Here is a 230,686-nt window from a genome sequence, read left to right on the forward strand (position 1 = left end):
ACAGCGCGATCGGGAATATCCCCCCGATCATGCTGGCAAACTCAGCCGGTGTGACCAGCCCACCGGATCTGGGAAAGGCGGAAAACTCTAGGCCAGAGCGGTCCAAGGTTGGGTAGCAGTGCACATCAGGGCCGGACTCTAATCCAACTTGGAGGAAAATCAGGGGGCACGTCACTGGCTATTCTGACGCAGGTCTACGATCTTTCGAACAAGCAATTCACGCAGGAATTGCGCAATTCGGCCGCAATCGGGGATCGGTGTATTTTGACGGTGGACGGCTTCTACTACAAAGCGGACGACCTGCTGGCAAACCGTACCAACATTCCCACGGTGCTGTTCGACTTCCTGAGCAACGTTCCTGTCGAGACGACGAGCAAGTCTCTCTTCGCACTGATCACGCGTCTCTCGCAGCTGTTAATGGGGAGCGTTTTGCGACCCGATGGCTCTGGTTGCTTTGTGATGTTCGCAGCAGGGGTGGCGGGCCGGCATGACGCCAGCCCGCCTGGGAGAGCTCGTCAGTTAAAGTTGTACCGCACGCCGATGGCGAAGGTGCGAGCGAGCAGGGTGTTGCCTTGGTTGAACTCGTCCGGCCCGCCGAACTCGCCGAAGCGGTAATAGCTCTGCTGCAGTTCCTTTGTCAGGTTTACCGCATCGAAGGTGACGCCCAAACGATCGGTCAGATTGTAATTGAGCTGGAAGTCCAGGCTCCGCTCCGGTCGACGCCAGATCCCGAGCGGATTCGCGAACTGTCTCGTCTCATTGGCGTTGAGAAAGTTCTTGCGCCAGACGTAGGACAGCCGGAAGCCCAAGGGGCCACGATCATAGGCCGCCGTAACATTGTAAGACGTGTCGGAAACGCCGAAGAAGTCGCTCTCGTTCTGGTCGACAATTTCTCCGGTCTCGTCCACGACAGGGATGTTCTGACTGCTATCGAGGAGCGTCAGACTTCCAGTCACACCCAGACCATTCAGGATTCCAGGAAGATCGGGGAAGTAGGTAAGGCCTAACTCAAGGCCCTCCAGTACGCCATTGGAGGCATTCTCCGGCCTTGTCACTGCAAACTGATCGGTATTGAGGCCGGTGCCCGGTATGGTCAGCAACGCGGGCAGCGTTACCACCAGCCCATCCACTTCGCGCCTGAAAACGGTGGCGTAGATGGCGCTGTCGCGCTTGAAATACCATTCGAGCGAAAGATCGTAGTTGGTTGACCGGGTTGGCTCGAGATCGGGATTGCCACCGGTGCCGCTGCCGTACCCGACATTGGTCAGGTCTCCCGTGAGCTGGTAGTAGGGATTCAGATCCCCGAATTCCGGCCGGCGCAAAGTTCGGCCGAAATTGAACCTGAGCCTCAGCTTGCTCGTCAGGTCCGCAATAGCGGTAACGGACGGAAGCAGCTCGCTGGCTTCGGCCTCACCGGTTTCGATCGTTCCGGTCAGGCGATCAGTAAAGGTAAGATCGGTCTGGACATCGACATACCGCAGACCACCCTGAACGAACAGGCGGACATCGCCGATATACTGCTCCATATCGACTTCGCCGTACAGGGACAGGGTGGTTTCGGTGATGTCGAACACCCGGGTCTGCGTGAGCTCGTCCGACAGCAGGATGCCCGGGTCGACGCTATCCCGGTACAATTGCCGGACCAAGTCGGTATTCTCCGCCAGCCAGTCTCCGCTGATGTTGATCCACGACATTGGCACATTTGCGCGACCGTTGAAGAAGTCGTCGCTGATGAAATAGGATTCCCCCGGAAGATTGGTCAGCGGCTGGCCGAGTACGGGCGCATCCTGCTCGCGGATGGTGTCGGCAGCACCGCGCTTGTCGTATCGGAAGCCCGTCCGGATCGTCTTCAGCCAGCTATCTTCGAACTCGTACGCCGCATCGGTCTGCCAAGTGATCGCATCACCCTGAGATGTTGAGGCGTTGTCGTAGAATTCGCCGACGGTCCAGGCTGAGGGATCATAGAGCAATGCGTTGTCGTCGAAGCTCCACGCCGGCACGCCGTCGTCCGCATTGAAATCGACCGTGATTTGCGGGGCGACGCGAGTGAGGCGGGTGGCCACGAACTGGGTTTCGAATTTGCTCCACTGGTACGAAAGGTCCGTCGTCACGCTGAGGTTGTCGCCGATCTTCCAGTCGGCGTTGAACGCGCCGACATAGCTGTCGGTCTTGTTGTCCGAGAAGTCGCCGCTCTGGAAACCGAAGACATCGCCGACCACGCGGTCGGAGATGATGTTCGTTCCTTCGTAGAGATTGAAGGTCGAACCCGGGTCGGACCCGAGCGAACCCCACCAGTCGACGAAGGTGAAATGCAGGTTGTTGAAGGTGTTCGACCGAAAGCCGTTGTAGAGGAATTCCGCCGTATAGGTGCTCGATGAGTTGGGAGCCCATTGAAGAGCGGCATTGATCGCAGGCCGTTCACGCTCACCATACACATCCGGCGCGAAGTTGGCGTCGCGCGCGAGGTAGTACGGGGTTTCGATCTCGTTGAGATTGAAGGTAGATCCGGCTTCGTAGGGAAGGCCGGTTTCCAGGCCAGGAGTCCATGCGCCCGTTTCGGGGAACACCCGCTCAAGCGGCGTAAAGCCTGTTCCGGATGGCGGATTCTCCGTCACGAAAGGGACAAGCGCACCGGAGAAAATGCTCATGTCCCGGTAATCCGCTTTCGAATAGCTGCCCGCGATCAACACGCCTATGTCGCCAATGCCGGTTTCCCACCGGTTGCTCAGCAGAACGCTGACGTTCGGATTAAAGGTATCCGCCGCCTCGTTGTAAACGCCGCGCGCGTTTGCAGAGAGCGCGAAACCGTCGAAATCGAGCGGGCGGCGGGTGATCACGTCTACCTGTCCCGCAAGGCCGGTTTCGATCTGAGTGGCCGAACGCGTCTTGTACACGTCGATTCGCTTGACGAGGTTGGCGGGGATGTCGGCCGGAGCGAAGGCGGTGCCCGACGCGGTGAATATCTTCCGCCCGTTGAACGTCGTTAGGGCATCGGTGAGGCCGCGAATGGTAAGCCCGTTCGTCTCGCCGGAACCGCGATCGGTCACTTGCACGCCGGTGAGGCGCTGCAGTGCTTCGACCACGTTGTTATCCGGCAACTTGCCGATGTCTTCCGCCACGATCGAATCGACCACCTGCGGAGATTCGCGCCGCACGTCGATCGCTTCCGAGAGCGCAGCCCGAATACCTGTCACAACAATCGTGTCGGAAGTTTCGCGCCCCGCCGGGGTGCCTGCGGCTCCTTGCGGGCCACTCTCTTCCGGCACGGGGTCTGGCCGGGAGCCGGTCGTCTGGGCTGCTGCAGGGTTGGCCAGACAGCCCAGCGCGAGAGCAAAGACCGACACGCCTGCGAGTGTACGCGGGTTACTTTTCATCCCAAGAATCCTCCCATGGATCATTATGCTTCAGCATTTATCAGACAAGTTATAACTGCCTGTGCCGCGATAGGCAATAGCCGTAATTATTTATAATAACACACTGAATTAAAATGTTAAATAGCCATGTAGTTGAGTGATTCAACTAATTTGCAAAGAGGGATTCGCTTTTGCGTACTGCTTGCATATATACATTAAGTCTGATTAATGTGGTCCGCTGCGGCGGAACGCTGCACGCCGATGTATGACCATCGCGCAGGTTAGCTATAGAGCTGGGGCCAGCTGTCGGCCTTGGTAACGGGAGATCGTAATGGTTGGAAAACTGAGAGGTGCGGCGTTGGTCGTCGCAGGGGCCATTAGCCTTGGCGCGCCATGCGTCATGGCGCAGCAAACGGTCCAGGATGCGAGGGTCGAAGTGGATTTCGATTCGGCGGCCCCCCGGATCGAGCCGGAAGTCCAAGGCCATTTCGCGGAGCATTTGGGGCGGGGCATTTACGAAGGTGTCTGGGTCGGCGAGGACTCCGCCATTCCCAATACCGACGGGTTCCGCAACGATGTGCTGGCAGCCCTGCAACGGCTCGAGATTCCCGTCGTCCGCTGGCCCGGCGGTTGTTTCGCCGATGAATACGACTGGCGCGACGGTATCGGGCCGCGCGAGGAACGTCCGGCCCGGATCAACACGCATTGGGGGTGGGTGATCGAGGATAATGCGTTCGGCACGCATGAATTCCTCAACTATTCGGAAGCCTTGGGAGCGAAGCCCTATGTGGCCGGGAACATGGGCTCTCTGCCAGCCATCGAGATGGGCCGTTGGCTTGAATACATGACCGGCGATCTGCCCACCGAACTGGCCGAGATGCGCCGCGCCAATGGGCGGGAAGAGCCATGGGACGTTCCCTATTTCGGTGTCGGCAACGAAAGCTGGGGCTGCGGCGGCAATATGCGCCCGCAATATTCGGCCGACCTGCATCGTCGCTATTCGACCTTCCTCAAGGCGCCGCCCGGAAAGTCGGTGGTGAAGGTCGCGACCGGAGCGAACATCGACGATTACGACTTCACCGAAGCGCTGATGCGCGATGCTCGCCACACGATGGATGCCGTGAGCATCCACTACTACACTTTCCCGGGCAGCTGGGAGGACAAGGGCCCTGCCACCGGGTTTGGGCGCGACCAGTGGGCCAGCACCCTAAAACATGCGCTGCGGATGGATGAGCTCGTCACCAATCACGTCGCCATCATGGATCGCTACGATCCGGAAGGCCGGGTCGCCCTCTATGTGGACGAATGGGGCACCTGGTATGATTCCGAACCGGGATCGACACCGGGCTTCCTCTATCAGCAGAACTCGCTTCGCGACGCCCATGTCGCGGCGCTGACGCTGAACATTTTCCACCGTCATACCCGGCGGGTGAAGATGGCCAACATCGCGCAGATGGTGAACGTGCTGCAAGCCTCGATCCTCACGGATGGAGAGCAGATGCTGCTGACGCCGACCTACCACGTGCTCGAAATGTACAAGCCGTTCCGCAACGCGGTGCCGCTCGATACGCAGGTCGAGACACCGCGCTACGTCGAAGGCGAATACGAGCTTCCGCTCGTCGATGTTTCAGTCGCGCGTGGTGCGGATGGCAAGCTGGTCGTTTCGCTGGTCAACCTCAGTCCTGAAACTCCGGCACGCGTCGCCACCAACCTTGAGGGTTCGGCAACCGGACGGATCATCACTGGGCCGGCGATGGATACGCACAACACCTTCGACAATCCCGAAACGATCCGCCCTGCCGCCTATTCGGCCGAAGAGGATGGAGGACGTCTGGTGTTCGACCTTCCGGCCAAGTCGGTCGTGGTCGTTACCATCGACTGATAATGCCGATAGAAGAGGGGCCCGGGAACTATACGCTCCCGGGCCCTTTTTTGTGCGTAACTCGTTTTTGAGGCTTGGCCGAGCTTCCCTATTCGTGGAATTCGTCGACAACCTCGAAGCTTGCGCACAGGAAGGCGTCGGCCACCAGCCGCAAGGGCGACACATCGACCTCGGACACCTCGGCCCGGATCATCGCCCCGAACTTGCGATAGATCGACGGGTATTCGCCGCGCAGTTCGCTGGCGTCCTCGGCCACTTCTGCCTTGTCGAGCGACAGAACCGCACCGCCGCTGCCGAGCTTGAGCACGCCCGCGTCGGTCTGGACCTCGATATCCCAGTGCTGCGGACCTTCCTGACGGAAATCGAGGTCCATCTCCACAGGTACGTCCAGCCGGTCGCGCAAGGAGACCTGCGCCGCGATCGGCGCGCTGAGGTTGGCAGGGATAGCCAGGCTCGACTTCACCACGAACAGCGGGTGCGGCAAGATATGCGTGATGATCGAAAGGGCATTGATACCCGGATCGAACACGCCGAAGCCTCCCGGCTGCCAGATCCAGTCCTGCCCCGGATGCCAGACGCGCACGTCTTCGCGCCAAGTGACCTTGGCGCCAACAATCTTGCGGTTCGCGAGCCACTTGCGCGCCGGTTCGACGCCGGCCGCATAGCGCGAATGCCAGGCTGTAAACAGCGTGCGCTCGCGGTCCTTGGCCGTTTCACGCAGCGCGACAACCTCTGCGAGCGTTGCCCCGGGAGGCTTTTCGAGCAGTGTATGCCATCCCCGTTCGAGCGCGAACTGGGCAATATCGTGGCGAACCTGAGGCGGCGTGCAGATGGCCACGGCGTCGATCTCCAGATCGCTCGCGGCGAGGTCTTCAACCGAGCCGAAGAAGGGCACACCTTGCTCGGCCTGTCCCCGGCGGTCCACCATTGCGGCAAGCTCGAAGTACTTGGAATCGGCGATGGCGGGCAGGTGCTGATCGTGCGCGATCTTGCCCATGCCGATGACGGCGAGTCTGAACGGAGCGGTCACAGGATGCGAAGCTCCTGCCAGCTGGCGGCTTCCTGCTGCAGCTCGTTGCGCAGGGGCAAAGTAAAGGGCTCTGCGCCGATCTCGAACAGGTCGCCAGGCTGCGTGCGAACTTCGTCGGAGAAGGAAAGCGTCGCCGTCCCGAAGAAGTGAACGTGGATGTCCCCTGGGCGCCGGAAGGCAGCATATTTGAAATGATGCGCTTCGAGATTGGCGATGGTGTGAGACATGTTGTCTTCGCCAGTCAGGAAGGGCTTCTCCCAGATGCATTGGCCGTCGCGCAGGATGCGGCTAGTGCCGCGGATATCGCTCGGCGGCTCACCAAGCAGAAGCTCTGCGCCGAGCGATGCGGGCCGAAGCTTGGAATGGGCGAGCCAGAGATAGTTGTGGCGCTCGGTCACGTGGTCGCTGAACTCGTTGGCGAGGACGATGCCGAGACGGCAGGGCTGGCCGTCGTCGCCGATCATGTAGATGCCGGCGAGTTCCGGCTCTTCGCTGCCATCTTGTGCGAAGTGCGGCGAGGTTAGCGGTTCGCGTGGGCCGACCAGCGACTGGCCGTCACCCTTGTAGAACCACTCGGGCTGCTGGCCGAACTGCCCTGCGGCTGGCTTGCCGCCTTCGAGCCCCTCCTGGAACATCCGCATCGAATCGGTAAGCTGTTCGGCTTCGGACAATTGCCGGTGCATCTTGTCGCGACCTTCGGCAGAACCGAGGTGGGTCAGCCCCGTGCCGGTGAGAAGGATCCGGGCACTGTCAGGATGGTCGATTGCGGTGAGCAGGCGCCCCTCGGCATAAAGAGTCTCGATGTCCGCCTCTTCATCCGAGAGGTTCGCCTGCGCGAGAGCAAGCAGGGTTTGCCCCTGCTTCGCCGCCGTGGCTGCAAGGTCGCGCGTCGTTGCGGCCTGCGCGACGAAATGCGCCTTATCGCCTTGCGCCAGGATCACCCGGCGTTCGCCGTCCTGCCCGCAGTATTGCAGCAACCTTGCCTGCCTCACCATTTACCCTCCTTCATGTTTGATAATGGCCCGTGGCGAGCCTATTTCGGTTCGCCGTCCACCAGATTCGGGACCTTCGCACTCTCGCGCAGTTCGGGCGGGAGCAGTTCGGCAGGAATGTCCTGATAGCAGACGGGGCGCAGGAATCGCTCGATCGCCATTGTGCCGACCGAGGTCGTGCGCCCGTCCGAGGTGGCGGGATAAGGCCCGCCGTGAACCATAGCGTGCGAGACCTCGACGCCGGTCGGCCAGCCATTTGCAAGAATCCGGCCGCAGGTCTGCTCGAGGATCGGCAGCAGCTCGCCAGCGGCTTCACGGTCGCCTTCGTCCATGTGCAGGGTGGCGGTAAGTTGGCCTTCCATCGCCTTGAGGATGGCCTTCATCTCGTCGCGACCGGAACAGCGCACGATCAGCGAGGCTGCGCCGAACACCTCTTCCAGCAGGCTCGCGTCGGCGAGGACCGCGCTGGCCGGCACGGCGAAGAGCTCGGCCGCTTCGCAGGTCTTGCCGTTGCCGACCTGGCCCGTGGCAAGCTTTTCCACCTTATCCTTGCTGCCGAGCACGCCCTTGCCTTGGGCATAGGCGTCGCGGATGCCGGTCGTCAGCATCGTCTGGGCGGGCTGATCGCCCATGGCCGCGATCGCCGCCTTCTCGAAAGCGGCGAGACCTTCGCCCTCGAGTGCGAGAACCAGCCCGGGATTGGTGCAGAACTGCCCGGCACCCATCGTCAGCGAGCCGACGAATGCTTCGCCAAGCGCAGATCCGCGCGCGGCAAGCGCCTGTTCAAACAGGATGACCGGGTTCACGCTCGACATTTCGGCAAAGACCGGGATTGGAACGGGGCGTTGCTGCGCGATTTCCAGCAGGGCAAGGCCGCCCCCGCGCGAACCGGTAAAGCCAACAGCGGCGATGTGCGGATTGCGCACCAGTGCCGAGCCAAGCTCGTTGCCCGGCCCCTGCAGGTGGCCGAATACGCCTTCGGGCATGCCGCAGGTCTTTGCCGCCTTGAGGATTGCGCCTGCCACCATGCTGTCAGTGCCAGGATGGGCGGGATGGCCCTTCACCACGACAGGGCAACCTGCGGCAAGCGCGGAGGCGGTGTCACCTCCGGCGGTCGAGAAAGCTAGCGGGAAGTTCGATGCCCCGAATACGGCGACGGGGCCAAGCGGCACCATGCGCAAGCGAAGATCAGGGCGGGGAAGGGGGGTGCGATCAGGCATGGCCGGGTCGATTCGCACACCGCGCCAGCGGTCCGACCGCACGACCTGCGCGAACAGGCGAAGCTGGTTTACCGTCCGCCCGCGTTCGCCGGTGAGGCGCGCCAAGGGAAGGCCGGTTTCCTTGCTGGCCCGTTCAAGCAACTCGTCACCCAGCGCCATGATTTCATCGCCGATCGCCTCGAGGAAGGCGGCGCGATCCTCGGAAGAAGTCGCCCGGTAGGCCGCAAAAGCCTGTGCCGCTGCCTTGCATGCCTCGTCGACATCCGACGCAGTGCTAACCGGGAAATCCGGGCCGATCTCTTCACCGGTCGACGCGTCATGCCCGCGGAAGGCTTCGGAATTGGCCTGCATCTTGTCGCTCCTCGTTAAATAAGTCAGACAATTGCTCTAGACAGGGATAGTCCGGAGTTCAAGGCCAGCGTCGATGGTCAGGGCAAGCTGAGCGTTATTCGCGCCGCAGCCTAGGTGGATCACTGCCGATCGGTCGCCAGCGGAACATCGGCCTCGGGCGCTGTGGGCTTGGAGCCGTAAAGCGCGTACCACAGGACGTAGATCTCGCAGGCGACGATCATCCAGAAGCTGTTCTGCAAGCCGTACATGTCCGCCAGCAACCCCTGGATTGCCACCAGCGCGCCGCCTGCAATGGCCGTGATCAGCAGGCCGGAGCCTTCCTCGGTCAGCGGGCCGAGCCCCTTGATGCCGAGCGCGAAGATCGCGGGGAACATGATCGAATGGCCCAGCCCGACGAGTATCAGGCTCCACATGGCAACCGGTCCCTCCAGCGTGGAGGCGCCGATCATCACCAGCAGTGCAAAGCCGGCAAAGGCTGCCAGCACACGGTTGGCGCGGAACCGCTTCATCAGGAAGCTGCCCGCAAATCGTCCCACCATCATGCCGCCCCAAAGCAGCACAAGGTAATTCGCGGCCGAAGCCGGGGTAATTCCGGCGATTTCGGGCAGGATGGCGAAGTTAATAAATAGGTTGGCAACGCCGATTTCGGCGATGAGGTAGATGAAGATCGCCGGAATGCCGTAAATCAGGTTTTTGTGCTTCCACAGCGAGAGCTGCTTGCGCTGTTCCCGGTTGGCCTTGCGTGTGCTTTCCCCGAGTTGCGGCAGGTCCGAGCGCCAGATAACGAAGGCGATCACGATCAGCACGATAGCGACGATGAGATAGGGCAGTTCGGTCGCCTGGGCATCGGCAATCCTGTCCGCCATCGAGAGTTCGGCGCCTTCTAGCGACGTGCCTCCCACGGTGCGACTGAGGATCAGATAGCCGCCGAAATAAGGCGCGAAGAAGGTGCCCATGGAGTTGAACGCCTGCACCAGGGTGAGGCGCGATTCCGAGCTTTCCGCAGGGCCGATCACAGCCACGTACGGGTTGGCGGCAACCTGCAGCAAGGTGATACCGCTGGCGATCACAAACAGGGCGATGAGCGTAATCGGATAGGAAATCGCCGCCGCAGCGCCGATCATTCCGAATGCCCCGAGCGCCATCGCTCCCAACCCGAGGATCAGGGCGTTTTTGTAGCCAATACGCTCGATCAGGAAAGCGGAGGGCATACCCATCACGCCATAGGCGATGAACCAGACCGACTCGATCAGGGTGGTCTGGAAATAGCTCAGTTCGAACACGCTGCGAAGGTGCGGGAGCAGGGTGTTGTTGATGACAGTGATGAAGCCCCACATGAAAAAGAGGCTGGCAAGCAGAGCAAGCGCCTTACCGTATTTCTGCGGTTGTTGTGCACCACCTGCCTGTGCGGTGTCGCTGAACGTTGAGGGCCCTGCCATGTAACTCTCCCCTGTGACCACTGCCATCCAGCGGCTAAATTGGTCGTTGCCAATAATCCTTATGTCTGACTATATGCACCGCAGGCGACGGTCAACTGGCATCGAAGCAAGGATTTCGGGGGAAGGCACATATGACAAAAGGGCACTGGATCGGTCTGATGGCGGGCGCCTCTGCAATCGCCCCTGTGAGTGGAGCTTCGGCTGCGACGGCCGAAAGGTCGGTGTTTGGCGAAATGCCAGATGGCGAATTGGTCGAAGCTGTAACGCTTGCTGGCGAGAATGGGGTAAGCGTCAAGGTGATTACGCTTGGCGCGACTATCCAGTCGTTCAATGTTCCGGATCGTGATGGCGAGGTCGCCGACATCACCATCGGTTACGATACGGTAGAGGACTATCTCGAACGTCCCAATTACTGGGGGCAGACGATTGGGCGCTATGCCAATCGATTTGCCCAAGGCCGCTTTTCGCTAGATGGAAAGACCTATCAGGTTTCCCAGAACGATGGTGAGAACACGCTGCATGGTGGCGCGGACGGGTTCGACAAGCGCAACTGGACGCTCGAATCGATCGAGGATGGGGAGCGCGCGACTGCCGTTCTCACCTTGCGCAGCGCTGATGGGGATCAGGGTTATCCCGGCAACCTCGATGTCCGGGTTGTCTATTCGCTCGACGAGCACGGCGCGCTGACAATAGACTTTTCCGCCACGACCGACGCACCCACGATTGTGAACCTCACAAATCATGCGCTGTTCAATCTTGGCGGTAACGGCTGGCCTTATGGAACCTACGATCAACGGCTCACCATCCCGGCCAGCCGTTTCACGCCGGTTGATGGCGGGCTGATCCCCACAGGCGAACTGCGCTCTGTTGAGGGGACTGTGCTGGATTTCCGGTCGGGCCGGATGCTCTCTGACGGTATTCGGCACGGACAGGACGAACAAATCGCCCTCGGACGGGGATGGGATCACAATTGGGTTCTCGACAAAGGGCGTACGACGCAGCCCGAGCTCGCGGCCCGGGTTGAGCACGATTTGTCCGGTCGGGTGCTCGAAGTCCTGACGACCGAACCGGGCGTTCAGTTCTATTCCGGCAACTTCCTTGATGGCACGCTGGCGGGCAAGGGTGGCGTGCTTTATCGGATGGGCGACGGTATAGCGCTGGAGCCGCAAATGTTTCCCGACACGCCGAACAAGCCCGAGTTTGGCTCTGCACGACTGGATCCTGGCGAGACTTACCGCCACACTATGATCTATCGCGTCTCAATCAAGAATAACTAAGAGCGATGACCAAACAGAAAAGTGACGGCAAGCTGCGAAGCAGGGCGTGGTTCGACAATCCGCATAACCCGGATATGACCGCCCTGTACCTTGAGCGGTACATGAATTTCGGGCTGTCGCTAGAAGAACTGCAAAGCGGCAAGCCGATTATCGGAATTGCCCAATCGGGCAGTGATCTCAGCCCATGCAATCGGCACCACCTGGTGTTGGCGGAGCGGCTGCGCGAAGGCATTCGCGAAGCGGGTGGGATCGCAATCGAGTTTCCCGTTCATCCAATCCAGGAAACGGGCAAGCGCCCGACCGCGGGGCTTGACCGCAACCTCGCCTATCTCGGTCTGGTGGAAACGATCTATGGCTATCCGATCGATGGCGTGATCCTGACGATCGGGTGCGACAAGACCACACCTTCGCAACTGATGGCGGCTGCTACAGTCGATATCCCTGCCATCGCCCTCTCGGTAGGGCCGATGCTGAACGGCTATTTCAAGGGCGAGCGCACCGGATCGGGGACGATTGTCTGGAAAGCGCGCGAGTTGCTCGCGTCGGGCGAGATTGGCTACCAGGACTTCATCAAGCTGGTGGCCAGTTCGGCCCCCTCGACCGGCTATTGCAACACCATGGGCACGGCAACTACGATGAATTCGCTGACCGAGGCCCTGGGCATGGCTCTGCCAGGTTCGGCCGCCATTCCTGCCCCCTATCGAGACCGGCAGGAAAACGCCTATCTCACAGGTAAGCGGATCGTGGAGATGGTCGCCGAGGACTTGAAGCCCTCTGACGTGCTGACCCGCGAAGCGTTCGAGAATGCGATCCGCGTGAACAGCGCGATCGGCGGGTCGACCAATGCGCCCATCCATCTTGCCGCGATCGCTCGCCATATCGGCGTCCCGCTTGATATCAGTGAATGGGAAACGCTCGGACACGATATCCCGCTGCTTGTGAACCTCCAGCCTGCCGGCGAGTATCTCGGCGAGGATTATTATCGCGCCGGCGGGGTGCCGGCCGTGGCGGCGCAATTGCTGGAAAACGGGCTGCTCGCAGCCGATGCGCTCACGGTGAACGGCAAGACCATCGGAGAAAATTGCGCTGGCGTTGCCATCGAAGACGAGAAGGTCATCCGGCCATTTTGCCGCCCATTGATGGAGCGAGCCGGATTTGTCGTGCTTTCCGGCAACCTGTTCGATTCCGCGATAATGAAAACCAGTGTGATCTCGGCGGAGTTCCGCAAGCGCTATTTGTCGAGCCCTGACGATCCCGAAGCCTTCGAAGGCCGTGCGGTGGTGTTCGATGGTCCGGAAGAATACCACGAGAGGATCGACGATCCTGCCTTGCAGATCACCGAGGAAACGATCCTGTTCATCCGCGGCGCGGGACCGATCGGCTATCCCGGCTCGGCGGAAGTGGTGAACATGCGCCCACCGGCTTATCTTCTGGAAGAAGGCGTGCACTCCTTGCCTTGCGTGGGCGATGGTCGCCAGTCGGGAACCAGCGCCAGCCCGTCTATCCTCAACGCCAGCCCCGAAGCTGCGGCCAATGGCGGGCTTGCCCTCCTGCGTACCGGCGATCGGATTCGCATCGACTTGCGCAAGCGCCGTGCCGACATGCTCGTGTCGGAGGAAGAGCTGGCTGAACGCCGTCAGCAGTTGGAAGCGAATGGCGGCTATGACTATCCAGAAAGCCAGACACCGTGGCAGGAAATCCAGCGTGGGCTGGTCGGCGACATGGCTTCGGGCGCCATTCTGGAAGGCTCGGAAAAGTACCAGCGCATCGCGAAGACCAAGGGCATCCCCCGCGACAGCCATTAGTCCGGGGCGCAAGCCCCGTACGTTCTACACTTCGTCCTGCAGGGCGGCTTCGGTCTCGCGCTCGGCAATGCCAATCAGCGACATCGCGGCCTCCCGCGCGGCCTCGCCGTCGCCCTGTGCGATCGCGTCGAACAGTGCGCGATGTTCTTCGATGGGGTCCCGCGGCTTCTTGTCGCTGCGGAACTTGAAATAAGTGGTCCAGCGTACTGCTGCGCCAATGCTCGCAGACAGGTTGACCAGCAATTCGTTGTCCGATGCCTCCAGGATCGCGGCGTGAAAGGCCTGATCGGCCATCTGGCCTTCGGAGGTATGTAAAGTGTGCCTCGCCATCTCTTCGAGCGCATGCCCCATACTGGCGAGATGGCGCCCTGTTTTCTTGCGTGCGGCAAGTTCGGCCGCGGCTGGTTCAACGATCATGCGCAGTTCGAAAAGACTCTTTACGAACTTTGGCGAAGGCGCGGCATCGAACATCCATTGCAGGACCACCGGATCGAGCAGGTGCCAGTGCTCGCGTGGCAGCACCCTGGTGCCAATCTTGGGCTTGCTCTCGATCAGGCCGCGCGTTGCGAGAGCGCGCATCGCTTCGCGAACCACGCTGCGGGAGACGCCGAACTGCGCAGCCAGTTCCACTTCGCCAGGAAGAATGGCGCCCGGTTCGCTGCGTCCGGTAACAATCGCGGTGCCGAGGTCGCGTGCAATCTTCGAATGCGAAAACTCGCTTCGCGTCTTTCGTCTGGGTTCTGCCTTGGTGGCCATTGTATTCTCCATCCGGAGACCTTCCTAGCAGTCTAGCGATCAGGAGCAATGCATTGCCGTGATTGCACTTTACGATTAACATTGTATTGTCGGACAAATATACAGTCGATTGAGGGCTTCGGTAAGCGCCGCAAAGGGAGATGTGCCGGATGGGTAAGCCTGTGCAATTGCTGGCGATAGGACTTCTTGCAAGTTCGTGCGGCGCCGACGGAGGCCCGTTCAGCGCCGCGCCGCCTGTGGCGGAGGAAGTGCCCGGTCCGCCCGCACTGGCGACAATTCACGACCCGGTACTGATCGCCGAAGACGGCGCTTTCTATCTCTATTCCACCGGCAGCCCGGACCACAGCCCGTTGCGCGCCCATCGTTCGCGTGATCTTGCCAACTGGACCGATCTTGCGCCCCCCTTCGCGCTTCCTGAGTGGACGAGACAGGCTGTACCGGGCTCGCGCGGTGCCTGGGCGCCGGATATCTCGCGTTATGACGAAGGCTTCCGGCTTTACTATTCCGTGTCGACGTTCGGTTCGCAGGTTTCGGCCATCGGTCTGGCAACTTCCCCGACGCTGGACCCATCCGCGAACGATTACGGCTGGACCGACCAAGGTCCTGTCATCACTTCTGCCGTGGGTGACGATTACAATGCCATCGACCCCAACCTTGTGGTCGATCGCGAAGGGCGGGCCTGGCTTTCTTTCGGTAGTTTCTGGGGCGGGTTGATGCTGGTCGAACTCGATCCGGAGAGCGGTTTGCCGAAAGAGGGAGCGCAAGTTACCAATATCGCGCGCCGGCCGCAGGATCCCGAAAACGCGATCGAGGCGCCGTTCATCTTCGAACGCGAAGGCTGGTACTACCTGCTCGCTTCGTTCGATCGCTGCTGCCGCGGGGCCGACAGCACTTACAAGACCGTCATCGGACGATCGCGCGACATCCGCGGCCCTTATGTCGACCGGACCGGTCGCGCCATGCTCGATGGCGGCGGAACCGTCATCGCATCGGCTCAGGCCGCAGATCGCTTCCAGGGGCCGGGCCATCCCGGTCACTTCCGCGATGCCGAAGGCCGCGATATCCTCGTTTTCCACGCCTACGACACTGCCGCCGAGGGGCGGCCGACCCTGCGCATTGGCGAACTGCTGTGGGACGCCGGGTGGCCCGAACTCAAAATGCTGGAGCCTTCTGAATGACCTTCCCCCAAGTCGACCGTCGTATGATCCTGCGCGCCTCGATCCTAGCGGCCGCTACGTCTGTAACCCCCGGCGCGCTTCGTGCCGCCACTACCTGCGAGACCGAATCCGTGCTTAACCCGATCATCTTCCAACGCGCCGATCCGCATATCCTCCGGCATGGTGACGATACATACTTCTTCACCGCCTCGGTGCCGGAATATGACCGGATCATCCTGCGGCGCGCTTCTACCATCGGTGGGCTTGGTAAGGCAGAGGAGCGGACGCTCTGGCGGCGACCCGAAGAAGGCGTGATGGCCGGCCATATCTGGGCGCCGGAAATTCACCGCATCGACGGGCGTTGGCTGATCTATTTCGCAGCCGGCAACAGCGACGACGTGTTCCACATTCGCACTTATGTGCTCGCCTGTGCGGGCGAGGATCCCATGGCGGACGATTGGTCGGTGCTCGGCCAACTAGAAACGCCGTGGGATACGTTCAATCTCGATGCCACCAGTTTTCATCATTGCGGCGTCGACTACCTGTGTTGGGCGCAGCGCGAACCGGGCATCGAAACCAATTCAAACCTCTACCTCGCGCCGCTCGCTTCGCCCACCACCTTCGCGGCGCCCCCGGCGAGGCTAACAGTGCCGACGTTGGATTGGGAAATACAGGGATTCAAGGTCAACGAAGGCGCGGCTTTCCTTGCCCATGGCGACAAGGTGTTCCTGACCTATTCGGCCAGCGCGACCGACGATCGTTATGCGATGGGCCTGCTGTGGGCACCCGCCGATGCGGACCTGATGGACCCGGCAAGCTGGACCAAGTCGCAGCAACCCGTGTTCACGAGCGCCCCCGAGCGCTGCATATTCGGCCCAGGGCACAACAGCTTCACGACCGACGAATGTGGGCGCGACGTACTGGTCTACCACGCGCGGGACTATCAGGATATCGAGGGCGACCCATTGTACGATCCCAACCGGCACGCCAGGGTGCAACGCTTCGGCTATGACAGCGATGGTTTCCCGGTCTTCGGTCAACCGGTCAGGAGCGGCCCTCTCAGGCAAGACGAGCCGCTGTTTTCTCAGTCCTGAAACGGCGTCCCTTGGGCACAGGGCGGGAGCGATACCCCCTCGACCGTCTGTACCACCGGCTCAAGGCCATCCGCCTCGTCATATAGCAGGTGCTCCACCGCCACCGAACGCCGGAACTCGGAACCCTCGACACCGTCGATAGACAGCACTCCGTTGTGATAGAACAGGTACCATTGGCCTTTAAACTTCTCGATCCCGGCATGGATCGTGAAGCTGTTCTTGGCCGCGCCGGTCAGTTCCCCTCGGTAGGTCCACGGCCCGGCCATCGAGGGGGCGGTGGCATAGGATAAGTGTTCGGCATCCTGTTCGCCTTCAACAAAGGATGCATAGGTCAGATAATAAAGGTTCCCCCGCCGGTGCAGCCATGGCCCTTCAAGGAAGTTGGTGAGGTGGAGTTCCTGAACCTCGCCTTCCAGTTCGGTCATGTTCGGTGCAAGCCGCGCGAGGTAGAGGTTGGAATTGCCCCAGGCCATCCATGCCGTGCCCTCTTCATCGACTAGCACCGTCGGGTCGATGTCGCTCCACGCACGCCAGGTCTCCGGATTGTCCCGAACGAGGGCCGAGCCGCGCGCGTCGCGGCAAGGGCCGACCGGGGTGTCGCAGACGGCTACGCCAATCGCCTTGCCGGGGTGGCTGTCATCGTGTTCGACGGTGGTGTAGAAATAGAACCGGCCCTCGCGCTCCACCATCTGCGATGCCCAGGCCTCGCCTTCCGACCACGCAAAATCGGTTGGCCGCATCAGAACGCCGTGGTCGGTCCAGCTCTTCATGTCCTTGGTCGAGTAGACAACCCATTCGTCGATCCGGAAGCCATCGTCGCCTTCGTCATGGCCGACGTAAAGATAGAGAGTGTCGTCTACGGTTAGCGGGGCGGGGTCCGCCGTAAAACGGTTGCGGATGATGGGATTATCCGTGGCCGCTGCGGCTTCATTATGAGTTGCGCGAGTGGAGCTTGTCTCGGAAACCGGCTGCCCGGTGGCGGCTGCGGCGCCAGCCAGAAGCCATGCGAGCAGGAGGGCATTGGCTGATCGTGCCATAAATATCATCCTCTTCTGCTCGGAAGCTAAATTGTCCGACAAAACTGTCAAGCACATGCAGTGCAAGTGACGCATTTTTCTTCACTGTTTGGAATGGATGAAGCATTTCTGCCTCATTGAAGGGGCAAGGTGGCCACTCTTTACAACTACGATTAGTCATATAATATGCTAAATCGTTGAAGGCATAGGTGGCGATATCAAGCCGATCAGGCCGTTATCCGGGGGATATGAAAGGGTATGTCGTTCGTAGCGAGCTGTGAACGTGCGACAGCCGGAAGGTGCCGATCGTGGTGAAGCAGTTTATCGCAGGCCTCTGGGGCACCACCCAACTCCAGTTGTTCCGAATTGTCGACGGCAGCGTAGCAGACACCTGTCGGGGCCCTGGCGTATCCCAGATGGCAGGGCAGGAGTTCGAAGCGGTTTTGCTCGATCTATTGAAGGATTGGGCGGGGGCTGAGGGTAGGATCGAGGTTTTGCTGGCGGGGATGGTTGGCTCCTCGATCGGATGGTGTGAGGTGGAATATGTCCCCTGTCCATCGCGCGCATCGAATGTCCTCGGCAGCAGTGTGTCGGTTCCGCTCGGCAAAGGGTCTGCCCGAATTCTGGGCGGCATGGCGTGCACCAACGTCTTGGGCGAACCCGACGTAATGCGCGGCGAAGAGATCGAATTGATCGGGCTCGAAGCCATGACCTCGGCAAGTAAGGCCGGGCGGTCGCTCGTCTGTATTCCAGGTACGCATACGAAGTGGGTGCTGCTGGAAGACGGTGTGGTCGAAAGCTTCCTGTCAAGCGTCACCGGCGAAATGTTCGCTGGCCTCATTAAATCAGGGGTTTTGGCTTCCGGGCAGGGCGCAACTTTTGACCGCGAGGTGTTTGTTGCAGCCGTTGGCGATGCGTACCGTGAAGGAGCTTCGCTTGTACATCTGCTTTTCTCTGCCAGGTCGCGCGTCGCCTCTGGCAAGATGCTTGCAAGCCATTCCGCAGACCGCCTGTCTGGTTTGCTCATCGGCGCTGACGTTGCCGGCGCCGTGCGTAGCCTGGAGCTTTCGCCAGCGGACCATGCCGAGGTCGCAGTCATCGCGATGCCTGCAATCGGGAAACGCTACGTAGCCGCACTCGAAGAACTCGGTTTCGGCGCCAGGTTCGTCGCCAGCCAGGATGCAGCCGTGGCCGGCTTCACCGAGGCATTCCGTTCTCTCAGCATAGATAGGGCAAGCCAATGAGCCTGACTTTGGAAGACGCGCTGGCCAAGGTGCCTGTTATCGCAATCCTGCGCGGAATAAAGCCGCACGAGGCCCCCGCAATTGGCAGCGCCTTGGTCGATGCGGGCATCTTGGCGATGGAGGTCACGTTCAACTCACCGGACCCGCTCGGCTCGGTAAGAGCACTTTGCAAGACGCTTTCCGGTCGCGCGGTTATCGGCGTCGGGACCGTTCTTTCCGAGCAGGAAGTTCGCGCCTCCAATAAGGCCGGTGCACGATTTGTTGTCAGCCCGAACATGGACCCCCGCGTCATCGGCTGTAGCTGCGACCTCGGGATGAAGCCCTTGCCCGGTGTGGCTACTGCCACCGAAGCCTTTGCCGCCATTGAGGCGGGTGCGACTGCCCTGAAGCTGTTTCCTGCCGCGACCTATGGCCCCAGACATCTGAAGGCCCTGAAAGATGTGCTTCCGGCAGAGGTAAAAGTGTTTGCCGTAGGCGGCGTCGGCGAACCGAACATTTCGCAATGGATGGAGGCGGGGGCATCCGGGTTCGGGATCGGCAGCAGTCTCTACAGCGCGGGGCGCACGGCGGAAGAGGTCGGCGCGAAAGCCCGCAAGCTCGCCGAATTCTTCCATGGCGCCGACAACAGGGTTTGAGATGGGGCCAGCGATGGAAAGCCCGAGACGAACTTCGAACCTCTCGCAACAGCTCGTCGACCGGATTGGCGCGGCGATCGTGCGCGGCGATTATGGCACCGAGGCGAGCCTGCCGATCGAGGCGAAGCTGTCGGAAGAGTTCCAGGCCAGCCGCAGTGTCACACGCGAAGCCATCAAGATGTTGACCGCCAAGGGGCTGGTCGGCTCCCGGCCGCGGCGCGGCACGTTCGTTGAACCGGAGACGAACTGGAACTTGCTCGATCCCGATGTTCTGGGCTGGATTCTGCAGCGGACTTATTCGCCGCAATTGATGCGCGAATTCCTGCAAGTGCGCATGGCGGTCGAGCCGGCGGCGGCGCTTGCCGCGCAGATGGCGAACGAGAAGGGCAAGGCGCGCATTCGCGAAGCTCTCGACGGCATGAAGGCGGCTGCGCGCGGAGAAGCTGATCCGCTGCTCACCGATATTGCTTTCCATTCAGCGGTGCTGCGCGCCAGCGGCAACCGCTTCTTTGCCCAATTCGTGCCCTTCGTCGAAACGGCGCTGCGCTTCACGATCCAGGTCACCAACAGGGCCAAGGGCGTAAGAATGGCCAGCGTTGGCGACCACGAAACGATCTTGCGGGCAATCGAAGCAGGTGATGCGGCGCAGGCGAGCCGCGCCGTTACCGAAATACTGAACGAAGCAATTGCGCTCGTCGCATTGAGAGATGAGCCTCGGCCGGGCGGTTAGCCTGTCGCGGCTTGAGGAGAGGAGAGCAAGCATGATCCTAAAAAGAGCGATAGGTGGCCTCGCCTTTGCCATTGTCCAGCTGGCCGCGCTATCAGGCTCCGAGGCTCCGGCGGTTGCGCAAGAGCCGGTGGTGTTCAAGCGCGATCTGGAGGCGCGGCCGGATTGGAACGATCCTGCGGTGATCGAGATCAACCGTGAGCCGATGACGGCGACCTTCGATGCCTATCCGAGCGTGGACATGGCACTTGCCGATGATCCTTCATCCTCACCTTATCGTCGCACACTCGATGGGGAATGGTTCTTTGCCTATTCCCCCACGCCGGAAGCGCGGCCGGCGGATTTCTATCAGCCCAAATTTGACGTCTCCGAATGGGCAACAATAGAGGTGCCTTCGAATTGGGAGCGTCAGGGGTTCGGCACGCCGATTTACGTCAATGTCGACTATGCGTTCGAGCCTGCCAATCCGCCGCACGTGCCGCATTCCGAAACGCCGGTCGGCTCCTACCGCAAAGACTTCGATATCCCGGCCGAATGGGCGGGGCGGCGCATCTTTATCGAATTCGGAACGATCAATTCGGGCGGCTATGTCTGGGTGAACGGTGAGCCTGTCGGTTACAGTGAGGATTCCAAGTTACCGGCAAAGTTCGACATCACCGATCACGTTCGCATCGGGGCGAATATGGTGGCGGTGGAAGTCTATCGCTGGACGACCGGGACATATCTGGAGGATCAGGATTTCTGGTCGCTTTCGGGCATCGAACGTTCCGTCACGTTGACAGCACGTCCACCCGTTCACGTGCATGATTACTTCGCCAAAGCCGGACTGGACGGCTCATATTCTGACGGTCGGCTTGACCTTGAAGTCGAGGTTGCCGGCCTCGATGGCGTCGGCGCAAGCGGACATCGGCTTGCTGCCACGCTGCTCGATGGCGAAACAGTGATCTGGGAAGGGCAATCCGCGACCGCATCGGCAACCACGCACTTCGCTGCAACGATCCCCGGCATCCGCCACTGGACCGCGGAAACGCCCAATCTCTATACTCTCCTGATCGAACTGACCGATGCCCGTGGGCAAACCGTCGAGGCGATCCGCGAACGGGTGGGGTTTCGCACGGTCGAGGTGTCCGACGGCCTTCTCAAGGTCAACGGGCGCGAGGTTACCATTCGCGGGGTCAACCGGCACGAACACGATCCTGTGCGCGGCCGCGCCGTGGACATGGTTTCCATGCGACGCGATATGGAGCTGCTCAAACAGCTCAATTTCAACGCAGTGCGCACATCGCACTACCCCAACGATCCGCGCTGGTACGAGTTGGCCGACGAATACGGCCTCTATATCGTGGACGAAGCTAACATCGAATCGCACCCGTTCATGCGCCCCGATGACCTGTGGCTGGGCAACGATCCGATGTGGTGGCCGGCACAGACCGCGCGAATGCTGCGCATGGTCGAGCGGGACAAGAACCATCCTTCGATCATTGTCTGGTCGCTCGGCAATGAAATGGGTCTTGGCCCTGTGTTCGAACGAGGCGCTGCGATGATTGCGGAGCGCGACCCCTCCCGGCAGGTGGGCATCGAGGGCACCGGCCAATATGAGGGCCATAATCCCCGCGATTTCGTCAACATCTATACCCCGATGTATGACCGCGTCGCTGAGATGATCGACTATGCCAAGTCGGATCATGAGCAACCTATGATCCAGTTCGAATATGCCCATGCCATGGGCAATTCGCTGGGCGGCTTCCAGGAGTATTGGGATGCCATTTACGAATATCGCAAACTGCAGGGCGGTTTCATCTGGGACTGGGTGGACCAGACCTTACTTGAACATGACGAAGAAGGTCGGCCCTACTGGGCTTATGGCGGCGACTTCGGGGAAAGCCGGACTGACGGCAATTTCCTTGCCAACGGCATCATCCAACCGGACAGGACGCTGAACCCGCACGCTTGGGAGGCGAAGAAGGTCATGCAGCCGGTGGAAATCCGGCTGACCGGAGAAGGGGACGCGATGCTCGAAGTCGTCAATCGTTACGACTTTCGCGATCTGTCGCACCTCGCCTTCTCATGGGAGGTCCAGCAGGACGGAATTGTGGTTGCCAAAGGCGAGCTCGGCAGCCTCCAGACTCCGGCTGGCCGCACGCAAAAAGTCCCGCTGGAGTTGCCCTCAATCATTCCAGAACCAGGCGCCGAACTTTACCTGACGATCAAGGCCGAGGCGAGCGCGGCGACCCATCCGCTGGTGTCGGAACGGCATCTGGTGGCGTGGGAGCAATTTGCGCTTGAGAGTGGCCCTCCGGCGCCAGGCCGGGTGGGTGAGCAATCCGAACCACTGATGCTAACCGAGGCGGGCGACGGCCTGCACGTGGAAGGTGCAGGCTTTGCAGTTGGCTTCGATCCGCAGGGCCGCCTCGCATCCTTGGAGTTTGCCGGGCAGCAGATGCTGGCCGCACCGCTTGAGCCGCGGTTCTGGCGTGCGCCAACCGACAACGATGCGGGTGCCAAGCTCGATCAGCAGCTGGCAATCTGGCGCAATATCGCGGCTCAGCGAAAGCTTGAGCGCATGGAAGTCTCCCAGCCCGAGCCAGGCCGGGTAGTGATCGAGACTTCGTTCATTCTTGGCAACGATGCCTTGCGGGTGGAAATGACTTACGCCGTGCTCGGCACCGGCGACATCGCGGTTCGCGAAAGGGTCGTGCCGCTGGACGAAACTCTGCCCGAATTCGCCCGCGTGGGCAGCACCTTCGCGCTGACTGGCGATTTTACCGAGCTTTTATGGTTCGGGCGTGGACCGCATGAATCCTATGTCGATCGCCAGAGCAGTGCAGCCGTGGGGCTCTATGGCGGCAAGGTGAGCGACCAGTTTCACGACTATGTTCGCCCGCAGGAAACGGGCAACAAGACCGATGTCAGGTGGCTGTCGGTTACGGCGGTATCTGGCCCTGGACTGCTTGTCTCGGGCAACCCCCTGCTCAGCGCCAGCGTGCTGCCGTTCGAAAACGACCTGCTGTATGACGACCGGACAAGCAATCGGCATGGCGCCGAACTCGCTCCTACCGGCGTGACCACGCTCAATCTCGATCTGGCGCAGATGGGGCTGGGCGGCGACAACAGTTGGGGCTTTGAGCCACTCGAACAATACCGCCTGCCGCTGGGGCAGTATGAATACAGCTATCGCCTGCGCCCCTTCGATGGTTCGGACGAAGCGGCCGCTGCGCTGGCGCGGCGAACGATCTCGGCCGGGGTCTTCGAGCGTTGATTGGAATTGCCTATCGCGGCATGAGCGAAGGACAAGCTCAGATCCTCAGCTGTTGCATCCACCTTGGTCAGACTTTGCCGCTTCGCCAGTATCTGCTGTTGGGTCTACTGTGCTGACGAAAGGGCAACGGAATGACGGGTTAGCTCCAGCCTGTATTCGCCTCTATCGAATCCCACATACGTCTCATCCGGCCATCGGGGTCCTCTTCCTGCCGCGTTTCGCCATCGAAGATCATCACCTTGCGGTCTTCCTCGTCGTAGCGGTCCCACCTCGCCAATTCCGAATGGTTCGGATTTCCGGTTTTGGCAAAGGCAGCGAAGGCCAGCCCGAGTTCGCGTGACAGCTTCCGTCCGCCAGGCGTATTTCCGGTAAGCTGAGTGGTAGGGTTCGCAAATGCCGGGCTAAGGTCCGCCCCATGGGTTGCCCCCCAATGGGCGCCTTCGCCATGAGCCGGCCAATCCCAACGATACATGTAAACAGGCGCGTTGTTGGCAGCCTGTCGTTCCGCCTGAAGCACCGCATTTCGGCGTACCCAGCTGTCGGTAGCAATAATCGCACGCAGCAGGAAACCGTTCTTGTCTGGGTACTGATCGCGATAGGCAGTGAACATCGTATCTGCGAGCGTAGGATCGGCACCGTCCGGAAGCTGCTTTCGCAGCCATGATCTTATGGACGCTGCGCTCTCGCCATCTTCGTTGACGGCGATGCCCCAGTCTTCAAGGCAGGTGCCGATAATCATGGGGATGCCTGCGGAAATCGCAGGCGCGTCGGGCTCGAACGGATCTCGCGGCATGATATTCCCGTCAAGCACGGGGCCATGACGCACGGGTACCCCGACAAGATCGACGAAGGGCACCGCCTGCAAGGCCGCAAGATCGCCTTTGGCGATGCCGAGCGACGACACCACTCGCTCGGCATTCTCGCGGGCAGTCTCGTGCCGACCGGTCATCAGGGTGGAGCCCGACTGGATCGCGACCTTGTGAAACAGGCCTTGCGCAGCAGGCATGGCCATCAGGTGCGAGCACTTGCCTCCGCCGCCCGATTGCCCTGTGATGGTCACGTTGGCGGGATCGCCACCGAATGCCGCGATATTGTCGCGAACCCATTCAAGCGACTTGACGAGATCGAGCAGGCCGACGTTCGGGGAACTGGCCAACTCCTCACCACCGAAAGCAGACAGATCGAGATAGCCAAGCGCACCTAACCGATGGTTGACGGTGACGACCACCATGTCGGCAAGTTTGGCCAGATGCTGCCCTTCCAGCGCTTCGAGGTTGCCTGATCCGCTGGTGAAACCGCCTCCGTGAATGATGAATAGCACGGCACGCTTGCCGCCATCGCCTGTTGCGGGTGTCCAGACGTTTACCCTCAGGCAGTCCTCGCTCATGCCGCCACGATAATTGTTCCAGCCGACATAACGCGTGTAGTCACTGGGGTTCGCGCTCACTTGCTGCGGTGCTACGGGGCCCCAATCAGTGCAATTTCTCACTCTGCTCCATGGGGTTACGTCACGAGGCGACATGAAGCGGTTCCGGCCACTGGTGTCCGCGCCATAAGGGATACCAAGGAACCACTTGATGCCGTCCACGCTCTTGCCTCGGATGCGGCCATGCGTTGTCTCGACGATTTCGCTTCCGCTCTGCGCGAGAACGATCTGCGGCGACGCCGCGATGCCAGCTGTGAACAACGATGCGGCGCGCATGAACTGGCGCCGGTTGCCTCTGCACATAGGGCTATTCATGGTTTTCCTCTCCTCTTGGCGGCCTCACCTTGTGCAAGGTCCTTTGTGGCGTCCCGTCGTTCAGTTGGCGTCCTTCAGGACGAACACGTTCCACGAAAGTGGCTTCAACGTGGCCGTGAGTTCTTCCGCCAGTTTGCAGCTCTCATGCTGGCTGGGAGCGACCTCGTCCGGATTATCCTTTGTGTTGGTCGCCTTGAGATCGGCGTGGTGCAGTTCGAACGCCTCGAGGATCACCATGTCCGGGAAGCCACGCATATGCATGGCGAACTCCATTTCCTCGGTCGGGCTGCGGTTGAGCGCGAGAATGGTCAGCTGGCCGGTTTCCGGGTTGTGGATCGCAGAGCTCAACAGCAAGGGCGCCTTGTCGAACTCACCTGCGGAGAAGGTGGGCGTATCCGAAATCAGGCGCAGCACCCGGCCTTTGGCGAGGTTGGCCGCCTGCGCGAAGGGATGGAAGATCGTCTGCCGCCAGGCCGGGCCGCCGGTTTCCGTCATGATCGGGCCGATCACGTTGACGAGTTGTGCAAGGCAGCCGGTCTTCAGGCGGTCGGCATGGTTTATCATCGTGATCAGCGCGCCGCCGACGACAAGGGCATCTTCGAAGTTGTAGACCTCTTCGAGCAGGCTCGGCGCCTCTGGCCAGTTCTCCTGCTTCATGTCTGTGCCCGACCGGGCCTTGTACCAGACGTTCCACTCGTCGAGCGAAAGCATTATCTTCTTGTCGCTGCGACGCTTGGCGGCCACGGCATCGGCAATCGCGACGACTTCGGTGATAAAGCAGTCGAGGTTGTCGATATGGGTGAAGAAGCGATCGGTTTCATTTTCGTTATTGAGGAAATACTGATGTAACGAAATGAAATCGACGTGATCGAACACCTCGTCGAGAACGCTGTATTCCCATTCGCCATAGGTGGACATTTCGCGGCTGGAGGAACCGCAGGCTGTCAGGGTGAGGCCTTCGGAGGTCCAGCGCATGACCTTTGCGGCTTCTTTGGCCACGCGACCATATTCCTGCGCGGTTTTCTCGCAGATTTGCCACGGGCCATCCATTTCGTTGCCCAGACACCAGAAGTTGATCGCGTGGGGCTCTTCGTAGCCGTGGCTGCGGCGCAGGTCGGACCAGTAGGTGCCGCCGGGGTGGTTGCAGTACTCGACCAGATTACGTGCCTCGTCCGGGCCTGCGGTGCCCAGATTGACCGCCATCATCGGCTCGATCTCGGCCTTGCGGCACCAGTCGATGAATTCGTTGGTCCCGAACTGGTTGGTTTCCGTCGTGAACCAGGCGAGGTCGAGTTTTACCGGACGGTCTTCTTTTGGGCCGACCCCATCCTGCCAGTTATAGCCCGACACAAAGTTGCCGCCGGGGTAGCGCATGATGGTGACACCCAGTTCTCGGGTGAGATCGAGCACGTCCTGGCGGAAGCCCTGCTCGTCTGCGGTCGGATGTCCCGGCTCGTAAATGCCGCCATAGACGCAGCGTCCCAGGTGTTCGACGAAACTACCGAACAGTCGGCGGTCCAGGTCTCCGATGGCGAAATCGCGGTCGACCACGACACGGCCTTTGAGCATTTGGTTAACTCCTTGAAAATCAGAAACTTCGAAGAATTTCGTTGGCGCGGCGCTGCATGTCGGCGATTGCCTTGTCGATCGGCTTTGCGCCCGACATTGCAGCCGCCACCTCTTCGCCCACGACATTCTCGATCGGTGCTTGCCGACGGACGAAGTTGGGCATCGGCTGGCCGACACGGGTGATGTTGGAAATCGAGGTGCGGTGCGGCAATTCCTGCCATTCATTGCTCTCGATGATCTTGGTGTATGCTGGGAAATGGCCGGTGCGCGACCACTGGAAATCGTTTTCGGCGAAGAAGCTAAGGAAGCGCAGCGCCGCCTCCTGTTCAGCCTCGCTCCTGCTTTCGTTGTGCGGCATGACCCAGTTGTGGCCATCGACGAGCGAAATGTCGGGGCCGTCGAACAATTGTGGCACCGGCCTCACGGTATAGCCTTGATAGAACGGCGAATCCGGTTGCTGCGACCGGGCGTGGAATTCGCCCACCATCCATGTGCCCACGACCATGATGCCCGCATCGCCTTGCAGGAAGGTCGCCAGCGCGCCGGTGTAGTCCTGGTCCGGTGTCGTGTAACCCTTGGCATAGACATCGCGCATGAACATGAGTGCCCGTCGGCCTTCGGGGCTGTCGAAATTGGCATTGCGCGCATCGGTGAAGATGCTGGCGTCCTGCTGCATCATGTAGATATAAAAGTTACGCATCGGGCCGGAGAAATCGCGCGCGGTGGTCTGCGCGATATAGGCCTTGCCCGTCCGCTCCTTGAACTGGGCAGCTTGCGCCATGAACTCGTCGACATTGCGCGGGAGGATCGGTTCGCCGTTGCGAACAAGTCCCGCCTGCTCGAACAGGTTGACATTGACGTGCCAGAGCGGCGCCCAGACATCCATGGGAAGCCCCATTATCTCGCCATCGACGGTGACACCGGCGCGCGCTGCGGCGGTAAAGTCCGCAGGCACGATGCCTTTCGTCGCCAGCAACGACCCCAGCGGCTGGAGTAGGTCGCGAGACTTGTAGTCCGGTATGACCGAGCTGTGCATCGTCACGAGATCGGGCGCGCCGTTCGCCGCAAGCTGCGCGTTTAGCTGATCGTAGCCCGGCCAGAAAACCGTGTTCTCGACCACCTTGATATCGGGGTTCTCGGCACGGAACTGGTTGATCATCGCGGTGATGATTCCGCATTCTCCGTTGGCCTCGGATGGATCGATGAGATCGCCGAACTCTGCCTGACATGCGCCGAAGAAGCGCTGGATCACAAGTTCGGTGCGATCATCGCGCGGGGCGCACGATGCCGCCATCAAGGCGAGGGCGAAAAGCAGCAAGGGCTTGGCAGTGCGCATCATTGCCCGGCTGCCCCGGCTACTGCGCGCACGATATACTTCTGGAAAATAACGTAGATCAGCAACATCGGGGCACCCGCGAAGACCGCCTGGGCCATCAGGAAGCCAAGCCCTTCGGCTTGGGCGAAGTTGACCTGGGTTGATGCGATGCCGACAGTCAGCGTCAGCATGTCGTGGTTGGTCGCGGAGACCAGCGGCCACCAGTAGTCGTTCCAGGCGTGGAAGAAGGTAAAGATGCCCAGGGTTGCCTGAGCAGGTATCGTCAGCGGCAGAAGGATGCGCCAGAAGATACGGAACCGCGAGGCGCCGTCGAGCTTCGCAGCTTCGTCGATTTCCATGGGTATCGCACGGAAATACTGGGTCATCAGGAAGACGCCGAAGGGCATCGAGAGGCCCGGCACGACAAGGGCGGTGTAACTGTTGTGCATCGAGATCGCACTGAAAAGCTGGTGCCTGCCAATGATGACCGCCTGCTCGGGAATCGCCAGTCCGAGCAGCACGATCACGAAGATCGTGTCGCGGCCGGGGAAGTCGAGCCGGGAGAAGCCATATCCCGCGAGCGAGCTGAGCAGCAGCACGCCTGCTGTCATCGCCAGCGAAACAATGGCCGAGTTCATCAGCCAGGTGAAGACCTGCTGCTCACCGATGATGTTGACATAGTTGTCGAGCGTGTACGGCGGGCTGAAGGCCGATGCCGTGTCTGCCATCAGGGCTGCGCTGTCCTTCAGCGACAGGATGAGCACCCATAAGAGAGGGACGAGCATCAGTGCGGCGGCCACGGTGACCGCTGCGATCCCGAGGATGGACGAGGTTCGCGACGAGACGGCAGGCATCATCCGCGCTCCTTCTTCGAGGAAATCCGGTACTGGACCATGGCTACCAAGGCGATCAGTGCAAACAGAACCTGAGCCGCAGCGGAGGCATACCCGAGCTGCCACTGGCTCCATCCGGTTTCGTAGATGAACAGGACGATGGGGCGGGTAGAGTTGTTGGGGCCGCCACCGGTCATCAACTGGGGCTGCCCGAACAGCTGGAATTGCAGGATGATCTCGATCACGAGGACCAGCGCGATCGTCCGGCGAATGGCGGGCAGGGTGATCGAGAACAACATGCGCATGCGCGAAGCATTGTCGAGCGCCGCCGCCTCATAAATATCGCGCGGGACCTGTTGCAGGGCCGCTAGGAACAGAACCATCGGCAAGCCGATGCCCCACCAGATCGTGGTGATGGCAATCGAGGGCATTGCCCAGTCCTGATCGCCGAGAAAGGAGATCGGCTCGGCTCCGATAGAGTTGGCGACCACTGCTGCAAGCCCGCCATTGGGTATCAACAAAAGCCGCCAGATGAGGGTGACAACCGTCACCGAAAGTACGAACGAGGCGAAGAATATTCCGCGCATGATGGCCGCCCAGCGCGTCTCGCGATTCAGCGCAAGTGCGAGGAGTAGTCCCGCAATCGTCAGCGACGGGACAGTGAGCAGGACAAAATAGAGCGTGTTCCACACAGTCCTGAGAAAGACAGGGTCCTGGAAAAGACGGACATAGTTTTCGAGCCCCACGAATTCCCTGATACCGAACAGGTCACCCCTCGCTAGCGAAAGGCGCATGCCCATGACCAGCGGCACGAGCAGCATCAATACGAACAGGCATAGGTAGGGCGCGACGAAGAGAATGCCCGACCAGCGGGCCCAGGCACTTCGCCTGTCGGCATTGGCAATCTGCTTTGCCATCAGTTGGAAACTTGGGCGCAGTGGTGAGCGCGGCCATCCTGCGTGAAGATAACCGCATTTGAACAGTCGACGAAAAGGCCGATCTGATCGCTCGGCCGGACCTCGGAATCTCCTCGATCTTCGGTGGTAAGCATCGTGCCGTCAGCCAGCTCGGCATATACGAGGGTCCGCTCTCCAAGCCGTTCGACCACCTTGGCGCGACCGAGGGCGTTAGCTTCGTCTGGCGATACCACCCTGATCGCCTCCGGCCGCAAACCCAGAGTGGTTCCGACCTTGGCAAAACTGTCGTTCCAGGGAATGGCGGTTTCAAGCGAAGTGCCGTCTGGAAGGGCTGCTGTGGTCATGGCGCCGTTCTCGACAGCGTCGAATTCGATAACGTTGATTTTCGGAGTGCCGACGAAGCCTGCCACGAATTTCGTGGCAGGCCGCCGATAGATTTCCATCGGCGTGCCGATCTGCTCGATGCGATGATTGTTGAGGACAACGATACGATCGGCGAGCGTCATGGCTTCCACCTGGTCGTGGGTTACGAAAACCATGGTCGTTCCCAGCTGTTGGTGGAGCTGGGCAAGTTCGATTCTCGTCCGCGCGCGCAAGGCTGCGTCGAGGTTCGAAAGCGGCTCGTCGAACAGGAACAAGCTCGGCTGCTTCACGATTGCGCGGGCAATAGCGGCGCGCTGACGTTGCCCGCCCGATAGCTGGCCGGGGCGCCGCTCGAGAAACTCTTCGATCTCGAGGCTGGAGGCGGCAGCTTCGATCCGCTTGGCAATTTCGTCGGCAGGCACCCGGCGGTTCGTCAGGCCGAATGCGAGATTCTCGCGAATGGTCATATGTGGGTAGAGTGCATAGTGCTGGAAAACCATGGCAACATCGCGCTCCCCGGGAGGCATTGTGTCCACGCGCTGTTCGCCGATGTAAATCGTCCCATCATCAACGGTTTCCAGGCCCGCAATCATGCGAAGCAGCGTCGACTTGCCGCAGCCGGACGGGCCGAGGAAAACGATGAATTCTCCCAACTGTACCTCAAGGGAAACATCATCGATGACAAGCACGTCACCGAAGCGCTTGGATACGCGCGCCATCTCTACGCCAGACACAACCCCTCCTCATTTGTATGACAAATACGTCGCGCGGATCGATGCAATTGTCAATGGTTAGATCGGGACATCTTCGTGAGGGAAAAGTGTTCGTCCATAGAAGCGAATAAATGCGTCGGTCGGCCGCTTAACCCGAGCAAGCGACCGGAACGCGGCTCAATCCTGTGGGCGTGCAGTGGTTAATTTCAGGCTGGCTGTGAGTCACCCTTGCTGGTTGACAGGAGGCTGGTCAGCCCAGGGGGCTTACCGGCCTCCGGCTTTTCGATAGTCCGCCCGGACAGGTGTCGACTTGCAGCATTTGCATTTGGCGGAAATTGTATGACTATATGATAGTGCGAATCTCGGCGCGACCATGGGAAGGTGATTCAGCTAGCCCTGCCCCGGGCCAAGCAGGAAGCGCGGCTTTCCCGTAAAATAATCTTGAAGGGAACAACAATGGGTGACTGGCAGCTGATCGACAGGAACGAGCGTGATTTGCTGGGTGAGGGGCTGTGCTGGAGTGCGAGGGAAAATGCGGTCTACTGGACCGATATTCTAGCCCCTGCCATCAATCGCTTGGATCTGGCCAGCAAGAAGGTTCAGCGATGGGCCGTTTCCGAGCCGGTCGGCTGGTTGGTCGAGCGTGAGAAGGGCGGCTTTGTCGCCGGACTGCAGAGCGGCTTTTCACGCGTCACTTTCGATCCGTTTGCGATCGAGCATGTTGCGGATCCGGAACCAGACTTGCCCAACAACCGCATGAATGACGGCAAGGCAGATGCAAGCGGCTTCATCTGGTGCGGCACGATGGATTTCGATTGCGAGGGAGAAACCGGATCGCTTTACAGGCTGGCACCCGACTTCAGCTGGAGCCGCATAGATAGCGGCTACGGCGTAACCAACGGTCCTGCTTTTTCTCCCTGCGGCAATTGGCTTTACCACACAGACACCGTGCGCAAGATCATCTATCGTTTCGCCAGAACGCCCGAGGGCGCGCGCGATCGCGAGGTCTTTATCCGGTTCGGAGAGGGTGATGGCGCACCGGATGGGATGACGGTAGACAACGAAGGGTTCCTGTGGGTCGCGCACTGGGGCGCATCTCGCATCAGTCGCTTCGATGCCGATGGAAAGCTGCAGAGGTCTATCGGCCTTCCGGCGAAGCAGATCACGAATATCACGTTCGCTGGAACCGAGCTGGATCGTATGTTTGTTACTTCTGCTGCGCAGGACTTGCCCGACAGCCGCTACGACGGTGCACTATTCGAGGTCGATTGCGGCGGGGTGAAGGGGCTGCCGACAGGCCTGTTTGGCGGCTAGCAAGGCAACTGCCCGGTCTGGCAAGCCATCTCCTGGAATGATCAGTCCAGTTCGCCAACATCGTGCAGGTGACGTTCCAGACCGGATAGGAACTGCAAGCCGTTCAAGACATGCCTCCGCATGGCCTGCTCGGCCTCCAAAGCATCGCCCGCGAGCACCGCATCGAGAATGAGCCGATGATCGGCAATTGCCTCGCGCAGGCGCGAACCGCTGTAAAACGTCTCGAACAGCAGGTGGTGGACCGGCGTGTTCAACCGCTTGACGATCCCCCCGATCACCTCGTTCGAGGAGCCTGAAACAAACAGCGAGTGCCATTCTGCGTTGAGTCGGGCGAAACGTTCGGGTGCGCCATCCGCAACGCAGGATTCCATATCCAGCGCCAGCTGCTCGAGCCGATCCTTGTCAGCCTGGGAGGCTTTGCGGGTGAAATCGCGTGCGCAAAGGCCCTCCAGAGCTGCGCGGGCCGAATAGAGCTGGCGAACCTCATCCATCGAAACGTCGCGCACTGAAGCGCCGCGGCCTTCTTCGATCTCGACGAGGCCTTCCGCCGTCAAGCGCTGGAATGCCTCGCGCACCTTGAACCTGCTGCCGCCGGTTTTGCGGATGATATCGACTTCCACGAGCCGCTGGCCCGGGACCAGGCGGTTGGAGCGGATGCGGGTCCTAATCCAGTCTGCAATTTCAGAAGCGCTGGGCGCCTTGTTGGCAAGTTGCTCGACAAGCTGTTCCATTCCTTCGCTATAGAATGTCAAACAAAATTGTCAATAATTTTGTTATTCGGATTTTGTTTGCGAAAGCGGGGCGCATGGTGAAAGCGGCATCACGTTCAGATCGAAGAATCTGAGAAATGGGGAGGTGTACGATGAAGAGGACAGTCTCTAATTTCCGTTTTGGCCAGCTTCTGGCCGGTGTTTCGCTCGCTACGGTAGCCTTGCCTGGGATGGCCTTGGCTCAAGACGAAGCTGCGGACGAAGAGGTGATTATTGTAACCGGCAGCCGCGTGAGCGTGGGGGCGCCGGTGGGCTCTACGGCAACCGTTTTGGGCCGCGAAGAAATCACCGCCTCGGGCAATGTCACAATCGACCGCGTGGTTCGTGAGCTGCCGCAGGTGTTCGATCTCGGCGTTTCCGAGAACTCGCGTGCTCAGGCAGGCGGCTCGGGCAACATTGTCTACGGCAACACGATCAACCTGCGCGGTATCGGCCCTTATGCCACACTGGTGCTGGTTGATGGCCATCGTGTCGTGAACAACAGCCGCTCGACCGATCCTTCGGTCATCCCGACCCTTGGCGTCGAACGTGTCGAAGTGGTCGCGAACGGCGCTTCTGCAATCTACGGCTCGGACGCGGTTGCAGGCGTCGTCAACCTGATCCCTCGCCGCTCGCTCGATGGCGTGGAAGCCTTTGCCCGCTACAACACCTCCGAGGATGGCGCGTTCGACGAGTGGGCAGCTGGCGCTGCCATCGGCACCGTGTTTGACCGAGGCCAGGTTATGCTGGCATTCGAACATGTCGAGCGGTCCAATCTCAGCGGCAATGACCGCGATTTCTTCACCTCCGATTTGCGCCCGTTCGGTGGCCCGGACTATCGCATTCAGCAGTGTTCGCCCGGCACGATGGTGATCGATGGCGTAACCTACGCGCTGCCTGATCAGTACACGCAGGCGAATGCCGACGCGGTTACCGCCGGGACTGCCAATCTTTGCGAGAGCAATCGCAATCAGGATCTGTTCCCGGAGCAGTCCTATAACTCGGTGAATGCGACGGCGAGCTACGAGTTTACTGATGGTCTAGAATTTTTCTTCGACGGCTTTTATTCGAAGCGAAAGTTCGAACGGAACAGCCCGGTGGTGAATACTCGCCTGACCGTGCCCGAGACGAACGCGTTTTTCGTCCGGCCGACTGGCTTCACCGGATCGAGTTACGATATCGACTACAGCTTCATTGACGATATCCCGCCGAGCTTCACCAGCGGTTCTGCCGAGAGCTGGCAGGTGTCGCCGGGCGTCCGGGTCGAACTTCCTTACGACTGGACCGCCGAGGCCATCGTTTCCTACGGTGAAACGCGCGATATTTCCGCCTCTTACGATGGGCTTGATCGGGGCGCGTTGTCGGCTGCTCTGGCAAGCAGCGACCCTACCACCGCTTTCGATCCCTACGGGTTTGGACGGACGAGCGATAGCGTCCTGGCTGACATGTTCGACCAGATCTTTGTGGCGCCGACCAATGGTCAGCTTCTGTTCGTTGAGCTCGGCCTGGACGGGCCTCTGTTCGAACTTCCGGGCGGTACGGTTATGCTGGCGACAGGTTACGAGCGCCAGAAATTCAATGTTTCGCTCGGCGCAGCAATCGGCGCGCCGGGCACGCAAACGCGCTTCCGGGAATTCGACCGGAGCGTGGATTCGGTCTACGGTGAGCTGCTGGTTCCGCTGTTCGGGCCTGGCAATGCAATGCCCGGTTTCGAAGAGCTTGAGCTCACCGCGGCGGTTCGCCACGATCGTTACAGCGATGCAGGCAACACCACCAACCCGCAGTTCGGCGTGAACTGGATGCCGGTCGACAATCTGACCATTCGCGGCAGCTACGGCACCGCTTTCAGGGCGCCCACCATTCCTGAAATCTACGGCAATAGCTTCGCGCTCTATGGGCAGAACTATCAGAATCCGGACGGCGGTGCTCCGGTCCTCGGGTTTGCCGTTTCGGGACCGAACCTCGATCTCGGGCCTGAGACCGCGACCACCTGGTCTGTAGGTGCTGACTGGGATGCGACATCGGATCTGCGCCTGTCGGTGACCTACTTCGATGTCAGCTACGAAGATCAGGTGACCGCGCTGTTGTCGAACCTGTCGATCCTCGCGCAAGAATCGCAGTATGACGGCACCGGCGCAATTCTGCGCGGGCAGGCGGCTGCAGACCGGGTGCAGGACCTTATCGACCAGGGCGTCTCGGTGCGCGGTGCGCCGATCCCCGGCGGCGATCCGCAAAATGTTTCGCTGTTCATCGACGGTCGGAGCCTCAATCTCGGCAAGTCGGTCATGCGCGGTATCGATTTCAGCGTCCGCTACCTGGCCGACCTCGGCCCGAACGACTTCCTGACCTTGAATGCATCGGGCACCTATCTGACCGACTACAAGGTAGCGACGACCCCTACGGCTCCGTTGCTGGACCAGCTCAACCTGATTTTCCGTCCGCTGCGCTTAAAGGCGCGGGTATCGGCGAACTGGGACCATGGGCCGTTCAGTGTCCGCGCCATGGCGACCCATGTGGGCGGCTACACGAACGACGTCGTTACGCCGGTCGAGCAGGTGGATTCCTACATGCCTGTCGACCTCTCCTTCACCTGGCGTGTGGGGGACAGCTTCGCCGGTTCCGTGTTGAGCGGCCTGGAGCTCACGGCCGAAGTGCGTAACCTGTTCGACACCGATCCGCCCTACGTCAACTTTGCTCCGAGCGGCAATGGCAGCGGCGGCTACGATGCCACGGCAGCCAATCCGATTGGACGGCAGTTCGCTGCGGGGGCTCGGATCCGGTTCTGATTGCCCCAAGCGGAGAGACTTAATGGAGCTTGAGGAGATATCCATCCTGTTCACGGGTGACCTGGTTTTGGATGAACCAGATGCCGCCTACTGGCTGGACGGATTGGCTCCGGCTCTTCGGGATGCCGACCTCTCCCTTGGGCATCTCGAAGTGCCGCATACCGGGTGCAGGCATGAAGCCATTGGCGACGTGCCTGCACCCGGAGCTCCGCCGGAGAACCTCGCCGCAATTGCGCATGCTGGCATCGGCATGGTGAGCCTTGCGGGCAACCATATCGCGGATTGCGGTGCCGAAGGCATAGCTGATACCATTGCCGGGCTGAAGAGCAGCGGAATCCTGTATGCCGGCGCCGGGGCTCATCTCGCAGAGGCGAGGAAGCCGGCAATCGCAGAGGTAAAAGGCTGCCGAATTGGCATGCTGAGCTACAACTGCGTAGGCCCGGAATTGTCTTGGGCCGGTGAATCCAGTGCAGGCTGCGCCTTTCTCCCGATGGAGACCGCCGACGGATCGGCCGTGACGCCGCAGGCGGATCTGACGAGTGTTTCTCCGGCTGCCATCGAGATTCTGGAGAAAGACATCCGTTCCGCCAGCCAGGATGCGGATGTCGTGATCGTCGCGCTGCACAAGGGAATAGTGCACACGCCTGTGACGCTAGCACCTTATGAGCGGCCCATCGCGCACGCTGCCGTCGATGCCGGTGCGCATATTGTGATTTCCCACCACGCTCACATAACCCGAGGTGTAGAGTTCTATCGCGGACGACCCATCTATCACGGGCTTGGAAATGGCTGTGTTGTTACCCGGGCCCTGTCGCCGGAACAGGATCATCCGGACCGCGCGGCCTGGGCTCGCAAACGCCGGGAAATGTTCGGGTTCGAGCCCGATCCGGCCTATCATCTTGCTCCGTTTCACCCGGAGGCCGTCAATGCCTTTCTGGGCCGTATACGGATCGCGAGGGATGGTTCGGTGGAAGCCGGAATCGTGCCCGTATTCATCGAGCCGCCGGGCCGTCCGGTGCTGGCGCGCGAAAGCAAGTCGCGCGAAATCTGCGATTACCTCGAGGCGATTACCTCCGGGGCCGGGCTTCCGGAAATAAGCGTTCTGGACGATGGCCGGATCGTGCCGCGAGAGTTGGTGGGATGAGATCAATAATAGTTTGGATCGGGGGCGCGGCGCTGCTCGCAGCCACGGCAATAGATACCTTGGCCGTCATTGGCCGGCACGTTGGCTTGCCGTTGATCGGCTCGATCGAGCTGATGCAGGGTGCTGTGCTGGTTTCGGCATCTATCGGCATCATTGTCGCCACGCTCGACGGTTCTCACGCGAGGGTTCGCCTTTTGATTGACCGGTTGCGCCCGACAGCCCGCAAGATCGCCGATCGATTGTCCGATACACTGACACTGATCTTCGTCTTGTGTTTGCTTGCGGGCTCGACGTGGCTGGCAGCCGATCTCTGGGATGCGCATGAGCAAAGCGAAATGCTCGGGGTTCCTTGGGCCTTGCTGCGCCTCTTCGCCAACATATGCTTGGTGGTTACATCGGCAGCGCTGGTGGCCAGAATTGTCCGCGGGGCAAAGTTGTGACGTTCGCTACTCCGGAAACCGGCGTCATCGGCGTCCTCATCCTGTTTGCCTTGCTGCTTGCAGGCGGACGGATCGGTGCAGGCCTCGGCATTGTCGGTGTCGGCGGCCTTCTTATCGTTCTCGGGCCAGAGGCGGCGCTTATCAAAGCCGGCGTGATCGCAAGCGACACGCTGACCAAGTACGAACTCGGAACACTGCCGTTGTTCCTCTTCATGGCGCACATCTTTTTCTCGATTGATGCCAGCCGCGATCTCTTCGATGCCGCTGCCAAGATGGTTGGCCATCGTCGCGGCGGTCTGGCCTATGCATCGATTGCCGGTTGCGGTGGCTTCGGTGCCATCAACGGATCGAGCCTCGCCACCACCGCTACGGTCGGCCTTGTCGCCTATCCGGAGATGAAACAGCGCGGCTATGACGATCGCCTGTCCACGGCCACGATCGCCGCTGGCGGAACGCTTGGCCAGATGATCCCTCCGTCCGGAGCCTTGATCGTTTATGGCATCATCGCCGAGCAATCCATTGGGACGCTGTTTACCGCAGCGCTGCTCCCCGGCATCACGCAGGCTCTGCTTTATGCGGCAGTGATCTTCATTCTCGTGCGAGTTCGGCCGGGGTTGGCGCCTGCTGGCCCTCGCGCCACCTGGCCCGAGCGCGGGCGCGCTCTCGCGCGAATCTGGGATATCCTGCTCGTCATCCTGCTGGTTATCGGCGGCATTGCATTTGGCTGGATCAGTCCGTCCGAAGCGGCAGCGGTGGGAGCGGCGGCAGCCCTTGTCATCGCGGTTGTGAGAGGGAAGCTGTCGCGCGAGACGTTGTTTACTGCGTTCTCGGAAACGCTGCGCACGACCGGGCTTATTTACCTCATCATTTTCGGCGCGCTGATCTTCTCGGTCTTTGTCGGAGTTACGGGGCTCTCAGATGCAGCCGGTACCTTTGTGACCGAGCTGGGATTTGGCACCTTCCTCACGCTGGTGTTCGTAGGCCTGATCCTGCTGATGCTGGGCACGGTGCTGGACGGTCTTGGCCTGATGTTGCTTATGACGCCGATCTTGCTTCCCATCGTTGAGGCGAGCGGGATGACGGCAATCTGGTTCGGCATTTTTCTCGTTCGCGCCATGGAAGTGGGCTTTCTCACGCCGCCGCTCGGGATCAACCTTTTCGTTATGCAGGGGGTGGCGAAAGAGATTTCTATCTCAAGCGTCTTCCGAGGGGTGCTCCCCTTCCTGGCGAGCGACTTCCTGCACCTTCTCCTGCTCATTCTCTTTCCGGCGCTAGTTCTGTGGCTGCCGACTGTACTTGGGACCTGATCTTATGATCGCGATTGCCGGACCAAACCTGCCTCACGAGGTGCTCAGGGCCGCCGGGCTTCATGGCGGGCCAATCGAGTTCGACCCAAACATCAGCACCGTGTGCGCAGAACGCTTTATCGAGAGCAAGTTCGCGCCGTGGGCGCCGCGCGTTCTCGAAACATGGCTGAACGGCGGATACGATCACCTCGACAAGGTGCTTTTCAGCCGCGCCGACGATACCTCTCAGCGACTGTACTACTATGTTTGCGAGCTTCAGCGGCTGGGGCATCTGGGCGGTCCTCAACCGATCATCCTCGACATTGCGAAGATACCGCGGCCGACGAGTTTGGAGCAAACGGTCGAGAAAGTGCGCGAGTTGATAAGCGATCTCGGCGTGGATGATGCCGCGCTCGAGGAGGCCATCGCTCAGACGAACGCGGAACGCAGCGCGGCCCGCCCAACTGCCGAAGGGCCTTCCTGCCTGATTTGGGGCAGTTCGCCGCAGGGGTCGAAAATTCACGATGCGGTACGGGCGGCCGGGTTCCACCCGATCGGTATGACGCTGGCCGAGGAGTGGAGCGACCTTGGCGAGCCCATCGAGGAGAATTCGGGCGATCCGGCAGAGGCAATCGCCCGGCAAGTCCATGCCCGCGCCCGTGGTGCACGCAGTTTTGCCAACGCTGCTAAATTGCTCAAAGAGGCTGCTGCCCGGCACAAGTCAGAAGCAATCGTACTGTGGCGCATCGAGGAAGATGAGGCGCAATGCTGGCATCTCCCGGCAGAACGGAAGGCTCTGGAGGAGCTTGGGCTGCCTGCACTTGTCCTGACCCGACGCGACTGGCTTGTGCGCGACGGTGCTGATCAGGAAATCACCGACTTTCTAGCAGGAATTGAACTATGACCCCGCTTCTTGGACATCGTGTCGCCGTGCTCGGCGGCATGGTCGATCGCCCACTTGCCCGTTACCTCAAGTCTCTGGGTGCCGAGCTGGGTGGCCCGGTGGAGGGCGCGAGCTTCGTTATCGACGACCTTGGCTCGGCTGCCGCAAGTGCCGGAGTCGGCGAGGATGCAGTCCATGTGTCCGTCACGCCGTTCGGATCGACCGGGCCACGAGCAAACTGGAAAGGCGGCGAGCTCGTGTCTTCGGCCATGGGCGGGGCGCTGCGGCTTACCGGCGAGCCGGGGGAGAAGCCGGTGAAGGAAGCGGGCGACGCCTGCACTTTTCATGCGGATATGGTGGCGGCAGCAGGGGCCATGGCCGCCCACTATGCGCGCGGCACCCATGGCAAGGGGCAGCACGTCGATGTCTCGATCCAGCAGGTTGCCTTGAGCCGGAATACCAACGGCATTCTCGTCTGGCAGTTCGACAAGCGCAAGCTCGACCGGGCTGGCGGCTGCATCGCCTATGGCAAGGCCAAGGTCCGGGTGATTTGGAAGCTCAGTGACGGATGGTGCTTCCACGCGCTGATGACCGGGAGGCTTGGAGCTCCGGCCAACAAGGCGCTTTCGGACTGGATGGACGAGGCCGGGATCGCGAACCCGATGGCTGATGTAGACTGGCTGGCTTACAACCGCTCGACTCTGCCAGCCGAAACCCGCCAGCTTTGGGAAGAGGCGATGAGCGAGTTCTTCGCCATGCGCACCAAGCATGAAATTGCCACTGAGGGGCGTCGGCGCGGCATCAATGCCTGCGTGGTCAATGAGCCTGCCGATGTGCTGGCCGATCCGCACCTGGCAGCTCGCCATTTCCTCGATACTCCGACCGGGCTGCCCGAACGATTTGCAACGATCCGCCAGGGCACAGCCAAGGCCAGCCCTCCTGCGATCATGACGGGCGAGCGACCCGGGCCGCTGTCCGGCGTGAAGGTGCTCGATTTTGCCTGGGCGCTGGTGGGGTCGATCACCACCAAGACGCTGGGCGACCTCGGCGCCGAAGTCGTCAAGATTGAAAGTCGGAGCCGCCCGGACCTCTCTCGTCTCGACGTGCAGGTATCGGCTTCAAGCGCCGAAAGCCTCGATGACAAGCCATGGTTCGCCCATCTCAATTCGTCGAAGAAATCGCTCACGCTCAACCTTAAGCAGGAAGGCGCGCGCGAGATTCTCGATCCGTTGATCGACTGGGCTGACGTTGTCGTGGAGAACTTCTCCCCCGGTACCATGGCCAAGCTCGGGCTCGATTATGATAGTCTCGCCAAGCGCAATCCCGGCATCGTGATGGTCTCGGGCAGCGTTTTCGGCCAGACCGGCCCGCTCGCGAAGGAATGGGGTGTCGACGGGACCGGCGGCGCGCTGTCGGGACGGACCTATCTCACCGGCTATCCGAACGGCGATCCGGTCATTCCCGGCGCAGTCCCTTATGGTGACGTGATCGTTCCCTTCGTCATGGCGGGTCATGTCGCCGCCGCACTGCAACATCGCCGCCAGACCGGCGAGGGCTGCCACATCGATGCGAGCATGTATGAAATTTGCGTTCAGCAGATGCGCGATTTCCTCGCCCAGGCCAAATCGGGCGATACGCCGCAGCGGCTCGGCAATGCGGATCCGGCAGTGTTCTTTCAGGATGTTTTTCCAGCGCGGGGACAGGACCGCTGGGTTGCGATCAGCGCGTTTTCCGAAGACGAATTTTCGAAACTGGTCGCGATTACCGGCGAGGATATTGCCGCCTGGACAGCCAGCCGCGAAGATGCCGAGATTGCCGCGCAGCTGCAGGAAGCGGGTATTGCCGCCGGTGCCTTGCAGGATTGCGAAGACCTGCTGGAGAAGGATCCCCAGATCGCCTGCCGCGATGCGTTGGTGATGCTCGATCATGCCGTGCTCGGCCCCTTCGGCCACACGGCAACGCCGCTGCGCTTTTCGCGCGACGTGCCGCAACCTTTCCGCGCGCCCAATATGGGCGAGCATGTCAACGACGTGGCGAGCACGATCTGCAAGCTCGATGAAGATAGGATTGCGCAATTGCAATCCGAAGGGGTGTTCCAATGAGCGTTTCGGCCAACCAGCGCAGCCGCAAGACGCTCGCCTGTACAAGCGAGGCGACCGCCTTTCAGAAGGCTTTCGGCCAAGAGCTTCGTCGCCGTGTTGTCGAGGAGCGAGAGCCATACGCCATCGTTCAGGCCGACACCCCGCACGAGCTGTTTCACGCGATGGATATCCCGATCGTCACCAACCAGTGGTGGTCGGCCTATATTTCCGCCAAGCAGCTCTCCGCCCGTTATTTCGACGCGATGGTCGATGCGGGTTATCCGGCCAACAGTTGCAAGTATTGCTCACTTGGCCTCGCCTGCACGCTTGCCAATGATCCGGAAACGGCACCTTGGGGCGGGCTGCCGACCCCGACCGTGATGGTCGCAAGGCTGACGTGCGACTGCATCCAGCATGTGTTCTCGCAGTGGTCGGATGCGCTGGGCTCGGAGTTTTTCCCGATGGAAGCGCCGGCCTGGACGGCGAAGGACGCGAACTGGTTTGCCCATTCGAAGTCCGATTGGGAAAGGGTCTACCAACCCGACCGTATTGCTCACATGGTGCGTGAAATGGCCGATTTGATCGCGCTGCTGGAGAACCGCACCGGACGCAAGTTCGATGACGCCAAGTTCCATCATCTGATGGAACAGATCAACGTGCAGGAAGGCTATATCTGGGAGGCGGCACAGGCGATCGGCAAGGCGCGGCCATGTCCGGTTTCGATTGCCGAGCAAATGCCGAACACGATGATCCCGCAATGGCATCGCGGTTCGGATTGGGCCGTCGCCCATGCCAGGAAGTTCCGCGACGAAGTGCTGGCACGCGTTGAGCTGGGGCAGGGGGCCTCGAGCAACGAGAAGCTGCGCCTTATGTGGATCGGCGCGGGTGTTTGGCACGATCCGGGCTTCTATCAGGCGCTTGAAGAGAGCCTCGGCGCGGTCTTTGTGTGGTCGATGTACATGCCCTTTGCTGGCCCGGCCTACATTCGTGACATTAAGGGCAAGCCGATGGAGGCGCTCGCCAGCCGGATCGCCTCGATGAACGAGACGCTGCACCTTCCCCCGTGGATGACCGGCTGGATGACCTCCGAAGCGGAGCGGTGTGGTATCGACGCGGCGATCATGCTCTTGCCGCCCGACAACCGGCTTTCGCAGTCGGGCAACAAGCTGACTGCGCTGGCGCTCAAAGAGGCGGGGGTGCCTGTGCTTATGGTCGACGCCGACATGGTCGACGCCAAGATCTGGGACCACGACCGTATGGTTGGGATGGTCGCGGACTTCCTGCACGATCAAGGTCTCACGTGAGGTTTCTGGCACTTCTTTGCGCGCTCGCGCTGGCCGGCTGTGCCGAGCCGCTGCCCGAGGATGTAACGCAGCTTACCTATGCGTCGCCCTATCCTCCATCGCATCCGTTCAGCATGGCCGACCAGCGCTGGATGGACTGGGTCGAGGAGGAATCCGACGGCCGCATCGACATCCGGCCGATCTGGTCGGGCACCTTGTTGTCTTCGGATATGTCGATGGAAGAGCTTCGGCACGGTGTGGCTGACATCGGCCTGATAACGCCGATCTACGCACGCGGCGGCTCGCACCTCCTGCGGATTCAAACCGGGTTTTATAGCGGCGCAGATTCGATCGAAACGCAGGTGGGCGTCTACAGGTGCCTGGAAAGTCGCATTCCGCAGATTGCCGAGGAACTCGAAGGCCTCAAGGTCATGGCGGTTCAGGGCGGATTGTTGCCGGGCATTCTTACGCGTGGGCGGCCTGTGAAATCGTTGGATGATATTCGCGGCCTGCGGCTTCGCGCGCCGACCGAGTTGCTACCCGTTCTCGGGAATCTCGGTGCCGATCCGGTCAACCTGCCTATGGCCGATGTTTATTCGGCGCTGGCCAAGGGCGTGATCGATGGGGTGGTGGCCCCGCCCGACACCTTCCGCGCCCTGCACCTGGCGGAGATAGCGGACTACTATTTCGCATTGCGGGTGCCGCGTGGCGCCTATCCGGCACGCGCAATCGGAGAGGCGCGCTGGAACAGTCTCGAGCCTTGGCAGCGGGAATTGCTCGAGCGTAGCATCCCCGTGTGGGAGGCTGCTCTCACCGACGAGATCGAGGCGTCTGAGCAGGCCGGACGCGATGCCGCTGAAGGCAAGATCACCTACTTTGAACCAACCGATGAAGAGCAGCGACTTTTCGACGATCTCTATCTGCGTGACGGCGAAGCCAATGCGCGCGCCCTGGCAAGGTTCGATATCGACGGCTTGACCGCGTTCGAAACCGCCCGCGCAAGCCTCGTCGAGCGCGACCAAGTAAAATGTGGAGGAAACTGAGTGAAGCAGCCGTTAGCCGGAATCCGTGTCGCTGATTTCAGCCATGTTATGGCGGGCCCCTTCGCCAGCCACTTGCTGCGCCTGATGGGTGCCGAAGTCATCAAGATCGAAGCCAAGCGGGGCGATCAGTTCAGAAATTACGGCAGCAATCGTGCGCTCGACGGTATGAGCCCGGCCTTTATTGCTGCGAACGTTGGCAAGAAAAGCATCGCTTTGGATCTCAAGGATCCGGAAGAAAAGGAAATTGCCCGCAAGATTGTCTCCAGGAGTGACGTCTTGCTGGAGAACTTCCGGCCGGGTGTCATCGGGAGACTCGGCTTTGCATATGAAGAGGTACAGAAGCTCAATCCCGGCATAATTTTCTGCTCGGTATCCGGTTACGGACAGGAAGGGCCTTACCGGGACTGGCCGGCTATCGACAATATCGTGCAAGCGACCAGCGGCATGATGATGCTGAGCGGTGCCGAGGGCGATCCGCCGATAAGGGTCGGTTTCCCTATCGTCGACACGTTGACCGGGCAAACCGCCGCAACGGCAATTCTCGGCGCCTTGTTTCAGCGCTCCCAAACGGGTGAGGGGGCCTACATCGATGTCTCGATGATCGATGCCAGCCTCGCGTTCATGACCTCGGCGCTGACACCGTTTCTCGCCACCGGCTCCACCCTCAAGCGTCTGGGCAATACCGGGTACAGCGAATTGCCCACGGCCGGCGTGTTCGAAGCGCAGGACGGCCGTCACATTTCTCTCGGTGTGGTGCAGGACAATCAGTTCATGGCGCTCGCGAAGCTGGTCGGGCGGGAAGACTGGCTGACCGACCCCAGGTACGCCACCGCAGACGAACGGCGGGCCAATTTCACTGCCATGCACCAGGAACTGTGCGAGATCTTCCTGACCGAGGATTCGGCCTTCTGGGAACGGACGCTCAGCAACGCTGGCATTCCCTGCGGGAAGATAAGGCTGGTCGAAGAAGCTGCGGATTTGTGTAGCGAGAAGGCCCTGCTCGACATCGACCTTGCGGACTACCCGACGGGCGAGAACGTGCGCGTTCCCAATGCCGGTTTTACGATGTCGCCGGGGCAGCCGGGCACAACCGAAGCGCCGCCCAAGATCGACGAGAATCGGGAGGAAATCCTTGAATGGCTAAATTCGGAAAGCTGACGTCGGCTCTCTGCGCTTTTGCCTTCGTTGGATCGGTGGTCGCCGGTCCGACGGCCATGGCACAGGCCGACGAGGAAATAGCAGACCTTCAGAGCGAGTTCGAAGGGCGGCTCGAAAGTGTCGCGTACAGCGAAGAGGCCGAGGCCGTTGTTCGCTACCCCTTCGAGCTGGCTGCGGGCATCGCTTCAGGCGATCTTCGCGAAGAGGCGCGGCCCTTTGCCGACCGTCTGGCAAGGTCGCGCGAGGTGCTTTCGGCGCTTGAAGAGGGCAAGGGCATTGTTCGCCGAGGTGTCGGAGATCAGGACCGGGTCTATCGGTTCGAAGAGACTGGACGCTTGATCCCCTATCGCCTCTATGTCCCCACGGCCTGGGACGGGGAGGAGGCACTCCCGCTGGTTGTCATTCTGCATGGCGGTGGCGGCGATGAAAACGAGATGTTCGAGCTGGACGACGGCAAGCTAGCAAAGCTCGCCGAACGTTACAACTACATCGTGGTCTCCCCGCTCGGTTACGACCCTGTCGGGGCCTATGGCAGCCCGATCCGCCTGCCTTCGGTTTATGGGTCTGAGACAGAGCGGGGGCAAGCCGTGGGTGGCCCTGAACGCGCGACCCTCCTGAAACGGAGTGAACGCGACGTGCTGAACGTGCTGGAGATGACGGCGCAGGAGTACGGAGTCGACCGCTCGCGGATATTCCTGACCGGTCATTCGATGGGCAGCGGCGGGACGTGGTACCTCGCGCACCAGTATCCTCATCTTTGGCGGGCGATCGCTCCGTCCGCGGGGCCATTCTTCATCGACGATTATGATTTCGAGCGGCTTCGCGGGCTGGGAATCATGATCGTGCAGGGAAGCGGCGACCCGCTTTCCCTCGCTGCGAACCGCCAATTGGCGAGCGATCTGCTCGATCGCGGGTTCGGCGTGAACTACGTCGAAACCCCGGCGGTAGATCACGGCGAGACCTTTGGCGCGAGCTTGCCGACGATTTTCGAATTCTTCCATCGGCAACGCCTTGCCGATGATCCGACGCGGGTACTCGAACTGGAATAAAAGAGGCCACGCCTTGGCGATGGCCCATGCCAACCGATGGTTTCACGGGAGATTGATGATGTTTGGCAGGTTAGTGATTGTTTTTGCGGCCTTGCTCGCGACCGCGACCGGAGCTTCAGCAGAAGAGTATTCCGACTATGTGCGGGAATCTGTGTATGTTCCGGTGCGCGACGGAACCCGCCTCGCCGTCAATATCTATCGGCCAGCGAACGAGGATCAGGTCGCGGAGGAGTCGCTCCCGGTCATCTTCGTTTTCACCCCCTACCGGGCGCGGTATTACGACGGCGAGGGGCAGGTGCGCGAGGCCGCGCTGCAGGACTCGCTGGCTTTGCGCTCGCTCATCCGCGCCGGCTATATCGTCGCCGTGGCGGATGTAAGAGGCAAGGGCGCCTCATTCGGGTCGCGCTTCGGTTTCCAGAGTCGGCAGGAAGCGCTCGACGGCCATGATCTGGTGGAATGGCTCGCGGCGCGGCCCTATTCTTCGGGGTCGGTCGGCATGGTCGGCTGCTCCTACCTCGGCGGCACCACCATGCATACCGCCAGCACGGCACCGCCTTCGCTCAAGGCGATTTTCACCGGCGCGACCGATTGGGACAAGTATGACTTCGTGCGCCGTGGCGGCATCACAGCGCAATTCAACACCCGCCCAGACGAGCCGCTGTCAGATGATCTTGCCAGCGTCCCCATGGATGCCGACGGCGATGGCACCCTGCTGCGAGAGGCGGTAAGCCAACATGCCGACAACACACCGATGGCCGGTCTGTGGTATTCGATGCCCTATCGCGACAGCGTCTCACCCTATACGAACAGCGCGTTCTGGCAGGAGGCCGGCGTCTGGCGTTATGCCGATGCCATTCGCGACGCGGGCATCGCCACTTACATGTGGAGCAACTGGAACGACGAGCCGACCAGTGCCATGATTGTCTCGGCGGCCAACCTCGGCAGTCGCCTGCTGGTCGGTCCGGGTACACATTGCGAAACACCGAAGAACTTCGACTTCACGGGCGAGATCGTTCGCTATTTCGACTTCCATCTGAAAGGCGCCGATAATGGCTTCGACGAGCAGCCGCGCGTAACCTACTGGGAGCACGAGCAGGGCACCGATGGGCGCTATGTTCAGGCTGAAAACCTGCCCGGCGCAGAAAGCGAAACGCTCACCTACTATTTCGCGGGTCGTGAGGACCGGAGCGACACGCTGCGCGGCGGTACCCTCGTTACGCGTCCCGGCTCTTCGGGAGAGACGACATTCGCTGTCGATTACGATGTTGCCAACGATGCCTATTTCGCATTCTGGCCAGAGCCGCTGGACGAGCATGGCCTGGTTTACGACACGGCGCCACTGACCGCACCCATGGAGCTGCTCGGATTCCCCGTCGCGCATGTCACGATCAAGGTCGACCGGCCCGATGCGGATGTGTTCGTCTACCTTGAGGAAGTGAACGCAGCCGGTGACAGCGAAGTGCTTTCCTTTGGCCGGTTGAAGGCATCCAACCGGGCGGTGTCCACCCCGCCATGGAACAACCTTCACTTGCCGTGGCATTCCGGCTTCGAGGCCGACGCCGCGCCAATTCCGGAGGGCGAGACGGTGGAGCTGCCGATACCCATGCTGGCCACCACAAGGACGATTCCGGCAGGTTCGCGCCTGAGGTTCGTGGTGACCGGGGCAGATCCGCGCCAACGCAATCTTGCTGACCTGCGCCAGGATCCAGCTCCTCGCATTACGGTGTTGCACGGTTGGGAGGCGTCCTCCCGGATCGATCTGCCGGTAAAGGCCCATGCCCCGAGCGATCGAGGAACCGAGGCCGTGGCGGCAGCAGAGGGGCAGATCGGAGAGCCAAGCGGAACCGGTCCTTATCCGGCGGTCGCGCAGGCGCGCGAGGATGCGCCCGGCTACACCATTTATCGCCCCGCGCTGCTGCCTGATCGACCGCTTCCCGTGGTCCTGTGGGGGAACGGTGGATGTCGTGACAACGGGTTAAGCGCCAGCCGCGCCCTGCGCGAATTCGCCAGTCACGGCTTCCTTGTGATCGCCAACGGAGCTCCTCGTGAGGAATCTCCGCTTCAAACCGAGTGGCCGGACCTCGAGGCAGAGGCAGCGGCTCCGCGAAGCGGTGGATCGCCAATTCCCGATCAAACCTCGGTCGAACAGTACCTTGCGGCAATCGACTGGGCCGAAAAGGCAGCCCGCGATCCTTCCGATCCGTTGTTTGCCGCGATCGATGCCAGCAAGGTCGCTGCTCTCGGACATAGCTGCGGAGGATTGCAGGCAATCTCCGCTGGCGCCGATCCTCGCATCTCCACCGTGCTCGCTTTCGGCAGCGGCGTCTATAATCGTCCGGGCACCGGGCTCAGCGGTGTACCCGTTACCAAGGCCGATCTGGCCAAGCTGCACACGCCGATTGGCTATATCGTCGGTGGCCCGGCAGACATGGCATACCCCAATGCATCTGACGATTTCGAGCAGATCGATCACCTCCCCGTCCTGCTTGCCGAACTGCCGGTCGGTCACGGCGGCACGCTGGCAATGTCCAACGGGGGAGATTGGGCGCGTGTGGGGTCGAACTGGTTGCGATGGACGCTGTTTGGCGACCAATCAGCCGGACGCGAATTTATCGGCGATGATTGCGGTCTGTGCGCAAGTTATGGCTGGTCGATCAAACGGAAGAACTTTCCGGAATAGGATAGGGGCCGCCGTCAGCCGCGCTCATCATTCCCGAGGGAGGTGAGAGCCGCTTGCGAGGGCTTGCCTAAGTTAAGTTCTTTGTCGAGCCATGCTCGGACGCTCCGGTTTTCGCTCAGGCCGGAGCCGATAGCATGCGCCATAGGCCCTTTGATTGCACCCATCAATCGCGCTGAGCAGCGCCCGAGAGAACATGTCGCTCATCTATGCTTTCTTTGGCATATTTGTCGAACTAATCGGCGAATGCAAAATATTGATAAAAAACCATAATTTACAGAACTAATCAGTTACACACAGGAATCTGTCAAATTAGTCATACATATTGACGCCTCCAGAAAGGCAAATTATAATTGAGTAAATCAATGATTATGGCGTGCGGTATTCGCGCGACCATGATTCTCAAGGAGGGTGTTATGAAGGTGAGGGGAACGGTCAATTTGCGTGCGAGCCTGATGGCTTGCACAGCCATTTTTGGTGCTGTGAGCACAGGCGCCTACGCGCAAGAAAGCTCAGTCAACGATGGTGGGGCGGCCGACGATTCCGAAGTCATTGTCGTAACCGGTTCGCGTATCCGCGGAGCGCAGCCAGTCGGCTCCAACGTAAGCACGCTTGGGCGTCAGCAGATCGAGGACAGTGCTTCGGTCACCGTCGATCGCATCCTGCAGGAACTGCCCCAGGTCTTCGATCTCGGCGTGAGTGAAAATTCGCGCGCGCAGTCGGGCGGTGCGGGCAACATCGTCTATAACAATTCAGTGAACCTGAGAGGGCTTGGGCCTTCGTCGACCCTGGTGCTGCTCGATGGTCATCGCGTCGCCAATAATGGCCGCGCGACCAATCCTTCGGTGATCCCCTCGCTCGGTGTCGAGCGGATCGAAGTCATCGCCGATGGCGCATCGGCAATCTACGGGTCCGATGCGGTGGCAGGCGTGATCAATATCATCCCGCGCCGCAGCCTGGATGGGGTGGAGATGTCGGCACGCTATGGCACGTCCGACGATGGCGCTTTCGAAGAATGGCGTGCTGGCTTGGCTGTCGGGCAGACCTGGGCCACCGGGCAAGTCATGGTCGCCTATGACCACGTATATCGCTCTAATCTGAGTGGTGACGACCGGGATTTCTTTGCGGCAGATCAACGTCCCTATGGCGGGCCGGACTTCCGTTCGATGCAGTGTTCGCGCGGAACGATCATTGCCGATGGCACGACCTATGCGATACCTAATGGCGGCCTGACATCCGCAGACCAACTGGTGGCGGGCACCGCCAACCTTTGCAACGAACAGCTTGGACAGGATCTTTTCCCTGAACAGGAATATGATGCGGCCAACGCGACGTTTACGCAGGAAGTTACGGATTGGCTGACCATCTCGGCCGACGGCTTCTATTCTATGCGAAAGTTTGTCCGCCAACCATCGTTTGAATCGACAACCATCACCGTGCCGAGCACGAATGCCTTTTTCGTCCGCCCCCCCGGATTTACCGGTGACAGCTATGAACTCGCGACGAACTTCGTGGGTGTGTTTCCCCGAAACACGCAGACAGGTTCGGCGGAAACCTGGGGGATCACGCCCAAGGTCGAGGTCGAGCTGTTCTCTGACTGGGAATTTACCGCGCTGTACAACTACGGCCGGACTTATGACGATTCCTATCAGTATGGCGGCATCAGCAACAGCGCGCTGAACGCGGCCCTGGCCAGCAGCGATCCGGCGACGGCTCTTGATCCCTATAGCCTTGGCCGGACGTCGCCCGCGACGATCGCGGGAATTCAGAATCAGCAGTTTATCGCACCTACCTACACCCGTTTCACGGGCTATGAAGCGCACCTCAGCGGTACGCTTGTGGAGCTTCCGGGCGGGGCCTTGCAGCTGGCGACCGGCTACGAAGGTCAGGAATTCTCAGCCATGGGCGGGGGCGGTTTCGGCGTTGTTGGTACGCCGTTCACCCTGAGCGGCTACGACCGCCGCGTCGATTCATTTTACGGGGAAGTCATCATCCCGGTGTTCGGAGCGGGGAACGCAACGCCCGGGTTCGAACGGCTGACGCTCAGCGCGGCACTGCGCTATGACGAATATAGCGACGTCGGCGGAACGACCAATCCCAAGTTCGGACTGACATGGGAGCCGGTCGACGGTTTTACGCTTCGAGGAAGCTATGGCACCTCGTTCCGCGCACCTGAGCTCAATCAGGTCAATGGTAGCAACAATTTCTTCGTTCAGAACTATGTCGCCCCCGATGGCGGCGCTCCCGTAATCGGGTTCACATTGGCGGGGCCGAACGCGGGGCTGAAGCCCGAAGAAGCGACCAGCTGGTCAATTGGCGGTGACTGGGAGGCGACCGCGGATCTGCGGTTCAGCGCGACCTATTTCTCTGTGGACTATACTAACAAGATTGCGGGCTACCTCTCCAATCTTCAGCTGCTGACTCGAGAAGACGAGTTCGCCGGGACCGACATCATCATCCGCGGCACCGAGGCGCGCGATCTGGTGCTGGACTATCTCGATGCGGGCGCGGGTCTGTTTGGGGTAATTCCTGGGGGCGATCCTGAAAATATCAATCTGTTCGTCGATGGTCGTCCGAGCAATCTCGGTACGTCGCAGACCGAAGGGATCGATTTCCAGGCCACCTACGAAACACGATTGTCGAACGAGGACCAGCTCGCGTTCAATCTGAGCGGGACCTATCTCACTAAGTTCGACACGGCTGTGACGCCGTCTGCGCCGGTGCTTGATCGTCTCAATTACATCTTCGAACCACTGCGCTTCAAGGCTCGCGCGACGGTGGCCTGGGCGCGGGACGATCTGCGTGTTCGCGCTGTCGTGCATCACGTAGGCGGCTATACCAACGACATCGCTACGCCCGAGCAGCAGGTTGACAGCTATACGCCGATCGACCTTGGTTTTACCTACTTCGTGAACGGTGAGGATGGCGTGCTGGGTGGGCCGCTCGCAATCGGTCTGGAAGTGTTCAACGTCTTCGACATTGACCCGCCCTATGCGCAGCTTGCGCCGAACGGTAATGGCAGCGGGGGCTATGATGCCACGGCGTCCGATCCGATCGGCCGGAGATTTGCTGTCAGCCTCAGGAAGTCATTCTGAGGCGGGCACACTGCCGATCCTCCCTGGAGGCGGCGGGAACTTTCCCGCCGCCTTTTTTTGCGAGGCTGTTTCAGTCGATGTTCTTGCGCAGCAGGGTAAACCGTTCGTCCTCACAATAGCCGCAATCGTCGCCAAGGTAGTGGGCCCCGGCGTCAGCATCGTCCTTCAGGACCCAGTCGAGCCATTTCACCACCACTTCGGCCCCGACGCCGCCGTCGGTTTCATGAAAGGTTCCGCCGTGGCCCACCGGAATGTCGACCAGCGCTGCAGGCAGGTCGTCGATACGGTGGAAGTCGTCGAGGCCGTTCGGCTGGGCACCATCTTCCGGCCCTCCCAGCACATACAGGACCGGCCCGTGCAGTTCGTCCAGCATGGATTTGCTCGCCTCCATGCCGGCAATCGGGCTCACCTCATTGTTGAAAATGCCGCTGAACATGACAATGGTCGTGCTGACGCGGGGATCCTTGGCATTGATCAGGGCCTGCAGTCCCCCGCAGCTCCACCCCGAAACGGCAATTTCGTCGGTTGCCACGAGCCCATGCAATGGGCTGCCGTCCATGGAATTCTGCTGGAAAACCCAATCGATTGCCTCGCCGAGCGCGGAACTCGGCGTGTCTGCACTCAGCAACCCCGATTCCAGCTCGCGCGGAGTGGGAACATCCTTGTTGGGCCCCGGAATCACGCCGGGCGCAATCACAATGTAGCCGTGCGAGGCGATTTCAAGCAGATGGTTGCGTGAACTCAGTCCGTCTGCACTGCAACCGCCGTTTCCATATACGTAGACGGGTAGTTCGTTCGGCTGCACGACAGAAAGGTCGCGCGGCAGATATACCACGTGATTGGGCAAGCTGGGCACGCCAATGAAGGTTGCAGGATATGCGCCCGAGCCATCAACCTCGTCGATTTCCGGTACTTGGTTCTCTTGCGCCGATGCCGAGGCGGCCCCGCTGATCGACAAAATCGGATAGAAGGCCAACGTCATTGCGCGGACCGTTGTCAGCATTTTCATGTTAGGCTTCCTCTTGCTGGCGATCTATGTGCTTGCAAGGGCAGGTTAGTGCTTCAGAAAATTAATTGATAGTACGAATGAAATTTGTTCGAGCTTGATTGCTTCCCATGGTCTCGGTGGGACAGCGTGAAAATCAGAGGCTTCAGATCAAAAAATGGGATTGCGATTGTTTATGGCGAGCGAGGAAGATCGGAATGTGACCGATGGCAAAGAGCCGACTGAGATAAAATTAGGTCGTCTAAACAGCAATTTGGGATTTCGCTTGCGGCGAGTGCATCAGCGACTTTCGAGACGCTTTGCCGATCAGACCAAACAGTTCAACTTTCGCAGCGGCGGAATCAGTGCGCTTGCGATCATCGAAGCAAATCCCGGAATATCGCAAAGTGAAGTTGCGCGCGAAATCGATGTCGATGCCTCCATTGCAGTTGGCATTCTCAACGATATGCGCCGTCGGTCCTTGGTGACGCGGACGCGGCTTTCGGATGATCGTCGACGCTATGCTATCGAATTGACCGATGCCGGTCGCGAGTTACTCGACGAAATCTTTGTTTCCATTACGGCCATGGAAGATGAGGTGCTTGCCAGTCTGACTCCGTCGGACTTGCTGTTTCTTGGGTACATTCTGGACAAACTTTATGCTAGTTTGACTTCTAACGCCGAAGATTGACTGCAGCTGGCCAGCCTAAGAATTTAATTGGGTGATTGTCTTTGGGCAAATAGGGGGGGCGATCATACACTGCCGGGCTCAGGACCCATTGATTGGCTGAGGGCGACGTGATTGTGCTCTGCACGCCTTCGGCTCCAGGCTCGGCGAGGAGACTGAGCATGAGCGACCTGTATTGGCTGACTGACGAGCAGATGGCGCGTCTTTCGCCCTATTCCCCCAAGAGCCACGGCAAGCCCCGGGTCGATGACCAGCGCGTGCTGAGCGGGATCATCTTCGTCAATCGCAACGGGCTGCGCTGGCGTGATGCTCCCAGGGAATACGGTCCGCATAAGACGCTCTACAACCGCTGGAAACGGTGGGGCGAGATGGGCGTGTTTGGCCGGATGATGGAGGGTCTGTCTGCCCAGAGAGCCGAACCCCAGACCGTCATGATCGATGCGACCTATCCAAGGCCCACCGCACGGCTTCCAGCCTTGGGGTAAAAAAGGGGGCCTCGGCCGCCTGATCGGGCGGACCAAGGGCGGCATGAACAAGCTTCACGCCGTCACCGACGCCAACGGCCGCCCTTTGAGCTTCTTCATCACGGCAGGCCAGATCAGCGATTACACCGGCGCGGCAGCCCTGCTCGATGATCTACCCAAGGCGCAGGGGATGCTGGCTGACCGGGGCTATGACGCCAAATGGTTCAGGGATGCGCTCGAGCAAAAGGGCATCACGCCTTGCATTCCGGACCTCAAATCCCGTTCCATGCCTGTCAAATACGACAAGCGCCGGTACAAACGCCGAAACCGCATCGAGATCATGTTCGGACGCCTCAAAGACTGGCGCCGTGTGGCAACTCGCTACGACCGCTGCCCAACCGTCTTCTTCTCCGCCCTCGCTCTCGCAGCCACCGTGCTCTTCTGGCTCTGATCAACGAGTCCTGAGCCTAATAATCACGCTGATTGGATCGCTCATCCCACCCTCCGACCTCAACTCTTAAAATAGCAGGGGGTGAGGATCGGCTAGGGTTGCTATTCACGCCGCGGCATTACACTGAAGACGCCGATTGCGTTCCGCTTGGAGAGGCGCGGTGCGTCAAAGCCCTCCGAAGCGGCCCGCCTGATAGTCGCGAACTGCCTGTGCGATTTCCGCTTCAGTGTTCATGACGAAAGGGCCGTGGGCCACGACCGGTTCGCCGATCGGGCTCGCATGGCCAAACAGGATGCGGCAGCCGCCTTCGCTCGACACTTCTACCTGATTCCCGTCCGCCAGTTGTGCGAGCGTATGTTCGCCGATCACCTTTTCACCGATCACGGCCTCGCCGCCGATCGTGTAGAACAACACGTTTCTCCCCGACGGCGCGGGCAAGGTCGCCCGACCGCCGGGCTCGATCGAGACAATCGCCAGCATCACGTCCGTCAGCGAACGGATCGGCGCTTCGTCCGCGCCGGAGACTGCCAGCATCGAGGCTCCATCTCACGGATTGCTCTTCGCCATGTCCGCTACTGCTACCGGCACGTATGCCGGTTCGGTCATCTTCAGCCGCGCTGGCAGGTTGACCCATAGCTGAAGGATTTCGAGCGGCCCGCCAGTACGCTTGAACTCCTCGGGCGAAAGCTCGGCATGGACCAGCCCGCTGCCCGCAGTCATCCACTGCACGCCACCCGCCTCGACCACGCTCGCGCCGGAGCCACTGTCGTGATGGGCGAGGCTGCCTTCGAGGATGAAGGTCACCGTTTCGAACCCGCGATGCGGATGCGGGCCAAAGGGCAGACCGTGGTTGTTCGGCGGGTAGGTCTGCGGGCCATGATGATTGAGGAACAGGAACGGATCCACCTGCGGCAGTCCCGGCCCCGGCACAGGCCTGCGCGTAACCAAATCCTGGATATCGTCACGCATCGCGCGGTGGAGTGAGACCACATGGCGGGTGCTCATGCGGGCATCCCCGGTATCAGCGGCTCGGGCCCGGCGGGCACGATGCCGTTCGGATTGATCCGCTCGTGGCTTTCATAGTAGTGATGCCTGATGTGGCGGAAGTTCACGGTCTGCGCCATTCCCTCAAGGTCGTAGACCCGCCGCGTCAGCGCGGCGAGGTTCGGGTAATCCGCGATCCTGCGCACGTTGCATTTGAAGTGCGTGTGATAGACCGGATCGAACCGGATCAGCGTGGTCCACAGGCGGATATCCGCCTCGGTCAGCCGGTCGCCGACCAGCCAGTCGTGCCCATCGAGCCGCTCTTCCAGCTCGCCGAGCATCGCGAATAGCGGCCTCACAGCTTTCTCGTAGGCATCCTGCGTGGTTGCGAATCCCGCCTTGTACACCCCATTGTTGACCGCATCGTAGACCCGGTCGTTCAGCGCATCGATTTCGTCCCGCAGATCTTCGGGATAGAGGTCGAGATCGTTGGCACCGCAATCGTCGAAGGCCGTGCCGAGCATGCGCAGGATGTCCGCGCTCTCGTTGTTGACGATCGTTTCGGTCTTCGTGTCCCACAGCACAGGCACGGTGACGTGGCCTGAATAGTCGGGCTTGGCGTGGGTATAGAGCTGGTGGAGATAATCCGCTTCGATCGCAGGGTCGCCGGTCACGCATTCGCCTTCGCGGAACGACCAGCCGCCGTCCTTCATCAGCCAGTGGACCACGTTCAGCTCGATCGCGTCGGTCAGCCCCTTCAGGTGCCGTGCGGCATTGGCCCTGTGCGCCCAAGGGCAGGCGAGACTGATATAGAGCCGGTAGCGGCCCGGTTCGGCGGAAAACCCGCCATCGCCGGTCGGGCCGGGCGATCCGTCGGGCGTGATCCAGTTGCGAAACGCGCTTTCGTCGCGCTCGAACTCGCCGCTGTCCTCGTCGTTATGCGCCCATTCGTCGTGCCAGGTGCCGTTCTTCAGGAAGCCCATGGTTTAAAGATCCTCTGCCGAGAAGGGGAACTGGCGCTTTTCGTGTTGAACGGAAATCCAGTGCGTGGTGGTGAACGCCTCGATCGCCCAGCGCCCGTTGAACCGGCCGACGCCCGAATTCTTGACCGCGCCGAACGGGGAGAAGGGACTGTCGTTCACCGGCTGATCGTTGATATGCGTCATCCCCGCCTCGATCTGCTTGGCGAAGGCGAGCGCACGGCCTTCGTCACGGCTGAAGACCGAACTCGACAGGCCCATTTCGGTGGCGTTCGCCAGCGCGAGTGCGTGGGCCTCGCCCCGCGCGCGTTGGATCGGGGCGACCGGGCCGAAGATCTCGTTCGCGACAAGGCAATTGTCCTCGCCCACATCGGTGAAGACGTGAGGCGGGATAACGAGGCCGTCGGGCTCTCCGCCGAGCGCGCAGGTCGCACCCTGATCCTTCGCCTTGGCGATCATCTCCATTATTCCATCGAACTGGTCGCGGTTGACTACGGGTCCGATGAAGCAGTCCGCCGCATCGCGCTTCCCGACCGGTAGCTCCTTCACCCGGGCCACGAACTTCTCGACGAATTCGTCGTAGATCGCGTCTTCGACCACGATCCGGTTGGCGATCATGCAGATCTGGCCCTGGTGCATGAACTTGCCCCACACGCTCGCCTCGACAGCGTAGTCGATATCCGCATCGTCGAGCACCACAATCGGCGAATTGCCGCCGAGCTCCAGTTCGAGCGACTTGATCCTGTCACCATCGAGCGCCGCCTTGCCGACGCCGCGCCCCACCGGGGTGGAGCCGGTGAAACTGACGACCGAGGGGATCGGGTGGCGCACGAGTTCGTCGCCGATGTCGGACCCGCTGCCGGGCAGGACGGAGAGGAGGCCCTTGGGCAGGCCCGCTTCCTCGCAGATTGCGGCGAACACCGTCCCGCCCGTGACCGGCGTATCACTGGCGGGCTTGAGAACCACCGCATTGCCCAGCGCCAGCGCCGGGAAGAGCGTGCGCGCGGTCAGCTGGAGCGGAAAGTTCCACGGGCTGATCAGCGCGATCACGCCTGCTGGCTGGCGATAGGCGCGGCTTTCCTTGCCTGGAATGTCCTCGGGCAGGATCGCGCCTTCGACCATGTAGGGCAAGGCCGCCGCCTCCTGCCGCGCGACCTGCGTCACCAGCATCAGTTCGAGCGCGGCCTTGATCTGCGTCCCGCCGACTTCGCGCACGATCCATTCGGCGATCTCTTCCTTGCGCGATTCCAGAATGTCTCCGATCGCGAGCATCTTCGCCGCGCGGGTAGAGGGCGGCAGTGCGCCCCATTCGCGCTGTGCTTCCTTCGCGGCATGGCAGGCCTCGTCGACATCACTTGGCTGGGCGGCGTTCATCGAAAAGATGACGCTTTCGTCCCAAGGACAGATATTTTTCAGTTTAGCGCCTTTGCCATCGCGCCATTCACCGGCGACGAAGAGGCGATCGAGCTTTTCATAAGGCTTGGACATGCAGCACAAACGGGCGCGACAGATATTTGTTTCGCAAAGCACCGATCGGGATCTGCAACCACGCATTTGCGGGCTATGGCCAGCCCTCTAGCCATGTAGCTGACTTATCTGGTGCTCGACATTGGAGCGCAAGATATTCTGGCTCCTTTAAAGACATTGGCATCTTCGCGGCCGATTTCGGACTGTCGGCTAATATGAGTTTCATCGACGAATGCCGACACAAAACCCGGACATCCAATAGCTGGAATGTCTGTGCCGTCGGACCGCAAGCGCACAACCAAGCCGTGAGCGGCAGTGAGGGTCAACTCCGGCTTGTGCAATGCAACAATCTTGCCACCTCCGCACCGCGAAACTGCCGCATATTTGCCAACATACCGTAATGCAACGCGCTTAAGCGCCGCCATCGAAATACCCCTAAAACGGAGAAAACGATGAGGGCCCTTTGTACAACTTCGCTCGCCGCCATGCAGCTAGTGCTAGCGCACAGCGCGATGGCGCAAGACGGCATCGACCAGGGCGAGATCATCGTCACCGGAACCCGCGACGCCCAGCGCACCGCTTTCGATGCGCTTGCGCCGGTCGATGTGCTCGACGCCGATAACCTCCAGTCGGTAGTTTCCGCCGACGTTGCCGACAAGCTTGCGCGCGAACTGCCCTCTTTCAACGTACAGCGCCTGCCAGCAGCCGACGGACTTGCCTTTGTGCGCCCGGCCACCCTGCGCGGTCTTTCGCCCGACCAGACGCTGGTGATGGTCAACTCCAAGCGCTATCATCGCTCGGCCTTGTTGGGCTCGCGCGGTTCGCAAGCGCCCGACCTTAACACCTTCCCCGGTTTCGCGGTGAGCCGTGTCGAGGTGCTGCGCGATGGTGCGGTGGCGCAATATGGCTCGGACGCTATTGCCGGCGTCATCAACTTCATCCTCGAAGACAAGCCGGGCTTCGATGCCTATGCCCAGGCCGGGCAATACTATGCCGGCGATGGCGAAAAGCTCCAGGCCGGTCTGCGCGCCGGGGTGGCACTGGGCGATGCCGGTGCAATCGTGGCGACGATCGAATATGCCGACAACTCGGCCACCAGCCGCACCCGTCAACGCCCCGATGCGATCGAACTTGCCGAGGCGCGGCCCGATCTTGACATTCCCGACCCGGTTCAGCGCTGGGGCCAGCCCGACAACACGACGCTTCGCGGCTCGCTCAACGCGCATTATACGGTCGAAGACGCGGTCGAACTTTATGCCTTCGCGACCTTTGCGGACGGCGATGGACAGACCGATTTCAACTGGCGCAACCCGGCCACCACCGGCAGCGTGTACAAGGACAGCGCCGCCTTCCCCGGCTTCAACTTCGACCAGATTTTCCCCGCCGGCTTCACCCCGCGCTTCGGCACCGAATTCGACGATTACCAGATCGCCGGCGGTGTGCGCGGCGACATGAGCGCCGATCTCAGCTACGACCTGTCGGTCTCTGGCGGGCGCAGCCGTATCAACTACACGCTTGACGAGACGGTCAATGCCTCGCTCGGTTCGGCGAGCCCGACCAGCTTCTACCTTGGCCGCCTCGGCCAGCGCGAACTCAACATTAACGCCGACTTTGTCTACGGGCTCGATCTGGGGGGTATGAGCGCACTCAATATCGCCTTCGGTGCCGAGCGCCGCGAGGAGACCTATTCGGTACGCGCTGGCGATCCGGCCTCCTATGCCATCGGCGCTGGTGCCCCCGAGGGGCTGGCGCCCAATTCGAACGGCTTCCCCGGCTTCTCCGACATTCAGGCCGGCGAATGGAGCCAGGAAAGCTACGCGGGCTACTTCGATCTCGAATACAGCCCGCTCGACGTGCTCACGCTGGGCGCTGCTGCACGCTATGAGGACTATTCCGAGTTCGGTGATACGTTCAACTACAAGCTGTCGGCGCGCGTGGAACCGATGCCTGGCCTCGCCCTGCGCGCGGCGTGGTCGACCGGATTCCGCGCACCGACGCCGGGCCAACTCAACACCTCGAGCACGTCGCAAGGGCTCGACACGGTCAGCCTGCAAATCTTTACCCGCGGCCGGCTTTCGCCCGACAATCCCATCTCGGTAGCCCTCGGCGCCAAGCCGCTGACGCCGGAAGAGTCGGAGAACCTCTCGGCTGGCGTTGCGTTCAAGCGCGGCGGGTTCAAGGCGACGCTCGATCTCTATCAGGTCAAGGTCTTCGGCCGCTTCGGTCAGTCCGCGTCATTCGCCGTTCCCGATGCGCTGCCCAACCCGCTGCGCTTCACAACGGTGAGCTATTATACCAACGACTTCGACACCCGCACGCGCGGCATCGATGCCGTCGTTGCCTGGCGCGGCGATATCGGCCCGGGCCTGCTCGAAGCAAGCCTTGCCTATAACTACAACGAGACGGCGGTCATCGGCGCGACCAGCGCGACCATCGGCAACGACACCCAGCGCCGTATCTTCGAGGAACGCCTGCCGAAACACAACGCTGTAGCAGCGCTGGGCTTCGACGCGGGTATCATTTCGACCAATCTGCACGCGCGATACTACGGCGCCTGGACTGACAGCACGGGCAATTCAACCGGCGACATATTCCAGCGTTTTGGTGGCATCGTCCTGTTCGACGCCTCCCTGACTGCCAATCTCCACGAGGCGGTCGATCTCACGCTGGGGGCGGAAAACCTGTTCGACACCTACCCGGACGAGGCAACGTTCCAGGCCAACCGCGGTCTGATCTACTCGCGCAATGCCCCTTACGATACCGACGGCGGGCTCTATTACCTGCGCGTGGGCATTCACTTCTGAGCGGGCGATATGGCAGTAACCCGCAGAAACATGATGGCACGTCTTGCGGCAGGCGCTTCGGCGCTTGCCGCAAGGCCGCTGCCCGCCTTCGCTGCCAGCGCGCCGATCGCCTCAGGGGACTACTGGGCAGAGGTTGCTGCGCAATATGACGTCACGCGCGAGGTGATCCAGCTCGAGAACGGCAACTGGGGCATGATGGCGCGCCCGGTGCTTGAGACCTATCGCGAGCTGGTGGCGCGCGTGAACCGCGAGACCAGTTTTTATGCCCGCCGCACAATGGTGCGGGATCTTGGCGCCGTGCGCGAACGGCTGGCCGCCTATCTTGGCGTTGGCACAGATGAAATCGTGCTCACCCGCAATGCGACCGAGGCGCTCACGGCGCTGATCGGGCAGTATAACCGGCTTGGAGCGGGAGATGCGCTGCTGTGCGCCGATCTCGACTACGATTCGATGATGGCCAGCATGGCCAGCGCGGCCAGCCGGCGCGGCGCGCGACTGTTGAAAATCACGCTTCCCGAGCCGGCCAGCTACGACAATATCCTGGCTGCCTACGCTGCGGCTTTTGCCGCTAATCCAGCCCTGAAGCTGGTACTGCTCACCCACATCAGCCACCGCACCGGGCTGATGCTCCCGGTGCGCGAAATCGTCGCCATGGCCCGTGCGCGGGGGATCGATACGATCGTCGATGCCGCACACAGCCTCGGGCAGGCTGACTTCCGGCTGGCGGACCTCGACGCCGATTTCGTAGGGATCAACCTGCACAAGTGGATCGGCGCGCCACTTGGGGTGGGCGCGGCCTATATCCGGCGCGAGCGGCTATCGGCAATCGATCCGGACCCTGCCGAAGACGCTGGGGCGGAGGGGATCTGGGCGCGAGTTCATACCGGAACGCTGGACTATGCGACACAGCTGTCGGTGCCCGCCGCGCTCGATTTCAGCGAGCGGATCGGCTCGTCCCGACGCGCGGCGCGCCTGCTCGAGCTACGGGCGCGTTGGGTGGAGCCGGTGCGAGAGCTGGCGGGCGTAGAGGTGCTGACACCCGACGACCCGCGCTGCCATGCCGGGATCACATCATTCCGCCTCGCTGGCAAGGCGTCGGTTGATGACAACAGGGCGCTATCCGGGTGCCTGCTCGACGAGTTCGGCATTTTCACCGTGCTGCGCACCGGGCTTGCCTCGGGCGCCTGCGTGCGGGTGACACCGGCGCTGTTCAATTCGTTTGACGACCTTGATGCTCTGGCCACCGCTGTGGCCCAGATAGCGGGCGAGTGGGGTGACTAGTAGCTCAGACTGTATGGTCTTCAGCCCAGGCCTTGTTGACAAAAGGCTTCAACCAAAAGCGGATGCTGGCGAGGTTGAGGAAGCTGGCGAAGGACAGTGCGGTCTTGTCGTAGCGGGTTGCTATGCGCCTGGACTGCTTGAGCGTGTTGAACATGCGCTCGATGCGATTGCGATCCTTGTAGCGGCGATAATCGGAATGCTCGGGCACCTTGCGGTTCGTGCGTGGCGGGGTGATCGGCAGGATGCCGCGGATCAGCAGGCTTTCGCGGAAGCGATTGCCGCCATAGCCCCCTTCGACAAGCTCAGGACAGGCTTGTCCGCGAGCAGCGCCTTGGGCGTGGCAACCGGGATCGTGATCAGTGGCTCGGCAGCAGTGTAATCGGATGCCTCGCCGCCGGTCAGGACGAAGCAGAGAGGGCGTCCCTGATTGTCGCATCGGGCGTGGATCTTGCTCGTAAAGCCGCCGCGTGATCGACCAAAAGCCTCCTCATGAGTCCCCCCTTTGCGCCGGCGGCCTGCGAATGGCCCCGGACATTCGTGCTATCGATCATGTACTGCCAGTCGTCGGTCAGCCCCAGATCGACCAGCGTTTGCAGCATAGCATCCCAGACACCTTGCTCGGCCCATCGCCGGAACCGGACATAGACCGAGTTCCACTTGCCGAAGCGCTCGTGCATGTCGCGCCAGGGACAGCCGACCCGCAGAACGTGGAGCATTCCATTGAGAAAGCGCCGGTTGTCACCTGCTGGCCGTGCCCAGCACCCTCTCTCGGACGGCAGCAGCGGCCCTATCACTTCCCATTCTTCGTCCGTCAAATCCCCGCGCGCCATGGCTAATCCTGCAAAAAGCAGCTTTGAATCAGCTTATAGCGGTATTGGGAAGGGCCTAGCCAGAGGCATGTGGGGGTAATTCGGAGGTGAGCTCTCATACGGTTTTTTGGGATATTGGATGCTGACGGACAAGGCGGTGCAGGCGGCTGCTGAATGAGACAAAGCCTGCAAGCTGACCGATGCGCGGGGTCTCCACCTTGACGTCTCGACCAGCGCGCATGAGTTCATCTCACGGGATATGGATCTGTGGGCTTACCAGCGCGGTGTGATCCCGGCCTTCTCCCGTCCGGGTAAGCTCACAGGCAATGCGTTCATCTATGCATTCAACAGTAAGCTGCGCAGCGAATGCCTGAGCGCCCACTGGATTCTTTCGCTGCAAGATGCTCCTGAAAGGCCGGAGGCCTGGCGTAGGCACTACAACGAAGAGCGACCGCACAGCGCTATTGGGAATATCCCTTCGATCATGCTGGCAAACTCAGCCGGTGAAACCAGTCCACCGGATATGGGAAAGGCGGAAACCTCCAGACCCGCATGGTCCGAGGTTGGGTAGCAGTGCAAACGCGGCTCGGCTCTAATCCCAGCTCGGGGGGAAGCTGGCGGTCACGTCACATTCACCCTTGCGGAGACGAGTTGTTTTTTGACTGACAGTACGGCCACAGGCCTTTTGCGGCCTTCCAACTCTCAACCCGAGAGGGTGCGTTCTTTCAAGTCCTTCCAGATCGCCGACGCACTCTAGCTGATCAGTTCACTGACTCTCGGATCGAAAGCAGGGTTGGCCCCACAATGAGGGGATCGCGAGCAAGATCACTAATCATGCGACAAATCGCCTCCGCATCAACCCTTAGAGACAACGTTGTATTGACTTGAGGCAACGTTGTCTTTACCGCCGCGGAAAATCGCGATTCTCATCGCAGAAAGCCCAGGGGAGAGATATGAAGGTTACCCATAGTCTATTGCTGTCGTCGTGTGTGGCGGTGCTTGGTTTTGCTGCTCCGGTCGCCGTGAAGGCACAGGATAGTGACGCAGAAGGTGTTGAGCCGACGACGGGATTGCAGCAAATTGTCGTGACCGCGCAGAAGCGCGCGCAATCTCTGCAAGATGTTCCGGTTTCGGTTCAGGTCGTTGGCGGCGACATGCTGCAGTCGCGCAGCGAATCCTCTGTCGAGTCGCTCAAGAAGTTCGACCCGAGCATTCAGCTCGACCAAGGTAGCGAAGCCGCGTCGAGCGGGCTGCGTGTGCGGGGTATCGGCACTCAGAGCTATAGCCGCGGCGTCGAGCAATCCGTTGCGGTTGTGAAAGATGGCGTTGTTGCCGTGGACACGGCAGCCGCCCTGCTGGACTTTAATGATGTCGAACGGGTCGAGGTTCTGAGAGGGCCGCAGGGCATCCTGTTCGGCAAGAACGCTTCGGCAGGCTTGCTCAACATCACCACGAAAGGGCCGACCTTTTTCAATGAGGTGGGCGGCCAGGTGTCGTATGGATCGAACAATCTGCTGCAGATGAACGGTTACCTTTCAGGCCCGGTTTCCGACAATGTCGCGGTGCGCGTGGCTGGCTTCCGCAATACCATGGATCCGCTGCTGGAAAATGGCCTCGAAGGCGGTCCCGGGATGAATGATCGCAACGATTGGGGCGTCCGTGGCAAAGTGCTCTTCGAGCCGACCGCCGATTTTAGCGCATTGCTGACATGGGACCATGTCGAGCGCGAAAATATATGCTGCGCAACCGTGGGCGTATCTTATGTCGAGGGAGGTGCAGCGGAGACCGCTGATGCACCAGTGGGGCTGGAGAACGACCTTACGTACCTCGCGAAGGTCAGCCCGAACTACGTCAATCTCGATAGCATCTCACTCGAGCTGAACTATGAGACGGGTAACGGCGGCACAATCACCTCGATCACAGCCTACCAAAATTCCATCAACAATAACGAGTATGCCAGCGAGAATGATGGCCCGGCTGTCTTCTTCCTGCGCAACTACGGCACGACCGACATGACGCAGTTTACCCAGGAACTGCGCTACACTTCGCCCAAGAGCGGTCCGATCGAATTTGTGGCTGGCTTGTTCTACTACAAGCGCGAACTTGATCGGACATTGAACCAGCAGCTCAATCTCAGGCTGGAGCAGGGCGAACTGCCCTATGCCTTCGGGCTCGGCCGCGGTCGCACGCTTGCATCGGACGTTTCGAGCATCGCCGGCTTCGGTAACGCCACTTTCCATCTGAGTGACGCGGTTCGACTGTCTGCTGGCCTTCGGGCGCAGCATGATACTGCAGACGTTGATGCCGAAAATTTCCGTGCCGATGAAGGCAATTTCGATACGCTGATCGCACCGGCGGTTGGCACGCGCTACGCCAAGCGCAAGGATGATGCAGTTTCCTGGCGCGTTGCTGCCGAGTACGACGTCGCGCCGGATGCAATGATCTATGCAAGCGTGGCTCGAGGCTACAAAGGGCTCGGCGTCAACGGTCTCGCGACCGTTATCGCAAGCCCCGAACCTATCATTAATCCCGAAATCCCGACCGCCTATGAACTGGGCTGGAAAACGGAATTCGCGGACCGCCGCGTTCGCCTCAACGGGTCGATCTATCGTACGGAGTTCAAGGACTTCCAGGCGCAATCGATCGTGACGAACCCCGATACCGGGGTCGCCAGCTTCGACCTTGCAACCGCAGGTGCGCTCACGACCCAAGGCTTCGAACTGCAACTCGATACGCAACTGATTGATAATCTCAGTCTGTCGGGCTCGGTAAGCTATATCGATGCCGAGTATGACAGCTTCGTAGGCGCCCCCTGCTATGACGGGCAAACCGAGGCGCAGGGCTGTGTGAACAACGTGCAGAATCTTAGCGGAGCGCCGTTGCCAGGTATCTCCGAATGGAACTTCAATGTGAACGGACGTTACACGGTTCCAATAGATTCTGCAGGGATCGACGCCTATCTGATGGGGACATACTATTGGCGGAGCGATTTCAATCCTTCCACCGATCCAGAAACCAAAACCCCGGGTCATGGCCTGGCCGATATCTTCCTTGGTTTCAAAACGCAGGACGATCGCTTCGGGCTTCAGGTGTTTGTCAAAAACCTCTTCGATACGTTCTACACCAATGGCTACTCCACTAACGGGAGAAGCCGGACCGGCTATGCTCTCGAGCAGTCCTTGGCCTACGATTACAAGCGTCGTTTCGGCGTTGCAGCCAGCTTCAATTTTTGATCGGATCAAGTGGGCGGTCACCTCTCCTCTCTCTGACCGCCAACATGGTAAGGCGGCGGGGGCAACAGTCGCCGTCGCCTTACTTTTTTTGGGGAGTGGATGGGATCCTTAGGCGTTTTGTGATCTGCGCGGTGGCGCTGGCCAGTCTGGCCGTTAGTCCTTCCCACGCGCAGGGTGAACCGGCTGACCGACCCAACTTCCTCCTTATCGTGTTTGAGGACATGAGCCCGCACATCGGGGCCTATGGCGACCCGGTGGCACAAACGCCGGTGCTCGATGCTTTCGCCGGGGATTCGGTGCTTTACAAGGCGGCCTTCACCACCGCAGGTGTGTGCGCCCCCAGCCGGGCGGCGCTGGCGATGGGCGTGCCGCAAGAATCAATCGGCGCGCAGCAGATGCGCGTCGCCTCGGGCGTGACGCTGGAGGATGGCTCGCGCTTGCCATACGCTGCGGTCCCCCCGCCCTATATCAAGGCCTATCCCGAACTTCTGCGCCGCGCGGGCTACTACACCAGCAACAACGGCAAGACCGATTATCAGCTTGCCATGAGCCACACCGGCGGTCCGTTCACAATCTGGGACGATAGCGATGCGCCGCACCCGTGGCGGGGCAGGGCGGAGGGACAGCCGTTCTTCGCTATGGTCAACATCATGGAGACCCACGAGAGCTGGACCTTCCCGCTCGATCTTGCGCCGGATGCCCATCCCATGGCCGCCCGCATCGGCGCGCAGCTGCGCGAAGCGCTGACCGGTCGCCCGCAGATCCACGATCCAGCGGACGTGGTGGTGCCGCCATACCTGCCTGACACGCGTCTGGTGCGGGCCGAACTCGCGCAGATGCTCGACAACATCTACTACTATGAGCAGACTGTGGCGCGCCTGTTGGCCGAGCTTGAAGAAGACGGCTTGGCTGACAACACCATCGTGATTGTCACGACCGACCACGGCGATGGTATCCCGCGCGCCAAGCGCTCGCTTTACGATAGTGGTCTGCATGTACCGCTGATGGTGCGCTGGCCCGATGGCCACGGTGCAGGTACGCGGGACGGTCAGCTGGTGAGCTTCGTCGACATCGCACCCACGATCCTGCAACTGGCGGGAGAAGAGGTGCCGCAGTGGCTGGCCGGACGCACCTTCCTCGGTTCGGAAACGGGGCCGGAGCGCGGCTATATTTATGCGGCCATGGATCGCCATGACGAACAGCGCGACTTTGCGCGGGCGGTTCGTGATGATCGCTGGAAATACATCCGCAATTACGAACCGCAGCGCCCGTTCTTCCGGCACCTCGGCTTCCGTGACATGCAGCGTTCGATGCAGGAGCTGTGGCGTCTGCACGAAGCGGGCGAACTGCCACCGCGCATCGAGCAATACTTCACCGCACCTCGGCCGGAGGAAGAACTTTACGACACCTGGGCCGATCCTGACGAGATGGCCAACCTCGCGCAGGACCCGCGCTATGTCCGCGAGCTGGAACGGATGCGCGATACTCTTGCACGCCATCAGCAGCGGTTTGACGACCAGTCGGTGGGCGGCGAGCTGGCCATGGTCCAGCGGATGTGGCCGCAGCTGGAGCAGCCGGTGACGCAGGCTCCTGAGATCGTGCAGGGCGAAGCCGGCCTTGTCCGCCTCGCTTCGCCGACGCCGGGCGCCTCCATTGGCTACCGTGTCGATGGCGGGGCGTGGAAGGTCTATGTCGATCCGGTGGCGCTGGCCGCCTGGCAGGTGCTCGAAGCCAAGGCCGTGCGCTATGGCTTTGCCGAGAGTGCCGTTACCCAGGTGATCGGGCACTAAAAAAGGGGCCTCGCGCACATCCGGCGCGAGGCCCCTTTTATTAGGTCGTAAGGAAAGAGCGTTCCGGTTTAGTGGACGCTCACCGCCTCCACTTCGCGGACATCGGACTTGCGTCCTGCGGCAAAGGCGAAGACGCACAGCATCACATAGCAGGCCGCAGGGGCAAGGAAGGCGATGGTATGTCCCGCGCTGTCGGCGAGGGCGCCGGCCACCAGCGGCACGAAAGCGCCGCCGATGATGGCCGTGCACAGCAGGCCGGAGGTTGCCTCGGCGCTGGCGGTCGAGCGTTCCAGCGTCAGCGTGAAGATGACCGGGAACATGATCGAGTTGAACAGGCCGATCGACAGCGCGACGAAACCAGCCCCGACGCCTCCGACCAGCACGACATAAAGGCACATGGCCGCCGCGATCATGGTGAACAGGACGAGCAGGCGTGCCGCGCGCACCTTGGCGAGAAGCACCGAGCCGATGGCGCGGCCCACCATGGCGCCGCCCCAGTAGAACGATACGGCCTTGCCGGCCTCCTGCAAGGAGACGCCGGGGACCCCGTCGCTGCCCATGGCGGTGCCGAGGAAAGGCACCGCAAAGGCGGCGTCGGACTGGCCCCAGATCGAACCTGAATTAAGGAACAGCGCCAGCTGTGTGCCGATGGCGACTTCTGCCCCAACATAGAGGAAGATCGCCGCACCGCCGAGCAGGGCCCAGCGCGACGAGAACGCATCGCGCACCATTTCGCCGACACTGCTCGTCTGGGCGGCGGGCGGGGCCGCGCGGCTCACGGTCTTGCGGCTGAGGTAGAAGAAGGCCAGCAGCAGGGCGAGCAGGCCGAAGATCCAGAAATAGGCCCGGTCGATCCCGGCCAGCGCCGCATCGCGCGCCTCGGGCGTGATCGCGGCGCCATCGACAACCTCGACCCCTTCCAGGAACAACACCGCGCCGATGAACGGGCCGATGAAGGTGCCGAAGCTGTTGAAGGTCTGCGACAGGGTGAGGCGGAAGTGGCTGCCTTCGGGTTTGCCGAGGTTGGCCGCCAGCGGGTTCGCCGCCACCTGCAGCACGGTGATCCCGCTTGCCAGCATGAACAGGCCGAGCAGCACCAGCATGTAGGTCGCCAGATTGGCCGCCACCAGCATCACCAGACATCCTGCAATCATCATCGCGAGCGCCAGCAGGATGGCCTTTGCCGCATGCAGCCGCGAGATCAGTGCTGCGGCAGGAAACGAAATCAGACCATAGGCGATGAAGAAGGCCGAAGCCGACAGCTGCGCCTGCATGTTGCTGAGCGTGAAAATGCCTTTCACCGCCGCCACCAGCGGATCGATCAGCGAGGTGATGAAACCCCAGGCGAAGAACAGCGTCGTGACGGCGAGAAAGGCCGTACGGACGGTGCCGGATGTGGCGCGATCGGTCATGGGATCATCCTTGTCGAAGAGAGGTTGCGGCACGTTCGATTAGAGACCCGCGCCAAAGGGGTAAAGCGGATCGGTGCTATCATCGGGAGCGGCAGGGTTCTGCGTCAGCACCGCATCCATCGAGCGCGGCAGCTCGAACGGCATCCGTCCGCGCGCTGTCGCCTTGCCCAGCGCCACATCGAGCACCGCGGCATCGCTGGCTCCGAAGTTGGCGAGGATCACGTCGGTGAAGGGTAGCACTTCGGTCAGCACCGCAGGCCGGTCGAGGAAGATCGCCAGCATGGTGGGGACATTCGCGGCTTTGGCGGCGGACAGAGCGTCGTAAGCGGGGTCGCCAGGCTGGAAGTTCAGCCGACCTTCCTTCTGACGACTGCCGAAGAAGTGGTTGGGGTGCAGCATGTCCGAAGGTGACTCGGCGCGCACGATGGCGAAGTCCGCCTCGGCGACATTGTCCACCACTTGCAACCCGGCAGCCTGCGCGGCTTCGGGCGCCATGCCTTGCAGCCACACCTTCGCGCCCGCCGCGAAGGGCAGGGCATTGCCCTCGTTGCGCAGCAGCACCTGGGCCTCACGCTGGAGCCGGTCTGCCTTGGCGACATCGTCGGCTTGGCCAATAGCTGCCGTTGCTGCCGCCGGCTCGACATAAGGGTTCTCAAAAAGGCCAAGCGCGAACTTGGGCACCATCACGCGGATCACCGACTGATCCACGCGCGCCATGGTGACTTCGCCTGCGGCGATAGCTTCCATCAGCGGTTCGACGTCGTCGGTGCCGCCGAACTGGTCGATCCCGGCCTTCAGGCCCTTCACATAGCGCTGGCGGACGGTCAGGTCTTCGACGCCCCAGGGCGTGGCAATATCCTGCGGGCGCTGGGGTTTGGCGTCGGTGGGATTGACGCAGCGCGCGTTGCAGTCGCGGGTAATCGCCCAGTCGGACAGGATGACACCGCGATAGCCAAGATCGTCACGCAGCAGCCCTTCAAGCAATTGCGCGCTGAAACCGGGGCTGACCAGTTCGAGGTCTTCACCGTTGACCTGCGTATCGCGCAGGACAGGATAGGCAGGCATGACGCCAGCGGCCTGGGCCTTCAGCGCGCCGTCGAAGGCGGCGATATGCTGGTCCATGTACTGGCCCGGATCGGCAAAGCGGCCATAGTAGTTGTGCCCGTCGAAGCCCTCCGGCTGAGCGCCATAGCCGACCCAGTGCTTGACTACGGTCATCACGCCATCGCTCTGCAACCCGTCCGCGCCGCCCTGGAACGCTTCGACATAGGCACCGCCCAGCACGCTTGTGAGCGCGGCCTGGCTGCCAAAGGTGCCGCTGCCGCGCGGCCAGCGCGGTTCGGTCAGCAGGTCAAGCTGCGGCGAGAGCGCCATATGGATGCCCAGCGCGCGATATTCGCGGCGTGCGACTTCGCCGAACTCGTGGACGTAGGCCGGATCGCGCAGGGCCGCGAAGCCGAGCAGCTCGGGCCATTGGGTGGTGCCGGTGCCGGCGTCCGATGCGCCGAGCACATAGCTGAAGTGATTGCGCGGATCGGTGCTGATCGTGAGCGGAATGCCCAGCCGCGCTGCAGCAGCGACTTCCTGTGCGGCATTGCTCTGCTCCGCCAGCAGGGCAGGCGCAATCGTCAGGCGCGTGATGAAGCTGGTGACGTGTTTGTCGTTCACCAGCTTGCCCAGCGCTTCGAGATCGTAGGTTTCCGCACGGCCCAGCAGACCATCGCGGCCGGGCATGGTGGAGTGCATCAGCGTGCCGACCTTTTCGGCAGTCGTCATCCGGGCGGCAAGGTCGGCGGCGCGTTCGAGCGGGGCGCGCCGCCAGTCCTCGTAGACTGCCAGTTCGCCATCGGCATCGGCATCGCGGAATTGGAGGCCGTCGACCGTGATCGCCTGTTTCACCCGGAGGCCTAATTGCGGCTGCGCAGACTGCGGCGCGGGCGCCGCGACGACTGGCGGCTCAGCGGGATAGGTGCAGTTGGTGAGGGCAAGGGCGGAGATCAGCGCCATTGCAGTGGCGGTCAACTTGGCAGTTTTCATCTGGAGATCCTGATAAAGGGGCGGGCTATACGGTCAGGCGGGAGGCGTGTCGTAAGCGAGGCGAAAGCCCACGTTGCTCGCTCCCATGCCTGGGTCACGACCCTGCCTTGCTGCGGGGCGATAGCGTTTGCAGTAGTTGGGCGCGCACAGATAGCTGCCGCCCTTCATTACCCTGCTGGTGAAACCGGGATTGTACGGATCGTAGGCCTGATTTTCGCTCGGCCCGCGCGGGTTGTCGGTGTCGGCGGGATCGTGTCCGGGTCGGAACAAATCCGATGTGACCTCCCATACATTGCCGACCATGTCATAAAGACCGTTGGCATTGGGGGCATAGCAGCCGACGGGGGAAATCCCCTTGAAGCCGTCGGTCTCCTGATTGACCGTGGGGAATACGCCCTGCCAGCTGTTCGCCTCTTCCGGTTGCTCGGTGGAGGCAGGCTGTCCGGCTGAGGCGGCATATTCCCACTCGGCTTCGGTTGGCATCCTTCCGCCCTTCCACTCGGCGTAGGCCCGCATGTCCTCCCAGGCGAGATGGACGACGGGTTCATCGGGCCGGGCTTCGGCGCCATCGGGGCCATAGGGCCGCTTCCAGTTTGCGCCGGGGGTGTAAGTCCACCAGTCGGCATAGTTGTTCGACGGCTGCTCGGGCGGAGTGAACACGGCAGAGCCGGGAAGCAGCAGCTCGGCTGGAATTGTGTCTTCAGGCACGTTGAACGCCGAGGTATCGACGGGCTTTTCCGCCACCGTCACATAGTCCGTCGCCTGGACGAATTCAGCGAACTGCCGGTTCGTGACCTCGTGCGGGTCGATCCAGAAGCCGCCGACCGTCGTCTCGCGGACCGGTCCTTCCTCAGCATAGAACTCGGTCTGGCCCATGGCGAAGGTGCCGCCGTCGATCCGCACCGGCGTGTCGTCGAGCTGTGCGCAGCTGCGGGCGACCTGCGGCGAGGCTTGGGACGTGCCACCTTCGCCCCCACATGCGGCAAGCGCGCCGCAGGAGGCAAGAATGGCGAGGGCGGTCAGCGTGCGCATGGGGATTTACCTGCTCTCTTCGAGTACCGGGCCGAGCGGCAGCGCGGGGTCTTCGGGATAGATGCCACCCCGTTCGACCGCCATCGGTGCGATTTCGGCGCTCATCTGATCGGCCATCGCCATCAGCCGCGCGTATTCCTCGGGGTATCGGTTGGCAACGTCGTAACGTTCCTGCGGATCGGCCAGCATATCGAACAGCTTGGGCGCGGTGTAGCGCCGGAAGTCGATGTGGGAGGCGCGGTAATACTCGCTCAACAATAGCTTGAAGCGCGGGCTGCGCACCGCGGCGAGGCCGTTGTTGTTGATGAAATAGAGCAGTTCGTGCGGCGTGGGCGCGCCAGCGGTCCACATAGCGGTGACGTCGCGGCCGTCGATCACACGATCTTGCGGAATCTCAGCACCAGCGAGCTTCGCAAAGCTGGGCAGCAGATCGATCGCCATACTCATGTCGTCGTTGTGCGTTCCTGCGGCGATGCCGGCAGGCCAGCGCAGCAGGAACGGCACGCGATAGCCGCCCTCGTTGGTGTCGCCCTTGTGACCCTTGAACGGGCCATTGCTGCCCTGGAACCACGGGCCGTTGTCACTGGTGAACACAACCACGGTGTTCTCACGCAGGCCATGCTCGTCGAGAGCGGCAAGGATGCGCCCGACCGAATCGTCGACCGTCTCGACCGTGTCGCCATAGTCGCCCGCAGGGCCGCTGCGCCCGGTGTTTTCGGGCGGGAAGAACAGTGGGCGGTGAGGGAAGTTGCTGGCGTAGTAGAGAAAGAACGGCTCGTCTGCGTGTTCGCCGATAAAGTGCTCGGCCTCGGTCGCATAGGTATCCTCAAGCGTGGTCTGGTCGATCTCGCGCTCGACGATTTCGGTGCCGCGATAGAGGCTGAACGGCTCCTGATCGTTGGAATAGGGGACACCGAGGAAGCTGTCGAAGCCCTGCTCGGTCGGCCAGAATTCGAGCCGGTGGCCAAGGTGCCACTTGCCGATCATGCCGGTGGCATAGCCGACATCGCGCAGCATTTCGGCGATGGTCACTTCCTCGCCCGGCAGGCCCCAGTCCGAATGTGGGCGCGTCACGAACTGCATGCCCGACCGCGGCGCATAGCGGCCCGTCATCAGCGCGGCGCGGCTGGGCGAGCACACATTCGATCCAGCGTAGAACTGCGGCATGACCAGCCCATCCTGGCCGATGGAATCGATGTTCGGCGTGTCGATATATTCGGCGCCGAACGAGGAAAGGTCGCCCCAGCCCATATCGTCGACAAAGATAACGACGAAGTTAGGTCGAGGAGCTGCTTGGGCTTCCTGAGCCGAGGCGGCGAAGCTCGGCGCAAGCAGCGACAGTGCGGCGAGAACCATCGCCGACTTTCCGCTTATCCAAGCCTTCACGATTTGCCCAATACTTGCCATGATCCCAGCCCAAATTCTGCGTGTACCAGCCTACCTGGCGCGGCAGAGGAAACTTTTGCAGTATTGGCTATAGACAACGTTGTCTCTCGTCAATACACATGTCTGCCGTAACTGCGATCAGAAGCGGGGCGAGGTTGGGCAATGGCAAAAGTCACGATCAAGGACATTGCAAAGCACGCGGGCGTGTCCTTCAAGACGGTGTCGCGCGTTATCAATAAGAATCCAAGCGTCGGCGGAGACCTCAAGGAAAAGGTCGAGGAGTCGATGGCTGCGCTGGGTTACAAGCCCAATCGCGCGGCAAGCCTGCTGCGCGGCGGCAAGTCCTATACCATCGGCCTCATTCTGGGGCCTTTGACCGGATATATCGAGCCTGGTTCGGGTCGCTCCATTCCAACGTACATCACCGATGTGATGACCGGTCTTCTCCAGTCTTGCAGCCGCGCAGGCTATCACTTGCTGATCGAGCCGATCACGAACGACCAGATCGAAGCCGGAGGCGATGCGATCGACACGCTGCTGGAAGATATGGCGCTAGATGGTCTCGTCCTTGTCCCGCCGCTGTGTGACCGGTTGTGGCTGGTGGATCATCTGGTCAACAAGCGTGTGCCATGTGTACGGATAAACCCCGGCAAGGCGCATGAGCGGACGATCTCCATCGGTTTCGACAATAATGCCGCCGGCGCCGAGGTGGCCGAGTTCATCCTGCGGCACAACCATCGCAAGGTCGGCTATATCTCCGGCCCGCCCAACCACGGATCGCATCATCTGCGCTGGCAGAGCTTTTCACGCACGCTATGCGCCGATCCCGAGGTCGAACTGCATGATCTGGCCGGGGATTTTACCTTCGATAGCGGCTGGAACGCAGCAGAGAAATTCTTTGGCAAGGCAAGTTCCTGGCGGCCGACCGCCATCTTTGCCGCCAATGACGAGATGGCTTCGGGGGTTATCGCCTATGCTACCAGCGTTGGCCTTTCCGTTCCCGGCGATCTGAGCGTGATTGGCTTTGGCGATCTGGCGGTTGCTTCGCAATGCTTTCCGCGCCTCACCACAGTGCGACAGCCGACCATCGAGATCAGCAGGGACGCTGCGACCGAACTCATCAACGCCGTTGCCCTGCGCGACGTGGCCGAGGGCAAGGTGATCAATCACCCCTACCGCTTCGTCGAACGCGCATCGTTCGCGGCGATCTGAACAAAACCGCAATTATTATTAGAAGAGTGAAGAGGACGTCATGAAGATCGCCCCCACAGCCAAGGCCCTTTTTGCAGGGGTGGCGCTCCTGACTGGCGCCTGCGCCCATCCCCTGGCGGCCCAGCCATCAGGGCCTGCAAATGCCGAGGTCGCAGAACATAAGCCGCGCAATATCATCTTCATTCTGATCGACGATCTGCGCTTCGACGGCATGGGCTTTCTGCAGCCGCAATTGCAGACCCCCGCCATTGACCGCTTGGCCCGCGGCGGCACCTATATGCCAAATACCTTGGTGACATCCTCGCTGTGCAGCCCCAGCCGTGCCACGATCCTTACCGGGATGACCGCGCGCAACCATGGCATCGTCGACAATACCGATTCCAGCGAGGAAGGGCTGACCTTCTTCCCCGCCTATTTGCAGGAGGCCGGATACAGCACGGCCTTTATCGGCAAGTGGCACATGGGCTCGGCGACCGACGCACCGCGTGCCGGTTTTGACAAGTGGGTGAGCTTCAAGGGGCAGGGCGAGTACTATCCGAATCCCGATGCCGCGCCGGGCCGCGAAACCAATTTCAATGTCGATGGCGTCGAGGTGCCGCAGCGCGGCTACATCACCGACGAACTGACCGACTATGCGATGAACTGGCTGGAGCACGAACGCGATCCCGACCAGCCGTTCATGCTCTATCTCAGCCACAAGGCGGTCCATTCGGACCCGCTGCCGCCGCCGCGCTATGCCGGGCAGTATGACAATGTGACCTTCGATCTGCCAGCCAGCTCCGCCAACACGCCCGAGAACTACGAGGGCAAGCCGATGTGGGTCTACAACCAGCGCAACACCTGGCACGGGCTCGACTTCTTCTACAATTCGGACATGTCGATGCAGGAATACCTGCGCTATTACTATTCGACCCTGTCCGCGGTGGACGACAGCGTGGCACGCATCCTCGCCTATCTCGAGGCCAACGACCTCGAAGACGATACGCTGGTCGTCTTCACATCGGATAACGGCTATCTGATCGGCGATCACGGCCTGATCGACAAGCGCAATGCCTATCAGCCTTCGGTGCAGGTGCCGATGGTTGTCTATGCACCGGGCGCGGTGCCTGCAGGCGCGGTGAATCCGGGCCGCATTCGCAACCTTGATTTCGCGCCGACCTTCCTGTCGCTGGCAGGCGTGGACCTGCCGCCGCAGTTCGAGGGGCACAACGCCTGGCCGCTGATGAGCGGTGCTATCCCGACCGACCAATGGCAGCCCGACGATTTCATCTACGAGTATTACTGGGAATGGACCTTTCCGATGACCCCCGGGACCTTCGCCATCGTTCGGGATAACCTCAAGTATATCCAGTACTATGGCATCTACGATACCGAGGAACTTTACGACCTCGCGCAAGACCCGGAAGAGATGCACAATCTCATCGAAGATCCGGACTTTCTGGAGGCCAAGGTCGCCATGCGTCAGGCCCTGTTCGACCAACTGGCCGACGATGACGGACGCCATGTGATTCCCTACACCCGGCGCTATTCGCGGGGCAGCGTGCGCCGGATGGAGGGCGGCACGCGCGCCGCCGACTTCCCGAATAGCTGGTATGTCGAGCCTAACCGGATTGACCGTCTGGACGACATTTTCCCAGACAGCCCGGCCAAGCTGGAGGCGCATACCCGTGGGAAAGCCCTCGCGGAATTCCCTGTTCTGGGCACCGGGAGCAACACGGTCGAAAGTGCGAGCGAGGCGCTGGAAGAATAATGAAAAGCGCTATCCCCAACACCATCGCAAAGCAGCGGAGGGAAGCGCTCGCCCCCGCTGTGCTCTCCCAGCCGCACCCGTCCGATGACGGGCAAGGAGAATGCACGGATTTAAGAGGCTTTCGGCTACCTCGGGCCGGACGAGCGCACCTTCGGGAACTTCTTCAGCAAAGGTAGGCATGCGACCGGGATTTTCGGCAAGTGGATGCTGAGCAGCAACGGCTTCGACGGTCGCACCGGCATCACACCGACGGAGGCCGACTTTGCCCAGTTGCTGCTCGACCGGCTCGATGCGCTGGAATGGACTGACAATACACTGGTCGTCTTCACCGCCGAAAAGGGCACCAACCGGCGCATCCACTCGCAGCGCAACGGTGAGCGGTGCGCGGAGGTAAGGGCCAGCCTACGCTGACCGGAACGCATGTGCCGTTGGTGATACGCTGGCCGGACCACATCCCCGCTGGCGAGCGGCGCGGCGCAATGTTCGACTTTGCCGATGTCGATGGTGTCAGCCAGCTGGCAGTCGCGCAGGGCCAAGCCGAGGCCGCGTGGCATCGCTGAGAGCGACCGCGAACGGCTTGAGCATTTTCGCGCCATGCTTGCCGCTGATACCGTGCCTCTGGACCCTGCTCGCTATCCCTGGTGCGCGGGGCAGGAGCCGCGCGTCGAGCGTGGTGATCCCATTTTGTGGGCGGTGCAGGATCTCCGGGCAACAGGGCGGACTGAGACTGCTGTCGTCTGACGCTGCGTTCAGATAGAACGGCTGTCGGGAGAGAGCAGCGTTCTCGCTCCCGGCAGGAGAATGATGAGCGCCGCAAGCGAGCCGCAGGCTGACACCAGGGCCAGCGATAGCGGCAGTTTCAGAGGATCGGCAAACAGGAAGTCGGTCGCCAGGGCAACGGCAATGGGCGCGAGGGCCCCGCCGATAAGGTTGAGCGTGATTCCTGCCACCGCCGCTAACCGCGCCCGCTGCCGCGTGGGTGCGAGATTCATCAGAAGCGCATAGCCGACCGAAATGATGATCCCCCCCAGCAGCGAGCGGCAGAAGAACAGCGCCATGCAGGCCATGGGCGAGGAGACCAGTGGCAATGCTATGGCAAGTGGGGCCGATAGGGTAGCCGCTGCTATCAGCACTATGGTCTGCGGCTGCGCGCTGCGGGTAAGGCGGCCGGATTGCTCCACGAGAAAGCCGCTCCCCAAGGTGCCCAGCAAACCGGCGGCAATCGTTATCGCCCCCGACCACAGGCCGATATCCTCGATCGTCCACCCGTGCTTGCGCAGAAACATGGCAGGTAGCCATGCACCGATGGCCGTGGCTACGAACACCAGCATCGTCAGCGTGAGCATCACCCGAACATAGGTCGCGGGCCGCGTGAAAAGGAAGGCAAAGACGGGCTTCAGAGAGCTGGGCGATGCAGGGCGCCTGCCACTGCGACCTGGATCGGTCTGGCCGAGCAAGATTGCGGCGAGGACAATGCCAGGAAGTCCGGCGAAGAAGTAGATGATCTTCCAGCCGCTCAGAAGCGGGAGCGGGCCGAGTGCGTAGCCGGAAAAGGGATCGAACCACGATGCCAATGCTCCTCCGATCAGCATCGAACCGCCTACTCCGAAATAGATTCCGCTGGCGTAGATGCCCATGGGTTTGGCGAGCTTCGGCCCCGGATAGCGTTCGGCGAGAAGCGAGCCCGCAGCCGGGGTCACCCCGGACATGGCGCCGGCCGATCCAATCCTCAGCAACAGGAGTATGGCAAAACTGGAAGCCGCAACGGCAAGGCTCGTCAAAACGCTCCAGCACGCGACGAGGGCGCCGAGCAGCCGGAAGCGGTTTCCATGGTCCGCCAGATGTCCCAGGGGCAGAGCGGTGACGACGAAGCTGATCGAGAACGCCGCACCGATAAGAATACCGATGAGAGTATCGCTGACGCCGAAATCCAGACGGATGGGTTCTGCGAGGAGAGTGGCAAGCGTGCGATGGGAAAAGGCGAGGGTCTGAACGGTCGCCAGCAACGCAACAGCTTTCCAGCCCCTGGACCCCATTCCTCGCTATTCCTCGCCCGCGAAACTCCCCAGGTCTTTCGACAGCGAAGATTCGCTGGCCCGGTTCAGTGGCTGTAGCGCTGTTGTCGCCGCCTGTCTCGGCTCTCTCGTTCAGGCGTCGACGTGGGCGGCACAGGGCGTTCGTTCCGAGCGTAATCGAGGCAGCTTCCGGCTGGACCAGGCATTCGTTCTCCAGGTCGTAACGGTGCGGTGCCTTGCGCTCCTCCACCTCGTCGGGAAGCATCGCGCTGAAGCGGGCGACCACTTCGGCATTGGCCGCTTTCGACTGTCCTTCCATCTCAACCCTACGATATTACCGCAGGAGGGGTGGAGAGCCGTCCACAGCATCAAGAGCGGGCAGTTGGCGTTGGCAAGTCTTACCTCCAGAACGGTCGTTCGATCCGAGACCTGGGAGGGTTCAGGCCAGTTCAGAGATTGGAACTCCACGTCGACCCACGACGGCGCGTTCAAAACCAGAACCTTACGCCGACAACGTAGTTCGTCACGCTCGGGTCTTCACCCGCGAGGCGCTTATAGTCGGCGCTCTGGCCGAGTTGCCATTCCTGCTCCACCCCGATGTACGGGGCGAATTCGCGGACGAATTCATAACGCAGCCGCAGCCCCAGCTCGATTGAATCGAGCCCGGCCCCGATACCGAGTTCGGGTATGTCCTGCGCGGACAGGTTCGCTTCGGCGCGGGGTTGCAGGATCAGGCGCTGAGTGATGCGTTGGTCAAGTTCAGCCTCGATCCGCGCCGTCAGATCGCCCTTGGTCGAAAGGAAAGCGGCCGCGTCGACCTCGAACATATAAGGCGCAAGACCCTGCACGCCGATGACAGCATGCGTGCGCTCGGGGCCGGTCAAGTCCTGACGGACACCAGCCTGCAAATCCCACCAGGGACCGATCGCATGGCTCCACAGGCCCTGAATTTCGGCGGACTCGGGGCTTTCCCCGAAAGTGCCTTCGCCTTCGCTCTTGAACCAGAACTTGTCGAAGTCTCCGCCGTAGTAGCCTTGTACATCCCACAGGTAGCCATCACCGCCTTCCCGTGCGCGATATTCGGCGCGGTCGCCTTGGAACCAGAATACGTTCATCCCGCCATTCTCGGTGCGCAGAGCGCGGCGCGAGGCGCGCATTGCCTCGGCACCCCAGATCGCGTCGGCAGCGCGTGGGGGTCCCGATCCCGCCGAAGCCGGAGGCGAACCTTGCGGGATTGGTGTCATGTCCGTTGCGCCGTGGTCCATGGTCCCGTGATCCGTGGGAGCTTGTGGCGACTGCATACCTTCGTGGCCCATTGTTGAATGGTCCATGCCGGCATGGCCATCGGCGTGATCGCTGGAGGCTGGTTCGGCCGGTTGTGCTTCCGGCACGCAAGCTCCCTCGGGCACTGGATGGCCCATTGCGCGGTGGTGTGCGGCCTCCTTTCCACAATCGGTCTGAGTAGCTGATTGCGCTGGAGCCATCGCATGACCCGAATGGTCCTGAGCGAACACAGGGGTGGCGGCGCCGGCGAGGAGCATTACGACGAGCAAGCGCATCAGTCTTCTCCCACCCGCATCACATCCGGCTGATTTTCCTGCGGCGCGACAGTCACGATTTGGAACATGCCCGAATGCATGTGGTAGAGCAGGTGGCAGTGGAAGGCCCAGTCGCCCTCCTCGTCGGCGGTTAGGTCGAACATGGCACTGCCGCCGGGCTGCACGATCACGGTATGCTTCTGCGGCTGGCGGTCGGCAGGCGCACCGTTGACCAGTTCGAAGAAGTGCCCGTGCAAGTGGATGGGGTGGGCCATCATCGTGTCGTTGACCAGCTTCACCCGGACACGTTCATTGTAGGCGAAGCGGATCGGGTCGTCGCTTACGGCGGTGAATTTCTTGCCGTCGAACGACCACATGTAGCGCTCCATGTTGCCGGTCAGATGGATTTCCATCTGCCGTGACGGCCGCCGCAGGTCGTCGTTGGGCGCCAATGCCACGAGGTCCTTGTAGGTCAGGACCTTGTGGGGAACCTTGTCGAGGCCAATGCCGGGATCTCCCACGCGATCGACCGGGTTCATTGAGACCATGTCGATGCCCGGCCCGACCTTTACGTCGGGCGGCAAGCTGGATGTGTCACGCATGTTCATGCCGCTCATGTCCATCCCGCCCATGGGTTCGGCAGCGCTGTTATGGGCCGGCATGTCATGACCCATGGCGGAATGATCCATCCCGGCCGTGTCGCCACCGCCATGGCTCATCTCACCGCCGTGGTTCATGCCCATGTCCGCCATCGTCAGCAGCGGCGGGTCGCGGAGCGCTGGAACCGCCGCACGCGCACCGGGGCGGGATGCCAGCGTCGCCACCGCCATGCCGGAGCGGTCTATGCTCTCGGCCACAATCGTGCGGGCCTCGCCGGTCGCCTCGACGACGATGTCGTAGGTTTCGGCTGTGCCGATCTGGAATTCCTCGACCTCGACCGGACGCACGTTCTGGCCGTCGGCAGCGACCACCCAGAACTTCACCCCGGGGATGCGCACGTTGAAGAAGGTCATTGCGCTACCGTTGATGATGCGCAGCCGCACCCGTTCGCCGGGGTTGAACAGGAATTCCGGCCCTTCGGCGATGCCACGCCCGTTGGCGAGATAGGTGTAGGTCGAACCGGTCACATCCAGGATATCGGTCGCCATCATGCGCATGCGCGCCCACATCTGCCGGTCCTCGCCTGACAGAGGATAGTCATCCGTCCAGGTGTTCTGCTGGTAATTGAAGTAGCCTTCGCCCTTCTTGAGCTTGTCCATGATCGTGTGCGGGTGCAGCGGCGTGAACTCGCTCAGCAGCAGTACGTAATCGCGATCGGCCTGGACCGGATCCGCGCCGGCCGGATCGACCACGATCGGGCCGTAATGCCCAGCCTGCTCCTGCAGACCCGAATGGCTGTGCCACCAGTAGGTGCCGTGCTGGCGCAGTGCGGGGATGTCGTAGACGAATGTCTCGCCTGGCTTGATCCCGGGGAAGCTGACGCCCGGGACCCCATCGAACTGGAACGGCAGCAGCAGACCATGCCAGTGGATCGAGCTGTCTTCATCGAGCGTGTTGGTTACCGAGAGGCGCACAGGCTGGCCTTCGCGAAGACGCACGAGCGGACCCGGTACGCTGCCGTTGACGGCAAACGCATGTCCGCGACGCCCTTGCACCACGTGAGGGCCTTTGCCGATGACCAGGGAAATGTCGCGGCCCGAGACTTCGTCGAAACCGGGGCGGATGGATCCACCGTGCAGATCGGCGCCGCGGGCCCAGGCGGGCACTGTCAATGCGCCCACACCAAGCGCTCCAGCTCCCAGCAGTCGGCGACGTGAAACCAGCAGATCGGACATGGCTCTTGCAACTCCTTCGCACCTTGTCATAAATACCCCCTAGGAGTATTGCAAGATACCCCATAGGGTATTGTGGCAGACGGAGTTCCAAAGCGTGTCAGCAACCGATGGTTCCCGCATCGTCAATCGCCTTCGCAGGATCGAGGGGCAGGTGCGCGGTGTAGCGCAGATGATCGAGGATGATCGTTACTGCATCGATGTCCTGAATCAGGTCCAGGCGATCAAGGCTGCTCTTGGCCGGGCAGAGAGCGAAATTCTCAAGCGCCATGCGGCATGCTGCGTGGCCGATGCGATCGCGAGCGGCGATGCCGAGGAGCAGAAACAGAAGTTCGGCGAACTGGTCGATCTGTTCGAGAGGGCCAAGCGGTAAAATCCGTACCGTGCCTTGTGGCCAACATATCTCTCCTCCCGGCAGCAGGTGCCTTTGCGCCCGGTGACGAGAAGCATGGCGAGGAAGAAGCGCCTGCGGTTGCTGGCGCAGTCGGCTAGGCGCAGCCCGGTCGCGACATGGGTACTATGAAGATTGGTGCGGCTTTGGTGGAACCGGTTCGGTCCGATGTTCGCGGCCGGCATCCGCCGTCAGCAGGTAAGTCGGATGAAGGGCTTCCGGCATTGGCGCTATCACTTTGACGAGGTGCTCGTGAAGATCAATGGCGAAGGGCACTACCTGTGGCGCGCCGTAGCTCTCGAGGGCGAAGTCATCGGTCACCAAGAAGAGGGATAAACCCGCGGAACTGGCCTTTCTGAAGAGGGCACTGAAGTGTCACGGCAGGGCTGAGAAAATCGTCACCGATGGAATGCGATACTATCCGGCAGCAATGCGTGAGCTCGGCAATACCACTTCAACCATGACCGCCACTTCGTCGTTCGACAGACCTACCTAGTTCGTCGCTTGGCCGCCTTGGCTGAGTGGCAACGCCTCATGGTCTGCATTGCCGGTGGGCTGGAACCGCTCTGCCAATCGGAGACAAGTCGACGTAAGACTGACAGCCCCTTCCCGGGAAATCTTGCGATGCGCACAAGCGGGCCTAAGTAGCTTGAACGAAGTTTCTTCAAGGAGAGCCCCAAGCTTCCATGCCCCATCCAGAACAGTCCGGAACCTGGCGCTTCGCAATCGACCGTGGCGGCACCTTCACCGATGTCGTCGCCACCGCTCCCGACGGGCGGCTCGTTACCGACAAACTGCTCTCGGAAGACCCGGGCCGCTACGACGATGCGGCGAGTGAATCGGTCCGGCGATTAATGGAACGCCATGGCACAGCGCCGATTGCCGAAATGCGGATCGGCACCACCGTGGCGACAAATGCTCTGCTGGAGCGCAAGGGCGAGCGGCTCGCACTCGCGATCACGCGCGGCTTGGGTGATGTGCTGAGGATCGGAACGCAGGCCAGGCCCGATATCTTTGCTCGCCATATCGTTCTTCCCGAACAATTGCCCTCCCGCGTGGTGGAAGTGGACGAGCGGGTCGCAGTGGATGGCACGGTTCTGCGCGCGCTCGATCTCGATGCTGCCCGGCGTGACTTTTTGGCGCTGCGCGACGAAGGCTTCGATGCGCTTGCCATCGTGCTGATGCACGGGTGGAACCATCGCGACCACGAAGAACGGCTGGCGAAGCTCGCGCGCGAACTGGGCTTTGCGCAGGTCAGCGTCAGCCATGAGGTCTCGCCGCTCATCAAGCTGGTCTCGCGTGGCGATACCACTGCGGTCGATGCCTACCTTTCGCCCGTGCTGCGACGTTATACCGACGGGCTGCAGGCAGGGCTTCCCGAGACCGGTGCCTTGCGTTTCATGCAGTCGCACGGCGGGCTGGCCGAGGTCGGCGCGTTTCGCGGCAAGGATGCGATCCTCTCCGGCCCCGCAGGCGGCGTGGTGGGCATGGTCGCTACCGGAGAGGCTCTCGGGCACGACAAGCTGATCGGCTTCGACATGGGCGGAACCAGCACCGATGTCGCCCACTATGCCGGCGAATACGAGCTTACCGGCGATAGCGTCGTTGCGGGCGTGCGGGTGGCCGCGCCGATGATGCAGATCCACACGGTCGCGGCGGGAGGCGGGTCCATCTGCTCCTTCGATGGTTCGCGCTTCCGCGTCGGGCCGGAAAGCGCGGGCGCGCATCCGGGGCCAGCCTGCTACCGCAAGGGTGGGCCGCTGACGGTGACCGACTGCAACCTCTTTCTCGGCCGGATCGATCCGGCGTTCTTCCCCTCTGTCTTCGGCCCCGATGGCGACCAGCCGCTCGATCCGGCGGCTGCCAGGTCGCGGCTGGAGGAGGTCGCCGCATCGCTGGGCGAGCCGAAGGAATTGGAGGAGATTGCCGAGGGCTTTCTCGCCATTGCGGTCGACAGCATGGCCAATGCCATCCGCAAGATCTCGGTCGCGCGCGGTCATGACGTCACGGCCTATGCGCTGGCCTGCTTCGGCGGGGCGGGCGGGCAACATGCCTGCAAGGTCGCCGACGAACTGGGCATCGAGACCGTGCTGGTCCACCCGCTGGCAGGCATTCTCTCAGCATACGGAATTGGCCTCGCCCCGGTGAAGGCGATCCGCGAGGTCAGCCTTGTGCGCCAGCTTGGCGAAGACTTTGCAGCGGACCTGTCCTCGCTCGAAGACGAAGCGCGCGCCGCGCTGGTCGAACAGGGGATCGCCGCAGATGCCGTGAAGCTGCATAGCCGGGCCCGTCTGCGCTTCGAGGGCAGCGATTCCACGCTCACAATTGATTGTACCGAGGCGGAGGTGATGGATGCCGCGTTCCGCAAGGCCCATCTTCAGCGCTTCGGCTATTCCGACGACGCGGCACCCATCATCGTCGAAGCGCTGAGTGTCGAGGCCTGCGGCATCTCGGGCGGGCTGGGTGAAGCTGTTGCCCAGCCTATTGCCGCCGAGGGTGAGGCCACGGGACACTGGCGCACGATCGAGCGCGCCGCGCTCGGTGCAGGCGAGACGGTTGACGGACCGGCGCTCATTATCGATCCTGGTTCGACCACGGTGATCGAACCTGGCTGGCAGGCGAAGCTGGCCGAGGAAGGCAGCCTGGTGCTGTCGCGCAAGGTGCCGCTTGAGCGTGACCGCGCGGCAGGTACGCAAGTCGATCCGGTCAGGCTGGAAATCTTCAACAACCTGTTCATGGCCATCGCCGAGGAAATGGGCGTGGTGCTGCAATCCACCGCGACCTCGGTCAACATCAAGGAGCGGCTCGACTTCTCCTGCGCCTTGTTTGACCGTGAAGGCGCACTGATCGCCAACGCGCCGCACATCCCTGTGCATCTGGGCAGCATGGGCAACTCCATCGCCCGCGTGATCGAGGAGCGCGGCGGGGCGCGGGACGGGCGCGGCTTCCGGCGCGGCGATGCCTATGTGCTCAATGATCCGTTCCACGGCGGCACCCACCTGCCCGACATCACGGTGATCGTGCCTGTCTTCTACGATGATACGGCCAAGGAACCCGATGCGTTTGTCGCTGCGCGCGGGCACCATGCCGATATCGGCGGGATCGCCCCCGGCTCGATGCCGCCCGAAAGCCGCACCATCGATGAAGAGGGCGTAATGATCGACAACCTCCTGATGGTCGACGAAGGCACCTTCTGCGAGACTGACGTGCGCAAAGCGCTCGGCTCCGCGAAATACCCTGCACGCAACCCCGACCGCAACCTGTCGGACCTGCGCGCCCAGCTCGCTGCCTGCACGCGTGGGGTCGAGCTGCTGCAAGCGGCCGCGCGCGATCAGGGCGGCGAGGTCGTCAGCGCCTATATGGGCCACGTCCTCGCCAATGCCGAGGAGAGCGTTCGCCGCTTGCTTGGCCGGCTGGACGACGGCAGTTTCACCTACGAAATGGACAGCGGCGCGGTGGTCAAAGTCGCGATCCGGATCGACCGCGACAATCGCTCGGCAGTGTTCGACTTTACCGGCACGAGCGAGCAGCAGCCGGGCAACTTCAACGCCCCCCACTCGATCACGCGCGCCGCTGCGCTCTATGTCCTGCGCACCCTTATCGACGATACGATCCCGATGAACGACGGCTGCCTGCGCCCGGTCGAGCTGGTCGTTCCCGAAGGCTCGATGCTCAATCCGGCACCCGGCGCGGCCGTGGTCGCGGGCAATGTCGAGACGAGCCAGGTCGTGACCGATGCGCTGTTTGCCGCCACCGGACGGCTCGCGCCCTCGCAAGGCACGATGAACAATTTCACCTTCGGCAACGAGAGCCACCAGTATTACGAAACCATTGCCGGGGGCTCGGGCGCGGGGCCGGACCATGACGGGACGAGCGCGGTGCAGACCCACATGACGAACAGCCGCCTGACAGACCCGGAAGTGCTCGAAACGCGAATGCCGGTGCGGCTCGACCGCTTCGCCATCCGGAAAGGCTCCGGGGGCGAGGGCACCCACAAGGGCGGCGACGGGGTCGAGCGAAGGATCACGTTCCTTGAGCAGATGCGCGCGAACATGCTCGCCAATCGACGCAAGATCGCACCGAGCGGCATCTGTGGCGGAGGCGATGCGCAGCCGGGCCGCAACTGGGTGGAACGGGCCGATGGCTCGCGAGAGGAGCTGTCCGCTACGCAGAGCGCACAGATGCAGCCGGGCGATGCCTTCGTGATCCTGACGCCCGGCGGCGGCGGCTTTGGAGGCCCAAAGGCATGAACGGCTTGCGGCTGGTGGGCTTTGCCCCTCACGTTGCCGGGGTGATCTTGCCTGTTAAGATTGAATTGTGCGGATCGTTGGAGAGCAGGCGCATGGCCTTGTCAAAGCAAGCTGGCTGAATGGGCAGGACAACAATAGCCGACCTGGATGAGCAACCCGTTCCGCTTCACCAACTTATTGCCCGTACTCACCCGCTTGATCGTGATGATGTATGTTCGCTTTCCTCTGGCGCTGCGGAACGTCGAGGACCTGCTGTCCGAGCGCGGTATCGACATCTGCCACGAGACGGTGCGCCATTGGTGGAGCCGGTTCGGGCCGATGTTCGCCGCCAACGTCAGGCGTCAGCCGGATGAAAGGCTTCCGCCGGTGGCGCGCACGTCATCGGCGAAGCCGAGACGGCGAAAAGTCTCCATTGTCCTCGACGAAAGGTGGTTGCAGCGGACGGTTTCGTTCGCGCCGGGAGGATTGCGCTCAAGCAGGAGCGTGTGAATGCCGCGCCCGGCAAGGTCGAGAGCGAGGCAAGCCCACGCGGCCAGCGCTGACCATAATGACGGGACCGGAGGAGGTGTTGGCCACTGTGGTTCCAAGCTGGCAGGGCAAAACGGAGGCAGCGCGAAGGGTGAGGCAGAGGGCCGCTCCGTCTATGGCTGAATTCTCCTGTTAACAGAGCCTATGCCTGTTCCAGCGCTTCGAGCTGTTCGCCGAGCGCCAGCCACTCGGCTTCTGCGCTTTCCAGCTTGTCGCTGATCTTGGCGCGCTGGGCGAGCAAGTCGCCCATGGTGTGGTCGGCCAGATGTGGCGCGGCATTGGCCGGTTCGTACATGGCCTGATCGATCTCGTTCAATCTCGCTTTCAGCTTGGCCATGGCCTTGTCGGCGGCGGCCAGCTCCGACTTGATAAAGCGTGCCTTCGCGCGCGACTTGGCCGAATTGCCTGAGGAGGCCTTGGTTTGCCCGGGCTTGGCTTCCTTCTTCGGCTGGTTGCGGCCCAGCACGAAGTCGATGTAGTCGTCCATCGAACCGGAATAGTCCTTGGCCGTGCCGCGATCGACCAGCACCAGACGATCCGCCGTCAGCTCGACCATGTGCCGATCGTGGCTGATCAGGATCACTGCGCCTGAATAGTCGTTGAGCGCCTGCACCAGCGCCTCGCGCGCGTCGACGTCGAGGTGGTTGGTCGGTTCGTCGAGGATCAGCAGGTGCGGGGCATCGCGCGTGATCAGCGCCAGGGCGAGCCGGGCCCGTTCGCCGCCCGAAAGCTGCTCGACATTGGTGGTCGCGCGCGGTCCCGAAAAGCCGAACCGCCCCAGTTGCGCGCGCACCGCGCCGGGGGTCTTGCCCTCCATTGCCCGCGTCATCAGCTCGACCGGCGTGGCATCGCTCGCCAGCTCTTCGACCTGATACTGCGTGAAATAGCCGACCTTGAGCTTGCCCGGCGCGGCCATGTCGCCCTCGGCGGGCTCAAGCTGGGCGGCGAGCAGGCGGGCAAGCGTCGTCTTGCCGTTGCCGTTGCGGCCCAGCAGCGCGAGCCGGTCGTCGGCGTCGATGCGCAGGTTCAGCCGCTGGAGGATCGGCGGGGCCTCGCCATAGCCGACCGCCGCGCCGTCGAGCGTGATCATCGGCGAGCGCAGTTCTTCGGGCGAGGGGAATTCGAAGCTCAGCGACGGATCTTCCATCAGTGCGGCAATGGGCTGCATCTTGGCGAGCATTTTCGCACGGGCCTGGGCCTGCTTGGCGGTCGAGGCGCGGGCGCTGTTGCGCGCGACATAGTCCTGCAACCGCGCGCGCTGCGCATCCTGCGCCGCCTTGGCCGAAGCGAGCTGCGCGGACCGCTCGGCGCGCTGCTTCTCGAACGCGTCGTAACCGCCTGAATAGAGTGTGAGCTTGCCGCCCTGCAGGTGAAGGATATGGTCAACCACGTTGTTGAGCAGATCGCGCTCGTGGCTGATCACCAGCAGCGTCGCCGGATAGGACTTGAGGAAGTTCTCCAGCCACAGGGTCGCTTCGAGGTCGAGGTGGTTCGAAGGTTCGTCGAGCAGCAGCACGTCGGGCTCGGAAAACAGCAGCGCGCCCAGCGCCACGCGCATCTTCCACCCGCCCGAGAAACTGTCGAGCGGGCGGCGCTGCATCTCCTCGTCGAAGCCGAGGCCGACGAGGATCTTTGCCGCGCGGGCAGGGGCGCTATAGGCGTCGATGGCAAGCAGCCGCTCGTGCACCTCGCCCAGCCGGTCGACATCGGTGCAGGTCTCGGCCTCTGCGAGCAGGCCGGCGCGCTCGACATCGGCGGCGAGCACCGCCTCCTCGGGCGTGATCTCGCCGCTCGGCGCTTCCTGCGCGATGTAGCCGAGCCGCGAGCGCGACGGTTTGCCGATCTGGCCTTCGTCGGGATCGATCTCGCCGATCAGCGCCTTCATCAGCGTGGACTTGCCCGCGCCGTTGCGGCCGATCAGGCCGACCCGTGCGCCTTGCGGGATTGTCGCGCTGGCGCGCTCGAGAATGGGCCGGCCGCCAAGCCGGACGGTGATGCCGTCGATGGTAAGCATGGCGCGGCCCATAGCAGCCATCGGCGCGCGGCCCAATGGCCAGAATGCGTGAAGCAGGCTAAGGCCTGCGCATGGACATGAACGACCTGCTGCACCGCTATTTCGGCACCTTCGATCTGGCCGAGGTCGACCCGCGCTCGGTCGCCGCCGGGGTGGACCGGATGCTGGTCGATTTCGGGCTCGAGCAGGATCGGGGCAGACGCTTTGCCTTGTGGTCGATGCTCTTCATGCTGGGGGCTGCGCCCGATCTCGATGTCGCCTTCGAGGACGAGGCTGACCGGGACGCGGCGCGCAACCTTATGGACCTGATGGCTGCCTCGGGCGGGCAATGACGGAGGAGGGCACGCCTAGGCTGACGGCGCCTCGGTTCTGGCCCGGGTTTGCTTCCACCGCAGATATTTCCGGCCCGTTTTCGCTGATCGTTGCGCGGCGCAGATCGCGCTTTACGGACTGAAAATCGAACGGGCAGGCACGATGCAGCGGGCAACGGTTGTCCCGGATGACGAGGTCGCCCTGCCGCCATTGGTGGCTGCCGACCCAGAGGCATTCGCGGCCCGAAGCCGACTTCTGGATGATATCGCGGACCGCGCGATCCGCTTGGGCTTTGCCGTGCTGGTGATCCCAGATCAGGGGCATATCAGCGATGCCCCTGATCTGGGATCACCAGCACGGCGAACCTGCCATGGCATCTTCGACCAGTTCCACCAGTTCCCGATCAGGCGGCGTTGAAAGGTTCGCGCCTTCCAGTTCGGCGGCAAACAGCGGGTGGAGCCGTGTGATTGTCATGGTCACGTTTTCTCTCCCGATTGTCCGCTGCACCCTTGGCAACCACGACGCGAGGAATAGCGACTGATATGCATAGGAATGATCGACGCCGGTCATGTGGAGGGCGTCGTTCGCATGAGCCGGGTCGATGGCTGCGATTCGCGCAAGCGAATGGGAACCGGCGCGGTCGATTGGTAGGTTCCAGGCTGGGCGTGCCGCTGAGCAATGCCCGTATGGAGTTAGGAGCTTGGAAGATATCGTTTCCACGCAGTGGCTGGCCCGCCTCCTGATTACCTCTTAGCTTAGAACTCCGACCAGTCTTCTGTTGGCTCGACCACTTTCAGCGCAGCATTGCCATGGGTCATGGGAGCACTTGCCGCCTTGCTCGGGGCACTTTTGGTGATCGGCTCGATCTTACGGCTTGCAAGGGAAGTGCCGGTTTCGAACTTGCTCACCACCTTGGACAGCTCACTGGCTTCGTCCGCAAGCGAGCGGGCGGCTGCCGTCGATTCCTCTACCATGGCTGCGTTCTGCTGCGTCACACGGTCCATGTCGCCCACGGCGCCATTGACCTGCTGCAGGCTGGACGCCTGCGCCTGGGCCTGTGCACTGATCTCGCTGATCACGGTGTTGATCTCGCCGATTCCGGTGAGGATCTTGGACAGCAGGGTGCCGGTTTCCCCAACGAGCGACACGCCCGAGCTGACCTGTTCGCTGGATTCGGTGATAAGCGCGGAGATGTCCTTGGCGGCATCGGCACTACGCTGGGCGAGCGCACGTACTTCGGTTGCCACGACGGCAAATCCCTTGCCAGCATCGCCTGCACGCGCAGCCTCGACACCGGCATTGAGCGCGAGGAGATTGGTCTGGAACGCGATTCCGTCGATCACGCCGATAATCTGACTGATCTTTTCAGAGGACTGCTCGATTGCCGACATCGCCTCCACAGCGCGTTCGACAACGGCCCCGCCTTCGCTCGCCTCGCGATGAGCCCCTGCAATGGTCTGTTGGGCCTGGCTGGCGGCGACGGCGGTGCTGTTTACACCCTGGGTCACCTGATTCATTGCAGCCGAGGTTTCCTCGAGGCTCGCCGCCTGCTGCTCGTTGCGCTGCGACAGGTCATCCGATGCGGTATGAATCTCTTGCGCGCCGGTAAGCACCGAGTTGGCGCTCTGGCTAACGGTGCTGATGGCGGTGGCCAGCGAGTTGACTGCGCGATTGAAGTCGCGACGGAGCTCCTCGTAGGCGCCGGGGAAGTCCTGCTGAATTTGGCAGGTAAGCTTGTTGTCCGCGAGCGACTTCAGCGCGCTGCTCAGCGATTCGACGACGATCTTCTGTGCTTCCCGGCTCTTCTGCACTTCCACGGCATTGTCGCGGAACGTCGCCATCGCGTTGGTCATGCGGCCAACGCAATCGTTGTATTCAATGTAATGGATTGCGCTCTCCGTGTCCCCAGCGGCAAGCGCCTCCATACGAACCACGGTGTTGACGTAGGGCGTGCAAACCTTGCTCGAGGCGACTGTGATCGTCGCGAAGGTTAAGGCAAGCGAGACGCCGCCAATGGCAATGGCAACATATGTGGGCACGTATCCGGCTGCGAGGAGCAGAACGGCCATCAGGCTCAGCGCCGACAAGCAAGTAAATATTATTTGAAGCGTCTGGAACTTCGTCCGGATCGGCGCATCTTTTTCAAACCAATCGAGCATTTGACCCACCATTCTTCCATCTTGCCGCCAAATGTTCGCAAGAAGGGGTTGAAACTGTGAGGAGTTTTATAGCGCCAAATCGATGGTGAGCGGTGTAAGCGATCTAAGCGCAAACACTTATCTCTAGGGCGAGAGGATTGCCCTTGCCCGGGAAAAAACAAACATCTTGTCAAACTAACATAATCCGCAAGTATATGAAAATTAGGAATAAATGGCGTTAAACTAAGTTTGGCACTAAGTTTGATGGTTACCGTTCGAAAACCTGGGCCGCCTCCGAACTGCGCTCTCGATAGCTTTTGCACAGGCGAGATGCGCTTTTCCGGGCGCGAGGCGGGCAAGGCTTGCGCAAAGATTGGTTGACTGGGGATCCTTATAGCTGAGCAGCCCGGGGACGCCCTCGCGGGTCGTGTGGAATTGCATCATCTCGCGTATCGGGGGGTGGGAACGGCGTTTCCACAATGCGCAGGGGCAGGCGCTCGGCCATGTATCGTGCAAGCCTCTGGTGCATAATGCATAGCCGCACGGTGCCCGGCAGGAGAAAGGGCGCCTGAATGAAAGAGGGCGCACGTAGCTCTATCCGTCTTTCGATCCCGTGCCGGCTGAACCAGTCGTCTGCGAAGGTGTATTTTCGCGCTACATTCACGCCGATATGGCCTGCGTCGACGAAGGCCTGCGGATCGAGCGCTTCCTGCACCAGCGGATTGTCGGTCCAGCCGACCGTTACGTGCTTCTCTTCGAACACGGCTTCGCAGGGGGTGAACCGGCCCTGCCGCGCGTCAAGGGCTCGCAGCTCCAAAACCTTTTGCGCAATGTCTGGCTGGAGCGCCAAAGCGAAAGGGGGGGGCCAACCTCTTGCCAAGGGTATCGTCGTGAAAACTTTGGCGCAGCCACTTCAACGATGCGCTCATCGCCGACTGCGCGGTCTATGGCGTCGGCATCATCCAGCAGAGCAATGTCCTGCCTGCCATGAAGGCGCTCGACTAGCTAGACGATTACATGGATGCAGCGGTCGGCTTCGATTTCGTCGCCATCCATACGCCCGACCGTACGCAGGTGGCCAAGGTGCTGAGCTCGCGTCTGGTGGAGGCCGGGATTGGCCTCGTGCCGATCAGCTCGGACCTCATGCATATGTATGTGGCCACGCCCGAGCCCGGCAATCCGTGGTACGACAAGGACGAACTGGCGCAGGCCATGCGCGAGAAGCTGGTCAAGACCTCCCCGCAGATCCGCGAGCCTGCCGCGCTGACCGACGCCAAGTTGGCCGAGATTCAGGCTGGGTTCGATCGTCTCGCCACTGAGGGCTGACGCCTGGCGGGACGTCGCACGCACAAGCAGCCGGCGTTGAAGGAGTGGGCGTAAAGCTTGCTCGCAGGTCAGTTCCAAGCCGGCTTGCCGAAGTGCCTACTGGCCTTGCGCGTCCTCGCGTTTGGCGATCTTGTGCGCGTCCTCGTTAAGGCCGGACTTCCAATAGGACGAGATATAGAGACTGTCCGGCCCGAGCCCGCGCTCATCACGCAACAGACTGCGCAGAGCCTTCATACCGGAGAATTCACAGGCTGCCCAGGCATAGACATCGCCCTGCGGCCATGCGCGCGCGGCGAGCGCCTCAGCCAGCGCCTGCGGCTGGAGGCCAGGTTGTGGCGCGACCAGATAGTCGAGCGTCACGCCTGCGGGGCGGGGCAGGTCGATCCTGTCGCCTTCGCCCATGACTTCGATCACCGCATGGCCTTGCGCATCCGCAGGCAATGCGGCGAGGTTGACCGCGATCGCAGGCAGGGCCGTCATGTCGCCCGCGATTAGATAGGCGTCGCGCCCCTCGGGCAGAGGCTTGGCGGGGCCCGGGCCGCCCACTTCGATGGTTGCGCCGGGCTGCACCGACAGCGCCCATTCCGTCGCCGGACCGGCATGGCCGCTAGCTGTCTCGGCATGGAGCGCAAAGTCGATGTCGAGCGCGTCCTTGCGCTGGGCGCGGATCGTATAAGTGCGCACTGCAATCTTGCCATCGGGCAGGGGCAGGCGCAGTTTGACGTAAGCGCCTTGCTGCCCGAAAGGGAACCCGATGAGGCCAGCGCCGCCTAGCGTGATGCGGCGCATATTGGGGCTGACTTGCTTGGTTGAGAGGACGGTGAGGACTCGCGGCGCGGGCCGGTTCGTTGTAGTCATTCGCCATACTTAGAAGCCCCGGCGAGGCTTGCGCAACCCGCCATGTTTCGGGAAGTACCCCGATTCAATATGAGATATGTTGTAACATACCCTTATTGGTCCTATATGGGCGTGATGATGATGACATTCGGATCCGCAATCTTGTCAGCTTTAGCACGCGTGAGATTACCGCGACCGCTCAAGAACTCGATCGGAAACAGCGCAGATAGAGAAGGAGTGGTCTAGGTGCGTGCTGCAACCGCTCACTGGCTTGACGGACTAGCGATTTCGCTCTCGGCGGTTTGCGTAGTGCACTGCCTCGCGCTGCCCATGATTATCGCCATGCTGCCAGCGCTGTCCCAGTGGCTGCACTTACCTGAGGCGCTGCACCTGTGGCTGTTCGCCTGCGCGATCCCGGTCAGCATCACGGTGCTGGGCAAGGCCGCTCATCGCCATCTGGCTGCGCGTGGTACGCTGCTTCTCGGTGTCTCCGGGCTGGCCCTTATGGGGGGCGCCTTGCTGGCACGGACCGACGCTCTCGAGACCTTGACTACCTTGGGTGGAGCGGCGCTGTTGGCATCGGCGCACGTGCGAAACTGGCGGCGGCGAACCTGCAAGGCGGGCGCAGCCTGACGACGCGCGCCCACGTTACCGGCAACGGGCGCTAAACCTTGTCGTAGTGGAAGGGCGCGATCATCGGCTCGGGATAGCATTCGTATTCCATCGTCGGCGGCAAATCGGGCTGCAGACCAGCGATCGAGCGCAGCAGCGGGACGCCTTCCTTGTTCCAGCCGCGGTCGAACTCGACATAGATATTCATGTAGCCGTGAAGCAAGGCGATCTTCCATTCGCCATCGACGCGCTTGTATTCGTTCTCGTAGGTCGCCTCGCCCCAGCGCGCCTCGTTGCCGAGCGAGCCCACCATCATGAACGTGCGCCAGCGGCCCTTGGCGGTGCCGGCTTCGCTATCGACATGGATCACCGGCTGTAACTGCATGTGGTTGTAAAGCATGCCCTTGCCGTAGGGCGGCAGGTGGTGGAGATATTCGCGCACCCGCTCGCGGCCCACGAACACGCCGCGCCCGGCCAGTTCAAGCGTGCCATCCTCGGCGAACAGCTCGGCCGCCTTATCCCACAGGCCCTTGTCGACATAGTAACCGTAGGCCGCCTGCAGGTTCTGCACCGACTGGAAATCGCGTGCCTGCTGCACTTCGGTTTCCAGCTTGGCCTGCCGCTGCTTGAGGGCAGCGAGTTCGGCGAGCACTTCGCTCATTTGGTCGGACATGATCTCTCCTCTTATTCCTGGGCCAGGTCTTCGAACGACCGGGCCTCGATGAAGCTGCGAATATCGTTGAGTTGGGCGCGCGCTATCTTGTCAGCGAAGCTCGGCATCCCGTTGGGCGCAAGAGCGCCGTCTAGCACAACGGCGGCGAAGGCATCGCTCGGCACCACGCCAGACGCGCGCAGATCGGGATAGGCGCCCGCGCTCACCACGCCGGTGCCGTGGCAACGCAGGCAATAGCGTGCATAGAGCTGATTGCCGCGTGCAATAGAGTCCTCATCAGCAGGACGGGCGGATACGATGGCGCGGCGCGGGCCTTCGGGCGGGGTAAAGGGCGGCAGTCTCTGTTCGCCGTCCAGCGCAAAGACCAGCAACCTGTTTGGCCCGACCGACTTACCCGCCTGCAATGCCATCACCCCGCCGGTGAGCGGCCACCCGCCACCCCAGCCAGAAAGCACGGCAACGTACTGCACTCCGTCGATTACATAGCTGATGGGAGGGGCGCTCACGGCGGTCTGTGCATCGAACGACCACAGTTTTTCCCCACTCGCGGCATCGTAGGCGGCCAGTTCGCGCGCAATATTGCCGGCGAAGACCAGCCCGCCGCCGGTCGCGAGAAGGCCGCCATTGAACGGGGCAGCCTGGTCTACGCGCCAGGCTTCCTCCTGCTTCACCGGATCCCATGCGATCAGGTAGCCCTTCATTCCGGCATAGAGCACCTCGCGTTCCTCATCGGTCATCGCGCCGCCGCCATCCATGGCGACACCCGAGGTGTAGGCACCGATAACCTGCTCTTCGTCGGCAGCGGCATAGGGCATCCCGACATCCTGCGCGGGGATATAGACAAGGCCAGTATCGGGGCTGAAGGCCATCGGCGGCCAGTTGTGGCCTCCGCCCGAGCTGGGGAACTGGAACGAGGGCTCGCCGGTGCGATAATAGCGCGCCGAGGGGACTTCTATCGGGCGTCCCGTCTCGGGATCAAGTCCGCTGGCCCAGGTCACGTTGACGAAGGGTTCGCCCGAGATGAACTCCCCCGTCTCGCGGTCTAGCACATAGAAAAAGCCGTTTTTCGGAGCCTGCATCAGCACCTTGCGCTGATGTCCGTCGATTTCGAGATCGGCGAGGATAATGTTCTGGGTGGCGGTGTAGTCCCAGCTGTCGGCCGGGGTCGTCTGGAAGTGCCAGCGGTATTCGCCGGTCTTCGCATCGACCGCTACGATGGAGGAGAGGAACAGGTTGTCGCCCTTGCCGTCGGAGCGCATCTGGTGGTTCCACGGAGAGCCGTTGCCGACGCCGATATAGACGAGGCCCAGTTCGGGATCGTACTCGATGGCGTCCCAGGCGGTGCCGCCGCCGCCGTATTTCCACCATTCGCCGGCCCACGTCTTCGCGGCCATGTCCATGGCGCTGTCGCTGGCGGCATTATCGGGCATGCCGGGCTTGCCGGGCACGGTGTAGAAACGCCACGCCTGCTCGCCAGTGGCGGTGTCATAGGCGGTGACGAACCCGCGTGCACCGAACTCGGCGCCACCGTTGCCGATCAGCACCAGATCGCCCGCCACGCGCGGCGCGCCGGTGATCGTGTAGTTCACCGCCAGCGGATCGGACTGGTCGATGGTCTGCACCTCCCATTCTACCGCTCCGCTGTGCTTGTCGAGCGCGACAAGCCGCCCGTCGAGCGCGCCCACGAAGACTTTGCCATCATGAACCGCCACACCGCGCGAGACCGGGCCGCAGCACCCGCGCGCCGATGCCGCGCGCACCTGAGGATCGTATTCCCAAAGCAGCTCACCGCTGGTGGCATCGACTGCCTTTACCACATCGTAGGCGCTGACAAGGTACAGCACCTTGTCTACCATGATCGGCGTCGCCTCTTGCCCTCGGTCGGTGCCGAGGTCGTGGTAGAAGGCGAGGCCCAGTCGATCCACGTTGCCCGCATTGATTTGATCGATATCGGCAAACCGCTGGGCCGTTTCATCCAGCCCGTGCAGCGGCCATTCGGCATCGGCTGGCTGGCTGGCGCCGCAGCTTGCCAGCGCAAGACCGAGCACAAGACCACCAAGGGCTTTGCCGAGAGCTGATGTCATGCAAACTTCCTAGCCTGTACGGAACGACTTGCCACCCGCTTTGCCTGGCAGCGGTAGACGATAGCCCTGCAAACGCACCCGCTTGGGCAGGAGCGCGTTCGCAGGGACTGAGGATAGCGGTCGGGTCAGAACCGCTTGGTGGCACTTACCGACCATTCACGCGGTCGGCCGGGCTGGCCCATCGAGAAGCCGCTCTGAGCATTGTCGAAGGCTCCCACGAAGTAGTATTCGTCGGTGATGCTGGTCACCGCCAGTGACAGGTCGAGATCGCCTTCGCCGTTGGCCCAGGTCACGCGCCCGCTAGGGAGGGTGTAGCCAGCCACGCGCGCGTTGGGCGTATCGTGGTTCTTGCCGAAAAAGGTGGTGGCATAGCCGTTCATCTTCAGCACTTCGCCGATGGTGGCGGCGCTGTCGGGTATGACCGAGGTATAGCCCGGCTCGGCCACCGCGACATTGGCGATAGCGCCGAAGCCTACCGCGTGATGGTTGCGCCCCTTCAGCAGCGATGCGCGGGGTGGGCAAGTTGCGCGATAGCGGCCCGTCTTCGCCGCAGGAGTTGTCCGCCCTGCGGGTAGCGGCAGGGCACTATCTGCTCGATAACTGGCTTGGCCCCACCACCCGCGACTTGCTCGCGCGCGACGACATGCCCGAGATCCAGTTTACTCAGGCTGTGGATCGCGCCCACGTGCTAGCGCTGCTTCGCAATGGCGAGGTCGATTGCGGTTTCTGCACCGGCGATCCGGCCGGAAGCGACGAGTTTGTCACGCGGGTGCTGCGCCGTGCGACGGTCGGGCTCTATGCCGTATCCGCCCTGGCGGCCCGTTCGCAATATCCTGACTATCAGCTTGATCTGGTGCGGGCAGGTCCGGGATCGGGCTGCTGTTTGATGACGATACGAGCCAGTCGCTCGCCACGGGTGAACTGGTGCGCTTTCCCCTGAATTTCGCGCCCGGCGTGCGCTGCCTGGTGACGAGCCATGCGGACCCGCCCGATCCGAGGCTCGAGTCGACGATCGACGCGATTTGCCTTTCCCTGGCGAAGCCGATTGCCACCTGATATCTCGCCGCGCCGGGTCTTGGATTTGCGGGTTGGCGGGACATAGGGCTTGCGGCATGGCCGCAGTCTGGGCCAAGTGCACGGCTTCAGGCCTTGGGAGGGCTTTACAATAATGAGCGATGCCACAGGCGCGCGGCTGCAAGGAAAGATCACGCTGCGGCTGATCATTCCGATTGCCATCATCACCTTCGTCAACTCGATCGATAGGGTAAATATCAGTTATGCCGGCAGTGCGATGTCGGCCGATCTTGGCTTGTCGCCCGATCAGTTCGGTTGGGGCGTGAGCATGTTTTTCCTCGCCTACCTGCTGTTCCAGTACGCACACGTGCGCCTGCTGCGGACATGGGGGATCAAGCGCTGGATCTTCGTTTCGATGATGCTTTGGGCGGCCTCGGGGTTCTGGATGGCGCACATCACCAGCGCGGCCGAATTCTACGCTGCGCGCTTCCTGCTTGGGATGGCAGAAGCCGGTTTCGCGCCCGGCATGACCTGGCTCATCTCGCAATGGGCGCCGCCTGCCATGCGAGCGCGGATGCTCGGCGGGGCTCTGGTGGCGGTCCCGCTGTCGATGGTGCTGGGCGGGCCTCTATGCGGCTGGCTGCTGCAGATCGGCAATCCGCTTGATTTGCCCGCATGGCGCTACATGTTCCTGCTGCTGACCATTCCCAATGTGGTGCTGGCGGTGCTCGCGGCGCTCTATCTGGTTGACCGACCCGACAAGGCGCGCTGGCTCGACGCAGAAGAACGGGCCTGGCTCGCCGCCGAGTTCGTCCGCCAGGAAGGGGCCGATGATGCTCCGCCGCGCACTGTGCGCCAGATCGCGAGCGATCCGTGGTTGTGGCGCTGTTCGCTCACATGGCTGCTGGTTATGACAGGGTCCTATGCGTTGGTGTTCTGGTTGCCGCAGCTCGTGCGCCAACTCGATCTCGGTCAGAGCGAGTTCCTGATCGGTTCGCTCAGCGCGACCCCGCTCCTTGCGCTTGCGATCGGGCTGGTGGTCAACGGCCGCCGCTCTGACCGCAAGGGCGAGCGGCTGCTCCACACGGGCCTGCCTGCCGCCGCTGCAGGCGTGGCGATGATGTTCGCGGCCATGTTGCCGCCGGGCCTGCCGGTGCTGCTGTTGATGTGCGTGGCGGGGCTCGGCATCGGCGCAGCCCAGGGCGTGTTCTGGGCCATCCCAGGATCCGTGAAGCTTGGCGGTGACAAAGTGCCGGTGGGCGTGATCGCGCTGATCAGCATGTTCGGCACGGCGGGCGGGATCATCGGCCCCTGGCTGACCGGCGTGCTGGTGGCGAGCGAAGGCAATTTCTCGCTGGCTATAGCGCTGCTCGCTTCTCTGCTGGTGCTGGCACTGCCGGTGCTTACGCTGGGCGCGCGTCGCCAATTCCCGCGCGAAACCGATACACGTACCGGGACTTGACCTCGCCTTTTGCGTCTGGCTCGATCGCACAGTTCTCGTGAGCGTGGCCGAGCGGCGCGGCAATTCCGCCTTCTTCGACTATTACGGGGTAACCTGATCATGATCACGCTCGACACTGCCGACAGGCTCGCCATCCACGAGCGCCTTGCGGCCTGCGCCTGGGCGCTCGACACCGGCACGGTGGAGGACTTCGTCGCCTGCTTCTGCACCGAGGGCACGCTCGAATGGGACGCTTTCGAAGAGCCGCAGAGCTGGCAGGGCCACGCGGCGCTGCGCCACTTCGCCAGCTTCCTGCGTGACCTGCCGACTTCCGCCGGACGACAGCACCATATCTCGAACACTGTCATCACGCCGGGCGAGGACTGTGCTCTGGCCAAGTCCTATGTAACCGTCGCCTTGCGGCAGGGCGACGGGCCGCACCAGCTCTACGTCATGGGCTGGTACGAGGACGCGTTGAAGCACGAAAACGGCGACTGGCGGCTGTGGCGACGGGTGATCCGCGACTGGTCCGGCCCGGTGTTGGCGAGCTTTGCCGGGCAGAGCGGCGAGCGCGTCGCCCGCCCGATGCCCGCGCCGCTACTGCCGATGCGTTATCGGCCCGACGAGGGCTAGACCACCGCCTGTCCTTCGAGACGGGCGCTCAGCCTGCGGCTTCGTGCCCTCCTCAGGACGAACGGAGTTCCTTCCTAGAACACCGAAGTCGTCGCGCCGCCGTCGATCACGAGGCTTTGCCCGGTGATGTAATTGGCCTGCTGGCTGCAGAACACCGCCACCATGTCGCCCACGTCGTCGCAGTCGCCGAAGCGTTCGGCGGCGATCCGCCACTCGCGCGAAAACTCGGCCACCTCCTCCTCATAGGTGATGCCCTTGGCCGCCGCGCGCTCGGTGAACTGTTTTTCCACGAAGGCACTGTGGTGCATCCCCGGCAGCAGGTTGTTGATGATCACATTGTGCTTGGCCACCACCTTCGAGACGGCCACGCAATAGTTGGCAAGCGCGGCGCGGGTGCTGCCCGACAGTGCGCGGATCTCGCCTGGATACTTGGCGGCGACCGTGGCGATGTTCACCACCCGGCCCCAGCCGCGCTGCGCCATGCCGTCGACCGTTGCGCGCATGAAGGCGACCGGCGAGAGCAGCGAGATGTCGATCGCGTCGCGCCAGTCCTCTTCGGTGATCGCGCGATAGTCGGGCGTCATCGGCGGAGGCGAGCAGGTGCCCACGAGAATGTCTGGCTCGGGGCAGGCGGCGAGGATTTTCTCGCGGCCCGCCTCAGTGCTGTGATCGGCACAGATCGGATGAACCTTGCTGCCCGTTTCGGCCGCAATCTCTTCGCAGGCCTTTACCAACCGATCCTCGGTGCGGGCGGAGACGAAGCACTCCACCCCTTCGCGCGCAAGCGATAGCGCCGCGCTGCGTCCCATGCCGGCGCTGCCTCCGTTGACGATGGCCTTGCGCCCCCTGATTCCCAGATCCAAGCTGCTCTCCCCTATTGGTTGGTGCCGCATTGGCGCGGCTTTCGGACCGGAGCATAGGCCCGCGTAGCGCGCTGTCCATCCACCACCGCGCGCTGGATGACGGATCAGACGAGGCCGTCGCGCAACTTCTCAAGCAGGCTGATCAGCGTTTCCTTCTCATCGGGCGAGAGGATACCTTCGAACGGCGTCTCCAGCTTTTCGCTCGCCGCGCTCGCATTCCTTGCAAAGTCCTCGCCCGCCGCTGTCAGGCGCAGCTCGACCACCCGGCCATCACTTGCCGACCGGGTGCGCTCGACCAACTCCTTGTCGACAAGATCGCGCAGAAGCAGCGCAACTTTGGAAGCATCGAGGCTAAGCGCGCTGGCCAGCTGCATCGGCGAGATGCCTGGGTTGAGGCCGATCAGTATCGGAATAGAATAAGATCCGGGCGAGACGTGCTCCTCGCCCTTGTCCATCTCGGAGAGCAGGGCCTTTCGAGCCGTGCGCCAGGTCAGGTGCACCTGAAAGGCCAGGTGTTCGCGTGTCGGTCCGAATTCCATCGGAAGCTCCATTCTCATGCGACCCTCAGGCGGTGTAGAGGGTAATATGCTTTACAAAAATAATTATCCAAAATAAATACTCCCCTGAAGTCGGCGACAGAACGCTGGCCTTTTTTGGGAGAGAGGGGCGGGGTGCCCGCAAGCGATACCATGACTTTATCCTATGCTGACCATCCGGCCTTGCAGGGCGACTTCGAGCCTGCGCGCTACGACGCCAGCCTCTATGATTGCGAAGTTATTGGAGAAATCCCGGCTGCTCTGAACGGCACCTTCTACCGGGCCTGCGCGGAGTGGTTCTATCCGCCCAGATACCCCGACGATTCGCCCTTCGCCGCCGATGGCATGATCACCGCCTTCCGCATAGGCGATGGCTCGTGCGACTATGCTGCGCGCTTTATCGAGACACCGCGCTATCTCGCCAACAAGGCGGCGCGGCGGCAGCTGTTCGGCTACTATCGCAACCCGTTCACGCACGAACCACCGATGCAGGGACAGTATAACAAGGCGGATACGGTTTCGAACACCAATGTGATCTTCTTTGCGGGCCGCTTGCTGGCGCTGAAGGAAGATGCGCCGCCGATGGAGATCGACCCCGACACGCTGGAGACAAAGGGCTTTTTCGATTTCGGCGGCGATTACAAGGCGCCGACCTTTTCCGCCCATCCAAAGGTCGATGGCCGCACCGGGGAAATGATCACTTTCGGCTACGAGGCCGAGGGGCTCGCGACCAATGCCATCTGGATTTATACCATCGATGCGGGTGGCAAGGTGACGAGCGAGCGCAAGCTCTCGGCCCCTTACCTTTCGATGGTGCACGATATAGCCATCTCGCAGAACTACATTCTCATTCCGGTTTACGGCATGGTTTCCAGCATGGAGCGCTTGCGCGAGGGTAAGGTCCACTGGGGCTGGGACACCACGCTGCCGAGCCATATCGGCGTGCTGCCGCGCCATGGCGACGCTTCTGACATCCGCTGGTTCGATGGTCCGGCCATGGCCATGGTGCACACCTTCGCCGCCAGCGACGAAGGCGGAGTGATTACGCTCGATGCGGCGGTGTCCGACGGGAACCCCTTTCCTTTCTTCCCCGATGTCCATGGCAAGCCGTTCGATCCGGCGGGCGCACGCACCACGATCCGGCGCTACGTGATCGATATGAATGCCAGCGGCGGGGGCTGGCGCGAGGAACGCATGTGGCAAGACAAGCCCGGCGCCTTGAGCCGGATCGACGAACGCTTCATGGGCCATCGCTTCCGGCATGGCCTGCTGTCGTTCTCCGACGAAACCAAGCCCTTTTCGGGCGACATGGGCAGCCGCCGCCCGACCAATTCGCTTGGCCGGTTCGACTTCGCGACAGGCGAGGTGGAGGCCATGTTTGCCGGGCCCGAGTTCGGCCTGCAGGAGATCGCCTTCGCCCCGCGCAGCCCCGATGCGCCCGAGGCCGATGGCTGGGTGATGGCGCTCGGCACCAACTACGAGACGATGAAGAGCGAACTGCTGATCGGCGATACCGCCAACCTTGCCGCCGGGCCGGTCGCGCGGGTGCGCTTGCCTTTCCGTGCGCCGCAGCAGGTTCATGGCAACTGGGTTCCGGCATGGAGCCGCGGCGCATGATCATGCTTGATCCAGCGCGGCTCGAACAGGCGCTCACCCGGTTCGAGGCCATTGTCGGCGCGCAATATGTGTGGCGCGAGGAGGAAGCGCGCCATGGTTACAAGGATGCGATGGCTCCGCGCGATCCGATGTCCTACGCGCCGCGCGGTGCGGTTGCCCCGACTTCGGTGGAAGAGGTGCAGGCCATCGTGCGCGTGGCGGGCGAGCTGGGCGTGGCGCTGTGGCCCACCAGCCGCGGCAAGAACTTCGGCTATGGTGGCGCGGCACCGCATCTCAGCGACGTGGTGATGCTCGATCTGGTGCGGATGAACCGCATTCTCGAGGTCAATGTCGAGATGGGTTATGCGGTGGTGGAGCCCGGCGTGGGGTTCGACGATCTCTACAACCATCTGGTCGACAACAATATTCCGCTGTGGATGTCGGCCCCGGCGCACACCTGGGGCAGCGTGCTGGGCAATGCGCTAGAACGCGGGGTGGGCTACACGCCCTATGGCGAGCATGCCTCCAAAGTGTGCGGGCTGGAGATCGTCACCGGCACCGGCGAGCTGCTGCGCACGGGGATGGGCGCGCTCGACGGTGCAAAAACCTGGCAGCTGTTTCCCTATGGCTTCGGCCCTTCTTGGGATGCGGCCCTGATGCAGTCGAACTTCGGCGTGGCGACCAAGATGGGCCTGTGGCTGATGCCAGAGCCCGAGCATACGCTGAACCTTGCCATGGCGTTTGATCGGCCCGAAGACCTGCCGCTGGGCGTCGAGGCGCTACGGCCGCTGAAGCTCGATGGAACGGTGCAGGCGAACCCGAGCTTCGGCAATATCATCCGCAACCTCGCCGTGCGAGCGCCGCGCAGCGAATACTATCAGGGCGAAGGGCCGATCCCGGCCGACGTGCTCGAACAGGCGCGTCTGAAGAGCGGGGTGGGGCACTGGAACTTTTCGATCCGCCTGTTCGGCGACAAGGCGGTGAACACGATCAATGCCGAGAAGGTGAAGCGGGCCTTTGCCCATCTGCCTTACGAATTCGATGTCTCCGAATGGCATCGCGGCGAGCCGCTCAAAGGCTCCGGCTCGCCCACGCCGACGCTGGGCGCGTTGGGCGTGGTCGACTGGCTCGGCGGGCCGGGCGGGCACCTGACCTTCTCGCCGGTCTCGCCCTTCACCGGGGCCGAGGCATGGGAGCAGTACACCACGATCCGCGCCATGTATGAGGAGGCGGGGTTCGACTACTACGGCGGCTTCACCGCCGGGCAGCGCTATCTCAACCACATCTCGATGATCGTGTTCAACCGCAATGACGAGGAGACGATGGCGCGGGCGAACCGGCTGTTCAGCGACCTGATCGACGTGGCCGCCGCGCGCGGCTGGGGCGAATATCGCACCCACACGCTCTATTACGATCAGATCGCTCGCAGCTATGATTACAACAACGGCGCGCTGCGGCGCTGGAACGAGACGGTGAAGGACGCGGTCGATCCGCACGGCATTCTCGCGCCGGGCAAGATGGGGATCTGGCCGCGCCGCTATCGCGAGGCGCAGGCATGAGCGCGCTGGCGATCCGGTCGCTTCCGGTGCTGGCGCTGGTTGGGGCGCTGTCGCTGGCCCATGCGGCCGAACCGGCCACGACGCCGCAGGGGCAGGAATTGTTCCGCGAGAGGTGCGGTGGGTGCCACCTCGAAGGCGGCTTCGGCACGCGGGTGTTGTCGCGCCGGGTGCCCGAGGGGCAGGCAGAACTGGAAAAGCGCACCATGCTGCCCGCCGCGCTTACCACGATGGTGGTTCGCCGGGGGCTCGGCTCGATGCCACAAATCCGCGAGGCCGAGCTCAGCGACGCCGAGCTTGCGGCGATTGCCGCCTATCTGGATAAACGCCCATGATTCGCAGCGACCGCCGCACGCTCATGAAAGGTGGCATGGCTCTCGTCGCGCTGGGGGGGATGCCTGCTGCCCTACGTGCGCAGGGCGCGAAGCCCGCGCTACTTATCTACGATCGGCGTTTTGCCACATCGCTGCAACTGGCGGAGGAATGGGCGGGGCAGGGCATCGCCATCCTCGATCCGCGCGAGCACGACCTCGGCCTCGCCTGGCAAGGGCAAATTCCGTCACTGCTCGCCAGCGGTGGAGCGATAGCAGGCGCCACGCTCTGGTCCGACCGCTTCATTTGCGAGACGTTCGCGCGTGGGCACGGGCGCACTCGCCTGCTGCATGACGTGCCAATGCCGGGGGCTGGTGGCGCCGATCTGCGCCATTGGGCCATCGCATGAGCGTGAACCGCCGCCTGTTCCTGACCGCCTTGGCCGGTCTTCCCACGCTCGCCGTGCTGAAGAGCGTGCCGGCAGCGGCCTGGACCACCATGCCGGGAGAGCCTGCTGTCGGCGACGTGTGGGGTCTGCGATACTTCGCCAGCGGCGCCACGCCTGCCGCCATGCCGCGCCGTGGCGCCCGCTCCGCCGTGCCCGCCTGGCACCCCGAGTTCTGTTGATCGCCTGCGAGGATCAAGTTCCATGCCCGTGCTTCCCCCCGGACTGACGCAGGAGAGCTTCGACGAGGCGCTCGACGAATTTCGCGCGGCCATCGGCGCGCAATGGGTCTTCACCTCCGACGCCGACCGAGCGAGCTACCTCGATCCGTTCGACATCGGCGACCAGCAGGACCACGCCAGTGCCGCCGCGCTTGCACCTGCCGACGTGGAGGGCTGCCAGAAGATCCTCGCCATCGCCAACCGCTTCAAGGTGCCGTTGTGGCCGGTCTCGATGGGCAAGAACTTCGCCTATGGCACAGCCGCGCCGGAAATGCGCGGATCGGTGATCCTTGACCTCAAGCGGATGAACCGCATCCTCGAGATCAACGAGGAGATGGGCACCGCCGTGGTCGAGCCGGGCGTCAGCTTCTTCGACTTCAAGGCCGAGCTGGACCGTCGCGGATCGCGGCTGTGGATGTCCGGCCCCGCGCACAGCTGGGGCAGTGTGATCGGCAACGCGCTGGAACACGGCGTCGGCTACACGCCCTATGGCCAGCATGCCGAACAGATCTGCGGGATGGAGGTGTTGCTCGCCGACGGCACGCTGGTGCGTACAGGCCTTGGCGCGCTGGAGGGTACGCGCGAGTGGCAGGCCTATCGCTGGCCCTTCGGCCCCGCGCTCGATGGCCTGTTCACCCAGTCGAACTTCGCCATCGTAACCAAGATGGGCCTGTGGCTGATGCCCGAGCCCGAAGGCATGGCGGGCGTTTCCATCCGCGTGCCGCGCAAGGACGATTTCCGTGCACTGGTCGACACCCTGCGGCCCCTGCGCATGACCGATACGATCAACGCGCCTTACACCATCGCCAACGGCTGGCGGCAGATCACTGGGGGCCGCGTGCGCGCGCAGGTATGGAATGGGCCGGGGGCGATCCCGCCGGAACGGATGGAGGAACTGCTCGAAGAACGCGGCAATGGCTGGTGGAGCGTCATCTTCAACCTGTTCGACAGTCCGGCGGGCCTTGATCTGCGGCTCGACAAGATCCGCCGCGCCTTTGCCGAGGGCCTGCCCGACGCCACCATCGAGGTGCGTCGCTGGCAACAGGGCGATCCGCAGGAGCCGTGGATGCGGCAGGAGGTTAGCCTTGCCCCGCTCGGCGCGGTTGATTGGGGCGGCAGTCCCGGCGGGCACAGCGATCTTGGTCCGATTGTCGCACCGCTGGGCGATCGGGCCGAACAGGTTTACGACATAATCGAGCGGCGGTTCCTCGAATATGGCAAGGACCCATGGGTCGGCATGTTCGGCATTTCGAGCCGCGCGCTGGTGTTCGTCGCCGACATGTATTTCACCCGCACCGATGCCGAGGACACGGCGCGCTGTCGCGCCCTGTTTCGCCAGCTGTGCGAGGATATGCAGGCCATCGGCGTGGGGCTCTATCGCACGCACCTGCGCTTTATGGACGATGCCGCCGCGATGCACGCATGGGGCGACCATGCGCTGCCGCGCCTCAACGACCGGATCAAGACCGCGCTCGATCCCAATGGCATTCTCGCTCCCGGCAAGCAGGGCATAGGGACTTGGGACAAGCAGCTGGGAGCGCAGCCATGAGGCGCTCGGCTCTCGCCATGGTGGTCGTGGTGGCAATGGCTCTGCCTGCGGTCGTTCATTCGTCGGAGCGCGAAGTGCGTAGCCCGCAAGACATCTTCGCGGACCGCTGCGCCTATTGTCACGAAGCGGGCGGCTGGGGCACGCGGGTGCTGGCAAGAAGAGTGCCCGAAGGACAGGCAGAGCTGCGCCAGCGCGACAATCTGCCGCCGGCGCTCACCATGTTGGTCGTGCGGCGCGGGATCGGGGCCATGCCACCATTTACACCCACCGAACTATCCGATGCCGAGTTGGAGGCCCTTGCCGAATGGCTCGCGAGCGGGACGCCGAGGCAGAGACCCTAGCCTTTGCCGTAGTTGCGCAGGGCGTCGAGCGCGGGAACCAAGTGGTTGCGATGCCGGGCCGGAACCGTTGCCAGCAGATCGGCTTCGAATTCGGTGATGACCTTACGCGCCTCATTCAGGCGGGTCTGGCCCTTGTCTGTCAGGATGATTGCACTGCGGCGGCCGTCGAGCGGTTCACGCCGGATCAGGCCCTGTTGTTCGAGCGGATCTAGCAGTTTTGGCATATTGGCCCGCTTGATACCGGCAACCTGGCCGATGTCGCTCGAGGTCAACTGATCGTCAGAGCCTGCCACGAACAGCACCGTCAGTTCCGATATGCGCAGGTCGAGCGGGGCCAGCCTTGTGGCGAACTCGGTCATCATCACGCTTGCCGCGCGACGCAGGAGGTAGCCGGGAAGTTCGGCAAGCGCGACATCGGCCTTTGGCTCGATCAAAGTGGACAGTCCTCTCCAGACGCCGCTTATACGGCCGCCTCATAGCTATTTCGCTAGCTAATTATTTTAGGGCACTATGTTGGCTGGCGAGGGAAAACACAAGTGCATCGCTCGCAACATGCCTGTGAGGCGGCATTGGGGTGCGGGCCAGCACGCTTCGGTCCGCGCCCCAAGCGCTTAGCGTTCCGCAATCCCTGCGCGCTGGTCGCGGGCAAGCGCTTGCGATTCCGAGCCCATGAACTGGCGGATCGCTTCCACTTCCTCGACCGACAGCTTCCCATCGAACTTGGGCATCCCGCGTGACAGGAACGCGCCATCGTGCACCACGGCGCGCCAGACCTGCGCATTGGCCACGACCGGCGAGCGGCGCAGATCGGTAATGATGTTGCTTTGCCGTCCGTTCACGCCGTGGCAGAACACGCAGTTGCGGCCATAGACCTGCGCGCCCAGCGCCACCTTGTCGGCTTCGAAAACCTCGTCCGGGTCGGTCGCCGGGCCAGCCAGCGGAGGCGGTGCAGGCAGCGTTGCCGTGCCGTTCAGCTTGAACACGACCATGCGGCCTGGCTGCTTCTCGCGCGGCGGGTTGGTCGAGCCGAGCAGCGGGTTGCCGCCGCCGCCGCCGCCGGTCGAGACGGCGACATATTGCTCACCGTCGACCATGTAGGTGATCGGCGCGGCCATCACGGCGTTGGGCGTGTCATGACGCCACAGCACTTCGCCGGTTCGCGCGTCGATGGCGAGCATCTCGCCAAGGATGTCGCCGCGGCCCTGGAATACCAGGTCGCTTGCGGTGACGAGCACGCCGCTGCCGCCCGAATCGGGAATCCAGCCGTTGGCATCCACCCGCCAGCTTTCCTGCCCGGTCAGCGGGTCAAAGGCCTGGAGGTAGGCATCGGGCTCGGGCATTTCCGAAGGATCGATCACCTCACCCTGATGCGGGCCACTGGTGGCGCTATAGGTGAAGTAGTTGCGAACCGTGGGGATATAGACGAGCCCGGTGCGCGGGCTGTAGGCCATCGGCTGCCAGTTGTGCGCCCCGCCGACATGCGGCGAATTGAGGAAGGGCCGGTCGACATAGCGCGCGCCCGGCACCTCGATCGGGCGCCAGAAGGTGGTGTCGATCCCCGTCGCCCAGCGGATATCCTCGGCATAGGGGCGGGCCGAGATCGGCTGGCCGCTCTCGCGGTCGATCACGTAGAAAAAGCCGTTCTTCGGCGCGTGGAGGATTACCTTGCGCGGCTCGCCGTCGATGGTGAGATCGGCCAGGATCATGTTCTGGACCGAGGTATAGTCCCAGCTGTCACCCGGCGTTTGCTGATAATGCCAGCGATATTCCCCGGTGTCGGGATCGAGCGCCAGTACCGAGGCGAGGAACAGGTTGTCGCCTTGCCCGTCGGACCGCAGATAATGGCTGTGCGGCGAACCGTTGCCGGTGCCGATCAACAGCTGGTCCAGTTCCTCGTCGTAGACGATGGAATCCCATGGCGCGCCGCCGCCGCCGGTGGTGTGCCACAGGTCGCCGAACCATGTCGGGCGGGCCATTTCCTCCAGCACCCGGTCGGACACTTCGCCATCGACCACACCCGGCGGGGGCGGGGTGAGGTAGAAGCGCCAGGCTTTCTCGCCGGTCGCCACGTCATAGGCGGTGACATAGCCGCGCACGCCCTTTTCCGCGCCGCCCTGGCCGATGATCACCTTGCCCTTGAACACGCGCGGGGCACCGGTGCTGGTGTAGTCCATCGCGTGGTTGGCGATGGTGTCGGCCACCCACAGCTCTTCGCCGCTGCGGGCGTCGAGCGCGACCATGCGCCCGTCGAAGGTGGTGATGAAGACGCGCCCGTCGCTCACCGCCACGCCGCGGTTGACCACGTCGCAGCAGCCCTTCGGCCCCGCCTCTCCCGGCACCTTGGGGTCGTACTTCCACAGCTCCGCGCCGGTCTTGGCATCAAGCGCATAGACCTTCGACCAGGCGGTCGAGATGTAGAGCACACCATCGACGACGATCGGCTCGCCTTCCTGCCCGCGCACGGTGTCGTATTCGAAGTACCAGGCAGGTTTGAGGTCGGCGACATTGCTCGCGTCGATCTGGGTGAGCTGCGAATAGTACTGTTCGTTGGAGCTGCCGCCGTGGGCCGCCCATTCCTGCGCTGCGGGCTGCGTGCCTTGCGAATAGGCGGCGGTCATCCCCACCAGCGCCACGGCCGCAGCGGCGGCTCCGAACCATTTCTGCATCGTCTTCCCTTCACACCGGCTGCGCGGGCCGCGCCGCCGTTACTGTCCCTGCCGCGGGTCGCTTTCCCCCAGTCCGGGGTAGAACAGCGACTTGTTGTGCATCGATTCGTTATAGACCGTGCGCTTGGTGAATTTCCATTCACCGTTCTCGCGACGAAGTTCGTCTTCGTAATGGCCCATGTACAGCAGTTCAACCTGTCCGTGCGTCGTGCGGTTGGTCATGGCGAACCAATAGGCAAAGCTGGTAGCGGTATCGCCGTTTACTTCGACCACGTGGTTGATGATCTGGTGGCGGGTGCGCGGGCGCTCGGTGGCGTCGGCGGGCAGCGTGCCCATGATGCCAGCACCGCCGAAGCGGCTCATCGCGGCCTCGATCTCGTCGCGGCCATGCTCGACGCCGCCGACCCAGTCGAGCACGCCATCCTCGGCCCAGGTCGCTATCACCGTGTCGATGTCGCCGGCATCGACCGCGACCATGTAATGGTTCGACAGGTTGACGATCTCGGCGCGATCTTCGGCATAGCTAGGCTGCGACTGGGCTATGGCCTGGGCCGGAAGGCTTGCCAGTGCGAGGGCACCGGCGGCCAGCAGGATATTGGGGCGCTTCATTAGTCCTCTCCTCTTGTGGTCTTATCTTGTTGTTTTTCGTGTCAAGTAAGCGGCAGCTCCTTGGCCGAGGCCCAGACACCGTGGACCTGACTGCTGAGCTTGAAGGGCAGGATGATCCGCGCGATGTCGCCTGCGGCGAGGTTCTCGGCATCGGCGATGATCATTTCCGAGCGGTCCTCGGCAAAGTTGCTGGCCACGCCGACGATGTAGCCTTGGCCTTCGCTACCACCTTCGCGCGGCACGAAGGTCACTTCCTGCAACGCATGAGTGTCACCGGCGAAGTACTTCTGCAGCTCGCCGGTGGCGAGATCGAACCGGCCGTAGCAGTTGACGGGCGGCCCACGGCCCGGCGGATCGGCGCGGGTGGTGTCGAACGGCAGGCTCGGATCGGCAAACGAGGTATAGAGATAGCGCGTCGGCAGGCTCAGCACGCGCGGATCGACCTTGCCTAGGTCGACGATGCTGGTGTCCCACAGGATCTCTTCGGTCCATGTGTCGTCGGGCGAGGACAGGTCGAGCGTGATCTTGCGCACGAAGGCCTGGGCCAGTTCCGGGCGGAAGGGCGATCCGTCGACATTGGGGAAGAAGGGGAAGAAATTGCCATCCCAGAATGGCGCATAGAGCACGATCTTGTCGCCCTCGTCATGCGCGTTGAAGGTGTGCATCATGCACCGCAGCGGCCCCTTGAACCAGCGCATGTCATCAGGCCCGCCGTCGCGCGGAAGCACGCCGATGTAGCTTTCCTTGCTCTGGTCCCAGCCCCAGTGGACCTTGCCTTCGCGCAACCGCTCCATCGAGGTGACATAGCCGCCGAACGGGAACAGCATATGCTTTTGCGTCAGCGCCATGTCATGCATCACGCTGACATAGGGCACCTTGGTGCGCACCTCGCTCTTCACCGCGCCATCGGCGCCGATGCGATAGACCCACAAGCTATCGCTGGCGAGCCCGTCGGCCTCGTAGCCATAGGCGATCATGTCGCCCGAGACCGGATCGAGCTTGGGGTGGGCGGAGAAGGTCTGGCTCTTGTAGCCGCCATCAAAGTCCCACGGGCCGACCGTTTCCAGCGTGTTGGGATCGATCAGGTGCGGGAGGCCGTCCTCCTTGGTGGCGAACAGCTTGCCGCCGTGGACCAGCGGCGCGGTGTTGGCGACGGTGCGGCGGTTGGGATTTTCGGGATCGCGCACCGAGGGATCGTCGGTGAAGGGATTGCGATAATAGCCATAGAGCTGGCGCTTGGCCGCGCGCTGGGCCTTGAACCGCTCGGTCTCCACCCAGCGGCCACGGAACGCGGCCTTGCCATCCTTGATGCGGAACATCGAGATGTAGCCATCGGCGTTGAGCGGGGCATCGTCGGGGAACAGCGGCGGATAATAGAATTCGCCGCCAACCCGATAAAAGGCGCCGTCCATGTCTTCGGGTATGGTGCCGACCACGAGGCAATCGTCGACCTCGGCATCGAAGCGCAGCGGCGTGTTGAAACCGCTCGGCGGAAGCTCGGCGGCCAGCGGGTTGAGCGGCCCGCCCGAGGGCTGCGAGGCCGAAGCTTCGGGCACCTGCGCGCTGGCGCTGCCGGAAAGACCGGCCCCAACGGTGGCGCCGATGGCGGTGCCCATAAAGTCGCGTCTTTTCATTGGTATGTCCTCTTAAATATCAGCGGTCCGGGCCCACGGTCCATGGCGAGCGCTGATAGTACGGAGCCTGATAAAAGGTCGCGATCACCGAAGCGATGCAGCCGTCCTTGACCTTGAACATTTCGAGGAAGGCCCAGCTTTGCGGCTCCTGGAATGTCGCGCGGACCTCGGTGCCGTCGGTCAGCAGGTATTCGTTGAGCACGCCCTTGTGGTCGATAAACCCGCGCGCCATCGCCACTTGCCGCTCCTCGTCGATTAGCACCACTTCGCGGCGCACACGGTTGTTGAAGAAATAACGGCCGCTCTCGAACCCGCCCTTGATGTCGGTGAATAACATTCCGTTCTCGCGCCGGATCGCTTCGGGGAGGAAGCAGGTGCCGCGGATTTCGCCGTCGTTCAGCTGCAGGGTGTCGAAATAGCCATTGGCATGGGCGGCCAGCTCATCGCGTGATGCGCGTTCGGCCACCGGCGTCGGTGCGTTGATGACAGGATCGACGGCGTTCTGGCGAATGTCGGCAATCGGCGTCGGAGGGCTGGAGAGGTTGCGCCGGGTGGAGATCACGTGCTCCACCTCGTCGATCTCGCGCTCTTCGTTCACGTGCAGGCGGATCGCCAGATAGCCTTCGATCTCGTCCTGCATGATGGTGGTGTAGATGCCGACATTGCCTGTTTCCGGGTCGCTCAGGACCACCGGCGGGCCGGGCTCGGCGGTCACCGTGTCCCAGGTGCCATCGGGGAAGGGCATCTCGACGTTGTTTTCGGTGTATCGCACTTCCTCGGCAAATGGCGCGGCATCGCGATCGTGTGCGCGGTAGGCGGCGCGGTATTCGCGCGCGATCTGTTCGAGGCATTGCGCGTCGCAAGCCACATCGGACTGGGCCGATAGCGGCGCAGCGGATACCGTAAGGACGGCGAGCGCCGCCAAAGCCGTTGGTTTCATTGCTTTCTCTCCCATTTAGCCTTCGCGATGCGGGGCCTTGTCGTTCTTTGATATTGGATCATTCTTCGATATTGGGGAGCATGCGGCTGTGCCGAAGCGCCGCTTATTATTCTCCCATGTGGCATTTATCAGTCCGCCAGTCGCTCTCTGCGGAGTCGTTACCGGCCGGGTTATTGTTTATCTATAATAAGTATCTTGTTCCTGATATCCGGTCAACCGCCCGCGCGGTGGACATCAGCGAATGTTATCGCAATATTCTACAAGGTAGAACATATATCAGGGGCAGACGTGAACGCCGAGGGATTCTGACGGAGGAACATCATGGCACAGGACGAGAGCGTGGCAGCGCAGAGAGAGGAGCTTGGCCTCGCTCGCCTCCAGACGACGATCGGGTTTCTCCTGCTCGGCGGCTGGCGCTTAGCCAACTCCTGTTTCAACCAGCATTTCAAACATATCGACATCACGCCAGCATCTTACGGGGTGCTGTTGCTGATCGAGGAGAACCCCGGGTGCAGCATCGGCAGTGTCGGGCGGGCGATGGGCATCGCTCCCAATTCGATTGCCCGGCTGGTCGATGGGCTGGTCGCGCGAGACCTTGTCGGCAAGCGCGTGAGCGAGGCTGATGCCCGGACGCGGCTGCTGGAGTTGACTGGGGAGGGCCGCGCGTTCCTCGATTTGCTTGAGCAGCACCACGCGGAATACGAAAGAGAGGTGATCGATGCCTTCGGTAAGGACCGCCACGATGCGCTCTGCGCGCTGCTTCGTCCCTTCGTCGGGGCGGGGCCGGTCGAGGAACTGGATCGCTTCTGACCCTGTATTTGCCGTGTCGCTTCCGCCGCGCCCTTGACTTGTCTCTGGACTCATTCGTTCGAATGAATTAACTGCTTTGTCCCATGCGGGAGAAGCTCCTCGATATTGCCATCGATCACTTCGGCCGACGCGGCTTCGAAGGCGCGGCCACGCGCGCCATTGCCGCCGATGCCGACACCGCCATGTCGCAGATCACCTATCACTTCGGCGGCAAGGAAGGGCTGTACCTTGCCTGTGCCGATCATATCGCCGCCAGGATTTCCGAGTGGCACGGGCCGCGAATTATGGAACTCGGCGATGTCCACGTGCTTGAAGCCGATGCGGCAGCCGATGCCATTTGCCATCTGATTGGCGGGTTCGGGCATATGATGCTCAATCCGGCCACCCGGGCATGGGCCAGCTTCATTGCGCGCGAGCAACAGGCGCCTACCGAGGCCTTCGAACGGCTGTTCAATGGCGCGATGAAGCCGATGATGGAAACCGGCCTTGCCTTGATCCGGCGGGCCCGGCCCGATCTGGACGAGCAAGAGGTTCGCGCCACGGGGATACTTATCTGGGGGCAGGCACTAGTCCTGCGCACCGCGCGCGAAACGCTCAAGCGGGTGATGCAGGTGGACGAAATCGATGCTGCCACCGCCACGCTGCTGATCGAACGTCTGATCGAACACACCCGCTGCCTTATTACCAATCTGCCGGAGAAGACACGATGAAACGTCTGCCTGTTGCCATCGTTGCCGTGCTTGTCGTGCTGGCCATTGCCGCCTTTGCCACCGGAGGCTTCGGCCTGTGGCGCGGGGGCGACAAGGGGCTGACGCTTTATGGCAACGTCGATATCCGCGAGGTCGACATGGCCTTCGAAGTCGGCGGGCGAATCGATGAAGTGGCCGTCGAGGAAGGCGACCGGGTCAAGGAGGGCGATCTGCTTGCCGCAGTCGATCCGGCGCGCAATCGAGACCGGCTCGCGCAGGCCGAGGCCCAGATCGCGCAGGCCGAAGCCCAGCTCGCCCGTCTGCGCAATGGCAATCGCCCGCAGGACATTGCGCAATCCCGCGCTCGTGTCGCTGCCGCCGAAGCCGCGCTAGCCAATGCCCGCGCTGCCTACACCCGGCGCGAGCCGCTGGTGGAATCGGGCGCGGTCAGCCGCAATGTCTGGGACCAGACCCGCGCCGAACTGCGCCGGGCCGAAGCCCAGCTCGCCGAAGCAAGCCAGGCCGCCTCGCTCGCCAGTGCCGGCGCGCGCAGCGAGGACATCGCCGCCGCCGAAGCGCAGGTGGAGGCCGCCCGCGCGCAGCGCGCCGCCATCGACACCGATCTTGGCGATACCAAGCTCGAAGCGCCGGTCGACGGCACCGTCGTGACCCGCGCGATCGAGCCGGGCAGCCTTGTGCAGCCTGGTACGACTGCCTTCACCATTGCCATCGACCGGCCTATGCGGGTGCGCGCCTATGTCGCCGAGCCCGATCTGTCGCGGATCCAGCCCGGAATGAAAGTGGTGGTGCGCGCCGATGGCAATTCCAAGGAATACCAGGGCACCATCGGCTATATCTCGCCGCGCGCCGAGTTCACGCCCAAGTCGGTCGAAACCGAAGACCTGCGCACCGACCTTGTCTACCAGCTGCGGATCGTCGTGAGCGATCCCGACGACGGTCTGCGCCAGGGCCAGCCGGTGAGTGTGAGCGTGCCGCAGGCGCGCGCCGCGGCGGAAGGTTGAGCATGGGCGACGCGGTCGCCATTGCCACAGGCGTGGTCAAGCGCTTCGAGGGGCTTGCCGCTCCCGCGCTCGACGGCGTTTCGATCACGATCCCCTCCGGCGGGGTGACCGGGCTCGTCGGCCCCGATGGCGCGGGCAAGACGACGCTTATCCGCATTCTCGCCGGGCTCATGGCCGCTGACGAGGGCGATATCGAAGTGCTGGGGCAGGCACCGGGCGAGGATCTGGCCGATCTCGGCTACATGCCGCAGCGTTTCGGCCTTTATGAAGACCTGTCGGTCGAACAGAACCTCACCCTCTATGCCGACATGCGCGCGCTGCCCGATGCCGAGCGCGAGGAAACCTTCGCACGCCTGCTTGCCTTCACCGACCTCGCGCGGTTCCGCGACCGTATGGCGGGCAAGCTATCGGGCGGGATGAAGCAGAAGCTCGGCCTCGCCTGCGCGCTGGTGAAGCGCCCGCGGCTGCTGCTGCTTGATGAACCCGGCGTGGGTGTCGATCCGATCAGCCGCCGCGAGCTGTGGGCCATGGTGCAGGAGTTGACCGCTGATGAGCACTATGGCGGCATGGGCGTGCTGTGGTCGACCGCCTATCTCGACGAGGCCGAGAAGTGCGACCGCGTTTACCTCCTCAACGAAGGCAAGTTGCTGTTCGACGGCGATCCGTCCGAGCTGACCGGCTCGGTCGCTGACCGGGTGGTGCGGCTGACCGGCTTCGAACAGCGCCGTCGCCGCCTGCTGACCGAGATGCTCGACCGCGAGGGCGTGATCGACGGCACCATTCAGGGCCGCTCGGTGCGCCTGCTGCTCGATCGCGCCGACCGGCTGGCGGGCGAAAGCGGCTTCGAGCTCGCGCCCGCCACCCCGCGCTTCGAGGACGGTTTTATCGAGCGCCTCGGCGGCGGCCCCAAGGGCACCAGCCAGCTTGCCGAAGCCTATCGCACCGTGGCCGGAGACGATGGGAAAGCGATCGTGGCCAAGGGGCTGACCAAGACTTTCGGCGACTTCACCGCCGCCAGCGATGTCAGCTTCGAAGTGCCCTATGGCACGATTTTCGGCCTGCTCGGCCCCAACGGCGCGGGCAAATCGACCACGTTCAAGATGCTGTGCGGCCTGCTCACACCCACCGATGGCGAGGGCGCTGTGGCCGGGCATGACTTGCGCACCTCGGGCGGCAAGGCGCGCGCGGCGCTTGGCTACATGGCGCAGAAGTTCTCGCTCTATGGCGACCTATCGGTGGCGCAGAATCTCGACTTCTTCGCCGGCGCCTATGGACTCACCCGCGCCGAAGCGAGAGACGCGATTGCGCGTGTGACAGACGTGTTCGAACTTGGCGACGTGCTCAAGACCAATGCGGGCACGCTGCCGCTCGGCTTCAAGCAGCGCCTCGCGCTTGCCGCTGCCGTGATGCACGAGCCGCCGGTGCTGTTCCTCGACGAGCCGACCAGCGGCGTCGATCCCGTAACGAGGCGCGAGTTCTGGACCCATATCAACGGCCTTGTCGAAAAAGGGGTGGCCGTGCTCGTCACCACGCACTTCATGGAAGAGGCCGAATACTGCGATGAGATCACTCTGATCTACCGCTCGCAACAGATCGCCAGCGGCACCCCCGACGACCTGAAGCGCCAGGCCGCCGAGATGGACGGGCTGGACGATCCGACCATGGAAGACACCTTCATTGCGATGATCGAGGCAAGCGATGCGACCCGCGAAGCCGGTGAGGCAGCCACATGAGTGGGCGGCGCCGGAGCGAGTGGCGGATCGACGGGCAGCGCCTGCGCGCCATGGTGGTGAAGGAGGGCGTGCAGATTCTGCGCGATCCTTCCACCATCCTGATCGCGATTGCTCTGCCGGTGCTGCTGCTGTTCCTGTTCGGCTATGCCATCAACCTCGACAATTCGCGCACCCGCATCGGCCTTGCGCTTCAGGACGATAGCGCCGCCGCGCTGTCGCTCGCCTCGGCCTATCGGCACAGCCCCTATTTCGATGTCGTCGTCGAGCGTACGGCGGCCCCCTTGCGCGAACAGCTGATCGCGGGCGAGATACGCGGGATCGTGGTGATCCCGCAGGATTTCGGCAGCGGCGCTGCGCGTGGGCAGCGGCCGCCGATCCAGATTATCGCTGATGGCTCGCAGCCCAATGCAGCCAATTTTACCAGCGCCTATGCGCGGGGCGTGGCGCAGACCTGGGCCGCGCAGGAAGCGCGCGCGGCTGGCCTGCGCGCACCGCCGCCCACCGAACTTTCGCTGCGCTTCTGGTACAACCCTTCGCTTGCCAGCCGCTATTTCCTTGTTCCTGGGGCCATCGCCATCGTGATCACGATGATCGGCACGCTGCTGACCAGCCTCGTGATCGCGCGCGAATGGGAGCGCGGCACGATGGAGGCGATGATGGCAACGCCGATGCGGATGAGCGAATTTCTCGCCAGCAAGATCGTGCCCTATTTCCTGCTCGCGCTGGCCTCGATGGCGATGTGTACCGTGCTTGCCACCACGGTGTTCGGTGTGCCGCTGCGCGGCTCGCTGTTCGCTCTGCTGGTACTGACCATGGCCTACCTGATGCCCGCGCTGGGGCAGGGCCTGTTCATCTCGGCGGCGACGAAGAACCAGTTCGTGGCCAGTCAGGTGGCGCTGCTGAGCGGGTTTTTGCCGACCTTCCTGCTTTCGGGCTTTCTGTTCGAGATCGCTTCGATGCCGAAATGGATTCAGGCGATCACCTATATCGTGCCCGCGCGCTATTTCATTCCCGCACTGCAAACGGTGTTTCTGGCCGGCGACATCTGGTCGCTGATCCTGCCAGCCATCGGCTATTTGCTGGTGTTCGGGGCGATCTTCTTCCTGCTGTGCTTCCGCGCCAGCCGCCGGAGCCTCGACAAATGAGCGCACTCAGAGCGATCACGATCAAGGAAATCTGGGCGCTGCTGCGCGACCCCAAGTCGCGCATCGTGCTGGTGATCCCGCCGCTGCTGCAGCTGGTGATCTTCACTTTCGCCTCCACGCTGGAGGTGAAGAACGTCGATGTCGGCGTGCTTGATCGTTCCACTGGCACGGCCAGTGTGGAGATCGTCAACCGGCTGGCGGGCAGCCCCAATATCGGCACGATCCGGCGGCTGCGCTCGCACGATGATCTGGCCGAGGCGATCGACCGGCAGGAAGTGATCGCCGCGCTGGTGATCGAGCCCGACTTCGACCGCGCCTTCGCCCGTGGCCAGGCGACGCGGGTGGGCGTGGTGCTCGACGGGCGACGCTCGAACGCGGCGCAGATCGTGGGCAGCTACCTGCAGCAGATCGTTACCGATGCAGGCGCCAGTGTTCGCGGAACCGAGCGCGCGCCGCCGGTGGCGGTGGCGATCAACTGGTTCAACCCGAACCTTGACTATATCTGGTTCAATCTGCCGAGCCTGATCGTGGTGATCGTCTCGGTGGCGGGGCTCTCCATCACCGCGCAGACCGTGGCGCGAGAGCGCGAGCTGGGCACCTTCGATCAGTTGATGGTTAGCCCGCTATCGGTGCGCCAGATTCTGATCGGCAAGATGGTTCCGCCGTTCATCGTCGGCTTCGTCAACGCGACCGTCTATCTGGTGGTGGCGCAGGTCGTGTTCGGGGTGCCGTTCACGGGTTCGGTGCTGCTGTTCTACCTTGGCCTCGTCACCTATCTGCTGGCGCTGATCGGTGTGGGCATGTTCGTCTCGGCATTGTCGATGACGCAGCAGCAGGCCTTCCTCGGCAGCTTCGTGGCGACGGTGCCGGTCATCCTGCTGTCGGGCTTTGCCAGCCCTATCGGCAACATGCCGCAGTGGTTGCAGATCATCACCTATGCCAATCCCGCGCGCTATTTCCTCGAAATTTCGCTCGGCCAGTTTCTGAAGGCGCAACCGGCTTCGGTGGTGCTGGGGGAGCTGTGGCCGCTTGTGCTGATTGCCGTTGCCACGCTGGCCGCCGCCGCCTGGCTGTTCCGCGCTCGGATGGAGTAACCCCATGACCCGCTTGCCCCCCCTTATCGCCCTCGCCCTGCTTGGCGGCTGCACCACCGTCGGGCCGGACTATGTCGCGCCCGAGACCGCCGGTGCCGAGCAGTGGCACGAGGCCGCCAACGAAGGCGCTGTTGATCCGGCATGGTGGCAGCAGTTCGGCGATCCGCAGCTTGCCGGCCTGATCGAGCGCGCGCTGGCGAGCTCGCCCACCGTGGCCGAGGCCGAGGCGCGGCTGGCGGAGGCGCGCGCCAATCGCGATGCAGTGCTTGGCGGGCGACTGCCGCAGGCGCAGGTGAGCGGTTCGGCCACCGAGAACCGGCTGAGCGAGAATGGCCAGCTCCCAGTGAGCAGCATTCCGGGGTTCGAGCCCGAATACAGTCTGTTCGATCTCGGCTTCGACGCCAGCTGGGAGGTCGACTTCTGGGGCCGCCGCACCCGCGAGGCTCAGGGCGCCGGGGCGCGAGTCGAGGCTGCCGAAGCGCGCCGCAACGATGCGCTGGTGATGCTGAGCGCCGAAATCGCGCGCAGCTACATGGACCTGCGGCTGGCCCAAAAGCAGGCCGCAGAGGCCACAGCAGCGGCGCAGGCGGCAGCCGACTTCGCCAAGCTGGCGAGCATGCGGTATCAGGCGGGGGAGGACAGCCAGCTTACCGCCGAACAGGCGCAGGCCCGCGCTTCCAGCGCCAGTGAAGCCATTGGTCGGTTGCGCGCGCAGGAAGCGGCCAGCACCTATCGGCTGGCAACGTTGGTCGGCGCGATGCCCGAAGAGATCGTGCCCGAACTGCGCGTGGCCGCTCCGCAACCAGAGGCACCCGAAACGATTCTTGTCGGCCTGCGCTCCGAGCTCCTGCGCCGCCGCCCCGACGTGCGCGCCGCCGAGCGTGATCTCGCCGCCGCCACTGCAGACATCGGCGTTGCCACCGCCGACCTGTTTCCGCGCTTTTCCTTGATGGGGGGGCTGGGGATGCAGGCGCGCTCAGCCGATGATCTGGTCGACTCCGATTCGCTGCGCTTCAGCATCGGCCCGAGCTTTTCCTGGCCGATCTTCTCGGGCGGCCGCATCCGCGCGCAGATCCGCGCCGCCGATGCCCGCGCCGAGGCGGCAGAGGCGCGCTACGATCAGGCGGTGATCACGGCGCTGGCCGACAGCGAGGCGGCGATCAATCGCTACCTCGAAGCCCAGCGTACCGAGGATGCGAGTGCCGAGGCGCTGGCCGCACAGCAGCGCGCCTTCGCGCTATCGCAAGCGCGGTTCGACAGCGGCGAGGACAACCGGCTGATGCTCGAAAGCGCGCGGCTCGATCTGATCGCTAGCGAACGCGCGCTCGCCAGTGCCAAGGCCGAAGCCACGCAGGCCGCCGTTGCCCTGTTCAAGGCGCTTGGCGGCGCTTGGCAGGCACCGCGCTAGAAGATCGCGTCGAGAACCACGAACACCAGTGCCGACAGAGCGCCAGCAGCGGGCAGGGTGATCACCCAGGCCGCGGCAATCGGCTTCATCAGTGCCCAGTTGGTCTGGCGGTTGACGATGCCGATGCCCAGCACCGCGCCGATCAGGATGTGCGTGCTCGACACGGGCAGGCCCATGATCGAGGCCAGCATCACCACCGCTGCTGCGGCCAGCTCGGCGGTGAAGCCCGAGGCTGGGTGCATCTTGGTAAGGTTGTGGCCGACCGTTGCGATCACTTCCTTGCCGATGAACCACAGGCCCACGACCAGCGCGATGCCGAAGGCGATCATGGCCGGCGCAGGCACCGCCGCCGAAGCGCCGATCTCGCCATGGCGCAGAACATCGAGAATGGCGGCGAAGGGGCCGATGGCATTGGCGATGTCGTTCGCGCCGTGGCTGAAGGCAAAGCCCGAGGCGGTGAACACCTGCAACCAGCTGAAGATGAGGAAGGTCGACCGGTCGAGCGAGGTGCCGCGCAGCGTGCGCGCGAAGATGAAGGTGGCCATCCACACCGCCGCTGCGATCATGCCGATCACAAGATAGGTGTTGAGCGTGGAGAGGCCCAGCTCCATGTTCTTCAGTCCCTTGAACAGGAGCATTGCCGAGATGATCGTGGCCCCACCGGCGGCCACCAGCGGCACCCAGTTCTGCAGCGCCTTGTGCGCGGCGAGCGAGGCCTTCTGCTCGCGCAGCTCGTGCAGGCGGCGGTAGTAATCGGTTTCGAGGTCTTCGGCGGTAAAGCCCTCTTCATCCAGTGCCTCGGAATCGCGCACCAGCATATGGGTGTATGACATCTTCTGGATGTCGCTCATGCGCTCGAACGCGGTCTTGTGTTCCTCGCGCAGCTGGCGCCGTTCCTTGTGCAGGCGGCGCAGCTCGTCGAGCATCCGCTCGTTATAGCGAAGGATGTGGCGCTTGATCAGCGTGAACAGGCTATAGGACACCAGCCCGCCCAGCACGGGCGAGAGCACCCATGACATGGCGATGGTGCCGATCTTGTCCCACTGCACCAGCGACAGCGCTGCCTCTCCCCCGCTCAGGATCACGCCCAGCGCAATCGAACTGCCGACGATGCCGCCCACGATCGAATGGGTGGTCGAGACCGGCCAGCCCCGCCTGCTGGCGAACAACAGCCACAGCGCCGCGGCCAGCAGCGCCGCCATCATGATAAATACGAAATGCATCGGATCGACATTGACGCCGCCGAGGTCGACAATCCCGCTGCGAATCGTGTCGGTCACTTCGCCGCCCGCGATCACCGCGCCGCTAACCTCGAAGATGGCTGCCACAGCCAGCGCCTGCTTGATCGTCAGCGTTCCCGCACCCACCGAGGTGCCGAACGAGTTAGCAACATCGTTGCCGCCGATATTGAAGGCCATGAACAGGCCGAACGCGGTCGCCAGCATGAACACGGCGACCTGGGTATGGTTGGTATAGTCGAGGCCCCAGAGCATGAACGCAACCGAGGCCAGCACGAACAAGGCCGCAAAGCCCATGTCGAACGTGGAGAAGCCCTTGCGCGGAGCATCTTCCGAAAGAGGATAGATCCCGTCGGGAATGGAGGTTTGCATGGTCTGGTTCATGTTTGGCCGTGGCTCTCGCTCTGCGGGTGATCGTCAAGCTCTGCCGGGCAACGCCAATTACGCATGATATCCAAGGCGCGACCCATGGTCAGGCGCCCCTTAGCCATGCTGACAAGCGTTTCCAGCAGTTTTTCCCCGCTCCGCAGATATGACGTAAATGCGACATACATTTGACTACTGACAACAATGCGGCAGACCAGTTGGGTTGTGCGCTCCAGCTGCGAGACTCGGGTTTGAACGGGGCGAGCCAATCCGTGGTTCGATCGAGTGTATTTTTTCGAGAACCTTCCTCCCCTTCGATCGTTAACCCCGCTACGCCCCTTTATCGGAAGGGCCTGGATGATCGCCGGGCCTTGTTGCGGCTGAAATGATTGAAGACTGGATGATCTGCGTCCCCAATTTCTCTTACGTACCTGGCGCACGACGCAAATCTCTTGTTTCGCTGGCACCCTTGCTGGCGGCTGCGCCGTGGCTGATGGGCACACCTGCCCATGCGCAGGACGGCGTGGTAGAAGCGCAAGAGCAGACGCTCGAACTGCCGGCACCGCCAGCCGATGCCGAGATGCCCGAGATCGAGACGATCATCACCGATGACGAGTTCGCCGATGAAGTTCCGTCGCTCGACGCGGCCGACGACGATGCCCTCTATGAAGAGCTCGAATCGATTGACGAATTCGAACGGCGAATCGCGACGCAGGACGTTGAAGGGCAGACGGACGACGAGGCACCACTGGGCGATCCGTCGCTGGCCGATGGCGACACCACCGAGGAGATCGCCGACGCTCCCGTGCGCGATGCCGAACTGGCCGCGCCGCTGCCGCCGATCGACAGCCTGCTGTCTGAGCCGTTCGAATATGCCGAGGCCGAGGCGCCCCGGGTGCAGGGCGACCTGCGCTACCGGGTTGCGCTGACAGGTATCGAAGAGGCTGAGGCTAAAAGCGAGACCGACATGAGCGGCCTCTTCAACGACCTGTCTGCGCTCGAAGATGGAGACGGCGAGGCCGCCAACATTGCCCAGCTGCGCGCGCGAATGGCTGAAGACGCCGAACTGGTGCGGCGCATCCTCGCCTCCGAAGGCTGGTACAGTGCCGATGTGCGTAGCCAGATCGACAGCGAAGGCGAGGGCGACGAGCAACAGAGCTTCATCGCCACCATCAATACTGTGCCGGGGCCGCGCTATGTCTTCAGCGACATCGTGATCGATGCCCCTCAGACACGGCCCGAAGGGCTGATCCGCCGCGAATTGTCGCTCGAACTGGGCGATCCGATCGTTGCCGCAGAAGTGCTTGCGGCTGAGGCGAAGGTGATCGTCGCGCTGCCCGAATGGGGCTACCCCTTTGCCGAACTGGGCCAACGCGATCTATTGCTTGACCGCGAAAGCGGTGAGGGCATTTACACCTTGCCGGTCGATCCCGGTCCGCTCTCGGTGTTCGGCGGAATCGAGACCAGCGGCGACCTCGTGTTCGATGAAGAGCATCTGGAACTGCTCGCCCGGTTCAAGCGCGGCGAGCTGTACGACAACCGTATGGTCGAGGATCTGCGGCAGGCGCTGGTCGCCACCAGCCTGTTCTCGACCGTTACCGTCACGCCCCAGCGCGGTGGCGAGCCCGCTCCCGACGGCGCGGAATATGCAACGCTGCTGGTTGAACAGAACGCCGGCCCGCCACGCACCATCGCGGGCAGCGCGGGCTATGGCACCGGGCAGGGCTTCCGCGTCGAGGGTAGCTGGACGCACCGCAACCTGTTCCCGCCCGAGGGCGCGCTGATCGTCAGCGGTGTGCTTGGCACGCAAGAGCAGGGTGCGAGCGCCACTTTCCGCCGCTCCAACGCGGGGCGGCGCGATCGCACCTTCGCGCTCACCGCTCAGGCGCGCCACACGAACTACGATGCCTACGAAGCCTACACCGGCCGGATCGGCGCGCTGTGGAGTTACAGTTCGACCTCGATCTGGCAGAAACCGTTCACCTATGCCTACGGCGGTCAGGTGCTGGTCTCGAACGAGCAGGACTTCGACCTTGTGACCCGGCAGCGGCTGCGCCGGACCTTCTATGTCGCCGGGCTGACCGGGCAGCTCGGCATCGACAGAAGCGACGACTTGCTCAACCCCACCAAGGGCTTCCGCGTCGCCGCGCTGGTCGAGCCGGAAGGTTCGCTTGAAGGAAACTTTTCCCCTTACGTGCGCGCGCAGCTCGACGGCTCGGCCTATTTCCCGGCCACCGACTCGCTGGTACTGGCCGGGCGGTTGCGGTTTGGCACGATCCAGGGCACCAGCCGCTACGAGGTGGCCCCCTCGCGGCGCTTCTACGCTGGCGGCGGCGGCTCTGTGCGCGGCTTCGGCTATCAGGATCTCGGCCCGACCGTGATGGAGCCCAATCCCGACTATCCCGCCCCTGCCGATATCGAGCCGGGCACCGATCCCGAAGACCTGCCCGACGAGTTCATCCCGCGCAACATCGGCGGGCGCAGCCTGTTCGAAGCCGCGGCCGAGCTGCGCTATCGCTTCGGCAACTTCGGCCTGGTGGCCTTTGTCGATGCGGGGCAGGCCTGGGAGGAAACCTCGCCCCAGTTCACCGATATTCGCTACGGCGTTGGCGTGGGCGGGCGTTATTACACCAATTTCGGCCCGCTGCGGTTCGACGTCGCCATGCCGATTGACCGGCGCACCGGCGAATCGAGCTTTGCTGTCTATGTCTCGATCGGGCAGGCATTCTGATGGCGGACGAGGCGGATATCCCCGAAGTCGAGGGCGAACCCGAAGTCGCGGAAGAGCGCGGCCGGCCCACCTGGCAGAAGGTGGCGCGCTGGGGCGCGCTGGTACTGGGTGCACTCGTGCTGCTGGTGGCGGCGGTGCTCATCGGGCTCGATACCAAGGCCGGGCGGCAGTTCGTGGCCGAGCAAGTTGCAGGCCTCTCGTTCGAGAACGGCATGGAGATCGGCATCGGCGAGATCGACGGCTCGCTCTATGGCAACATGGTGATCCGCGATCTGGAGATCCGCGATCCTCAGGGCGTGTTCCTTAGCTCGCCCGAAGTCTCGGTCGGCTGGCGGCCCTTTGCCTTCATCAACAACCATGTCGACGTGCGCGTGCTGTCGAGCCCGCTGATCACGCTCGAACGCTTGCCAGAGTTCGCCGAAACCCCGCCAAGCGATGCACCGCTCCTGCCCGATATCGATATCGATATCGGCGCGCTCAGAGTGGACCGGCTGGTGGTCGAGGCTCCGGTCAGCGGTGAACGGCGCGTGGTGCAGCTGAGGGGCAATGCGCATATTGCAGACGGCCGCGCGCAGGTGGCCCTCAATGGCGAAACGCTGGCGGTCGAGGGCGGCGCGGCGGGCGATCAGCTGGCCTTGGTGCTCGATGCTGTGCCCGAGGAAAACCGGCTCGAAATCGCGCTCGATGTCGATGCCCCGACGGGCGGCATGATCGCGGCGCTGGCTGGGCTCGACGAGGGGCTGACGCTCACGGCCAAGGGCGAGGGCAACTGGGATCAGTGGGACGGCCAGCTAACCGCCGACCGCGTTGATGGCCCGGTCGCCAGGCTCGATGTCAGCGCGCGCGATGGCCTTGTGCGGGTGCGCGGCCCGGCACAACTTGCCTGGTTCTTCGAAGGCGCGACCGCGCAATTGCTCTCGCCCGAGCTGAACCTCGATCTGGCCGCCCAGCTTGGCGAACGCAGCGCCGACGTCGAGGCGACCGTGGCGAGCGATGCCTTCCGCCTTAACGCGCAAGGGCTGGTGAATCTCGCCGACAACAGTTTCGACGGACTGGGTCTCGATTTCGTGCTGACCCGCCCCTCCGCCCTGGCCGAGAATCTTTCGGGCCGCGGCGTGCGGGCCGAGCTTACGCTCGACGGCCCGTTTGCCACGCCGGACGTCGCCTATAGGCTGGCGGCAGACCGGCTCGTGCTTGATGACATGGGACTGGTAGGCCTTGCGGCGCAAGGCGAGGCGACCGTCAATTCCGAACAGATCATGATCCCCGTGCAGGCGAGCGCCAGCCGCATCACCGGGCTCGATACGGTAGCGGGCGGCACGCTCGAAAACGTGCGGCTGGCGGGGGATCTGGCCATTTCGGGATCGCGCATCCTGTCCGACAACATGCGCCTGCGCTCGGACCGGATCGATGCCGGGCTGATCCTCGTCGCCGACATGTCGACCGGGCTCTACACCGGCGCCATCGACGGGCGGATCGACAACTATCGCGTGGAAAGCGTCGGCCTGTTCGACATCCGCACCGATGCCGACCTCGAAACCGAAGCGGGCGGTGGCTTCGCCATGACCGGCCGCGTGAATATGCGCTCGACCCAGCTGTTCAACGAGGGCGTGCGCAGCTTCCTTGGCGGCAACGTCACCGCCGCCAGCGACGTGCGCTATGGCGCCGATGGCGTGGTGCGGCTTTCCGGGCTGAGCCTGCGCTCGCCCGATGTGCAAATCAGCGGCGGCTCGGGCACCTGGTCTTCCGACGGCAGTATCTCGCTCGATGCGAAGGGCACCACAACCGCCTATGGCGACGTCGGCGTTACCCTGACCGGCACCATCGCCAATCCCGACGCCGAGATCACGGCGAGCAATCCGGGCCTCGGCATCGGGCTTGCGAACCTGCGCGCGGGCGTCACCGGTGCGCCCGGCGGCTATCACCTCGATACCACGGGCGACACCGACTATGGCCCCCTGCGCGCCGATATAACGCTCAAGATGGGCAACCAGCTGGCGATCGAGGTCAACGATTCCGACCTCGGCGGGGTCGGTTTCTCCGGCGCCATCGCACAGAGCCGCGAAGGGCCGTTCATCGGCCGGCTCAATGCAGAGGGCAGGGGGCTGACCGGGATCGTCCGCCTAGACAGCGCCGAGGGTGTGCAGGAGGCCTTGTTCAACCTGCGCGCGAAAAACACGGTGCTCGATGGCCCGGCGCAGCTTGCCATCGGTTCGGCGAAGATCGACGGGCGCGTGGTGCTGCATGATCAGCCGCACGTGGTCGCCGCCTTCGACCTGACCCGCACCAGCTTCGGTGCGTTCGATATCAATGCCGCCAAGGGCGAGATCGACTATCGCGGTGGCAGCGGCAGTGCCAAGGTGCTGGCCGAAGGCACCAGCGGCGTGCCTTTCCGTATCGGCCTGAACGCGCAGATGACGCCCGAGTTGTGGCGCGCCGCGATCAAGGGCCGTGCACGCGGGGTCGAATTTTCCACCGCCAGCCCCGCTCGCATCGTAGTCGGCGAGGGCGAATACAAGCTGCTGCCGACGCAGATCGATTTCGGCAACGGCTCGGTGCGGCTCGCGGGTAGCTATGGCGACGGGATGAAGCTGCAAAGCCGTCTCGACCGGCTGGATCTGGCGGTGTTCAACGCCTTCGTGCCCGATCTGGGCGTGGCAGGCAGCGCCACCGGCTCGCTCGATTTCTCGCAAGGGTCGCCCGATGCCTTCCCCGATGCCGATGCGCGGCTCACCATCACCGGTTTCAGCCGTTCGACCGCAGCTACGGTCAGCCAGCCGGTCAACATCAGCTTCGTCGGCAAGCTCGAACCCGATGGCGGCGAGGCGCGCGCGATCATGCGCCGCCGGGGCAGCGTGATCGGGCGCATGGTGGCCTCTCTCAAGCCGCTTCCGCCGGGCAGTGGCAGCTGGACGACCCGCCTGCTCAATGCTCCGCTCGGCGGCGGTGTGCGCTACGATGGCCCGGCCGATACGCTGTTTTCCTTCGCGGGGCAGACCAACCAGACGCTCACCGGCGGCATCGGCCTTGCGGTCGATCTTGCGGGCAAGGTGGATCAGCCCGAAATGTCGGGTGTGATCCGCGCCAATTCGCTGGCCTACGAGAACCAGATCTATGGCACCCGGCTCACCGACATGACCGTCTCGGCGCGCTTCAATGGCGAGCGCTTGGAGCTGGAGCAGCTGGAGGCAAAGGCGGGCGATGGCACCCTTGATGCCACGGGCTATCTGAGCCTTGCCGCGCAGTCAGGCTATCCGATGGATGTCGCGGTGAACCTGCGCAATGCGCAGCTGGCGTCGAGCGGGAACATCGTCACCTCGGCGACGGGGAAACTCAAGCTGACCAAGGCTGAGGGTGATACCGCGCTGCTGTCCGGGCAACTGACGCTGCCTGAGACGCGCTACAAGATCGTGCGCCAGTCCGCCGCCGAGGTGCCTGTGCTGTCTGGCGTGCGCTTTGTGCCGCCGCGTGGGCCGCAGCGCGTGACCGGTGATGAACCCGCCGAACGTGGGCCCAGCCTGTTCAGCCTGCTCCGGCTCGATGTCGAACTCAATGCGCCGCGCCGGCTCTATGTGTCGGGCATGGGGCTCGAATCCGAATGGGGGGCTGACCTGCGGCTTACCGGCACCAGCGCCGCACCGCGCCTGGAGGGCAATGTCGAACTTCAGCGCGGGACGCTGGGCTTTGCCGGGCGCTCGTTCGAGCTGCAACGCGGCAATATCGCGTTCACTGGCGGCAGCGAGATCAACCCGACCATCGAAATTCGCGCCACCGAAACGATCGAGGGCGTGGCGGTGAACGTGAACATCGCGGGCCGTGCCTTCGATCCGCAGATCACCTTCACCTCGGTGCCCAGCCTGCCGCAGGACGAGGTTCTGGCGCGCGTGCTGTTCGGCAGCTCGATCGCCAACCTCTCGGCGCTCGAAGCGGTGCAGCTGGCGGCCTCGCTCAATTCGCTGCGTGGCAGCGGCGGCGGGCTTAACCCGCTCGGCACACTGCGCTCGGCGACCGGGATCGATCGGTTGCGCGTGCTCGGCGCCGATGACACGACCGGGCGCGGCACCGCGCTCGCCGCCGGACAGTATCTGACCGACGACATTTACATCGAGTTCATCACCGACGCTAAGGGCTTTACCGCCACTCAGCTCGAAGTGGCGCTGACCCGCACGCTCTCGGTGCTGAGCCAGGCCGGCGGTTCGGGCGAAACCAACGTCAACCTGCAGTACAGCCGCGACTATTGATGCGCGTCGTGCTCATCCTGATGCTTGTGTCGCTCTCTGCCTGCGAGCGGGAGCCGACGTTCGAGGAACGCTATTCGGAGACGGAGCAGGCTATTTCGGAGCGGGCTCAGTCAATCGAATCCGACCTTGATGACCCAGGTAAACCCGCGCCAACAGCGAGGCCTTAGTTGCCGACGTAAACGAACGGTGCCCAATAGGCGGGGTGCTGCAAGCGCGCGTCGCCGCTCTCGTCGATCAGCGCCAGCACTGCGCGGCGCAGGCCCTCGGCAGGCGCGACGCCCTTGCGATAAAAGCTCTCGACCGTGGGCACGGTGATTGCGCGCGCGACATCGTCGGCGACCTCCCAATGCGAGACCAGCAGGTTGCGTGCGCCGGCATAGAGGAAGGCGCTGGCCAGTCCTGAAAGCCCTGCCGCGCCGGGCCGATCCGGCCCGCCGGTGTTGCAGGCCGAGAGCACCACCCAGTCCGCATCCATATCGAGCGCGGCGATTTCGCTGGCGGTGAGCAGGCCATCGTCACCCTCGTTCCGGGTGAGCACCAGTGCTGGCTCGGCAAGCCCCGCCAGTTCTCCTTCGAGCAGGCCGTGGGTCGCAAAGGCGATCACGTCGGCGGGTTGGGCGATCTCCGCCAGCACGCGGGTCTCGCGCGCGTCTTCGCCGGTCAGCAGCACGGTTTCGGCAGTGTCGAGCGCACGCGACAGGGCGTTCAGTTCGGCCAATGCCTCGGGCAACGGCGGCAAGTCGGCCACGGTGGCACCGGGCGCGAGCATGCGCGAGGAGCGTAAGGTGGTCAGCGCCGTACCGCCAAGCACCGGCGCGCCAACGGCGACGATGCGGGCGGCATGGGGGCCGTCGGCGCTGGACGCGCGCGTCAGTGTGGAGAGCGAGGCGAGAGTCGAGAGACTGTGATTACGGATCACCCAGTCGGCCTCAGTCAGCGACGGGGCGACAGGCGCAAGCGCGGCGAAAGGAATGCGGGTCAGTGCACCACCGGCAGCGACCATGATGTGATCGGCCCCTTGGAGCAGCTGCCCGCTTTCGCCCTCGAACAACGCGGCGTAAAGCGCGGCACCGGGCGCAAAGTCGTAGGCCGGTTGGGCGGGGACCTCGCGGGCAGGGGCGGCGAGCACACCGCGCATCAGTGCCTCGCCTCCGGCCAGCGCACCGCGCATGTTGGCCACCAGGGAGGATACTTCGCGGCTGTCGAGCGGGGTCAGATGCATCGAGTGCGCGTCCTTTGTGGCCACCAGCACGGCCAGTCCGGTTGCCAGTGGCTGGGCCAGCAGCACGGCATCGCCTTCGCCAAGGCTCGCCTGGATGGCGGCTAGGGTGATCGGCTCGGCGCCGGTGAAGCTGGCGGTGTCGATAGCACGTCCCGCCTCGGCCAGTTCGCTGCGCGCGCTGGCGATTTGGGCGCGCATCTGCGCCATCGCTTCGGGGGCAACACCAAGGCTCATCGCCTCCAACTGCTGGTTTGCGAGGTTGCGCAGCGCTTCGGCCTTGTCCTGATAGCTGCGCACGGCCTGCGCATCGGCCGCGCCGAGCCCACGCCGGAAGGCCGCCATTTGCACTGAGCGGTCGGCCTTGGTGGCGAGGCCATATTGCGCGAAACGGAATGCAGCCTCGAAATCACCCGCATGCATCGCTGCGTCGAGCGCCCAGTCATTCGACTGATCGAGAATGGCGAGCTGCACCGCGTCGGGTTCGCCCGAGGCGGCAATGGCGTCGCGGTTGGCGATCAACTGGTCATGGGCTGCGGCCACCTCTTCAAGCCCGCCGAGCCCGGCGCGAATGCCATAAGCGCCAAGCATGATCTGACCGGTCAGATCCTCCCACAATGCGGTGGCATCGCCTGTGGCGCGGCCTTCTTGTGCGGCAAGCTGCGTCGCATAAGCCTCGTGCGGGCGACCGGCCTCGGCATAGAACTCAGCCAGCGTTTCCTGCCCGGCGATGCGACGATAGCTTGCCGGTTCCATCGTTTCGGCACGGAGCGCATCGGCGGCCTCTGCCACGATGATGGCCTCGTTGAGTTGTCCAACATCGCGCAACGCATGCGCGCGTACGTGCTGAGCATAGAGCGTCAGCTCGCCCTTCGGGCCATAGCCCTCCTCGATAAAGACCAGCGCCTCATCAACCGTGGCGAGCGCCTCTTGGGCTTCGCCCTTCTTGATCAGTGTTTGAGCAAGGCTCAGTCGCATGCTCGAGGCCATGGCCATGTCGGGTTCTGCGGCGCCCATGGCGAGCGCGATCGCGCGGCGCGAGAAGCGCTCTGCATCGTCGAGCAACCCGCGTTCGGCCGCGCGGATCGAAAGCGAATTGTAGCTGTTGGCCAGCACCGGGTGATTGGGAGGCAGTAGCGCTTCCAGTTTCGCGGTCAGCCGCTGCCCTTCGCTCAGCGCCCTGTCACTGTCGCCGAGCGCGGCCCAGTAGGTGGCGGTGTTGGCCAGATAGCTGAGGAGTTCGGGAGAGGGGTCTTCGAGCCGGTCGACCAGCGCCTCGACCTCACCCATATAGTCGATCGCCGAGCGCGGCTGGCCGTCCATATTGAGGATATATGCCGCATTGTTGAGGCTGGCGGCGAGGCCGGCGATAAACACCTGATTTTCCGGCTCACGGGCGATCAATTTGCGCCGCTGAGCCAGCACCTCTTCGCCGATGAACCGCGCGGCGGCAAGGTCGCCCATCCGCACCCGCGCCGCCAGAAGCGTGTTCATGATCGACAACCGGCTCGGCAGGTAGTCCTCGCCCGCCGCCTCGAGCATTGGCAGGAGCGCCTCGATCTGCGCTGCCCCTTCGGCGAAGTGGCCCACGTTGAGATCGGCCACGGCCAGTTCGTAGTCGATCAGGGCAAGCTCGGGATGACCTTCGGGGTAGAGCGTTGCGGCATAGGCGCGCGCCTCTTCGATGGCGGCGCGGAAGGCGGGCTCGTCGCTGTGCGGATCGATTTCGGCTGCGCTGTCGAGCAGGGCGTCGAGCTGGGCGCGCTCGGTCTCCTTCGGCTCGGCGTGCGCCCCATGCGCAGCGAGCAACAGGGCCAGCCCGGCCAGTGGCAGACAAAGACGCATACGTTTTCCCCCCGAGGCAAGCCGCCTCGGGGGAGAATTATCGCATGATGGGGCGGTGTAAAGCCTCCAGCGCAGTGTGTTCAGGGTACGGACATCCCGAACACGGCGGAGCCGTCGATCTGCTGATCGAACCCGGCGTTGCCGAAGGTGTAGACCACGCCGACATGGCTGGCACCGTCGCCGCTCAGGAAGCCTCGGATATCGGCGTTGCACGCGCCGCTGCCGCTGCACACCGGCCCGCTGCCCGTCACCGCGACATTGTCGAAGCTGCTCGCGCCGAAGGTCATCGCATACTGGCCCGATGTTTCGACCCCCATGCCGCCGTTCATCGGGTCGGCTACACCGCCAGGGGTGTTGATCGCATAGCTGTTGCCGCCAATGGCGACATCGAACTCGATCCCGACCTTGGGCGTAGCGCCAAAGGCCACTGCAAGCTCGCCGCTGAACGTGCCGGGAGCCATGGACCCGTCGCGGATCGTCGGAGCGGTTGAGCCAACCAGCGCATATTGCACCGTGCCCGAGGTGGGCAGATTGGTCGCCGGATCGCCCGCCACGATATGCCAGCCGCCATCGGCGGGCATCTCGATACCGTCCTGATCGTTGAAGTAGCGCCCACCCGTGGTGCCGCCGGCCCAGCGGGTCCAGCCGATCACATCGGCAACGCTGCCGCTGTCATTCTGGGTGTTGCTGCCGATAGTGGGGCGCTCGTTCTCGGCGGTCGAGCTATTGAGTTCCCATACATAGGCTAGCGGTGCGCCGGTCGTTGAGTCGTAGGTGACGCTTGAACTATTGCGACTGTCGATCCCGATTGTGGTCGCGCTGTAGAGCACGATCTGATCGCCTCCAGGAGTGACTTCTTCCACACCTCCTGTCGGCGTGGGAGTGACCACGCCTTCGGAATTGCGGCCGAATACCGCTGCACCCACGAGGTAATTGTTGGTCGGGTTGGCGAACAGCGTGCCGAGTTGGTAGGACATCGTAATTGTCTCACCCTCGTCTCCGGTAAAGCTGCCGTTGAGGCGCAATTCACACGATTGGCCAGAAGGGCAAGCCAGACCGCCATTGCCGCTGAAGAACTCGCTCATGGTGAAGCCAGTGGCACCGGCCAGATTCCGGCCGCTGGTGAGCACATTGGCAAGTCCGCCGGGCGTGGCGACGCTATAGGTGGTGTCTCCGGGCATCACGATGCTCGCATCGATTGCCCCTTTCAGTTGGCTGCCATACCCGACAGCGAACTGCCCGGAGAAGGTGCCGGGTGCGGTGACGCCGGTGGCGAAGGTCGGAGCCGTCGCCGCCTCGAGATCGTAGATCGCGTAGCCTTCCGTCGGGAAGACCACGTTTTCCGCACCTATTGAAACCGCATAGTGGAAACCCTGGTTCTCGCTGAAAGCGCGGTCGGTGCCGCGGATGGTCACGGAGCCATCGGAATAACGGCCCAGAACCCAGTCTGCCGTTCCGGCTACCTCGTAATGCGAAGCATCGATATTCTGCACATAATTGCTGTTGAAGCCAACGGTGCCGATGGTTTGCGGACGGTTCAGATTGTCGAGCACCAGCGGGCCGTTAGCGAGGAAAATTGCCCGAATATCGTCATTGGCATAGGCGCTGCGCAGATCGTAACTGCCATTCGCCGCGATCGTGACGCCCGGCCCGCTCGTGTCCGGACCGACCGCACCACCCGACTGTCCGCCGCCGCCGCCGCCGCCACTGCCCGCGCCTGCCTTTGTGAAGGCTGCAGCGCCCGTAACCGTGTCGCCATCGGTGCCGCCGATATTGTAGAGGAAGCCGAGGGCTGCCGCATCGTCGCCGTACACGCTGCCGGAGAGGCTGACCCCGCAATCGCCCTGTGGGCAAGCGGCCCCGCTGGAGGTGATGGCATAGAAGCCCGAGATGCGCGGCTCGGTGAAGTTGAGGACCTCGACCGGGCTGAGCGACGGGATCGTCACGCCGCCGGGCGTCGAGATGTCATAGCTGTCGTCGCCGATGGCGACCGAAGCGGTCAGGCCGAGCTTTGCCTCTGCGCCCCAGAGGACTGAGGCCTGCCCGGTGAAGGTGCCGGGGGCCATGTTGCCCGAGGCCGCTGTGGGAGCTGTGCCGCCAGCGAAATCGTACAGCACTGCGCCAGTGCTCGGCAGAGTTGCCGTCGGGATGCCGGCAAGAATGTGGAACCCGCCATTGGCGCTCACATCGAGGTCGCGCTCGTAGAACTCGCCGACCAGCGTGCCATCGGTGAAGCGCGCCCAGCGCACTGCGCCATGGGCGGCGCTGCCAGTATCGGCGAGCGTGGCCGAACCGGCATTGACCCGCTCGTTTTCATATTGAGCCATGTCATAACCGACGATCTGACCGGCCCCGTTCACATAGACGAGCGGATCAGAGGTGGATTCGCGCCCGAGTTTCGCGCCGAGATAGCCGACATCGACCGAGACATCCGGCCACAGCGTGCCCGCTTGCGGATCAACGCCATCGATCACCAGCGGGTCGCCCTTGGCGAAGCCGGCCGTGCCGAGCACTTCGGCCCCCGAGGGATCGCGGGCGATATAGGAGATCGCCAGTTCGGCGCCCTCGTCACCCGAAATATAGCCCCGGATTTCGCCCTTGCAGCCGCCCGCACCCTGGCAGGCAGCGCCGGTGCCGATCACCTCGATCAGGCCGCCGGTGGTTTGCCGCACTTCGCCGAAGAAGAAGCCCGGTGCCAGATCCTCGCGCAGGGCAATGCCGTTCTGCGCAGTCTGGGCGATGCCGCCGACCGTTTGCAGGGTGTAGCTGCGGTCGGAGAAATCGGTTTTCAGTTCCGCGCCGACGCGGGTGGTCGAACCAAAGCTGACCGCGGCCTTTGCCACGCTGAGTGAACCGACCTCGCCGCCGGTAAGTGTCGGGTTGGTGCCACCTGCAAAATCGTACTCGATAAGGCCTGTGGTGGGCATGTTGGTCACCATCGGGCCGGCGATTACGTGGATGCCATTGGCTCCCAGATCGAGTTCGGTGTTCGCCTGGGCATAGGCAGTGCCATTGACCCAGCGGCCCCATGATACGCCGCCAGCGCTGATGCGCCCGGCCTCGATCAGTTCTGCCTCACCGATGGCAGCGCGGGTGGTGCCATACTTGAAGTAGAGGGGGGAACCGGTGGTATCGTCATAGATGACGTCCGACCGGCTGCGGTCGATCTGCCCGTTGTACGGGGCGAGCTCGCCCTTGCTGCCGCGCAGGGCCATGAACTGGTTGCTCGCCAGTTGGCCCTCAGGAACGGGGAAGGTGAATGTCTGCGGCAGTTGGTCGAAGTCGTCGATGTTGCCGCCGTTCTGCAGGAAGGCGAGGTAGGCGTTGAGGAAGTCGGCCTGTCCCGCCAGCAGCGTGTCGAACAGCCCCGCCGACGACAGGGCTTCGAGATAGGCCTGAAACACCTTAGCCGACAGTCCTGCATATTCGCTGGGCACGCCGCCACTCTGGAGAAAGGCAACATAGGCCTCGACCGCAGCGACATAAGCGGCAATGGCATCTTCGCCGAGAATGTTTGCCGGCACGACGAACGCGTCGGGAAGGCCTCCACCGCGCAAATAGCTGAGATAGGCCGAGAGCAGGGTCTGCTGCGCCGCGCCGATCCGGCCGAGCTGCCCGGTAAGCTGGAGGTAGTCGATATAGCTGTTGAGCTGCGATAGGTCCGCGCCGGCAAAGTCGCTGGCCAAGCCGCCGTTGGCGAGCAAGGTCAGATATTGGGTAACGAGGCTGGCATAGGCGCTTTGGAATTCGCCGATCTGGCCATTGTTGGCGAGATACTGGAGGTAGGCATTGACCAGCGCGGGGCTGGCCCCCTCGAAGCTTGAGCCGCCGCCAAGGGCAGCGGCAAGCCGGTCGGAATAGGCGAGCAGCCGGTCGACATCGCCGCTTGGCAGGCGCACCAGCGCAGGGTTGGCAAGATAGGCCTCGACACCGCGTGCCGCCGCGACCACGTCGCCCGATGCGCCAACACCGGCGAGGCCTTCGCCAAGCGTAACCGCAAGGCCGTTCATGGCGGCCTGCGCGATGGTCTGGCGGGTGGTGGCGAAGGGTGATCCGCGGGCGCTGCCGTTGGGGCTGGGCTGGGCGGCATTGGCGACCACGCGCGAACTACTCCCGCCTACAGTCGCTGCCCAGTTCTGGCCCGGGCGGTAGGTGCGCGTGGCCGCGCCGGTCCTGACCTGCATCGTGCCGCCCATTACGTTGCCGGACAGCTGTCCGTTTCTCACCGCCAGCGAGCCCGATCCGGTCACGGTGGCCTCGGCTCCGCCCGGTAAGCGCAGCACCACCCCGGAGGCACCGGGCCCAGCCACGGTCACACCGCCATTAGCCAAGGTGATTGTCTCACCTTCAAGCGAGAATTCCGCCGGTCCGACAATCGAAACCACCGCGCCCGAGTCCATGCGGATCTGCGTGACCCCGCCTTCGGCGACGGTCTGACTGCTGGCGGTGTTCCCGCTGCTGGCAAACAGGATGTCGGCTGCCTGAGCGGGAGCCGAAGCGACGGCGAGCGTGGCTACGCCCAAAAGAAGTGCATTACGCATGTTCAAGTATCCCCTTAGAATTCCACACGAATGCCGAAGCTCGCGGTGAAGCGCTCGTAGTCATAGAGCGCGATGTTCGACCAGTTGCGGGTGTAGGTGACGCGCGGGCGGGCATAGACATTGCCCGTCATCCGGAATTTGAGGCCGATGTTGGCATCGACCTGCTCGTCCTCGCGTGAGGTGAGGAACAGCGGATCGTTGGCATCGTAGCCGCGAATCTGACCGCCGATCCCGCCGACCACGGCAAGCCGCTCACCCGCCGGAAGTTCGAAGGCGAGATTGGCGCGGCCATAGGTGTAGGAGAGGTGGTCGCCTGCTGATCGGCGGGTCTCCTCGCGGCCACCTGCTGCACTGAGCACGAAGTTGCGCGCGGCATAGGTGACACCCGCGCCATAGCGGTTGGAATCGCGCAAAGGATCGTTGTCGAAGTTCTGGCGGAAGAACTCGCCCGAGACGGACAATGCCCGCCCGCCTTCGAGCCGGTGAGTATATTGCCCGATCACCCCGAAGGCCTGGCGGAAGCTGTCGCCGCCGAGCCAGAACTGCTGCCCCTGCACCGACAGCGAGACCACATCGCGGTTGGCCAGCGTGTGCGCGATCCCGGCGGTGCCTGTGGCGGCGGTCTGGTCGAACCCGGCTTCGAGGTTCTCGCGGATATTGGCGAGCAGTGAGCCGAACAGGCGAGTCTGGCGCGAGACCCCGCTCACCGCCGAGATTCCGCCGAAAGCCTCCAGATAGGCAGCATCGGTAGCTTGTGCATTGGCACCAAGCTTGCCGGGGCCGAACCCCGCGAACAGCGGGATGACAATGGAATCGAGATCGGTCGCAGCGTTGACGTTGCTGTCGAAGCCTGCGGTCAGATCGAGGAATCCCGACACATTCGAACCGCCGCCGGCGATCTGGCGATCGTAGTTGCGCACGATCTGGTCGAACCGCTGCCGCACCGGATCGGGCAGCGAAGGGTCTTGCATCGCCGTGTCAAACTCGGCGCGGGCGGTGTCGATATCGCCTGCCAGCGCATAGGCACGGGCCAGTTCGGCGCGGGCCTGCGCATTGTCGGGCTGAAGCGCAAGCACGCGCTGGAGCGCGATGACCGCTTCGGCCGGATGGCCGCTGTCGGCGGCAGCAATGCCCAGAGCGAGATCGTAGTCTGCATCTCCCGCAAGCTCCGCCTGCAACGGCAACAGCAACGCGAAGGCCTCTTCCGAACGACCCGACTGATGGAGCGCAAGGGCATCGGCGACCGAATCGTCGACCTCCGCCAGCGCAGGCCCCGCCGCACAGACGAGGCCTGCGCAGGCCGTGGAAAACAGGATAGGTTTGAGCATGAAAATATGACCCCCGGTATCGTACGTAACCGGAGGGTCTTTGCGTCAGGCCTTGCGTTTATTCGTCTTACGAAACCTGACGATAGGTGCGCCGCGGCAGGACTAGCTCGGCCAGTGCCCCCTTTTCGCCATTGGCGAGGCTGAAGCTCCCACCGTGCTGGCGGGTGACCGCGCGCACGATGCGCAGGCCGATGCCGTGCCCACCCAACGTCGAGCGCTGAGGCTGGTCGCTCAGCGTTACGACCCCGGGGCCTTCATCGGCTACGCGGATCACGGCGGCATCCTCGCGGCAGGCCAGCGTCACCCGGATCGTTGCGCCCTCGGGCGAGACCTTGAGGGCGTTGTCGAGCAGGTTGGCTACCGCGCGCACCACCAGTGAGGCACTGCCCATTGTCCGGCATTCGCCGAGTTCGCGCACGATGCGGACATCGCGCTCTTCTTCGGCCACGGCCTCGTACAGTTCGATCGCGTCTTCGATGGCTTTGGCGACATCGAATGGCTGCACCGAAAACACCCCTTGCGTTTCAATCTCACGCAGTTCGAGCAGCGCGTTGAAGGCCTCCATCAAGCGCGCCAGTTCCTCGCTGGCGAGCCGCACCTCGGCGGCGGAGCGCGTATCGCCGAGCAGGTCTTCCAGCCGCGACAGCCGTGCCTGAACCCGCGCGAGCGGTGTGCGCAGGTCGTGTGCGAGGCCGTCGGCGGTATCGCGCAGGGCTTCGAGGCGGCGTTGCAGCTCATCGAGCATGGCGTTCATATGGGTGGCAAGCGTACCCAGCTCGTCATTGGTGGTGACCGGATGTCGGGCCGTGACTTCGCCTTCGCCCACCCTTTCGCACAGGGCGTTGAGCCGCGCGATCCGGCGGCTGATCGCGGCCCCGGTGATCCACGCCACAAGCCCTGTAATGGCTACGATCACCGCCACGATGGCCGCGCCCCAACGCCAGAAGGCCTGTGTCAGCGGTCCGATCGAGGCGACGCGGTAGGCAACCAGCACCTCGCTGTCGTCGCCCAGGCCACGGACGACACCGGCATAGGCCTCGCCGCCCTTGCGGAAGCGCACGTAGCCCGGCGCAAGTGGGTCGAGATCGCTCGGCCAGCCTGCTTCCTGCGCCGCAGCCCGATTCACGGCGATGTAGCGCGCCTGTCCGTTCTCGCGGGCTACGGCTCCGAGGTCTCCCAGTGCCGCGAGTGCCAGGCCGGCCATCTCGCGGTCCTCGCCAAGGCCGGGCAGCTTCTCTACCAGCTCGGCATATTCGCGCTCGGCATTCTCGGCGGCGCGCAGTTCGCGGGCAGTGGTGTCGATCCGCCACAGCACCAGCGTAACCAGTGCCACCGCCAGTGTGGTCGCCAGCGCCATGGTCAGCGCGGCGAGGATCGGTATGGGCACCTTGCGGGAGAGCGTGCGCTCCATCAGTCGTGGCTCAGCCTTGCTGGCTCAGGTCGCGCAGCATCAGCCCCTGGCTGCGCACCGAGAGGATCAGCGGCCGCAGCGCCTCGTCCAGATCGCCGCTGGCCGCCTCCAGCTTCTTGCGCAGGCGCGAGACGTGCACGTCGATGGTGTTGGCCGCGTTCGAGGGCATGAAGTTGTAGTCCGACCAGCAGCGGCTCCACAGCATCGAGCGGGTGACGGGCAGCCCGGTGCTCTCGCCCAGCACCTGCAGGATTGCCTGCTCGCGCGGGGTGAGGTCAAGCGGCTGGCCGAATAACTGTGCCGACATCGCGCGCGAATCGATCAGCAGCGGGCCGTTCTCGATCCGCTCGGCCTGTTCGGGCGTGGCCCAGCGCGCGCGTCGGCGGATCATCGCCGCAACGCGCGCGAGCAGCTCGGTATCGGAAACGGGCTTCACGATGTAGTCGTCGCCGCCCGCTGCGAGGCCTTCGACCTTCTGCCGCTCGGTGCCGAGCGCGGTGAGGAACAGCGCGGGGGCATCGGCCGAGGGGCCGCCGCTTTCGCGGATGCGTTCGAGCGCGGAGACCCCGTCGAGGCCGGGCACCTGCCGGTCGAGGATCAGGACATCGTAAGCCTTCTCGCGCGCCTGCGTGAGCGCGGCGGTGCCGCTGGAGACCACGTCCATATCGGCAAACCCGTGGCGCGAGAGCGCTGAGGCGAGACTGCCCGCCAGTTCGGCCTCGTCTTCGAGCACGAGCGCCGAACACCCGGCAAACAGGCTGCGCAGGCGTTCGTCGAGAGCATCGTCGCTGGTCATCGCCGGGTTTTGCCGTGACTGGCGGCGAATGGGAAGGCTCTTCAGGATACTTCAGGCCCGTGTGGCTGGTTTGTTAAGCGGCGCAAGGTTATGAAAGGCCCATGGATATTGCGCGCAGACCGAGGTTTCCGCTGGCAACGGCGATGCTTGCTACCGGGCTGGCTTTGGCGAGTGGCGGCTGTGCAGCGAGCGGCTCAGCCCCGATCGAGATGCTTGCAGAACCGGGCAGCTCAGAGGCGCGCGCCGAGCTGGCGCTGCGGCTGGCCAGCGAAGCACGTCGTGCGCACGATGCACGCGCGATGTTGGTGGCTGCGCGGATGATGCTGACGAGCGGCACGCGCCCTGCAAAAATCGAAGATGGCGCGATGGTGGCCGATATTGAGGGTGACCCGGTCGCCCATGGTTGGGCGCGCGAGGCCATCGCGCTGGCGGGCGACAATCCCACGCTGGTGGGCGAGGCAGAACGGGTGCTGGCAATGCGCCCGCGCGGGGTGTTGCGCAGCAGCCTTGGCGGTGGTCCCTTGCGCTACGTGCGGCGGGTTTCGGCCAATGAGAGCGTGCGTTTCGATATCAGCACCCAGCCACAGGTGCCCGCGCGTATCGCCGCGATTGGCGATGGCGATGCGCGGATCGGACTGGTGGTGAGTGCTGGCAATGCCCGCGTCTGTGACCAGCGTGCCCGCTCGACCCATTCGCTCTGCACCTGGCGGGCTGCCAGCGAGCGGCACGATGTCACGCTGATCAATGCGGGGCCGCTTGCCAGCGACGTGATGATCCTGTCGAACTAGTCACGCACGGCGAACTCGATGATCGCCGCGTGGTCTGCGGCGGCTCTGCCCTTGCGCCAGAACAGCAGCAGGCGGTCGGTCCCCGCCGGATAGGGCGCGCCGCTGGCCGGATCGTGGCTGACGAAGGTGAAGTCGAGATGAGTGGGCGAGCGGCCGTCGAGATAGAGCCCGCCGATGGGCGAGAGCAAGGTGCGTCCTCTCGCGCTGTCGATGTACCATGCATCGACAAAGCCCGGCTCGGGCGCGGCCAATGAGAGCATCACTGCATCGCAATGGCCGAGGTGCAGGCGCTGCGTCGGATCGCGTAGCCGAGGCGGGCTCGCCGCCTGCATATCGCACAGGGGTGCGGCAGCGGAATGGAGGTCGAGCGTCCAATCGGGCAGCGGCATGGCGCGCGCGCTGGCCACGAGATCGGGCAGGTTTCCCGCGAAGAAGAACGCGCTCTCGATCGCGCCGCCTGCCTCACTGGCAGGGCCGGGCAGGGCCGAGCTGGCCTGCTGGCGGCGCTGCTCGCGCACCAGCTCGACGAAGTCGGCGGGCGAGGACGCGAGGGCACGGGCAAGGCTGCGCGTGAACAGGCCGCCCTCGGGTGTGTCCCAGGCGGCATCGCCGGTCGGCCCGGCGGCGAGCGTCACCAGCCGCCCGCTACCTGCGGGCATGTCGTCCTCCACCCATGCGGCATCGCGACGCAGCGCCGAACGCATGGCTCGCGACGGCACGCCGAGCACCTCAGGCGAAAGATTGCGCACCGCCATGGCCTCCGCCCCGCGCATGGCTCCGCCTGAGGCGCAGCTGTCGATGGCGAGGAACACGTCGGCGCCGCGCTCGCGCATGGCGCGCACGGCGGCGGCGAGTTCGTCGTCGATGAGTGCGCCGGGGAGTGCGCCATCGCGCCATTCGGCTGCATCGGCCATCAGCAGTACCTCGTCCTCGCCGTCGTCCTCGTCGCGCGGGCCGGTGTCGGGAATGCGGCTGCCGTGGGCGGAGAAATAGAGCACGATGCGCTGGCCGGGCATGGCGCTTTCGGTGAGGTGGCGCAGTTCGCTGCGCACCCGCGCCAGCGTCGCCTTCGTCCCTTCAAGGACGACCACCTGCGCCTTCTCGCCCGCGAAGACATCGAAAGCGGCGCGCATCGCGTTCGCATCGGCGCGGGCTCCGGCGAGGGCATAGGGCGCGAGCGCCGGATCGGTGAATTCGGAAACGGCCACGATCAGCCCGTGCACCTCGTCCGCGCGCGCCGCAGCGGGTGTCAGGGCGGCCAGCGCGGCAAGCAAGCAGGGCGAGAGGCGCAAGAGCTGCATGGCGCCGAGCCTTAGCACGGCTTCGGCCTAAAGGCATGGCTCGCAAGCACAATGTCAGGCTTCGTCAGGCCTTGTTGCCCTGCCGCTCCACCGCCACACAAAGGCACCAGATCCCGACAATCATATTGCATTGCAACACCAAGCGGCGTCTAATCAAAGCTATGATCCGTGCAGCCCTCAATCACCTCACCCATTACCGCTACGCCCGGCCGATCCGGCTCGGACCGCAGGTGATACGCCTGCGCCCCGCGCCGCATACGCGGACTTCGGTTCCCAATTATGCGCTGACGATCAAGCCCGAGGGCCACTTCATCAACTGGCAGCAGGACCCGCACGGCAACTGGCAGGCGCGGGTGGTGTTTCCCGATCCGGTGAGCGAGTTCTCCATCGAGGTCGACCTGATCGCCGACATGAGCGTGATAAACCCGTTCGATTTCTTCGTCGAGGAATACGCCGAGAACTATCCCTTCGCCTACGACGACAAGCTGAAAACCGACCTCGCCGCCTATTTCGATTGCGAGCCGCAAGGCCCTCTGTTCGAGGAGATGGTGGCCGCCAACAAGGGCCATCAGGGCCGCACGATCGACTTCCTTGTCTCGCTTAACCAGCAGGTCGAGCAGCGGGTCAACTACGTGATCCGCATGGAGGCGGGCACGCAGGAGCCCGAGCAAACGCTCGAAGTGGGCAGCGGCTCGTGCCGTGACAGCGCGTGGCTGCTGGTGCAGCTGCTGCGGCGGCTCGGGTTCGCGGCGCGGTTCGTGTCGGGCTATTCGATCCAGCTCGTCGCCGATGTCGAGCCGGTCGAGGGGCCGAAGGGCGTGTCGCAGGACGTGGTCGACCTTCACGCCTGGGCCGAAGCCTATATCCCCGGCGCGGGCTGGGTGGCGATGGATGCGACCTCGGGCATGTTCGCGGGCGAGGGGCACATTCCGCTCTGCGCCACGCCGCACTATCGCTCTGCCGCGCCGATCGAGGGGCTGGCCGAGCCGACCGAGGTCGATTTCGATTTTCGTATGCGCGTCGACCGGGTGGCCGAGGCGGTGCGGATCACCAAGCCCTTCACCGACGACCGCTGGACCGCGCTGCTCGACCTCGGCGCGAAGGTGGACGAAGACCTGAATGCGCAGGACGTGCGCCTGACCCAGGGCGGCGAGCCGACCTTCGTGGCCGAAGACGGCGGCGAGGCGCCCGAATGGAACGGCGAGGCGGTCGGCCCGACCAAGGCGGGTTATGCCGACAAGCTCATTCGCAAACTCGGCGCGGCCTTTGCGCCCGGCGCTTTGCTGCATCACGGGCAGGGCAAGTGGTATCCGGGCGAGAGCCTGCCCCGGTGGGGCTATTCTCTCTATTGGCGCAAGGACGGGGTGCCGCTGTGGAACAACCCTGCGCTGATCGCGCGCGATCCCGAGGAGGGCAGGCAAGATGCGGTCGGCCCTGAGCAGGCCGAGCAGTTCCTCAATGCGACCGCCGAGAATTTCGGCGTCGGCGAGGGCTATGTCCACCCGGTCTATGAAGACCCGGAGAAGTGGATCGAGCGCGAGGGTGACCTGCCCGTCAATGTGACCGCGCTCGACCCGAAGATCGAGGATCCGGAAGAACGCCAGCGCATCGTCCAGACCTTCAGCCGCGGGCTGACCAAGCCGATCGGGTATGTGCTCCCGATCCAGCGCTGGCAGGCCAAGCAAGAAAAGGAGCCGGGCCGCTGGAAGAGCGAACAATGGCGCTTGCGGCGCGGGGCTCTTTTCGCGGTGCCGGGGGATTCGTCGCTTGGCTATCGCCTGCCGCTGGGATCGCTGCCGCACGTTCCGGAATCGGGCTATCCCTATATCCACCCGCGCGTCGAAACCGATGCGCAGGCCCCGCTTGCCGACTTCCGCGAACAACGCGCCGCGCGCGGTGCCGATCAGCGCGAGGCCGAGCAACGCCATGAGCGCGTCGAGCAGGCCTCGGGCAATGCGCGGCAGGAGGTAGTCGAGCAGGAGATCGTCGAAGGCGCGGTCCGCACCGCGCTGACGGTGGAGCCGCGTGGCAGCTACCTCTCGGTGTTCATCCCGCCGCTGGAGGCGATGGAGGACTTTCTCGAAATGGTCGCCGAGATCGAGGCGACCGCCGAGAAAATGGGTTTGCCGGTGCGGATCGAAGGCTATCCCCCGCCGCCCGATCCGCGCATCAGCGTCTTGAAAGTCACGCCCGATCCCGGCGTGATCGAGGTGAATGTCCACCCCACCGCCAGTTTCGAGGAACTGGTCGATGTCACCACCCGGCTTTATGACGCGGCGCGCGAATGCAAGCTGACGGCCGACAAGTTCATGGTCGATGGCCGCTCGGTCGGCACCGGCGGCGGCAACCATATGGTGCTGGGCGGGGCGAGCTTTACCGACAGCGCCTTTATCCGGCGGCCCGATCTGCTCAAGAGCTTTGTGCTGTATTGGCAGCGACACCCTTCGCTTTCGTACCTATTTTCAGGGCTGTTTATCGGCCCCACCAGCCAGGCCCCGCGCATCGACGAGGCGCGGCATGACAGCCTTTATGAGCTGGAGATCGCGCTGGCGCAGGTGCCCCCTCCGGGCGTGCCGCCAAAATTCCCCTGGGTGGTGGACCTGCTGTTCCGCAACATGCTGGTCGATGTGACGGGCAACACCCACCGCACCGAGATCTGCATCGATAAGCTCTATTCGCCCGATGGCCCGACCGGCAGGCTCGGCCTCGTCGAATTCCGCGGGTTCGAGATGCCGCCGGATGCGAAGATGAGCGTTGCCGCGCAACTGCTGCTGCGCGCGCTCACCGCGTGGTTCTGGCGCGAGCCGCAGGAGGGTGACCTCGTGCGCTGGGGCACGAGCCTGCACGACAAGTTCCTGCTCCCGCACTACTGCTGGCAGGATTTTCTCGGCGTACTCGATGACCTCAGGCAGGCAGGTTACGACTTCGATCCCGACTGGTTCGAGGCGCAGAACCAGTTTCGCTTTCCGGTCCACGGCACGGTCCATGCAGGCGGGGTGGAGCTGGAGATCAGCCATGCGCTCGAACCTTGGAACGTGCTCGGCGAGACCGGCGCGATTGGCGGCACGGTGCGCTATGTCGACAGCTCGACCGAGCGGCTGCAGGTCAAGGCGCGCGGGCTCACGCCGGGTCGCCACGTGATCGCCTGCAACGGGCGGCGCGTGCCCATGCAGGCCACCGGCACGCCGGGCGAGGCGGTGGCGGGCGTGCGCTACAAGGCCTGGGCTCCGGCGACATGCCTGCACCCGCTGCTGGAAGCCGACGCTCCGCTGACCTTCGATGTCTACGACACGTGGAACGGCCGTTCGCTGGGCGGTTGCATCTACCATGTCGCCCATCCGGGTGGGCGCAACTACGACGACCTGCCGATCAACGACTTCGAGGCCGAAGCGCGGCGCCGGGCGAGGTTTCAGGAGCACGGCCACACGCCGGGCCAGATGGATGCGCCGCGTTCGGAGAACCACGGCGAGTTTCCGCTCACGCTCGATCTGCGCAGGCCTGCCCGGTAATGGCGGGGAGCGGCCAATCCGCCGAACTGTTCGGCCCCGATCCCGAAAGCGATCCATTGGCTTACTATCGGGCAGGCGATCAATCGGCGGATGTGTTTTCCTCCGCCGGGCCGGAATTGGCGGAGTGTTGGAAGCAGTTCGTCGCAGGTCTGTCGCGGCAGGGCGGGGGCAAGCTGGCGAGCCTGCAACCCTATCTCGACCGCCACGTGGGCGACCTCGGGCTGGCGTTCCGCGTGGCTGGCGACGAGGGCGAACGGCCCTGGCCGCTCAACCCCCTGCCGATCTTTATTGGTGCAGGCGAATGGGCGGGGATCGAGCGCGGCCTGATCCAGCGTGCCGCCCTGCTAGAGGAGGTGCTCGCCGATATCTACGGCCCGCAGCGGCTGGTCGCCGACGGTCATCTGCCCGCCGCGGTGATCTCGGGCAGCGATCACTTCGCCCGCCGCACAGTGGGCGTGCGGCCACCGGGCGGGCACTATCTGCACGTGTTGGGCGTCGATCTGGCGCGTGGGCCGCAGGGTGAATGGCGCGTGCTGGCCGACCGTGTGCGTTTGCCGCACGGGATCGGCTATGCGCTCGAAAACCGGCTCGCCATCGCGCGGGCCACGGGAGGCCTGCTCGCCTCGCTTGGCACCCGCCGCCAGACCGCGTTTTTCGAGGCGCTGCGGCAGGGGTTGGCGGCGAGCTGCTATCGCTCCGATCCGCGCATCGCCTTACTCACGCCGGGGCGGTTCAACCAGTTTTATCCGGAGCAGGCGCTGCTGGCGCGGCATCTGGGCTTTTCGCTGGTCGAGGGGCGCGACCTTACCGTGCGCGATGAAAAGGTGTTCGTGCGCACCATTGCTGGGCTCAAGCGGGTGGACGGGCTCTGGCGCTGGATCACCACACGCGACATCGACCCGCTCAACTTCGATGCCCGCTCGCAGATCGGTGTGCCTGGTCTTGTCGATGCCGCAGCCGATGGCTTGGTCCTGGCCAACTGGCCGGGTGTGGGCGTGGTGGAGAGCCGCGCGATGCCTGCCTTCCTGCCGCAATTGGCGCAGGTGTTGCTCGGCGAGCCGCTGGCCTTGCCCAATGCCGCGACCTGGTGGCTCGGCGGCGAGCAGGAGCGGCGACATGTGCTCGACCATTTCGACGAGTTGATGATCGCACCTGCTTTCCGCAAGCCGCTGCCTGGCCTTCCCGAGGGGCAGCCTCGCGCCGGTGGTAGTCTTTCGCCCGACGATCGCGCGGCGGTGCTGCGCGCGATTGCGGCCCGGCCGCTTGATTTTTCGGCACAGGAGGTCGTCCGCTACTCCACGGCCCCGGCACTGATCGACGCCCGGATCGAGCCGCGCGCCTTTACTATCCGCGCCTTCCTCGCCCGCGACGGTAACGGCAACTGGACCGTTCTCCCCGGCGGCTTTGCCCGCATGTCGCAAGCCGACCATCAGCGCAGCTCGCTGATGGGGTTGGGCGACATCGCCACCGACCTGTGTGTGGTCGATCCGGCCACGCGGCACGAGGTCACGACCACCCCCGGCATGGCTGCGCCGTCGCTGCGCCGCGATCAGGGGCTTCTGCCAAGCCAGGCGGCGGACAACCTGTTCTGGCTCGGGCGCTATTGCGAGCGCGCGCATCAGGTGAGCCGGATCGTGCGTAACCTGGTCGAGCAGATCGCCATTGCCGGGGGCGGAGTGGACGCGGCCTCTGCCATCACCCGGCTGGCAAACCTCTTGCGCGATCTCGGTGCGGTCCCGCTTGAGAGCCGTAGCTGGCAACCTTCGCGGCTGGCAGGCGCGGCGCTTGCTTCGGCGGACATGCGCGGCTCGGCGCACTGTTCGCTGGAGGCTGTGCGTCAGCTTGCTTTGCTGCTGCGCGACCGGCTCAGCCGCGATGCCTGGCGCATTATCCAGCGCCCGATGCCCGCTGTGCCCGAGGGCGATATCGAAGCGATTTCCGGTGTTTGCGACCGTTTGGTGGAGCGGCTCTCGGCGCTTACCGGCCTGATGTCGGATACGCTGGTGCGCGGAGCGGCGGTGCAGTTCCTCGACATCGGACGCAGTCTCGAACGCTCGTCGATCATGGCGCAGGCGGCGGGCGCACTGGCGCTCGATGGCGCCAGCCACGAAGACTTGTCGGCGCTGGTCGATCTGGTCGACGGGCAGAACGTCTACCGCAGCCGCTATCTGGTGCTGCCCGCGCGTGCGCCGGTGCTTGATATGGTGCTGCTCGATCCCTCCCAGCCGCGCTCGATGGCGCATCAGATGCATCGCCTGATCGACCGCCTCAGCGCCCTGCCTAGCTTGCGTGAAGATGGCATGATCGAACAGCCCCTGCGCATAGCCCGCAGTATCAACGCGCGGCTCGAAGGGCTGGCCGCCGGTAGCATAGACCGAGCCATTGTGCAGGGCCTGCTGCGCGACCTTTTCGCGCTGTCGGATGCCATCGGCAACCGCTACTTCCTGCAGGATCACGGCCCACAAGCCAAGATCACCGCGAGCCTGCTCGGATGATCTACGAGGTGCACCACCGCACTACCATCCGTTACGAGGTTCCGGTTGCGCAGGCGCGTTTCAATATCCGTCTGCGGCCCTATGGCTGGCCGGGGCAGTCGCTCATCGCGCAGAAGCTGGAGTTCAGCCCCCAGCCCGACGAATGGCGCGACGAGGTCGGACCATATTGCATCAACCGCAGTGTGATCGCCTTTTCGGGCAAGCTTTCCGAACTGGCTATCGAGAGCCGCTTCACGGTGGACGTTGCCGCGCGTTCGTCTGTGGGCGAGGGCCCCATGCTCCGGCAGGTGCGGCAGGAGGCGCTTGACCGGCGCGATCTTTCGGTTCTCTCGCCCGCACCTTACCTGTTCGCTTCGCGCATTGCCGATGCCAACTCGGCCATCGGTGATTGGGCTGGCGAACTTCTTTCGTCAGACCAGCCCATCGTGGCGGCGGCGAGCTCAGTGATGGGGGCGATCCACCATGACTTCGCCTATCGTCCCGGAACGACCTCCAGCGCGACCCCGCCCGCCGAAGCCTTCGATCGGCGCGAGGGAGTGTGCCAGGACTTTGCCCATGTGATGATCGTGGCGCTGCGCAGTCAGGGCATCCCTGCGGCCTATGTCAGCGGCTACCTGCGCACTGTGCCGCCAGAGGGGCAGGAGCGGTTGGTTGGCGCCGATGCCATGCACGCCTGGGTCAAGGTATGGTGTGGGGCGGAGCTGGGCTGGCTCGGGTTCGATCCGACCAACGACTGCTTGGCGCTAAGCGAACATATCCTGATCGCGATGGGCCGCGACTATGCCGATGTCTCGCCGATCGACGGCACCTTTGTCGGTTCGGCCCCGCAGAACATGGCGACGGCAGTGGACGTGATTGCGCAGGATAACGCGGTCTAGCTCGCTGGAAACAGCGTGACCGGATCGCCTTGCGCCCATGGTTCGTGCTTCACCATGGCGCGGGTGAACAGATCGCTGTGTAGATGCCCAGCAAGCCAGCTCTGGACCTGCGGTAGATCCTGCGCGGAGAACCAGTCGCGGTCGGTGTGTGCGAACTGGCGCACGAATGGAAATGTGGCGGCGTCGACCATGCCCATCGTCTCGCCGCCAAGCTGCGGTTGTCGCGTGAGCCGGTCCTCCAGCGCTTGCAGCAGCGTCAGGCCTTCCGCGCGATGTTCCTCCGGGTCGCTGTCGTGGCGGTTGGGGTATTTGTAACGGTCGAGCGCGTGCTTGAACGGGCCGTCGTTGGCGGCGATCAGCGGGTCGTCTGCGCTCGCCAGCCAGCCCAAGGGGTCCGAGCGCCCCAGCGCCCAGCGCATGATATCGAGGCTCTCGTCGATTACCTTGCCATCCGCCGTGACGACCACCGGAACCGTCGCCTTGGGCGAGACCTCGCGCAGCGCATCGGGCTTGTCCGAGAGCTTGACTTCGCGCAGCACGCAGGTCGTGCCGCTCACCAGCAGCGCAAGCCTTGCTCGCATGGCGTAGGGGCAGCGGCGAAAGCTGTAGAGGGTGGGCAGCGCCTCAGGGGTCACGCTGCGCCCCGATATGCGCCTTGCCCCGTGCGGCGGCGAGCTTCTCCTGCCGGTGCCGCTCGCGCAGCCCCGCGCGCTGTTCCTCGGTGCGGCTGGCGTGGCAGTGCGGGCAGCTCACCCCGGCCTCATAGAGCGGTGAGGCCAACTCCTCCTCGCCCAGCGGCAGGCGGCACGAGTGGCACAGCGCATAGGTGCCCTGTTCGAGCCCATGGCGCAGGCTCACCCGCTGGTCGAACACGAAGCATTCGCCCTGCCACAGACTTTCGGCCTCGGGCACCTGTTCGAGATATTTGAGGATGCCGCCCTTGAGGTGATAGACCTCGTCGATCCCTTCGGACTTCAGGAAAGCGGTCGACTTCTCGCAGCGAATGCCGCCGGTGCAGAACATCGCCACGCGCTTCTTCCCGCCCGAAAGCAATTGCGCCTGCCGGGTGCGCCACCAGTCGGGAAACTCGGTGAACGAGGCGGTTTCGGGGTCGATGGCCCCGGCAAAGGTGCCGATGGCGACCTCGTAGTCGTTGCGGGTGTCGATCACCACGGTTTCCGGATCGCTGATGAGGGCATTCCACTCCTCCGGCTCGACATAGTGGCCGACCTTTTCGAGCGGATCGATGTCGGGCTCGCCCATGGTGACGATCTCGCGCTTCAATCGCACCTTCATCCGGAAGAACGGCATTTTTGGCGCGCGCGACAGCTTGACGTCGGTCTCGGCGCAGTCGGGCAGCGCTCGGATATGGGCGAGCACCTCGGCAATACCCTCATCGCTGCCAGCGATGGTGCCGTTGATCCCCTCGGCCGCGAGCAGCAGCGTGCCCTTGATCCCCCGCGCCTCGCACAGTGCCAGCAGCGGATCGCGCAGCGCCGTGTGATCCGCGAAGCGGGTAAAATTGTAAAGCGCGGCAACGCAGATCGGCAGGTCGGTTTCAGGCATGGTGCGCGCCCGTTATCACGGGCGGCGAGGGGGCTCAATCGGCTGGAGCGAGCGGAGCTCTCGCTGCGGCCGGCGCACTTTGTGACACGCTGGCGCATTGACATTGGCGCAATCGTTGTGTGTCGTAACGATCGTTAGGGAGAGAGGGACAAGATGACTAAGGATAACACGGGCGCGTCTCGGCAGGCAGGACTTGGTCGGCGCGATTTTCTGGGCGCTGGCGTGCTTGGCACCGGCGCTGCCTTAACGGGGCTGGGGGCGAGCGCTACTTCCGCGCAAGGCACCGGAAGGGCCGCGCCGCAGGTAGACTTTCCCGACGAACGCGGCACCTTTGGCGGCGGCGGCGCAGCGGCAGGCGCGGTCAACCGCACCGAGATGGACCTGCGCGATTGCGAGGTGGAGGGAGACTGGCCGACCGACCTCGACGGCGTGTTCTACCGCGTCGGCCCCGATCCGCAGTATCCCAAGCCCGAAGAGCACAAGTTCGACATTCCCTTCGATGGCGAGGGGCACGTCTCGATGTTCCGCATCAAGGGAGGTCATGTCGACTATCGAACCCGCTATGCGAAAAACGCGCGTTACAAGGCGCAGGCCGAGGCGCGCCAGTCGCTATTCGGAATGTACCGCAACCCCACCACCGACGATCCCAGCGTCCAGGGGCTGAACCGCGGCACGGCCAACACCCAGCTGTTCCTCCACCATGGCAAGCTGCTGGTGTTCAAGGAGGACAGCCCGCCGGTCTATATGGAACCGCTGACGCTCGAAACGCTCGACCCAGAATATACCTTCGGCGGAAAGCTCGAAAGCCAGACCCACACCGCGCACCCGAAGATCGATCCGTTGACGGGCGAATATATCGGCTTCGGCTACGAGGCGACCGGCTTCCTCTCGAAGGACGTCAACGTCTTCACTGCCGACAAGCGCGGGAACATCACCTGGTCGGTGACGGTCGAGGCCCCTTATGCGGGCATGATGCACGACTTCTGCGCCACGCAGGATTACATCGTGCTCTATCTCGTGAACATGATTGCCGACGAGAATCGCATCAGGGAAGGCGGGGTGCATTTCTCGTATGACAGCACGGCGCCGTGCTATTTCGGTGTCCTGCGCCGGGGCGGCGATGGCTCCGATATCAAGTGGTTCACAGGCCCCAATTACTTCTGCACCCACGTGATGGGCGGCTGGAACGATGGTACCAAGATCATCGTCGATATGGACGGGGGCGAGGGCAACCAGTTTCCCTTCTTCCCCTCGCTGCACGAACCGTTCGACCCGGTGAAGGCGCAGGGGTATCTGCGGCGTTTCACCGTCGACATGGCGGATCGCGGGAATGATCAATACGAAGCTACGACGATCTTCCCCGAGGTTTCGGGAATGCTGGCCCGGCAGGACGATCGCTACCACACGCTGCCCTATCGATACGGCTTTCTGAATGTAGTTGGACCCGAGAGCGGCTGGGCGGTGATCGACCATGCCACCAAGACCAGCAAGGTGCTCTCGGTGCCCGGCTACCGCCTGTCGGAAATGTGCTTTGTCCCTCGTCGCAAGGATGCGTCCGAAGGCGACGGCTATCTGATCGGGCTCGGATCGAGCATGGCCGAAGGCGGTCGGTCCGACTTGATCCTGTTCGACCTCGCAGATACCTCGGGGGGCCCACGCGCGCGGGTGCGCATGCCATACGAGTGCGTGGGGCAGGTGCATGGCTTCTGGGCCGATGCCAGCGACATTCCCGGCGCAGCCTGACGCGCTGCGAAAGCCCTCAATCGGAGAAATATCTATGTCCCTGAAGACCTTGCTCGCCAGCACCGTGCTGGCGCTGGCAACCGTGGCTGCCCCCGCGGCCGCGCAGGATCAGCCGACCTACAGCTCCAACTACGCCGCCGATCGGGCGGAAATCGAAGACCTGACGGCGCGCTATCTGTTCGCCATCGATTACCATGACTGGGACGCCTACGTGGCCACTTTCGCCGAAGATGGTGAACTGGAATTCGCCGCCGGCGTTTCCAAAGGCCGCGAGGCGATTCGCGAAACGGTGATCGACTTTGCCGCCGGCATCGGACGCTTCTACCACACCGAGGACGGCGAGCCGGCCAAGCTGCGCCATGTCATGTTGCAAAATGCGATCAGGGTCGAGGGCGACCGCGCCTGGGGGCGCATCCTCTGGGTCGAAATGGCCAACGACGGGCCGGGCGATTCCATGAAAATGGGCACCTATGGCCTTTACGAGGATGAGTACCGCAGGATCGAAGGCCGCTGGCTGATTCAGCGCCGCAACGTTCTGAACGAGTTCATCGACAGCCGCAACTCGGGTCCGGAAAATCCGGTAGCCGAGATGGATGCGGCGGCAGATGCCTACGCTGCGAGCGTCGCGGCGCTCCCGTGAGTTTTCCTACTGGAGATCCTCCACGGAAACCCACCCGCGCGTGCCATAGTTGTCTTCGGCCTCGATCCACAGGCCGTCGCGCTGACCTGTCGGGGTAAGCGCGGTTCCGGCGCGCAGAGAGCGCACTTCGGCTGCGGCGGCTGAGGCCGAGGCGCGCAGGGCGGTGTCGACAGCCACGTTCGCGGTCGCCGCTGCCGGAGCCTCTTCCGGCGTTGCACTGGCGGCAGGCGCTGCGGTGAGCGCGGCGCGCTGGGCGACCAGGCTGTTGAAGGCGATCACGAAGGCTTCGGTCAGCTTGCGGCCTTCGGAGCTATCGGCATAGCCGCTGGTCTCGGCGAGGCCCCGCGCGAAGGCGCCGCGTGACCCGCGAAAGCTGAGCGAGGTCGAGCGCACGGTCCCGGTTCCTGCCGCAAGCGGCTGGCCGCTGGCGGGGTTGACCACGGTTAGCCCGGCGGCGACAGTTGTGCGGCGTCCACCAAGGCCGCCGAGCATTCCCAGCGCCGCGCCGCCGAACGGCACCGAGCTGAGCAGTCCGGTAGCCGCGCCCGAGCGGACGAGCGCTTCGGTCGCGGCCGAACGAGCAAACTCGACACCCTGATCGACCTCCTCCTGCGTTCCGGCTACAGCCGTGACGAGGAATCGGGCAGGGTCGGCTCCGCCATTGTGTGGCGTGAAACAGCCGCTTTCGGTGGCGAGGCGGGTGAGCAATTGGCGCGGCGAGCCGAGGTCCCACTGCGACCAGCCCGCGTTAGGGCTGTCGATCAGCGCGATTGTACCAAGACTTGCCTCGCACGTGACCAGTTCGACCGGCTCGTCGGCCAGGGCCGGTGTGGCTCCGGCCATGACAATGGTAGCGGCGGCGGCAAGGCTCGCGATCTTAAGTCTGCTGTGCATATTCTATCCCCCGAGTTTGGCTGGGGCGATAATATGCCGGCCCAGCTCAAGGGCCGCCTGACGTTTCCTGACGATGCGATAAATGCTTGAAATACAAATAGAAAGGCCCGGCAAACTTGCCGGGCCTTCCATTACTCCCGCCCTGTGAGGGGGCTAGGCGGGAATGGGGGGAAGATTAGCGGTAAGCCACTTCCTGACCGTCATCGACGGCCTTGCTGACCAGGACGTTCACCGCAACACGGCGGTTCTGCGCCTTGCCGGTCGGGGTGGTGTTGTCCGCAGCCGGGTCGGCTTCGGCCATGCCGGTGGGGGTCAGCATCCGGTACGGCGCCCAGCCGCAGGCCTGCTGCAGGTAGTTCACCACGCCGCCAGCGCGACGCTCGCTCAGGGTCTGGTTATATTCCTGGCTGCCGTCGGTATCGGTGTAGCCGACCACCAGCAGCAGCGCGTTGTCGATCTGCTCGGCCTGCGTCGCGGTGGCGCAAAGCTCGTTCTGGGCCGAGGGGGTCAGGCGCCACTTGCCGCTGTCGAAATAGACGTTGGCGACGTGACGAACGTTGTACTGGTCGATGTTGGCGACCCGGCCGCGCAGGCCTTCGATTGCTTCCTCGTTGTTGCCGATAGCTTCTTCGTTCATCGCGAACCGGCGATCGGTCCCGCCGCGGATCATCTCGGCGGTCTCGTAGTCCGAGGTCTTGTACTTGATGCGGCTGGCAATAAGACCGCCGGCATAGTTCACCGTCTCGATGGTGAGAGGGAGGCCGGGAAGCAGGTCTGAGCTGGCCAGTTCGGTCCGTCCGAGACCCAGAAAACCGCCAGTGCCGGTAACGCGGGTCGCTTCGCTCAGCGACACTTCGGCTTCGGTGCTGTCATTGGCATTGACGATCAGACGGTTCGCCGTGCGGGCGGCGAGAATGCCCTCGATTTCCGGGCCGGCTTCGAGGCCGGAAAGATCGCTTGGGATCTGGCCGTAAACGTTGATTTCTGTGTCGGCAGCAGCGGTCGGCTGCTCTTGCGTGGAAGCAGGCAGTTCCTGAGCCGATGCGGCAGCGCCCAGAGGGGCGGCAACCATGGCAGTGGCAAGAAGAATGCCGGCAGTTCGTGAAGTCATCCTCATCATAATACTCCTTAAATCCATCCTATCCATGTCGCCACGGACGAAATAAGCCAGAAAGTCACAGGTCTAATGGCTAATTATATAACTATTTTGTCATCATTTAAGACAATCTCGCTCGTGGTAAGCAAGAGGTAAACGGGACGATGAGGGGACTGTTCCCCCGCACCTGACGCCTGGATGAACATTCAGAAAGATTCCAGCGATTCTCACGATGGCTTGTGACAATCCTGCGGCGAAACGTGGCGAAAATGTGATTTCGCTTGGCGCTATCGATGCTGGATCGGGCGCATCCCATAGGGCAGTTCGCTGGTGAAGGCCTCGATCCGGGTGATCTGTCCGCCTTCGAAACGTGCCAGCTCGATCACCTGATAGGTGAGTGGATAGCCGCTGCCATCGGTGGCGGGCCGATCCTCGAATTGGCGATAGACAGCAAGGCCGCGCGCTTCGTCCATCGCGAGAAGTTCGACGTCACGAACGCGCTCGATCCCGGCAAGGGCGGGGGTTCCGAACGGCGTAGGGCAAGTGCCCACATCCTGCCCGTTGACTAGCCAGCGGCAGTCGTCGGCGAAGATGTCTGGCGCGGCGTCCGCTTCCTCCAGCGCGCCGAAGAAAGCATGCATGTCTGCCGCCATGTCGGCGCGGGGGGTGCGTTGGCCTGCTGGTAGCGTAGCGAAGCGTGGCGCACCAACTGGCTCTGCATAGGGTGCGCCATATTCCTTGCGCCGCACGAGCACGTCGGCGCCGCCGATGGTATCGCCGTCGCTCATCATGGTGATCGCGGCCCAGGCGGGCTGGCCATGTTCCTCGATCCGTCCGATCCACACGGCCTTGCCGGTCTGGTCGTCGGCGACGATCAGCGGCGTGCTGTCGACCGCAGTGATTGTGCGCCAGATACTTTCGCCGATCCTGATGCCGACCGAGTTTTCGGCATAGCCGACCGGGTTGTCGCTCCAGTTGAGGCCCTGCCAGCGGTTGCCTGCCATGGCCGAGACGAGCGCCGAGGCATTGGCCGTGAGGCACTCGCTGTCGCATTCGGCGGGGCGGGGGGCGTAGAGCGGGAAGTCCGCCTCATCGCCCCAGAACGGGTTGTGCATGAAATAGGGCACATAGGTGAAGGTCGCCTCGATCCGCTGGATTTCGCCGTTGCGAATGCGGAAGGCTTCGAGCAGCGTGATCGAGTTCGGCCACTTGAGCGCAGTCTTCATCTCGCTGCCGTTGGTGAGCAGGTAGCGATCGAACTCGTTGGCGTGGTCGAAGAAGCCGGCGCCGACGACCACACCGCGCTGTACGTCGACCAGTGGCAGGTGGCGGCGGATGCGCTTGTTGATGCGGTAGATCCCCAGTTCGAACTGTTCGCGGCAGCCCGAGGCGATGGCTGCAGCGCTTTGCTGCTGGCCGGGGATCGGGGCGGTGGTGAGGATCCCGTTTTCGAGCCGCGCGCAGTCCTCGCTGAACGGCGCGAAGACCTGCCCGTCGTTCAGTTCGACCGTGTCGAAATAGGCGTCGGCGATGGCGAGCATCCGCTCGCGCGGGCGGCGCTCGGCTTCGGGCAGGATGTCGGCGAATTCGGCGAAGTGCTCCATGCCCTGCCAGTCGCCATAGGGGGCGGGCAGGCCCGACTTGCGATGGATGACCGCCTCGGCCTCGTCGATCAGGCCATCGCGCACGTGAATGCGCACGGCATAGAAGCTGGCAAAGCCGTTCTCGCGGATCGAACCGAACCAGGCTGCATGTCCGGTGCTCTCGTCGGCGACGAGCAGGCCGTTGTCGTCGACCTCATGGGTGGTGCGCCAGCTTCCTTCGCCAAGCGCGAGCGGCACGTTGTTCTCGGTGTAAAGCAGGTCGCCGCTGACGGGGAGGGCCGAGGCGTCACCCGCTGCGAGCGCGTCCATGAACTGCTGCATGGTGCCGGTGAGGCAGGCGTAGTCGCACTCGACGGTGCGCAGGGCGCTTTCTTCGCCGGGGGCCTGTGCGTGGGCGGCCATGGGCAGGGTGAGGGCGATGGCGGCTAGCAGCGTGAATTTCATGTCTTTCGTCTCCAATCCCACCCCCGCTCATCCTGAGCTTGTCGAAGGATTGTCCTTGTTCGAGCACGACGCAGGAAGAGAAGGACAGCCCTTCGACAAGCTCAGGGCGAGCGGATCTAGTTCTGTTTCCTAAGGATGCCCCGCATCGGCATAGTCCTCGTTCGCCCGCGCAATCAGGAAGGCGTGGATGTCGCTCGCATCCTGTTCGCTCAGCACGTCGTCGAAGCCGAGCATCCCCCGGTCGGCATAGATTCCGCGCAGCACGATATCGTTGAACTTTGCGCGCGTGTCGGCGGTCATCCAGCGCAGATCTTTCACGCCGCCAATGGCATTCTCGCCGTGGCAGCGGTTGCAGCTCTCGCCGTAAAGCGCGCGGCCTCGCGCGACTTCGGCCTCGGTCGCGGTCAGCCACGGCGGGCGCGGCAGCGCGACAGCAGGGGCAGGCGGTGGCAGCGTGACGCCCGAAGCGCCGAGCTTGAACACCAGCAGCTTCGCACTCGACGTGCTGAACGGGCCGAGGTTGTAGACCGGCGAGCCGCTCCACCCGGCGTTGATCGCGATATATTGCTCGCCGCCCGCCATATAGGTGATGGCCCCGGCAACGGGCACCTGATCGATGGCCATCTCCCACAGCTTGCGGCCATCATCGGCGGCATAGATCGCCAGCGTCTTGTCGATAGTGCCCTGCACCAGCAGGTTGCCTGCCGTCGCCAGCACGCCGCCCGAGCCGGGCACGCGATAAGGCACGCGCCATGCCTCGCTCTGCGTCACCGGGTTCCAGGCGAGGAGGTAGCCTTTCTCCGCTGCGGTGATCTGCTCCTGCAAACGGGCGCGTAGTTCGGGCATGTTTCCGCGGGCCTGCCCGGAATTGCTGCGATGGTGCACCCATTCGGGCTTTTCCTCGGCGCGGGCATAGATCGCGCCCTGTTCCTGCGCCGGGAAATAGACGAGCCCCGTTTGCGGGCTGTAGGCCATCGGGTGCCAGCTGTGCGCGGCGAGCCAGCTCGGGCTCATGATATGCGGGGTGGTGCCGTTATGCGCGCCGGGCATCAGCACGGGGCGGCCGGTGGCCATGTCGATCCGGCTCGCCCACGTGTTGACCGAGACATAGCTCTCGGCGCTCAGCAGTTCGCCGGTGACCCGGTCGAGCACGTAGAAGAAGCCGTTCTTGGGTGCCTGCATGATCACCTGCCGGGTGCGCCCGCCAATCTGCAAGTCGGCGGTCATCATCGGCTGGGTGCAGGTGAAGTCCCAGTCCTCCTCGGGCACCATCTGGTAGTGCCACTTGTACTCGCCCGTATCGGCATCGACCGCCACGATCGAGCATAGGAACAGGTTGTCGCCCTGGCCCTCGCTGCGGAAGTGCCACATATGCGGGCTGCCGTTGCCGGTGCCGATGTAGACGAGATTAAGCGCTGGATCGTAGATCATCGAATCCCACGCCGCGCCGCCGCCGCCGATCTCCCAGAACTCGCCGAACCAGGTGGGGCGGGCGATCTCCATCGCACTGTCGGAGGCTTCGCCATCCGGCCCATTGGCGGGGTTGCCGGGAACGATATAGAACTTCCACAGCCGTTCGCCGGTGTTCACATCGTAGGCGGCAACGAAGCCGCGCGTGCCATAGTCCGCGCCGCCGTTGCCGATCACCACCTTGCCGTCGAACACGCGCGGGGCGCCGGTGATCGAATAGGCTTCGGAACGGTCGAAGGTCTGGGTGGTCCACAATTCCTCGCCGGTCTTGGCATCGACTGCGTTCAGCCGGCCATCGAGCGCGGCGATGATGATCTTGCCTTCCCACGCCGCGATCCCGCGCGAGGTCGGTCCGCAGCAGGCAAGCCGCGCCCATTCCGCGCCGACCTCGGGATCATAGGTCCAGAGCTTCTGGCCGGTCGCCCCGTCATAGGCGGTGACGACGTTGTAGACATTGGCGTTGTAGAGCACGCCATCGATTGCCAGCGGGGTCGCCTGCACGCCGCGCATGGTTTCAAGATCGTCGAACCAGGCGAGGCCAAGCTGGCTCACATTGCCTTCATTGATCTGTGTGAGCGGGGAATAGCGCTGCTCGCCCCAGTCGCGCCCGTAGCTCATCCAGTTGCCAAGGTTGGCAGGGGCGTTGACGTTGCGCATGGCCGCGCCATCGACCGCAGCGACTTCGGAAGTGGTGGCGGGGCGCTCGGACATAGGTTGGCACGAGGCCAGCGCCATGGCCCAGAACGGTAGTCGCAGTATTTTGAGTCCCGCCTGTCGCAAGCTTCATTCTCCCCTTTGTTCGCGCATCCTTTGGTATGCTGCGTGCCGGGGCGCTGAGTGGCGGTGCCCCGGCACGAACTGTTATCAGAAGTTGCGGCGCACCGTCAGCGCGAACTCCTGCGGGCGGCCCGGCTGCCCGGTGACGTAGAAGCTGGAGAACTTGTTCAGGTAGTAATAGGTGTCGAACAGGTTCGTCGCTTCGAGCGAGACCGACCAGTCTTCGTCTTCGCTGCGGAAGGTCAGCCGTGCATTGGCGAGCGTGTAGTCATCGACATTCACGTTCGGGTCGCAGGTGAAGTTGCCGCAATAGCCCGGCGTATAGACCACGTCGAAACGCGGCGTGATCGAGCCGACGCCCGCGATGTCGAGCGTATATTGCACGCCCGCCGCCCACTTGAATTCGCCGATACCCGGCCGTTTCGCACCGACCACGATCGAGGTTGTGGGGTAGTTGATCGCGGTGAATTCGAAGTCGGTCAGGCTCATCGAGCCGTCGAACACGAGACCCCAGACCGGCTCGATGGTGGTTTCCAGCTCGAAGCCCTGTACGCGGGCATCGCCGATGTTGAGATACTGTCCGCACAGGCCCGGAATGCCACCCTGATCGACCGGAAGTTGCTCGCCATCGGCATCGAGGCAGACCTGCGGCACACCCTGATAGCCCTCGTAGTCCATGTAGAAGGCGGTGGCGTTGAGGCGCACCGCGCGGTCAAGCAGATCGGCCTTGAAGCCCGCTTCATAAGACTTGATCTTTTCGGCCCCGAACGGGCGGATCTGCTGGAAGCTGTAGGGGCGCGGGGCGACGCCGCCGCCCTTGAAGCCGGTGGCGAACTGCGCGAACAGCATCAGGCTTTCGCTCACCCGATAGCTGGCGGCAAGGCGATAGTCGGTGAGCGTTTCCTCATATTTGCCGACCTGTCCGGTCAGCGGGTTCTGCGGATTGCTCAGCGGCAGATATTCGCCGTCGCCATCGGGGTTGTAGCGGGCGTAGGTGTAGTCCTTCTGTTCATGGGTGACGCGCAGGCCGCCTTCTAGAGTTAGCTCGGGCGTGATGTCCCAGGCTACGTTGGCAAAGCCTGCATAGCTGGTGAGATCGGCCGTATCGTCGTTGATGAACGAGAAGCACGGCGTCGCCGCCGGGCAGAAGCCCGAGAATGGCGTATGGATGCGCCCTTCATAGCGGGTCGAGGCATCGTAGTAGAAGCCGCCGAGCGTGAAGTGGACGGTGTCGTCGACGAGGTTGCCGCTCAGGCGCAGTTCCTGGCTGAACTGGTGGTGATAGAAGCGGGTCGTATCCTGAATGAAGACGACCGGCGAATTGTCGTTGTCCGAACCGCTCAGGCTCTCGTATTCGCGATAGCCGGTGATCGAGAGCAAGGAGAGCTTATCGGAAAGCTCGTAGGAGATCGAGCCGGAGACGCCCCAGCCATCGACCTGCGAGGCGGACTCGGCGATGAACGGCCCTAGCGGATCTCCCGCAACATAGGCCGAAGGCGGCCCCGGCGGCGCGGCGATGGCCGAATACATCACGCCCGGATCGTAGAAGTTGGCGTAACTGGCAAAGCCATCGTTCAGCACCGCGCCCGCGCGGCGATACTGGCCATAAGGCACGAAGCGATCATCGTAGGCCACGCCCTGATAGGGGATCGACAGGCCCGAACGGTCGGTGGGATTGGCTGAGCCTGCATTGGCGCTCTCGGCACTGGCGATCAGCACCGAGGCCTGCGTTTCCGAGGTGTCGCGGGTGTAATCGCCCGACAGGTTGATTTCGAGTGGAACGCTGCTTGGGGCAAAGCGGAGTTGCCCGCGCATCGCATACATCTGCTGGTTTCCCAGTGTGCCGAGTTCGCAGTCGGCGCCGGAAGCAAGACGCGGGATCGCCCCCGAAACGACCTCGGGGTCGCTCGGGTTAAGGCAGGCATAGTCGTAGCGGGTGACATAGCCATCGCGGTTGCGGGTGACGCCGCTGATCCGCGCATAGAGGTCGCGCGCCACGGTGAAGTCGGCGCTGGCCTTCACGTCGCGGCGCTTGAAGCTGCCGATCGAGGCCTCGACATATCCACCTTCGCCATTGGGCTTGCGCGAGTAGAGCTTGATCGCGCCGCCCGCCGAATTCATGCCGGCGAGCGTGCCCTGCGGGCCGCGCAGCACCTCGATCCGCTCAAGGTCGGACAGGTCAAAGGCCGAGGCGGTGACGGTGCCGAAATAGATATCGTCGATATAGATACCCACGCCCGGTTCCACCGAGGGGCTCTGGTCGGCCTGACCCACGCCGCGGATAAAGGCGCGCATCGAATTGCCCGAACCCGAGGGGTTCTGTTGCAGGATCAGGCTGGGCGTCTGGTCGGAGATTTGCGGCAGGCTCGTCTGGCTGCGCGCTTCGAGCATGTCGGCGGTAACGGCGGTGATCGACAGCGGAACGTCCTGCAGCACCTGCTCGCGCATCTGCGCGGTGACGACGATGGTGGTGTCGCGGCTGCGCTCTGTCTCGGACTGGGCGAGGGCGGGGCTGCTGGCGAGCATCAGTGCCATGGTTCCAGCGGTGCTGGCGCGGAGCATGGATTTGGAAAGGCCGAAAGCGCCTGAAGTCATGGTTTCTCTCCCTAGCTGCCGCCTGTGTTCGCGGCTTCGCTGTTCATTAATCGCCACCGATGGGCGCAGGCTTCTGTCGCTTTGGCGCGGCCTGCTTGCTTGCCAGTCGGCTTTCCCAATCATAACGAATGGTAATGTTTGCGCCTTGACCTTTTTAGCCGTTACACTTGCCGCAAATGGAAGAGGGGAGAGAGCTTGGGGCAGTCGATTGACCTTGCCGACTATGACCGGCCTGCACGCCGCGATGCGTGGGACCATGCTTCCAATTCGCTGTTTCCGGGCTTGCGGGTGGAGCTTGCAGCCGACGAGGCGCTGCGCGGCTCGATTGCCAGTGTGGACCTGGGCCGCGCACATCTCTGCGCCATCGAGACCCCGCCCGCGCAGGCGCATCATGTGCCGACGAATCAGCATGCCGACACCTGGCAACACGTCTCGCTGATGGTGCAGCCCTGGGGCCGCACCACGCTGGTGAGCGCGTGCGGCGAGATCGCCATGGCGCCGGGCGACATGTGCATGGTCGACGAACGGGCGCGGTTTCGCATCGTGACGGAGGAGTTTTCGCGCCTCCTGTTCCTGCGCCTGCCGCGTGCCGCCGTGCTGGGGCGCTATCCGCACCTCAACCGCCTGTGCGGCAAGCTGTTGCCCGCCAGTGACAGTGGTACTCGCCTCTTGTCGGACAACCTCCAACGCATCAGCGAGGTCGCCGCCGAGCTGGGCGACTTGCAGCGCGCGGCGGTGGTCAGTTCCACGATACATATGCTGGGAGTGGCGCAGGCCTTTGCCGAACTGCCGGAAAGCGCCGAATGGCGGGTGCGTCGCGCGGCCGACTTCATCGAGATGAGCCTTTCGGTCACCGGGATCACCGCCAGCGACATTGCCGAGGAACAGGGAATCAGCCGCAGGCGGCTCGACCAGCTGATGAAGCAGGCACGCGGGGTCTCGATCTCGGGCTACCTGTGGCAGCGCCGGATGGAGCAGAGCGCGGCGGATCTTGCCGATCCTCACAAGGCCGCACTGTCGATCGCGCAGATCGCCTTTGCCAACGGTTACGAGGATGCGGCGCACTTCACGCGCGCTTTCCGCCGCTCTTTCGGCACTACGCCGGGGCGTTGGCGCGATCAGGCCGTGGCATCGAGTGTCGCGCACTGAGTCAAGGCGGGGTTCCAGATGAGGCCATGCGTTGGCCTACCATCGGCCCTCTGCGGTGCTAGTATGCTGAACAAGAGCCCGAAACGGGCCGATAATGGGAGAAAATCGTGAGCAGCCTTTCCTCAAGTCGCTGGTTCTGTCCTGTTCTCGCGCTGAGCCTGACCGGTGCCCTGGCGGCTTGCGCCGAGGCCCAGGAGCCCTCCGTGGCAGAACAGGAGCTGGTTTCTGAGATCACCATTGATGGCTTGGGTGTCTTTCCCGAAAGTATCGCCTCCGATGCGGCAGGCAATATCTATGTCGGCTCCAATCCGGGCGTTATCTACCGTGCGCAGGCAGGAAGCGACATTGCCGAGCCATGGCTGCAGCCCGACGACGAAAACAGCCCTATGTCGGCATTCGGCGTGCTGGCGGACGATGCACGCGGGCTACTGTGGGTCTGTTTCAACCCGTCGATGGGCACCGAGGACGGTGCGCCCGCGATCAAGGCCTTCGACCTCGCGAGCGGCGCGTTGGAGGCGAGCTATCCGCTCGCCACCGGCGAGGGGCCAGCGATGTGTAATGACATCACCATTGCGCCAGATGGCGCGGTGTTTGCCAGCGAGATGCTCGGCGGACAGATCATGAAGCTGGCGCCCGGCGGTGAAGCGTTCGAGGTGTGGGCCGTGGACCCCGAGTTCGCGACGCTCGATGGCATTTCCTTCGCGGCGGACGGAACGCTCTATGCGAATGCGATCCAGCGCAACACGCTGCTGCGCATCCACCGCGAAGAAGACGGCAGCTTCGCCCGTGCCGAGCAGGTGCAAACCTCGCGCGATATCGTGACGCCCGATGGTCTGCGTCCGCTGCCCGACGGGCGGATGCTGCAAACCGAGGGCGAGGCAGGGCTCGTCACTGTGATTACTTTCGATGCCGATGGATCGGCCATTGTCACGCCGATTGCCGATGGGGTGGACTATGCCTCCTCGGTCACGCCGGTTGGCGGGCGGGCGTACTATCCCGAAGGTAAGCTGCGCTTCCTGTTCGGCCCCGACGCGGGCAAGGATCCGGGTGCCTTCGTGATCCGCTCGGTAGCAATTCCGGAGGTGCAATGATGCGGATATTGTTGGTCATGGCCGCCCTCGCGCTGCCTGCCTCAGCGCAGGCGCAAAGCGCCGCGCAGGCACGTGAGATCGCCGATCTCGATGCGCGTGTCACCGTGCTTGAAGGCACGCGCGAGGTGCGCAATCTGCAGCGCGCCGTCGGCTACTTCATCGATCGCGGACTTTGGCGGCAGGCCGCGCAACTGTTCGCTGATGATGGCACCATCGAGATCGGGCTCGACGGCGTCTATCGCGGGCCGGAGCGCATCGCGCAGTACCTGCGGCTGCTGCACGGCGGGCAGGAGGGCTTGATCTACGGCCAGCTCAACGAATGGGTGACTTTGCAACCGATGATTGCGGTCGCGCCCGATGGCATGAGCGCCAAGGCGCGCTGGCGCGATCTGGGCATGCTCGGGCAATACAAGAGCCACGCCGAATGGCGCGACGGCATCTATGAGAATACCTACGTGAAGGGCGCGGACGGCAAGTGGCGGATCGCTAGCCTGACGCTCCATGTGAACTTCGTCGCGCCCTACAAGGAGGGCTGGGCTCGGCTCGAAGAGGGCGAGGGACTGGTGCGCTCGCAGGCTTCGGTGGACTTCCCGCCCGATGCGCCTTCGAGCGTGGACTATACGGCTTTCCCGGCGGTTGATGTTCCCGCCTTTGCCATCCCCCATCCCGTGACCGGGCGGGAGGTACGGCCATGATCCGCCTCTCTATCGCTGCGCTGGCCCTGCTGGCCGTGGCTACGCCCGCCCAGGCCCAGACCGTGGGCCAGCGCATCGCCGACTATCGTGAGCGCGTCGAACGGCTCGAAGACCGCGATGCCATCGAGAACCTGCAGGCGGCCTATGGCTACTATTTCGACAAGGGCCTGTGGAGCGAGGTTGCCGAGCTCTTCGCGCGCGACGGCACCTTCGAATACGGGATGCGCGGCGTCTATCGCACCCCCGCCCGGATCGAGCGCGCGCTGCTGCTGTTCGGGCCGGAGGGGCTGGCACCGGGCTATCTCAACACCCACATGCAGTTGCAGGCGGTGATCACCGTGGCCAACGATGGCCGCACCGCCGCTGGCCGGTTTCAGGGCATGGTGATGCTGGCCGAGCCGGGGCACAACGGCGTCTGGGGCGTCGGCATCTATGAGAACACCTATGTGAAGGAGGGCGATACATGGAAGATCGCCAGCCTGCATTTCTACCCGACGGGCTTTACCGAATACGATCTCGGCTGGATGAAGTCGCAATTGCCGCTGGCAGGGCAATCGGCGCTTTTCCCGCCCGACGAGCCGCCGACCGAGCCCTATCGCGCGCTGCCGTCGAACTACATTCCGCCGTTCAGCTATCGCCACCCGGTGACGGGCGAAGAGATCACACTCACGCAGCCGGCCGACGATCTGGTGGGGAGGGAATGATGCACGTGGCCTCGAACAAAGAACCCGCTCGTCCTGAGCTTGTCGAAGGACTGCTTTCCTTCTTGTCGAACTTTCGCGAACTGAAGTGCGGGGCTTCGACAGGCTCAGCCCGAGCGGTATTGGTGGGATTGAGTCTCGCACTCTCAGCCCCCGCCGCCGCGCAAGACAATGTCGAGCAGCAGCTCGACCAACTCGACCGCCGCATAACTCGGCTCGAGGACATGAACGCGATCGAGACGCTCCAGCGCACCTACGGCTACTTCGTCGACAAGGGTCAGTGGACGCACCTTTCGAACCTCTTCGCCGAAGACGCGACACTCGAAATCGGCGGCAAGGGTATCTTCGTCGGGCGCGAGCGGGTGCTCGAATATATGCAGACCGCTTTCGGGCCGGACGGGGCGCCGATGGGTATCCTCGTCAACCACATGCAGTTCCAGCCGGTCACTCATATCAGCGAAGACGGGCGCGAGGGCTGGCTGCGCGGGCGCGCCTTCGTGATGGCGTCGAGCGGTTGGGGCCTGCCGCTTTATGAAGATGCGTTCGAGAAGGGTGAAGATGGCGTATGGCGGATCAGCCGCCTGACCGGCCCCTTCACGATGTACACCAACTGGGACGGCTGGGGCGAAAACGCGCTCAACAACACCTGGCCCGATAAGTTCGATCCGCCACCAGACCTGCCGCCCTCGGTGGTCTACCTGACCTATCCGGCCTATTACATCGTGCCGTTCCACTATCCGCATCCGGTGACGGGGGAGGTGTTCGAGGCGGGCGCTGGCGAGGCCGGAGCCTACCACCGTCCGCCCGGCACGCCCGAGCAGCAGCAGAGCCAGACCGTCGGCCGCACCGTCAACGGCAGCCAGCCGATCATGCCTCCCGGAGACTAGACCCTTGCGCATTTCCGCCATCGCGGCAGCCCTGCTGCTCGCCTCCTGCACATCGTCCACTGTCCCGCCGCAAGCCGCCGCTCCGGTGGCCGAGGCGGGTGAATGGACCAGCGACGGGCGCGACTATTCCGCGCAGCGCTATTCGCCGCTTACGCAGATCAATGCCGCGAACGTGAGCCAGCTGGGCCTTGCCTGGTATGACGATCTCGATACCTATCGCGGGGTCGAGGCGACGCCGCTCTATGCCGATGGCGTGCTTTACAACACGCTGCCGTGGAACATTACGATTGCCTACGACGCGCGCACCGGCGAGCGGCTGTGGACCTACGATCCCAAGGTGCCGCGCGAATATGGCCGCTACGCCTGTTGCGAGCCGGTCAGCCGGGGCCTCGCCATGGACGAGGGCAAGATCATCATCGCCACGCTCGACGGGCGGCTGATCGCGCTCGACAGGGCGAACGGCGAGCCGATCTGGACTTCGCGCGCCTTTCCCGAGCAGACAACCTATGCCTATTCGATCACCGGCGCGCCGAGGGTGTTCGACGGCAAGGTTGTGATCGGCCAGTCGGGCGGCGACATGGGGGTGCGCGGGTTCGCCGCCGCCTTCGACGCCGATACGGGCGAGCAGATCTGGAAGTTCTTCCTCACCCCCAACCCTGAGGACCGCCCCGACGGTGAGGCAAGCGATGGCGTCAACGCCATGATGCGCGCCACTTGGGCCGACGAAGGCATGTGGCGGCAGCTTGGCGGCGGGGCCAACCCGTGGGACAGCTTCGCCTACGATCCCGAGCTGAACCTCGTCTATGTCGGCACAGGCAATGCCGTGCCGCATGCGCGGTACTATCGTTCGAACGGAGAGGGCGACAATCTGTTCGTCTGTTCCATCGTAGCGCTAGATGCGGATACGGGCGAATATCGCTGGCACTACCAGATGAACCCGGGCGAAGAGTGGGACTGGACCTGCACCCAGTCGATGATTAGCGCCGACCTCGAAATCGACGGGCGCCAGCGCAAGGTCTTGATGCAGGCACCCAAGAACGGCTTTTTCTACGTGCTCGACCGCGAGACGGGCGAGTTCATCTCTGCCGAGGCGCACGTGTTCCAGAACTGGAATGCCGGGTTCGACGCCAATGGCCGCCCGATCACGCGCGAGAGCGTTCGCTACACCGGGATGCCCGCGCTGGTCGCACCGGGCCCGGGCGGGGCGCACAACTGGTTCCCGATGGCCTTTTCGCCGCGCACCGGCCTTGCCTATTTCCCCGCCTATCAGTCGGCCTTTCCCTTTGCCGTGATGCCGGACTGGACGCCGGCCCCGTTGCGCTCGAACTCGGGTTGGGGTGCGACAGGCGAAGAGGCCGTGCGGCGACAGGGCGAGCTGTTTGCCGAGGCCGCGCAATACGAGAAGGCCTGGCTCACCGCCTGGGACCCGGTGAAGCAGGAGGCGGCCTGGCAGGTCGAATTGCCGCGCCACGGCAATGGCGGGGTGTTCGTCACCGCGTCTGATCTCGTATTTGAAGGCACCACCCGTCAGACCTTCGCCGCCTTCGATGCCCGCACCGGGGAGGAGCTATGGAGTTATCCCACGCAGAGCGCGCCGGTGGCGGGTGGCATCACCTATATGCTCGACGGCGTGCAATATGTCGCGGTTAATGCCGGGTGGGGCGGTGGGGCGGCCCAGATCGAGCGCGGAGCCGGAACCGAACTGCCGCGCAGCGCGGCGCGGCTACTGGTATTCAAGCTTGGCGGAACGGCGCAATTGCCGCCGCTCCCGCCGCAGGCGAGCGCTCCGCCGGAACCGCCGCGCTTGCGCGCCGATGAGGCGACGATCGAGCGCGGGCGCGCCCTGTTCGCGCAGACCTGTGCGCTGTGTCACGGCCAGAACGCCATCGGCGGTGTCAAGGATCTGCGCCACATGGATCGTGCCACGCACGACAAGTTTTCCGATATCGTGCTTGGCGGGATCTATCTCGACAAGGGCATGGCCAGCTTCTCCGACATTCTGAGCGAGGACGATGTCGCGGCGATCCATGCCTATGTCATCGCCCGGGCCAACGAGGACTGGGGCCGCTAGGACCGTCCCGAAACGGCAACCCCGGTCGCACCGCGCTTGCAAGCACGCCGGCAATTCGTATCCTGCCGCTCCGACAGAGGGCGGACGGGGCCGGGCAAACTTGGCGATGCATCTCGAGGGGGAAATCTGGAACGAGGTCCAGCCGCAGCTTGAGCGGATCGCGGCCATGCGCCTGTCGGGCGAGAGCAATTGTTCGCTGGCGGCGAGCGATCTCGTCAACGAGGCGATGGTGCGCATTTTCAGCCAGGCCGAGATCGATGCATCGAGCCGCCCGCGCGTGCTCGGCTGGGTCAGCCATGTGATGCGGCAGGTGCTGATCGATCACGCGCGGCGCAAGGCGGCCGACAAGCGCGCGCATCAGAAGGTGACGCTGCTCACCAACATCCCCGAAACGCCCGAGGTCGATTTTCTCGAGCTGGACCTGCTGTTGCAGGAACTGGCCGAGATCGATCCCGAGCGTGCGCGGCTGGTGGAGATGCGTTTCTTCGGTGGGATGACGATCGAGGAAATCGCGCTCGCGCTCGATATCTCGCCCGCTACGGTGAAGCGCCGCTGGGCCGCCACCCGCGCCTGGCTCTATCACCGGATGCAGGTGGGCTAGGCGAACACGATGCGCACGCTGACCTCGGCCCAGCAGCGCGAAGTGCTCGAATTGTTCGAGGCCGCGCTGGCTTTGGCGGAGGAGGAGCGTGCCGCCTTTATCACCGCTCGGGCTAGCGCCCCTGAGGTGCGCGACGGGACGCTGGCGCTTCTCGCTCGCCATGCCGATAGCGAAAGCGCGCTGAAAACCGGGCTGCCCGGCGCGCTCGGCGCGATGGACAGCGCGGTCGACCCGCCCCAACGCCTCGGCGCCTATCGCATCGAGCGACGGATCGCGCGTGGCGGTATGGGCGAGGTTTTCCTCGGTGCGCGCGACGCGGGCGATTTCGAGCGGCGCGTGGCGATCAAGATCATCCGCCCAGGCATCCTTTCGCCCGACGTGATCGAGCGTTTCAACCGCGAGCGACAAATCCTGGCCACGCTCGAACACCGGCATATCGCCCGGCTCTACGATGGCGGCCACACCGACGAAGGCGCGCCCTATCTGGTGATGGAGTTCATCGAAGGGCGCTCGCTGTCGGACTGGCTGGAGGAGAGCACGCCCACCTTGCCCGAGCGGCTCGACCTGTTGCTGCAAATCTGCGATGCGGTGGAGTTTGCGCACCAGAACCTGATCGTCCACCGTGACCTCACGCCTTCGAATGTGCTGGTGACGCAGGAGGGCGAGGCCAAGCTGATCGACTTCGGGATTGCCCGCCCACAGGCCGATGGCGGCGACCCGGCGCAGCACTCGGCGCTCTCGGGTCTCAGCCTCACGCCCGGTTTCGCGGCACCCGAGCGGCAGCGGGGGGCTGCCGTCACCACGCTTTCGGACATTTATTCGCTGGGGCAGATCATGACGCTGATGCTCGCGCCGTTTGACGAGCCGGAGCTGCGGGCGATCGCGAAAAAGGCCAGCGCGCCAGCGCCCGAGGCGCGCTATGCTGGCGCTGCGCTGATGGCGCAGGATATGCGCCGCTGGCAGCAGGGCCGCGTGGTGCCCGCCTTCAGCACCGAGACATCCTATCGCCTGCGCAAGTATCTGAAGCGCAACGTGGTGTCGGTGTCGCTGGCGGGCGCGGCGGCGCTGGCGCTGGTGGTGGGCCTTGTGCTGGTGACCAGCGCCTGGCGCAGCGAGGCGCGCGCGCGGGCCGAGGCCGAGCAGCGCTTCGATGAGGTGCGTGCGCTGTCCAATTTCCTGCTGTTCGACCTTTACGACGAACTGGAGGATGTTCCCGGCGCGACCAAGGCTCTGAACGACATCGCCGACCGGGCGCGTCACTATCTCGACGTGCTTTCGGCCACCGAGGGCGCCGACGACGAGGTGCGGCTGGAGGCAGCGCTTGCTTACAAACGGCTGTCCGATGTGCTGGGAACGCCGCTCGCGGCAAATCTCGGACGGCGCGAGGAAGCGGGCGAAACGCTTGATCTCGCGATTGCGCAGCTGCGCGCCCTGCATGAACGCGCACCCGCCGATGAGCAGGTGATGCGCGGCCTTGCCGAGGCGCTCTATTCGAAGGCGGTCTATGCCTTCATCGCGCTTGACGACAACGCGATGGCGCGCACGAATGCGGCTGAGGCGGCGCGGCTGTTCTGGCAGCTCGCCGAGGAGCACGACCACGAGGAATATGGCCGTCTCGCCATCGATGCCGAGATCGAGGCGGCCATTCCGCTGGGCTGGATGGATCGCGGCGACGAGGGGGTGGCGCTGCTCAAGCAGACGCTTTCGAAGATGGAAGCCCATGTCGCGCGTTATGGCGATACGCCCGACAATCTAGGGATGCTCGCGCGGACTCTGTCGAACCTTGCCGAGACGGCGATGCGGGCGGTCGATGTAAAGGAGGATCCGCGGCCCGAAGACTACGCCGATGCGCTTGGATATGCCGACCGTTCGATCGCCGCCTATCGCCGCTATGTCGCCGCTTCCGACAAGCCAGATGGCCCGCGTCGTTCGATGGCGGTGAGCCTGTTCAAGCGTGCGCTCACGCTTTACGGGCTCGAACGCTGGGATGCGGCAATCCGCGATCTGGAAGAGGCCGAGGCGATTTTGTCTCAGCAGGCCGCGCTCGATCCCGAAGATAGCGGCCTTGCCCAGAGCCTTGCGGCCGTGCGCGAGCAACTGGCGATCACCCTCGCCTATGCCGGGCAGGGCAGCCGCGCGATGGCCCTTGCCACGCGCAGCACCGAGGCCAAGCGCCGTCTCTACCGCGAGGAAAGCAACAATCCGGGCCGCGCGCGGAACTATGCCAGCAACCTCCTGCTTGTCGGAGAGGTGGCCGAAGTCGTGGGGCAGGGCGCGCAGACCTGCGCCATCTACCGCGAGGCCAAGCAGGTTTATGCCCACGTTGACCGGCTCCAGCCGCTTTCGGACTATGACCGCGATGTCGTGCTTGCCGGGGTCGACGAGGCGCTCGAACGGGCCTGCTAGTTGATCGTGCGGACGTTGAGTGCAGTGGGCAATTCGTCCGAGCTTTTCTGCAGGTTGACCAGCTGTTGCACCAGCGAGATCGCCTGCATCGAGCGGGCCATGGTGTGGCGGTCTGGGCCGGTGGGATCGAGTTCGTCTTCGTCGATGTAGAACCGCTTGCCAGCGAACTGGGTGGCGACCAGCGCGCGGCCCGAGCCTTCGCGCACCGATATGAGCGGGCGGGTGGTCAGCTCTTCGGGCTCGCATAGGTCGGTGTAGCAATTGGAAATGCCATAGGGTCGTTCGCCCTCCTGCCGTCCAAGGCCGAGGCGCGCATATTCGCCGAGGAAGAAGATCACCCCCATGGTCGAGCGGAAGCGCGGGATCAGCACCGCATCGGCGGCGAGCGCAGGCACGTCCACCCCCGCGCAGCGCGAGTTTGCGCGCTGGACCATCACCACGCTCGCGCCGGGGCGCTCGTAGGTCAGGTTGCGCTCGCCATCGAGGGTGACGCCCTCGGTTCCGAGCAGCGCGATAAGATCTTTCAGATCGTCCGCCGCCGGGGAGGGTGCCAGGCGATCAAGCGAGGCAAGAACAATGGGCCGCGAGGGCGCGCTGCGCTCAAGATCGTAGGCGCACAGCACCTGTTCGAACGGACCGCCCGCCCTGCCGTCGTTGTCGATCGTGCCCACGCGTTTGCCTGCTGGGTCTTCCACGTCGATCCGTTCGACCGTCGCCGCCATCAGCTGCGCGTCACGCCAGCCTTCCTCGAGGAAATAGGCGATCAGATCCTGCTTGAGCGGAGCCTGTATCCCGCGCTGGAACTTCTCGCTTGCGAGCACGGCGGCCTGAAAGCTGGGATTGGTGGATACGCCCGTCGTCAGCAGGGCTTCCGATGGGTCGAGCACGTCACCCAGCCCGATGGTCAGCTCGCTCGACACCGACAGCGAGACATTGCCGTTCACGGTCGATAGCGCGGTGAAATGCAGCGGGAAGCGGTGGGCTGCGCGCACGATGTTGAGCAGCGTCGTCTCGTCGGTGCTGCGCGCCACCATGCGGTTGTGGTCGACCGCCACCCGCCCGAGCTGGGCCGGGGCCGCACAGGAGGCCAGCGCAAGGCAGGCCATCGCCGCCCCCACACCGGCGCCTGCCCGCCCGATCATGCGCCGATCCCTTCCACGCCAAAGTCGCGGCGGGCCGAGATGATCGTCACCACCATGCCGGCCAGAGCATCGACCAGCACCATCGCGGTGATGATCAGGAAGGTGCCGGTGGCGAAGTTGGCGAACATCAGGAATTCCATCAAGCACACCACAAACAACAGCATCGACAGGATGTGGTTCACGATGCTGAGGGAGGCGGTGTTGGTCGACTTGATTACCTCGACAAACAGGAACACCACCGAAAAGATAAGCATCAGCTCGCCCCAGGTGATGTTCAGTCGTACGCTGGAAAGCATTGGGACACTCAAGGCCACGGCATCGATCACGCGAGCGAGGCCGGGAGAACCGTCGGCGGCACTGGCCCCGGCAAACAGCGCCATCAGGTTATAGATCAGCACCGGCACGAGCAGGTAGGGAAAGGCATCGGACCACAGGCGCCAGCTGGAAAAACCGCGGCGGCGGCGCTTGCCCCCTGCCAGCATTTCGATATCGTTGGCGTTTACCGGCTGCATTGCAAATCCCCCCTTCGCGGCGGACGCAGGGCCCGCAGAAGTCGTCTCGCCAGATAAAGGCGCACGATCGTAGCCGATCGGCTCAGAAAAATTTTCGGACATTTGCTGAGCCGCTTTGCGCGCCTTTCCCGCCTTTGTGTCTGACGGCGCCTTTCGTGATCCGCGCGCCAAGGGGGACATCAAGCCATGCGGGAGGACCGACAGTGAGTTCGATGCAAGAGCAAGCGCAGGATGCCATGCGCAGCGCCGGAGCTGGTGCAGAGACGGCAGCGCGTGAAGCCGGGCGGCTCGCGCAGGATGCCATCGACCGGATTCCGCCCGATGCCTGGCCGATCATCGACCAGTCCATGCGTATCCTCACCGTGGTGACAATCGTGTGGCTGGTGCTGGCGCTGGTGGCCTGGTGGCGCAGGCGGGCCTACAATCTTACGGTGGCCGCCTCCGCGCGGCGCAACAAGAAGGCGCGGCCCGAATTCCTCAAGGTCGACAAGAAGGCGCGCGAGGCCGCTCTGGCGCGCGGTGAGGCCTATGAGGAGGCGCTGGAGGAACGCGAGGCCGAGGAGGCGCGCGCCGTGCTGCGCGCGGCGGCGGGGCCAGTCGGCTGGCTCGAGCATATCGCCCGGCTGGCGACACTGGCGATGTCGATCTTCACGCTGATCACCGGCTTCACCGGCGCGATCTTCAATGTGACGCGCGTGGGTGACTACCTCGAACAGGCCGGGACCGAGGGCAAGCTCGAATACCTGATCACCGAATATCCGCTCGGCTGCACCGTGGCCGTGCTCGTGATCGCCTACAACATCTGGCGCTATTTCGCTGAAAAGAAATGGAAGAAGGAGGACTGATCCAATGGAAAGCTTGCCCTTGAACCTGTCCGATCCGAACATGCTGGCCGAATTCGTTCCCCAGTCGCTGCTGAAAACCTTCTTTGAAAAGCGCTTCGCCAGCCCCGAGGATCTGGGCGCAATCCTGTTCCGCGATGGCGCGGTGATCGACGCCTTCACCGGCACCCAGTTCACCATCGGCGGGCTGTGGGAGAACATGAAGGGCGTAATCGGCGGTTCGCATCACTATGCGATCATGCTCGCCGACCTGAAGCCGTTCGACGCGGTGATCCCGGTGCGCGCGATCAGCCTCGATAATGTCGAGGTGGTGGGCGAGGCGACCCTGCGGCTTCAGCTCAATCCGGAGAAGATCACCAACATTCTCGGGCTGATGCGCGGCGTATCGCGACAAGAGCGCGATGCCGACAGCAAGCGGGGCGATGAAGGCGCGATCGGGCGCAAGGCTTTGCTGGTGTCCGATGTGATCGCGATGCTTGAGCCGCACCTGCGCGAGCGGGTGTTCGGCGAGGTGATCCGGCGTCACCGGGCCGAGGAACTGCGCGGCAGCTATGGCATGCAGGACCTGGTTCAGGCCGATGCGATGAAGGAGGTCGAGCGGCTGCTCGACGATGTCGGCGTGCTGATCCATGCCACCACGGTCAATTTCGCGATGAACGAGGCCGAGCGGCAGGCCTTCGAAAAAGCGAAGATCGAGCGCGATGAGGCCATGAAGGACTTTGCACTCAAGATACTCAAGGACCAGATTGCGCGCGAGGCGGATTCGACCACCTTCACCATCCAGTCGAACGTCGACATCGCCAAGGTCGAGCGCGCCGCCTCCGACGAGCTGCGCACCATGGTGCTCGATAGCGAGGTCGCCTTCGTTGACGCGCGCGAGATGCACCAGCGTCGGCAGGAGTTCGAGGCGCTCGACCACGAGGCCAAACTGCTGCTGGCAGAGCATGAGGCCAAGACCAAGCTGACGCTGGCCGAGTTGCAGGATGCGGTCACCAAGTCGCTGGCTGAGCACGAACTGGTCAAGGTCGGCCAGCAGCGCCGCTCGTGGGATATGCAGTTCGATCGCGAGCAGACCAGCGTGCAGAAAAAGTGGCAGCGCGAAGAGGAGGAAAAGGCCGAAGATCACCGCCGAAAGATAGCTGGGGCGCAGGGCAAGTTCGCGCGCGGAGAAGGGCTGGAGGATGCCGAGTTCGGCCTCAAGAAAACCAAGCTCGATACCCAAGCCTCTGGCATTTCTGCCGACGAGCAGGTCCGCCAGACGCGCGAATGGAACAAGGTCGCGGTCGATAACCTCAATGCCACCAACGCCGCCGAGATCGCCAAGGCGCGCGGGATGACCGAGGTCGAAGTGCTCAAGATGCAGGCCGAGAGCAAGGCCGAGATCGACAAGATGCTCGCCGCCGGCTCGATGAGCGCCGAGCAACTCGCGATCTACATGCCTGGGATCTCGCAGAGCGCGGCCGATGTCGCCATCGCCAAGGCCCAGGCCGAGGGGCAGAACGCGCAGCAGATGCTCGACATGATGCAGCGCATGACCGCCGAGAGCCGCGAGCACGAACACCTTATGGTCGAGACCGGGATGAAGGGCGGCACCGGCATGGCGGCGGGGCTCGGCGGCAGGCGCGGGTTCCCGCTCGATATGGACGGCGACGATAGCACGGTCGAATGCCCCAAGTGCAAGCGGACCAACCCGGCCAAGGCCGTCCATTGCTTCCAGTGCGGAACCCAGCTGCGCAATTGAGGGAGGCCGCCATGATCAGCCAGATCGATCAGCGCGCTCCGGCAAGGCAGGAGGACAGTTGCTGCCGCGCCTATGCGCTTGAAAACGCGGAGGCGACCTTCTGCATCATGTGCGGCAAGCCGCTGCTGCGGTGCATGGCCTTTTCCGAGTGCGGGGGGATTGTGGACGACAAGGGCCTGTGCCCGGTCTGCGTCCAGCCTCGGCTCTATCTGAACGAGCGCGCCACGATCACTGCGCCGCTGGGCGGCTCGGTCGCGGTGCCGCTCGAACTGGCGAACGTGTCGCAGGTCGACCGGCCGCTGTTCGTGAAGCGGCTGTGGAGCCGCGAGCGTGGCGACTGGCGGCCCGAGCGGCTCGGTTGGGAACGGCTCAATCCCGGCGATCGCCAGTCCGCCACCGTTACCGCCTGCGAGATCGAGAAACCCGGCACCCACGCCATCGAGATCATGTGGGAAGTGGCCACCCAGTGGAAGGCGCGCGAGGAGCACTTCGCCTTCTCCTCTACGCTGATCCTCACCGTGCCTGCCGCCAGCGCCGAGCAGAACATCACCAATATCCACATCACCGCCGAGAACCAGCAAGGCAACGTCAACCAGATCACCGTGCCCGAGCGCCGCTCCACCGGTGTGGTGGAGCAGGTGCCGCGTCTCGACATGCAGGTGGAGCGGCAGGATGCCTATGAGCGCCGTTCAGGGCTCCGCGGGATGGAGGGCGGTGCGATGGTGGGGCGCAATGTGCCCATTTTGCTCAAGGGCTTTGCCGAGGATCACCTGCTCGCCAACGAGCGCCCCATCGTTTCTTCGGATGCCACCCTGCGCTTCGGGCGCATGACCCTGCGCGGCGGCGGCGGGAACATCGATGTGCAGCTCGTGGCTCAGGGCGAGAATGGCGCGATGGACGCCGCCGCCACCGCCTATTTCTCGCGCCAGCACTTCGAGATCTTCATCGAGAACGAGCGCCTGATGCTGCGTGTCCTGTCCGAGAACGGCGCGCGCGTGGATGGCACCGCCTATGGGCTCGACAAGCTCGCGCCGCTGGCAGATGGCAGCACCATCGCGCCGATCGTGAAGGCGCCCGAGCTGCTGACAATCAGTGTCCGCTTCCGCTACGAAGGGAGCAATATCAGCGCGATAGAGCTGTCACGTGAACCGGCCTGGCAAGGGGGCGCAGCATGAGCCCTGCCGACGAGTACGAACCCGGCCTGCCGACCATGCCCTATGCCGGCCCGCGTCTTCCGGCCGGTGGCGAGGCGCTGGCACCGGGTACGAAGATTGGCGGGCAATACGAGATCGAGCGGGAGCTGGCACATTCGGCGACCGGCTATGTCTACCGCGCGAAGGAAGGGCTTGGTTCGCATTCGCGGCCCGTGGCGCTGAAGGTGTTCGCGCTGCCAGGCGATGGCGAGGGCCGGCTGGCCGAGCGCTTCCTCGCGCTGGGCATGGCCAACCAGCAGATCCGCCACCCCGGCCTCGTTGCGGTGCGCGGGCTAGGCAAGACCGAGCAGGGTGCGCCGTTCATGGCGATGGAGCTGGTCGAGGGCCGTGATCTGGGCGCGTTCATCTCCGATCATCTCGCGCGTGGGCAGGAGATCGCGCTCGCCAGCTTGGCGGCCATCGTGCGCGGCGTGGGTGAGGTGGTCGCCGCCGGGCACGCGCAGGGTATTGCCCACGGTGCGCTGCGCCCTGCGCGGATCATCCTCACCGACGAGACGCCCGGCGGCGAGCGGATCAAGCTGCTCGGCTTCGGCCTTTCCGCGCGCGAATTTCTGCAAGAAGGCGAGCTGGGGGCACGCCCTTATGACGCGCCCGAAACGCGCGCTGGCCCGGCACAGCTTTCGTCTGATGTCTTTGCGCTCAGCGTGTTGCTTTACGAGCTGCTGATGGGTGTCACTCCGCAAGCGCCCTACTGCCCGCCATCGCAAGGGCGCACCGATGTGCCAGCCACGCTCGACGCCCTCCTCGCAGCAGGGCTGTCGGCGCGTCCGCTGAGCCGACCCGCCGATGCGGCGGAGTTTCTCGCGCAGATGGAGGCGGCGCTTGCCGGGGAGGAAGGTGGGCGGAGCGACCCCATCGCCGATCCCGGCGATCCGCGTAACGAGCCACAGTCCGGTGATGGCCGCGTCACGGTGAAGAAAGGCGCGCTGTTCGTCCGCCCGCACCGCGACGCCAACGGCAAATGGTACATGCCCGACATGGTAGACGAGCAAGGCCGGGTCACCAAGTGGAGCAAGCTATGGGGCTATAACGGAGCCTGGTTCAAATGATCACCTGCCAGCACTGCGGGCACGAAAACCCACCCGGCGCCTCGTTCTGCGAGGCCTGCAACAAGCCCGTGGCCGAGGGTCTGGACCCGACGACCGTGGGCACTCGCGCCTATACCAAGAGTACCGGCGGGCACGACGATCTGCCGCTGGCGCTCGAACTGGCGGAAGGCACGCTGTTCGCCAATCGCTACACCATCGGGCCGATGCTTGGACGCGGGGGGATGGGCGTGGTCTATCGCGCGGTCGACACCCTCGCGCCGGGTGGGCGGGCGATTGCGCTCAAGCTGATCCGGCCCGACCGGCTGGCCGACAAGGACGCGCTCGACCAATTGATCCGCGAGGGCATGACCACGCAGGATATCCGCCATCCCGGCGTGGTTGCCGTGCATCATGTTGGCGTCGAGGAAGGGATGCCTTTCCTGGCGATGGAGCTGGTCGAAGGCTCGTCGCTGCGGCGCTGGTTGACCAGCCTGATCACCAGCCAGAGCGAACCGCCGCTGCCGGTGGTGGTGGCAATCATGCACAACCTGCTCGATGCGGTGGAAGCGGCGCATGCCATGGGTATCATCCATCGTGACCTCAAGCCCGAAAACGTGATCCTCACCCAGCGTCCGAGCGCCGAGGCCGCGCCATTGAAGGTGCTCGACTTCGGGATCGCCAGCGCCACCACACGCGACCTGCCGAGCACAGGCACGGGCATGGGCTCCTATGGCTATATGGCGCCAGAGCAAAGCAATACCGCCGTGCCCGCGCAGCCGACGGCGGACATCTATTCGCTCTCGGTGATGCTTTACGAGCTGCTGATGACGGCGGTGCCTGCGGGGGTGTGGCAGCCGGTGTCGGGCGGGCGGGGCGACGTGCCCGAGGCAATCGACAGGCTGATCCTCGACGGTATGGCCTCGCCTGCCCACAAGCGCCCCGCCAGCATTGCCGCGTTCCGCGAGCGGTTCGATGCGGCGCTGGGCGAGCTGGAGTCTTCACCCGGCGAGGAGGACGACGAGCAAGAGGATATCACGCTCCCACCTCCTCCGCAGCCGCCGCAAGATAAGCGCATCGACAAACGCGTGCTGATTGGCGGAGGGATCGGGGTGCTGGCGCTGGCCGCGGTCGCCATGTCGGAGATCGAAGACGGCCCTTATGAGCCGCCTGAACCGCCAGTTTACTCCGACTCGCCGTTACCACCACCTTCTCCTCCTCCGCAGCAACTCAGCCTGAGCGCCTACAGCGGTAGTTGGTATGGCGATGACGGGGGCGGGTTCGACGTCGCGGTGAACGACAACGGCCTGTTCTCCGGAAGTGGCCAATCGGCGGACGGAACGCCGCTGCAGATCAGCGGCAACCTCGCCAACGGCACCTACATGGTGGGTCCGCGTACCGGCAATCCGATGCTCGATGTGCAGCAATTCTCCGGCATCATCGGCCAGTTCACCCTGGGCGACTGCGACCTCGAATACACCACTTACTATCCGGACGGCAGCGTCAACGTCTCGGGCATCATGCATATCGGACACGCTCCCGGTGAGCGCACCTGTCCGGCGCGTTTCAGCCAATAGCGAGCCAGTGGAAAGGACCAGTTCATGAGCAACTACTCCGGCTACAGCCTCTCGGGCTGCCTCATCGACGAGACCTGGCAAGGCCCCCGGCTCGAAAGCACTGGCGGGTCCGATCCGCTGAGCCGCAGCGGTATGAGCGAAGAGGCGGGCACGCTGCCGCCCCTGGTGGACCTGCGCAGATGGTGCAGCCCGGTGGAGGACCAGCGCGGCACGCAAAGCTGTGTCGCCAACGCCGTTGTCGGCGCGCTCGAACTGCTGCAGCGCAAGGAGGGGCACTCGGATCAGGACCTGTCGCGCCTGTTCGTCTATTTCAATTCGCGCAAGCTGCACGATCTGGAGGAGCTCGACGCGGGCACCTATGTCCACACGGCGATGGCGGCGATCCTTGCGCACGGCATATGCGAAGAACGGATGTGGCCGTTCTCCGAACTCACCGTCAACGAAGCACCGACGCAGGCCTGCTATGACAACGCGCAGAACTATCGCGCGGTGCAATTTGCCGAGGTGCCGCAGGGCACGCCACTCACCCATGTGCTGGCCAGCGGCATTCCGGCCGTGATGGCGGTGCAACTGCCGCGCGAGGCCTATGATATTGCGCACCAGACCGGTACGATGGACCTGCCGCCGGGTGGGGGCAGCCCGCACACCCATGGCAATCACTCGATGCTGGTGGTGGGCTACGATCTCGATCAGAAGGCCTATATCGTGCGCAATTCGTGGGGAGAGCGCTGGGCCAGAGGGGGCTATTGCCTGATGCCCATGGCGCTGTTCCACCAGCGCAGCTTTGCCCGCCAGACCTGGGCCATCGGCAGCCTCGGCGCGGCACCCGGCCTGCGCCTGCTCGGTGTCTCGGTGGCAGAGGCCATGGGCGGAATGTCCCAGGCGGCGCAAAAGGCGACGGCTCCGCTGACGAGCGACCCCGGAGCGGCGCTGAGAGACGAATTTCAGGGCAATGTCGACCGGGCGCGCTCGACCTTCGCCAATCGGTTGCGCGACCGGTGAGCGCGCGGAGCAGGGCCCGCGCCAATCGCGCGCGTGCGCAGCTCACCGCCATGTTGCTGTTCGAGGAAGCCAGCGCGCTCGATAGCCGTGCGGCGCAGATCGGCCATGTTGCGGGCGCGGCGCTGCCGTTGGCGATCCGGCGCATGGCGCTGGCCATGCTCGCGTTCGAAGGTGATGCGCGTGGGGCCTTGGAAGATCCGCTACGCGCGCTGATTGCCGAGAGTCGCGAAGGATCGGGTTGAACTTTGCCTGTCGCGCCGCGATGGAACGAACATGACAGGAATCATTGCAAGGAAAGCGGCTCGGGCCGGGCATCTCTCACTGGCACGCGGAAGGGCGCTGAATGCGCTGACACAGGAGATGTGCGAGGCGCTCAGCATGACGCTGGCCGAATGGCGAAGGGACGACAGCGTGGAGGCGGTGATCCTCGACCACGCGGGCGATCGCGGCTTTTGCGCCGGGGGCGATGTCGCTGCGGTGCGCCGCTCGGTGGTGGAGGGGGACGGCACCGAGGGCCGCGCCTTCTTCCTCGCCGAATACCGCCTCAACCACCTGCTGTTCGCCTATCCCAAGCCGGTGGTGACCTTCATGGACGGGGTGACCATGGGCGGAGGCGTGGGCATATCGCTTCCTGCCGCCTTCCGCGTGGCGACCGAGAACACGCTGTTTGCCATGCCCGAAGGGGCCATCGGCCTGTTTCCCGATGCCGGAGCGGGCTACACCTTCGCGCGCCTGCCGAACCGGCTCGGCCAGTTCCTCGCGCTGACCGGGGCGCGGCTCGATGGGGCCGAATGCCTATGGGCCGGGCTTGCCACCCACTATCTGGACAGCGCGGCGCTCGATGAAGCCAAGACGCGCATCGCCGCGCAGCCCGAGCGGACCGAAGCCATCCTCAGCGAATTGTCCACCACGCCGCCTCCCGCCCGCCTTGCGGGCAATGCCGAAAACATCGCCCGGCACTTCGCCAGCGACCGGCTGGAGGATATCCTCGCTTCGCTCGCGGCCGACGATGGCAAATGGGCGGGCAAGGAGCTGGCGGCGGTGAGCGCGAAATGCCCGACGACCAGCAAGGTAGCGCTCCGGTTGCTCGCCGAGGGCGCGCGGCGCGAGGATTTTGCCGAGGAGATGGCGCGCGAATATGCGATCGTCTGCCGCATGATCGTGCGGCCCGACTTTGCCGAGGGCGTGCGCTCCGTGCTGGTCGACAAGGACAATGCGCCGCGTTGGAACCCGGCGCGGCCAGAGGACGTGAGCGAGGCCATGCTCGATGCGATTTTCGCGTCGCTGCCCGAAGCCGAGCGCTGGACCCCGGCCGTGAGCTGACGCCGCTGGCGATCACTGTAATCGGAAACGCCTGTGATGGCCCCCTTTGCCAGCGGCGAAGCAATCGCCATTTAGCGCTCAAAGGAGGATCATTCGCATGATCGAAGTTCGCAAATTCGCCGATCTCGGCAAGTCCAACCACGGCTGGCTCGACGCCAATTTCCATTTCTCGTTCGCCGACTATTTCCAGCAGGACCGCCTGCACTGGGGTGCGCTCAGGGTATGGAACGACGACAAGATCGCCGCCAAGAGCGGGTTCCCGCCGCACCCGCACGAGAACATGGAGATCATCACTTATGTCCTCGAAGGCGCGATTTCTCACCGCGACAGCCTCGGCAACGAAGGCCGCACGAGGGCTGGTGACATTCAGGTGATGAGCGCAGGCACCGGCATCACCCATGCCGAATACAATCTGGAGGACGAGCAGACTCACAGCTTCCAGATCTGGATTCTGCCCGACCGGCAAGGCCACGCGCCGAGCTGGGGCACCCGCGAGTTCCCGCGCGGCGAGCGAGCCGGGCGGTTCGAAGTGCTCGCCAGCGGGCGCGAAGGCGATGACGATGCACTGACGATCCACGCCAATGCCCGCGTCCTCGGCGCGACAGTGGCAGCTGGTGAAAGCGTCACCTACGAGCTCGGCGGTCGCAAGGGCTATCTGGTGCCAGCGCGCGGCAAGATCGAGATCGACGGGCAGGTGGCCGAAACCCGCGACGGGGTGGCGATTGCCGATGTCGACACGCTGACCGTCAAGGCGCTCGAAGACGCCGAAGTGGTGATGGTCGAAACGGCCTGAGACCGCGTAGCCCTCCCTCTAGCGCGGGGGAGGGCTACGCTCGGCCTTATTCGTGCCGCAGCGCCTCGATCGGGTCGAGCTGGCTCGCGCGGCGGGCGGGGAAATAGCCGAAGACGATCCCGATCAGCGCCGAGATAACGAAGCTCAGCACGTTGATGAAGGGATCGAACACGAACGGGAAGCCGAGCACGGCCGACAGGCTGACCGAAAACACAAATCCCAGCACGATCCCCACCAGCCCGCCGAAGCAGCACAGCACCACCGCCTCGGTGAGGAACTGCAAGCGCACCTCGCGCGCCAGGGCGCCGATGGCGAGGCGAATGCCGATCTCGCGGGTGCGCTCGGTCACCGAGACGAGCATGATGTTCATGATGCCGACGCCGCCGACTACGAGGCTGATCGCGGCGATGGCCGCTACCATAACGGTCATGGTGCCGACCGTACTGGAAACGGTTTCGTTGATCTCGGCGGTATCGACGATGTCGAAATCGTTGGCCTGGCCTTCGAGCAGCACGCGCCGCTCGCGCAGCAGGCTGACGAGCGCGTCGATCATCGCCTTGTTGTCGTAGCCGCTGTCGTAGGAGACGGCCATGTAGCCGATGTTGTCGTTACCGGCGAAGCGGCGCTGGACGTTGGTCAGCGGCATGAACACCGAGTTGTCGTCGTCCCCGCCGCCGCCGACGTTGCCACGGCTGGCGAACACGCCGATCACCTGGCAACTAACGTTGTCGAGCCGCATCCGTTCGCCCAGCGGGCTTGGCACAGCGCCGAACATCTCCTCGACCACGGTCGGGCCGACGATGCAGACGTTGGCGCCCGCGCTTTCTTCCTCGTCGGTGAACAGGCGGCCCTGATCGAGTGTGATGCCACGGGCATCCATGAAAGCGCGGCTGACGCCCTCGACCTTGGTATCCCAGTCCTGCCCATTATAGATCGCGGTCACGTTCTGCTCGACCTGCCCGGCCACCGATTTCACCCCGGCGATCTGTTCGCGCACGGCGTCGACGTCGCGCTCGTCGAACGGGCGGATCTGGCCGCGTTCGCCGGTGATCGGAAACACGAAGAACATGTTTGATCCGAGCGAGGAGATCTGCTCCTCGATGTCCGCCGTCACTCCGCGGCCCAGCGTCACCATGGTGATGACTGCCGAAACGCCGATGATGATGCCCAGCGTCGTCAGGAAGCTGCGCATCAGGTGGCGGCGGATTTCGCGGAAGGCGAGCATGAGCGAGGTGCCAAGCATCAGGCGTCTGCCCCCTGCTTCAAGGCATGCCGCTCGGACTGTTCGATCCGCTCCACCAGACCATCTTTGAAGTGGACCACGGTCTTGGCGTAGTCGGCCATTTCGGGCTCGTGAGTGACCATCAGCACGGTGATGCCCTGATCGTTCAACTCGGCCATGAACTTCATGATTTCGATCGAGCGTTCGGAATCGAGGTTGCCGGTGGGTTCGTCGGCCAGCAGCACTTCGGGATCGGTCACGAGCGCGCGGGCGATGGCGACGCGCTGCTGTTGTCCGCCCGAAAGCTCTGCCGGCGTGTGGTCGGCCCAGGGCAGCAGGCCCACCCGGTCGAGCGCCTTCAGCGCTGCCTCGTGCCGCTCGGCGCGGCCCATGCCGCGATAGACCAGCGGCAGCTCGACATTTTCCGCCGCCGTGGTCCGCGACAGCAGGTTGAAGCCCTGGAACACGAAGCCGAGATACCGCCGCCGCAGCAGCGAGCGCTGGTCCTTGCTCAGCGACTGAACCTCATGCCCGAGAAATTTGAACACTCCGCCGCTCGGTTGGTCGAGGCAGCCCAGGATGTTCATCGTGGTCGACTTGCCAGAGCCGGACGGCCCCATCACCGCGAGGAAATCGCCGCGCTCGACGACAAGATCCACGCCCTTCAGCGCCTGAAACGCCGCTGCACCCTCGCCAAAGGTCTTGGTGATGCCGCGAAGTTCGATGATCGGCGGTTCGGCCATGCTGCTTGTGCCTTACTCGCCCGCCGCCTTGAGCGCGGTGACGACCTTCATGTCCTCGGTCAGCTCGTCTGAGGTGACCACGGTGTAGCGCCCGTCGGACAGGCCGGTGGTGACGGCGACCGGGCGCAGCGTCCCATCGGCTTCGAGCACATAGACGTTCTGCCTGGAGCCAGCGCCGATGGTTGCGCGGGCTTCCTCGCGTTCCAGCCCGAAGTCGTCGCCGCCGATATCGATGCCGCCGCTTTCCTCTTGCGTGGGTGGCTTGAAACGCAGCGCGCCGTTGGGCACGGCCAGCTGGCGCGCAGTGGAGCTGGTGGCGATGTTGGCCGTGGCGGTCATGCCGGGGCGCAACAGGCCCTCGGGGTTGGCAACGGTGAGCCGCGCCTCATATTCGACCACGGCATTGGCCTGGGCCTGTCCTGCCTGCTCGCTGGTGGAGATATTGCCCGAGGCAAGGTCGATCCGCTCCACCTCGGCGGGGAACTGGCGGCCCGGATAGGCATCGACGGTGAAGGTCGCCTTCTGTCCCGCCTCGACCTGGCCGACATCGGCCTCATCGACCTTCACGCGCAGCTGCATCACCGAGAGGTCTTCGGCGAGGATGAACAGCGTTGGGGTATTGAAGCTGGCCGCCACGGTCTGCCCGGGCTCCACCTGTCGCACCAGCACTACGCCTGCGACGGGCGAGCGGATCACCGCGCGATCGCGCTGGGTCTGGGCACTGGAGAGCGAGGCCTGCGCCGATACCACATTGGCCTGCGCCGAGGTCAGCCCGGCCAGGCTGCGTTGCAACGCGCCCTCGGCCTGCTCCATCTCGACCTTCGAGGGCACACGCCCGTCAGACAGGCGATAGACTTCGCGAAGCCGATCAAGCTGCGCCTGATCCACCGCAAGCGTGGCGCGCGATTGCTCGACGGCAGCGCGGGCTGCGGCAAGCTGCGCGCGGGCCTGCGTGATCTGGTCGTCGATCACGTCGGTGTTGATATAGGCGAGCACCTGCCCCTGAGTGACCCGGTCGTTCACGTCGACCAGCACCCGGTCGATCCGGCCCGAAACTTCCGAGCCGACCTCGACCTGATTGGTGGGCCGCAGGTTGCCCGTTGCCGTTACCACCAGATCGAGCGACCGGGTAGTTACCTCCTCGGTCACATAGGGCGTCTCGTTCTCGCCCCCGCCGAACGCCAGCGCAGCAATAATACCGGCCACGATCAGCGCGCCGATCGCCCAAACGAGCTTGCGCTTGTACCACTTGGGCTTGCTCTCGGTGCCGAGAAAATCGTCGATGGTCTGGTCGCTCATGGGTCGGTCCTGTCGCTGGGGCCGGGTGAAGAGCCGCGTGAAGAGCCGCTCAAGGGAAAGTCAAAGGCATCGGCGCTCCACCCGCCGCCGAGCGCCTGCGTCAGCTGGACGAAAGCGCTGGCGCGGTCAGCCTCGGCGGTGACGAGCTGGTTGCGCGCGGAAAGCAGCGCGCTTTCGGCGGTTAGCAGGGTGCGGAAGTCGATCAGCCCGGCCTCGTACTGGCTGCGCGCAAGGATCGCCGAATTGTTGGCCGCATCGAGCCCCTCCTCGTTGATCGTCACACGCTCGTCGGCGGTGCGGCGAGCGACCGCGGCGCTTTCGACCTCTTCCAGCGCCGAGAGGATCGCGCCTTCCCACTGCGCCAGCGCGGCCTCGGCCCCGGCTTCGGCGCTATCCACTTGCGCAGCGGTGCGCCCGCCGTCGAACAGGAGCTGGCTGATGCTGCCAACCAGTCCGCCGGCCACCATGTCGAACAGGTTGCCGGCAGTCACCGGCCCGGTCCCGATCGAGCCGGTCAGCCGCACCAGCGGAAACAGTTGCGCCCGCGCCACGCCAATGCGCGCGCCTGCGGCATAAAGCGAGGCTTCGGCGGCGCGCAGATCGGGGCGGCGTTCGAGCAGTGCGGCGGGCGCGGCAAGCCCTGCCAGTGCTGGCGGGGTGGGGACGGGGGTACCAGTGTCGAACTCGGCCAGCACGCGGCCCGGTGGCTCTCCGATCAGCGTCGAGATGGCATTGGCGGTGGCGGCAAGGCTGGCCTCAAGCGAGGGAATGGTCGCCGCTGTCTGTGCTACCTGCGCTCGCGCCTGCTCGACATCGAGGCTGGAGACGAGCCCCGCCTGATTGCGCCAGCGCGCGATCTGGAGATTCTCGCGCTGGTTGCCCAGCGTGTCGCGCGCGATGGCGAGCTGTTCGGCCAGCGCGCGGGCGTTGATCGTCTGCAAGGCGACCTGCCCGACGATCAGGCGTTGGAGGTCCGCAAGGCCATAGCCCTGCGCTGCCAGATCGGCCCGCGCAGCGGCGACATTGCCCGACACCTGCCCGAACAGGTCAGCTTCCCACGCAGCATCGAGGCCAAGCGACAGCGGCACGCCGTCACGCGGCGCATCGCCGATATCGCGAGTGGCATTGCCGCTGGCATTCAGCGTCGGCAGATAGGCCGCGCGGGCCTGTACCAGCGCCGCGCGCGCCTGATCGAGCCGGGCGGCGCTAGCGGCGATGTCGCGGTTCTGCACGATGGCCTGCTCGACCAGTTCGCTCAGCAGCGGATCGTCAAGCTGGCGCCAGTAGGCGGCGGTGTCGGGCGATACGAGCGGCGCATCGGTTTCAGCCCAGTTCTCCGGAACCGCGACCCGCGGTGTGGGCGCCGCAAAGGGTTGCCCTGCGCAGGCAGAGGTCAATACAGCCAAGGCCAGCAGTGGCGCATGGCGATGCGCCCGATTCCATTCCCTCTTCACCGGCAATCCGTTGCTCACGTGTGAAACTATCTCCTTCCTCGCCTACCGTGGCGGTCTCGCCAATGCCACCCGCCAATTGTATCAAAATGCGCCAATTGAGAGAGTTGATGCGCACTTTTATCCGGCTATGTGGCAATAATGCTTCCCTGGCTGCGGATCCTGTTAACCATTCTTGGGCTTCTTGCGGTTGTTCCGGCCAGCCCGGCTGCGGCCCATCCCGCGCCGTTCAGCTATGTTGATCTGCGTCCGGGCAACGGCTCGCTCGAAGGTGCTGTCACCGTACACACAATCGACGTGCAGCATGACCTGCGAATGGACGAAGGCACGAGTCTGATCGACGATGGTGTGTTGGCTGGGCAATACAGATCGATAAGCCGCCTGTTGCTCTCTCGGCTGGACCTGCGCGACGAACACGGCTCGCGCCTCGTGCTCGAACCGGGCAGTCTCGAGGCTGTACAGGGCGAGGATGCCGTGCGGCTTCGGTTTCAGGCCGCCGGATCGTCCCCGGCAGCGCTGACGGTGGCTGCGCACCTGTTCGATTACGATCCGCTGCACCAGACTTTCGTCACCATCTACGAGGGCGATAATGTGGCCCAACAGATGATCTTTGCTGAGGGCTCCGCCCCGCAGACTTACTATGCCGGCACAGTGGCGGGGATCGGCGCGGTGCTCGCCACCTTCATCCCGGCAGGGGCGCATCATGTGCTAATCGGACCGGACCACGTGCTGTTCATCCTCGGCCTGATCCTGATGGGCGGATCGCTGCGGCGGTTGACGCTGATCGTCACCGCCTTCACGCTCGGCCATTCGATCACGCTGGCGCTGGCCGCGACGGGCACATTCGCGCCGCCCGCATGGCTGATCGAGCCCCTGATTGCGCTCTCGATCGTGGTGGTGGGGCTCGACAACCTGCTGCGCAACTCCGGCGACCGCGACCTGCGGGCGCTATTTGCGGGCCTGTTCGGCCTCGTTCATGGCTTCGGCTTTGCCTATGTCCTCGCTGAGTTCGGCCTGCCGCAGGCGCAGTTGGGCTGGACGCTGGCGGGGTTCAATGTTGGTGTCGAGCTTGGACAACTGGCGATTGTCGTGCCCGTTGCACTGGCGCTGGGCTGGTTGCGCGGGCGGGCACCGAATGTCGCAAATCGTATCGCCGTTGGGGGCTCGCTTGCGGTGATCGCGGCGGGGGTCTATTGGTTCGTTGACAGAGTCCGGAATCTTGCGGGCTGAGGGGAGAGAAGAACAATGAAGCGGATGGCGATCCTGGCAGGCGTAGTGGCAACGGGCCTCGCAACCGTGCTGACAACCGGCGCGGTGACGGCGCAGGGCCTTCCCGGCATCACCGGGATCGAGCAGGTTTCGGGCAACGTTTACAAGATTTTCGGCGCGGGCGGGAACACCACAGTGTTCGTGCGCGATAACGACGTGGTGCTGGTCGACACCAAGCTGCCCGGCAACGGCGAAGCGATCCTTGCCGAGGTCCGCAAGGTGACCGACAAGCCTGTGGGCATGATCATCAACACCCATTCGCACCCCGATCACACCGGCTCCAACGCCGAACTCGCGCCAAATGGCGACGTACAGGTGGTGGCGCAGGTCAACAGCGCGGAGCGGATGCGCGCCGGGGGCGGGCCGTTCCCACCGCTGCGCGTGGACAGCGACTTCGAGGCGCGCAAGACCATCGGCGAGGGCGACGACCGGATCGAGTTGTACTACTTCGGCGCGGGCCACACCGATGGCGACGCCTTCGTGGTGTTCCCCGCCGCGCGGACAATGGCGGCAGGCGATGTCTATGCCTGGCATATGAGCCCGCTGATCGACCCCGGCTCTGGGGGCTCGATTCTCGCGCTGCCGACCACGCTCGCGGGAGCGGTCTATGGCATCGATGGCGTCGACAAGGTCATTCAGGGCCACGGCGGGGTTTCGACATGGGATGAGTTCCACTCATTCATGAACTTCAACCGCGGTCTTGTCGCCACGGCCGAGCAGACCCTGCTGACCGGCGGGACGCCCGAGGATGCGCTGAAAGAGCTGGAAGCAACGCCGAGCTACGCGGTGTTCCTCGATCACAAGCTCAAGCCTGGCCTCGAATATGGCGGCACACCATGGTCGCGCGCGCTCATCAACCTGACGCTCGCCTTTCAGGAATTGCGCGGCGAGGAGCCGGAACTGATCATGGGCATGGAAGACCCGCACCAGCACTGATAGAGCGACGGGTATGGCAATACCCGAAGATCACGAGGCCTTGGCGGCAGCTGCTGTCGCCGGTACCGGCCTGTGTACCATCGTCAATATCGAAGGCAGTTTTTCGCGCCGCCTTGGCGCGCAGCTGGCGGTTCATGCTGATGGCAGCGTGACCGGGAGCCTTGCCGATGGCTGCCTCGAACGCGAGCTTGCCGCCGAGATCGCGCGCGGGGGGGAGCCGCGCGTGATCCGTTATGGCGCGGGCTCGCCGAAGATCGACTTCCGCCTGCCCTGCGGCGGCGGGCTCGATATCCTGATCGACCCCACGCCTGATCATGCCGCCTGCGCTGCCGCTTTGGCGAAGCTGGAGATGCGGCAGGAGGCGACCCTTGCTTTGCCCGGTCAAAACCTGCTTGCCGAGCGCCGCTATATCCCCGCGCTGCGGTTGGTGTTGTTGGGCGAGGGGCCGGAACTCGACGCTTTGGGGCGGCTCGGGGCCGCGGCGGGCATGGTGGTGGAAAGCCGCAGTCGCGAGGACAGCTCGCTCGCGCTTGGCCAGCGGCCCGAGCACATAACGCTCGACCGCTGGAGCGCGCTGGTGCTGCTGTTCCACGATCACGAGTGGGAAGAGGCTCTGCTTGACTGGGGGCTCACGAGCCCGGCCTTCTTTATCGGCGCGCAGGGTGGCAAGCCTGCCCGGATGGCGCGCAGCGAGCGGCTGGCCGCACTTGGCTATGCAGAGGAACAGGTCGCCCGCATCGCCAGCCCGCTTGGCCTGATCGGGCACAGCCGCGAGCCGTCGGCGCTGGCGCTCTCGGCCCTGGCGGGCGTGGCAGGCTTTTACGAACTGCGCCATCCACACCACAGCCAGCGATGAGCGTACCGCTTGTCGCGGTTCTGGCTGCGGGGGAGGCGCGGCGCTTTGGCGGGGGCAAGCTTGATGCCTTGTGCGCCGGGCAGCGGGTCGGCGCGCATGTTCTGGCTGCAGTGGCCGAGGCTGGCTTCGCGTCGGGTGTGATTGTCGTGCCTGTCTCTGATGTGCCGATGTTCGCGCAGGAAATCGGCTGGCCGCTGATCGAAAACCCGAATGCCGAGGCAGGGCTGGCCACGTCGGTCGCGCTGGCGGCGCAGACCGCGCTGGCGCAGAAGCACGATCTCCTGATCGTGCTGGCCGACATGCCGTTGGTCGCGCCCAGCCATCTGGCCGCGCTCGCTGCGACCGAAGGATTGGCAGCGAGTGACTACGGCACAGGCAAGCCGGGTGTTCCTGCCTTCGTGCCCCAAGAGTTGTTGGCAGAGATCACCAAGCTGGAAGGCGAGGGTGGGGCGGGGCGCTGGCTCGCCAGTCGCGCGGATTGCACGCTGATCGCGCCGCCGCCGAGCACGCTGGCAGATGTCGACCGGCCCGAGGATATTGGCCCTATCGAAGCTGCGCTCAGCGCCCGTCGCTAAACACCGGCTCGCCCGCGCGGGCGACCTTGATATGATCCATATAGCCTTCGCGCAGCCGATAGGTCACCTGCACGCGCACATCGACGTATTCACCCTTCGCCAACGCGCCAACGACGAAATCCGGCGCATCGGCCACGGCAGTGAAGCGGCTGGTGCAATCGACCACGATTGCCTCGTCGTTGACGGTGAGTTCGTGCACGGTGAGCGTCTCGACCACGCGCTCGAACATCGCCGTGTAGAAATTGGCAATCGCCTGCGCGCCTTCGAACCGCCCGACCGAGGGCAGCTCGAACACCACGTCTTCGCAATAGAACCGCGTGTAGCGCGCCGGATCGCCCGCTGAGAAGGCGGCGGCATAGGCATGGTAAGCGGCGATCTGGCTGGGATGCGCTCCTAGCGGCGGCAGCGTGGTGACCGCCCGTCCGGGAGGCCATGCCATGGTGATGAGCCGACGCACCTTCTGCGCCTCGTCGAGTTCGTAGCGGGCGAGGAATTTCACCGTCAGGCTGTCGCCGGGAAACATTTCGCCGAAGGGAAAGTCGGGGCGGTGCTTGGTCGCATGGAAATCCATGTCGATCTCGGCAAGCACGTTGTGCTCGTCTTGCAGATAGTGCTGCACGCGCGGGCATTCGCGCACGCCGTCATGCGCCTTGGCAAGGAACGCGCGCATCCCCGCATGGCCGACGAATTCGCCAGAGCCGGTGATCATCGCGCAGTCTTCGGCAAAGAAGCGCTCGACCAGCCCATCGTCGTCGCCGGTGAGGAACTGGGCGAGATAGGCCTCGTAGTCGAACCTCGCGCCAGTTGCCATTATTCCGCGCTCATCAGGTCGGCCAGTTGGCTTGTGCGCTCCTGCGTAAGCGATGTCTTGCAGGTGCTGACGATCAGCGGCTCCATCGAGCCGCCACGGAACAGGTAGCCCTCACTGGCGCAATGCTCGTCGCGGTACGTGAGCCAGGCGCGCTGCGCTGCAAGCAGGGTATCGAAGTATCCGGGGCGGTCATCATAGGTGCGATCTAGCTGGCGATCGCGCTCGCGCATCACCTCGGCGGTGCGGGACCACTGCGCGTTGAGCGCCTCATCCGCCTCGGCATAGTCGCGCGCGGCGCACTCGTTCATGTCCGCCTGCGTGATCGGCTCGGCGCAGATATCGGCGGGTTCGGCCGCAGCCGCGCCCGCCGCGAGCAGAAACACCAGTCCGATCAAAGCGCTGCCAGCGCCGTGTCGAGATCCGCGATGATATCGTCGATATGTTCGATGCCGACCGAGATCCGCACCACGTCCGGTCCGGCCCCGGCGGCGATCAGGTCGTCGCCTTCGAGCTGGCTGTGGGTGGTGCTGGCCGGGTGGATGATCAGGCTGCGGGTGTCGCCGATGTTGGCAAGGTGGCTGAACAGCTTGACCGAGGAGACCAGCTTCACACCCGCCTCATAGCCGCCCTTCACCCCGAAGGTGAACACCGCGCCGCCCTTGCCGCCGAGATAGCGCTGGGCGAGCGCGTTATAGGCACTGTCTTCCAGCCCGGCATAGGAGACCCAGTCGATCTTCTCATGCGCGGCGAGGTGCTTGGCGACGGCCAGAGCATTCTCGCAATGCCGCTCCATCCTCAGCGCCAGCGTCTCCATCCCGGTGAGCGCGAGGAAGGCGTTCATCGGCGCCATGGCCGGGCCAAGGTCGCGCAGGCCGAGCACGCGGCAGGCGATGATAAAGGCGATCGGGCCGACCGGCTCCAGCGCATCGACCAGCACCGCGCCGTGATAGGAGCCGTTGGGACGGGTCAGCGTGGCGAACTTGTCGCCGTGCGCCTTCCAGTCGAACTTGCCCGAATCGACGATCAACCCGCCGACCGAATTGCCGTGGCCGTTCAAAAACTTGGTAGCCGAGTGAACGATGATGTCTGCGCCATGTTCGATCGGGCGGCACAGCATCGGGGTGGCCATGGTGTTGTCGACCATCAACGGCACGCCCGCCTTGTGGGCGATGTCGGCAATGGCGGCGATGTCGCAGACCACGCCGCCCGGATTGGCGAGGCTCTCGATGAAGACGACGCGGGTGTTCTCGTCGCAGGCGGCTTCGACATTGGCCGGATCGTCGGCATCGACGAAGCGCGTTTCCCAGCCGAACTTGCGGAAGGCTTCGCCCAGCTGGTTCAGCGAGCCGCCATAAAGCTTCTTGGCCGCCACGATGTTGCAGCCCGGTTCCATCAGCGTGTGGAAGGCGACCAGTTGCGCGGCATGGCCCGAGGCCACACCCAGCGCGCCGACGCCGCCTTCGAGCCCGGCGATCTTCTTCTCCAGCGCATCGACCGTGGGGTTCATGATGCGGCTGTAGATGTTGCCGAATTCCTTGAGCGCGAACAGGTTTGCCGCATGCTCGGCATCGTTGAAGACGTAACTGGCCGTCTGATAGATCGGGGTGATCCGCGCATTGGTGGTGGGATCGGGTTCCTGGCCAGCGTGAATGGTCAGCGTTTCGAGCTTATGGTCGGTCAAGGTGCCTCTCCTTCGGCCCGGCTGGGCGGGCGGGTTGTGATTTGTCGCTGGGGTAGCTCAGGCGTCAGGCGCTGGCCAGATCGTCGTGCTGTGCAATGGCCCGCATCGGCTCGGGGCCTGCCATCGGCTTCAGGCCTAGCCGGCCAAGCATCGCCATGTCCTCGTCCTCACCCGCATTGGGCGCGGTGAGCAGTTTGTCGCCGGTGAAGATCGAGTTGGCCCCGGCAAGGAAGCACAGCGCCTGTGTCGCCTCGGACATTGACTCGCGCCCGGCCGAGAGGCGCACCATGCTAAGCGGCATGGCGATCCGCGCCACCGCCACGGTGCGGACGAACTCGATATCGTCGATCTTGCCGAGCGGGGTGTCGGCCAGCATATCGCCCAGCACCGTGCCTTTCACCGGCACCAGCGCGTTGATCGGCACGCTTTCGGGATGGCGTTCGAGCGTTGCCAAGGTGTGGACGAAGCCCACCCGGTCCGCGCGTGTCTCGCCCATGCCGACGATCCCGCCCGAGCACACGTTGATCCCCGCATCGCGCACCGTTTCCAGCGTATCGAGCCGGTCTTCATAGGAGCGGGTGGAGACCACGCGTTCGTAGTACTCCGGACCGCTGTCGACATTGTGGTTGTAGTAATCGAGCCCGGCGTCCTTCAACTGCGCGGCCTGTTCGGGGGTGAGCATCCCCAGCGTCATGCAGGTTTCCATCCCCATCGCACGCACGCCCGAGACGATCTCGACGATCTTGCCCATGTCGCGATCCTTGGGATTGCGCCAGGCCGCGCCCATGCAGAACCGCTGCGACCCGGCATCGCGCGCCTGCGCGGCTTTTTGCAACACCTCGCGCACGTCCATCAGCTTGGTCGCCTTCACGCCGCTCTCTGCCGAAGCGCTCTGGCTGCAATAGCCGCAATCCTCCGGGCAGCCGCCGGTCTTGATCGAGAGCAGGGTACACAGCTGCACCTCTTCGGGCCGGTGATGCGCGCGGTGAACCTCGGCCGCGCGGAACAGCAGTTCGGTGAAGGGCAAGTCGAACAGGCTGGCGATCTCGTCGCGGGTCCAGTCGGTGCGGATCGGGGCGGTGGTCAAACGTGTCTCCATGATTGCGGGTGGGCCATTGCGAGAGCGGCCCTGCATCATGAAAACCCGGTTAGCTTAGCCCGCAGGCGCTGGCCAGATCGCCGATCGAATTGATGACCAGATCGGGCGCCTTCTCCGGCGGCTGATCGTTCCACTCCTCTGCGCTGGTCGATCCGCTGGTGACTGCGATCCCGATTGCGCCACCTGCCACGGCCATCTGCATTTCCGCCGTCGCATCGTCGCCCACCACGCCCACATGCGCTGCGTCGATGCCGAGCTTGTCCGCGACAAAGCCCATGGCGTGCTCGCTCGGCTTGCCGGTCGGTTCGGGCTCGATCCCCGTGACACGCGCAATCGCGCCGTTGATCGCGCAGGAATATCCGAAGCTGCGGCCCTCCTTGGTGGCGAAGAAGGGGATGTCCGAAGCGGTGAGGAAGGTTGCGCCGCCCAGCACCGCGTCGCAAGCACGGTGAATGTGGTCCATCGTGCACTCGGGGTGCCAGGCTACGTAGACCCCGTCGCAGGAGAGGCCCTTGCCATCATCGGGGTTGAGGCACTTGACGCCGAGTTCGCTCAACGCGTCGATCACGCCCTGCGTGCCCAGGACCAGCACCCGTTCGAGTTCACGCTCCTTGATCACCTCGGCGGCGACCGAATTCGGCGTAAACAGCTTTTCATCCGGCACCGGCAGGCCGACATCGCGCAGGCGCGGGGCCTGCTTGCGGGCGGGATAGGCGCTGCCGTTGGTCAGCGCGATCCAGGGTATGCCGAGCGTGTCGAGTTCACCCAGCGCGTGAGCGGCACCGGGGATCGGGTCGTAGGAGCCAAGCTGGCGGTTCGACAGGATCAGCGTACCGTCGAGATCGAACATGAAGCCCTTGGGCTTACGGGGGAGTGTCATCAATAGTCCTTGAATGAGGATCAGGCAGAGAGCCGAATTTTCAGATCGTCCTTCTCGAACGCAAAGTCGGCGATATCGTTTCGCGCCATCACATCGCGTAGCAGCCGCATCACCGGTGCTGTGTCGGGATCGTAGTGGCGCGGGGCGGGGCCGGCCTTGCGCATGGCCTCGATCTGGCCATCGGGCATCGTGGCGCGGAGCAGGAACTCCTCGTCCGAGAGCCTTTCGCCGATCCGGCTGCGCAGGGTCTTGAGGTCGGCCATGCCGGTCTCGGCTTCGAGCTGCTTCGTGCGTGGGTGGGCCATGATGCGGTCCATCACTTGCGGGTCGACCGGCTGCGTGGGCCGCCCGAACTTGCCGATGGCAAAGCGGATCACCTCGTCGGGGATGATGCTCCAACGCTCCTTGCCCGTCACGTTGAGCATGGCCTGCGTTTGCAGCATCTGCGCAAAGGGCGTCATCACGATCACCCAGCCCAGTTCCTCGCGCACGCGGCCCATTTCCTCGATCACCGCCGCTTCGAGATGGGCGGCGTTCTGGTCGGCCAAGTGACGGCGCATGGTGCCGACCATGCCGCCGGGCAGGTTGTGGCGGAAATAGGCGGCGTCGAACGGTTGCGGTGAGCCAGTGGCGTAGCCTTCGGCCTCGGCCAGCCGGGTGAAATAGCTGGCGACCTCTTCCACTGCCTCGTCGTCGACATCGACCGTGTGGCCGAGGGTGCGCAGGTTGCGGATCATCCGGCCGATGGGCGGGTTGCTGGTGCCGTCAGCCGCACCACCGCTCGCGCATTGCACCGCCGCGATGCCGAGGTCCGCTGCTTCGAGGCAGGCCGGTTCGGCTAGGCCAATGGTGCAGTGGTTGTGCAGTTCGAGCGGTTTGTCGCCGATCTCGGCGAGGATGGCGGGGATCAGCGTGGCCGCGCGCTTGGGGGTTAGCAGGCCGCCCGGATCCTTGATGTAGAGCGCGTCGATGTCGGGGCTTTGCGCCATCACCCGCGCGGCCTCGGCATAGTGCGCATCGTCGTGAATCGGGCTGATCGTATAGACCAGCGCGCCGACCACCTGATCGCCGCCCGCGCGCTTCACCATCTTTGCGACTTCGACGTTGCTGGCCGCATCGTTCATCGGGTCGGCCAGCGCGAAGCGGCGGATGCCGTTGGTGGCGAGGGTACGGAAGGCCAGTTCCATGAATTCCGGCGTGGCGGTTTCCCACGAGATGAAGCGGAAGCCGGTGGAGAGGAACTGGAGCGGCGTGGTGCGGCAGATGCGCGCCATTTCGCGGATACGCTCCCAGGGGTCTTCCTGCTTGTAGCGCACGGCGACGCCCATATGGGTGGAGGTGGTGAAGTCGATCGCGCGGTATCCGGCGCGCTCCATTGCGGGGGCGATGGTGAGCGTCTTCGCGGTGTCGACCCCTGTTGCGCCCCACAGGCACTGGTTGCCATCGCGCAGGGAGGTTTCGACGATTTCTATGTTGGCCATTTCGTATCCCCTAGCCGTCACCCCGGACTTGATCCGGGGGTGGGCTTCTTCTTTCCGCGCCTTGACTAGCCCGACCCCGGATCAAGTCCGGGGTGACGAAGGTGGGTTGGGTCACTGGTCCACCTTCACCCGGAACAGCGCCTGCCCCTCGGCCACCGCGCTGCCGTTCTCGGCCAGCACTGCCGTCACCACCCCCTCAACCCCGGCGGCGACCGAGTTCATCAGCTTCATCACCTCGATGATCGCCACCACCGTGTCCTCGCTCACCCGGTCGCCAACTTTTACGAAGTCGGGTTCGCCGGGGCGCGGGGCGGAGTAGAAGTTGCCGATCAGCGGCGCGGGGATTTCGACTTCATCCGCACCTGCAGCAGCGGGCGGGGGCGAGGAAGGCACCACCTCGGGGGGCGAGGGCTTGTCCGGCTTCTCACCGGCCTCCTCCTCGCGCCAACCACCTGAACCATCGCGGCTGATCCGCAGGCGAAAATCGCCCTGGGTCAGGTCGAGCGTGGTGAAGTGCGACGCATCGAGCAATCGTGCGATTTCAACGATATCCTTGCCGGTCAGGCTCACTTCTTAGCCCCCGCCGTGAACAGGCCCATCACATGGGCCATAGGGTCGGCCTCCTTGGCGACCACGGGCGCGGGATTGGCATCCTTCTGCGCCCAGACCGTCTCGGGCCGCGATTGCAGCAGCAGCACCTGGCCATCCTGATCGAGCGCCCACTCGATATCCTGCGGCTTGCCATAGTGCTTTTCCACTTTGCGCCCGATGGCGCGCAGGGCCTGAAGATCATCGTCGGTGAGGCAGGGGGCATTGCGGATATCAGCAGCATTCTCCATCTCGACGATCCCGCCTTCAGGGGCCGGAACCTGCCTTGCATGCTTGTCCGAAATATCGCGCTGGCTGATCTCGCCGGTGATCTTGCCCAGCACCCATTTGTCGGGCGTTACCTCCCCCGAGACGACCGAGGAACCGAGCCCCCACGCGCCCTCGATGGTTATCACCGACTTGTCGCCGCTGGTGGGCGAGCGGGTGAACATCACGCCCGCGCATTTCGCCTCGACCATCCGCTGCACCACCACCGCCATGGCCACACCCGCCTCAGGCAGGCCCTGCTTGCGGCGGTAGGTCATGCTTTCCACCGAGTAGAGGCTGGCCCAGCACTCGCGCACTTTTTCGATCATTGAAGCGTCATCGAGCACCCACAGGAAGGTGTCCTGCAAGCCGGCGAAGCTGGCGTCGTCGGCGTCCTCTGTCGTGGCCGAAGAGCGCACTGCAACAGGGCGCTGGTCGGGGCACAATTGATTCAATGCGGCCTTGAGCGCTCCTTCGACTTCGTTTGTCATCGGATCGCCGATTACCCGTGCGCGCAATTGCTCGGAAAGCTTCGTGGCAGCTTCCAGATCGTTCGGATCGAGCGCCTCGACCAGCGGGCGGATCGGCTCCTTCGCCTCCAGCGCTGAGAGAAACTGTTCGAAGGCGGCGGTCGTCACCACGAAGCCATCGGGCACTGCGATCCCGGCCCGCACAAGTTCACCTAGCGAGCCGCCCTTTCCGCCCACCGTGGGCCGGTCGGTGATCCCGACTTCGGAAAACCAGGCGACGGGTTTCATGCCCATCACGCGTCCTCCAGAATCGAGACCGTGCCCTTGCCGCCGTCGACCCGGATGCGTGCGCCGTCCTTGATCTTCACCGTCGCCAGCCCGGTGCCGACCACGGCGGGCAGGTTATACTCGCGTGCCACGATTGCCATGTGGCTCATCGAGCCGCCAATGTCGGACACTGCCGCGCTGATCTTCTGGAACAGCGGGCTCCAGGTGGGGTTCGTCACCTGACACACCAGAATGTCGCCCTGCTGGATGCGGCCGATCTCGCTGACGGACTTCACCACCCGCGCCGTGCCCTCGACCACGCCCGAGCAGGCGGCAAAGCCCTTCAGCTCGTTGGGGTTCTCGGTCCCATCATCCAACCAGCTGTCGAGGTTCTCGCGGGTGATGCCCCACAGCATGTTGATCGCCGGATCGTCGATTGCCTCAGGCACATTGCCCAGAGCGGGCGGGGTGGGGTGCTTGCCCCATTCGGCAATCGCCGCCTTCCGCTCCGCAATGATCGCAGGCCAGTAGGCCGGGCCGCGCGGCCCAGCACCTACGCCCCAGGCCAGCATCAGATCGATGATCGCGCTTTCCAGCTCGTATTGGGTGAGATTGAAAACATCCTCCTCCACGCCGTCGGGCCCGAAGAAGCCGTGCGCCAGCAGCAGCCGACCGAACTCGCGGATCTTGTTGAAGAACAGGTTCGTATACCAGTGCTCGCAATAGAACTTGTGCCCCTCGACATAGGGGAACACGCGGTGCGCCAGCTCGATCAGCTGGTCGTAGGTGGCGCGATCCTCATCCGTATCGAGTAGCTCGCGATAGTCGGCGACAAGCTGTCCGCGCTCCTCGATCAGCTGCGCGGTGGGGCGCTCGATGTTCTCGCCCGCCTTCACCTTGGCGATATAGCCCGGCAGCGCCGCGAAGGGCAGCGACAGGTCGTCGTTCCAGCTGCGGTGATAGTGGTAGAAACCATCGCCCGAAGAGACGTTGAACCAAGGGTTGCGGCTCTCTTCGAGGTCGGCCAGCCACTCCTTGCCCTTCTCGGAAACCTTGTCGAGATCGGCCAGCACCTGCTCGATATTCACATCGTCGGTGAAATGGTGGTCGACCCCCAGCTCCACCGCACGGCGGGCGAGGCGTTTTACCTCCTCGTCGGGGCGGAAAATCTCGGCTTCCATCCCGGCCACCATCCGCGAGATCGCCTGATCGGAAATCTCGGGGAAGGCCTTTTTGCAGAACCCGAAGAAGGTCATGTAAGCGCCATAACCGAGCAGCAGGAACTCGAAGTGGTGGTGCCACATCCGGTGATAGCCTTCGATCTGCTGCTGGTAGATTTTCAGCAGGTCATGGCTGGCGGGAACGGCATCGCCTTCGGTAATCGTTTCGAGCGGCTCGTAATCGGGAAGCGAGGGGCTGGGCAGCGCCTGCGCCTCCGCGATCAGCGCCTTCATCTTTACCTTCCACTGGTCGTAAAGGCTTTCCCAGTTCTCGTAATAGTGCCCGGCGCGCTGCTGGAACTCGGCCACGCGTTCGGCGATCTCGTCGGGGTCGGTGACGACCACGCCGCCGATATAGACCCGCCCGTTGATGATGCGGTGATCGACGCCCTTGGCGGTCGGCAGGCAGTGAACCCGCGTGTTGAAGGCCCCCATGGCGACATAGGCCGCCTCGGCGGTGATCATGTCGAAATGGTGCATGGGTTCTGGAAAGTGCATCGAGTTGTAGAACCAGAACTTCTGGTCATCCTCGGGCACGAACTGAGTGTAATAGGGATAGGCAGCCTGCGCGGCTTCGGTCCCTTCGATAACCTTGATGCTGCTCGGCAGCGCGAAGCTCTTGTCGGACATTGCTGGCATCCTCTCGTCTGACGCCCGCGGCCCCGTTGGCGGGGTCTCGACTGAGCGTGGACAGAGGAGCAGGCTAACCCGGATCGTTAGCCGGGCGAAGGATTCGTGCGCATGGCCACTAGGACATTCGCGCAGCCCTATTGTCTTGCTGGCCTTAGGTGGGCGGTGGGCCGAAGCGGAAGCTGGAGGCGGCGATGGCGCCCATGAAGGCGTCCTCGTGGTAGGATAGCGCAGCAGTCTCTTCCTCGGCCGCGCCCAGCGCCACGTGCAGGGGCATCAGGTGATCCTCGCGCGGGTGGACGGCGCGCGCGGCAGGGGCGTGCTCCCATTCGAGCAGGCGCTTGACCCGGTTCTCGCCGTTCATGCCGATCAGGCTTTCCTGCAACCAGCCATCGAAGGCCTTCGACACATCGCGCCCCACAGGGCCAAGTGCGCGCAGGTTATGGAACGAGAGGCCGGAGCCGATGATCACCACGCCCTCCTCGCGCAATGGGGCAAGCAGGCGGCCCGCTTCCACATGGGCAGCGGGATCGTAGTCGGCGCGGATCGACATCTGCACGATCGGCATCTGCGCCTCGGGCCAGATTGCCTGCATCAGGCTGAAGGTGCCATGGTCGAAGCCGCGCGTGGCATCGGTGGCGCTGGCCACGCCGCCATCGGCCAGAAGCGCGGCGGCCTGTTCGGCGAGTGAGGGCAGGCCGGGGGCCGGATAGGTGATCTCGTAAGTATGCGGGGGGAAGTTGTAATAGTCGTAGATCATGCCCGGCTGCGCGCCGCTGGAGAAGGTGAAGACCGGCTCCTCCCAGTGCGCGGTGACGACCAGCACGGCACGCGGGCGCTCTTTCAGCTCGTTCCGCAGCGCCTTCAGCGAAGCATCGAGCACATCGTAGGCGTTGCCCGTTTCCATCCACGGCCACGGCCCGCCGCCATGGCTGAGATAGTAGGTGGGCAGGGCGGCGACGGTCTGGGCGCTAGGCATGTTGGGAAAATGGGCGCAGCACCACGACATACAAGAGCCTCAGCTTTGCGGGGCCAGTCCGCCGCGCCACTGGCTCGGGGTGATCCCGAAGCGCTTGCGGAACAGGCGGGTGAAATAGCCCGGATCGAGAAAGCCCGTGCGATAGGCCAGTTCGGAAATCGGCACAGCGGCAAGGCGCGGGTCGGTCAGCATGGCGCTGGCATGTTCGAGCCGGGTGGCGTTCAGTTCGGCGACGAAGCTGGTACCGCGCGCGGCGAGCAGCGATTGCAGATAGCGCTTGGAAATGCCCTCCTCGGCGGCCACCTTCTCGGGCGAGAGATCGGCATCGGCATAGCTCGTCTCGATCCGGCGCAAGATGCGCGTTGCGAGCTGGTTGCGGTGGCTGCCCGCGCCGGATGGTGAGGCCTCGGCCTCGTGCGCTGCCGTGGCGAGCGCGAGCAGGCTCCCGAATTGCTCGGCGATCAGCGGGCGGGGGAGCGGGGCATTATCCAGCCCGGTGTCGAGGATCGTCTCGATCAGTGCGCCGAGCGGAGCGCCCCAGCCCGAATGCGCGTCGTAGGGCTGGGCCAGCAGGCCGGCGGGATCGGGCAGGTGCCGTTCGAGCCAGACCTGCGGCATCATCAGGTCGATGCACTCGTGCTCGGTCGCCATTTCCATCTGATAGTAGCGGGTGTTGTCGAGCAGCACGAACTGGCCCGGCTCAACGTCGAACCGGCGCCCACCCATCCGCGTCTGCATCGTGCCCTCACGCGAGTAGACGAGCTGGATCGAGGGCGCGGCGCGCATCGCCAGTCGGTCGGCACCTACGTGGGTCACGCGCTGGGCCGGGGCGTAGAGATGCAGCAGCCGCAATTGCCCGATCCCGTGGCTGATCCAGCGTGCGGCGAAGGCCTTGGGGTCGAACACCTCGACCTCGATCGGGGCGATGGTGCTGGCGGCCCAGTCGCTCCATGCGCTGATCGCCTCGCGCCGGGCCAGCCCGGTCGAGCTCCAGCTTTCATCGGGCGAGGGCGGGGCCTTGGCCATGGAGCGAGGCTAGGCCGCTGGCCTGATGTCGGCAAGCGCGCAGCAATGGGGGTTGTTCCGGTCAAACCCGGCGCTAGTCTCGCGCGCAAATTGGGAGAAAGAGCTATGGGAAAGAAGTGCCGCCTGATCGCCTGCGAGGAAGCCTGGTCGATCCCCGAAGTCGCCGCCGAGTTGAAGAAGGTCGCCAACAGCCCCACGCAGAGCGCGGACAAGCTGCTGGTGAAGGGCATTTACGACGCCGAGGCCGATACCTCCGGCTATGGCAAAATGGATTTCCTCGGCGGGCTGCTTGATGTGGAAGAGCAGCGCCTGCCGCAGATGGACGAGCATGGCGTCGATATGCACCTGCTCACGCTGACCGCGCCGGGTGTGCAGATGTTCGATGCAGACACCGCCACCGACCTTGCCGCTTTGGCGAACGACAAGATGGCCGAGATCTGCGCCAAGTATCCCAAGCGCTTTGCCGGGCTCGGCAGCTTTGCCCCGCAGAGCCCCAAGCGCGCGGCGAAAGAGGTCGAGCGGGTGATGGGCGAACTGAAGCTCAACGGGCTGGTGGTGAACGGCCACACCAACGGCGACTATTTCGACGACTATCGCTTCTGGCCGATCTTCGAGGCCGCCGAGGCCACCAACGCCACGATCTACATCCACCCGCGCGGGCCATCGGATACGCTCAAGGGCCCGCTGATGGACTACGCCATGGACTCGGCCATGTGGGCCTATGGGGTCGAGGTTGCGACCAATATGCTGCGGATGATGGCGGGCGGAGTGTTCGACCGCTTTCCGAACCTGAAGATCTGCGTCGGCCACATGGGCGAAATGGTGCCGTTCTTCATCTGGCGGATCAATTTCATGCACTCGCGCGCGCAAAAGGTGGGGCGTGCGCCGAAGACCGAGCGCAGCATGGAGGAATATTTCAAGGACAACTTCGTCTTCACCACCAGCGGCGTCGAAGACCCGCTGGCGCTGCGCTATGCGATCGACCGGATGGGGGTGGAGAACGTGATCTGGGCTATCGACTATCCCTACCAGCCGATGAAACCGGCGGTGGACTTCATCGAGAACTTCGCCTGCTCGGACGAGGAAATGCACGCGCTGTGCCATGGCAATGCCGAGCGGGTGTTCCATATAGCCCCGGAATAATGAGGAACTACAATGGCTAGCGCGCCGCTTGAAGGCATCAAGGTCGTCGAACTGGCGCGCATTCTGGCGGGGCCCTGGGCCGGGCAGGTGCTGGCCGACCTCGGGGCAGAGGTGATCAAGGTCGAAAGTCCGGCGGGCGACGACACCCGCCGCTGGGGCCCGCCCTTTATCGAGAATGCCGACGGCTCGCAGGATGCGGCCTATTTCCACGCCTGCAATCGCGGCAAGACCAGCATGGTCGCTGACTTCCGCGACGAGGGCGATCTCGCTCGTGTTAAGCACCTGATCGCCGGGGCCGACGTGGTGATCGAAAACTTCAAGACCGGCGGCCTCGCGCAGTTCGGGCTCGACTACGCCAGCCTTGTCGAGAGCAATCCGGGGCTTGTCTATTGCTCGATCACCGGGTTCGGCCAGACCGGGCCTTACGCCGGCTTCGCGGGCTACGACTTCATCGTGCAGGGCATGAGTGGGATGATGGACCTCACCGGACAGCCCGACGGTCCGCCGACCAAGATCGGCGTGGCCTATGCCGATATCCTCACCGGGCTTTACAGCGTGATCGGCATTCAGGCCGCGCTCCATATGCGGCAGCGGACCGGGCGCGGGCAGGCGGTCGACATGAGCCTGCTCGACGTGATGACCGGCACGCTCGCCAATCAGGCGATGAACTACCTCGCCAGCGGCATCGCGCCGCACCGGATGGGCAACGCGCATCCCAATATCGTGCCCTACGAGGCCTTTCCCTGCGCCGATGGCTGGCTGATCATCGCCGTGGGCAACGACGGGCAATTCGCGCGGCTGGCGGGCGTGCTGGGGCTGGAGGTCGAGCCGGGCTGGGCGACCAATGCCGCACGCGTCGCCGACCGGTCGCGAGTGTCATCCGCAGTGGCCGCGAAGACCGCGCAGTGGAAGCGCGATGCGCTGCTCGCGCGGCTCGAAGCCGAGGGCGTGCCGGTGGGGCCGATCAACGACGTGGCGCAGGCGCTGGCCGATCCGCAGGTTGAGGCGCGCGGAATGGTGCTCGACATGGCGCGCGATGGCGCTGACCCGGTCAAGGGCCTGCGCACCCCGATCACCTTCTCCGATGCCGAACTTGCGCTCAATACCGCCTCTCCCATGCTGCCGAAGAAGGACTGATGATGCCTGCCCATCCCAATATTCTCGGTGCTGATCCCCGCCCGCTGTTCTTCCCGGTCGCGGACGGCGCTGAACGGATCGCTCCGCCCGAACCGAGGCTCGGACAATCGGTGCGGCTGGCCGCGCGGTCGCTGTCGGTGATGCAGAAGGAAGGGCTCGCCACCTCCAGCGCCAGCGGGAAGGTCTGGCGGCTGGTATCGGATGAAGGTGACTATCTCGACGGCTTCGACGAGGCTTCCTGCCCGCTGTCGTTCCTCACCGTGGGCATGGTGGCGAGCACGATGACTGAGCTGCTGGCGCTGGTCTGCGATGCAGCCGCCGCCTCGCCGCTGAGCGGGCTGATGCGCGGCGAGAAGGAGAGCCTGTTCACGCTCACGCTCAACGGCGAGACCCTCGCGCCGGACAAGGCGCTTCCCGTCCCCGGCGGGGCGCTGGGCGATCCGGGCGAAGTGATCGAGGGGGCCGCGCCCGCCGAGAGTAACTGGGAGGGGCAGGTCGTGAAGGGCGCCAAAAGCCCGCTGACCGAGGAAGCGACCTCCTCGCAAGGTTCGTCACTCGCCGAGGAGCAGGACCGCGTGCTGCACATTCGCGGCATCTGCACCCTGCGCGAAGACGGGGTGAAGCAGATCGAGCAGCAGCTGTTCAACCCGCACGGCTCGATCTTCACCTTCCTGTGCGACGAGGAGGGCCGCGCCGCCGATGCGCTGAGCTACATGGCCGCCGGGATCGGCTTCTGTTTCATGACCCAGCTCGGCCGCTACGCCAAGATCGCGAAGAAGGACCTGAGCGAATACCGCGTGGTGCAGGACATCCACTTCTCGCCCGGCGGCGCGAGTGGCGGCACCGGCCAGGCGGGCCGCGCCGATCCGGTGGAAACGCATGTATTCCTCACCAGCAACGAGGATGCCGACTTCGCCCGCGCCGCGCTCGACATGGGCGAGCAGACCTGTTTCCTGCACGCCTTTTGCCGCACCGACCTCAAGACGCGGGTAAAGATCGGCCGCCTTTAGGCGAGCGCCGTATCGGCGATCACCCACAGGCCGATCGCGAGGAACAGCAGCGCCGCGAGCATCCGCACCAGCTTGAGCGACACCCGCTCGACAAGAGCATTGCCCAGCCACACGGCCGGCGCATTGGCGAGCATCATGCCGAGCGTCGTGCCCGCCGTCACCAGCAGCACGTTCTGGAACTGTGCGCCGAGCGCAATGGTGGCGATCTGCGTCTTGTCGCCGATCTCGACGAGAAAGAAGGCCACCAGCGTGGTGAGAAACGCCCCGTGCCGCGAGGGCTTGGGGGCATCTTCATCGTCGAACTTGTCGGGCACCAGCGTCCACAGCGCCATGGCGACAAAGCCCGCGCCCACGGCGTAGCGGAACCATTCACCTTCGAGCAGGCTCGCCACCGACATGCCGACCAGCGCGGCCAGCGCATGGTTGGCGAGCGTTGCGAACAGGATGCCGAGCACGATCGGCCAGGGCTGGCGGAACCTTGCCGCGAGCACGATGGCGAGCAGCATGGTTTTATCACCGATCTCGGCCAGCGCGACAACGGCGGTGGAGGTTAGGAAGGCTTCCATGAAACAGGTACTCCGGGCCGGGCGTTCGAGACAGCAACGGCACCACGCCTTCCGCCCGGCCGGACGAAAGCAGGTGCCATTGGTCTTGCCCGGACGGATTGTGGTCCGTCCCCCATGCGCCATGATCTCCCGACCAAGTATGTTGACGCATGGATTGGCGCCCGAAGGCGCGCGGGGGCTACTCCCCAGATGACGGCTGGGCGGTTAGGGCAATCCTCCCGCCGGATCAAGTCCGGGGTGACGCTGAGTGGGCTAACTCTTGGCCTCGTAAACCACATGCCCAACCGCCGTGTTCGACGCAGGCACGCGGTAGAAGCGCTTCTTCTCTTCCACGCCATAGCCCAGCGCCGCGCGCATGATCAGCCACATGATCAGCTCGATGCCCTCGGTGCCCGTTTCGCGCAGGTATTCGAGGCGGGTGATGTACTTCAGCTCTTCCGGCTCGTGCGCGAGCAGGTCGATGAAGCGGCGGTCGAATTCCTCGTTGATGAGGCCAGCGCGGGTGCCGTGGAGCTGGTGGCTCATGCCGCCGGTGCCCCACACCTGCACATTGAGATCTTCGGGGAAGGTCTTCACCGCATTGCGGATCGCTTCGCCGATCTTCCAGCAGCGCTCGCCCGAGGGAGTCGGGAACTGCGACACGTTGACCACGAACGGGATAACCTTGCACGGCCATTCCTCGACATCGCCGAACACCAGGCTCAGCGGAACGGTGCAGCCGTGGTCGACGTCCATCTCGTTGATGAGGGTAATGTCGAACTCGTCGATCACCAGCTGTTCGGCGATGTGTGCGGCCAGCTCGATGTGGTTCTTCACCACCGGCACGGGGCGGCGGCCCCAGCCTTCGTCCGCACTCTGGAATTCATCGGCGAAGCCCATCGCGAAGGTCGGCACGATGTCCATCATCAGCGAGGAGGCGTGATCGTTATAGACCAGGATCACCACGTCGGGCGTGTTGTCCTTGATCCACTCCTTCACGAAGTCGTAGCCTTCGAAGACCGGTGCCCAGTAAGGGTCCTTGGTCTTGCCCAGATCGAACGCGGCGCCGATGGCGGGAACGTGGCTGGTGGCGATGCCGGCAGAAATACGGGCCATGTCAGTTCTTGTCCCTGATCGAACGGATGCCATGCGGGCTGCGGCCGCCTTCGAGCATCATCTGGGTATATTCCTCGACGCCCATGCCCGAGGTGGTGGAGACCGCCTTCAATGCCGAAAGGCCGTCGGTCGAGGCAAGCTTGACGAGGAAATACATGTTCCCGCCCAGCTCGATCAGCTTCGTCAGGTCGCGGTCAAGCACGGCCTGCTTCTGCTCCTCGGTCATCTTGAACTTGTCGAGATAGGCGCGTTCGTCGGCCTTGAATTCTTCACGGTTCCTCGCCTTCATCAGGCTCATGCAGAACTTGTGGAGATAGTAGGCCTCGCGCGAGCGCAGGGCGGTGAAGACCTTCGTGCCCGGAATGTCTTCCAGGTCGGCGAGCGGGTAAAGGCGGGTGCGTGGCATGCCGCGCCCCTAGCAGAGGTCGCAGTGCAGCAAAAGACGGCCTTTGCGCGAAAAGCGCCAAGGCTGGGCGTTACCGGTTCTTGTAGCCGCGATACCAGTCTTCAGCCTGTTCCCGCGCCTCTTCATCGTGGGTCTTGTAGGCGCGGTGGTCGAACTTCTCGCGCGTGGCGAGCAGCACCGGCTCCGGAAGAGGCTCGTCGAAGGCCATTCCTGCCTGGTCTTTGTCCGCCCATACGATCATGCCAAATGCTTCGTAGTCGAGCCATTCGAGCACCCCGTCATTGCCTTTCTGGACATCGTCTGGGACGACCAGCTTGGCCCCGCTCTGGGAAATATCGCACAGGGTAACCTTGTGGGTGCCGGTGAGCGTGATCAGGCGCCCCGGCACCGACAGGCGTAGCCGACTATCGCGCCGGCGACCGATGTTAAGAGGTGTTTCGGCTCCCATAGCCTCGCCAGAATGACAGATCGGCGCTTCCAGTCTGTTCTCAACCACCTAAGGGTTTGCCCTAGTTTGTGCGATTCCTTAACCATAGCCGCCAAGGCCGCCCCTGGCGGCTGGGCCTTGGCTTTTCGGGCTTTGCGGGCTGGAATCAGTCCTTTGCGTGCGGCGAGTTGGCGAGCAAATCGTCAACCACACCCGGATCGGCGAGGGTGGAAATATCCCCAAGGTTGCCGGTGTCGTTCTCGGCGATCTTTCTGAGGATGCGGCGCATGATCTTGCCCGAACGCGTTTTCGGCAGGCCCGGCGCGAATTGCACCACATCCGGCGTGGCAATCGGGCCGATTTCCTTGCGGACCCATTGCACCAGTTCCTTGCGCAGCTCTTCGCTATTGTCGGTGGTGGCGGTGGTGGTGACGAAGGCATAGATACCCTGTCCCTTGACGTCGTGCGGCATGCCAACCACTGCGGCTTCGGCCACGCAAGGGTGCTCGACCAGCGCGCTTTCGACCTCGGCGGTGCCCATCCGGTGGCCGCTCACGTTGATCACGTCGTCGATGCGGCCGGTGATCCAGTAGTAGCCATCCTCGTCGCGGCGGGCGCCGTCGCCGGTGAAGTACTTGCCCGGATACTGAGTGAAGTAAGTCTGGATGAAGCGGTCGTGATCGCCATAGACCGTGCGCATCTGGCCGGGCCATGAGTCGAGGATTACCAGCGCGCCTTCAGTGGCGCCTTCAACGATGTGTCCGTCGGTGGGATCAACCAGCGCGGGCTGCACACCGAATAGCGGAAAGGCCGCCGCGCCGGGCTTGAGCGAATGGGCTCCGGGCAGGGGCGCGATCATGTGGCCGCCAGTCTCGGTCTGCCACCAGGTGTCGGCAATGGGGCAGCGGCCATCGCCGACGACATTATAATACCAGTCCCAGGCTTCGGGGTTGATAGGCTCGCCGACCGAACCGAGAATTCGCAGGCTCTTGCGGCTGGTCTTTTTCACCCATTCGTCGCCTTCGCGCATCAGTGCGCGCAGCGCGGTGGGGGCAGTGTAGAACTGCTCGACCTTGTACTTGTCGACCACCTGCCAGAAGCGGCTGAAATCGGGATAGTTGGGCACGCCCTCGAACATCAGCGTCGTGGCGCCGTTGGCCAGCGGGCCGTAAACGACATAGGAATGGCCGGTGACCCAGCCGATGTCGGCGGCGCACCAGTATACCTCGCCGGGACGGTAATCGAACACGTATTCGTGCGTCATGCTCGCCCACAAGGCATAGCCGCCGGTTGTGTGCAGCACGCCCTTGGGCTGGCCGGTGCTGCCCGAGGTGTAGAGGATGAACAGCGGATCTTCCGCGTTCATCTCCGCAGGCGGGCACTCGGCATTGTGCGGCTCGATGGCGTCGTGCCAGTCGACATCGCGGCCCTCGACCATCGGCACATCGGCGCCGGTGTGGCGCAGCATGATCACGGTGCGTACGTTGGCCTTCTCGCAGGCGGCATCGACATTGGCCTTCAGCGGAACCTTCTTGCCGCCGCGCAGGCCTTCGTCGGCGGTGAGCACGATCTGGCTGTCGCAATCGTTGATCCGCTGCGCCAGCGCATCGGGGCTGAAGCCTGCAAACACGATCGAATGGACCGCCCCGATCCGCGCGCAGGCGAGCATGGCGACGGCCGCCTCGGGCACCATCGGCAGGTAGATCGTGACCCGATCACCCTTCTTCACACCATCGGCTTTCAGCGTATTGGCGAAGCGGCAGACGTCCTTGTAGAGCTGATCGTAGGTGATGATGCGGTTGGGCGTATCGGGATGGTCTGGCTCCCAGATGATCGCCACATCCTGCCCGCGCTTTTCCAAATGCCGGTCAAGGCAGTTGGTGGCGAGATTGAGCGTGCCGTCCTCGAACCATTTGATACGGAAATCGTCACGGTCGAACGAGGTGTTCTTGATCTTGGTGGGCTGCTGCATCCAGTCGAGCCGCTGTGCCTCGCCAAGCCAGAAGCTGTCCGGATCGTCGATGCTGGCGCGATATTTCAGCGCATAGGTCTCGGCGTCGATCTTGGCTTTGGCGGCCCATTCGGGGCTGACCGGATGGATGGCGTGCTCGTGCATTCCTGGCTCCCAACTCTTGTTAGAGGGAAACTAGGGTTTGGAGGGCCTCAACGCCAGAGTGCATTCAGGGCAGGGAGCAAATGTTCGCGATGGCGCGCGGGAATGCGGGCCAGAAGCTCGTCCTCGAAGGCATGGATAATGCCAAGCGCTGCTTCCATTCGGGCGCGACCCGCCGCGGTCAGCAGGAGGGCCTGAGATTTGCCGTCGAGCGGCTGGCGTTCGATCAGGCGTTCATCCTCCAGCTTCTTGAGCAGAGGGACCATGTTGGCGCGCTGGATATCGAGTTGGCGGCCAAGCGCGCTGGCGGTGATGTCGGCATTCTCCGCGATCAGGATCAGCACCGAGGCATCGACCTGCCGCAGGCCCAGCGTGGCGAGCCGCGCGCCGAGTTCGGTGGCGGTCGCATGGGCGGCACGGCGCAGCGAATAACCGGGGAGCTGGGGCAAGGGATCGCGCATGACAAAGCTTTAGCGATTGCTGTTGCTCATAGCAATCCAGATAGCTATGGCCCATAACAATACCGCTGCTGCGAGTCGTGGTGGCGGCCTAAGAGGAGGAAGATTTATGGCTGGTCCGTCGAAACCCGATCCGCGTCCGCAGGAAGAAACCGTCAAGGTCGATATCGTCGACGGTGTCGCCTGGGTCGCGTTCAACCGCCCCGACAAGCGCAACTGCATGAGCCCCAAGCTCAACAAGCAGATGCTGAAGGTTCTCGAAGAGCTGGAGTTCCGCGACGACGTGCAGGTGCTGGTCCTCACCGGCGAAGGCACTGCCTGGTCGGCCGGCATGGACCTGCTCGAATACTTCCGCGAGGCCGAGCTGCAGGGCCTGCACAAGACCCGCGAGCATCAGCGCCAGGCCTATGGCTGGTGGGAACGCCTGCGCTGGTATGAAAAGCCGACCGTGGCCATGATCAACGGCTGGTGCTTCGGCGGTGCCTATGGCCCGCTGTTCGGCTGTGACCTCGCCTTCTGCTCGGACGACGCGCAGTTCGGCCTCAGCGAAATCAACTGGGCGATCCTGCCCGGCGGCGGCGCCTCGAAGGTTGCGGCCGAGCTGATGAACTTCCGCGATGCCATGTATCACGCGATGATGGGTGAGAACCTCACCGGTCCGCAGGCTGCGGCCAAGGGCATGGTCAATGAATCGCTGCCCGCCGACAAGCTGAAGGATCGCGTGCAGGAAGTGTGCGACGTTCTGAAGAAGAAGGACAGCCAGGCGCTGCGTGCCACCAAGTGGGCGATGCGCCGCGTGCGCGAGATGACCTATGACAACGCCGAGGACTACCTGATCCGCGCGCAGGAAGCGCTGAACGATTTCGGCGGATGGGAAACCCGCAAGGAAGCGACCAAGCAGTTCCTTGACGAGAAGACCTTCAAGCCCGGCCTTGGCGCCTTCGACAAGGACAAGCTGAAAGGCTGATCCTGATCCTCCCCTCCCCGCCGGGGAGGGGATTGAGGGGAGAGGGTTGCAACCTTGCAAGCCTTGATACACCCCGACCCAAACCCTCCCCCGCGCGGGGGAGGGCTTTTCGTGCAACGACACGCCGGAGAGATTTCCCGATGACCACCACCCGCCGTTTCACCAACGAACAGATCGACCGTCTGCTGCGCCCGAAGTCGGTCGCCGTCATCGGTGCGTCGGACCGCCACGGCGCGCTCGGCTGCACGCTGCTTAACAACCTCGTGCAATACAAGTTTGCTGGCGACATCTACCCGGTGAACCCCAAGCGCGACGAGCTGCAGGGCCTCAAGGTCTATCACTCGGTGAACGAGCTGCCGCACGGCGTCGATTGCGCGGTGCTGGCGATCCCGCGTCCCTTCGTGCTCGATACCGTGCGCGACCTCGCGAAGAACGGCTGCGGCGCGGTGGTAATCTATGCCGCGGGCTTCTCCGAGGCAGGCGAGGAAGGCGCGAAGGATCAGGCCGAGCTGGCGCGCATCGCGGAAGAAGCGGGCATGATCGTCGAAGGGCCGAACTGCCTTGGCTGCACCAACTATGTCGAAGGCATTCCGCTCACCTTCGTCGAAACCAACATGAAGCAGCCCGGACCCGGCCAGCGCTCGGTCGGCATTGCCAGCCAGTCGGGCGCGCTGGCGGCGGTGCTCGCCACCACGCTGCACCCGCGCGGCTGCTATGTCTCGACCTCGGTCAGCACCGGCAACGAAGCGGCCTCGGGCGTCGAGGACTATGTCGAATGGCTGATCGACGATCCGGCCACCAACGTCATCGCCATGTATGTCGAGACCTTCCGCCGCCCCGCCGCTTTCGTCGCTGCCGCGCGCCGTGCGCGCGAGGCGGGCAAGCCGATCGTGCTGCTGCATCCGGGCAAAAGCTCCAAGGCGCAGGAAAGCGCGGCCACCCACACCGGCGCGATGGCGGGCGACTATGCGCTGATGAAGGCCAAACTCACCCGCGAAGGCGTGATCTTCGCCGATACGCTGGAAGAGCTGGCCGATATCGCCACCATTGCCGTCACCTGCCCGAGCCTGCCGGGTGCCAACATGGCAGTGCTGGGTGAAAGCGGCGCGCTGCGCGGCCTCGCCTTTGACCTCGCCGAAGATGTCGGGCTCGATCTGGTTGACCTCAACGACGAGAACAGCCCGAAGATCCGCGCGGTGCTGCCCGATTTCGTGCCGGTTTCGAACCCCACCGACATCACCGCCATCGGCCTCAGCGAGCCCGAGATCTACACCAACCTGCTGGTCGAATTGCTCGAAGACGACCGCATCGGTTCGGTGGTCGCCTCGATCATCCAGTCCGATCCGATCACCTCGGAGATCAAGTTCCCGCCGATCCAGAAGGCCATCGAAACCAGCTCGGGCAGCAAGCCGCTGGTTTTCGCGGGCGTGGACGAAGGCGCGAACGTGCCTCAGGACTATATCGACGGCCTCGCTGCCGCCGGCATTCCCTACTTCCCTTCGACCGAACGCGCCTACCGCGCCATCGCGCGGCTGGCCGATCTTGCCAAGCGCGATCTGGCCGACCGTTCGGGCGATCCGATCACTCTGCCGGCGCTAACCGACGAGCATGGCGTGATCCCCGAGTACAAGGCGAAGAAGCTGCTCGCCGATGCGGTGAGCTTCCCGGTCAGCCAGTTCGCTCCCACGGCCGAAGAAGCTGCGACGGCTGCCGAGGCCATCGGCTTCCCGGTGGTGATGAAGGCGCAGGCCGCTGCACTCGGCCACAAGTCCGATGCGGGCGGGGTGATCCTCAACCTCAAGACTGCCGACGAGGTGAAGGCTGCGTTCGACAAAATGTATGCTAACGTCGCGGCCTACAACGCCAGCATCAAGCTCGACGGCGTGCTGGTCGAGAAGATGGGCAAGATGGGCGTCGAAATGATCGTGGGCGCCAAATCCGATCCCGAGTGGGGTCCGGTGGTGCTGGCGGGCTTCGGCGGCGTGACTGCCGAAATTCTCAAGGATGTGAAGCTGTTCACCACCGATCTGGGCGTCGAGCAGGTCAAGGAAGGGCTGCTCAAGCTGAAGCAGGCCCCGCTGCTGATCGGCTGGCGCGGCAGCCCCGCGCTTGATGTGGATGCGCTGGCGGCGCTGATCGTCAAGGTAGGCCAGGTGATGACGGGCAACCCGTCGATCCGCGAGATCGACCTTAACCCGGTTATCATCCACCCGGCTGGCGAGGGTGTGGTTGCGCTCGACGCGCTGATGCTGGTGGACTGAGGCTAGGCCCGTTCCGTTCGTGGTGAGGAGGAGGCGAGGCTGTAGGCCGAGCATCCGTCTCGAACCACCCGCACTGGCCCTTCGAGACGGGCGCTCAGCCTGCGGCTTCGTGCCCTCCTCAGGACGAACGGAATGTCCTGTTTCTAGCGGCTCGCCACCCGCGAATAGTCGATCCGGATGCGCACCCAGGAACCGACCTGATACTCGCCGTCGACGCGCGGCGGGCGCACCAGAAATTGCCACGAGGCGGCCAGCACCGAACGGGCAATGTTCGAGCCTTGCGGGCTCTCGCCGACGATCTGGCAGTCCTCCACCCGCCACTGAGGCGCGGTCTTGCAAGCGATCAGGCCCCAACCGGGCGGACGCGCGGTAGAGAGATAACCCGACAGTTCGCTCGGATAGGGCTCGCGATACCACTGCGCGGCGTACAGCGGCGAACCATCGGGCGCGCGGCCGACAATCTCGCTGTCGGGTGAGCCGCGCGGCGCGCCACCGGGCGGGCCGATATTGCCGCCGTCATCGCGGATCACCGCGCGGATGCTTGAGCTTGGCCTGGGGCTGGGCTGCGGTTCGGGCGCGGCGCTTGGTTGCGGTGTGGGCGGGGGCGCGGGAATGGTGTTCTCGCGCGGGATAACGATGGTCGGCGGGGTCAACGGTGTAGGGGTGGGCGCTTGCTCGACCGGCACGGTGGGCGGCGTCGGCTGATCGGTGTCGGCGCTTTCGGTCTGCTCTTCAGGTTCGGTATTCTCGCTCTGCGGCGCGCTTGCGTCGAAGGTGGAAATGATCGAACTTTGGCTAGCGGGCTGGGTGATGCCCATGCCAAGGCTCAGCAGCACAAGCAGCAGCAGCAGCTCGATGGCGACGGTAACGATCAGCGCGATGGCGCGATGCGAGAGGTTCTCAGGCAACCGTGTCCGTAGCCGCGTGGCCAGCGGTCCGGCAATCGGCATGTCACGCGGCGAGGGTATGGTTCGCAATCCTGTTCAGCCAGCCCCACCTGGCGGTGGCGCTAACCGTCTTATCCTGAACGGCTGCTGTCCTTCGCATCTCTGCCGGTCAGGAACAAGGCTTCCCTTCGTATTCGCGCCGATCGAGCGCATAGTCGGCTGCCGCTCCAGCGCAGGACCGGAAAACAGAAACCGGGGCCGCCGACTTCAATGTCGGGCCAGCCGCCTGCGCCCTTCGTAGATTGCCGCTTCGGGGCGTCCCTCGCCGTTGAGGTCGCCGCGCTGTGCCACCGCACCCCAACTATAGGCGATGGAGCCCGGATCTTCGCATTTTTCCCAGCCACGCGGTGAGGGAGAAGCCGACGGCGCGAAACAGGTCTTCGCCCGATGCTCCTGTCGCGCTTTCAGGGCTTTCTCCGGGGGATGCTTCGGAGGCAGAACAGGGTCAAAAGCGGCAAGGTCAGCGGAGCAATCACAAGAGAGCCAATTCGCATGAGAACGCCACCTTTGGTGAAGCATTCGCACCATATCTTAGATGTGGGCAGCGATGAAGGCGTCTTGGTCCGTCGCAACAAAAAAGGCCCGACAGGATCGCTCCTGCCGGGCCTTCTTGTGTCTGGGCCTAGGGCCGGTTGGGCTTAGTTGCCCGAGCCGGGACCGTAGGTGACTTCGACGCGACGGTTCTGCAGCTCGCGGACACCGTCGGCAGTCGGCACGCGGTTCTGCGTTTCGCCGAAGGCTTCGGTGCTGATGCGAGCGGCGGGGATGCCGCGGCCGGTCAGGTACTGCTGGACCGAAGCGTTACGACGCTCCGACAGGCCCATGTTGTAAGTGGCCGAGCCCGAACGGTCGGTGTGACCGGCAAGCATGATGCGGGCGGTGCCGCAATCGCCATAGGCCGTAACCGCCGAGTTCAGAACGCTGGCAGCCTCAGCCGTGATGTCCGACTTATCCCAGTCGAAGAACACGATGTAGGGGCCGGTGTTACACGGACGCGCAACCGGAGCCGGCGGCGGCGGGGGAGGCGGCGGCGGCGGGGGAGGCGGCGGCGGGGGAGGCGGCGGCGGCGGGGGCGGGGGCGGCGGAGCCTCGGCACCCATCAGGAAGCGCACGCCAACCACACCAAGGTGCTGTTCGGTGTGAACGTTCAGCGTATCCATCGGGAAAGCGGTCGGCACGATGTTCGCAGCGTCCTCGAAGGTGCGGCGATACTTGTACTCGGCGAACAGCTCAGCGCTGTCCGAGAGCTTGCTCGAGACACCGGCGATGCCCTGCCAAGCCAGCGCAACGTCCGAATCGTCGGCGATCAAGTCGCCACCGGCGAGGTAGTCGACGTCGACGACCATGAGGCCGAGACCACCACCGATGTAGGGGCTGAAGCCGCCACCGGCGTTGAAGTCATACAGCGCGTTCAGGAACAGGCCGTAGGTTTCGATGTCGCTGCCCGAGTCCTCGTTGAGGTAGGGACCAACAGCGCGACCTTCGAGCGAAGCCGAACGGGTCAGTACCGAAGCATCCAAAGTACGGATCGGCTGACCGGCGACTGTGGCGCCAAAGTGGTCATCGACGGTGGTCGAGTTGTAGTCGCCAGCGAGCTCGAGACGGAAACCGTTATCGAAACGGTGGCCGATCTGAACACCGGCGCCCCAACCGATGTCGCCATCGGTGTTAAAGGCAATCTCGTTGCCAGCAGGAATGCCGGGGAAGTTCGGCGTCGCCGCGATGTCGGCAGTGGTCAGACCGTCGTTCTCGGTGTCGGTGGTGTTCACACCAGCGCTCACACCAACGTAGGTCTCGCCGGCGTGTGCAACGCCGGGGATCGCGAGCGCCATGACGGACGCTGTGATTAGCAACCTTTGCATATGAATCCTCACTTGTTCGACAGAGCCACATGCCCTGTAACAAAACCCGAATGCCCAGATTTGCGTATAGTTCCACCAAATTGATACTTGTTGGGCCAGTCTTTTATAGGTGCGACATATATGCCACACTCATGTTTCAGGTCTCAGAATGCAGCGATACCGGTGATTGCGCGACCCAGGATCAGCGCATGTATATCGTGAGTACCCTCGTAGGTATTGACCGTTTCCAGATTCAAGGCGTGTCTAAGAACTTGATATTCTTCTGAAATTCCGTTTCCGCCATGCATGTCGCGCGCGGCGCGGGCGATGTCGAGCGCCTTGCCGACATTGTTGCGTTTCACCAGGCTGATCATCTCGGGCGCGAAGGCATCGTTTTCCATCAAACGCCCCACCCGCAGGCTCGCCTGAAGCCCCAGCGCAATTTCGCTGACCATGTCGGCGAGTTTTTTCTGGAACAACTGTGTCGCTGCAAGCGGGCGGCCGAACTGTTTGCGTTCAAGCCCGTAATTACGTGCTGCTGCATAGCAGAATTCCGCTGCACCCATCGCGCCCCAAGAAATGCCATAGCGCGCGCGATTGAGGCAGCCGAACGGGCCTTTCATGCCTTCGACATCGGGCAGCAGGGCGGAGGCGGGCACCCGCACCTCGTCCATCATGATCATGCCGGTGGTGCTGGCGCGCAAGGAAAGCTTGCCCTTGATCTTGGGCGCATCCAGCCCGGCCATGCCTTTTTCGAGCACGAAGCCACGGATCTTGCCGCCGTGTTCCTCGCTCTTGGCCCAGACCACAAAGACATCGGCAAAGGGCGCGTTGGAAATCCAGGTCTTGCTGCCCGACAGCACATAGTCGTCGCCGTCCTTCCTGGCGACGGTGCGCATACCGGCGGGGTCGGAGCCGGCGTCGGGCTCGGTCAGGCCAAAGCAGCCGATCAGTTCGCCCGAGGCGAGGCCGGGGAGATATTGCGCGCGCTGTTCGTCCGAGCCATAGGCGTGGATCGGGTACATCACGAGGCTAGATTGCACGCTGGCCATCGAGCGATAGCCCGAATCCACCCGCTCGATTTCGCGCGCGACGAGGCCGTAGGCGACATAGCCCGCACCCGCACCGCCGAACTCTTCTGGGATCGTTACGCCAAGCAGACCTGCCGCGCCCATCTGCGGGAACAGTTCCTTGGCGTCGGCCTCGGAGGCAAAGTCCTCGATCACGCGCGGTTGTAGAACGCCTTGCGCAAAGCCGTGCGCGGCTTCGCGGATCATCCGTTCCTCGTCGCTGAGCTGCGTATCGAGGTTGAACGGGTCCGCCCAATCGAACTGTGCCATTGCCGCCATCAAACTAGTCTCCGTGGAAACCATGTTACCGAAGATGCGCGCTCTGGCCAACCCTCCCCGTAGCCTGGCTTAGCCCTTGCCGAAGCGGCTCTCATAGGCAGCGGTATCGCCGCTTTCGAGCAGCCGCGCCTGTTCGACCCATGCGTCGCGACGGATGCGACCGGAAAAGCGGCCGAGCTGCGCATCGATGCGGTCGATATCGGTGTCGTCCCAGGCGGCAATCTGCGCCACGCTGGTCACGCCCAGATCGGCAAGCTGCGCCACCAGCTTGGGGCCAACGCCCTTGAGCCGGGCGACGTCGCTGTCAGCGCCGGGGGCTGGGCTTTCGGCGGCTGCGCTCGTGGAGGCTGGGCTTGCGGCAGCTGGCGGCGCCGTGGGGGCTGGGGTCGGACCAGCTTCGGCATCGGCCGTGGCGGGGGCCGCAGCCACATTCTGGGAATTGGCCGCGCCCGACATCGGGCCGGGGGAGGCGGCGCTGGCGGCAGGCGGCGCGTCGATCAGTGCCTGATTTCGTTGCGCCGGGGCAGGCTCTTCGCCGGTTTCGACCCGTTCCACCGTGGTGCGGCGGCTCGCCAGCACCAGCCAGCCGATGATCAGCACCAGCACGGCAACCCCGATTGCCACCAGCATCCAGTTGGCTGCGATCCATTCGCTCATGACTTCAGCTCCTCTTGTTGCTGTTCGGCCTCGTGGGCCAGCTTGCGGCTGAACAGGATGCGGTCTTCCGGTCCGAAGCCGCGAGTCCAGATCACCCAGCCGTATACGCCGAGTATGGCGGGGATGCCGAGCGCCAGTTCCAGCCATTCGGGCAGCATGATCACCAGTTGCCCCACGATCACGGCAGCGCACACCGCCCAGATTAGCGCCCAGCGCCAATTGTTGATCGGCTCGCGCAGAATGCGTGACAGCATGAAGGCCTTGGTCAGCGAGGCCACGCCCAGCGTCAGCATGAGCGCCCCGGCAGCGGCGGCGGCGCGATAGTAATTCGCACGATCAGGGTCGGCGAGGGCCATGCTGTCGATTGCCTGCATGGCCAGCACCGTGACCAGCGCTTGCAAGGCAATGGTGCCGATCGACACCCACAGATTGCGCACCCGCGCCACGTAGATCAAAGCGGCTTCCGAGACCACCGCTGTTGCGGCCACCACCTCGGCGGCAAGCAGGAAGGCGAGCGCGCCCGTGCCGCCCACAAAGTTCGGGCCGACCAGCCCCATGATCGCTTCGCCGGGAATGCCGAGCGCAAGCGCGATGCCCGCCTGCGCGGCAACGATCCAGAAGCCGACCTGGCACACCTGCCGGGCAATCGCGGCATAGTCGCGCTCGCGCAGCTTGCGGGTGATGACAGGGCCGAGGATCGGCTCGAAGCTGGTCTTCAGCTTCTGCGGCAGGCTCGCCACCTGCTGCGCGACATAATAGATGCCGACGGCAGCGGGCGCGGCGAACAGGCCGAGGATGAAGATATCGACCCGGCGCGTGCCCCATTCGATCGCGTCAGCCAGCGCCAGCGGCAACGCGCGCCAGGTGAAGCGCAGCATCAGCTTGGGGCGCGGGTGCCAGTTGTGCGGCAGGCCATAGGTGCGCAGGAACGGGATCAGCGCCACGGCAAGGCCAGCATATATGGAGGCGAGGTAGGCCATCGACAGGCCCGATGTCTTGACCCCCGGCACGAACCACAGCACGCCCGCAAGGATCGAGATCGTCCACGGCTCCACCACCGCGCGCGCGCGCACCGTGGTCGCGATGTCATACTTGTAGGCCTGCGCCGCGAGCACGATCTCGGTCAGCGCATAGCCGGGGATGGCCAGCACGATCAGCCGATCGAGCGCGGTATATTCGCCCGAGGGAAAGAGCGGCGCGGGCACGAAATAGAAGCCGAGTGCCGCCACACTGGAGAGGATCAGCGCGATCAGGATTCCGTCGAACACGAGGTTCGCGCGGTTCTCCTCGCTCTCGGCCAGCCGCTGCGCGAGGCCGCGTTTCTCGCCCATCGAGCAGATGAGCGCGACCAGCTCCACCACCACCAGCGCCGAGGCAAAGCGCCCGAGCGCGTCGGCGCCGTAGAGTCGTCCGGCGATGAACAGGAACGGCAGACGGGCGGCCAGCCGCAAGAGGAAGCCGAAGAAATTGGTCCGCCCACCCTTGGCAAGCGCGGCCATATCGTCGCTGCGCGGTTCGGTCGCAGGAGAGGTGGTCAAGCGTGCGCTCCCTCGGCGCGCAGCGGGCGGGCGAGCAGTTCGCGCACGATTGCCTGCGCTTCGGCCCCTTCGAGCAGCCGCGCGACCGCATCGACAATCGGCATGGCGACGCCCTTTTGCGCGGCGAGGTCGCGCAGCACGGGCGCGGTGTGCGCGCCTTCGGCGACGGTGCGGCGGTCGGCCATCAGGCCCGCCGGGTCAGCGCCTTCGCCCAGCGCCATGCCCAGCGAAAAGTTGCGGCTGGAGGTCGACGAGCAGGTCAGCACCAGATCGCCGAGCCCGCACAGGCCGTTAAGCGTCTCGGGCCGCGCGCCTAGTGCCTCGCCGAAGCGCAGCATCTCGGCAAAGCCGCGGGTGATGATCGCGGCGCGGGCATTCTGCCCCAGCCGCAAGCCGTCGACCACGCCGCAGGCGATGGCGAGCACGTTCTTCACCGCGCCGCCTATCTCGGCACCCACCAGATCGTCCGAATAATAAGGCCGGAACGTATCGCGCGCGACGGCTGGGGCGAGCCGCTGCCATTGTTCCTCGCCGCCACCGCAGGCCAAGGTCACGGCGGTGGGCAGACCGGCGGCGACTTCGTGCGCGAAGGTGGGGCCGGAGAGGACCGCGATCTCGCTCTCGGGTGCGGCCTTGTGCGCGACCTCGTGCATCATCGCCCCCGTGCCCTGTTCGATGCCCTTCGAGCACAGGATCAGGTCACGCGGCAGGGCCGGCATCTGCGCCATGACGCTGGCGAGATGCTGCGCCGGGGTCACCAGCAGGACAATGTCGCAGGCCGACAGCTCAGCCATGTTGCCCGTCGCCCGGACCGATTCTGCAAGCTGGGCCGAGGGCAGGTAGGGCCCGTTGACGCGGGTGGTGTTGATCTCGTCGGCAAGGCCCTCTTCGCGCGCCCACAGCAGCACTGGCTCGCCGCTGCTGGCGAGCATCTGCGCGAGCGCGGTGCCCCAAGCGCCTGCGCCGATCACGCCGATGGTTCGGGTCATGCCTTTACTCCTGCGCCGCGTGCGGGTTCGGCTTCTGGATCAAGCGGCCAGCGCGGTCGTGCCACGAAATCGAGCGGATCGCCCGCATGGCCGAGCGCAAGGTGCTCCAGCCCAGCCCAGGCGATCATCGCCGCATTGTCGGTACACAGAGCCATAGGCGGCGCAATGAAGGGCAGGCCGCGTTGGTGTGCAAGCGATTCGAGCGCCGAGCGCACCACCGCGTTCGCCGCGACCCCGCCAGCGACCACCAGCGCGGTGACCTCTGGCATTTGCGCGAGGGCGCGGGTGAGCCGGTCGCGGATGCAGTCGACCGCTGCCTGCTGGAAGCTCGCAGCGATGTCGGCATCGGCATAGGCGCCGCTCTCGTGCGCGCGCAGAACGGCGCTCTTCAGCCCCGCGAAGGAGAAGTGCGGCTCCGGCTTGCCCATCAAGGGCCGGGGCAGGGGAACCGCCTGCGGATCGCCCGCCAGCGCGAGCCGCTCGAGCGCGGGGCCGCCCGGATAGCCAAGCCCGAGCACCTTGGCGCTCTTGTCGAAGGCTTCGCCCAGCGCGTCGTCAATCGTGGTGGCGAGGCGGCGGTATTGGCCCGGGCCGGACACTTCGAGGATCTGGCAATGCCCGCCCGACACCAGCAGCAGTGCATAGGGAAAGCGCAAGGAGGCATCGGCAAGGCGCGGCGACAGCGCATGGCCTTCGAGATGGTTGATTGCGATCAGCGGCTTGTCGCTCGCCATGGCCAGCGCCTTGGCCGAGACGAGCCCCACCATTACCCCGCCAATCAGGCCCGGCCCTGCGGTGGCGGCGATAGCGTCACAATCCGAGAGGCTTACCTTCGCTTCTTGCAGCACCTTCTCGATCAGCGGGGCGATCCGCTCGGCATGGGCACGCGCGGCGATCTCGGGCACCACGCCGCCATAGGGCGCGTGCTCTGCCTCCTGGCTGGCGATGGCCTGCGCGAGGATCACACGCTCGCTCGTGACCAGCGCGGCGGCGGTCTCGTCGCACGAACTCTCTATTCCGAGGACAACTTTGGCGGACTTGGCACTCATGGGCGGGTTCCACTGGACGCATTCACGCATTAGGGCAAGTCGGGCTTATGACCGAGACATTCAACAACGCCCCCATCCTGCGCCTGGGCACGCGCAATTCCCCGCTCGCCATGGCGCAGGCGCACGAAACCCGCGCCCGCCTGTGCGCTGCGCATGGGTGGGACGAAAGCATGATCGAACTGGTCCCCGTGGTGGCGAGCGGCGACAAGGTCCTCGACCGTCCGCTGGCCGAGATCGGGGGTAAGGCGCTGTGGACCAAGGAGCTGGACCAGTGGCTCTTCGAGGGCCGGATTGACGCCTCGATCCACTCTTTGAAGGATGTCGAGACCGTGCGGCCTGCCGAACTGGTGATCGCCGCCGTGCTCCCGCGCGCAGACAAGCGTGACCGTTTGGTGGGTGCAAAATCGCTGGCGGATCTTCCGGCAGGCGCGGTGATCGGCACCAGCGCGCCGCGCAGGGCCGCGCAGGCGCTCTCGCTGCGGCCAGATTGCACTGTGGTGACCTTTCGCGGCAATGTCGCCACCCGGCTCGGCAAGTTGCAGGCCGGCGAAGCCGATGTGACCTTCCTTGCCGCCGCCGGTTTGCTGCGGCTGGGGCAGGACGAGGTGGGGACGCCGCTTGATCCCGCCGCTTGGCTGCCCGCCCCGGCGCAAGGGGCGATTGCGCTCGAATGCCGGGCCGATGATGCGCAGACATGCAAGCTGATCGCCGCCATCGATCACGCGCCCAGCCGCGCCGAGGTGATGGCCGAGCGCGCCTTGCTCACCGGCTTGGGCGGCACCTGCCATTCGCCCATCGCCGTGCTCTGCGAGAGCCACGGCGACACCCTCACGATGCGCGTCATGCTGTTCAGCCCCGATGGTTCGGAGAAGATCGAGGACAGCGCGCAGTTCGCCGCCGGTGACCTCGAGGCCCCCGCACGGCTGGCCCGCGAGCTGCTCGCCAAGGCCTCGCCCGCGATTGCGGCGGTGTTCGACGGGGCCTCGTGAGCCTGATCGTCATCCGCCCCGAGCCCGGCGCCACCAGCACGGCGGCGGCGGCGCGCGAGCGCGGGCTTGATGTGGATGTCTTCCCTCTATCCGAGGCACGGCGGGTCGAATGGATCACGCCAGACCCCGAGGACTTCGACGCGCTGCTGATCGGTAGCGCCAATGTGTTCCGCCTTGGCGGTGCCTGGATGGAGACCTTTCGCAAGCTGCCGGTCCATGCTGTCGGCCAGACCACCGCCGAAGCCGCGCGCGCGGCAGGCTTTCGGGTGGACTTTGTGGGCGAGGGCGGCTTGCAGTCGATCCTCGATGCGCAGGCGGGCCAGGCAATGCGCTATCTTCGCCTGGGAGGGGCCGAGCGTGTGGCCGTCGAACCCGCTCCCGGCACGGTAATCGAAGCACGGACGGTCTATGAAATCGTGCACCTCCCCATGCCGCAAGCGCTGGCCGATATCTTGCGGAAAGGCGCAGCGCTCGTCCTGCTTCATTCGGCGGGCGCCGCGCGTCATTTTTCCGCCGAGTGCGAGCGCCTTGGCATTGCGCGCAGCGGCATAGGTCTTGCCTGCCTCGGCCCGCGCATTGCAGAGGCGGCGGGCGAGGGCTGGGCCAGCATCGCCAGCGCTCCACAGCCGGGCGACGCGGCATTGTTGGCCTTGGCCGCCAAATTGGTTTAACAGCTCGGCAAGACGAAATTCGGGGGCAAAGCAGCCGATTGCGAGGAAGGCTGCGCAAAGGAACCTATGGACTCAGTTTCCCATCAACAGGCCGATCAGGCGCAGCCGCGCGGAATCGGCCTGCGAACGCTCGTTATCGTTGTCCTGCTGGCCTTGCTGGCGGGCGCGGGCGCTGCCTACTATTTCCTGCGCGACGATGAGGTGGCCACCGAAGCCTCGCCCATTTTTTCGCTACGGCGCGAGGAAACCTCAGCACCCGCCACGCCTGAACCCAGCGCCAGCGCGAATGAAGAGGTCAATGTCGCCCAGGCGCGCCAAGCGGTCGAACGGGTCGAGCGGGTGGTCGAACAGCAGGGCGGGCTCGATGCGCGGGTGGCCGCGATGGAGCAGCGGCTGACCCGGCTCGATCTGCAATCGCAGGCGGCGGCGGGCAATGCCGCGCGGGCCGAAGGGCTGCTGATTGCCTTTGCCGCGCGCCGCGCGCTCGAACGCGGGGCGCCGCTCGGCTATCTCGAAGACCAGCTGCGGCTGCGCTTCGGCGACGCCCAGCCCAATGCGGTCGACACCGTGATCGAGGCCGGACGCAATCCGGTCACGCTCGACAGCCTTCTGGCTCGGCTCGATGCGCTATCGGAGACCATCACTGACAGTCCGAGCGACGAGGGGTTTGCCGACTGGCTGGGCCGCGAGATGTCAGAACTGTTCGTGGTCCGGCGCGAAGGCACCCCTTCGCCGACCTCCGAGCGGCGACTCGAACGGGCGCGGCTGTTTTTGCAAAGCGGGCGGGCCAATGCGGCGCTGGCCGAAGTGCGCAACCTGCCCAATGCGCAGAGCGCAAGCCGCTGGATTCGCGATGCCGAGCGTTACGCCAAGGCGCAGCAGGCGATTGAGCTACTAGAAACGACGGCGGTGCTCGACCGGCAGAACCTGCGCGACGGTTCGGGCACCCGGGTCACCGAAACGGCCGCGAACTAGGCTTTCAGCAGCTCGGGCAAGTCGCCGCTCATCCCGCGCGCCTCATCCATGAAGAAGCGCTTGAGCGGAGGCGTGCGCTGCACGGCGGCCATGCCGATCCGGCGAGCGAGGCTGGGCAGCTTGCCCGGAATGCCGAACAGCCGGGTGAGCGAATCGCAGGCAAAGGCGACCGAGAAAGAATCGAGCGCGCGCCACTTCTCGTAGCGCGCCAGCATCTGCGCCTCGCCCGGTTCGAGCCCGAGCCGCATGCCCTCGACAAGCACCTCGACCAGCGCGCCGACGTCGCGCAGGCCGAGGTTCAGGCCTTGGCCGGCAATCGGGTGAATGCCGTGTGCGGCGTCGCCCACCAGCGCCAGCCGCTCGCCAATGATGCGCGCGGTGTGCTGGAAGCCGAGCGGGTAGGACGAACGCGGCCCATCGGCCTCAATGGCGCCATAGACGCCGTGCATCTTGCCCAGCACCTCGCCGAGGAACGCCTTCTCGGGCAAGGCCAGCAGGCCATCGGCGTCCTTCTCGTTCACGCTCCAGACCATGGCGCTGCGGTGGCGGCCCTGTTCGTCGTCGGGCAGGGGCAGGAGCGCGAAGGGGCCGGCGGGGTAGAAGATTTCCCAGGCCACGCCCTCGTGCGGCTTTTCATGAAACAGCCCGGCAATGATCGCGCGGTGATGATAGTTCCAGTGCGCAAGGTTCAGCCCCGCCTCCTCGCGCGTGGGCGAGCGGCGGCCCTCGGCGGCGACCATTAGGCTCGCCTCAAGCACGGTGCCGTCGCCCAGCGTGGCGGAAACGCCATGCGCCCCGCGCTCGCGCTTCGTCACCTGGACCGGCGCGTGCCAGGCTATCAGGCTTTCCTCGCGCGCGGCCTGGAACAAGGCGAGGCGCAGGTCACGATTGCGATACATCAGGCCGAGCGAGCCATCTTCGGGTGCGGGTTCGAAATCGATCCGGCCCGGCTTCATCCCGTCGGTGACGGCGATGTTGGTGATCGCGCAGCCCAAGGGCTTAAGCGCGCCCGCAAGGCCGATGTTCGTGAACAGGTTCCAGCTCGCGGTGGAAATCGCCGAGGCGCGGCCGTCGAAGCCCTCCGCCGTCAGCTCGGCCGGGTCTGCCCGGTCGACCACGTGGCTGGAAATGCCCTTCTTCGCCGCAGCGAGGGCCAGCGTCATGCCAACGAGGCCGCCGCCGAGAATGAGTAGATCGCGCTTGTCCGCCATAGTGTCGTGCTCCTAAAGGTGCGCGCGTGATGCGTGCAAGTGAAATGGACCTTCGGCGGTGGATGGCAAGCCTGTTCTGGCTGCTGCTGGCCTGTTTTGCTGCGTTGCCCGCCGGAGCGCAAGAGAACAACATTGCGCTCGCCGCCTATGCCGACAAGGCGCCCGACCCGGGCGGCGAGGTCGACGTGGCGCTGGTCTTTACGCCTGCGCCGGGCTGGCATGGCTACTGGTCGAATCCGGGCGATGCGGGCGTCGGCCTGCAAATCGACTGGACCCTGCCCGAGGGCTGGCAGGCGGGCGAGCCCGAGTTCCCCGTGCCCGAGACCTTGGTGATCTCCGGCCTGATGAACCATGTCTACGAAAGCCCGCATGCGGTGATCGTGCCGCTGCGGGTGCCAGCCGGTGCCGATCTGGCGGAGGGGCCGGTGGTGAGCGCGAAGCTGGACTGGCTCGCCTGCACCGACCGCATCTGCGTGCCCGAGCATGGCGATATCCTGCTCGACTTTTCCGGCACAGCCGCGCTCGCACCCGAAGCCCGGTTTGAGCAATGGCGCGCCGAGCTGCCGCCGCTGATCGACCGGCACGCGATTTACGAAGTGGCGGGCGACGAACTGCGGCTCGCGATCCCGCTGCCCGCCGCGATGGAGCTGGGCGAGCCGCATGTGTTCATAGAGCAGCGGCAGATCGCTGCTGGCCAGTCGATCGCCTATGCCGCGCCGCAGACCTTTCGCCGCGCGGGCGACTTGTTGGTGGCGCAGGTGCCGCTCAAGGGAAGTGCTGCGGGCGATGCGGAGGCAGGGACGCTCGAAGGCATCCTGTCGTTCGGCAACGGCGGGCGCGGGGTGCGGTTCGTGGCCGAACCCGGCGCGGTGACGGGCCTCGATGCACCGGTGATCGCGGGTGCCGCGCGCGAGGTGCCTTCGCTGGTCTTCCTGATCGGTGCGGCGCTTTTGGGCGGGCTGATCCTCAACCTGATGCCCTGCGTGTTCCCGATCCTCAGCCTCAAGGCGCTGACGCTGGCCCGCGCGGGCGGCGACGAGCGTGCGGCTCGGTCCGAGGCGCTGGCCTATAGCGCCGGGGTGGTGTTCGCCTGCCTTGCGCTCGGCGGACTGATGCTCGCCTTGCGCGCGGGCAGCACGCAGGTGGGTTGGGCGTTCCAGTTGCAGGAGCCGGGCGTGGTCGTGGCGCTGCTGGTGCTGGCCGCGCTGTTGACCGCCAACTTCGCCGGACTGTTCGAGCTGCCGGGGCTGCCGATCCGGGGCGGCGGCAAGCCTGCTTCTGCTTTCGGCACGGGCCTGCTGGCGGCCTTCGTCGCGACACCGTGCACCGGGCCATTCATGGCGGCGGCGATGGGCGCGGCGCTGCTGCTGCCGGTGCCGCAGGCGCTGGGGCTGTTCGCCGCGTTGGGGCTGGGGCTGGCGCTGCCGTTCCTGCTGCTGGGTTTCGTGCCTTCGCTGCGGCGGATGCTGCCGAAGCCCGGTGCGTGGATGGAGCGTTTTCGCAAGCTGATGGCGATTCCGATGGGGCTGACCGCGCTGGCGCTGGTCTGGCTGAGCGTGCGGATCGGGGGTAAGCCGTTTGCCTTGCTCGCGCTGCTGCTGGTGGCGGGGCTGCTGATGGGGCTACTGGTGACGGGCCTGCTGCAACGCCGGGGTAAGCTCGCCTGGCCTGCCTTCGGCCTGATCGCTGCGCCGTTTCTGGTGTTCGCCGCCTTCGCGCTGCCCGCCGCCTACGACCCGGCCAGCGCTGGTGCGGAAGAGAGCATCCACGACCCGGTCGCTTTCGACGAGCTGGTGCTGATGGACACGGTGCAGTCGCAGGGCAAGCCGGTGTTTCTGTGGTTCACCGCCGACTGGTGCCTCACCTGCAAGGTCAACGAGCGCGTGGCGATCGAGCGTGACGAGGTCCGCAAGGCCTTTGAGGGGGGCGGGGTGGTGGCCATGCGCGGCGACTGGACGCAGGCCGATCCGGAGATCACCGCCTTTCTGGAGCAGCAGGGTGCGGCGGGGGTGCCGCTGTATCTGTGGTACGTTCCGAACCAGCAGCCCGAGAAGCTGCCGCAGGTGCTGACGCCCGAAATGCTGATCGAGCGGGCGAAGGCTCGATAGCTGCCGCTGAGCGCGGGTGCTTCGAGACAAGCCCTCAGCCTGCGGCTTCGGTCTTTCCTCAGCACGAACGGGAGGGTTGGCTAGTGGAGCGTTCCGGCTTTAAGACTTGTGCGTCGGTGGCCTTCCCGCGCGACCCCCAATCCGTTCGCCCTGAGGAGCCTGAAGCCGCAGGCTGAGGGCTTGTCTCGAAGGGCCAACGCGCCGCGCCTGAGTGCGCCGAGAACGAACGGGGGTCAGGCTTGCGGTTTGCCCGAGTCCTCACCGGGCGCGGGTTTCTCGACCGGCGCGCCGACTGTCTCACCACCCGCACGACACCATTCGACGAACTCGCCGGGAATACGGCTCGGCTGCATGGCGATGGCGCCCTTGCCGGGCAGGGTGGCGCGCATGTCGCCGGGGCCGATAAACAGGTCGAGCCCTTCGTCTGACGCGGGCAGGCTCGCTTCCCAGCGCCATTCGTTGTCTGTCACCACAGGCTCTGCGGGCAGGCGGCTCACGTGGCCATTGCCCATCACCGCGAACAATGCGCTTTGCCCCGGCATGGCGGGGGCATGACGGATGATCGCCATGGTGATCGGCTCGGCATCGAGGCGGCAATCGAGTGTGACCAGCGGCGGCTGGCCGGGGTTGGCGAAATGGATCGCATGGCCGCTTTCGGCGACGGTCCAGGTGGCGAACTGCGTTTCGGGCGATTCCAATACCAGCTCGCGCGGCGCCGCGGCGACGGCCTCGGCGAGGTCGGTGCCCTTGGTGTCGGTCGCGCCATTGGCCTCACTGCACGCAGCGAGAGGGAGGGCGAGGAGGAGGATCAGAAGGAGGCGCATATCAGGCAGCACGCGGGACAATGCGATCGAGCTCCCCGTTGAGGGCGCGCTTTGCCTCCCGCAGTTCACAGTCTGACTGCAAGCCAAGGAAGAAGCCTTCCGACATACGGAAATAGCGCGCCAGCCTGAGGTCAAGTTCGCCGTCAACCCGCTCGGTTCCTTCGATAATGGCGTGCAGGCGCGCCGGATCGACCGCGATGGCCTGGGCCAAGGCGGGGCAATCGAGGTCGAGCGGTTCCATGAATTCCGACGCCAGCAACTCGCCTGCGTGCGGAATGTGGAGCCAGTCGGCATTAGTGGTAGTCGACAATTTCGACACCGTGGGCTTCTCCATCTTTCCAGACGAAGCATATACGCCATTGCATGTTAATTGAAATGGAATGCTGCCCGGCCCGGTCATCTTTGAGGGCATGCAGGCGGTTGGATGGCGGGTTTTTGAGGTCGTCGAATGTTTTTGCACGGTTGAGCAGCGCGAGCTTGGCTAGAGCGCGCTGCTGGATGTCATCGGGCAACTTGCGGCTCCGCCGACCGGACCAGACGCGCTCGGTTTCCTTGTCGGCGAATGAGATGATCATGGCTGCCTCGTTTTTGCGTGCAGCCAATCATTGAGTGCATAAATTCTTTCGCCGCAACCTACCGGGGTGGATTATCCCCACAGAAAAAATAATA

At 63.8% G+C, this 230,686-nt stretch carries 181 protein-coding genes, 6 pseudogenes and 1 riboswitch; of the genes and pseudogenes, 95 read left to right on the forward strand and 92 right to left on the reverse strand.

What is annotated here, in order from left to right; all coding sequences use genetic code 11:
• Positions 1-515: 515 nt before the first annotated feature.
• Complete coding sequence (locus ABDJ38_RS00005; RefSeq protein ID WP_346783018.1) at positions 516-3,374, reverse strand: TonB-dependent receptor; 2,859 nt, start codon at positions 3,372-3,374, stop codon at positions 516-518.
• 310 nt (positions 3,375-3,684) lie between these two features.
• Here ABDJ38_RS00005 and ABDJ38_RS00010 point away from each other — a divergent pair, with 310 nt between their 5' ends.
• Complete coding sequence (locus ABDJ38_RS00010) at positions 3,685-5,235, forward strand: alpha-N-arabinofuranosidase (protein ID WP_346783019.1); 1,551 nt, start codon at positions 3,685-3,687, stop codon at positions 5,233-5,235.
• Between the two features lie 88 nt (positions 5,236-5,323).
• On the opposite strand, the gene ABDJ38_RS00015 is transcribed toward ABDJ38_RS00010, so the two are convergent.
• The 4 genes from ABDJ38_RS00015 to ABDJ38_RS00030 all read right to left on the reverse strand — a co-directional run bounded on the left by ABDJ38_RS00015 (position 5,324) and on the right by ABDJ38_RS00030 (position 10,267).
• Positions 5,324-6,265, reverse strand: a complete 942-nt coding sequence (locus ABDJ38_RS00015; protein ID WP_346783020.1) for a Gfo/Idh/MocA family protein — start codon at positions 6,263-6,265, stop codon at positions 5,324-5,326.
• On the reverse strand, positions 6,262-7,260 hold the full coding sequence (gene araD1, locus ABDJ38_RS00020) for an AraD1 family protein (RefSeq protein WP_346783021.1): 999 nt from the start codon (positions 7,258-7,260) through the stop codon (positions 6,262-6,264). The genes ABDJ38_RS00015 and araD1 overlap by 4 nt, the downstream gene beginning before the upstream one ends.
• A gap of 38 nt (positions 7,261-7,298) precedes the next feature.
• Positions 7,299-8,828 (reverse strand): aldehyde dehydrogenase (NADP(+)), encoded by a 1,530-nt coding sequence (locus ABDJ38_RS00025; RefSeq protein WP_346783022.1) that lies wholly within the window; start codon positions 8,826-8,828, stop codon positions 7,299-7,301.
• A 119-nt stretch (positions 8,829-8,947) separates the two neighbouring features.
• The gene (locus tag ABDJ38_RS00030) at positions 8,948-10,267 is read right to left on the reverse strand and encodes a sugar MFS transporter (RefSeq protein ID WP_346783023.1); all 1,320 of its coding nucleotides are present in this window, start codon (positions 10,265-10,267) and stop codon (positions 8,948-8,950) included.
• A gap of 131 nt (positions 10,268-10,398) precedes the next feature.
• Between ABDJ38_RS00030 and ABDJ38_RS00035 the strand changes: the two genes are divergently transcribed.
• Both ABDJ38_RS00035 and ABDJ38_RS00040 read left to right on the forward strand, forming a co-directional pair.
• Positions 10,399-11,544: an aldose epimerase family protein gene (locus ABDJ38_RS00035; protein WP_346783024.1), complete on the forward strand. Its 1,146-nt coding sequence runs from the start codon at positions 10,399-10,401 to the stop codon at positions 11,542-11,544.
• Between the two features lie 5 nt (positions 11,545-11,549).
• Positions 11,550-13,349: an IlvD/Edd family dehydratase gene (locus ABDJ38_RS00040; protein WP_346783025.1), complete on the forward strand. Its 1,800-nt coding sequence runs from the start codon at positions 11,550-11,552 to the stop codon at positions 13,347-13,349.
• Between the two features lie 24 nt (positions 13,350-13,373).
• Here ABDJ38_RS00040 and ABDJ38_RS00045 read toward each other — a convergent pair whose 3' ends face one another.
• Positions 13,374-14,117 (reverse strand): FadR/GntR family transcriptional regulator, encoded by a 744-nt coding sequence (locus tag ABDJ38_RS00045; RefSeq protein ID WP_346783026.1) that lies wholly within the window; start codon positions 14,115-14,117, stop codon positions 13,374-13,376.
• Positions 14,118-14,254: 137 nt separating this feature from the next.
• On the opposite strand from ABDJ38_RS00045, the gene ABDJ38_RS00050 reads away from it, so the two are divergent.
• A complete protein-coding gene (locus ABDJ38_RS00050; RefSeq protein ID WP_346783027.1) occupies positions 14,255-15,283 on the forward strand; it encodes an arabinan endo-1,5-alpha-L-arabinosidase in 1,029 nt (342 codons plus the stop codon).
• A complete protein-coding gene (locus tag ABDJ38_RS00055) occupies positions 15,280-16,356 on the forward strand; it encodes a glycoside hydrolase family 43 protein (RefSeq protein WP_346783028.1) in 1,077 nt (358 codons plus the stop codon). The genes ABDJ38_RS00050 and ABDJ38_RS00055 overlap by 4 nt, the downstream gene beginning before the upstream one ends.
• Here ABDJ38_RS00055 and ABDJ38_RS00060 read toward each other — a convergent pair.
• On the reverse strand, positions 16,347-17,393 hold the full coding sequence (locus tag ABDJ38_RS00060; RefSeq protein WP_346783029.1) for a family 43 glycosylhydrolase: 1,047 nt from the start codon (positions 17,391-17,393) through the stop codon (positions 16,347-16,349). The genes ABDJ38_RS00055 and ABDJ38_RS00060 overlap by 10 nt on opposite strands.
• A 290-nt stretch (positions 17,394-17,683) precedes the next feature.
• Between ABDJ38_RS00060 and ABDJ38_RS00065 the strand changes: the two genes are divergently transcribed.
• From ABDJ38_RS00065 to ABDJ38_RS00080, 4 genes are read left to right on the forward strand one after another with little or no spacing between them, the layout of a single operon-like run.
• Positions 17,684-18,616, forward strand: coding sequence for a 2-dehydro-3-deoxygalactonokinase (locus ABDJ38_RS00065; protein WP_346783030.1), 933 nt, complete (start codon positions 17,684-17,686; stop codon positions 18,614-18,616).
• Entirely contained in the window at positions 18,613-19,251 is a 639-nt protein-coding gene (locus tag ABDJ38_RS00070) for a 2-dehydro-3-deoxy-6-phosphogalactonate aldolase (RefSeq protein WP_346783031.1), read from the forward strand. Before ABDJ38_RS00065 ends, ABDJ38_RS00070 begins: the two co-directional genes overlap by 4 nt.
• A 13-nt stretch (positions 19,252-19,264) precedes the next feature.
• Positions 19,265-19,981, forward strand: coding sequence for a FadR/GntR family transcriptional regulator (locus tag ABDJ38_RS00075; protein WP_346783032.1), 717 nt, complete (start codon positions 19,265-19,267; stop codon positions 19,979-19,981).
• Positions 19,982-20,012: 31 nt separating this feature from the next.
• A complete protein-coding gene (locus ABDJ38_RS00080; protein WP_346783033.1) occupies positions 20,013-23,237 on the forward strand; it encodes a glycoside hydrolase family 2 TIM barrel-domain containing protein in 3,225 nt (1,074 codons plus the stop codon).
• A 139-nt stretch (positions 23,238-23,376) separates the two neighbouring features.
• Here ABDJ38_RS00080 and ABDJ38_RS00085 read toward each other — a convergent pair whose 3' ends face one another.
• From ABDJ38_RS00085 to ABDJ38_RS00110, 6 genes are read right to left on the reverse strand one after another with little or no spacing between them, the layout of a single operon-like run.
• Entirely contained in the window at positions 23,377-24,978 is a 1,602-nt protein-coding gene (locus ABDJ38_RS00085; RefSeq protein WP_346783034.1) for a carboxylesterase/lipase family protein, read from the reverse strand.
• A gap of 60 nt (positions 24,979-25,038) precedes the next feature.
• Positions 25,039-26,547: an arabinosylfuranosidase ArfA gene (gene arfA / locus ABDJ38_RS00090; RefSeq protein ID WP_346783035.1), complete on the reverse strand. Its 1,509-nt coding sequence runs from the start codon at positions 26,545-26,547 to the stop codon at positions 25,039-25,041.
• Positions 26,548-26,566: 19 nt separating this feature from the next.
• Positions 26,567-27,886 (reverse strand): extracellular solute-binding protein, encoded by a 1,320-nt coding sequence (locus ABDJ38_RS00095; RefSeq protein WP_346783036.1) that lies wholly within the window; start codon positions 27,884-27,886, stop codon positions 26,567-26,569.
• Entirely contained in the window at positions 27,883-28,719 is an 837-nt protein-coding gene (locus ABDJ38_RS00100) for a carbohydrate ABC transporter permease (RefSeq protein WP_346783037.1), read from the reverse strand. Before ABDJ38_RS00100 ends, ABDJ38_RS00095 begins: the two co-directional genes overlap by 4 nt.
• Positions 28,716-29,612, reverse strand: a complete 897-nt coding sequence (locus ABDJ38_RS00105; RefSeq protein WP_346783038.1) for a carbohydrate ABC transporter permease — start codon at positions 29,610-29,612, stop codon at positions 28,716-28,718. The genes ABDJ38_RS00100 and ABDJ38_RS00105 overlap by 4 nt, the downstream gene beginning before the upstream one ends.
• A complete protein-coding gene (locus ABDJ38_RS00110) occupies positions 29,612-30,709 on the reverse strand; it encodes an ABC transporter ATP-binding protein (protein WP_346783039.1) in 1,098 nt (365 codons plus the stop codon). The genes ABDJ38_RS00105 and ABDJ38_RS00110 overlap by 1 nt, the downstream gene beginning before the upstream one ends.
• A 435-nt stretch (positions 30,710-31,144) precedes the next feature.
• Between ABDJ38_RS00110 and ABDJ38_RS00115 the strand changes: the two genes are divergently transcribed.
• On the forward strand, positions 31,145-32,002 hold the full coding sequence (locus ABDJ38_RS00115) for an SMP-30/gluconolactonase/LRE family protein (protein WP_346783040.1): 858 nt from the start codon (positions 31,145-31,147) through the stop codon (positions 32,000-32,002).
• Between the two features lie 41 nt (positions 32,003-32,043).
• On the opposite strand, the gene ABDJ38_RS00120 is transcribed toward ABDJ38_RS00115, so the two are convergent.
• Positions 32,044-32,733, reverse strand: coding sequence for a GntR family transcriptional regulator (locus tag ABDJ38_RS00120; RefSeq protein ID WP_346783041.1), 690 nt, complete (start codon positions 32,731-32,733; stop codon positions 32,044-32,046).
• Positions 32,734-32,864: 131 nt separating this feature from the next.
• On the opposite strand from ABDJ38_RS00120, the gene ABDJ38_RS00125 reads away from it, so the two are divergent.
• From ABDJ38_RS00125 to ABDJ38_RS00180, 12 genes are all read left to right on the forward strand, one after another.
• Positions 32,865-35,537, forward strand: a complete 2,673-nt coding sequence (locus tag ABDJ38_RS00125) for a TonB-dependent receptor (protein ID WP_346783042.1) — start codon at positions 32,865-32,867, stop codon at positions 35,535-35,537.
• 22 nt (positions 35,538-35,559) lie between these two features.
• The gene (locus ABDJ38_RS00130; protein ID WP_346783043.1) at positions 35,560-36,681 is read left to right on the forward strand and encodes a CapA family protein; all 1,122 of its coding nucleotides are present in this window, start codon (positions 35,560-35,562) and stop codon (positions 36,679-36,681) included.
• Entirely contained in the window at positions 36,678-37,121 is a 444-nt protein-coding gene (locus tag ABDJ38_RS00135; protein WP_346783044.1) for a TRAP transporter small permease, read from the forward strand. Before ABDJ38_RS00130 ends, ABDJ38_RS00135 begins: the two co-directional genes overlap by 4 nt.
• On the forward strand, positions 37,118-38,428 hold the full coding sequence (locus tag ABDJ38_RS00140; RefSeq protein ID WP_346783045.1) for a TRAP transporter large permease: 1,311 nt from the start codon (positions 37,118-37,120) through the stop codon (positions 38,426-38,428). Before ABDJ38_RS00135 ends, ABDJ38_RS00140 begins: the two co-directional genes overlap by 4 nt.
• Before the next feature lie 4 nt (positions 38,429-38,432).
• The gene (locus ABDJ38_RS00145; protein ID WP_346783046.1) at positions 38,433-39,311 is read left to right on the forward strand and encodes a 2-hydroxyacyl-CoA dehydratase family protein; all 879 of its coding nucleotides are present in this window, start codon (positions 38,433-38,435) and stop codon (positions 39,309-39,311) included.
• Entirely contained in the window at positions 39,308-41,392 is a 2,085-nt protein-coding gene (locus tag ABDJ38_RS00150) for a CaiB/BaiF CoA-transferase family protein (protein ID WP_346783047.1), read from the forward strand. The genes ABDJ38_RS00145 and ABDJ38_RS00150 overlap by 4 nt, the downstream gene beginning before the upstream one ends.
• The gene (locus ABDJ38_RS00155; RefSeq protein ID WP_346783048.1) at positions 41,389-42,675 is read left to right on the forward strand and encodes a 2-hydroxyacyl-CoA dehydratase subunit D; all 1,287 of its coding nucleotides are present in this window, start codon (positions 41,389-41,391) and stop codon (positions 42,673-42,675) included. Before ABDJ38_RS00150 ends, ABDJ38_RS00155 begins: the two co-directional genes overlap by 4 nt.
• Positions 42,672-43,697 carry a TRAP transporter substrate-binding protein DctP gene (gene dctP / locus ABDJ38_RS00160; RefSeq protein WP_346783049.1) on the forward strand — a complete coding sequence of 342 codons (1,026 nt, stop codon included), beginning with the start codon at positions 42,672-42,674 and terminating at the stop codon, positions 43,695-43,697. The genes ABDJ38_RS00155 and dctP overlap by 4 nt, the downstream gene beginning before the upstream one ends.
• Complete coding sequence (locus tag ABDJ38_RS00165) at positions 43,698-44,855, forward strand: CaiB/BaiF CoA transferase family protein (RefSeq protein WP_346783050.1); 1,158 nt, start codon at positions 43,698-43,700, stop codon at positions 44,853-44,855. It begins immediately after the preceding gene.
• Entirely contained in the window at positions 44,834-45,904 is a 1,071-nt protein-coding gene (locus ABDJ38_RS00170; RefSeq protein ID WP_346783051.1) for a carboxylesterase family protein, read from the forward strand. Before ABDJ38_RS00165 ends, ABDJ38_RS00170 begins: the two co-directional genes overlap by 22 nt.
• A gap of 139 nt (positions 45,905-46,043) precedes the next feature.
• Positions 46,044-48,584 (forward strand): CocE/NonD family hydrolase, encoded by a 2,541-nt coding sequence (locus ABDJ38_RS00175; RefSeq protein WP_346783052.1) that lies wholly within the window; start codon positions 46,044-46,046, stop codon positions 48,582-48,584.
• 350 nt (positions 48,585-48,934) lie between these two features.
• The gene (locus tag ABDJ38_RS00180; RefSeq protein ID WP_346783053.1) at positions 48,935-51,676 is read left to right on the forward strand and encodes a TonB-dependent receptor plug domain-containing protein; all 2,742 of its coding nucleotides are present in this window, start codon (positions 48,935-48,937) and stop codon (positions 51,674-51,676) included.
• Between the two features lie 70 nt (positions 51,677-51,746).
• On the opposite strand, the gene ABDJ38_RS00185 is transcribed toward ABDJ38_RS00180, so the two are convergent.
• Positions 51,747-52,685 (reverse strand): alpha/beta hydrolase, encoded by a 939-nt coding sequence (locus ABDJ38_RS00185; protein ID WP_346783054.1) that lies wholly within the window; start codon positions 52,683-52,685, stop codon positions 51,747-51,749.
• A gap of 196 nt (positions 52,686-52,881) precedes the next feature.
• Between ABDJ38_RS00185 and ABDJ38_RS00190 the strand changes: the two genes are divergently transcribed.
• Positions 52,882-53,352 carry a MarR family winged helix-turn-helix transcriptional regulator gene (locus tag ABDJ38_RS00190; RefSeq protein ID WP_346783055.1) on the forward strand — a complete coding sequence of 157 codons (471 nt, stop codon included), beginning with the start codon at positions 52,882-52,884 and terminating at the stop codon, positions 53,350-53,352.
• A 158-nt stretch (positions 53,353-53,510) separates the two neighbouring features.
• A pseudogene (locus ABDJ38_RS00195) lies at positions 53,511-54,264 on the forward strand (IS5 family transposase).
• Positions 54,265-54,429: 165 nt separating this feature from the next.
• On the opposite strand, the gene ABDJ38_RS00200 reads toward ABDJ38_RS00195, so the two are convergent.
• From ABDJ38_RS00200 to ABDJ38_RS00215, 4 genes are read right to left on the reverse strand one after another with little or no spacing between them, the layout of a single operon-like run.
• Positions 54,430-54,798 carry a pirin-like C-terminal cupin domain-containing protein gene (locus ABDJ38_RS00200; protein ID WP_346783056.1) on the reverse strand — a complete coding sequence of 123 codons (369 nt, stop codon included), beginning with the start codon at positions 54,796-54,798 and terminating at the stop codon, positions 54,430-54,432.
• Between the two features lie 12 nt (positions 54,799-54,810).
• Entirely contained in the window at positions 54,811-55,269 is a 459-nt protein-coding gene (locus ABDJ38_RS00205) for a pirin family protein (protein WP_346783057.1), read from the reverse strand.
• Entirely contained in the window at positions 55,266-56,231 is a 966-nt protein-coding gene (locus tag ABDJ38_RS00210) for a glutathione S-transferase family protein (RefSeq protein WP_346783058.1), read from the reverse strand. Before ABDJ38_RS00210 ends, ABDJ38_RS00205 begins: the two co-directional genes overlap by 4 nt.
• 3 nt (positions 56,232-56,234) lie before the next feature.
• Entirely contained in the window at positions 56,235-57,716 is a 1,482-nt protein-coding gene (locus tag ABDJ38_RS00215; protein ID WP_346783059.1) for an aldehyde dehydrogenase family protein, read from the reverse strand.
• Positions 57,717-58,207: 491 nt separating this feature from the next.
• Between ABDJ38_RS00215 and ABDJ38_RS00220 the strand changes: the two genes are divergently transcribed.
• Positions 58,208-60,499, forward strand: coding sequence for a TonB-dependent receptor plug domain-containing protein (locus tag ABDJ38_RS00220; protein ID WP_346783060.1), 2,292 nt, complete (start codon positions 58,208-58,210; stop codon positions 60,497-60,499).
• 30 nt (positions 60,500-60,529) lie between these two features.
• Entirely contained in the window at positions 60,530-61,780 is a 1,251-nt protein-coding gene (locus ABDJ38_RS00225; protein ID WP_346783061.1) for an aminotransferase class V-fold PLP-dependent enzyme, read from the forward strand.
• Between the two features lie 4 nt (positions 61,781-61,784).
• On the opposite strand, the pseudogene ABDJ38_RS16905 reads toward ABDJ38_RS00225, so the two are convergent.
• Positions 61,785-62,610: pseudogene (locus ABDJ38_RS16905) on the reverse strand (IS5 family transposase).
• Between the two features lie 220 nt (positions 62,611-62,830).
• On the opposite strand from ABDJ38_RS16905, the pseudogene ABDJ38_RS00240 reads away from it, so the two are divergent.
• The 3 genes and pseudogenes from ABDJ38_RS00240 to ABDJ38_RS00250 form a co-directional block, all read left to right on the forward strand.
• Positions 62,831-63,160 (forward strand): annotated as a pseudogene (locus ABDJ38_RS00240) (integrase core domain-containing protein); the annotation flags it as partial.
• Positions 63,161-63,542: 382 nt separating this feature from the next.
• Complete coding sequence (locus tag ABDJ38_RS00245) at positions 63,543-65,822, forward strand: TonB-dependent receptor (protein ID WP_346783064.1); 2,280 nt, start codon at positions 63,543-63,545, stop codon at positions 65,820-65,822.
• 95 nt (positions 65,823-65,917) lie between these two features.
• Positions 65,918-67,612, forward strand: a complete 1,695-nt coding sequence (locus tag ABDJ38_RS00250) for a sulfatase-like hydrolase/transferase (RefSeq protein WP_346783065.1) — start codon at positions 65,918-65,920, stop codon at positions 67,610-67,612.
• Positions 67,613-67,680: 68 nt separating this feature from the next.
• Here ABDJ38_RS00250 and ABDJ38_RS00255 read toward each other — a convergent pair whose 3' ends face one another.
• The 4 genes from ABDJ38_RS00255 to ABDJ38_RS00270 are packed head-to-tail and all read right to left on the reverse strand — an operon-like array spanning position 67,681 to position 73,449.
• Complete coding sequence (locus ABDJ38_RS00255; RefSeq protein ID WP_346783066.1) at positions 67,681-69,024, reverse strand: MFS transporter; 1,344 nt, start codon at positions 69,022-69,024, stop codon at positions 67,681-67,683.
• A gap of 39 nt (positions 69,025-69,063) precedes the next feature.
• Entirely contained in the window at positions 69,064-71,061 is a 1,998-nt protein-coding gene (locus ABDJ38_RS00260; RefSeq protein ID WP_346783067.1) for a glycoside hydrolase family 3 protein, read from the reverse strand.
• A gap of 33 nt (positions 71,062-71,094) precedes the next feature.
• Entirely contained in the window at positions 71,095-72,093 is a 999-nt protein-coding gene (locus ABDJ38_RS00265; protein WP_346783068.1) for a formylglycine-generating enzyme family protein, read from the reverse strand.
• A gap of 6 nt (positions 72,094-72,099) precedes the next feature.
• On the reverse strand, positions 72,100-73,449 hold the full coding sequence (locus ABDJ38_RS00270) for a sulfatase family protein (protein ID WP_346783069.1): 1,350 nt from the start codon (positions 73,447-73,449) through the stop codon (positions 72,100-72,102).
• Positions 73,450-73,641: 192 nt separating this feature from the next.
• On the opposite strand from ABDJ38_RS00270, the gene ABDJ38_RS00275 reads away from it, so the two are divergent.
• The 4 genes from ABDJ38_RS00275 to ABDJ38_RS00290 all read left to right on the forward strand — a co-directional run bounded on the left by ABDJ38_RS00275 (position 73,642) and on the right by ABDJ38_RS00290 (position 77,001).
• A complete protein-coding gene (locus tag ABDJ38_RS00275; RefSeq protein WP_346783070.1) occupies positions 73,642-74,691 on the forward strand; it encodes a LacI family DNA-binding transcriptional regulator in 1,050 nt (349 codons plus the stop codon).
• Between the two features lie 40 nt (positions 74,692-74,731).
• Positions 74,732-76,441 carry a sulfatase family protein gene (locus tag ABDJ38_RS00280; RefSeq protein WP_346783071.1) on the forward strand — a complete coding sequence of 570 codons (1,710 nt, stop codon included), beginning with the start codon at positions 74,732-74,734 and terminating at the stop codon, positions 76,439-76,441.
• 204 nt (positions 76,442-76,645) lie between these two features.
• Positions 76,646-76,852, forward strand: a complete 207-nt coding sequence (locus ABDJ38_RS00285; RefSeq protein ID WP_346783072.1) for a hypothetical protein — start codon at positions 76,646-76,648, stop codon at positions 76,850-76,852.
• Between the two features lie 20 nt (positions 76,853-76,872).
• A complete protein-coding gene (locus tag ABDJ38_RS00290) occupies positions 76,873-77,001 on the forward strand; it encodes a hypothetical protein (protein ID WP_346783073.1) in 129 nt (42 codons plus the stop codon).
• A 189-nt stretch (positions 77,002-77,190) separates the two neighbouring features.
• Here ABDJ38_RS00290 and ABDJ38_RS00295 read toward each other — a convergent pair whose 3' ends face one another.
• The 3 genes from ABDJ38_RS00295 to ABDJ38_RS00305 form a co-directional block, all read right to left on the reverse strand.
• Positions 77,191-78,447: an MFS transporter gene (locus tag ABDJ38_RS00295; protein WP_346783074.1), complete on the reverse strand. Its 1,257-nt coding sequence runs from the start codon at positions 78,445-78,447 to the stop codon at positions 77,191-77,193.
• 497 nt (positions 78,448-78,944) lie between these two features.
• On the reverse strand, positions 78,945-80,015 hold the full coding sequence (locus tag ABDJ38_RS00300; protein ID WP_346783075.1) for a copper resistance protein B: 1,071 nt from the start codon (positions 80,013-80,015) through the stop codon (positions 78,945-78,947).
• Positions 80,015-81,829, reverse strand: a complete 1,815-nt coding sequence (locus tag ABDJ38_RS00305; protein ID WP_346783076.1) for a copper resistance system multicopper oxidase — start codon at positions 81,827-81,829, stop codon at positions 80,015-80,017. The genes ABDJ38_RS00300 and ABDJ38_RS00305 overlap by 1 nt, the downstream gene beginning before the upstream one ends.
• A gap of 94 nt (positions 81,830-81,923) precedes the next feature.
• Between ABDJ38_RS00305 and ABDJ38_RS00310 the strand changes: the two genes are divergently transcribed.
• The 4 genes and pseudogenes from ABDJ38_RS00310 to ABDJ38_RS00325 form a co-directional block, all read left to right on the forward strand.
• Positions 81,924-82,199, forward strand: a complete 276-nt coding sequence (locus ABDJ38_RS00310) for a metal-sensitive transcriptional regulator (RefSeq protein WP_346783077.1) — start codon at positions 81,924-81,926, stop codon at positions 82,197-82,199.
• A gap of 156 nt (positions 82,200-82,355) precedes the next feature.
• Positions 82,356-82,754, forward strand: a pseudogene (locus tag ABDJ38_RS00315) (DDE-type integrase/transposase/recombinase); the annotation flags it as partial.
• A 149-nt stretch (positions 82,755-82,903) separates the two neighbouring features.
• Complete coding sequence (locus tag ABDJ38_RS00320) at positions 82,904-86,467, forward strand: hydantoinase B/oxoprolinase family protein (protein WP_346783078.1); 3,564 nt, start codon at positions 82,904-82,906, stop codon at positions 86,465-86,467.
• Positions 86,468-86,614: 147 nt separating this feature from the next.
• Positions 86,615-86,840: pseudogene (locus tag ABDJ38_RS00325) on the forward strand (IS6 family transposase); the annotation flags it as partial.
• A 49-nt stretch (positions 86,841-86,889) separates the two neighbouring features.
• On the opposite strand, the pseudogene ABDJ38_RS16910 reads toward ABDJ38_RS00325, so the two are convergent.
• A pseudogene (locus ABDJ38_RS16910) lies at positions 86,890-87,054 on the reverse strand (hypothetical protein); the annotation flags it as partial.
• A gap of 83 nt (positions 87,055-87,137) precedes the next feature.
• Entirely contained in the window at positions 87,138-89,009 is a 1,872-nt protein-coding gene (locus tag ABDJ38_RS00330; RefSeq protein ID WP_346783079.1) for an ABC-F family ATP-binding cassette domain-containing protein, read from the reverse strand.
• 71 nt (positions 89,010-89,080) lie between these two features.
• On the opposite strand from ABDJ38_RS00330, the gene ABDJ38_RS00335 reads away from it, so the two are divergent.
• Positions 89,081-89,341 (forward strand): hypothetical protein, encoded by a 261-nt coding sequence (locus ABDJ38_RS00335; protein ID WP_346783080.1) that lies wholly within the window; start codon positions 89,081-89,083, stop codon positions 89,339-89,341.
• On the opposite strand, the gene ABDJ38_RS00340 is transcribed toward ABDJ38_RS00335, so the two are convergent.
• The 4 genes from ABDJ38_RS00340 to ABDJ38_RS00355 all read right to left on the reverse strand — a co-directional run bounded on the left by ABDJ38_RS00340 (position 89,307) and on the right by ABDJ38_RS00355 (position 92,276).
• Positions 89,307-89,645, reverse strand: coding sequence for a TauD/TfdA family dioxygenase (locus tag ABDJ38_RS00340; RefSeq protein ID WP_346783081.1), 339 nt, complete (start codon positions 89,643-89,645; stop codon positions 89,307-89,309). The genes ABDJ38_RS00335 and ABDJ38_RS00340 overlap by 35 nt on opposite strands.
• Before the next feature lie 24 nt (positions 89,646-89,669).
• Positions 89,670-89,801 (reverse strand): hypothetical protein, encoded by a 132-nt coding sequence (locus tag ABDJ38_RS00345; protein ID WP_346783082.1) that lies wholly within the window; start codon positions 89,799-89,801, stop codon positions 89,670-89,672.
• A gap of 275 nt (positions 89,802-90,076) precedes the next feature.
• Entirely contained in the window at positions 90,077-91,480 is a 1,404-nt protein-coding gene (locus ABDJ38_RS00350; RefSeq protein ID WP_346783083.1) for a methyl-accepting chemotaxis protein, read from the reverse strand.
• 370 nt (positions 91,481-91,850) lie between these two features.
• Positions 91,851-92,276 carry a type 2 periplasmic-binding domain-containing protein gene (locus ABDJ38_RS00355; protein WP_346783084.1) on the reverse strand — a complete coding sequence of 142 codons (426 nt, stop codon included), beginning with the start codon at positions 92,274-92,276 and terminating at the stop codon, positions 91,851-91,853.
• A 200-nt stretch (positions 92,277-92,476) separates the two neighbouring features.
• On the opposite strand from ABDJ38_RS00355, the gene ABDJ38_RS00360 reads away from it, so the two are divergent.
• On the forward strand, positions 92,477-92,785 hold the full coding sequence (locus ABDJ38_RS00360) for a hypothetical protein (protein WP_346783085.1): 309 nt from the start codon (positions 92,477-92,479) through the stop codon (positions 92,783-92,785).
• A 96-nt stretch (positions 92,786-92,881) separates the two neighbouring features.
• On the opposite strand, the gene ABDJ38_RS00365 is transcribed toward ABDJ38_RS00360, so the two are convergent.
• The gene (locus ABDJ38_RS00365; protein ID WP_346783086.1) at positions 92,882-93,643 is read right to left on the reverse strand and encodes a siderophore-interacting protein; all 762 of its coding nucleotides are present in this window, start codon (positions 93,641-93,643) and stop codon (positions 92,882-92,884) included.
• Positions 93,644-93,868: 225 nt separating this feature from the next.
• On the opposite strand from ABDJ38_RS00365, the gene ABDJ38_RS00370 reads away from it, so the two are divergent.
• A complete protein-coding gene (locus ABDJ38_RS00370) occupies positions 93,869-94,255 on the forward strand; it encodes a MerC domain-containing protein (RefSeq protein ID WP_346783087.1) in 387 nt (128 codons plus the stop codon).
• Positions 94,256-94,286: 31 nt separating this feature from the next.
• On the opposite strand, the gene ABDJ38_RS00375 is transcribed toward ABDJ38_RS00370, so the two are convergent.
• The 3 genes from ABDJ38_RS00375 to ABDJ38_RS00385 all read right to left on the reverse strand — a co-directional run bounded on the left by ABDJ38_RS00375 (position 94,287) and on the right by ABDJ38_RS00385 (position 97,572).
• Entirely contained in the window at positions 94,287-94,907 is a 621-nt protein-coding gene (locus tag ABDJ38_RS00375) for a nuclear transport factor 2 family protein (protein WP_346783089.1), read from the reverse strand.
• Between the two features lie 11 nt (positions 94,908-94,918).
• Positions 94,919-96,991, reverse strand: coding sequence for a PQQ-dependent dehydrogenase, methanol/ethanol family (locus ABDJ38_RS00380; protein WP_346783090.1), 2,073 nt, complete (start codon positions 96,989-96,991; stop codon positions 94,919-94,921).
• Between the two features lie 125 nt (positions 96,992-97,116).
• On the reverse strand, positions 97,117-97,572 hold the full coding sequence (locus tag ABDJ38_RS00385) for a sulfatase-like hydrolase/transferase (protein WP_346783896.1): 456 nt from the start codon (positions 97,570-97,572) through the stop codon (positions 97,117-97,119).
• On the opposite strand from ABDJ38_RS00385, the gene ABDJ38_RS00390 reads away from it, so the two are divergent.
• The 3 genes from ABDJ38_RS00390 (at position 97,506) to ABDJ38_RS00400 (ending at position 100,079) form a co-directional block, all read left to right on the forward strand.
• Positions 97,506-97,931 carry a LysR substrate-binding domain-containing protein gene (locus tag ABDJ38_RS00390; protein WP_346783091.1) on the forward strand — a complete coding sequence of 142 codons (426 nt, stop codon included), beginning with the start codon at positions 97,506-97,508 and terminating at the stop codon, positions 97,929-97,931. The two genes, ABDJ38_RS00385 and ABDJ38_RS00390, sit on opposite strands and share 67 nt — an antisense overlap.
• A gap of 228 nt (positions 97,932-98,159) precedes the next feature.
• A complete protein-coding gene (locus ABDJ38_RS00395) occupies positions 98,160-99,467 on the forward strand; it encodes an MFS transporter (protein WP_346783092.1) in 1,308 nt (435 codons plus the stop codon).
• Positions 99,468-99,566: 99 nt separating this feature from the next.
• Entirely contained in the window at positions 99,567-100,079 is a 513-nt protein-coding gene (locus tag ABDJ38_RS00400) for a nuclear transport factor 2 family protein (protein ID WP_346783093.1), read from the forward strand.
• Between the two features lie 74 nt (positions 100,080-100,153).
• Here ABDJ38_RS00400 and ABDJ38_RS00405 read toward each other — a convergent pair whose 3' ends face one another.
• Together ABDJ38_RS00405 and ABDJ38_RS00410 are read right to left on the reverse strand one after the other, a co-directional pair.
• A complete protein-coding gene (locus ABDJ38_RS00405; protein WP_346783094.1) occupies positions 100,154-100,942 on the reverse strand; it encodes an SDR family oxidoreductase in 789 nt (262 codons plus the stop codon).
• Between the two features lie 104 nt (positions 100,943-101,046).
• Positions 101,047-101,481 (reverse strand): MarR family winged helix-turn-helix transcriptional regulator, encoded by a 435-nt coding sequence (locus ABDJ38_RS00410; protein WP_346783095.1) that lies wholly within the window; start codon positions 101,479-101,481, stop codon positions 101,047-101,049.
• 150 nt (positions 101,482-101,631) lie between these two features.
• Between ABDJ38_RS00410 and ABDJ38_RS00415 the strand changes: the two genes are divergently transcribed.
• The 7 genes from ABDJ38_RS00415 to ABDJ38_RS00445 are packed head-to-tail and all read left to right on the forward strand — an operon-like array spanning position 101,632 to position 107,498.
• Positions 101,632-103,095 carry a carotenoid oxygenase family protein gene (locus ABDJ38_RS00415; protein WP_346783096.1) on the forward strand — a complete coding sequence of 488 codons (1,464 nt, stop codon included), beginning with the start codon at positions 101,632-101,634 and terminating at the stop codon, positions 103,093-103,095.
• A complete protein-coding gene (locus ABDJ38_RS00420) occupies positions 103,092-104,633 on the forward strand; it encodes an FAD-binding oxidoreductase (RefSeq protein ID WP_346783097.1) in 1,542 nt (513 codons plus the stop codon). The genes ABDJ38_RS00415 and ABDJ38_RS00420 overlap by 4 nt, the downstream gene beginning before the upstream one ends.
• A complete protein-coding gene (locus ABDJ38_RS00425) occupies positions 104,630-104,965 on the forward strand; it encodes a c-type cytochrome (RefSeq protein ID WP_346783098.1) in 336 nt (111 codons plus the stop codon). The genes ABDJ38_RS00420 and ABDJ38_RS00425 overlap by 4 nt, the downstream gene beginning before the upstream one ends.
• Complete coding sequence (locus ABDJ38_RS00430; RefSeq protein WP_346783099.1) at positions 104,962-105,351, forward strand: hypothetical protein; 390 nt, start codon at positions 104,962-104,964, stop codon at positions 105,349-105,351. Before ABDJ38_RS00425 ends, ABDJ38_RS00430 begins: the two co-directional genes overlap by 4 nt.
• Entirely contained in the window at positions 105,348-105,569 is a 222-nt protein-coding gene (locus ABDJ38_RS00435) for a hypothetical protein (protein WP_346783100.1), read from the forward strand. Before ABDJ38_RS00430 ends, ABDJ38_RS00435 begins: the two co-directional genes overlap by 4 nt.
• Positions 105,570-105,591: 22 nt before the next feature.
• On the forward strand, positions 105,592-107,157 hold the full coding sequence (locus tag ABDJ38_RS00440) for an FAD-binding oxidoreductase (protein WP_346783101.1): 1,566 nt from the start codon (positions 105,592-105,594) through the stop codon (positions 107,155-107,157).
• Positions 107,154-107,498, forward strand: a complete 345-nt coding sequence (locus ABDJ38_RS00445) for a c-type cytochrome (protein ID WP_346783102.1) — start codon at positions 107,154-107,156, stop codon at positions 107,496-107,498. The genes ABDJ38_RS00440 and ABDJ38_RS00445 overlap by 4 nt, the downstream gene beginning before the upstream one ends.
• Here ABDJ38_RS00445 and ABDJ38_RS00450 read toward each other — a convergent pair.
• From ABDJ38_RS00450 to ABDJ38_RS00470, 5 genes are all read right to left on the reverse strand, one after another.
• Positions 107,495-107,932, reverse strand: a complete 438-nt coding sequence (locus tag ABDJ38_RS00450) for a MarR family winged helix-turn-helix transcriptional regulator (protein WP_346783103.1) — start codon at positions 107,930-107,932, stop codon at positions 107,495-107,497. The two genes, ABDJ38_RS00445 and ABDJ38_RS00450, sit on opposite strands and share 4 nt — an antisense overlap.
• A 177-nt stretch (positions 107,933-108,109) precedes the next feature.
• Positions 108,110-110,164 (reverse strand): PQQ-dependent dehydrogenase, methanol/ethanol family, encoded by a 2,055-nt coding sequence (locus tag ABDJ38_RS00455; protein WP_346783104.1) that lies wholly within the window; start codon positions 110,162-110,164, stop codon positions 108,110-108,112.
• Positions 110,165-110,203: 39 nt separating this feature from the next.
• Positions 110,204-110,773: a nuclear transport factor 2 family protein gene (locus tag ABDJ38_RS00460; protein ID WP_346783105.1), complete on the reverse strand. Its 570-nt coding sequence runs from the start codon at positions 110,771-110,773 to the stop codon at positions 110,204-110,206.
• A gap of 41 nt (positions 110,774-110,814) precedes the next feature.
• Positions 110,815-112,407: a carotenoid oxygenase family protein gene (locus ABDJ38_RS00465; protein WP_346783106.1), complete on the reverse strand. Its 1,593-nt coding sequence runs from the start codon at positions 112,405-112,407 to the stop codon at positions 110,815-110,817.
• A gap of 19 nt (positions 112,408-112,426) precedes the next feature.
• Complete coding sequence (locus ABDJ38_RS00470) at positions 112,427-113,347, reverse strand: DUF8021 domain-containing protein (protein WP_346783107.1); 921 nt, start codon at positions 113,345-113,347, stop codon at positions 112,427-112,429.
• Positions 113,348-113,668: 321 nt separating this feature from the next.
• Here ABDJ38_RS00470 and ABDJ38_RS00475 point away from each other — a divergent pair, with 321 nt between their 5' ends.
• From ABDJ38_RS00475 to ABDJ38_RS00505, 7 genes are all read left to right on the forward strand, one after another.
• Positions 113,669-114,157, forward strand: coding sequence for a MarR family winged helix-turn-helix transcriptional regulator (locus tag ABDJ38_RS00475; RefSeq protein WP_346783108.1), 489 nt, complete (start codon positions 113,669-113,671; stop codon positions 114,155-114,157).
• Positions 114,158-114,240: 83 nt separating this feature from the next.
• Positions 114,241-114,867: a CerR family C-terminal domain-containing protein gene (locus ABDJ38_RS00480; protein WP_346783109.1), complete on the forward strand. Its 627-nt coding sequence runs from the start codon at positions 114,241-114,243 to the stop codon at positions 114,865-114,867.
• On the forward strand, positions 114,864-115,868 hold the full coding sequence (locus ABDJ38_RS00485) for an HlyD family secretion protein (RefSeq protein WP_346783110.1): 1,005 nt from the start codon (positions 114,864-114,866) through the stop codon (positions 115,866-115,868). Before ABDJ38_RS00480 ends, ABDJ38_RS00485 begins: the two co-directional genes overlap by 4 nt.
• Positions 115,869-115,870: 2 nt before the next feature.
• On the forward strand, positions 115,871-117,601 hold the full coding sequence (locus tag ABDJ38_RS00490; protein WP_346783111.1) for an ATP-binding cassette domain-containing protein: 1,731 nt from the start codon (positions 115,871-115,873) through the stop codon (positions 117,599-117,601).
• The gene (locus tag ABDJ38_RS00495) at positions 117,598-118,746 is read left to right on the forward strand and encodes an ABC transporter permease (RefSeq protein ID WP_346783112.1); all 1,149 of its coding nucleotides are present in this window, start codon (positions 117,598-117,600) and stop codon (positions 118,744-118,746) included. Before ABDJ38_RS00490 ends, ABDJ38_RS00495 begins: the two co-directional genes overlap by 4 nt.
• On the forward strand, positions 118,743-119,840 hold the full coding sequence (locus ABDJ38_RS00500; protein WP_346783113.1) for an ABC transporter permease: 1,098 nt from the start codon (positions 118,743-118,745) through the stop codon (positions 119,838-119,840). Before ABDJ38_RS00495 ends, ABDJ38_RS00500 begins: the two co-directional genes overlap by 4 nt.
• A gap of 4 nt (positions 119,841-119,844) precedes the next feature.
• Positions 119,845-121,248: an efflux transporter outer membrane subunit gene (locus ABDJ38_RS00505; protein ID WP_346783114.1), complete on the forward strand. Its 1,404-nt coding sequence runs from the start codon at positions 119,845-119,847 to the stop codon at positions 121,246-121,248.
• Here the strand turns inward: ABDJ38_RS00505 and ABDJ38_RS00510 are convergent.
• Positions 121,245-122,870: an inorganic phosphate transporter gene (locus ABDJ38_RS00510; RefSeq protein WP_346783115.1), complete on the reverse strand. Its 1,626-nt coding sequence runs from the start codon at positions 122,868-122,870 to the stop codon at positions 121,245-121,247. The genes ABDJ38_RS00505 and ABDJ38_RS00510 overlap by 4 nt on opposite strands.
• A gap of 367 nt (positions 122,871-123,237) precedes the next feature.
• Between ABDJ38_RS00510 and ABDJ38_RS00515 the strand changes: the two genes are divergently transcribed.
• Together ABDJ38_RS00515 and ABDJ38_RS00520 are read left to right on the forward strand one after the other, a co-directional pair.
• Positions 123,238-125,583, forward strand: coding sequence for an autotransporter assembly complex protein TamA (locus ABDJ38_RS00515; RefSeq protein WP_346783116.1), 2,346 nt, complete (start codon positions 123,238-123,240; stop codon positions 125,581-125,583).
• Positions 125,583-129,824 carry a translocation/assembly module TamB domain-containing protein gene (locus ABDJ38_RS00520; protein WP_346783117.1) on the forward strand — a complete coding sequence of 1,414 codons (4,242 nt, stop codon included), beginning with the start codon at positions 125,583-125,585 and terminating at the stop codon, positions 129,822-129,824. Before ABDJ38_RS00515 ends, ABDJ38_RS00520 begins: the two co-directional genes overlap by 1 nt.
• Before the next feature lie 163 nt (positions 129,825-129,987).
• Here the strand turns inward: ABDJ38_RS00520 and ABDJ38_RS00525 are convergent, their stop codons facing one another.
• The 5 genes from ABDJ38_RS00525 to ABDJ38_RS00545 form a co-directional block, all read right to left on the reverse strand.
• Positions 129,988-132,888 carry a CHAT domain-containing tetratricopeptide repeat protein gene (locus ABDJ38_RS00525; RefSeq protein ID WP_346783118.1) on the reverse strand — a complete coding sequence of 967 codons (2,901 nt, stop codon included), beginning with the start codon at positions 132,886-132,888 and terminating at the stop codon, positions 129,988-129,990.
• Positions 132,889-132,968: 80 nt separating this feature from the next.
• On the reverse strand, positions 132,969-137,429 hold the full coding sequence (locus ABDJ38_RS00530) for a hypothetical protein (RefSeq protein WP_346783119.1): 4,461 nt from the start codon (positions 137,427-137,429) through the stop codon (positions 132,969-132,971).
• A 14-nt stretch (positions 137,430-137,443) separates the two neighbouring features.
• On the reverse strand, positions 137,444-138,757 hold the full coding sequence (locus ABDJ38_RS00535) for a tetratricopeptide repeat protein (protein WP_346783120.1): 1,314 nt from the start codon (positions 138,755-138,757) through the stop codon (positions 137,444-137,446).
• 67 nt (positions 138,758-138,824) lie between these two features.
• The gene (locus tag ABDJ38_RS00540) at positions 138,825-140,168 is read right to left on the reverse strand and encodes a sensor histidine kinase (protein WP_346783121.1); all 1,344 of its coding nucleotides are present in this window, start codon (positions 140,166-140,168) and stop codon (positions 138,825-138,827) included.
• 10 nt (positions 140,169-140,178) lie between these two features.
• The gene (locus tag ABDJ38_RS00545) at positions 140,179-140,964 is read right to left on the reverse strand and encodes a response regulator transcription factor (RefSeq protein WP_346783122.1); all 786 of its coding nucleotides are present in this window, start codon (positions 140,962-140,964) and stop codon (positions 140,179-140,181) included.
• 101 nt (positions 140,965-141,065) lie between these two features.
• Here ABDJ38_RS00545 and ABDJ38_RS00550 point away from each other — a divergent pair, with 101 nt between their 5' ends.
• A complete protein-coding gene (locus ABDJ38_RS00550; RefSeq protein WP_346783123.1) occupies positions 141,066-141,752 on the forward strand; it encodes a hypothetical protein in 687 nt (228 codons plus the stop codon).
• Here the strand turns inward: ABDJ38_RS00550 and ABDJ38_RS00555 are convergent.
• Positions 141,749-143,053: a caspase family protein gene (locus tag ABDJ38_RS00555; RefSeq protein ID WP_346783124.1), complete on the reverse strand. Its 1,305-nt coding sequence runs from the start codon at positions 143,051-143,053 to the stop codon at positions 141,749-141,751. The two genes, ABDJ38_RS00550 and ABDJ38_RS00555, sit on opposite strands and share 4 nt — an antisense overlap.
• A gap of 161 nt (positions 143,054-143,214) precedes the next feature.
• Between ABDJ38_RS00555 and ABDJ38_RS00560 the strand changes: the two genes are divergently transcribed.
• From ABDJ38_RS00560 to ABDJ38_RS00570, 3 genes are read left to right on the forward strand one after another with little or no spacing between them, the layout of a single operon-like run.
• Positions 143,215-146,562, forward strand: coding sequence for a transglutaminase family protein (locus ABDJ38_RS00560; RefSeq protein ID WP_346783125.1), 3,348 nt, complete (start codon positions 143,215-143,217; stop codon positions 146,560-146,562).
• Positions 146,562-149,057: a circularly permuted type 2 ATP-grasp protein gene (locus ABDJ38_RS00565; RefSeq protein ID WP_346783126.1), complete on the forward strand. Its 2,496-nt coding sequence runs from the start codon at positions 146,562-146,564 to the stop codon at positions 149,055-149,057. The genes ABDJ38_RS00560 and ABDJ38_RS00565 overlap by 1 nt, the downstream gene beginning before the upstream one ends.
• Positions 149,054-149,935, forward strand: a complete 882-nt coding sequence (locus ABDJ38_RS00570) for a transglutaminase family protein (protein WP_346783127.1) — start codon at positions 149,054-149,056, stop codon at positions 149,933-149,935. Before ABDJ38_RS00565 ends, ABDJ38_RS00570 begins: the two co-directional genes overlap by 4 nt.
• On the opposite strand, the gene ABDJ38_RS00575 is transcribed toward ABDJ38_RS00570, so the two are convergent.
• Both ABDJ38_RS00575 and trhO read right to left on the reverse strand, forming a co-directional pair.
• Positions 149,932-150,570, reverse strand: a complete 639-nt coding sequence (locus ABDJ38_RS00575) for a glutathione S-transferase (protein WP_346783128.1) — start codon at positions 150,568-150,570, stop codon at positions 149,932-149,934. The two genes, ABDJ38_RS00570 and ABDJ38_RS00575, sit on opposite strands and share 4 nt — an antisense overlap.
• Positions 150,560-151,501, reverse strand: a complete 942-nt coding sequence (gene trhO, locus ABDJ38_RS00580) for an oxygen-dependent tRNA uridine(34) hydroxylase TrhO (RefSeq protein ID WP_346783129.1) — start codon at positions 151,499-151,501, stop codon at positions 150,560-150,562. The genes ABDJ38_RS00575 and trhO overlap by 11 nt, the downstream gene beginning before the upstream one ends.
• A gap of 153 nt (positions 151,502-151,654) precedes the next feature.
• Here trhO and ABDJ38_RS00585 point away from each other — a divergent pair, with 153 nt between their 5' ends.
• Positions 151,655-153,244: a carotenoid oxygenase family protein gene (locus ABDJ38_RS00585; RefSeq protein WP_346783130.1), complete on the forward strand. Its 1,590-nt coding sequence runs from the start codon at positions 151,655-151,657 to the stop codon at positions 153,242-153,244.
• Between the two features lie 34 nt (positions 153,245-153,278).
• A complete protein-coding gene (locus ABDJ38_RS00590; RefSeq protein ID WP_346783131.1) occupies positions 153,279-153,884 on the forward strand; it encodes a nuclear transport factor 2 family protein in 606 nt (201 codons plus the stop codon).
• 6 nt (positions 153,885-153,890) lie between these two features.
• Here the strand turns inward: ABDJ38_RS00590 and ABDJ38_RS00595 are convergent, their stop codons facing one another.
• The 5 genes from ABDJ38_RS00595 to ABDJ38_RS00615 form a co-directional block, all read right to left on the reverse strand.
• On the reverse strand, positions 153,891-154,778 hold the full coding sequence (locus ABDJ38_RS00595) for an SH3 domain-containing protein (protein WP_346783132.1): 888 nt from the start codon (positions 154,776-154,778) through the stop codon (positions 153,891-153,893).
• Between the two features lie 175 nt (positions 154,779-154,953).
• On the reverse strand, positions 154,954-155,895 hold the full coding sequence (locus ABDJ38_RS00600) for an OmpA family protein (RefSeq protein ID WP_346783133.1): 942 nt from the start codon (positions 155,893-155,895) through the stop codon (positions 154,954-154,956).
• 266 nt (positions 155,896-156,161) lie between these two features.
• A complete protein-coding gene (locus ABDJ38_RS00605) occupies positions 156,162-157,922 on the reverse strand; it encodes a DUF8021 domain-containing protein (RefSeq protein WP_346783134.1) in 1,761 nt (586 codons plus the stop codon).
• Positions 157,923-158,051: 129 nt separating this feature from the next.
• Positions 158,052-160,103 (reverse strand): PQQ-dependent dehydrogenase, methanol/ethanol family, encoded by a 2,052-nt coding sequence (locus tag ABDJ38_RS00610; RefSeq protein ID WP_346783135.1) that lies wholly within the window; start codon positions 160,101-160,103, stop codon positions 158,052-158,054.
• Positions 160,104-160,256: 153 nt separating this feature from the next.
• The gene (locus ABDJ38_RS00615) at positions 160,257-162,764 is read right to left on the reverse strand and encodes a TonB-dependent receptor (protein ID WP_346783136.1); all 2,508 of its coding nucleotides are present in this window, start codon (positions 162,762-162,764) and stop codon (positions 160,257-160,259) included.
• A 195-nt stretch (positions 162,765-162,959) separates the two neighbouring features.
• Here ABDJ38_RS00615 and ABDJ38_RS00620 point away from each other — a divergent pair, with 195 nt between their 5' ends.
• The 8 genes from ABDJ38_RS00620 (at position 162,960) to ABDJ38_RS00655 (ending at position 172,365) form a co-directional block, all read left to right on the forward strand.
• Positions 162,960-163,913 carry a helix-turn-helix domain-containing protein gene (locus ABDJ38_RS00620; RefSeq protein WP_346783137.1) on the forward strand — a complete coding sequence of 318 codons (954 nt, stop codon included), beginning with the start codon at positions 162,960-162,962 and terminating at the stop codon, positions 163,911-163,913.
• 107 nt (positions 163,914-164,020) lie between these two features.
• Positions 164,021-165,004: an SMP-30/gluconolactonase/LRE family protein gene (locus tag ABDJ38_RS00625; RefSeq protein ID WP_346783138.1), complete on the forward strand. Its 984-nt coding sequence runs from the start codon at positions 164,021-164,023 to the stop codon at positions 165,002-165,004.
• Positions 165,001-165,699, forward strand: a complete 699-nt coding sequence (locus ABDJ38_RS00630; RefSeq protein WP_346783139.1) for a nuclear transport factor 2 family protein — start codon at positions 165,001-165,003, stop codon at positions 165,697-165,699. The genes ABDJ38_RS00625 and ABDJ38_RS00630 overlap by 4 nt, the downstream gene beginning before the upstream one ends.
• Positions 165,696-166,403 carry a nuclear transport factor 2 family protein gene (locus ABDJ38_RS00635; RefSeq protein ID WP_346783140.1) on the forward strand — a complete coding sequence of 236 codons (708 nt, stop codon included), beginning with the start codon at positions 165,696-165,698 and terminating at the stop codon, positions 166,401-166,403. The genes ABDJ38_RS00630 and ABDJ38_RS00635 overlap by 4 nt, the downstream gene beginning before the upstream one ends.
• A gap of 128 nt (positions 166,404-166,531) precedes the next feature.
• The gene (locus ABDJ38_RS00640; protein ID WP_346783141.1) at positions 166,532-167,287 is read left to right on the forward strand and encodes a nuclear transport factor 2 family protein; all 756 of its coding nucleotides are present in this window, start codon (positions 166,532-166,534) and stop codon (positions 167,285-167,287) included.
• A gap of 4 nt (positions 167,288-167,291) precedes the next feature.
• Positions 167,292-169,358 carry a PQQ-dependent dehydrogenase, methanol/ethanol family gene (locus ABDJ38_RS00645; RefSeq protein ID WP_346783142.1) on the forward strand — a complete coding sequence of 689 codons (2,067 nt, stop codon included), beginning with the start codon at positions 167,292-167,294 and terminating at the stop codon, positions 169,356-169,358.
• 106 nt (positions 169,359-169,464) lie between these two features.
• Positions 169,465-169,959 (forward strand): ECF-type sigma factor, encoded by a 495-nt coding sequence (locus tag ABDJ38_RS00650; protein ID WP_346783897.1) that lies wholly within the window; start codon positions 169,465-169,467, stop codon positions 169,957-169,959.
• A gap of 9 nt (positions 169,960-169,968) precedes the next feature.
• Positions 169,969-172,365 (forward strand): serine/threonine-protein kinase, encoded by a 2,397-nt coding sequence (locus ABDJ38_RS00655; protein ID WP_346783143.1) that lies wholly within the window; start codon positions 169,969-169,971, stop codon positions 172,363-172,365.
• On the opposite strand, the gene ABDJ38_RS00660 is transcribed toward ABDJ38_RS00655, so the two are convergent.
• Positions 172,362-173,507, reverse strand: coding sequence for a hypothetical protein (locus tag ABDJ38_RS00660; protein WP_346783144.1), 1,146 nt, complete (start codon positions 173,505-173,507; stop codon positions 172,362-172,364). The two genes, ABDJ38_RS00655 and ABDJ38_RS00660, sit on opposite strands and share 4 nt — an antisense overlap.
• Positions 173,504-174,019: a hypothetical protein gene (locus ABDJ38_RS00665; protein ID WP_346783145.1), complete on the reverse strand. Its 516-nt coding sequence runs from the start codon at positions 174,017-174,019 to the stop codon at positions 173,504-173,506. Before ABDJ38_RS00665 ends, ABDJ38_RS00660 begins: the two co-directional genes overlap by 4 nt.
• A gap of 203 nt (positions 174,020-174,222) precedes the next feature.
• Here ABDJ38_RS00665 and ABDJ38_RS00670 point away from each other — a divergent pair, with 203 nt between their 5' ends.
• The 9 genes from ABDJ38_RS00670 to ABDJ38_RS00710 all read left to right on the forward strand — a co-directional run bounded on the left by ABDJ38_RS00670 (position 174,223) and on the right by ABDJ38_RS00710 (position 183,536).
• Positions 174,223-174,864, forward strand: a complete 642-nt coding sequence (locus ABDJ38_RS00670) for a hypothetical protein (RefSeq protein WP_346783146.1) — start codon at positions 174,223-174,225, stop codon at positions 174,862-174,864.
• Between the two features lie 4 nt (positions 174,865-174,868).
• On the forward strand, positions 174,869-176,602 hold the full coding sequence (locus ABDJ38_RS00675; RefSeq protein WP_346783147.1) for a hypothetical protein: 1,734 nt from the start codon (positions 174,869-174,871) through the stop codon (positions 176,600-176,602).
• 11 nt (positions 176,603-176,613) lie between these two features.
• Positions 176,614-177,777 (forward strand): FHA domain-containing protein, encoded by a 1,164-nt coding sequence (locus tag ABDJ38_RS00680; protein ID WP_346783148.1) that lies wholly within the window; start codon positions 176,614-176,616, stop codon positions 177,775-177,777.
• Positions 177,774-178,865: a serine/threonine-protein kinase gene (locus tag ABDJ38_RS00685; RefSeq protein ID WP_346783149.1), complete on the forward strand. Its 1,092-nt coding sequence runs from the start codon at positions 177,774-177,776 to the stop codon at positions 178,863-178,865. Before ABDJ38_RS00680 ends, ABDJ38_RS00685 begins: the two co-directional genes overlap by 4 nt.
• On the forward strand, positions 178,862-180,418 hold the full coding sequence (locus tag ABDJ38_RS00690) for a serine/threonine-protein kinase (protein WP_346783150.1): 1,557 nt from the start codon (positions 178,862-178,864) through the stop codon (positions 180,416-180,418). Before ABDJ38_RS00685 ends, ABDJ38_RS00690 begins: the two co-directional genes overlap by 4 nt.
• A gap of 24 nt (positions 180,419-180,442) precedes the next feature.
• Entirely contained in the window at positions 180,443-181,420 is a 978-nt protein-coding gene (locus tag ABDJ38_RS00695) for a C1 family peptidase (RefSeq protein ID WP_346783151.1), read from the forward strand.
• A complete protein-coding gene (locus tag ABDJ38_RS00700) occupies positions 181,417-181,662 on the forward strand; it encodes a hypothetical protein (protein WP_346783152.1) in 246 nt (81 codons plus the stop codon). Before ABDJ38_RS00695 ends, ABDJ38_RS00700 begins: the two co-directional genes overlap by 4 nt.
• 31 nt (positions 181,663-181,693) lie before the next feature.
• Positions 181,694-182,743: an enoyl-CoA hydratase/isomerase family protein gene (locus ABDJ38_RS00705; protein WP_346783153.1), complete on the forward strand. Its 1,050-nt coding sequence runs from the start codon at positions 181,694-181,696 to the stop codon at positions 182,741-182,743.
• A gap of 97 nt (positions 182,744-182,840) precedes the next feature.
• Positions 182,841-183,536 (forward strand): pirin family protein, encoded by a 696-nt coding sequence (locus ABDJ38_RS00710; RefSeq protein WP_346783154.1) that lies wholly within the window; start codon positions 182,841-182,843, stop codon positions 183,534-183,536.
• A gap of 46 nt (positions 183,537-183,582) precedes the next feature.
• On the opposite strand, the gene ABDJ38_RS00715 is transcribed toward ABDJ38_RS00710, so the two are convergent.
• The 4 genes from ABDJ38_RS00715 to ABDJ38_RS00730 are packed head-to-tail and all read right to left on the reverse strand — an operon-like array spanning position 183,583 to position 188,197.
• Positions 183,583-184,779 (reverse strand): ABC transporter permease, encoded by a 1,197-nt coding sequence (locus ABDJ38_RS00715; RefSeq protein ID WP_346783155.1) that lies wholly within the window; start codon positions 184,777-184,779, stop codon positions 183,583-183,585.
• Complete coding sequence (locus tag ABDJ38_RS00720) at positions 184,779-185,501, reverse strand: ABC transporter ATP-binding protein (protein ID WP_346783156.1); 723 nt, start codon at positions 185,499-185,501, stop codon at positions 184,779-184,781. The genes ABDJ38_RS00715 and ABDJ38_RS00720 overlap by 1 nt, the downstream gene beginning before the upstream one ends.
• A gap of 12 nt (positions 185,502-185,513) precedes the next feature.
• Complete coding sequence (locus ABDJ38_RS00725) at positions 185,514-186,800, reverse strand: efflux RND transporter periplasmic adaptor subunit (RefSeq protein ID WP_346783157.1); 1,287 nt, start codon at positions 186,798-186,800, stop codon at positions 185,514-185,516.
• On the reverse strand, positions 186,797-188,197 hold the full coding sequence (locus tag ABDJ38_RS00730) for an efflux transporter outer membrane subunit (protein WP_346783158.1): 1,401 nt from the start codon (positions 188,195-188,197) through the stop codon (positions 186,797-186,799). The genes ABDJ38_RS00725 and ABDJ38_RS00730 overlap by 4 nt, the downstream gene beginning before the upstream one ends.
• A gap of 195 nt (positions 188,198-188,392) precedes the next feature.
• Between ABDJ38_RS00730 and ABDJ38_RS00735 the strand changes: the two genes are divergently transcribed.
• The 4 genes from ABDJ38_RS00735 to ABDJ38_RS00750 are packed head-to-tail and all read left to right on the forward strand — an operon-like array spanning position 188,393 to position 191,887.
• Positions 188,393-189,481 carry a HupE/UreJ family protein gene (locus ABDJ38_RS00735; RefSeq protein ID WP_346783159.1) on the forward strand — a complete coding sequence of 363 codons (1,089 nt, stop codon included), beginning with the start codon at positions 188,393-188,395 and terminating at the stop codon, positions 189,479-189,481.
• Positions 189,482-189,496: 15 nt separating this feature from the next.
• Entirely contained in the window at positions 189,497-190,456 is a 960-nt protein-coding gene (locus tag ABDJ38_RS00740; protein WP_346783160.1) for an MBL fold metallo-hydrolase, read from the forward strand.
• Between the two features lie 13 nt (positions 190,457-190,469).
• Positions 190,470-191,312, forward strand: a complete 843-nt coding sequence (locus tag ABDJ38_RS00745; protein ID WP_346783161.1) for an XdhC family protein — start codon at positions 190,470-190,472, stop codon at positions 191,310-191,312.
• Positions 191,309-191,887: a nucleotidyltransferase family protein gene (locus tag ABDJ38_RS00750; protein WP_346783162.1), complete on the forward strand. Its 579-nt coding sequence runs from the start codon at positions 191,309-191,311 to the stop codon at positions 191,885-191,887. The genes ABDJ38_RS00745 and ABDJ38_RS00750 overlap by 4 nt, the downstream gene beginning before the upstream one ends.
• Here ABDJ38_RS00750 and ABDJ38_RS00755 read toward each other — a convergent pair.
• From ABDJ38_RS00755 to ABDJ38_RS00805, 11 genes are all read right to left on the reverse strand, one after another.
• Positions 191,871-192,698 carry a nuclear transport factor 2 family protein gene (locus ABDJ38_RS00755; RefSeq protein ID WP_346783163.1) on the reverse strand — a complete coding sequence of 276 codons (828 nt, stop codon included), beginning with the start codon at positions 192,696-192,698 and terminating at the stop codon, positions 191,871-191,873. The genes ABDJ38_RS00750 and ABDJ38_RS00755 overlap by 17 nt on opposite strands.
• Entirely contained in the window at positions 192,698-193,093 is a 396-nt protein-coding gene (locus tag ABDJ38_RS00760) for a lysozyme inhibitor LprI family protein (RefSeq protein ID WP_346783164.1), read from the reverse strand. Before ABDJ38_RS00760 ends, ABDJ38_RS00755 begins: the two co-directional genes overlap by 1 nt.
• A complete protein-coding gene (locus tag ABDJ38_RS00765; RefSeq protein WP_346783165.1) occupies positions 193,090-194,379 on the reverse strand; it encodes an O-acetylhomoserine aminocarboxypropyltransferase in 1,290 nt (429 codons plus the stop codon). The genes ABDJ38_RS00760 and ABDJ38_RS00765 overlap by 4 nt, the downstream gene beginning before the upstream one ends.
• Before the next feature lie 64 nt (positions 194,380-194,443).
• Entirely contained in the window at positions 194,444-195,478 is a 1,035-nt protein-coding gene (gene bioB / locus ABDJ38_RS00770) for a biotin synthase BioB (protein ID WP_346783166.1), read from the reverse strand.
• Positions 195,479-195,527: 49 nt separating this feature from the next.
• Positions 195,528-196,358, reverse strand: a complete 831-nt coding sequence (locus ABDJ38_RS00775) for an HAD-IIA family hydrolase (protein ID WP_346783167.1) — start codon at positions 196,356-196,358, stop codon at positions 195,528-195,530.
• A gap of 20 nt (positions 196,359-196,378) precedes the next feature.
• The gene (locus ABDJ38_RS00780) at positions 196,379-197,839 is read right to left on the reverse strand and encodes a biotin carboxyl carrier protein (protein ID WP_346783168.1); all 1,461 of its coding nucleotides are present in this window, start codon (positions 197,837-197,839) and stop codon (positions 196,379-196,381) included.
• Positions 197,840-197,950: 111 nt separating this feature from the next.
• A complete protein-coding gene (locus ABDJ38_RS00785) occupies positions 197,951-198,409 on the reverse strand; it encodes an acetyl-CoA carboxylase biotin carboxyl carrier protein (protein ID WP_346783169.1) in 459 nt (152 codons plus the stop codon).
• Entirely contained in the window at positions 198,406-199,452 is a 1,047-nt protein-coding gene (locus ABDJ38_RS00790; protein ID WP_346783170.1) for a PEP/pyruvate-binding domain-containing protein, read from the reverse strand. The genes ABDJ38_RS00785 and ABDJ38_RS00790 overlap by 4 nt, the downstream gene beginning before the upstream one ends.
• 5 nt (positions 199,453-199,457) lie before the next feature.
• Positions 199,458-201,281, reverse strand: a complete 1,824-nt coding sequence (locus ABDJ38_RS00795) for a PEP-utilizing enzyme (protein WP_346783171.1) — start codon at positions 201,279-201,281, stop codon at positions 199,458-199,460.
• Positions 201,282-201,435: 154 nt separating this feature from the next.
• Positions 201,436-202,290 carry a DODA-type extradiol aromatic ring-opening family dioxygenase gene (locus ABDJ38_RS00800; RefSeq protein ID WP_346783172.1) on the reverse strand — a complete coding sequence of 285 codons (855 nt, stop codon included), beginning with the start codon at positions 202,288-202,290 and terminating at the stop codon, positions 201,436-201,438.
• Between the two features lie 9 nt (positions 202,291-202,299).
• Positions 202,300-203,286 (reverse strand): AraC family transcriptional regulator, encoded by a 987-nt coding sequence (locus ABDJ38_RS00805; protein WP_346783173.1) that lies wholly within the window; start codon positions 203,284-203,286, stop codon positions 202,300-202,302.
• Between the two features lie 105 nt (positions 203,287-203,391).
• Here ABDJ38_RS00805 and ABDJ38_RS00810 point away from each other — a divergent pair, with 105 nt between their 5' ends.
• Genes ABDJ38_RS00810 through ABDJ38_RS00820 form a run of 3 tightly spaced genes read left to right on the forward strand, consistent with a single transcriptional unit; the run spans position 203,392 to position 206,576 of the window.
• Entirely contained in the window at positions 203,392-204,429 is a 1,038-nt protein-coding gene (locus tag ABDJ38_RS00810) for an amidohydrolase family protein (RefSeq protein ID WP_346783174.1), read from the forward strand.
• Positions 204,430-204,441: 12 nt separating this feature from the next.
• Entirely contained in the window at positions 204,442-205,566 is a 1,125-nt protein-coding gene (locus ABDJ38_RS00815; RefSeq protein WP_346783175.1) for a CaiB/BaiF CoA transferase family protein, read from the forward strand.
• Complete coding sequence (locus ABDJ38_RS00820) at positions 205,566-206,576, forward strand: OsmC family protein (protein ID WP_346783176.1); 1,011 nt, start codon at positions 205,566-205,568, stop codon at positions 206,574-206,576. Before ABDJ38_RS00815 ends, ABDJ38_RS00820 begins: the two co-directional genes overlap by 1 nt.
• On the opposite strand, the gene ABDJ38_RS00825 is transcribed toward ABDJ38_RS00820, so the two are convergent.
• From ABDJ38_RS00825 to ABDJ38_RS00850, 6 genes are all read right to left on the reverse strand, one after another.
• Complete coding sequence (locus tag ABDJ38_RS00825; RefSeq protein ID WP_346783177.1) at positions 206,573-207,142, reverse strand: TMEM165/GDT1 family protein; 570 nt, start codon at positions 207,140-207,142, stop codon at positions 206,573-206,575. The genes ABDJ38_RS00820 and ABDJ38_RS00825 overlap by 4 nt on opposite strands.
• Before the next feature lie 14 nt (positions 207,143-207,156).
• Positions 207,157-207,342: riboswitch (yybP-ykoY riboswitch) on the reverse strand.
• Between the two features lie 52 nt (positions 207,343-207,394).
• Positions 207,395-208,237 (reverse strand): class III extradiol dioxygenase subunit beta, encoded by an 843-nt coding sequence (locus ABDJ38_RS00830; protein WP_346783178.1) that lies wholly within the window; start codon positions 208,235-208,237, stop codon positions 207,395-207,397.
• Position 208,238: 1 nt separating this feature from the next.
• The gene (ligA, locus tag ABDJ38_RS00835) at positions 208,239-208,643 is read right to left on the reverse strand and encodes a protocatechuate 4,5-dioxygenase subunit alpha (RefSeq protein ID WP_346783179.1); all 405 of its coding nucleotides are present in this window, start codon (positions 208,641-208,643) and stop codon (positions 208,239-208,241) included.
• Positions 208,644-208,713: 70 nt separating this feature from the next.
• Entirely contained in the window at positions 208,714-209,091 is a 378-nt protein-coding gene (locus ABDJ38_RS00840) for a PilZ domain-containing protein (RefSeq protein ID WP_346783180.1), read from the reverse strand.
• Positions 209,092-209,236: 145 nt separating this feature from the next.
• A complete protein-coding gene (gene acs / locus ABDJ38_RS00845; RefSeq protein ID WP_346783181.1) occupies positions 209,237-211,186 on the reverse strand; it encodes an acetate--CoA ligase in 1,950 nt (649 codons plus the stop codon).
• A gap of 47 nt (positions 211,187-211,233) precedes the next feature.
• Complete coding sequence (locus tag ABDJ38_RS00850) at positions 211,234-211,644, reverse strand: MarR family winged helix-turn-helix transcriptional regulator (protein WP_346783182.1); 411 nt, start codon at positions 211,642-211,644, stop codon at positions 211,234-211,236.
• Between the two features lie 106 nt (positions 211,645-211,750).
• On the opposite strand from ABDJ38_RS00850, the gene ABDJ38_RS00855 reads away from it, so the two are divergent.
• On the forward strand, positions 211,751-212,608 hold the full coding sequence (locus tag ABDJ38_RS00855) for a p-hydroxycinnamoyl CoA hydratase/lyase (protein WP_346783183.1): 858 nt from the start codon (positions 211,751-211,753) through the stop codon (positions 212,606-212,608).
• Positions 212,609-212,748: 140 nt separating this feature from the next.
• Positions 212,749-214,869 carry an acetate--CoA ligase family protein gene (locus tag ABDJ38_RS00860; protein WP_346783184.1) on the forward strand — a complete coding sequence of 707 codons (2,121 nt, stop codon included), beginning with the start codon at positions 212,749-212,751 and terminating at the stop codon, positions 214,867-214,869.
• A gap of 143 nt (positions 214,870-215,012) precedes the next feature.
• Here ABDJ38_RS00860 and ABDJ38_RS00865 read toward each other — a convergent pair whose 3' ends face one another.
• From ABDJ38_RS00865 to tsaD, 7 genes are all read right to left on the reverse strand, one after another.
• Positions 215,013-215,846 (reverse strand): hypothetical protein, encoded by an 834-nt coding sequence (locus ABDJ38_RS00865; protein WP_346783185.1) that lies wholly within the window; start codon positions 215,844-215,846, stop codon positions 215,013-215,015.
• A 608-nt stretch (positions 215,847-216,454) separates the two neighbouring features.
• Positions 216,455-217,678, reverse strand: coding sequence for an OmpA family protein (locus tag ABDJ38_RS00870; RefSeq protein WP_346783186.1), 1,224 nt, complete (start codon positions 217,676-217,678; stop codon positions 216,455-216,457).
• A gap of 143 nt (positions 217,679-217,821) precedes the next feature.
• Entirely contained in the window at positions 217,822-218,997 is a 1,176-nt protein-coding gene (locus tag ABDJ38_RS00875; RefSeq protein WP_346783898.1) for an acyl-CoA dehydrogenase, read from the reverse strand.
• Positions 218,998-219,075: 78 nt separating this feature from the next.
• On the reverse strand, positions 219,076-219,663 hold the full coding sequence (locus tag ABDJ38_RS00880) for a hypothetical protein (protein ID WP_346783187.1): 588 nt from the start codon (positions 219,661-219,663) through the stop codon (positions 219,076-219,078).
• A complete protein-coding gene (locus tag ABDJ38_RS00885) occupies positions 219,660-221,162 on the reverse strand; it encodes a lipopolysaccharide biosynthesis protein (protein WP_346783899.1) in 1,503 nt (500 codons plus the stop codon). Before ABDJ38_RS00885 ends, ABDJ38_RS00880 begins: the two co-directional genes overlap by 4 nt.
• 35 nt (positions 221,163-221,197) lie before the next feature.
• Entirely contained in the window at positions 221,198-222,190 is a 993-nt protein-coding gene (locus ABDJ38_RS00890; RefSeq protein ID WP_346783188.1) for an NAD(P)H-dependent glycerol-3-phosphate dehydrogenase, read from the reverse strand.
• Positions 222,187-223,269, reverse strand: coding sequence for a tRNA (adenosine(37)-N6)-threonylcarbamoyltransferase complex transferase subunit TsaD (gene tsaD / locus ABDJ38_RS00895; protein WP_429770840.1), 1,083 nt, complete (start codon positions 223,267-223,269; stop codon positions 222,187-222,189). The genes ABDJ38_RS00890 and tsaD overlap by 4 nt, the downstream gene beginning before the upstream one ends.
• 17 nt (positions 223,270-223,286) lie before the next feature.
• Here tsaD and hemC point away from each other — a divergent pair, with 17 nt between their 5' ends.
• The 3 genes from hemC (at position 223,287) to ABDJ38_RS00910 (ending at position 225,874) form a co-directional block, all read left to right on the forward strand.
• Positions 223,287-224,228: a hydroxymethylbilane synthase gene (gene hemC, locus ABDJ38_RS00900; RefSeq protein WP_346783190.1), complete on the forward strand. Its 942-nt coding sequence runs from the start codon at positions 223,287-223,289 to the stop codon at positions 224,226-224,228.
• Positions 224,225-224,899 (forward strand): uroporphyrinogen-III synthase, encoded by a 675-nt coding sequence (locus ABDJ38_RS00905; protein ID WP_346783191.1) that lies wholly within the window; start codon positions 224,225-224,227, stop codon positions 224,897-224,899. The genes hemC and ABDJ38_RS00905 overlap by 4 nt, the downstream gene beginning before the upstream one ends.
• Positions 224,900-224,965: 66 nt before the next feature.
• Complete coding sequence (locus ABDJ38_RS00910) at positions 224,966-225,874, forward strand: hypothetical protein (RefSeq protein WP_346783192.1); 909 nt, start codon at positions 224,966-224,968, stop codon at positions 225,872-225,874.
• Here ABDJ38_RS00910 and ABDJ38_RS00915 read toward each other — a convergent pair.
• Positions 225,871-227,085 (reverse strand): FAD-dependent monooxygenase, encoded by a 1,215-nt coding sequence (locus tag ABDJ38_RS00915; RefSeq protein WP_346783193.1) that lies wholly within the window; start codon positions 227,083-227,085, stop codon positions 225,871-225,873. The genes ABDJ38_RS00910 and ABDJ38_RS00915 overlap by 4 nt on opposite strands.
• 62 nt (positions 227,086-227,147) lie before the next feature.
• Here ABDJ38_RS00915 and ABDJ38_RS00920 point away from each other — a divergent pair, with 62 nt between their 5' ends.
• Positions 227,148-229,193 (forward strand): protein-disulfide reductase DsbD family protein, encoded by a 2,046-nt coding sequence (locus ABDJ38_RS00920; RefSeq protein WP_346783194.1) that lies wholly within the window; start codon positions 227,148-227,150, stop codon positions 229,191-229,193.
• 233 nt (positions 229,194-229,426) lie between these two features.
• On the opposite strand, the gene ABDJ38_RS00925 is transcribed toward ABDJ38_RS00920, so the two are convergent.
• The 3 genes from ABDJ38_RS00925 to ABDJ38_RS00935 are packed head-to-tail and all read right to left on the reverse strand — an operon-like array spanning position 229,427 to position 230,592.
• The gene (locus ABDJ38_RS00925; RefSeq protein ID WP_346783195.1) at positions 229,427-230,017 is read right to left on the reverse strand and encodes a hypothetical protein; all 591 of its coding nucleotides are present in this window, start codon (positions 230,015-230,017) and stop codon (positions 229,427-229,429) included.
• A 1-nt stretch (position 230,018) separates the two neighbouring features.
• Positions 230,019-230,336, reverse strand: a complete 318-nt coding sequence (locus tag ABDJ38_RS00930) for a HigA family addiction module antitoxin (RefSeq protein ID WP_346783197.1) — start codon at positions 230,334-230,336, stop codon at positions 230,019-230,021.
• A complete protein-coding gene (locus ABDJ38_RS00935) occupies positions 230,311-230,592 on the reverse strand; it encodes a type II toxin-antitoxin system RelE/ParE family toxin (RefSeq protein ID WP_346783198.1) in 282 nt (93 codons plus the stop codon). The genes ABDJ38_RS00930 and ABDJ38_RS00935 overlap by 26 nt, the downstream gene beginning before the upstream one ends.
• Between the last annotated feature and the right edge of the window lie 94 nt (positions 230,593-230,686).

The sequence above is a fragment of the Aurantiacibacter flavus genome, from assembly GCF_039710615.1.
Taxonomy (GTDB): Bacteria; Pseudomonadota; Alphaproteobacteria; order Sphingomonadales; family Sphingomonadaceae; genus Alteraurantiacibacter; species Alteraurantiacibacter flavus.

Bases quoted from the DNA above. Each gene is read 5' to 3' on its own strand.
- ABDJ38_RS00915 (WP_346783193.1), bottom strand. From the start codon at position 227,085: ATGGCGGACAAGCGCGATCTACTCATTCTCGGCGGCGGCCTCGTTGGC.
- ABDJ38_RS00585 (WP_346783130.1), top strand. From the start codon at position 151,655: ATGACTAAGGATAACACGGGCGCGTCTCGGCAGGCAGGACTTGGTCGG.
- ABDJ38_RS00750 (WP_346783162.1), top strand. From the start codon at position 191,309: ATGAGCGTACCGCTTGTCGCGGTTCTGGCTGCGGGGGAGGCGCGGCGC.
- ABDJ38_RS00260 (WP_346783067.1), bottom strand. From the start codon at position 71,061: ATGAAAACTGCCAAGTTGACCGCCACTGCAATGGCGCTGATCTCCGCC.
- ABDJ38_RS00745 (WP_346783161.1), top strand. From the start codon at position 190,470: ATGGCAATACCCGAAGATCACGAGGCCTTGGCGGCAGCTGCTGTCGCC.
- ABDJ38_RS00480 (WP_346783109.1), top strand. From the start codon at position 114,241: ATGCGGGAGAAGCTCCTCGATATTGCCATCGATCACTTCGGCCGACGC.
- ABDJ38_RS00400 (WP_346783093.1), top strand. From the start codon at position 99,567: ATGATCACGCTCGACACTGCCGACAGGCTCGCCATCCACGAGCGCCTT.
- ABDJ38_RS00660 (WP_346783144.1), bottom strand. From the start codon at position 173,507: ATGATCGGGCGGGCAGGCGCCGGTGTGGGGGCGGCGATGGCCTGCCTT.
- ABDJ38_RS00135 (WP_346783044.1), top strand. From the start codon at position 36,678: ATGAGATCAATAATAGTTTGGATCGGGGGCGCGGCGCTGCTCGCAGCC.
- ABDJ38_RS00060 (WP_346783029.1), bottom strand. From the start codon at position 17,393: ATGGCACGATCAGCCAATGCCCTCCTGCTCGCATGGCTTCTGGCTGGC.
- ABDJ38_RS00800 (WP_346783172.1), bottom strand. From the start codon at position 202,290: ATGTCGTGGTGCTGCGCCCATTTTCCCAACATGCCTAGCGCCCAGACC.
- ABDJ38_RS00555 (WP_346783124.1), bottom strand. From the start codon at position 143,053: ATGCAGCTCTTGCGCCTCTCGCCCTGCTTGCTTGCCGCGCTGGCCGCC.
- ABDJ38_RS00615 (WP_346783136.1), bottom strand. From the start codon at position 162,764: ATGACTTCAGGCGCTTTCGGCCTTTCCAAATCCATGCTCCGCGCCAGC.
- ABDJ38_RS00505 (WP_346783114.1), top strand. From the start codon at position 119,845: ATGACCCGCTTGCCCCCCCTTATCGCCCTCGCCCTGCTTGGCGGCTGC.
- ABDJ38_RS00885 (WP_346783899.1), bottom strand. From the start codon at position 221,162: ATGGCCGCGCTTGCCAAGGGTGGGCGGACCAATTTCTTCGGCTTCCTC.
- ABDJ38_RS00045 (WP_346783026.1), bottom strand. From the start codon at position 14,117: ATGGAGAATACAATGGCCACCAAGGCAGAACCCAGACGAAAGACGCGA.
- ABDJ38_RS00285 (WP_346783072.1), top strand. From the start codon at position 76,646: ATGCTGAGCAGCAACGGCTTCGACGGTCGCACCGGCATCACACCGACG.
- ABDJ38_RS00830 (WP_346783178.1), bottom strand. From the start codon at position 208,237: ATGGCCCGTATTTCTGCCGGCATCGCCACCAGCCACGTTCCCGCCATC.
- ABDJ38_RS00320 (WP_346783078.1), top strand. From the start codon at position 82,904: ATGCCCCATCCAGAACAGTCCGGAACCTGGCGCTTCGCAATCGACCGT.
- ABDJ38_RS00695 (WP_346783151.1), top strand. From the start codon at position 180,443: ATGAGCAACTACTCCGGCTACAGCCTCTCGGGCTGCCTCATCGACGAG.
- ABDJ38_RS00010 (WP_346783019.1), top strand. From the start codon at position 3,685: ATGGTTGGAAAACTGAGAGGTGCGGCGTTGGTCGTCGCAGGGGCCATT.
- ABDJ38_RS00855 (WP_346783183.1), top strand. From the start codon at position 211,751: ATGGCTGGTCCGTCGAAACCCGATCCGCGTCCGCAGGAAGAAACCGTC.
- ABDJ38_RS00025 (WP_346783022.1), bottom strand. From the start codon at position 8,828: ATGCAGGCCAATTCCGAAGCCTTCCGCGGGCATGACGCGTCGACCGGT.
- ABDJ38_RS00105 (WP_346783038.1), bottom strand. From the start codon at position 29,612: ATGGCAAAGCAGATTGCCAATGCCGACAGGCGAAGTGCCTGGGCCCGC.
- ABDJ38_RS00415 (WP_346783096.1), top strand. From the start codon at position 101,632: ATGACTTTATCCTATGCTGACCATCCGGCCTTGCAGGGCGACTTCGAG.
- ABDJ38_RS00270 (WP_346783069.1), bottom strand. From the start codon at position 73,449: ATGGTTCTCGCCGCACTGTCGCTGCTTGCGCCGAGCTTCGCCGCCTCG.
- ABDJ38_RS00185 (WP_346783054.1), bottom strand. From the start codon at position 52,685: ATGAAAATGCTGACAACGGTCCGCGCAATGACGTTGGCCTTCTATCCG.
- ABDJ38_RS00535 (WP_346783120.1), bottom strand. From the start codon at position 138,757: ATGCTCAAACCTATCCTGTTTTCCACGGCCTGCGCAGGCCTCGTCTGT.
- ABDJ38_RS00510 (WP_346783115.1), bottom strand. From the start codon at position 122,870: ATGAACCAGACCATGCAAACCTCCATTCCCGACGGGATCTATCCTCTT.
- ABDJ38_RS00490 (WP_346783111.1), top strand. From the start codon at position 115,871: ATGGGCGACGCGGTCGCCATTGCCACAGGCGTGGTCAAGCGCTTCGAG.
- ABDJ38_RS00330 (WP_346783079.1), bottom strand. From the start codon at position 89,009: ATGCTTACCATCGACGGCATCACCGTCCGGCTTGGCGGCCGGCCCATT.
- ABDJ38_RS00395 (WP_346783092.1), top strand. From the start codon at position 98,160: ATGAGCGATGCCACAGGCGCGCGGCTGCAAGGAAAGATCACGCTGCGG.
- ABDJ38_RS00680 (WP_346783148.1), top strand. From the start codon at position 176,614: ATGATCAGCCAGATCGATCAGCGCGCTCCGGCAAGGCAGGAGGACAGT.
- ABDJ38_RS00265 (WP_346783068.1), bottom strand. From the start codon at position 72,093: ATGCGCACGCTGACCGCCCTCGCCATTCTTGCCTCCTGCGGCGCGCTT.
- ABDJ38_RS00705 (WP_346783153.1), top strand. From the start codon at position 181,694: ATGACAGGAATCATTGCAAGGAAAGCGGCTCGGGCCGGGCATCTCTCA.
- ABDJ38_RS00300 (WP_346783075.1), bottom strand. From the start codon at position 80,015: ATGCGCTTGCTCGTCGTAATGCTCCTCGCCGGCGCCGCCACCCCTGTG.
- ABDJ38_RS00460 (WP_346783105.1), bottom strand. From the start codon at position 110,773: ATGAAGCGCCCCAATATCCTGCTGGCCGCCGGTGCCCTCGCACTGGCA.
- ABDJ38_RS00610 (WP_346783135.1), bottom strand. From the start codon at position 160,103: ATGTCCGAGCGCCCCGCCACCACTTCCGAAGTCGCTGCGGTCGATGGC.
- ABDJ38_RS00665 (WP_346783145.1), bottom strand. From the start codon at position 174,019: ATGCAGCCGGTAAACGCCAACGATATCGAAATGCTGGCAGGGGGCAAG.
- ABDJ38_RS00560 (WP_346783125.1), top strand. From the start codon at position 143,215: ATGATCCGTGCAGCCCTCAATCACCTCACCCATTACCGCTACGCCCGG.
- arfA (WP_346783035.1), bottom strand. From the start codon at position 26,547: ATGCTCAAAGGCCGTGTCGTGGTCGACCGCGATTTCGCCATCGGAGAC.
- ABDJ38_RS00350 (WP_346783083.1), bottom strand. From the start codon at position 91,480: ATGCTCGATTGGTTTGAAAAAGATGCGCCGATCCGGACGAAGTTCCAG.
- ABDJ38_RS00495 (WP_346783112.1), top strand. From the start codon at position 117,598: ATGAGTGGGCGGCGCCGGAGCGAGTGGCGGATCGACGGGCAGCGCCTG.
- ABDJ38_RS00630 (WP_346783139.1), top strand. From the start codon at position 165,001: ATGATGCGGATATTGTTGGTCATGGCCGCCCTCGCGCTGCCTGCCTCA.
- ABDJ38_RS00200 (WP_346783056.1), bottom strand. From the start codon at position 54,798: ATGCTGGCAGTCTCCGGCGCGGACGAAGCGCCGATCCGTTCGCTGACG.
- ABDJ38_RS00445 (WP_346783102.1), top strand. From the start codon at position 107,154: ATGAGGCGCTCGGCTCTCGCCATGGTGGTCGTGGTGGCAATGGCTCTG.
- ABDJ38_RS00205 (WP_346783057.1), bottom strand. From the start codon at position 55,269: ATGAGCACCCGCCATGTGGTCTCACTCCACCGCGCGATGCGTGACGAT.
- ABDJ38_RS00005 (WP_346783018.1), bottom strand. From the start codon at position 3,374: ATGAAAAGTAACCCGCGTACACTCGCAGGCGTGTCGGTCTTTGCTCTC.
- ABDJ38_RS00520 (WP_346783117.1), top strand. From the start codon at position 125,583: ATGGCGGACGAGGCGGATATCCCCGAAGTCGAGGGCGAACCCGAAGTC.
- ABDJ38_RS00925 (WP_346783195.1), bottom strand. From the start codon at position 230,017: ATGCGCCTCCTTCTGATCCTCCTCCTCGCCCTCCCTCTCGCTGCGTGC.
- ABDJ38_RS00115 (WP_346783040.1), top strand. From the start codon at position 31,145: ATGGGTGACTGGCAGCTGATCGACAGGAACGAGCGTGATTTGCTGGGT.
- ABDJ38_RS00475 (WP_346783108.1), top strand. From the start codon at position 113,669: ATGGCACAGGACGAGAGCGTGGCAGCGCAGAGAGAGGAGCTTGGCCTC.
- ABDJ38_RS00875 (WP_346783898.1), bottom strand. From the start codon at position 218,997: ATGGCACAGTTCGATTGGGCGGACCCGTTCAACCTCGATACGCAGCTC.
- ABDJ38_RS00890 (WP_346783188.1), bottom strand. From the start codon at position 222,190: ATGACCCGAACCATCGGCGTGATCGGCGCAGGCGCTTGGGGCACCGCG.
- ABDJ38_RS00220 (WP_346783060.1), top strand. From the start codon at position 58,208: ATGGCGCAAGACGGCATCGACCAGGGCGAGATCATCGTCACCGGAACC.
- ligA (WP_346783179.1), bottom strand. From the start codon at position 208,643: ATGCCACGCACCCGCCTTTACCCGCTCGCCGACCTGGAAGACATTCCG.
- ABDJ38_RS00305 (WP_346783076.1), bottom strand. From the start codon at position 81,829: ATGTCCGATCTGCTGGTTTCACGTCGCCGACTGCTGGGAGCTGGAGCG.
- ABDJ38_RS00870 (WP_346783186.1), bottom strand. From the start codon at position 217,678: ATGCAAAGGTTGCTAATCACAGCGTCCGTCATGGCGCTCGCGATCCCC.
- ABDJ38_RS00030 (WP_346783023.1), bottom strand. From the start codon at position 10,267: ATGGCAGGGCCCTCAACGTTCAGCGACACCGCACAGGCAGGTGGTGCA.
- ABDJ38_RS00255 (WP_346783066.1), bottom strand. From the start codon at position 69,024: ATGACCGATCGCGCCACATCCGGCACCGTCCGTACGGCCTTTCTCGCC.
- ABDJ38_RS00380 (WP_346783090.1), bottom strand. From the start codon at position 96,991: ATGACATCAGCTCTCGGCAAAGCCCTTGGTGGTCTTGTGCTCGGTCTT.
- ABDJ38_RS00465 (WP_346783106.1), bottom strand. From the start codon at position 112,407: ATGAAAAGACGCGACTTTATGGGCACCGCCATCGGCGCCACCGTTGGG.
- ABDJ38_RS00675 (WP_346783147.1), top strand. From the start codon at position 174,869: ATGGAAAGCTTGCCCTTGAACCTGTCCGATCCGAACATGCTGGCCGAA.
- ABDJ38_RS00525 (WP_346783118.1), bottom strand. From the start codon at position 132,888: ATGCGTCTTTGTCTGCCACTGGCCGGGCTGGCCCTGTTGCTCGCTGCG.
- ABDJ38_RS00820 (WP_346783176.1), top strand. From the start codon at position 205,566: ATGATGCCTGCCCATCCCAATATTCTCGGTGCTGATCCCCGCCCGCTG.
- ABDJ38_RS00825 (WP_346783177.1), bottom strand. From the start codon at position 207,142: ATGGAAGCCTTCCTAACCTCCACCGCCGTTGTCGCGCTGGCCGAGATC.
- trhO (WP_346783129.1), bottom strand. From the start codon at position 151,501: ATGCCTGAAACCGACCTGCCGATCTGCGTTGCCGCGCTTTACAATTTT.
- ABDJ38_RS00805 (WP_346783173.1), bottom strand. From the start codon at position 203,286: ATGGCCAAGGCCCCGCCCTCGCCCGATGAAAGCTGGAGCTCGACCGGG.
- ABDJ38_RS00515 (WP_346783116.1), top strand. From the start codon at position 123,238: ATGATTGAAGACTGGATGATCTGCGTCCCCAATTTCTCTTACGTACCT.
- ABDJ38_RS00080 (WP_346783033.1), top strand. From the start codon at position 20,013: ATGATCCTAAAAAGAGCGATAGGTGGCCTCGCCTTTGCCATTGTCCAG.
- ABDJ38_RS00095 (WP_346783036.1), bottom strand. From the start codon at position 27,886: ATGATGCGCACTGCCAAGCCCTTGCTGCTTTTCGCCCTCGCCTTGATG.
- bioB (WP_346783166.1), bottom strand. From the start codon at position 195,478: ATGGAGACACGTTTGACCACCGCCCCGATCCGCACCGACTGGACCCGC.
- ABDJ38_RS00725 (WP_346783157.1), bottom strand. From the start codon at position 186,800: ATGAGCGACCAGACCATCGACGATTTTCTCGGCACCGAGAGCAAGCCC.
- ABDJ38_RS00215 (WP_346783059.1), bottom strand. From the start codon at position 57,716: ATGTCCAAGCCTTATGAAAAGCTCGATCGCCTCTTCGTCGCCGGTGAA.
- ABDJ38_RS00715 (WP_346783155.1), bottom strand. From the start codon at position 184,779: ATGCTTGGCACCTCGCTCATGCTCGCCTTCCGCGAAATCCGCCGCCAC.
- ABDJ38_RS00435 (WP_346783100.1), top strand. From the start codon at position 105,348: ATGAGCGTGAACCGCCGCCTGTTCCTGACCGCCTTGGCCGGTCTTCCC.
- ABDJ38_RS00635 (WP_346783140.1), top strand. From the start codon at position 165,696: ATGATCCGCCTCTCTATCGCTGCGCTGGCCCTGCTGGCCGTGGCTACG.
- ABDJ38_RS00880 (WP_346783187.1), bottom strand. From the start codon at position 219,663: ATGAGCGAATGGATCGCAGCCAACTGGATGCTGGTGGCAATCGGGGTT.
- ABDJ38_RS00150 (WP_346783047.1), top strand. From the start codon at position 39,308: ATGACCCCGCTTCTTGGACATCGTGTCGCCGTGCTCGGCGGCATGGTC.
- ABDJ38_RS00130 (WP_346783043.1), top strand. From the start codon at position 35,560: ATGGAGCTTGAGGAGATATCCATCCTGTTCACGGGTGACCTGGTTTTG.
- ABDJ38_RS00790 (WP_346783170.1), bottom strand. From the start codon at position 199,452: ATGAAACCCGTCGCCTGGTTTTCCGAAGTCGGGATCACCGACCGGCCC.
- ABDJ38_RS00375 (WP_346783089.1), bottom strand. From the start codon at position 94,907: ATGTCCGACCAAATGAGCGAAGTGCTCGCCGAACTCGCTGCCCTCAAG.
- ABDJ38_RS00075 (WP_346783032.1), top strand. From the start codon at position 19,265: ATGGAAAGCCCGAGACGAACTTCGAACCTCTCGCAACAGCTCGTCGAC.
- ABDJ38_RS00570 (WP_346783127.1), top strand. From the start codon at position 149,054: ATGATCTACGAGGTGCACCACCGCACTACCATCCGTTACGAGGTTCCG.
- ABDJ38_RS00145 (WP_346783046.1), top strand. From the start codon at position 38,433: ATGATCGCGATTGCCGGACCAAACCTGCCTCACGAGGTGCTCAGGGCC.
- ABDJ38_RS00860 (WP_346783184.1), top strand. From the start codon at position 212,749: ATGACCACCACCCGCCGTTTCACCAACGAACAGATCGACCGTCTGCTG.
- ABDJ38_RS00685 (WP_346783149.1), top strand. From the start codon at position 177,774: ATGAGCCCTGCCGACGAGTACGAACCCGGCCTGCCGACCATGCCCTAT.
- araD1 (WP_346783021.1), bottom strand. From the start codon at position 7,260: ATGGTGAGGCAGGCAAGGTTGCTGCAATACTGCGGGCAGGACGGCGAA.
- ABDJ38_RS00655 (WP_346783143.1), top strand. From the start codon at position 169,969: ATGCGCACGCTGACCTCGGCCCAGCAGCGCGAAGTGCTCGAATTGTTC.
- ABDJ38_RS00795 (WP_346783171.1), bottom strand. From the start codon at position 201,281: ATGTCCGACAAGAGCTTCGCGCTGCCGAGCAGCATCAAGGTTATCGAA.
- ABDJ38_RS00225 (WP_346783061.1), top strand. From the start codon at position 60,530: ATGATGGCACGTCTTGCGGCAGGCGCTTCGGCGCTTGCCGCAAGGCCG.
- ABDJ38_RS00360 (WP_346783085.1), top strand. From the start codon at position 92,477: ATGGATGCAGCGGTCGGCTTCGATTTCGTCGCCATCCATACGCCCGAC.
- ABDJ38_RS00545 (WP_346783122.1), bottom strand. From the start codon at position 140,964: ATGACCAGCGACGATGCTCTCGACGAACGCCTGCGCAGCCTGTTTGCC.
- ABDJ38_RS00550 (WP_346783123.1), top strand. From the start codon at position 141,066: ATGGATATTGCGCGCAGACCGAGGTTTCCGCTGGCAACGGCGATGCTT.
- ABDJ38_RS00420 (WP_346783097.1), top strand. From the start codon at position 103,092: ATGATCATGCTTGATCCAGCGCGGCTCGAACAGGCGCTCACCCGGTTC.
- ABDJ38_RS00055 (WP_346783028.1), top strand. From the start codon at position 15,280: ATGACCTTCCCCCAAGTCGACCGTCGTATGATCCTGCGCGCCTCGATC.
- ABDJ38_RS00780 (WP_346783168.1), bottom strand. From the start codon at position 197,839: ATGGCCAACATAGAAATCGTCGAAACCTCCCTGCGCGATGGCAACCAG.
- ABDJ38_RS00590 (WP_346783131.1), top strand. From the start codon at position 153,279: ATGTCCCTGAAGACCTTGCTCGCCAGCACCGTGCTGGCGCTGGCAACC.
- ABDJ38_RS00485 (WP_346783110.1), top strand. From the start codon at position 114,864: ATGAAACGTCTGCCTGTTGCCATCGTTGCCGTGCTTGTCGTGCTGGCC.
- ABDJ38_RS00155 (WP_346783048.1), top strand. From the start codon at position 41,389: ATGAGCGTTTCGGCCAACCAGCGCAGCCGCAAGACGCTCGCCTGTACA.
- ABDJ38_RS00605 (WP_346783134.1), bottom strand. From the start codon at position 157,922: ATGAAATTCACGCTGCTAGCCGCCATCGCCCTCACCCTGCCCATGGCC.
- ABDJ38_RS00040 (WP_346783025.1), top strand. From the start codon at position 11,550: ATGACCAAACAGAAAAGTGACGGCAAGCTGCGAAGCAGGGCGTGGTTC.
- ABDJ38_RS00340 (WP_346783081.1), bottom strand. From the start codon at position 89,645: ATGCCCCTGATCTGGGATCACCAGCACGGCAAAGCCCAAGCGGATCGC.
- ABDJ38_RS00850 (WP_346783182.1), bottom strand. From the start codon at position 211,644: ATGCGCGATCCCTTGCCCCAGCTCCCCGGTTATTCGCTGCGCCGTGCC.
- ABDJ38_RS00540 (WP_346783121.1), bottom strand. From the start codon at position 140,168: ATGGAGCGCACGCTCTCCCGCAAGGTGCCCATACCGATCCTCGCCGCG.
- ABDJ38_RS00440 (WP_346783101.1), top strand. From the start codon at position 105,592: ATGCCCGTGCTTCCCCCCGGACTGACGCAGGAGAGCTTCGACGAGGCG.
- ABDJ38_RS00070 (WP_346783031.1), top strand. From the start codon at position 18,613: ATGAGCCTGACTTTGGAAGACGCGCTGGCCAAGGTGCCTGTTATCGCA.
- ABDJ38_RS00275 (WP_346783070.1), top strand. From the start codon at position 73,642: ATGGCAAAAGTCACGATCAAGGACATTGCAAAGCACGCGGGCGTGTCC.
- ABDJ38_RS00530 (WP_346783119.1), bottom strand. From the start codon at position 137,429: ATGCGTAATGCACTTCTTTTGGGCGTAGCCACGCTCGCCGTCGCTTCG.
- ABDJ38_RS00035 (WP_346783024.1), top strand. From the start codon at position 10,399: ATGACAAAAGGGCACTGGATCGGTCTGATGGCGGGCGCCTCTGCAATC.
- tsaD (WP_429770840.1), bottom strand. From the start codon at position 223,269: ATGCGTGAATGCGTCCAGTGGAACCCGCCCATGAGTGCCAAGTCCGCC.
- ABDJ38_RS00120 (WP_346783041.1), bottom strand. From the start codon at position 32,733: ATGGAACAGCTTGTCGAGCAACTTGCCAACAAGGCGCCCAGCGCTTCT.
- ABDJ38_RS00920 (WP_346783194.1), top strand. From the start codon at position 227,148: ATGGCAAGCCTGTTCTGGCTGCTGCTGGCCTGTTTTGCTGCGTTGCCC.
- acs (WP_346783181.1), bottom strand. From the start codon at position 211,186: ATGCACGAGCACGCCATCCATCCGGTCAGCCCCGAATGGGCCGCCAAA.
- ABDJ38_RS00710 (WP_346783154.1), top strand. From the start codon at position 182,841: ATGATCGAAGTTCGCAAATTCGCCGATCTCGGCAAGTCCAACCACGGC.
- ABDJ38_RS00600 (WP_346783133.1), bottom strand. From the start codon at position 155,895: ATGAGGATGACTTCACGAACTGCCGGCATTCTTCTTGCCACTGCCATG.
- ABDJ38_RS00840 (WP_346783180.1), bottom strand. From the start codon at position 209,091: ATGGGAGCCGAAACACCTCTTAACATCGGTCGCCGGCGCGATAGTCGG.
- ABDJ38_RS00910 (WP_346783192.1), top strand. From the start codon at position 224,966: ATGGACTCAGTTTCCCATCAACAGGCCGATCAGGCGCAGCCGCGCGGA.
- ABDJ38_RS00935 (WP_346783198.1), bottom strand. From the start codon at position 230,592: ATGATCATCTCATTCGCCGACAAGGAAACCGAGCGCGTCTGGTCCGGT.
- ABDJ38_RS00755 (WP_346783163.1), bottom strand. From the start codon at position 192,698: ATGGCAACTGGCGCGAGGTTCGACTACGAGGCCTATCTCGCCCAGTTC.
- ABDJ38_RS00595 (WP_346783132.1), bottom strand. From the start codon at position 154,778: ATGCACAGCAGACTTAAGATCGCGAGCCTTGCCGCCGCCGCTACCATT.
- ABDJ38_RS00810 (WP_346783174.1), top strand. From the start codon at position 203,392: ATGGGAAAGAAGTGCCGCCTGATCGCCTGCGAGGAAGCCTGGTCGATC.
- ABDJ38_RS00650 (WP_346783897.1), top strand. From the start codon at position 169,465: ATGCATCTCGAGGGGGAAATCTGGAACGAGGTCCAGCCGCAGCTTGAG.
- ABDJ38_RS00085 (WP_346783034.1), bottom strand. From the start codon at position 24,978: ATGAATAGCCCTATGTGCAGAGGCAACCGGCGCCAGTTCATGCGCGCC.
- ABDJ38_RS00100 (WP_346783037.1), bottom strand. From the start codon at position 28,719: ATGATGCCTGCCGTCTCGTCGCGAACCTCGTCCATCCTCGGGATCGCA.
- ABDJ38_RS00245 (WP_346783064.1), top strand. From the start codon at position 63,543: ATGAAGGTTACCCATAGTCTATTGCTGTCGTCGTGTGTGGCGGTGCTT.
- ABDJ38_RS00280 (WP_346783071.1), top strand. From the start codon at position 74,732: ATGAAGATCGCCCCCACAGCCAAGGCCCTTTTTGCAGGGGTGGCGCTC.
- ABDJ38_RS00335 (WP_346783080.1), top strand. From the start codon at position 89,081: ATGGACATGAACGACCTGCTGCACCGCTATTTCGGCACCTTCGATCTG.
- ABDJ38_RS00430 (WP_346783099.1), top strand. From the start codon at position 104,962: ATGATTCGCAGCGACCGCCGCACGCTCATGAAAGGTGGCATGGCTCTC.
- ABDJ38_RS00500 (WP_346783113.1), top strand. From the start codon at position 118,743: ATGAGCGCACTCAGAGCGATCACGATCAAGGAAATCTGGGCGCTGCTG.
- ABDJ38_RS00125 (WP_346783042.1), top strand. From the start codon at position 32,865: ATGAAGAGGACAGTCTCTAATTTCCGTTTTGGCCAGCTTCTGGCCGGT.
- ABDJ38_RS00410 (WP_346783095.1), bottom strand. From the start codon at position 101,481: ATGGAATTCGGACCGACACGCGAACACCTGGCCTTTCAGGTGCACCTG.
- ABDJ38_RS00720 (WP_346783156.1), bottom strand. From the start codon at position 185,501: ATGGCCGAACCGCCGATCATCGAACTTCGCGGCATCACCAAGACCTTT.
- ABDJ38_RS00050 (WP_346783027.1), top strand. From the start codon at position 14,255: ATGGGTAAGCCTGTGCAATTGCTGGCGATAGGACTTCTTGCAAGTTCG.
- ABDJ38_RS00170 (WP_346783051.1), top strand. From the start codon at position 44,834: ATGGCTAAATTCGGAAAGCTGACGTCGGCTCTCTGCGCTTTTGCCTTC.
- hemC (WP_346783190.1), top strand. From the start codon at position 223,287: ATGACCGAGACATTCAACAACGCCCCCATCCTGCGCCTGGGCACGCGC.
- ABDJ38_RS00775 (WP_346783167.1), bottom strand. From the start codon at position 196,358: ATGACACTCCCCCGTAAGCCCAAGGGCTTCATGTTCGATCTCGACGGT.
- ABDJ38_RS00470 (WP_346783107.1), bottom strand. From the start codon at position 113,347: ATGAAACCAACGGCTTTGGCGGCGCTCGCCGTCCTTACGGTATCCGCT.
- ABDJ38_RS00740 (WP_346783160.1), top strand. From the start codon at position 189,497: ATGAAGCGGATGGCGATCCTGGCAGGCGTAGTGGCAACGGGCCTCGCA.
- ABDJ38_RS00690 (WP_346783150.1), top strand. From the start codon at position 178,862: ATGATCACCTGCCAGCACTGCGGGCACGAAAACCCACCCGGCGCCTCG.
- ABDJ38_RS00565 (WP_346783126.1), top strand. From the start codon at position 146,562: ATGGCGGGGAGCGGCCAATCCGCCGAACTGTTCGGCCCCGATCCCGAA.
- ABDJ38_RS00365 (WP_346783086.1), bottom strand. From the start codon at position 93,643: ATGACTACAACGAACCGGCCCGCGCCGCGAGTCCTCACCGTCCTCTCA.
- ABDJ38_RS00425 (WP_346783098.1), top strand. From the start codon at position 104,630: ATGAGCGCGCTGGCGATCCGGTCGCTTCCGGTGCTGGCGCTGGTTGGG.
- ABDJ38_RS00455 (WP_346783104.1), bottom strand. From the start codon at position 110,164: ATGCAGAAATGGTTCGGAGCCGCCGCTGCGGCCGTGGCGCTGGTGGGG.
- ABDJ38_RS00735 (WP_346783159.1), top strand. From the start codon at position 188,393: ATGCTTCCCTGGCTGCGGATCCTGTTAACCATTCTTGGGCTTCTTGCG.
- ABDJ38_RS00815 (WP_346783175.1), top strand. From the start codon at position 204,442: ATGGCTAGCGCGCCGCTTGAAGGCATCAAGGTCGTCGAACTGGCGCGC.
- ABDJ38_RS00210 (WP_346783058.1), bottom strand. From the start codon at position 56,231: ATGGGCTTCCTGAAGAACGGCACCTGGCACGACGAATGGGCGCATAAC.